Genomic DNA, 172,124 nt, shown 5'->3' on the forward strand with positions numbered 1-172,124 from the left:
GCATCCACCACCTGGAGGCGTGGAACGAGCGGCTGGCCGGGTCGGCGCGGCCCCGGGTCGCGGCCCTGTCGGAGAAGACCGGAGATTCGCAAGAATACGGAACGTACACACGTCCGACAACAGGCTGCCCGGTTCTGACTGGTTTGCGCCCTAATTAACCGCCAAATTAGGGCAAAGGGAACTCTAGCTGATCATTCCGCGCGGCCGTCACCATATTCGTGAAACCAACGGGCCAACCTGCCGCGCCGACCGACCGCCCGCAGCCGCCGCTCGGTCTCGTCCCGCACCTCGGCGGTCGCCACGATCAGCAGACTGTCGCCGACCTTGAGCCGGGTCTCCGGCCCCGGCACCGAACCGGTCCCGTCCCGCAGCAGCAGGGTAACCACCGCACCCACCGGGAGCCGCAGCTCGTCGAGGTGCACCCCGGCCAGCCGGGACCCCGGCGGGATCTCCAGCTGCAGCAGGTCGGCCCCCATCCGGTCGAGCGGCGCCGTCTCCACCACGATCTCCGCCGGCTCGGCCGGCGCGGTCACCCGCAGCCGCGCGGCCACCGGCGCCAGCGTCGAGGTCTGCACCAGTGTGAAGATCACCACGAGGACGAACACCGCGTCGAACAGCCGGGCCGCCCCCGGCGCCCCCGCCGACAGCGGGATGGTCGCCAGCACGATCGGCACCGCGCCGCGCAGCCCGGCCCAGGACAGGAACAGCCGCTCCCGTACCGCGATGCCGAACGGCAGCGTCGACACCAGCACCGACAGCGGCCGGGCCAGGAAGACCAGCGCCACCCCCGCGATGATCGCCGGCAGCAGCGCGTCGTCCAGCCGGGCCGGCGAGACCAGCAGGCCCAGCAGCACGAACAGGCCGATCTGGGCCAGCCAGGCCAGCCCGTCGGCGAAGCCGAGGATGGCCTGCCGGTGCGGCAGCCGGGCATTGCCGAGCACCACGCCGGCGACGTACACGGCGAGGAACCCCGACGAGTGCACCACGGCCGCCGCCGCGTACGCCAGCACGGTCAGCCCGACGGCCGCGATCGGATACAGCCCCGCCGCCGGCAGCGCGGCCCGGCCGAGCAGCCACTGCCCGGCCCGGCCCACCAGCAGGCCGACCGCCGCGCCCAGCCCCAGCTCGTACGTCAGCAGCAGCCCCTCCCACCACCACGGATGGGCACCGAAGCCGGTGGTGGACAGCAGCACGACCAGCAGCACGACCGGGGCGTCGTTCATCCCGGACTCGGCCTCCAGCAGGGCGACCAGCCGGCGCGGCAGGCGCAGCCGGCGCAGCGTCGCGAACACCGCCGCGGCGTCGGTCGACGACAGCACCGCGCCGTAGAGCAGGGCCAGCCGCCAGTCCAGGCCCAGCCCGACGTGGAGCACCGCGCCGACCACGACGATGCTCACCGCCACGCCGAGCGTCGCCAGCGTCGCCGCCGCGGCGAGCACCGGCCGCAGCGTGCTCCACCGCGCGGTCAGCCCACCCTCCGCGATGATCACGATGAGGGCGCAGAAGCCGAGGGTACGGGTCAGCTCGGCGTCGTCGAACCGGATGCCGAGCCCGGCCTCCCCGATCGCGACCCCGAGCGCCAGGTAGACCAGCAGGCTGGGCAGCCCGAGCCGGGTGGAGAACCGGACCGCGGCGACGGCGACGAGCAGCACGGCGGAACCGATCAGCAGCGCGAGGTCGAGGTTGCCGGTCATCGCGGCCCCGCGCCGACGGCCTCAGTCCGCGGATCCGTCGCGCAACCGGCGCAGCCGGGCGTCGAGCGCCGGGACCGGACCGTCCACCACGAACAGCTTGTCGCGGCTGGCCGCCCCGGTGCGCAGGATCACCGCCGCCGGGCGTACGTCCAGGGCGGCGGCGAGCGCCTTGCGGACCGCCTCGGTGGCCCGGCCGTCGACCGGCGGGGCGTTGACGGCGACCACCAGCGCCGGCCCGTACGGCCCCTCGTGGCAGCCGCCGACCCGGGCCCGGGACGCGCCGGGCTTGACCCGTACGGCGACGGTGAACGGTCCGGACGGGGTCGGCTCACCCGCCGTACGGCGGCCGCCGGCACTGGTCATGCCTCATTGTGCAGGTCGACCGGCCGGCGCCGCGTCCGTCGGACAGCCGAACGGTGGGCCGGCCGGGTGGCCAGCGGCGCCGGGCGTGAGCGCTGGCAGGATCCGGCGGGAGTGGCCGGTGGTCAGATCCGTCGCGGGTCAGACCCGGCGGGCGTCAGACCCGGCGGGCGTCGGCGAGCAGGGCGCTGTCGGGCTCGCACAGGCTGCACGGGGTGAAGCCGAGCTCGACCGCCTCGCCGACCGGCAGCGGTTCGCCCTCCCGGCCGAGCAGGTGGACGCAGCCGCCCAGGTGGTAGCGGGGCCGTCCGTCGACGACGAGGACCTCGCTGGACATCCGGGCGATGCGGGCCGCCTCCGCGGGCGAGACGTACTGGGCCGCCGGCTCGTCCGGCGGGTCTTCCTCGCCCGCCGGGTCGGTCGCGACCGTCTGCGCGGTCCGGTCGACCGAGGTCGACCGGTAGACGGATTCGTCGACCGGCGCCGACCGGGTGAACGGCTGGTCGGCCGGTGCCGAGCGGGGGAACTGTCCACGCGGACCGGGATCGTCGGTCGCGCTCTCCTGCGGGTAGCCGCCCGGTGTCGGCACGGCCGGCGCGATCGGCTCGGCGACCGCGACGGACGTGTCGCCCTCGGCCCAGCCCCCGGCGCCGTGTCGGGTGGCCGGCTCGGTCACCCGGGCCCCCGCCCCGCCGCGGTGGTAGTGCGGTTGGTCATCCTCGTCGCCGGCACGCGGATCCAGGTCGTCGCCGGGGCCGGCCCCCGCGCGGGCGGCGGCCGCCTGTCGGGCACCCACCACCAGCGCGACGGCGGCCAGCAGGCTCGCGGCGATCGAGCTGATCAGCAACGTGCTCGAACCGTTTGCCAGTCCGAGTACGAGCAGCGTAACGGCGACGAGGATGAGCAGCAGACTTCCGACGATCACGGCTCACCCCCGCCGCTTGAGTTGACGTTGTCCTCTGTGGTCGTGGACCCGGATCAACGACCGGCTTCGAGCGCGCCGGAGCGGCTCCCGCCGTAGGACCCGGAGATCCCCGCCGCCGCGAACCCGGAACCGTTGCCGGAACGGCCACCCACCTCGGCGCGGGTCATCTCGCCCTCGAGCTTCTGGCCGCGGCCGTCGAGGTCGCGGAGCTGGCTCTCCAGGTAGGCCTTGAGCCGGGTGCGGTATTCGCGCTCGAACTGCTTGAGCTCCTCGAGCTGCTTCTGCAGCGCGGTGCGCTTCTCCTCCAGGCCGCCCATGGCCTCCTGGTGGCGCTGCCGGGCGTCCCGCTCCAGCGCGTCGGCCTTCGCCCGCGCCTCCCGGGTCACCTCCTCGGCCTTGCCGCGGGCGTCGGACAGCAGCTTGTCGGCTTCGCGACGCGCGTCGGACACGTGGTCGTCGGCGGTCCGCTGGGCCATCATCAGCACCCGGAGGGCCTGCTGCTCGCCGTCGCCGCCCGAGACCGGGCCGCCCTGCGCGCGGATCTGCTCCAGCTCGGCCTGCATCGCACGGGCCGCCTGCTCGGCCGCCGCCTTGTCGCGCTGCACCCGGTCGAGCTGGGCCTTGGTGTCGTTGAGCTCGGCGGCGAGCCGGGGGTCGGCGCCCGGGCCGGCTGGAGCGCCGCCACGACCGCCGCGCTCCACCTGCGCGCGCAGCTCGTTGTTCTCTTCGATCAGACGGGCGAGCTCACGCTCGACCTCGTCCAGGAAGGCGTCGACCTCTTCCTCGTCGTACCCCCGTTTGCCTATCGGAGGCTTCTTGAAGGCGACGTTGTGGACGTCGGCCGGGGTCAGCGGCATCGAAACTCCTCGGGTCAGTTGCGGCCGCGTGGCTCGCTGGTTCCCAGGACGTTCACCTGAGGATCAGCGGCCTTAACACGAATTCCATCAGCACGAACAGGATAACCAGGAGCACAAGGGAGGCCAGGTCGAAGCTCACGGTACCAATTCGCAATGGTGGGATCACACGCCTCAACGCCTTGAGGGGCGGATCAGTGACGCTCCACACGGATTCCAATCCTGCGGATGCCCCCCGACCGGGCTGCCAGCGGCGGCCGTACTGGAGCACGGCGCTGAGGACGAACCTCGCCAAAAGCGTCAGAAGGAACAGGTAAACGATGAGATACAGGACTTGCAGCACGATAGACAACACGGCAGGCGGGGTCCCTCGGTCGGGTTAGCTCAGACTGAAAAACCCGCCCTCAGCGATCTTGGCCTTGTCCTCCGCGGTGACCTGGACGTTGGCCGGTGAGAGCAGGAACACCCGGTTGGTCACGCGCTCGATCGTACCGCGCAGCCCGAACGCCAGCCCGGCGGCGAAGTCCACCAGGCGGCGGGCATCCGCCTCGTCCATCTCGGTGAGGTTGATGATCACCGGTACGCCGTCGCGGAAGTGCTCGCCGATCGTGCGTGCCTCACGGTAGGTGGTCGGGTGCAGCGTGGTGATCTGGTAACGCTGCTCCTCCTCGGCCACCACAGCCCGCTCCCGCACCTGCACCTGCGGTGCCAGGGCGAGGTTGTCCCGGGTCTGGTAGGTGAGCGCGGACGACGACTCGGAGCCGCCGGCCCGGGTGATCGAGCGCACGCTGGAACGCTCCGGACGGTCGATCCGCTCGGCGCGCTCGACCCGCTCGGGCTCACCCCGGTCACGGTCGAGGTCGGCGCCGCGGCCCACGTTGCGCTCGGCGAGCCGGGCCCGCTCGCTGGCCCGCGCCCGGGGCAGGGCCGGAGGCTCGTCGCGGTCGTCCTCGTCGTCGTTGAACTCGTCGGCGTACCGGCTCTGCCGGTAGCCCGAGTCGCGGTAGCCGCCGTCGTCGTAGCCCCGCTCGTCGTCCTCCTCGACGAGGCCGAGCCAGACCCCCGCCTTGCGCAGTGCACCCATCGCCGCGCCCCTCCGTCCGCCGTGCGGCACGAGCCCCCCGTGCCGTGCCACTGTCACGCGCGTGGACACTGTGGTGTCCACTTCGGTGACCGGACCGGCTCCCCCGTGGTCCGCGGCCGCGGCGGTGTCCCCCGCCGGGCACGGAACCGTCACCACCGGTTGTCGACGGTTCACCGGCCGGTCACGACCGGATCACCGTGGAGCACCGGCCGCGTCCCCCTATCGGGAAGGCCCGTCCCCAAACAACACTGATGTAGTTTGGTGTCCGCCGTCAGGCTACCGCAGCGTGGGACGCATTCCGAGCAACGCGCTGCCGACGCGCACGTGTGTCGCGCCGTACCTGATCGCCTCTTCCAGGTCGGCGCTCATGCCCGCCGAGAGCGCGGTCGCTGTCGGATGATCGACACGGAACCGGTCCGCGATCGCGGCCAGCCGCTCGAACGCCGCCGCCGGCTGCCAGCCCAGTGGCGCCACCGCCATCAGCCCGGCCAGGCGCAGCGGACCGTCGCCGGCCACCGCGGCCGCCACCTCGTCCAGCCGCCGGTCCGCCTCGACCGCATCGGCCCCCCAGGCCGGCGCCAGCGCGCCGCCCCGGGCCGGATCGCCGTCGACGCTGACCTGCACCAGTACGTCCAGCGGCCGGTCCCGGTGCCGCCGCGCGGCGTCGGCCAGCGCCTGCGCCAGCCGGACACTGTCGACGGAGTGCACCACGTCGGCGTATCCGACCACCGACCGACACTTGTTGCGCTGGAGCTGGCCGACGAAGTGCCAGGTGACCCGCGTGCCGGCGGCGGCGACCGCCTGGGCCTTGGGGGCCGCCTCCTGGTCGCGGTTCTCCCCCACCTCGGTCACGCCGAGGCCGCCGAGCAGTTCGACGTCGGAGGCCGGGTAGGTCTTGGTGACCGCGATCAGGGTCACCTCGCCCCGGTCGCGGCCGGCCGCCGCGCAGGCGTCGGCGATCCGCGCGCGGGTCCGGGCGAGGCCCGCCGCCAGTTCGGCGCGGCGCTCCTCGCGCCCCTGGGTCGACTCGGTCATCGGGCCCGCTCAGGACCCGTTCTTGAGGAAGTCCGGCACGTCGACGTCGTCGAAGAGCACCCGGCGCGGCGGCTGGGCCGGCGGCGGGCTGACCGGCGGCGGGCTGACGGGTCCGCCGCCGGAGACCGGCTGCGCCGGCGGCGGCGTCTTGCCCGGCGCGGCGGCCGGCTTGTACGCCGGGGTGCCGCCGTCGAAGCCGGCCGCGATCACGGTCACCCGCACCTCGTCGCCGAGCGCGTCGTCGATGACCGCGCCGAAGATGATGTTGGCGTCCGGGTGGGCCGCGTCGGTCACCAGCTGCGCCGCGTCGTTGATCTCGAACAGGCCCAGGTCGGAGCCGCCGGCGATGGACAGCAGCACGCCGCGGGCACCGTCCATGCTCTGCTCCAGCAGCGGGCTGGAGATGGCCGCCTCGGCGGCCTCGACCGCGCGGTTGTCGCCCCGCGCGCTGCCGATGCCCATCAGTGCGCTGCCGGCGCCGCTCATGACGCTCTTGACGTCGGCGAAGTCGAGGTTGATCAGGCCCGGGGTGGTGATCAGGTCGGTGATGCCCTGGACACCGGAGAGCAGCACCTGGTCGGCCTGCCGGAAGGCGTCCATCATGCTGATCCCCCGGTCGCCGAGGGCGAGCAGCCGGTCGTTGGGGATCACGATGAGCGTGTCGCACTGGTTGCGCAGCTCGTCGATCCCCGCCTCGGCCTGCACCTGGCGGCGCTTGCCCTCGAACGAGAACGGCCGGGTGACGACACCGATGGTCAGCGCGCCGAGCTTGCGGGCGATGTTGGCGACCACCGGCGCCCCGCCGGTGCCGGTGCCGCCGCCCTCGCCGCAGGTCACGAAGACCATGTCGGCGCCCTTGAGCACCTCTTCGATCTCGTCGCGGTGGTCCTCGGCGGCGTTCTTGCCGACGTCGGGGTTGGCGCCCGCACCGAGCCCGCGGGTCAGTTCCCGGCCCACGTCGAGCTTGACGTCGGCGTCGCTCATCAGCAGCGCCTGGGCGTCTGTGTTGATGGCGATGAACTCGACGCCCTTGAGGCCGACCTCGATCATCCGGTTGACGGCGTTCACACCGCCGCCACCGATGCCGACGACCTTGATGACCGCCAGGTAGTTGTGCGGAGGAGTCATCGGGCGACCTTTCCCTTCGAGGTGGGCGGCTGCCGACCGTGTGCGGCCCGGCCAGACCGCGATCGACATCCACTCGGTACGACAAGGGTCAGGGGGTGAACCCTAACCCTCTACTAGAGGCTTACAGTTATGTCAACTACTGATCCTCACCGGCAACGTAGGCGGACGCGCGGCCGCAACCAAGGACCTGCGCGGCGTGTCGCCAAGGTGTGAGTCGGATATCGGACCAGCGGCTCAGCGGATCGTGACCACGTCGGGCGCGCTGACGTCGATCATGTCACCCTCGCGGGCGAGCAGTGCGGTCGCCACCTCGGCCTTCGTCGCGCTGTCCGTGGCGTCGCCCCACACCACCTCACGCTCCTCCGCCAGCAGCAACCGGATCCGCGCCGGACTGTCCACCACCACCTCGACCAGCTCCCGCCGCAGGTCGTCGGTCAGCGCGGTCAGCACCGTCAGCGCCCCCCGGGTGCCCAGGTCGTCGGGTCCCGGCTCGGCCACCCGCACCAGCGGCAGCCCGTCCGGCCGCTGCGGCAGCTCACGGAAGACCACACCGGACGCGTCCACCACCACGAACGCCTCACCGCGTGGCACCACCGCGACCGGCGTACGTTCCACCACGTCGACCACCACCGTGTTCGGAAAGTCCCGCGACACCGCGACCCGCTCCACCTGCGCCAGCCCACCGACCCGGCGCTCCACCGCCCCGGTGTCCAGGCCGGCCAGCGGCGCCCCGGACCGGACCGCCGCCGTGGCGCGTACCTGGTCGGGGGTCAGCAGATCCGTCCCGTTGACGCGCACGTCGCGTACCCCGAACACGGCGGTGCCGTAGACCACCCAGGCCGCCAGACCGACCAGGGCCAGCAGCGCACCGGCGACCGCCCACGGCAGCGCCGCCCGCAGCCGGCGCTGGCGGGCCCGGCGCATGAACCGCCGTACCGACGGCGGCACGGCGTCGCTGCCGGCACGCACCAGCCGCCACCGCCGGGTGGGCTCACCGTGGCGGTCGCGCCCGCCGGCCGCCGGGCCGCCGGGCCGCCCGCGGCCGGCCCCGGCGGTCATCCCGCGCCGGGGGTCGGGGCGTCCGGGGCGGGCCGGGCCAGCGCGTCGAGCAGTTCGTCGCCCATCAGGGAGATCGGCGGGGCGCCCATGGTGACCACCAGGTCACCGGCGCGGGCCCGGCGGGTCACCTCGGCCGGCACCTCCTCCCAGGACGGCACGAACACCTTCCGCGCGTCGGGCAGGTCGACCGCGGCGGTCAGCGCCACGCCACCCTCCCCCGGCTCGCGGACCTCGCCCGGACCGAACACCTCCAGGACGATCACCTCGTCGGCCAGCGACAGCGCGGCGGCCAGCTCGGCCTGCAGGTCACGGGTGCGGTAGACCCGGTAGGGCTGGAACACCACGAGCAGCCGGCCGCCGGCGGCGACCTCGCGCAGGGTGCGCAGCGCCGCGGTCATCGAGATCGGGTGGTACGCGTACTCGTCGTAGACCTGGACGCCGCCGGCCACCCCCTTGCGCTCGAACCGCCGGCGTACCCCGGGGAAGGTCGCGAGCGCCTCGACGGCCGCGTTCAGCGGCACGCCCAGCTTGCGGGCGGTGAGCAGGGCGGCGGCGCTGTTGAGGCCCATGTGGTGGCCGGGCACCGGCAGCCGGATCTCGCCCAGCGACACGCCGTCGAGATGGGCGAAGTAGCGCACCCCCTGCACCGACGAGACGACCTCGGTCAGCCGCAGGTCGGCGTCGGCGGCGGTGCCGTACGTGAACACCCGCCGGCCGCGCGCCCGCAGCGTCGCGACCAGCCGCTGCGCCCCCGGATCGTCGGCGCAGCTCACCACGAACCCGTCCGGGTCGGTCAGCTCGGCGTACTCGACGAACGCCGCCTCCAGCCCGGCGAGGTCGCCGTACGTGTTGAGGTGGTCGGCGTCGACGTTGGTGATGATCGAGACGTACGGCCGGTAGCGCAGGAACGAGCGGTCGCTCTCGTCGGCCTCGGCGACGAAGTACCGGCCGGTGCCGTGGTGGGCGTTCGACCCCACCTCGGAGATCTCCCCGCCGATCACGAACGACGGATCCTCGCCGGCGTGCTGCAGGATCAGCGTCATCATCGACGTGGTCGTGGTCTTGCCGTGCGTGCCGGCGACCGCGACCGTACGCCGGCCGGTCATCGTCGCCGCCAGCGCCTCCGAGCGGTGCAGCACCCGCAGGCCGCGCCGGCGGGCCTCGACGAGTTCGAGGTGGTCCTGCGGGATCGCCGTCGAGTAGACGACCGTGTCGACGCCGTCGAGGTTGGACTCGACGTGGCTCATGTGGATCGTGCCGCCCAGGGCCCGCAGCCCGGCCAGCGCCGGCCACTCGCGCAACTCGCTGCCGGACACCACCATGCCACGGGTGAGCAGCAGGCGGGCCAGCCCGCTCATGCCGACGCCACCGACCCCGATCAGGTGGATGGCGCCCAGATCCTCGGCGGCCAACGTGCCGGTCACACCGGCCTGTGCGATGTTCACAGCCGAACCCTCCCGTGTCGCGGCGCCCCGTCCGTCGGGCCACCGCCCCGTGTGACGGGGCCCATCGGGCCACCGCCCTGTGTAACGAGCCTCATCGGGCCACTGCCTCGTAAACGAAGTCGAGCAGTGCCTCGTCACCGTCGCGGCGCCCGTACGCCGCCGCCGCCGTGCCCATCGCGGCGAGCCGGCGCGGGTCGCGCAGCAACGGCAGCAGGTTGCTCTCGATCCAGCCGGGGCTCAGCTCGGCGTCGTCGACGATGAGACCGCCGCCCGCCTCGACGACCGGCAGCGCGTTGCGCTTCTGCTCCTGGTTGCTGTGCGGGTAGGGCACGTAGACCGCGGGCAGCCCGATCGCGGCCACCTCGGCGCAGGTCATCGCCCCGCCGCGGCACAGCATCAGGTCGGCGGCGGCGTAGCCCAGCTCCATCTGCGAAAGGTACGGCAGCGTCACGTACGGCACCGGCAGATCGGTCGGCACCGACACCGGCTCGTTACGGGCGCCGATCACGTGCAGCACCTGCACCCCGTGCCGGGCCAGTTCCTTCGCCGCCCCGGCGACGGCCAGGTTGATCGAGCGGGCGCCCTGCGAACCGCCGGACACGAAGACGACCGGCAGGTCGGGCCGCAGCCCGAAGTGCGCCCGGGCGGCGGCCTGCTGGGACCACCGGTCCAGGCCGGTGATGCCGCGCCGCAGCGGCACCCCGACGACGCGGGCGTTACGCAGCGACTCGGCCTGCGCCGGCTGGTGCGGGAAGCCGACCGCGATGTGCTTGGTGAACTTCATGCCGAGCCGGTTGGCGACCCCCGGCGGCACGTTGACCTCGTGGATGACGATCGGCAGCTCGCGCCGCCAGGCGGCCAGGTAGGCCGGGACCGAGACGTACCCGCCGAAGCCGACGACCACGTCGGCCCGGACCTCCTCGATCACCTTGCCCGCCGCGCGGGCCGCCTTGTACATGCGGTCCGGGGTCCGCATCAGGTTCACGTTGATCGACCGGGGCAGCTGGTAGGCCGGGATCTGCCGCAGGTCGTAGCCGGCCGGCGGGATCAGCTCGTTCTCCAGGCCCTTGGGTGTGCCGACGCAGGTGATCCGGACGTTGGGGTCGTGTCGGCGCAGGCAGTCGGCGAAGGCCAGCAACGGGTAGATGTGTCCCCCGGTGCCACCTCCGGCGAGCACGACCGACCGAAGCTGACCCATCAACGTCTCCTCTCGCTGCCCGAACCGGCGCGCGGCCGCGCCGTGCCGCCCTGCTTAGGCCGGGCGTCGCCGTCGCGCCGCTTCGTGGCGCCCGGATCGGCGCCCCGCCTGGCACCGGAACCGGTGCTCCGGGCGGTGGGCGCGGACGATCGGTCCGCGCGGCGCCCGGCGGGAAGCGGCGGCAACGGGGCCCAGAGTAGTCGTACCCATCGGGCCGGCGGTCGGGCATGCAGAGCTCTGGCGGCGTCGGGTTCGGCGCGGGCGAACGACGCCAGCATGCCGACCGCGGCCAGCGTCACCAGCAGGGCGCTGCCACCGCGGGAGATGAACGGCAGCGGCACGCCGGTGAGCGGGATGAGGCCGACCACGCCACCGATGTTGATCAGCGCCTGGCTGACCAGCCAGGTGGTCGCCGACGCCGCGGCCAGCCGCCGGAAGTCCCCCTCGACCCGGCGGGCGATCCGCATCCCGCTGTACGCGAGCACGCCGAACAGGGCGAGCACGACGAAGCAGCCGACCACGCCCAGCTCGTTGGCGAGAATGGCGAAGATGAAGTCGTTGTCGGCGGCCGGCAACCAGTCCCACTTCAGGCTGCCCTTGCCCAGGCCGACCCCGAACCAGCCGCCGGTGTCGAGGGCGTTGCGGGACTGGATCATCTGGTAGCACAGGTCGAGCTTGCAGTCGTCGGGCGGGTTGAAGAACAACGTGAGCCGGTCGAGCCGGTAGTTGCCGCCTTCGCCGCCCTGCGACGCCGCCGCGATCAGCAGGCCCACGCCGGCCAGGCCGAGCACCGACAGCGTGGCGAAGATCCGCAGCCGTACGCCGGCCGCCCACAGCAGGCCGACCACCACGGCGAGCAGGCACAGCATGGTGCCGAGGTCGTTGTAGCCGACCAGCACGAACAGCAGGCCGACCACCGGGAAGAGCGGCATGGCCAGTTCCCGCCACCAGCCCAGGGCCGCCCCCTTGCGGGCGATCACGTCGGAGCCCCACAGCACCATGCCGAACTTCGCCACCTCGGAGGGCTGCAGCCCGACCGGCCCGATGAAGAGCCAGAGCCGGTCGGCCTCCAGCGGTCCCAGGACGGAATCCTTGAGCAGCCCCAGCGCGGCGAGGGCCAGCAGCGCGTCGAGGATGACCAGCAGGGTCAGCGCCACACCGAGCACCGGGATCGCCAGGGCCTGGAACGTACGCGCCGGCAGCCGCTGGCACACCCAGAAGGCGACCAGGCCGATCAGCGCGAACACGGCCTGGTTGGCGAACGTGGCGGTGGCGCTGCCCTCGTCGGCGAACGCCCTGACGCTGGTCGCCGAGTAGACCATGGTCAGGCCGATGATCAGCAGCAGTCCGGCGCTGGACAGCAGCAGGTAGTAGGAGGCGAGCGGCCGGGCGAGCAGGCCGCGCAGGGCGGCGAGCCCGCCGGAGAGGTCGACGCCGCGCCCCGGTGGCCCGGCGGGCGGTCCGGCCCGCCGGGGTCCGCCGGCCGGTTGCCCGGCGCGCTCCGGCCCGGCGGCCGACTGTCCGGCCCCCGGCGACCCGCCGGGTTGCCCGGCCCGTTGCGGGCCGGTCCGGTCGACGGCCGGCACCGCCTCGTCGCCGTCCGGCGGACGCTCTCCCGTCATCGCCCGGCCCTCCCGTCCTGCCGCATCGCCTCATCATGGGCGTTCGCCGACGCCCGGCGGCGTTGCCGCCGGCCGGGCGTGTCGGGGCGAATCGCCCATCGTGACCGGTCAGCCCATGGCGGTCAGGAAATCGCTATAGAACAGGCCGAGCGCGATCGCGACCCCGATCCCGGCGATGATCCAGAAGCGGACCACGATGTTGACCTCGCTCCAGCCGGCCAGCTCGAAGTGGTGCTGCAGCGGCGACATCCGGAAGACGCGCTTGCCGGTGGTGCGGAACGAGATGATCTGGATGACGACCGACATCGTGATGATCACGAAGAGCCCGCCGATGATCGGCAGCAGCAGCACGGTACGGGTGGACATCGCCATGCCGGCGATGAGCCCGCCGAGCCCGAGCGCCCCGGTGTCGCCCATGAAGATCCGCGCCGGCGAGGTGTTCCACCACAGGAAGCCCACACACGCCCCGGCGGCCGCGCCGGCGATCAGCGCGATCTCCAGCGGGTCGCGTACGGCGTAGCAGTAGATGTCCTCGCGGGTCACGTAGTTGGGGTCGGCGCACCAGTGCCGGTACTGCCAGAAGGCGATGAACGCGTACGCCCCGAGCACCATCACCGACGCGCCGGTGGCCAGGCCGTCGAGGCCGTCGGTCAGGTTCACGCCGTTGGTCGCCGCCATCACCACGAAGATGAAGATGATGACCGAGGCGACCTTGCCGACGTCGAGGAAATCGATGTCGCGGACGAACGACAGCGTCGTGCTGCCGACGGTCTCCCCGTTGGTACTGGGGAAGTAGAGGGCGATGACGCCGAAGACGGCGCCGACCAGCATCTGCCCGATCAGCTTGCCGCGCTTGTTGAGGCCCAGGCTGTTGCGCTTGCGGACCTTGAGGAAGTCGTCGAGGAACCCGACCGCGCCGGAGAAGACCAGCAGGCCGAGCAGCACCAGCGCGGTGATGGTCGGGCCGACCTGGAAGATCTGCTGGTCCGGCAGGGTGGTCAGGGCGAGGTGCCCGGCCACGTACGCGATGACGGTGGCCACGATGAAGGCCACGCCGCCCATCGTCGGCGTGCCCTTCTTGCCCAGGTGCATCTGCGGGCCGTCGGAGCGGATCGGCTGCCCGGCCTTCAACCGGGTGAACACCTTGATCGCGACAGGGGTGATGAACAGCGAGACCAGGAACGCCACGCCGATCGCGACGATGACCGCCCTCACGCCGCGGCTCCGCCGGTCGCACGCAGCGCGTCGACCACGTCCCAGGTCTGGTAACGCGAACCCTTCACCAGGACGACGTCACCGGCGCGCAACTCGTCACGCAACCGCCCGACCGCCGTTTCCTGATCGGCCACCAGCACCGACTCTCCTCCCCATCTCGGATCAGCCGTCGCCGCCTCGTGGATCGGGGCGGCAGCCGCGCCGACCACGTAGAGGCGGTCCACCTCCAGCTCGGCCACCAGCCGGCCGACCTGTTCGTGCCCGGAACGCTCCTGTTCGCCCAGCTCGGCCATGTAGCCGAGCACGGCGACGGTGCGCCGGTCCTTGCCCATCGCGGCCAGCGCGCGCAGCGCGGCCGCCGTCGAAGCCGGGTTGGCGTTGTACGAGTCGTCGACGACGGTGACGCCGTCGGGCCGGTCGAACACGTCCATCCGGCGGGTGGAGACCAGCCGCAGCTCGCCCAGTGCCGCCGCGAGTTCGGCGTCGGGCAGCCCGGCCTCGCGGGCGACCGCCGCGGCGGCCAGGGAGTTGCCGACCTGGTGCCGGCCGCTGAGCCCGAGCCGGACCGGGTGCCGTCCGTCCGGGGTCACCAGCGTGTACGACGCCCGGCCCCGCTCGTCCAGCTGCACGTCCTCGGCGCGTACGTCGGCGTCGGCCGCCTCGCCGACGAGCACCACCCGGGCCGCCGTACGGGTGGCCATGGCTCTGACCAGCGGGTCGTCGGCGTTGAGCACGGCCACCCCGTCGACGGGGAGCGCCTCGACGAGTTCGCCCTTCGCGGTCGCGATCCCCTCGACCGAGCCGAACTCGCCGATGTGCGCCACCCCGACGTTGACCACGACGCCGATCGTCGGCGGGGCGATCCGGCACAGGTAGCTGATGTGTCCGGGGCCGCGGGCGCCCTTTTCCAGCACCAGGAACCGGGTCTGCGGGCCGGCGCGCAGCACGGTGTGCGGGTGCCCCAGCTCGTTGTTGAGGGAACCGGGCGGCGCGACGGTGGGACCGACCCGGGCCAGCAGCTGGCCGATCAGGTCCTTGGTCGACGTCTTGCCGGAGGAACCGGTCACCCCGACCACGGTCAGGTCGGGCAGCCGGCGTACCGAGACCCGGGCCAGCGCGGCGATCGCCGCCAGCGGATCGTCCACCACGACCATCGGTACGCCGGGCACCTCGCGGCTGCCGAGCACGCCGGCCGCGCCGGCCTCGACCGCCCGCGCCGCGTAGTCGTGGCCGTCGACCTTCTCCCCGACGAACGCGACGAACAGGCCGCCCGGCCCGATCTTGCGGGAGTCGTATTCGACGGTGCCGGTGACCGTCGCGGTTCCGTCGGTGCCGGCCAGCCGGCCGTCGACGGCCCCGGCCACCTCGGCGAGCGTCAGCGGGATCATCGCTGCCCCACCAGGTGCCCGAACCGCGCGGCGAGCGCGGCGCCCAACTCGACCCGGTCGTCGAAGGGGTGGGTGACCCCGGCGACCTCCTGGCCGCGCTCGTGGCCCTTGCCGAGCAGCGCGACCACGTCGCCCGGCCCGGCCAGCCGGACGGCCTCGTCGATCGCGGCCCGGCGACCGGCCACCTCCACGATCCGGGCGGTGGAGCCGGCGTCGGCGGCGCCACGCAGCACCTCGGCGCGGATCGCGGCCGGGTCCTCCGAGCGCGGGTTGTCGTCGGTGACCAGGACCAGGTCGGCGCCGCGCGCGGCGGCCGCGCCCATCACCGGGCGTTTGGCCCGGTCCCGGTCGCCGCCGGCACCGATCAGGCAGATCAGCCGGCCCTGTCCGGCGCCGACCAGGTCGCGCAGCGCGGCCAGGACGGCCACGATCGCGTCCGGCTTGTGTGCGTAGTCGACCACGCCACGCACCGGCCCCGGCGCGTCGACCAGTTCCAGCCGGCCGGGCACCCCACGGCAGGCGGCGACCCCGGCGGCGGCCGTCACCGGGTCGACGCCGACGGCGACCAGGGCCGCGATGGCGAGCAGTGCGTTGGCGACGTTGTGCCGGCCGGGCAGCGCCACGCCGGCCTCGACGGCGACCCCGCCGGGGCCGTGGGCGACGAACCGCTGCTCGTAGCCGCTGCCCCCGATGTCGGTCGCCCGCCAGGTCGCGGCCGGGTCACCGGCGGCGGAGTACGTCACCGTGTCCGGCTTGTGCAGCGGCAGCAGTGCCGGGTCGTCGAGGTTGAGCACCTCGACCCCGCACCGGCCGTCGAAGAGCTGCGCCTTGGCCGCGAAATAGTCGGCGGAGTCGGCGTGGAAGTCCAGGTGGTCCTGCCCGAAGTTGGTGTAGCCGCCGACGTCGAACCGGACCCCGCCGACCCGGCCCATCGCCAGCGCGTGGCTGGACACCTCCATGACCAGGGCGGTCACGCCGCGCTCGCGGGCGGCGGCGAGCATCGCGTGCAGGTCGGTGGCCTCCGGCGTGGTGCGGACGCTGTCCACGGTCAGCTCGCCGAGCCGGGTCTCGACGGTGCCGATCAGGCCGGTGACGTGCCCGGCGGCCCGCAGCCCCGACTCGACCAGGTAGGCGGTCGAGGTCTTGCCGGCGGTGCCGGTGACGCCGATGACGAGCAGGTCGCCGGTGGGATCGCCGTACACGGCCGAGGCGACCGTGCCGAGCACCGCCCGCGGGTCGTCGACGACCAGCGCCGGCAGGCCGGCGGCCGCGGCGGCCGGGGCGCCGGCCGGATCGGTGAGTACGGCGACCGCGCCGGCCGCCGCCGCGGCGGGCACGAACTCGGCGCCGTGCCGGCGGGCGCCCGGCAGGGCGGCGTAGAGGTCGCCGGGCAGCACGTCGCCGCTGGCGTGCGTCACCCCGGTGACGGTCAGCGCCACGGCGCCGTCCGGGGGTGTGACGCCGAGCAGCGCGGCGAGGCCGGCCAGCCGGTGGGGAGCGACGGTGTGAGGACGCGGATTGCCGGGCACGGCGGTAGACCCTACCCCGTCCGGTTGACGGGGCGGCACAGCCGGCCCGGTGGTTCGTGGAGTCACCCGGGCCCTCCTTCGGCGCTGTGGGGCGCGTGGGAGCGCCGCCTCCGGCGGGCCGACGTCCCGGTACGCGTATCGGACGAGGCAGTATCACCACCACACGCCCGGCAAAACACCGATCAGACGCAAGTCGGTACGGGCACCGGCCACTGATCCCGGCGTGGTCCGCCGACCCGGCGTAGCCGGTGCCCCGCGCCGGCTACCCCGGGAAGACGACGAACTTCGGCGGCTCGGTGCCGGTCGGCGGCACCCGGTAGTGCAGGAGGGTGAACGTCATGATGTCCTTGAACGTCGGTGCCGCGATGTCGCCGCCCCCGCCGCCGGGGGTGTGGGCGAACACCGACACCACGTACCTGGGGTTGTCGGCCGGCGCCATCCCGATGAACGACGCGACCTCGCCCGGGGCGTAGCGGCCGTCGACCACCCGCGAACCGGTGCCGGTCTTGCCGGCCACCCGGTAGCCCGGGATGGCGGCCTTCAGACCGGTCGCCCCCGGCACGGTGGTCACCGCCTCCATGACCGTACGCAGCGCGGCCGCGTTCTCCGGGCTGATCACCCGACGGGTCTCCGGCGCCGGAGCCGCCGTACGCGTGCCGTCCGGGCCGATCGTCTCGTGGATCAGCCGGGGCTGCACCCAGGTGCCGCCGTTGGCGATCGCCGCGTAGACGGCGGTCATCTGCAGCGGGGTGACGTCGACGCTGTGCCCGATCGGGATCGAGCCCGGCGACGAGCCGTTCCAGTCCTTCGGTTCGAGCACCCGGCCGGCCGCCTCGCCCGGCATGCCCTCGCCGGTCGCCTTACCCAGCCCGAACTTCAGCTGGTAGTCGTAGAGCCGCTGCGCCCCGAGCTGGTCGGCGAGCATGATCGTGCCGACGTTCGACGAGTACGCCATCATGCCGGGCAGGCTCATGTGGGCGCCCTGCGCGTTACGGCTGTCGCGGTAGGTGGTGCCGCCCTTGTTGATGGTCGCCGGCACCGGCAGCGTGCCGTCCGCCGCGATCACGCCCTCCTCAAGCGCGGCGCCGAACACGATCGGCTTGTGCACCGAGCCCGGGTCGACGACGAAGCTCGTCGCGGCGTCCTCCCGGTCGGTCGGCTTGCTGCCCTTCCAGTTCGCCGCGTCGTAGGTCGGATGGCTGGCCTGGGCGAGCACCTCGCCGGTCCGGATGTCCATCACCACGGCGGTGCCGGTGGTCGCCCTGACCCGGGCCATGGCCTCGCTCAGGATGCGCTGGACCTCGAACTGCAGGTCGCGGTCGATGGTGAGGACCAGGGAGCTGCCCGGCTGCGCCTCGGTTTCCTTGAGGTAGCCGTCCGGGATCGCCTTGTCGAGGTCGCCCCGGCCGACCTCGAAGATCCGCTCGCCGTTGACCCCGCGCAGGACGTCGTCGTACCGGGCCTCGATGCCCTCCAGGCCGGACATGTCGTCGCCGGTGAACCCGATCAGGTTGGCGCCGAGGTCGCCGCCGGGCACCTCGCGCCGCTCGTCGCGGTGGGTCCGGACGCCGTCGATGTCGAGTTCGAGGATCTGCTCGGCGGTCTCGATGTCGACGCCCCGGGCCAGGTATTCGAACTGCGACTCGTTCCCGTCCGGGCGCTTCTGCGGCAACAGGCGCGGCAGCAGTTGCGACTTCGGGATGCCGAGCAGCGGCGACAGCGCGGTGGCGGCCGCCGCCGGGTCGGTGACCTTGGTCGGGTCGGCGTAGACGTACCGGGCCTCGACGCTGTGCGCGAGGACCGCGCCGCCCCGGTCGTAGATGGTGCCGCGGGGTGCCGGGATGACGACCGGGCTGCTGAGCCGGCCGGCGAGGCCGCCGTCGGCGTACGCCGGGGTGTCGACCACCTGGATGACGACCAGCCGGATGCCGATGACGACGAAGAGCGTCAGGGCGAGGAAACTGCCCAGCCGCAGCCGCCGGTTCGGGTTGGCCAGTTGCGGTGGCCGTGGCTTGCGGTGCGGCCGTACCGGCTGTCCCCGGCCGGCGGTGCCGGACCCGCGGCGCGGTGCCGGTGCGGCGCCGGGGCCGCGGGCGGCCCGGCTCCCGGTGCTCCGGCCACGTTCGGTGGCGGCCCGGCCGGTGCCCGTACGGTCCGTTCCGGCGCGGCCGGTGCCGTCGCGTCCGGCGCGGCCGGTGCCCCGGTCCCGGGCACCCCGGTCGGCGCGGTCCGGCTCACCACGGCCGCCGGCACGGTCCGAACCCCGGGCCGGCTGGGCCGGGGTACGCCGAACCGGTCCCTTGCGTCCGCCGTCGAGCACCTGCAACGCCGGCCGGAACGGGTCCCCGCTGCGGTCCGGGCGGCCGGCGTCGCGCACGGTACGGCCCCGGGGGGTGTACGACCGCGCGTCCGAGATGCCGCCGAGCCGCCGCTCGGGGGTGTCTCCGTCGCCGGCGCCGCCCCGGCCCTGGCTGTCCCGGCCGGCCGTCGACCGGGACGAGCCGCGCCGGGGCACTTCCGTGTCCCGGCGCGGCTCGTTCGACCTTGGTGCCATGGGCTATTGACCCGCTCCCTGCTGGCTGGTGATCGCCGGCTGCCCGCCGGCCGGCTGTGGGATGCCGATGACCTGGCCGTCCGGCAGCCGGATGAACGCCGGCTGCTTGGACTCGACGAGTCCGAGCTGACGGGCCCGGGCGGTGAGGTTGCCCGGCGCCTCGTGCTGCGCGATCTCGCGCTTGAGCTTCTGCTCCCGCACGTCGAGCGCGGCCTGCTCGTTCTGCAGGTTGTCGAGCCGGAAGGCGTTCTCGTTGATCTTCGTGTTGATCACGAGGATGCCGAGCACACCGCCGACCACGAGCACCAGGACCGCGGCCACGAACGGCGCCCGCGGCACCGCGACCGGGCGCGGCGGGGCGACCCGGAGCCGGGGCGCCGGCTGCGCGTCGACCTCGGCGCCGGCCGGCTCGGCCGTGGCGCGCCATTCCTGCTCGCGGGGCGCCAGCGCCGCACTGCCCTGGGTCGGGAACTCGCGGACCGCGCCGTCGCGGTTCTCCCGCCCCGCGGACGTGCCGCGCGCCGAGGCGATGTCCCGGGCACCCGTGGCCGCCCCCCGGCCACCGCGCGCCCGCGTCGTGTTCCGGCTCGTGGTCGCATCCGTGGTCCGGCCCCCCGACCGCGGTGCGCGCCGCGTGGTGTCACGCTCGACACCGTTCCCGCCGCTGATTCGCTCGCTCATGATCCCTCCCCCTTTTCGTCCGTCTCCCCCGGACGTCGCCGCCCGTCCTGCCCCTGCGGTGCGGACGTCGCGGAGCGCCGCCGGGCGCTCGGCTGGTGCAACGCCTTCACCTGACGGCGGGGCCGTTCGCGGGCGGCCCGTGCCGTCTTGCCGTTTCCGGCCGGTCGCGGGTCGGCGCCCCTGCCCCGTCCCGTACCCGCCGGGCCGCCACCGCCCCGGCCTTCCCCGCCGGTGCCGGTGTCGCGACCTCTTGCCGTGCCGGCGGTACGGCCCGCCCGGGCACCGGCTTCCCCTGCCGGTCGTGCGTCCGGGTCGATCCGTTCCGCCGCCCGCAGCCGTACCGAGGCGGCGCGCGGGTTCGCCGCGACCTCCGCCTCGCCCGGCAGTTCGGCGCCGCGGCTGAGCAACCGCAGCGTCGGACCGGTACCGGGCAGTTCGACCGGCAGGTCGACCGGCCCGGTACTGCGGGCCCGCGCGCCGATGGCCTGTTTGGTGAGGCGGTCCTCCAGCGAGTGGTAGGACAGCACCACCATCCGGCCGCCGGGCGCGAGCGCGTCCAGCGCGGCTGGCAGTGCCGTCTCCAGCACCGCCAGCTCCTGGTTTACCTCGATACGCAACGCCTGAAACGTTCTCTTTGCCGGGTGTCCACCCGTTCGTCGTGCTGGTGCCGGAATGGACTCCCTGACCAGTTCGGCGAGCCGGGCCGACGAGGTGATCCGGCCCCGGCCCCGCTCCCGTACGATCGCCCCCGCGATCCGCCGGGCGAACTTCTCCTCGCCGTACACCCGCAGCACCCGGGCCAGATCGTCGACCGGATAGGTGTTGACCACCTCTTCGGCCGTCGTTCCCCGGGTCTGGTCCATCCGCATGTCCAGCGGGGCGTCCTGCGCGTAGGCGAACCCGCGGTCGGGTGCGTCGAGTTGCAACGACGACACACCGAGGTCGAAAAGCACCCCATCCACCAGTGGCAGGCCGAGTTCGTCGAGGACGCCGGGCAGTTCGTCGTAGACCGCGTGCACCAGGTGGACCCGGTCGGCGTACGGCCGCAGCCGGTCACGGGCGTGCGCCAGCGCCTCGGTGTCGCGGTCGAGCCCGACGAGGACGGTCCGGGGAAACGCCGCGAGGACCGCCTCGGCGTGCCCGGCGAGGCCGAGCGTGGCGTCGACGTGCACCGTCTGCCGGTCGCCCCGATCCAGCGCGGGGGCCAGCAGCTCGAGACACCGCTCGAGCAGCACCGGCACGTGTGTGCCGCGAAGCTCCCCCATGTCGACCCCCCGGTGGACCGCCGTCTGGTGTGAATGTGCCCGGTGGAAAGCTGTGCCGCTCGCCGTACCGCCAGATCCCCATCCGCTCGTTACGCCTGGCACCGGGGAAGAGGTGCCAGGGGCATAGGAGCGGCTGGAGATCTCGCAGTACGTCGGGTGACCGGCGCCGGACCGGTCCTTCGCGGGGACCGGCTGCCGTCGTGCGCCCTCCTACAGTCCGCCGGGCAGCACCCCCTCCTCGATGTCGGCGAATTCGTCTTCGCTCTCGGCGAGGTAGGTGTCCCAGGCCTGTCGGTCCCAGATCTCCACCCGGCTGCTCGCCCCGATCACCACGAGGTCGCGGCCCAGACCGGCGTATTCGCGCAGGTGACCGGGTATGGTCACGCGCCCCTGCCGATCCGGGACCTCGTCGTGCGCGCTGGCGAAGAAGACCCGGCTGTAGGCCCGCGCGGCCTTGTGCGTCATCGGTTGCTGGCGCAACTGGTCGGCGATCCGCTGGAACTCGGGCGTCGGGAATACGTAGAGGCAGCGCTCCTGCCCTTTGGTGATCACGACACCTCCCGCCAGCTCGTCCCGGAACTTCGCCGGGAGGATCAGCCGGCCCTTTTCGTCCAGGCGCGGTGTATGGGTGCCGAGAAACACCGACCCAAACCCCCTCGCCCATCGGCGGTGTTCGCGGCACCGCAGATCCCCCTGGGCCGGCGGACCCTTCCGGACCCGCCATCGGGCCCCACTCTACTCCACTTCCCTCCACCTGCAACCAGAATCGCGGGTTTGGCAAGCCCTGTCTCATTTGTAAAACCGCACGTCAGAGTGGGTGGAGCGGAGTGGAGGGCGGCGAGCGGCAGGGCGTCCGGTCACCTACCCGACATTGATCAACTCTGTGGCGATCACCACGGTTTCGACCGGTATCGAGCCGTTGGCCTGCCGCGCGGCCCCGTTCTGTCAAGCCCAGGGAGGAAAGTGGAGGGCCACCGGTCGGGCGTTGTCCAGGGCGAACGGACCGGTCGCCCCCGCCGGAAGGCCCGCTGTCCTCCACGGCGATCGGGAGCCCGCACCAGTTCCGGTAACCTCGCTCGCGTGACGGACGCGAAAATGCCCCTGCGCGCAAAGGTGGCCAGCTCGGTGTCGCGGACCGCCGCGGCGCTGTCGCGGGCCGCCGGCCGCGGTGACGGCTCGGTGATCGGTGGCTGGCTCGGGCTGAAGATCGACCCGGAGTTGCTCGCCCACCTCGCCGCCGGCCGGACGATCGCCCTGGTGTCCGGCACCAACGGCAAGACCACCACGACCCGGCTGGCCGCCGCCGCCGTCGGCGTCCTCGGACCGGTGGCGACCAACTCCTTCGGCGCCAACATGCCCACCGGGCACACCTCCGCGCTGGCCAAGGCCGGCCACACCCCGTACGCGGTGCTGGAGGTCGACGAGCACTACCTCGCCCAGGTCCTCGACGCCACCGAACCCCGGGTCGTCGCCCTGCTCAACCTCTCCCGCGACCAGCTCGACCGGGCGAAGGAGGTGGCGATGATGGCCCAGGGCTGGCAGACGACCCTGGCCAAGCACCCCGACGTGCACGTCGTCGCCAACGCCGACGACCCGATGGTGGTCTGGGCGGCGATCGGTTCGGCGCACACCACGTGGTTCAGCGCCGGCCAGCGGTGGCACGACGATTCGTGGGTATGCCCCGAATGTGGTTCCCCGATCGAGCGCGCCGAGGACCAGTGGTGGTGCACCGGCTGCACCCTGCGCCGCCCGCAACCCCACTGGGTGGTCGAGGACGACGGCGTCGTCGACCCCACCGGCGCCTGGCACAAGATCGTCCTTCAGCTCCCCGGCCGGGTCAACATCGGCAACGCGGCCACCGCGCTCGCCGTCGCGGCACAGTTCGGCGTACGCCCCACCGACGCGGTGTCGCGCCTGGGCGGGGTCGCCTCGATCGCCGGCCGCTACGCCCAGGTCGTCCGCGACGGCCGCGGCATCCGGCTGCTGCTCGCCAAGAACCCGGCGAGCTGGCTGGAGGCGTTCGACATGGCCGACCACGCGCCGACACTGCTCTCCATCAACGCGCGCGACCCCGACGGCCTGGACACCTCCTGGCTCTTCGACGTCGACTTCGCGCCGCTGCGCGGCCGGCAGGTCCTCATCACCGGCGACCGGGCCTACGACCTGGCCGTCCGGCTCGACATCAACGACGTGCCCTTCCAGCACGTACGCACCTTCTCCCAGGCGATCGCGGCGGTACCGCCCGGCCGGCTGGAGGTGATCGCCAACTACACGGCGTTCCAGGACATCCGAGCGGAGTTGGACCGTGTCAACTGATGCCGGCTACCCGGCCCCCCCGCCGCCGGGCGCGGACAGCTACCTTCGCCTGGTCTGGGTCTACCCCGACCTGCTGTCGACCTACGGCGACCGCGGCAACCTGCTGATCCTCGCCCGCCGGGCGCAGCGCCGCGGCATCCCGGTCCAGACCATCGAGGTACGGTCCGACCAGACGCTGCCCACCGCCGCCGACATCTACCTCCTCGGCGGTGGCGAGGACGGCCCCCAGGCGCTGGCCGCCCAGCGGCTGATCTCCGACGGCAACCTGCACCGTGCCGTCAACCAGGGCGCGGTCGTATTCGCCGTGTGTGCCGGCTACCAGCTCCTCGGCGGCTCCTTCTTCGCCAAGGGCGCCAAGTGCGCCGGCCTCAACCTGCTCGACCTCTACTCCGACCGGGGGCCGACCCGGGCGGTCGGCGAGCTGGCCGGCGACATCGACCCGCGACTCGGGCTGCCGCCGCTGTCCGGCTTCGAGAACCACGGCGGCCGTACCCACCTCGGCCCCGGCGTGTCACCGCTGGCCCGGGTCACCACCGGGATCGGCAACGACGGCAGCACCGAGGGCGCCTGGCGCGGCCACGTGCTCGGGACGTACTCGCACGGCCCCGCACTGTCGCGCAACCCGGCCCTGGCCGACCTGCTGCTGCGCTGGGCCACCGGCACCAACAACCTCGCCCCGCTCGACGACACCTGGTCGGACCGGCTGCGGGCCGAGCGCGCGGCCGCCGTACGGGTATGAGCGGCCCCGGCCGCTGGCTGCGGACCCGGGCCGACGAACTGGTCCGGGCCGTACGGCTCCCGCCGCACGGCCACGGCCGGCCGCTACGGGAACGGCTGCGCGAGCGACCGTTCCGGCGGTTCGTCCTCCTCCTCGGCATGCTCGGGGTCCTCGGGATCGTCATGCTCCTGGTGCCGCAGCCCGACCTGGCCGCCGCCCCGGAGATGGTCGACGACCTGGGCCCGTTCGCGCCGGTCGCCGCGGTCGTGGTCGGTGCGCTGCTGCTCGTGGCGCTCGTACCGCGCACCTTTCTCACCGTCGCCTGGGGAGCCCTGTTCGGCCCGCTCGGCGGCGCCGGCTACACCCTGGGCGCGGCACTGCTCGCCGCCGCGCTCGGGTTCGCCGTCGGCCGGCTGCTCGGCCGCGAATTCGTCGCCGAGCGGATCCGGGGCCGGCTGGCCAGACTCGACGGCTGGTTCGCCCGGCAGAGCGTCTTCGGTGTGATCACCGTACGGCTGCTGCCGATCGGCGGCTTCGGCCTGGTCAGCTACGGCTACGGCACCACCGGCGCACGGCTGCTGCCGTTCCTGGTCGGCAGCCTGCTGGCCTCCGTACCGTCGGCGTTCGGCTACGCGGCGGTCGGCGCCGCAGTGGCCGAGCCGGACACCTTCAACCCGCTGTCGGTCGCCCCGGCCGGCCTGGGCCTGATCGCCACCGCCGTCATCGTGTGGCGCTGGCGCCGCTCCGCCCTCCGCGACCGCACCCCGGCCGCACCGCCCGCCGGCACCGCGCCGAACTGACCCTGCCCACCGGCGCCGTCCGGTCGACCCGCCGTCCGGGCAGCGTGTCGATCGGGTCGTAGTAGGCGTAGCGCGGGTCGGCCCGCCGGTCCGTCGACCCGCCGGTCGTCGTGGCGACGGGCAGCCGGTGGCCGGACCTGGGATCGGGACCTGCCGCCGGCCCCCAGGGCCGGGACCCACGGCCGGGACCCACGGCCGGGACCGGGGCGCCGATCAAGGAGTCGCTGACCGGCCTGCCGCCGGCCGTCCGGGCGGCGGCAGACCGGGCAGGCGTGTGTCGCTGTTCGGGGTCACAGCGAATTCGCTGTACCCACACTGAATTCGCTGTGGCTCGAAACAGATACCCCGGCCCAGGGATGTTCGGGGGGCCGGGCCGGGCCAAGCCCGCGGCAGCGGCGGCAGCGCGAACCGAACTGCCGCCCCGGCCGGCAGGCGCCGGCCGGGGCACTTGCGGCGGTCAGGGAACGATGCTGACCATCCGGCCCTTCACCACGATGACCTTGCGGGGCTCCTTACCGCCCAACTGCTCGGCGACCACGGCCAGCGCCGCCGCGCGTACGGTCGGCTCGTCGGCGTCGGCCGGGACCTCGATCCGGCCGCGGACCTTGCCGCCCACCTGCACCGGGTAGGTCACCGACTCGGCGACCAGCAGCGCCGGGTCGGCCGTCGGGAAGTCGGCGTACGTCAGCGAGCCCGGGTGACCCATCCGCTCCCACAGTTCCTCGGCGATGTGCGGGGCGAACGGGGCCAGCATCAGCACCAGCGGTTCGGCCACCTCGCGTGGGGTGGCGGGCAGCCGGGTCACCGCGTTGGTCAGCTCGATCAGCTTGGCGATCGCGGTGTTCAGCCGGATGCCGGTCAGGTCGGCGCGGACGCCGTCGACGATCCGGTGCAGCAGCCGCCGGGTGGCGTCGTCGGCGGGTTCGTCGACGACCCGCAGCGCCCCGGTCTCCTCGTCGACGACGGTGCGCCAGACCCGCTGCAGGAACCGGTACGCGCCGACGACCGCCCGGGTCTCCCACGGCCGGGAAACCTCCAGCGGCCCCATCGACATCTCGTAGACCCGGAACGTGTCGGCGCCGTACGCCTCGACCATCTCGTCCGGGGTCACCACGTTGCGCAGGGACTTGCCCATCTTGCCGTACTCGCGGTTGACCTCGACCTCGCCGTGGAACCAGTGACCGTCACGCTCCTCGACCTCGGCCGCGTTGACGTACGCGCCGCGGGCGTCGGTGTACGCGTACGCCTGGATGTAGCCCTGGTTGAACAGCTTGCGGAACGGCTCGAACGAGGTGACGTGGCCCAGGTCGAACAGCACCTTGTGCCAGAAGCGGGCGTACAGCAGGTGCAGTACGGCGTGCTCGACGCCGCCGACGTACAGGTCGACGCCGCCGCAGTCGCCGGTCCCGCGCGGCCCCATCCAGTAGGTCTCGTTGTCCGGGTCGACGAACCGTCCGGCGTTGGTCGGGTCCAGGTAGCGCATCTCGTACCAGCAGGACCCGGCCCACTGCGGCATGGTGTTGGTCTCGCGTACGTAGCGCTTCGGGCCGTCGCCCAGGTCCAGTTCGACCTCGACCCAGTCCCGGGCCCGCGACAGCGGGGTCTCCGGGGAGGTGTCGGCGGCCTCGGGGTCGAACGTCTTCGGCGAGAAGTCGTCGATCTCGGGCAGTTCCAGCGGCAGCATGCTCTCCGGCAGCGCGACCGGCAGGCCGGTCTCGTCGTAGACGATCGGGAACGGCTCGCCCCAGTAGCGCTGCCGGCTGAACAGCCAGTCGCGCAGCCGGTAGGTGGTGGCGCCCTGGCCGTGGCCGTTCGCCTCCAGCCATTCGATGATGCGGGCCTTGGCCTCGGCGACGCCCAGGCCGTCCAGGTCCAGGCCGCGGTCGGGCGCGGCGCTGTTGATCGCCGGACCGTCCCCGGTGTACGCCTTGCCGTCGAACCCGTCGGACGGTCGCACGGTACGGATGATCGGCAGGTCGAAGACCTCGGCGAAGGCCCAGTCCCGCTCGTCCTGCCCGGGCACCGCCATGATGGCGCCGGTGCCGTAGCCGGCCAGCACGTAGTCGGCGATAAAAACCGGCACCGGTGCGCCGTTGACCGGGTTGGTGGCGTAGGCGCCGGTGAAGACGCCGGTCTTCTCCTTGGCGTCGGCCTGCCGTTCGACGTCGCTGCGTCCGGCGGCGAACTCGCGGTAGGCGGCGACGGCGGCGCGCGGGTCGGCGTGGCCGCCGGTCCAGGCGTCGCGGGTGCCGGCCGGCCAGGTGCCGGGCACGATCCGGTCGACCAGTTCGTGTTCGGGGGCCAGCACCATGTAGGTGGCGCCGAAGACGGTGTCCGGGCGGGTGGTGAAGACCCGGATCGGGTCGGCCGAGCCGGGGACCGGGAAGTCGATGTGGGCGCCGGTCGAGCGGCCGATCCAGTTGCGCTGCATCAGCTTGATCGGCTCGGGCCAGTCCAGAGTGTCCAGATCCGCCAGCAGCCGGTCGCCGTACGCGGTGATCCGCATCATCCACTGCTTCAGGTTGCGCTTAAAAACCGGGAAGTTGCCGCGCTCGGACCGCCCGTCGGCGGTGACCTCCTCGTTGGCCAGCACGGTGCCCAGGCCCGGGCACCAGTTCACCGGCGACTGCGAGACGTACGCCAGCCGGTGGTCGTCGACGATCAGGCGGCGCTCGACCGGGTCCAGGTCGGCCCAGGGGCGACCGTCCGGAGTGGGCCGGGTGCCGGCCTCGAACTCGGCGACCAGTTCGTCGATCGGGCGGGCGCTTCGCCGGTCGGTGTCGTACCAGGAGTTGAAGACCTGCAGGAAGATCCACTGGGTCCAGCGGTAGAAGTCGACGTCGGTCGTCGCGACCGAGCGCCGCCCGTCGTGGGCCAGGCCCAGCATCCGCAGTTGCGCCCGGTAGCGGGTGATGTTCTCGTCGGTGGTCTTGCGCGGGTGCTGCCCGGTCTGCACCGCGTACTGCTCGGCCGGCAGGCCGAAGGAGTCGAAGCCCATGGCGTGCAGCACGTTGCGGCCGGCCATCCGCTGGAAGCGGCCGTAGCAGTCGGTGCCGATGAAGCCCAGCGGGTGCCCGACGTGCAGCCCGGCACCCGACGGGTACGGGAACATGTCCAGGATGTACATCTTGTCGGCTCCGGCCCGGGGGTGGTCCGGGTCGGCCAGCGGCCCCACCGGGTTCGGGGCGTGGAACGTCCCGCGCTCCTCCCAGCGGTCCTGCCAGCGCGCCTCGATCTCGTTCGCCAGCGCGGCCGTGTATCGGAAGGACGGGATGTCGCCAGCCGTCTCGACTACGTCACTCATGGTTGCCACCTCGGTCTAGTCCAGGGCTCGGGAATCGTCGGCGCGCGAACCAACGCGGTCTACAGGGGCATAAAAAAGCCCCTCGCGCAGGAGGGGAAGCCGTGCCGCTGATCCCGTGCTCGGCGGCGGCGCCTCGCGTGGGTCTGTCAGCACGGCTAGGTAAGGAGCAGAAAAGCCCTGGCCATGACGGCAGTCTAACCCTTTCGCCCGACGATGTCGCACCGCGGCCGCCCGAATTGGCCGACCGTCGACAAGCACCCCGGTCGGCGCGGTGGCCGAATCCGGTTAGCCTGATGAAAGCTACGGAAGACCGGTCGACGCGACCGGTCTATTTCCGCAGACTTTCGGCCGGGTCTGGAAACTCCAGTCATCAGCCAGGCAGCAGCGCGACGAGGAGGAGGCCCGTGACACAGCAAACCCGGGACGAGCTGGGCGACATCCTGCCCGCCGACGAGTTCCGCACCGCAAGTGAAGCCATCGTCGCCAACATCGAGCAGGTCATCGAGGGCAAGACCGCCACCGTACGCCTGGCGCTGGCTGTCCTGCTCGCCGAGGGGCACCTGCTCATCGAGGACGTACCCGGGGTCGGAAAGACCAAACTGGCCAAGGCTCTCGCCCGGACGATCGACTGTTCCGTACGGCGGATCCAGTTCACCCCCGACCTGCTGCCCAGTGACGTCACCGGGGTGAGCGTCTACAACCAGGAGACCCACGACTTCGAGTTCAAGCCGGGCGCGGTCTTCGCCAACCTGGTCGTCGGCGACGAGATCAACCGGGCCTCCCCCAAGACGCAGTCGGCGCTGCTGGAGTGCATGGAGGAACGCCAGGTCACCGTCGACGGCACGACGTACGAGCTGCAGAGCCCGTTCATGGTGATCGCCACCCAGAACCCGATCGAGATGGAGGGCACCTACCCGCTGCCGGAGGCGCAGCGGGACCGGTTCACCGCCCGGATCGCGATGGGCTATCCCGACGCCGGCGCCGAGCTCGCCATGCTCGACGTGCACGGCGGGGCCGACCCCCTGCACGCGCTGCGCCCGGCCGCCGACGCGGTCACCGTACGCCGCCTGATCGCCACCGTCCGCGACGTGCACGTCGCCGACGCGGTCAAGCAGTACGCGGTCGACCTGGTCACCGCCACCCGCGAAGCCCCCGACCTGCGGCTCGGCGCGTCCCCCCGGGCCACCCTCCAGCTCCTGCGCACCGCCCGGGCCGTGGCCGCGCTGGACGGTCGCGACTACGTGCTCCCCGACGACCTCCAGACGCTGGCCGTACCGGTGCTCGCGCACCGCATCATGCCGACCGCCGACGCGCAGCTCGCCCGGCGTACCACCGACGCGATCGTCGCCGACCTGGTGCACCGCCTCCCGCTGCCGCACGACCGGCGGTCCCCGTACGACACCCGCTCGACCGGTAACGACGACAACAGCCGCTCCCACTACGAGCCTCGGGGGCGGTGACCGTGCGGGAGGCGCTGCGGGGCATGACCACCCGCGGCCGCTCGTTCCTGGCCGCCGCGGCGGCCGCCGCGCTGTCCGCGCTGATCCTCGGTGAGAAGGACCTGCTGCGGGTCGCGGTGCTGCTCGCCGTACTGCCGCTGCTGGCCGCCGTGTACGTCGGCCGCAGCCGCTACAAGCTGGCCTGCACCCGGTCGCTGGACCCGCAGCGGGCCACCGTCGGCTCGACGGCGCGGGTGGTGCTGCGGTTGCAGAACATGTCCCGGCTGCCCACCGGGACACTGCTGCTCGAGGACCGCCTCCCGTACGCCCTGGGCAGCCGCCCCCGCGTCGTGATCGAACGGCTCGGCGCCAACCAGGCGAGTTCGGTGGCCTACACGGTGCGTACCGACGTACGTGGCCGCTACGAGATCGGCCCGCTGGTGATCCGGCTGACCGACCCGTTCGGCCTGTGCGAACTGGTCCGCGCCTTCCCCAGCGTCGACCGGCTCACCGTCATCCCGCAGGTCGTCCCCCTGCCGTCGGTCCGGGTCGCCGGCGAGTACGCCGGCGCCGGGGAGAGCCGCGCCCGGTCCGTCGCCGTGCACGGCGAGGACGACACCGCGACCCGGGAGTACCGGCGCGGCGACGACCTGCGCCGGGTGCACTGGAAGTCGACCGCGCGGACCGGCGAGCTGATGGTCCGCCGCGAGGAGCAGCCCTGGGACAGCCGGGCGACGGTGGTGCTCGACACCCGGGCGTTCGCCCACCGGGGCGAGGGGCCGACGTCGAGTTTCGAGTGGGCGGTGTCGGCCACCGCGAGCGTCGCCGTGCACCTGCGCCACGCCGGCTACAAACTGCGCCTGGTCAGCGACTCCGGCATCGACACCGACGCCGACCAGGCCGGTGGCGAGGGCATCCTGCTCGACCACCTGGCCGACGTGCAGCCGGCCCAGCGCGGCGACGTGTCGACGCTGGTCGAGCGGGTCCGGCAGCGCTCCGACGGCGGCCTGATCATCGCCGTGCTGGGCGCGCTGACCGTACCCGAGGCCGAACTCCTCGCCGGCCTGCGCACCAACGGCGCCACCTGCGTCGGATTCCTGATCGACACGTCCACCTGGCTCGACCTGCCGCCGGAGATCCGCGCCGACGCCGACCAGGCGCACGGGCAGGCCGCGCTCGCCCTGCTGCGCAGCGGCTGGCGGGTCATCGGCGCGACCCGCGAGGAGCAGCTCCCCGCGCTGTGGCCACAGGTGGGACGCGGCTCGCAGGGCTTCGCCTGGCGGGCGACGATGGCCGAGACGGTCGCCGGAGGTATGCGATGAGCAGGAACGACGTACACCGCCCCGGAACCGGCGGGGGGCCGGCATGACCCGCGGCCGCTACCTCGGGTTCGTCGCCGCGGCGGCCACCCTGCTCGCCGCCGCCCCGCTGTCGGCGATCTTCGACACGATGACCTGGCTGCTCCAGGCCGTCGTCGCGGTCGCCCTGGTCACCGGTGCCGCCACGCTGGCCCGGTCGCTGCGGGCACCGGTGTGGGCGCAGGTGCCCGCCATGATGCTCGCCCTGCTGTTCGCGCTGACCTGGATCTTCCCCAGCGGCGACGAGGTGCTCGGCATCCTGCCCGGCCCGGCCACCTTCGGCCACTTCGGGGAGCTGATGTCGCAGTCGGCCGACGACGTGCGGTCGTACGGCGTACCCGTGCCCGACGGCGACCCGCTGCTGTTCATCAGCGTGCTCGGGATCGGCGGCGTCGCCGTCGTCGTCGACCTGCTGACCGTCGGGCTGCGCCGGCCGGCGCTGGCCGGCCTGCCGATGCTGGCGATCTACTCGGTGCCGGTCGCGGTCTACTCCGACAGCGTGCCCGCGCTGCCGTTCGTCATCGGCGCGGTCGGCTTCCTGTGGCTGCTGGTCGCCGACAACGTCGACCGGGTACGCCGCTTCGGCCGGCGCTTCACCGGCGACGGTCGCGACGTCGACGTGTGGGAACCGTCGCCGCTGGCGGCCGCCGGCCGCCGGCTCGCCGTCGTCGGTGTCGCCCTGGCGGTCCTGCTGCCGGTGGCCGTACCCGGCATGAGCTCCGGGCTGCTGACCAACTTCACCACCGACGGCGGCAGCGGCCCCGGCGGCAACGGGCGGCCCGGCCCGGGCACCGGACCGGGGCGGGTCAACCTGTTCGCCGCGCTGTCCGGCCAGCTCAACCAGTCCCGGGTCTACGACATGGTCAAGGTCACCACGACCGAGGACGACCCGTTCTACCTGCGCTTCGGGGCGGCCGACGAGATCCGCCGGGACGGTTTCGGCGTACGGACGCCGCGCGGCACCCCGGTCACCCGGTCGCTGCCCGACCCGCGCGAGGCGGCCCGGCCCGGCATCAGCCGGGAGACCCACCGGGCCGAGGTCGAGATCACCGACGACTTCGTGATGCCGTTCCTGCCGGTCTACGGCGAGCCGGTCGGCACCCGCGAACTCGACGCCAACTGGCTCTACGACCCCGATCTCCAGGTCGTCTACTCCAACCGCCAGCAGTCCAGGGGCAAGAAGTACTCCTTCGAGTACGTCCGCAGCCGCTTCAGCCCGATTGCGCTGCGGGCGGCCACCCCGCTCCCGGCGGAGGACGAGACCCGGCAGCGGCTGACCCAGGTGCCGGCCGTACCCGAGGTGCAGACCCTCGTCGACCGGCTGATCGCCGACCGGTCGAACGACTACGACCGGGTCCGGGCGATCTACGACTACTTCTCCCGCGACAACGGGTTCAGCTACAACCTGCGCACCGAGGGCGACACCAGCGGCGAGGACATCGTCAACTTCCTGAACAACAAGGTCGGCTACTGCCAGCAGTACTCGGCGGCGATGGCCTGGATGGTCCGGGCCGCCGGCATCCCGGCGCGGGTCGCGTTCGGGTTCACCAACGGCAGCGACCGCACCGGCGGTACGTACACGCTGACCAACCTCAACCTGCACGCCTGGACCGAGGTCTACTTCGGTGGCATCGGCTGGGTGCCGTTCGACCCCACCCCGGCGTCCAGCGTCGCCGGGTCGGCCCGGTCGGCCTGGGCGCCCGACACCGACGCCCCCGACCCGGTCACCCCGTCGGCCGCTCCCACCGGTTCCGCCGGCCCGAACGCCCCGCTCGACCCGGGCGACGAGAACCTGTCCGGCGGCGGCCTCGGCGACAACTACACCGACGACCTGACCGGTGCCACGCCGGAGACCGCGCCGACGTGGCCGTGGTGGACCGCCGCGGGCGTGGCGTTGGTGATCGTGTTGCTCGCGCTGCCCGGCTGGCGCCGTGGTCAGGTACGCCGGCGCCGTCACGCGGCGACGGTGGCGGCCGCCGGTGCGGCCACCCCGGACGACACGGCCGCCGCACCGGGGGTGGCCCGGGTGGTGGTCACCGGCGCCGAGGCGCAGCGGGCCAGGGCCGACGCGCACGCCGCCTGGGACGAGCTGATCGACACGCTGGTCGACTACCGGGTGCCGGTCGACCCGACCGAGACGCCCCGGGCCACCGCCGACCGGCTGGTGAAGGCCGACCTGTCGAAGCCGGCGGCGGCGGACGGCGTACGCCTGCTCGGGCGGGCCGAGGAGCGGGCGCGGTACGCCCGCGAGCCACTGCCGGGCGTACCGCTGACCGAGGCGCTGCGCTCGGTACGGCGGGCGCTGGCGGAGGGCGCCGACCGGCGTACCCGGCTGCTCGCCGCCACGCTGCCACCCTCGGTGCTGCTGCGCTGGCGCGGCGCGATCATGGATGCTTCGGGCCGGCTCGTGGCGACGACCGGACGCTGGCGGGACGCCGTGACCCGCTGGAACCCCCGTCGCCTCCTGGCCGCCCGCACCTCCCGCTAACACCAAGATCCGCGTGATCAGGGATTGAATCGGGCGTGTCGTCGGCGCGCCGGGATACCAGCTCCCTGATCACGCGGATCTTGCTAGGCGGTGAGTGTGGCTGGACCGGCGGGCGGGGTTTGACCGGCGAGCACGGCCGGCCGAGCCGGCGGGCGCGGCAAAGCGGCCGGCGGGCGTGCTGAACCGGCGGGCGTGGCGAAGCCGGCCGGGCAGGACGGGTGTCCGGATCAGGCTGAGGGGACGAGTGCTCCCGCGCCGGGTGGCATGCAGCGGCCACCGGCCATCAAGATCGGCCTGATCAGGGAGTTGGTCTCCGGACGCGCCGAAGACACGCCCGATCTAGTCCCTGATCACGCGGATCCTGGAGTCAGCGGTTGCCTTCCGGCCGCTGACGCCACCGATCCTCCAGGCGGTCGATGAACGACGACCGCCGGGCACGGGTGCGCCGGCTCGTGGTGCCTCCGACGACATGCAGGTCCGGCGACTGCGCCCGCCGACGCGAATGGATCGCGTAGGCGGCCCCACCGAGCATGACGACGAATCCCGCCACGCCGAGCAGTGGAACCTTGCTCACCGTGCCGTAGACAACCAGTGCTAGGCCGGCGATGACCACGACGGCCGCAACGAGCAGCCGACGCCGCGAGTGCAAACGCGGGTCGCTGGCGCGCACAGCCGAGGCGAATTTGGGGTCCTCGGCAAGCGACCGCTCGATCTGCTCGAACAGCCGCTGCTCGTGCTCCGAGAGCGGCACGGCACTCCTCCCGGTCGCGTTGGTCGGTCCGGTCGAACCGACAGACCGTGGCAGCCAAGCCGGCTGCTTTCCTGCAAGTCTACGAGGGCGTTCGACGCTCGGAAAGCGGGACGACCTTCCGCCGGCCCGGATTTTCCGTCCGTCGCAGATCATTATCACCGAGAAGGCTCGCCGGACGCACCACCGACCGGCCGAAACGTGCTGCCGCCGCGTCCGCCGCGGCCTCCGCCTCGCGCCAGCCACGCTCCGGCGCACCCAGTGTGAGCTGCTGCGGAGTCGACCCGGCGGCGGCGAGCCCCTCGACCCGCACGCCGACGAGACGGATCGAACTGCCCGGGGCCAGCAACTCGTAGAGTGCCCACGCGGTGTCGAAGACGTCACGTGCCACATCCGTCGCCCCGGGCAACGTGCGTGACCGGTTCACGGTCCGGAAGTCGGCGAGCCGGACCTTGATTGTCACGGTGCGCCCGACCTGTCCGGACTGCCGCAGCCGTACGCCGACCTTCTCGGAGAGCGCGAGCATCGCCCGCCGGATCACCTGTGGGTCGTCGACGTCGGTGTCGAAGGTGACCTCGGCGCCGATGGACTTGTCGACGTGCTCCGGGGTGACCCGCCGCGGATCCCGCCCCCACGACAGTTCGTGCAGGTGGGCGGCTGCGGCCTCACCCAGCGCGCCGCGCAGTGTCGCGAGCGGGACGTTGGCGATGTCGCGCACGGTGGTCAGCCCCAGCCGGTGCAGCGTCTGCGCCGACCGCTCCCCCACCCCCCACAGCGCGGCGACCGGCAACGGGTGCAGGAAGTCGAGCACCAGGGCTTCGGGCACCACGATCAGCCCGTCGGGCTTGGCCCGGGTGGAGCCCAGTTTGGCGACGAACTTGGTCGGCGCGACCCCGACCGAGCAGGTGAGCCCCTCCTGCTCGTGGACCCGTTCGCGGATCAGCCGGGCGATCTCCGCCGGCCGGCCGAGCAGTCGCCGGGCGCCCGCCACGTCGAGAAACGCCTCGTCCATCGACAGCGGCTCGACCAGCGGGGTGACCCCACGGAAGATCTCCATCACCGCCCGGGAGGCGGCCGTGTACTGCGTGAAGTCGGGCGGCAGGAACACCGCGCCGGGGCACAGCGCCCGGGCCCGGGCGGTGGGCATCGCGCTGCGCACACCGTAGGCGCGGGCTTCGTAGCTGGCCGAACTGACCACGCCACGGTTGCCGGTGCCACCGACGACGACCGGCCGGCCACGCAGTTCGGGCCGCCGGCGGATCTCGACGGCGGCGAAGAAGGCGTCCATGTCGACGTGCAAAATCGGGCATCCGCTGTCGTCGGCTTCCGGCCCGAAGCGCGGATCGCCCCCCGGCCCCCCGGCCCGTGGAATTGCCTGGCTACGCCCCACCCCAGCAGGCTAACCACCGGGTACGACACCACACCGCCCCCACGCCCTACGGGGCGCGATCGAGCCGGCCGGAGGGGCGCCGATCAAGGAGAAGTCGTCCCCTTTACCGCCCGAATTGCCGTACACATCCCCTTGATCGCGCAAAAGCCCGGGCGCGGGAACCTCAGGGGCGGATGGTCAGGAGTGGGATGAGCATCTCGGCGGCGGTGTAGGAGCCGTGGTAGCCGACCAGCCGCGCCTCGATCGGATGGTCGGTGCGGGTGGCGACCACCGCGTAGTTCTCGTGGCAGGCCACCACCACGTCACCGACCCGCGCCAGATGCCGCTCCGGCACCGGGCCGAACCAGCCCGCCGCCACCGCCTCGTCGCGGGTGGCGACCCACGCCGCCCGGCCCAGTACGCCCCGCCAGGCGGCCACCACGTCGTCGGTCGCACCCGGCTCGACATGCAGGTAGCGCACCCGCGGCTCGCCGGCGACCAGCCGCAGCCCGGCCCGCAGGCGCGGGTCGGTGTCGAGGTCGAAGCGCCGGTCGACCGGCACGTTGAGCTGGCCGTGGTCGGCGGTCACCAGCAGCGCGGCATCGGACGGCAGCCCGTCGGCCAGGTGGGCGACCAGACGGTCGACGTCGGCCGCCGCCAGCCGCCAGGCGGGCGAGTCGACACCGGTGAGGTGCCCCACCTTGTCGAGATCGGGGTGGTAGCCGTAGACCAGGCCACGGCCGTCGGCGGCCCGCAGCGCGGCCAGCATCTCGGCGGCGAGCGCGTCCGGGTCGGCGGCGCCGACATGGCGACCGCCCCGGTTGGCGGCCAGGGTCAGCCCGCTGCCGGCGTACTCGGGGCGGCTGATCACGGTCACCGCGACCCCGTCGGCCTCGGCCCGTTCGAGCTGGGTGGAGACCGGCTGCCAGTGCAGCGGTGACGGCTCCTCGCGCCAGTCGATGTGGGTCAGCACCCGGTCGGTGCCGGGCACGTTGACCCGGAAGCCGAGCACGCCGTGCCGGCCGGGGGCGGCACCGGTGCCCAACGAAACCAGACTCGTCGGGGTGGTCGACGGGAATCCGCTGGTCAGTGGGCGCCCGTACCGCCCGGCGAGGTCGGCCAGCGCCGGCGCGTGCGGCGCCGCGACCGGAAGCAGGTGCCAGCCGAGCCCGTCGACGAGCAGGACGGCGATCCGGCGTACGCCGTCGAGCCGGCCGACCAGGCCGAGCGGGTCGGCGGCGCCGGGCACCCCGAGCACCGCGAGGCTGCTCGGCAGCACGTCGGCGAGGCTCCCGCCGCCGTAGCGGGGCATCACCCGGTCGAAGACGTCCTGTCCCGGCGCGGCTGGTTTCGGTACGCCCTGAGCCGGTACGACCGGAACGGCGACCTCGGCCGTACCCTGCTCCGGCACGACCGGAACGGCAGCGACCTCGCTACGCTCGCTCACGAGGCCGGGCGGCGGGCGAAGAGGTGCAGTTGGGCGGCGACGTCCCGATACGGCGGCAGCGCCGCGGCCGCCAACTCCAGGTCGATCAGCGCCTGCGGGGCGCCGTCGGCGACCGCGGCCGGGATCAGATCGGCGAGGACCCGTACGCCGTGGGTCTCCTCGACCGTCAGCCCGGCGGCCGCCAGCAGCGCGGTGGCGCCCGCCACGTCGTAGCGGCGGCGCAGCGTGTCCCGCGGCCCGGCGGTGCCGTGCTCGTCGGCGAGCAGCGCGGCGGCGACGTCGAGGTGGCCGTTCGTGGCCCGGCTGAACACGGCGGCGGCCCGGCCGGCGACCAGCACGCTCGCGGCCCCGCCCGGACGGAGCGCCGACGCGACGGCGACGACGACGGACGCCGGGTCGTCGACGACCTCGAGTACGGAGTGGCAGAGCACCAGGTCGGCGCTGGCCGGCTCGACGAGCCCGGCGAGCGCGTCACCGTCGCCCTGCACGGCGCGTACCCGGTCGGCGACGCCGGCCTCGGCGGCCCGGCGGGTCAGCGCGGCGAGCGCGTCGGGGCTGGCGTCGACGACGGTGACCCGGTGACCGGCCTCGGCGAGCGGTACGGCGAAGCCGCCGGTGCCGCCGCCGACGTCGACGACGGTGAGCTGACGGTCGCCCCGGCGGTCGAGTTCACGGCGCAGGACGGCCCAGACCACGGCGGTGCGGGGGGTGACGAGGGGGCCGGCCGACGGCACCGGGGATCCCGGCCGGTTACGTGTGCGCTCCACCCGGACGAGCCTAGGCCATGCCCCACGTGCAAGCCCGGCGCGAGCGCCGGCAGTCGCCCCACGTGCAAGCCCGGCGCGAGCGCCGGCAGTCGCCCCACGTGCAAGCCCGGCGCGAACCACCCGGGCCTGCGGGGTGGGGGGTGATCGTTAGTTGTTCCGCCGTTGTAGGTACGGCGTGTCGAACTGCTGGGCAGCAGATGATCACGGGTGCCCTGGCGGGCCACCGATCCCGCCGTGCTCACAAGTCAGCGGAAGTCCCGGGACGCCGGGGTGACCGGGGTGGTGATCGGGTCGAGCCGGTCGGCGACGAGGTTGGTCACGCCCTCGGTCTTCTCCAGTCGGCCCCGCACGACCAGCGCCGTGCTGGTGCGGGCCACCCGGCGGTAGCGCTGCCACAGGCCGGGCGAGCAGGTGACGTTGAGCATGCCGGTCTCGTCTTCGAGGTTGACGAACGTGACCCCGCCGGCGGTCGCCGGCCGCTGCCGGTGGGTGACGATGCCGCCGACCCGGACCCGGCGGCCGGCCTCGACCGACGCCAGGGCGGCGATCGGCACCGCGTCCAGTTCGTCCAGCCGGGGGCGGATGAACCGGGCCGGGTGGGTTTCCGGGGACAGCCCGGTCGCCCAGACGTCGGCGACCAGCCGGTCGACGTCCTCCATGCCGGGCAGGGTGGGCGCGGTCGCGCCGGAGACGGTGCCGGGCAGCCGGTCCGGCCGGTCCTGGGCGGCGGCGCCGGCCGCCCACAGCGCCGCCCGCCGGTCCAGGCCGAAGCAGGCGAAGGCGTCGGCGGTCGCCAGCGCCTCCAGCTGCGCGGCCGTCAGGCCGACCCGCCGGGCCAGGTCGGACATGTCCCGGTACGGCCCGTCGGCGGCCCGGACCCGCTCGATCTTCTCGGCGAGGTCGGCGCCGATGGTGCGTACGCCGGACAGGCCGAGCCGGACCGCCGGACCGCCCAGCCCCCACCGGTGCGGCGGCTCCCCCGGCGCGCTGCCCCACCGGGTGTCCGGCGTGGACTCCAGCCGGGCCTTGGCGGCGCTGGCGTTGATGTCCGGCCGGCGTACCCCGACACCGTGCCGGCGGGCGTCGTCGACCAGGGTCTGCGGCGAGTAGAAGCCCATCGGCTGGGCGTTGAGCAGCGCGGCGAGGAACGGCGCCGGGTGGTAGCGCTTGAGCCAGGCGCTGGCGTAGACCAGGTAGGCGAAGCTCATCGCGTGGCTCTCCGGGAAGCCGAAGCTGGCGAACGACGACAGCTTGAGGAAGATGTCGTCGGCGACGTCGCCGGTGATGCCGCGCTCGGCCATCCCGGCGTACAACCGGTCTTTGATCCGGGCCATCCGCTCCTCGGAGCGTTTCGAGCCCATCGCCCGGCGCAGCTGGTCGGCGCCGGCGGCGTCGAAGCCGGCGACGTCGATCGCGAGCTGCATCAACTGCTCCTGGAACAGGGGTACGCCGAGCGTCTTCTCCAACGCGTTGTTCATCAGCGGGTGCGGTACGGCCGGCTCCTCCAGCCCGTTCTTGCGCCGGATGTACGGGTGCACCGAGCCGCCCTGGATCGGGCCGGGCCGGATCAGCGCCACCTCGACGACCAGGTCGTAGAACTGGCGGGGCTTGAGCCGGGGCAGGGTGGCCATCTGGGCGCGGCTCTCCACCTGGAACACCCCGACCGAGTCGGCCCGGCACAGCATGTCGTAGACCTCGGGGTCGTCCAGCGGCATGTCGCTCAGGTCCAGTGTGGACTCGATCATGTCGTGGGCGTAGTGCAGGGCGGAGAGCATGCCGAGCCCGAGCAGGTCGAACTTGACCAGGTCGACGATGGCGCAGTCGTCCTTGTCCCACTGCAGGACGGTGCGGCCGGGCATCCGCCCCCACTCGACCGGGCAGACCTCGATGATCGGCCGGTCGCAGATCACCATGCCGCCGGAGTGGATGCCGAGGTGCCGGGGGAAGGTCTGCAGCTCGTTGGCGTACTCGATGACCTGCTCGGGGATGCCGTCGACGTCGACGGCGGCGACCGACCCCCACCGGTCGATCTGCTTGCTCCAGGCGTCCTGCTGGCCGGGCGGGAAACCGAACGCCTTGGCGACGTCGCGCACCGCCGACCGTGGCCGGTACGAGATCACGTTGGCGACCTGGGCGGCGTGCTCCCGGCCGTACCGGGTGTAGACGTGCTGGATCACCTCCTCCCGGCGGTCGGACTCGATGTCGACGTCGATGTCGGGCGGGCCGTCGCGTTCCGGGGCGAGGAACCGTTCGAAGAGCAGCCCCCAGCGGACCGCGTCGACGTTGGTGACCCGCAGCGCGTAGCAGACCGCCGAGTTCGCCGCCGAACCGCGCCCCTGGCAGTAGATGTCGTTCTTACGGCAGAACGTGACGATGTCGTGCACCACCAGGAAGTAGCCGGGGAAGTCCAGTTCCTCGATGATCCGCAGCTCGTGCTCGATCTGGTCGTACGCCCGCCGGTTCGACTCCGGCGGGCCGTACCGGTCGAGCGCCCCCGCCATGGTCAGGTGGCGCAGCCAGCTCATCTCGGTGTGCCCGGCCGGCACCGGGTGGTCGGGCAGCCGGGGCGCCACCAGGTGCAGGTCGAAGGCGAGGTCGGCACCGAACTCGGCGGCCCGGGCGACCGCGCCGGGGTATGCCGCGAACCGGGCCGCCATCTCGGCCCCACCGCGCAGGTGGGCGGTGGCGGCGGCGGGCAGCCAGCCGTCGATCTCGTCCAGGCTGCGCCGGGCCCGTACGGCGGCCAGCGTGGTCGCCAGCCGGCGCCGGGCCGGGGTCGCGTAGTGCACGTTGTTGGTGGCGACGGTCGGCAGCCCGACGCGGGCGGCGAGCCCGGCGAGCGCGTCGTTGCGGTCGCCGTCGGTCGGGTCGCCGTGGTCGGTCAGCTCGACGGCGACGTTGTCGGCGCCGAACAGCGCGGTCAGCCGGTCGAGTTCGCGGGCGGCGGCCCCGACCCCGGCGGTGAGCAGCGCCGCCGGCACCGGCCCTTTGCGGCAGCCGGTGAGCACGAGTACGTGGTCACGCAGATCGGCGGCGATCTCCTCCAGCTCGCCGTAGTCGGGTTTGCCCTTCTCGCCGCCGCGCAGGTGGGCGCGGGAGATGGTCCGGGCCAGCCGGGCGTAGCCCTCCGGCCCGTGGGCGAGGGCGAGCAGGTGCCGGCCGAGCGGGTCGGGTTCGCCGTTCTGCGGCCCCGGCAGCCCGAGCGACAGTTCGGCGCCGAAGATGGTCGGCAGCCGCAGCTCGCGGGCCGCCTCGGCGAACCGGACCACGCCGTAGAACCCGTCGTGGTCGGTGACGGCGAGCGCGGTCAGCCCGAGCCGGGCCGCCTCCTCGGCCAGTTCCTCCGGATGGCTGGCCCCGTCGAGGAAGCTGAAGTTGGTGTGGCAGTGCAGTTCGGCGTACGGCACCGTGGCCGCCGGCGGAACCAGTGCCGGCGGTGCCTCGTACGGCTGCCGGCTGCGGGTCCAGGCCGGGGAGTCGCCGCCGTCGCCGTCGACGGCGAGCGGGTCGACCACGTACGGCCGCGGCCGGCCGGACAGGGCCCGTTCCAGTTCGGACCACGGCATCGCCGGGTTGTGGAAGCTCACGGCCGGTGGTCAGTCATAGACCGCCTCCACCGACCACCGGCCGCCGGAGAGCCCGAGCAGCAGTCCTCCGCCGTCGGCGAGGACCACCTGGAAGCGGGCCCGGCGACGGGCCTCGGCCGGCGCCCACCAGCGCTCGTCGACCGGCCACGGCCCGGCCCACCCGACGATCCCGACCGGTGGCCCGGTGCCGACGGCGACCCGGGCCGGCGGGGCGCTGACCGCCAGCCGGGCGCTGACGGTGACCGGTTCACCGGCCGCGTCCAGGACGGTGGCGGGCAGCGGGGCGGGCAGCACGACCGCCGGGTGCGGGGCCGGCAGGCTGCCCGGCCACGGCGGCACCGGCCCGGCCGCCGCCCGGGACCGGCCGGCGGCCCGTCGGCCGCCGCCCGACCGCCCGCCCACCGGATCGGGCGGGGCCGCCGGAACGGCCGGCGCGCTCCCGGCGGATACGCTCCCGGCCGCCGGGGCGGCTGACGCACTCCCGGCCGGCCCGTCCTCGGCCGGCGTGGCGGCGGGCGGCCCGGCGACAGACGGCACAGCGGCGGGCAGCGCCGGCAGGCCCGGCGCCGCCGCCGGGTTGCCGGGGCGGATCGGCACCCGCTCGTCGCCCCACGGCACCAGCCGTACCTGGTCATGGGGTGACCGGCCACCGCCGGGCACCGGGGTGACCACCGACTCCGGGCCGAGAATGCCCTGCACCCGGCTCAGCGCCCGGTGTGCCCGGTCGCGTCCGGCGCCGGTCTCCCCCCACAGGCCGGGTTGCAGGCCGACGTGGGCGAGCACGCCGTCGGGAACCAGGCTCAGCCGGAGGATGCCGGCGGTCGGCCGGGGTGGTGCGGCACCGGCCGCGCCGGGCCGCCGGCCGGCGGCGGTCAGCCAGCCGTCGAGTTGCCAGCGGACCCGGTCGCTGATCGCGGCCGCGGTCAGCAGCCCGTCGTGCCGCCAGACCCGGTGCAGTTCCTGGCCGTGGGCGGTGACCGCCTCGATGACCAGCCGGGTGCAGGCCAGGCCGTGCCCGGCGAGCGTGTCGTGCAGCCGTTCGGCGAGCGTCCGGGCGGCGAACGCGGCCACGTCGACCCGTTCCAGCGGCTCGTCGTACGTCTCGGTCACCGCCAGGTCGGGCGGCGGCCGGCGGGCGGCGAGCGGGCGGTGGTCGCGGCCGGCCGCGAGCCGGTGGGCGAGGATCCCGTCGAACCCGAACCGGGCCAGGACGTCCGCGGCGGGCAGGGCCGCGAAGTCGCCGAGGGTACGCACCCCGAGCCGGCGCAGCAGGTCGGCCAGGGCCGGCCGGCCGAGGGCCTCGACGGGCAGGCCGGCCAGGAAACGCGGGGTGTCGCCGGGTGGGACGACCTGCCCGGTGCGGGCGGCGAGACCGGCGCCGAACACCCCGTCGGCGATCCCGACCTGGCTCTCCACCGCACAGGACTGCGCGACGTGTTCGACGACGCGTTCGGCGGCCGGCTCCTCGCCGCCGAAGTAGCGGGCCGGGCCGCGGGCGGCGATCGCGCAGGCGCCCGGCCGGATCACCTCGACGCCGGCGGCGACCTCCTCGACGGCGGCGAGGACCGGCTCGAAGGCGCGGGCGTCGCGGGCCGGGTCGTGGTCGACGACGGTCAGTTCGGGGCAGCGGCTCTGGGCCTCGCGCCGACGCAGCCCGCGCCGGATCCCGTCGGCGCGGGCCGCCTCGGAGCAGGCGACGACCCGGCCGGCGTGCAAAACCGCGACCGGGGCCGACGCCGGGGTGCCGTCGGTGATCTCGGCGGCGATGACCGGCCAGTCAGGACACCAGACGAACATCGTCCGCACCGGCACGCCCACCGCTCTCCCACCCCCGCGACCCCGTGCCGGTCACCTCGACCGACGACCAACAGATTAGAACATACGTTCGGAATCCGTGAGGTGACCAGGGAGAATAGGCTCGTGGGCCGTCAGCCCGCCTGTGCGCGCCGCCCGCCCACGGGCAGCCGGACCGGCGCCGCCGCGTCCTGGGCGGCACGGACCCGCCCGCCCTCGTCCGGAAGCCACAGGACCAGTTCGGCGTGCGGGCGGTGGGACGCGGCCATGGTCAGCCGGCGGGTGCGCAGCCGGCCCCGCCCCTGTCCCAGGCCGAACCACTCCTGGCGGCGTACCGACACCCGCAGGTCGCTGCCCTCCCAGGCGGATCCCAGCGTGAACAGCGTGCAGCGGTGTTGGCGGGCCTTCGCCGCCAGCCGCCGCGCCAGCGTTCCCGACACCTGCACCGCCGGGTCGACCAGCACCGCGTCCGCCCCCGTCACCAGGGCACCGACCGCGTCGGCCCAGGCCGCGCCGGGATGGGGAACCAGCGCCAGGGTCTCCAGCCGGATGCCCAACTCCTGGGCGGCCAGGTGACCGAACGACGGGAGACCGACCACGCCGCACCAGCCGCCTGACGCCGACACACCGGCCAGCATCATCATCGCCAGCGACGTCCGGCCGCCCCCGCCGTCGATGGCGACCACCGCGCCACGCCTCAGCCGCCCGCCGAGCAGCGGCTGCATCGGCGCCGGCAACGGCAGGCGGTCGTCGACCGCGAGCCCCGGATCGGTCTGCCCGACCAGCGCCCGCAGACGCGCGAGGTCAGTCATCTGTGCTCTCTGGTCGGTCGTGCGGGTCGGGTCGTCCGGGTGGCTGGTCGGCGCGGGGTGGCTGGTCGGCGCGGGCCGCTCAGGCGGCCAGGTCGCCGGGCAGGCCGTCGATGGCCGGCTGGTGGGCCACCCCGAGCGTCGCCTCGACGAGGCTGACGAACTGCTCGGCGGCCCGCAGCAGGTCGTCGGCCTCACGGGCGGTCACCACCCGGGGAATCCCGGCCTCGGCGGCGGCGCGCTTGGTGGCACCGGTGGCGAAGAAGGTGGCCCACTCGCCCATCTCGGGAGCGACCAGCACGAGCAGGGTCCAGACGCTGGTGATCCGGTTGCGGCGGGTGGGGGCCGGACGGGCGCGGGCGGCGAGCATCGCCGCGGCGGCGCGCAGGGCGGCCAGGTGGGCGGCGGCGTAGCGCAGACCGTCGGGGCGGGTGCGGGCCGCCTCGGCCAGTCCCTGGCGGGCGATCGTGAGCAACTGGGTCGGGGTGCGGTGCGGCAGCACGTGGGCCGGCACCAGAGGTGCCGAGTTGGTCGCCATGGCTCTCTCCTCCGCGTCGCAATTCGCCGTACGCCACCGGCCACCGACGCCGGTCGGCGGGTCCGCGGCGGTGCACCGACCGGCCGGGCGCGAAGCTTCCCCACACCACACCCGGCCGGTCGTGCCGGCGGGCCCGTTGTCCGCCGCCCGGGGGTCGGGGGCGGCGGACAACGGTCCTGCCTTTGGCGGGCCAGGTCTCGCGAAGACCCGGGTCCCTCTGTGCGGTCGCGCGTCACCGCACATCCGGGAGTCGCGCCGCGAATCGCTCCTCCCGGGCGCCAGAACCGTCCCCGAAAGCGGCCACCCGTCGGGCTCGACCCGGAGGCTCGGCCGGGCCGACCCAATCAAGAGGGTCGAATCGAACACGCGTTCTAACTACTGAAGACTGTACACCTCCCCTGCGACAAAAACGCAAGGCCAACCGCGACAACCTCCCCGGTCCGGGGAAACGGCGGGGTCGCCCGGCGGCGGCCGGAACCGTAGCCGGGCGGGCCGTCAGCTCCGGCGCCCACCTGACCGCCCCGTTCGTCTTCGACGACCCGCACTTCGCGCGGCGTCCGTACGACCGCTGGTCGGCGTACGGCCAGTCGAAGACCGCGGACGTCCTGCTCGCGGTCGGCATCGCCCGGCGGTGGGCGGCGGACGGGATCACCGCCAACGCGGTCAACCCCGGCTGGGTCATGACCAACCTCCAGCGGCACGTCGACGACGACACCATGCGCGCCCTCGGCGCGATGGACGAGGCGGGCGACATCATCGAACAGCCGTCCCTGAAGTCGCTGCCGGAGGGCGCCGCGACGTCGGTGCTGCTGGCCGCCTCGCCGCTGGTGGAGGGCGTCAGCGGGCGGTACTTCGAGGACAACCGGGAGGCGGAACCGGCGCCGGAGGGACCGGAGCCGACCGGCGGGGTCGCCGCGCACGCCCTTGATCCGGAGGCCGCCGACCGCCTCTGGGCGTACGCGGCCCGGAGTGTCGCGACGGCGCGCTGAAGCCGGCACACCGCCGGCCGGCGTCCGCGGGCTACGGTTCGAGGCGGGCGAACCAGTCGCGGGCGGCCCGCACCCCGCCGGTCGGGGCGAGGGCGACCATCAGGGCGCTGCGCGCCTTGCCGGGGGCCAGCCCACGCGCGCCGATCGCGCCCACCCGGCCGGCGAGTCGCGCGCCGAGGGACAGCTCGTCGAGGTCGACGCCCCGGGTACGGCACCGGGACGCGACGACCACCGGGATGTCCCACTCGACCAGGTCGGCGACGGTGCCGAGCAGGCCGGCCGGGATGTTGGACAGGCCGGTGCCCTCCAGTACGACGCCGCGGGCGCCGGCGTCCACCACCGCGGTGAGCAGCACCGGGTCCATGCCGGGGTACGTCTTGATCAGGGCGACGTCGGACTCCGGCTCGCCGGCGGGCGCGGGTGGCCGCGGCGGCCGGGCGGCCAGCATCTCGACCCGGCCGTCGACGACCCGGCCCAGGGTCGGGAACGGCGCGGAACTGAACGCCGCCACGCCGGTGGCGTCCACCTTGGTGACCCAGCGGGCGGCGTGCAGTTCGTCGTCGAGGCAGGCCACCACACCGACGCCGGGCAGGGCCGGGTCGGCGGCGGCGGTGATCGCCGAGGCCAGGTTGCGCGGGCCGTCGGCGGACAGGTCGTCGAAGTGCCGCATCGCGCCGGTGAGGACGATCCCGCCGCGCAGGGCCGCCTCCCCGGCGAGCAGGTCGGTGAGAAGGCGGTGTCCTCCAGGGTGTCGGTGCCGTGGGTGATCACGACGCCGGCGTACCCGTCGTCGAGGATGGCGGCGCGGGCCCGGCGGGCCAGCGCCAGCATCGTCGCCGGGGTCATGTCCCAGCTCGGCTCGGACAGCACGTCCTCGACGGTCACCTCGGCGGTGAGCAGTCGGTCGGGAACGGTCCGGAGCAGGCCGGCGCCGTCGGCGACGGCCTCGTGGCCCGGCCGGCGCGAGTAGGCCATGGTGTCCTTCGTGGCCAGCAGCAGCACCCGTCCACCCACGTACGCCCTCCTCGCCCGATCCGACGCCGGAATCATAACCCGCATATACCCCTACTGGGGTTATAGGTCGATCCACTCTTCCGCCCGGGCTCGGCGACTCGACGCCCGCCCCGCCCCCGGCGCCGACGGGCGACCGAGCAAGATGGGGACATGCAGGCACACCCGAACGTCCAGGCCGTACAGGACGCGCTGGACAACGCCGACGCCCGGGACGGCTCCGGCAACCGATGCCAGGTCCGGATGCTGCCCGACGCGGTCCACACCGCGGCCGCGGCGGCCGACGCACTCGGCGTCGAGGTCGGCCAGATCGCCAACTCGCTGATCTTCGACGCCGACGGCGAACCACTGCTGGTGCTGACCTCCGGCGCCCACCGGGTCGACACCGCCCAGGTCGCCGCCGACCTCGGGGTGACCGCGCTGCGCCGGGCCACCCCGGAGTTCGTACGCGCCCACACCGGCCAGCCGATCGGCGGCGTCGCCCCGCTCGGCCACCCCGGTCCGGTACGCACCCTCGTCGACAAGGCGCTGGCCGGATACGGCGAGGTGTGGGCGGCCGGCGGCGTACCCCGGGCGGTCTTCCCGACGACGTACGACGAACTGGTCCGGATCACCGCCGGCACGCCCGCCGAGGTGGCGTGACCGGGCACGGACCCGACACCCGTCACGCGGGCGCCGAGCGCAGCGACGTACCGGAGCTGGTCACGCTGCACGTGTGGCGGATTCCCCGGCGGGCGGTGCCGCGCGCGCTGGTCCGGATGGCGGCCGATCCGCGCCGGCTGCGGGCGCTGCCCGGAGTGCGGTTCGGCAAGCTGCTCGGCACGGGCACCGGAACCGGGTTCGGGCCGACCGACGCCGACCCGACCCGCTGGGCCGCCGTCACCGTCTGGGACGACCCGGCGGCGGCGGACGGCTTCGACGAGAGCCCGGTCGGGCGGGCCTGGCGGCGGATCGCCGCCGCCGGCGTACGCGTCGACCTGCGGCCGCTCACCAGCCGGGGCGACTGGTCCGGCGTACGGCCGTTCGGCGACCCGCCCGGCGGGGCGACCGGCGGTCCGGTGCTCGCCCTGACCCGGGCCCGGCTGCGGCCGTCCCGGGCGCTGACGTTCTGGCGGGCGGTGCCGCCGGTCGCGCGGGCGCTGCACGCGGCGCCGGGGCTGGTCGCCCGCTTCGGCATCGGCGAGGCGCCGGTCGGCTGGCAGGGCACGGTCAGCGTGTGGCGCAGCACAACGGATCTCGTCGAGTTCGCGTACCGTCACCCGGAGCACCGGGCGGCGATCACCCGCACCCCGGTCGAGCGGTGGTACGCCGAGGAACTGTTCGCCCGCTTCGAGGTGCGCGACGTCGTCGGCGACCGGTCGGTGCTCGGCTGGACCGGGCCGGATGCGGGCGGGGCAGGACCGGCGGAGGATGACCGTGGACGGCAGTGAGGAGCGGGCGTGAGGTTGGTGTCGTGGCAGCCGGACGATCTCGTACGGCGGCTGGACGATGTCGTGGCCGTCTACGGCGAGGCGATGGGCTACCGGGCCGAACTGCTGGAGGCCCGGCGCGGCTACATTGCCACCCACGTACGCCGGCCCGGGTTCCGGGCGGTCGCCACCCTGACCACCGACGGGCAGCTGGCCGGCTTCGGCTACGGCTACACGTCCGGCAGCGGCCAGTGGTGGCACGACCAGGTGCGCCGGGCCCTGGCCGAACCCGAGCGGCGCCGGTGGCTGGTCGACTGCTTCGAGGTCGTCGAACTGCACGTACGGCCGGAGGCGCAGGGCCACGGCCTGGGTGCCCGGCAACTGCGGGCGCTGCTGACGATGGCCGGCGGGGCGACCACGCTGCTGTCCACACCGGAGGCCGACGAGCAGCGGTCCCGGGCGTGGCGGCTCTACCGGCGGTTCGGGTTCGTCGACATCCTGCGAGACTTCCGCTTCCCCGGTGACGAGCGGGCGTTCGCCGTGCTCGGTCGGGATCTGCCGCTGCCGTCGCCGCCACCCCAGTGACCAGGGTCCGGGCCGGGCTGCCCTGGCTGCTGCTCGGTGTGCTGGTGCTGGCGCAGATCGGCTACCCGCTGACCGACGGCACCGCCCGGGCCCGGCTGACGGTGGCCACCGTCGTGCTCGGCTACCTGCTGTCGGTCGGGCACGCGCTGCTGACCCGGGGGCCGCGTACGGCGGCGGCGCTGGTGCTGGTGGCGACCGGTGGCGGGCTGGCGGTCGAGGCGGTCGGCGTCGCCACCGGGGTGCCGTTCGGCTTCTACGACTACTCCGGCGAGCTGGGGCCGAAGCTGCTCGGCGTACCGGTGATCATCCCGCTGGCCTGGACCTGGATGGCGTGGCCGGCGTGGCTGGCCGCGGTCCGGCTGGTCGGGCCCGGCCCCGGCCGGGTGGTGCTGGCCGCGCTCGGCCTGGCCACCTGGGACCTGTTCCTCGACCCGCAGATGGTCGCCGAGGGCTACTGGACGTGGCAGGACCCGACGCCGGCGCTGCCGGGGCTACCCGGCATCCCGGTCGGCAACTACGTCGGCTGGCTGCTCGTCGGGCTGGCGATGATGACGGCACTGGCGACGGTCACCGTGCCGGCCGCCCGCGAGACACGGCCCGGCGACGGGCCGATGTACGCGCTCTACCTGTGGACGTACGGCTCCAGCGTGCTCGCCCACGCGGTCTTCCTCGACCTGCCCGCCTCGGCGGTGTGGGGGGCGGCGACGATGGCGGTGGTGGCCGTACCGCTGGCGGTGGTGCTGGCCCGGGCCGCCGCCCGTGACCGGCGCACCGGCCGGGTCGGCGCGTGACGGCACTGGCGGTCGCACTCGCCGTCGCGGTGACCGGGCTGACCCTGCACACGCTGGTCAACGCGACGAGGTGGCTGCGCCGCCCGCCGGCCGACCCGGCCGGAGTCGACGAGGCGGTGGCGGTGCTGCTGCCGCTGCGCGACGAGGCGACGCGGCTGGCGCCCTGCCTCACGTCCCTGCTCGCCCAGCGGGGCGTGGCCCGGCTCGAGATCGTCGTCCTCGACGACAACTCCACCGACGGCACCGCCGACGCGGTACGCGCCGTCGCCGGCACCGACCCCCGGGTCCGGCTGCTGACCGGGGCGCCGCTGCCGGACGGCTGGCTCGGCAAGCCGTACGCCTGCCACCAGCTCGCCGGGCACGTCTCCCCCGAGGCAAGCGTGCTCGTCTTCGTCGATGCCGACGTGGTGCTCGCCCCGCACGCCGTCGCCGCGTCCGTCGCCGCACTGCGGGACGCGTCGGCGGACCTGCTGACGCCGTACCCGCGGATCCTGGCCGGCTCGGTCGGCGAACGGCTCGTGCAGCCGCTGCTGCAGTGGTCGTGGCTGACGTTCCTGCCGCTGCGGGCGATGGAACGCTCGCCGCGCCCGTCGCTGGCCGCCGCCGGCGGGCAGTTGCTGGTCGTCGACCGGGCCGGCTACGACCGGGCCGGCGGCCACGCGGCGGTCCGCGACCGGGTGCTGGAGGACATCGAACTGGGCCGGGCGGTGAAACGCTCGGGCGGCCGGATCGCGCTCGCCGACGGGTCGGCGCTGGCCACCTGCCGGATGTACACCTCGTGGCGCGAACTGGCCGCCGGCTACACCAAGAGCATGTGGGCGTCGTTCGGTTCGCCGGCCGGCGCCGCCGCCGTCGTGGTCACGCTCCTCGCCCTGTACGCCGTACCGCCGGTCCTCGGCCTGGCGGCCGCTGCCACCGGCCGGTACGGGGTGGCCCTGGCCTGCGCGGCGGCCTGGCTGGCCGGGGTCGCCGGCCGGGTGGTGACGGCCCGGGCGACGGGCGGGCGGGCGTTCCCGGACGCGCTGGCGCACCCGGTGTCGGTCGTGCTGTTCGGGTGGCTGCTCCTGCGGTCGTACGATCTGCGCAGGCGGCGGCAGCTGTCGTGGCGCGGCCGGCCGGTGGCCTGAGGCCCGCCTGCGGCGGGCTCGGGAAGGCAGGGTCGGAAAGGCGGGGCGGCGTGGCGCGGGTCGTGGTGGTGGGTGCCGGGGTCGGCGGGCTGGCGACGGCGGCCCGGCTGGCGGCGACCGGGCACCGGGTCACCGTGGTGGAGCGGTCCGGTGTGGTCGGCGGCAAGCTCGGCCGCTACACCCGGTCGACGCCGGCCGGCACGTTCCGTTTCGACACCGGCCCGAGTCTGCTGACGCTGCCGCAGGTCTTCGCCGACCTGGCCGCCGCGACCGGCGCCGCCCCTGAGGCCGTGGCCGGCCTCGACTTCGGCGGGCTGCTCGATCCCGTACCGCTGGACCCGATCGTCCGGCACCGGTTCGCCGACGGCACCGTGCTCGACTCGTGCGCCGACCCGGACGCCTTCGCCGGCCGGATCGCGGCGGCCCTCGGCCCGGCCGCCGCCGACGACTGGCGGCGGCTGTGGCGGCGCGCCGGCCGGGTCTGGGACGCGTCGTGGCGGGACATCCTGCGCCGCGGCGTCGACTCGCCACTCGCCCTGGCACCGCTCGCCTGGCGGCTACGCGACCTCGCCGCCATCGCCCCCGGCACCACGCTGCGTGGGCTCGGCCGCCGGCACCTGCGCGACCCCCGGCTGCGGATGCTCCTCGACCGCTACGCCACCTACACCGGCGCCGACCCGCGCCGGGCGCCGGCGGCACTGGTCGCGGTGCCGTACGCCGAACTCGCCTTCGGCGGCTGGTATCTGCGCGGCGGCCTCGGTACGCTCGCCGACGCGCTACTGTCCCGCTGCCTCGACCTCGGCGTGGAAATCCACACCGGACAGACCGTGACCGGGATCGACGCCGCCGGCGGCCGGGTGCACCGGGTACGGCTGGCCGGCGCCGCCCCGCTGCCGGCCGACGTGGTGGTCGCCAACGTCGACGCGCAGACCGTCTACCGCGACCTGCTGCCGAGCCCACGCCGGCTGGCCGGGCTCGCCGACCGCAGCCTGGCCGGCTTCGTGCTACTGCTCGGCGTACGCGGCGACTCCGGGCTGGCCCACCACAACGTGTTCTTCCCCGCCGACTACGACGCCGAGTTCGACGCGGTCTTCGGCGATCCGGGGCGGGGTGCGCCGGCCCGACCGGCCGCCGACCCGACCGTCTTCGTCACCGTCGCCGCCGACCCGGCGGTCCGACCGGACGGCCACGAGGCGTGGTTCGTGCTGGTCAACGCGCCCCGGCAGGCCCGTGCACTGTCCGGAGTGGACTGGCGCCGGCCGGGGCTGGCGGAGGCGTACGCCGACCGGGTCCTCGACGTCCTGGCCGCGCGCGGCGTCGACGTCCGCGACCGGTTGCTGTTCCGGGAGGTACGCACCCCGGCCGACCTGGCCGGCGCCACCGCCGCCCCGGGCGGGGCGATCTACGGTACGGCCGGCGGCCTGCTGCGGCCGGCGAACCGTGGCCCGGTGGACGGCCTGTTCCTGGTCGGCGGCTCGGCGCACCCCGGCGGCGGCCTGCCGATGGTCACACTGTCGGCCCAGATCGTCGCCGCAGAAATCGGCCCCGCATAACGAACCCGCCCGCCCCTCCCGCACCCCACTCCCCCGGCGCCCCCCCTCGCCCTCTCGGTCGTTGATCAAGGACAAGTCGTGGGGTGTGTCGCGGCGTGTCGCCCACGACAACTCCTTGATCAACGAACGCGGCGGGCGCGGCGGGCGCGGCGGTCCGGGTGGGGCGCGGGTGGGGTGGGGGCGGGGCCCGGGGGGCTACGCGTTGCCCAGGGCGCGGCGGACGGCGCCCAGCAACTGGAGCAGGCCGCCGAGGGCTATCACGCCCCACACGACCGTGGCCAGGGTCATCGTGCCGGCGGCGAGGTCCGGGTCGACGTACCCGATGCCACCGGCCACCAGCAGGCCGACGATCGCGACCGAGACCCGACTCGGCCGCTCGCCGATGGTCACCACGCCGATCTCCTTCATGCCGACGCCGACCGCCCGCGCCCGGACGTACTCGTGCAGCCAGGACAGCCCGCCGGCGGCGGCGACCACCGGCCCGGGTGCGCCGACCAGCCAGAACGCGACCAGCCAGGCGGCTTCGCCGAGCCGGTCGGCGAACGAGTCGTAGACGTATCCCATCCGGGTGACCCGGCCGGTGACGACCGCGACGGCGCCGTCGGCGCTGTCGGCGATGGCGCCGAGCAGCACGAAGCCGGCGGCGATCAGCGGCCCTTCGACGCCGCGTGGGGCGAAGACGGGTACGCCGACGGACAGCAGTACGCCGACGAAGGTGACGGCGGTGGGCCGGATCCGGATCCGGCCGAGGATCCGGCCCAGCCGGTAGGCGAGGCGCAGCCAGCCGCGCACCACGGTGGAGGCGTCACGGGGGTCGAACCCGCCGTGCAGCCTGGCCCAGGTGCGGGCGTAGTCGTCCCAGTTCAGCAGCGCGATGCCCACCTCAACTCAACCGTCGTACGGCGGATCAGGTGGCGCTGCCGGGCGTGTCACACCCGTACGCCGGCCCGCAGGTGCTGCCACAGGTCTCGGGTGGCGGTCGAGCGGTTGAGGGTGATGAAGTGGATGCCGGGCACGCCCTCGTCGACGAGTCGTTGGCACATCTCGCCGGCGAGTTCGATGCCGAGTTTGCGGACGGCGACCGGGTCGTCGGCGATGCGTTCGAAGCGGGCCGCGAGCGCCTTGGGGAACGGGGCGCCGGAGAGTTTCTCGGAGCGTTCGATGGTGCCCATCCGGGTCACCGGCATCACCCCGGCGACGATCGGGGTGTCGCAGCCGGTGGCGGCGACCCGGTCGCGCAGCCGCAGGTAGTCGTCGGCGTCGAAGAACATCTGGGTGATGGCGAAGTCGGCGCCGGCCCGGCATTTGCGGACGAACTGCGCGGTGTCGCTCTCGATGTCCGGCGACCGGGGGTGCTTGTACGGGAAGGCGGCGACGCCGACGCTGAAGTCGCCGGATTCGCGGACCAGCCGGACCAGTTCCTCGGCGTAGAGGACCCCCTCCGGATGCTGGACCCACTCGCCGGTCGGGTCGCCGGGCGGGTCGCCGCGCACGAGCAGCATGTTGCGGATGCCGGCGGCGGCGAGCCGGCCGACGATGTTGCGCAGCTCGGCGACCGAGTGGTTGACCGCGGTCAGGTGGGCCATCGGCAGCAGGGTGGTGTCGGTGGCGATCCGCTCGGTCACCGCGATGGTGGTGTCGCGGGTCGAGCCACCGGCTCCGTAGGTGATCGAGACGAACGACGGCAGCAGCGGCTCCAGCTCGCGGATCGACCGCCACAGCAACTGCTCGCCCTCGGCGTCCTTCGGCGGGAAGAACTCGAACGAGTAGGTCGGCCCGGGCGCGCGGATCAGGTCCCCGATCGACGGCTGCGAGGCGGGAAGCACAGAGGGAAGGCCGAGCGACACTCCGCGATCGTACCGGCTCCCCCTCGCCCCTCCCGCCCCGTTTCCGCGATCTTGCAATTATCACCCGACAAATCCAACAAAAGGGGGAGACAAGTGCAAGATCGCGGAGAAGGTGTGGGTGGCGGCAGCGCGACCGACGGCGGCGGCTAGCGTCATGGCGTGACCGACGTCGACTCCGTATCCCCGGCCGACCGCACCGGCCCACCGCCGGTCGAGGCCGTCCCGCCCGCGGTCGGGGCCGCCGGCCCGCCGCCGGTCGACCGGGCCGACCTGCGCCGCCGGATCGACCGGGCACTCGCCGACTTCCTGGCCGCCCGGCGGGCCTGGATGACCGACGTCGACCCGGCGCTGCACCCGGTCGCCGACGCGCTCGACGCCTTCCTGCTCCGGGGCAAGCGGCTGCGGCCCGCGTTCGGCTACTGGGGCTACCGCGGCGCCGGTGCCCCGGACTCCGACGAGGTCGTCGCCGCGCTCGCGGCGCTCGAACTGGTGCAGGCCAGCGCGCTGATCCACGACGACCTGATGGACCGCTCCGACACCCGGCGCGGCGAGCCGGCCGTGCACCGTCGGTTCGCCGGCCTGCACCGGGCCGCCGGCTGGCAGGGCAACCCCGACGGGTACGGCGACTCCGCCGCCATCCTGCTCGGCGACCTGTGCCTGGTCTGGTCCGACGAGCTGATGCACCGCAGCGGGCTGGCCCCCGAGGTGGTGGCGCGGGCCCGGCCGGACTTCGACGAGATGCGCACCGAGGTCACCGTCGGACAGTACCTCGACGTACTCACCCAGGTCACCGGGGACACGTCGGTCGAGCGGGCCGGCAAGGTCGCCCGCTACAAGTCGGCGAAGTACACCGTCGAGCGGCCGCTGCTGATCGGGTCGGCGCTGGCCGGGGCGCCGGCGGCGCTACGGGCGACGTACTCGGCGTACGGGCTGCCGCTGGGCGAGGCGTTCCAGTTGCGTGACGACGTACTCGGGGTCTTCGGCGACCCGGCGGTGACCGGCAAGCCGGCCGGTGACGACCTGCGTGAGGGCAAGCGCACCTACCTGGTGGCGGCCGCCTACGAGGCGACCGGCGACGCCGGGCGGGCCGAGCTGGCCGGGCGGCTCGGCGACCCGGACCTCGACACCGACGGGATCGAACGGCTGCGCGCGGTCATCGTGGACAGCGGCGCGCTGGACCGCACCGAGCGGCGGATCGCCGAACTGACCGACACCGCGCTCGCCGCCCTGGCCGGCGGCGACGTCGAGCCGGCGGCCGCCCGGACCCTGGTCGACCTGGCGGTCGCCGCCACCCGCCGCACCGGCTAACACCCGCCCCCCTCCCTCCTCCCCCGCGATCTTGCACTTGTCGCCCGGCGAATCCGGCAAATGGAGGAGACAACCGCAAGATCGCGGGAACGGGTGGGGGCGGAGCGGCGGCGGGCGGGGTGGGTCAGCTGTCGCGGCGGGGGCGGGTGCGGAGCCGCTTCAGGACGCGGCTGCCCTCGCCGGCCGCCGGGGTGCGCTGCACCCCCCGCCGGCCGAGCCACACCCAGGTCGACAGGGTCAGCAGGATCAGCGCGAATCCGAAGAGGAGATCCTCCGCCGGGGCGTACACGATCCGCAGCCCGACGATCGCGTCCGGGTCGTACCGGACGATGTTCCGCCCGGTGAGCACGCCGTTGGACAGCAGCTGGAAGAACACGACGATCGGGTACGTCGCCCAGAAGACGCCGCGCAGCACCAGCCGGGTACGCAGCACGAACAGGTCCACGGCCAGCGCGCCGACCACGCCGAGCAGCGCCGCGGCGGTGTAGGTCACGGCTCGTCCCCCGCCCGCCACCGCAGCACGGCCCGGACCGCCTCGAAACCGAGCACCGCGCAGACCGGTACGACGACGAAGAACAGCAGCTCGTCGACGGGCAGCCGGCCGGGCAGCATGATCCCGGTGATCTGGTCGGGGTCGAAGCTCCAGTGGCCGGCGGCGATGGCCGCGAGGTCCCAGGCGACGAAGACGACCACGACCGGCAGCAGGGTGAGCAGCAGCCGGCGCCACCGGCGCAGCACGTTGACCCGGAACACCGGCTCGAGCCAGATGGCGGCGAGCAGGCACCCCGCGAGCACCGCCAGATAGGCGAGACGTCCCATCCGCCGGCTCAGAACCCGAGTGCCTGCGCGCGCCGCTTGACCTCGGTCGCCAGGTCACCGCCGAGCGCGACCGCCGGGATACCCGGAAGGGTGTCGTCCGGCGTGTACAGCCACCGCAGGGCCTCTTCGTCGTTGTACCCGGAGTCACGGAGCACGGTCACGATGCCGGGGAGGTGCTTGAGCACGGTGCGGTTCGCCACCAGCTCCGCCGGCACCATCCGGATGCCGTCGCGCCGCACCGCGATCAGCGCGCCTTCGCGGATCATCTGGTGCACCTTGCTGATCGTGATGTCCAGCAGTTCGGCGACGGCGGGCAGCGTCAGCCACTCCCGCGCCGGGACGTCGGGGGCGGTGGGTACGGAATCGGTCACCCGGTCACCCTGCCACGCCGTCGCCGGCCCCCACCACCGGCCCCGTGGCCGGCACCCCTCGCCCTCCCCCATGTCCCGCGCGGCCCGGTGTCCCGTCCGGACCCGCCCGCGCCCGGTCGCGCGGTGGCCCCGTACCCCTCGGGCCGGCCGCCGGAAGGATCCTCGACGTGAGCACCTGGCGGGGCGTACGCCATGAACTTGCCGGCGCGTGGCGATCGCTGCGCTACGACCTGGGCCGGCGCGAGCCCGCGGTGGGCCCACCGGCCGGGCCGGCCCGGCCGGCGCCCGGTCCGGCGCATCCGGCGGCACCACGCCGGGCGCTGGTCGCCTCGTCGATCGGGGCGCTGGCGGTCGCCGGCACGGCCGGCACGTATCTGATGGTCGGCGGCCTGGAGACGGTGCACAACGAGCGGCCGGCCGGGGCGCCCAGCCCGGCGCCGGCGGTGGCGGAACAGGGCGGCCAGGCGTCGCGGGACGACTCCGGGGCGCCCCCGGTCGTGCCGGGCGCCGGACCGACCGGTCCGGCCGGGTCGGGTGCCAGCCCGTCCGCCACGCCGGACCCGGCGCAGCCGTCGCCGACGCGGGAGTCGCCGGAGTCCAGCCCGCGCCCGACCCCGAGCTGCGAGTGCCCCGACCCGAGGCCGACGACGTCCAGTCCGCACCCGCCGACCTGGCCGCCGCCGTCGCCGACCGCCTCGCCGACACCGAGCCCCACGCCGTCCACGTCGCCGAGCGCCTCGCCGACGGCGTCGCCGACCGTCCCGCCGACGCCGACGCCGAGCGGCGAGACCAGCCCGCAACCAACGCCCGACCAGGGATGACGGCCGTCACGGCCGGTCGGTCCGCGGTCACGGCGCGGCGCGCCCCATACCGCTTCGGTACCGGCTGTGGCATCCTGTTCTGCCGTCACCCACCCGACACATAGACTGCCTGCCGATGGACATTCAGGTCGCCGACACTCTGCTTGGCTCGTTGATCGACGAGCGCTACCGCATCCGCGGGCGCGTGGCCCGCGGTGGGATGGCGACCGTGTACACCGCGACGGACGAACGCCTCGAACGCACGGTCGCTCTCAAGATCATTCATCCGACCCAGGCGCCGGACGCCCGGGCCCGGCTCGCCGGATTCGTCGAGCGGTTCACCGACGAGGCCAAGACCATCGCCCGGCTCACCCACCCCAACGTGGTGGCCGTCTACGACCAGGGCGTGCACAACGGCCTGCCCTACCTGGTGATGGAATACGTGCGCGGCCGCACCCTGCGGGAGATCCTCATCGAGCGCCGCCGGCTCAACCCCGGCGAGGCGCTGGCGATCCTCGACCAGATGCTGGCCGCCATCGCCGCCGCGCACCGCGCCGGCCTGGTGCACCGCGACGTGAAGCCGGAGAACGTGCTGGTCGCCGAGGCGCCCAGCGGCGGCGCCGGCAACCTGATCGACAGCGTCGTCAAGGTCGCCGACTTCGGGCTGGCCCGCGCCGTCGAGGCGAGCGCCGACGAGGAGAACGGCGGCCAGCTGATGGCGACCGTCGCGTACGTGGCGCCCGAACTGGTCACCGAGGGCCGGGCCGACCCGCGCAGCGACGTCTACTCCGCCGGCATCGTGCTCTTCGAGATGCTGACCGGCCGGGTGCCGTACGACGGAGACCGGCCGGTCGACGTCGCCTGGCAGCACGTCGACCGGGACGTACCGCCGCCGTCGAAGTTCGTGCCCGGCCTGCCGTCGGTCCTCGACGACCTGGTCACCCGCTCCACCCGCCGCGACCCTGGCGAACGCCCGACCGACGCCGGCGCGCTGCTGACCGAGGTGCAGGGCGCCCGCGACGACCTCGGCAACGCCAGCGTCAACACCGCCGTACTGCGCCAGGTCGCCCAGCCCACCATGGTCGTGTCGTCGGTCCAGACGACCGACCGGCCGTCGTGGGCCCGGCTCCCCGACCAGAAGGCGGCGGCACCGGCCGCCGCCCCACAACAGCCGCGCCGCCGGCGGGCCGCCGAGCCCGCCGAGACCCCGCCGCTGCCCGAACGCCTGAAGGCGATGTGGCAGGTCGTGATGAGCGACCGCCGGGGCCGCACGGCCGTGGCCGCCGCGATCGTGGTGCTGGGGCTGGTGGCGGCGCTCGGCGGCTGGTGGTTCGGCGTCGGCCGCTACACCGTGGCCCCGGAACTGGTCAACATGTCCAAGGCCGCCGCCGAGGAACAGGCCGCCCGGGGCGGCTTCACCATCACCTGGGGCGATCCGCGACACGACGAGAACATCGAACGCGACGTGGTGCTCAGCCAGGACCCGCCGACGAGCGAGCGGATCCTCAAGGGCGGCACCATCACGCTCGTGCTCTCCCTCGGCCCGGAGCGTTACCAGGTGCCCGACGTGGTCGGCAAGACGTTCGACCTGGCCCAGCTCGACCTGGAGAACGCCCAGCTGAAGGTGACCAAGGGCGCCGACCGGTACGACAACAACCTGCCGGCGGGCACCGTCATCGCCGTCGACCCGGCGGTCGGCACCGAGGTCAAGCCCGGCGACGAGATCACCGTCTTCGTCAGCAAGGGACGCGCACCGATCACCGTCCCCAACCTGATCGGTAAGAGCGTCGCCGAGGCCCGCACCACCCTGGCCGGACTCGGCCTGGTCGCCCGCGAGTCGTACGTCGACTCCGACCAGCCGAAGGACCAGGTCCTGCGGCAGGAACCGGCCGACGGAGCCGGCGTGGAACGCGGCGCCGAAGTCAAGATCGACGTCAGCAAGGGGCCACCGGCCGTCATCGTCCAGCGGGTCATCGGCATGCCGTGCCCGCAGGCCAAGGCCGCCCTGGAGGCACAGGGCCTGACCGTACGCGTCGACTTCAACCCCAACGGCACCGTCGCCTACCAGCAGCCGGGTGAGAACTCCGAGGTGCCGCCGGGCACCGAGATCGCCATCGGATGCTTCTGACATGGCGGTGACCAGGCCCGTCGGCTCCCACACGCCCACCGCCGGCGGCCTCGCCAAAGCGGCCCTGCCATACGTCGACGCCGCCGGCGCCGAAGCCGTACAGGTCTACGTCGGCAACTCACGCGGCTGGGCGCTGCCGCCCGGCGACCCGGCCCAGGACGAACTGTTCCGGGCCGGGTGCGCCGAACGCGGCATCCCGGCATACATCCACGCCTCGCTGCTGGTCAACATCGGGTCACCGACCCCCGCCACGGTCGAACGATCGGTGGCGACGCTGGCGCACGCGCTCCAGCGGGGCACCGCGATCGGCGCCACCGGAGTCGTGTTCCACGCCGGCAGCGCCGTCGACGCCACCCACACCGACGCCGCGATGCGCCAGGTACGCGAGGCGCTGCTGCCCCTCCTCGACCGGGCCGCCGAGGACGGCGGCCCCAAACTGCTCGTCGAGCCGAGCGCCGGCGGCGGCCGCTCGCTGGCGTCGAAGGTCGAACACCTCGGCCCCTACCTCGACGCCGTCGACCGGCACCCGTGGCTCGGCGTCTGCTTCGACACCTGCCACGCCTGGGCCGCCGGACACGACCTCGCCCGCCCCGGCGGCATGACCGCGACCCTCGACTCGCTGGTGGCGACCGTGGGCGACGACCGGCTGTGGCTCGTACACGCCAACGACTCCCGCGACACCTGCGGGTCCACCCGCGACCGCCACGAGACGATCGGCAAGGGCACGATCGGCGAGCCCGCCTTCGCAGAATTGATGCGTCATCCGGCAACCGCCGGAGTCGCCGTGATCGTCGAGACCCCCAGCGAACATCACGCCACCGACATCGCCACCCTCCAGAAGCTGTGCTAGCTGGCCTCGGATGTGTTTCTGGCCTCGGCTCTATTTCTGGCCTCGCCTTCGGCTCGGCTGGCTCGCTCCGCTTCGCGCCGCCTGATTGCACCGTCTTCACCCTGCGGGCATGACGGCTTCGCCGCATGTCCTCGGGCTCCAGACGGTGCGGCGGCGCTCGGTCGACTCGCGACTTTTGTTGCGGTCAGCCCTGTCCGCCGATTGCTTCGCCGAACGTCCCGGGTCGGCGACCGGTCGCCCGGGAGGACCCGCTGGCGCTCACCCTGACCGCCGCAGCGCCCGCCCGCAGCCCTGACGAAGACGGAAGGGGCGACTCCCACGGCAACCTCGCGCGGGTACTGCAGGGCGTGACGTTGATCTGAGCGGGAGGGACCCTACCCGCGCCGGATAAGGTCTCTCCCGCCCAGATCAACAACGGCCACCACACGCGGTTCCGACAAAGCGGACAGTGATGGCGGACGTCGCGGCGGCGGTCACCACGAAGACCCGGACATTTCAACGAAGCAATCGGCGGACAGCCCTAGACCGCGACCCAGGTCGCGAGTCGACCGAGCGCCGCCGCACCGTCTGGAGCCCGAGGACATGCGGCGAAGCCGTCATGCCCGCAGGGTGAAGACGGTGCATTTAGGCGGCGCGAAGCGGAGCGAGCCGTCCGAGCGGAGCGAGGACCAGCCAACACAGCCCAGCTCCTCCGATCAGGGTGATATCTCACGGACTCCTTGCGTGAACGGCCCCCTTTAGGGCAGCCTTACTGAGGTCAGCCTAACCGCAGGAGGGCACCCCTCATGTACGTCTGCATCTGCGCGCGCGTCCGCGAAGGCGAGGTCCGCACCGCGATCCGCCTCGGCGCGCACTGCGAGGAGTCTGTCGGGGATTCCTGTGGCGCCGGCACCGGCTGCGGCACCTGCCTGGACCGCATCTGTGACCTGATCGAGGAGGAGACCCGCACCGACACGCTCGTCACGATCGCGGCCTGATCCCTACGGCCGAGTAGGCTTACCCCACAGGTAACTCTTGTGGGGGTTTTGTCATGCAAGGCGACAGCCGGGTAATCGAGTTTCTGAACGAGCAGCTCACCGCGGAACTCACCGCGATCAACCAATACTTCCTGCACGCCAAGATGCAGGAGAACTGGGGCTACACCAAGCTGGCGAAACACACCCGGCACGAGTCCATCGACGAGATGAAGCACGCCGAGGTGCTGACCGACCGGATCCTGTTCCTCGAGGGCCTGCCCAACTACCAGAAGCTCTTCGCGCTGCGGATCGGCGAGACGGTCAAGGAGCAGTTCGAGTGCGACATGAAGATCGAGGTCGAGGCGGTCGACCGGCTGCGCCGCGGGATCGAATACATGCGCTCGATCGGTGACACGACCTCGGCGAGGATCTTCGAGGACATCCTGGCCGACGAGGAGCACCACGTCGACTACCTGGAGACCCAGCTCGGGCTGATCGAGAAGCTCGGCGAGGCGATCTACCTCCAGAACGTGACCGAGCACCCCGAGGTCTGACATACCCGTACGCGAAAAAGCCGGGCCCGTGTGACGCGGGCCCGGCTTTTCGTGTGTGGTCAGCCGCGCAGGACGCGGGTCAGCACCTCGATGGCGTGGTCGATGCCGGCGTCGTCGACCTCGTAGTGGGTGACCAGGCGGCCGACGTACGGGCCGAGCACCGACACGAGGACGCCTTCGGCGCGGGCGGCGGCCGCCACGCCGGCGGCGTCGAGCGGCGACTTCGACAGGTCCAGCGGCACGAGGTTGGTGCGTACCGGGCCGGCCAGCACACCGAACGGCGCGATCGCCTCGGCGAGCCGGGCGGCGCGGGCGTGGTCGTCGGCGAGCCGCCCGACGTGGTGGTCGAGCGCGTACCGGCCGGCGGCGGCGAGCACCCCGACCTGGCGCAGGCCGCCGCCCATCCGCTTGCGGATCACCCGGGCGCGGGCCATCCGTTCGGCGCTGCCGACGATCACCGAACCGGCCGGCGCGCCGAGGCCCTTGGACAGGCAGACCGACAGGGTGTCGAACAGTTCGCCGTACGTCTTCAGCGGCACGTCGTCGGCGACGTGCGCGTGCCAGATCCGGGCGCCGTCGCAGTGCAGCGCGACGCCGGCCCGGTCGGCGATGCCGCGCAGGGCGCGCAGGGTGGCCAGCGGGACCACCCCGCCGCCGCCCCGGTTGTGGGTCTGCTCGACGGCGATGGCCCGGGTCGGCACCGCGTGGTAGCCGTCGGGGCGGATCATCGCCGCGACCGTCTCGGGGTCGACGTCGGCGCCGACGGCCGGCCAGGTCCGGGTCGATATCCCGCCGTACGCGGCCGCGGCCGCCATCTCGTACGTCACCACGTGCGCGTCGGCGTCACAGAGCAGCTCGTGTGCCGGCGGTACGAGCAGTTGCAGCGCGATCTGGTTGGCCATGGAGCCGGTCGGGGCCCACAGCGCCGCCTCGTGCCCGAACAGTTCCGCCACGTGGGCTTCGAGCGCGTTGACGGTCGGGTCCTCGGCGTAGACGTCGTCGCCGACGTCGGCGGCGGCCATCGCCGCCCGCATCGGCGGGGTGGGCTTGGTGACGGTGTCGGAGCGCAGGTCGACGACGGGGCGCCCGGTCGATTCAGCCACGGAGCATCTCCGCGACCAGGAACGCCAGTTCGAGCGACTGCTGGGTGTTGAGCCGGGGGTCGCAGGCGGTCTCGTAGCGGCCCGGCAGGTCGATGTCCTGGATCGCCTGGGCGCCGCCGAGGCACTCGGTGACGTCTTCGCCGGTCAGCTCGACGTGCAGACCGCCGGGGTGGGTCTCCAGGTTCCGGTGGACCTCGAAGTAGCCGAGCACCTCGTCGACGATCCGGTCGAAGTGCCGGGTCTTGTAGCCGTTGGACGACTCGTGGGTGTTGCCGTGCATCGGGTCGCACTGCCACACCACGCGGGCGCCGGCGGCGGTCACCTTCTCGACGATCGGCGGCAGCGCGTCGCGTACCTTGTGGTTGCCCATCCGGCTGATCAGGGTGAGCTTGCCCGGGACGTTGTCCGGGTTGAGCTTCTCGCACAGCTCGATCGCCTGCTCGGGGCTGGTGCCGGGGCCGAGCTTGACCCCGACCGGGTTGGCGATCCGGGAGATGTAGTCGATGTGCGCGCCGTCGAGCTGGCGGGTGCGTTCGCCGACCCAGAGGAAGTGCCCGGACAGGCCGTACGCCCGGTTGTCGGAGACCCGGGTCAGCGCCCGGTCGTATTCCAGCGCGAGCGCCTCGTGCGAGCAGAAGAGGGTGACCTTGCGCAGCGCCTCGTCGTCGGTCATCCCGCACGCCTGGATGAACGCGAGCGCCCGGTCGATCTCGCGGGCGATCGCCTCGTAGCGCTCGCCGGCGGCCGAACTGCGGACGAAGTCCTTGTTCCAGTCGTGCAGGCCGTGCAGGTCGGCGAGGCCACCGCTGAGGTAGGCCCGGAGCATGTTCATCGCCGCCGCCGAGTTGGCGTACGCCCGGATCATGCGCTGCGGGTCGGCGATTCGGGCCTCCGCCGTCGCCTCCAGCGAGTTGATCATGTCGCCGCGGTAGGCCGGCAGGCCGAGCGCGTCGGTCGGCGCCGACCGCGGCTTGGTGTACTGCCCGGCGACCCGGGCCACCTTCACCACCGGCAGCGACGCCCCGTACGTCAGCACCACCGCCATCTGCAGCAGCGTGCGGGCGTTGGCGAGCAGGTGGCTCTCGGTGTTGTCGACGAACGTCTCCGCGCAGTCGCCGCCCTGGAGCAGGAACGCCTTGCCGTCGCAGACCAGGGCCAGCCGCTCGCGCAGCAGGTCGACCTCGTACGGCGCGACGATCGACGGCACGTTGTCGAGCACCCGGCAGACGTCGGCGACGGCGGCCGGGTCGGGCCACGGCGGGGTCTGCGCCCGGGGCAGGTCGCGCCACCGGTCGAGCCCGAGGGCGGCGTCCTCGGCGGAATCGGTCGAGGGGCGGGTGGTCTGCAAGCCGGGGTTACCGACCCCGGGATGGCTCAACTGGTGCCACTCTTGGCGCATGCGAGCAAGCGTACGGCGGACACCCGTCCGGACGGTTGCCGAGGGTGCGCGTTTCGCAGCGTGAGATGGGCCCTACCGGGGGCTGGGGACCGCGCCCGGGCCGGCCGGGGCCGCCGGCGGACTGGCCGTGCCGTCCGGCGACGGCGACGGGCTGGCCGTGCCGTCCGGTGACGGCGACGGACTGGCCGTGCCGTCCGGCGACGGCGACGGGTACGCGGTCGGCGGCGGGCCGGTCTCCTCGTCCGCGATGCACCAGTGCCCGTCGACGTGGCTGAGGGTGAAGACCAGACCGACCAGCCGGGGATCACCGGCGGCGGTGACCATGACGGCGGCGTCGACCCGCTGGTCGGCCCCGACGGCCTGACCGCCGGTGACGGTGGCGTCGGTGACCACGAAGTGTGCGGCGAAGTCACCGTTGGGACCGGTGGCGATCCGGTCGAAGGTGGCGTGCATACCGGCGCAGAGCTGGGCCCGGCCGGCGGCGACGTCCTTGGCCTTCATCGCGTCGAGGTAGGTCTGCACCCGCTCGCGGGCCAACTGCCCGGGGTCGGGCCCCGACGGCTCCTGCGAGCCGCAGCCGGCGAGCGCCGCCGCGAGCACGGCCCCGAACAGCACCCCGCCCCGACGCACACGCCCTCCCCACGACCGCATTCCGCCCGAGTCTCCCACACCCCCGCCCACTCCCCATCGACCCCCGACCGCCCCCACCGCCCCTCTGTCCACCCGACCCGCCCCCTGTCCGCCCGACCCGGCCCCCCGTCCGCCCGACCCGGCCCCCCGTCCGCCCGACCCGGCCCGCCGATCAAGGGGATGTTCGGGGCAGAACAGGCACGTTCTGCCCCGACAAGCCCTTGATCCACGCGACGGACCGGCCCGCCGTGCGACGGGCCAGGCCGCGCGACGGGCCAGGCCGCGACGGGCCGGCCCGCGCGACAGGCCGGAGTCAGTCGAGCAGGGCGGTCACCGTGCCGGCGGCCACGGTGCGGCCGCCCTCGCGGACCGCGAACCCGAGGCCCACGTGCATCGCGACCGGCCGGCCCAGTTCCACCGTCAGGTCGACGGTGTCGCCCGGCATGACCATCTGCGTGTCGTCGCCGAGCCGCATCGCCCCGACCACGTCGGTCGTCCGGAAGTAGAACTGCGGCCGGTAGTTGGCCAGGAACGGCGTGTGCCGCCCCCCTTCGGCGGTGGTCAGGGCGTACAGCCGCGCACCGAACCGGAGGTGCGGCGTGACGCTGCCGGGCAGCGCCACCACCTGGCCCCGCTGCACCTGGTCGCGCTTGACCCCGCGCAGCAGGACGGCGGCGTTGTCGCCGGCCTCGGCGACCGGCAACGAGCGGCCGAACGTCTCCAGCCCGGTGGCGACGGTGGACAGCGTCGGGCCGAGCCCGACCACCTCGACGGCGTCGCCGACCCGGAGCGTGCCGCGCTCGATCGCGCCGGTGACCACGGTGCCCCGCCCGGAGATGGTGAGCACGTTCTCGATCGGCATCAGGAACGGTTCGCCCAGTTCGCGGGGTGGCACCGGGACGTACCGGTCGACGGCGTCGAGCAGTTCCACGACGGACGCGGTCCACCGCGGGTCGCCCTCGAGGGCGCGCAGCGCCGAGACGCGCACGACCGGGACCTCGTCGCCGGGAAAGCCGTATTCGCCGAGCAGTTCGCGGACCTCGAGTTCGACCAGGTCGAGCAGGTCCGGGTCGTCGACGGCGTCGGCCTTGTTCATCGCCACCACCAGGTACGGCACACCGACCCGCCGGGCGAGCAGGACGTGCTCGCGGGTCTGCGGCATCGCGCCGTCGAGCGCGGAGACGACGAGGATGGCCCCGTCGACCTGCGCCGCCCCCGTGATCATGTTCTTCACGTAGTCGGCGTGGCCCGGCATGTCGACGTGGGCGTAGTGCCGGGTCGCGGTCTCGTACTCGACGTGCGCGATGTTGATGGTGATGCCCCGCGCGACCTCCTCCGGCGCCCGGTCGATGCCGTCGAAGGAGACGTACCGGTTGGCGGCCGGGTCGCGGTCGGCGAGGACCCTGGTGATGGCGGCGGTCAGGGTCGTCTTGCCGTGGTCGACGTGCCCCATCGTGCCGATGTTGAGGTGCGGTTTCGTACGCGAGAACTGGCTCTTGGCCATGCTGAAGCTCCACTGTGGAGGTTCGGGGTCGGCGGGCGACGTACGCGGGCGGTTGCCGGGACCGGAACGCGTCAGAACCGCGCGGGACGGGGCCGCCAGAAGAAAAGGGGCGGCGCCGTACTGACGGGCCACCCTCCTCCGTGGTTCTGCTCGGGATGGAGGAGGGTCAGCCTCGGGTATCCGCGAACCACGCGCACACGTCGGCGACGGCCGGCAGGTGTGGACCTGCGGGCCGTCCGAAGCCGACGGTGCCGAACATGGTGGTCACGGTAGGCGACAACGCCGCGGCCCGCGACCGATATTCCGGTACGACGACGCGGGGCGGGGAACCGGAAACCCGGTTCCCCGCCCCTGTGGGGATTCCTGCGTCGGCCCGCCCCCGGGCGGGGCCGTCTGGTTGTCGACCCCGCCCTCGGGCGGGGCCGCCCTAGTTGAGGCCGTTACGGATCGCGGTGATCAGCTCGCCGTTGCTGGTGTCACCGGAGAGTTCCCAGAAGAACGCCCCGCCGAGCCCCTGGTTCTTGCTGTACGTCATCTTGCCGGTGATGGTGCTCGGGGTGTCGTAGCTCCACCAGTTGCTGCCGCACTTGGCGTACGCGGTGCCGGCGATGGTCGCCGTCGCCGGGCAGGTGTTCTTGAGGACCTTGTAGTCCTCGATGCCCTGCTCGTAGGTGCCCGGCGCCGGGCCGGTCGCCGTGCCGCCGGGCGCGGTCTGGGTGACGCCGGTCCAGCCGCGGCCGTAGAAGCCGACGCCGAGCAGCATCTTGCTGGCCGGGACGCCCTTGCTCTTCAGCTTCTGGATCGCCGCGTCGGAGTTGAAGCCGGCCTGCGGGATGCCGGTGTACGAGGTCAGCGGCGAGTGCGGGGCCGTCGGACCCTGGGCGTTGAAGGCGCCGAAGTAGTCGTACGTCATCGGCATGATCCAGTCGAGGTTGTTGACCGCACCGGCGTAGTCGGCCGCGTCGATCTTGCCACCGTTGCTGCCGTCGGCGGTGATCGCCGCGGTGACCAGCCGGTTCGGGCCGAACTTGGTCCGCAGCGCCGAGATCACGTTCTTGAAGGCGTTCGGGCCGCTGTTGTCACAGGTCAGGCCACACGCGTTCGGGTACTCCCAGTCGATGTCGATGCCGTCGAACACGCCGGCCCAGCGGGAGTCGTTGACCATGTTGTAGCAGGAGTCGGCGAACGCCTGCGGGTTCTGGGCGGCCTGGGTGAAGCCGCCGGACCAGGTCCAGCCGCCGACCGAGAAGATGACCTTGAGGTGCGGGTACATCTGCTTGAGCTTCTTGAGCTGGTTGAAGTTGCCGCGCAGCGGCTGGTCCCAGGTGTCGGCGACACCGTCGACGCTGTCCGCCGCCGTGAACGCCTTCTCGTAGTCGGCGTAGCTGTCGCCGATGGTGCAGCGACCGCCGGTGGTGTTGGCGAAGGCGTACAGGATGTGCGTCATCTTCGCGGCGGAACCACTGGTGTGGATGTTCTTCACCTGGTAGTTGCGCTGGTAGGTGCCCCACTGCACGAAGTATCCGACGACCTTCTTGGCGCCGGGCGGCGGCGGGGTGGTCGGCGGCGGAGTGGTGGGCGGCGGGGTGGTCGGGGGTGCGGTCGTGGGCGGCGCGGTGGTCGGCGGCGGGGTGGTCGGCGGGGTGCCGCCGCCGCAGGCCGCGCCGTTGATGGTGCAGTTGGTCGGGGCCCGGTAGGCGCCGGTCCCGATGTAGCCCCAACTGGTCGAGGCACCCGCGGCGAGCGCGCCGGCCCAGCTCTTCTTGACGGCCACGACGCGGTTGCCGGTGCGGGTCACGTCGGCGTCCCAGAAGCTGCTGATCGTGGTGCCGGCCGGCAGGTCGAACTCGATCCGCCAGGTGTTGACCGGGCTGCTGGTGCCGTTGGTGACGGTGACCCTGACCTCGTGACCGGAGCCCCAGTCCGAGGAGGCGGCGAACGTGGTGGTGAGGCTGCCGGCACCGAAGGCCGACGTGACCGGGACCGCGGCGACGACCAGCGCCGCCACGGCGCCGGCCCACATCGCGCGGCGCAGGGATCTCTTCATGTGGCGTCTCCCCAAACAGTTAGGAAACTTTCCAAAAAGCTAGTGAGACGCTACTCACGGATTTAACACTTCGTCAAGATGTCCATTTTTAGATTTCTGGATGTCTTGAGGTTCGCTACCGGTTCTCCTGGGGTCGGCGCCGGTCGGCCGGCGCTGGCCACCACCTATGCGACCACCACCCACCCGATCGGCCCGACCGGCCGGTAACGTCACCGTCATGACCGTTTTCGACACCGGGATCGACGCCCTCGCCGGCGGCCCCGCGAACCTCGCCCAGTACCGCGGCAACGCGCTGCTGGTGGTCAACGTGGCCTCGCGGTGCGGCCTGACCCCGCAGTACGCCGGCCTGCAGAAGCTGCACGAGACGTACGGGCCGCGCGGACTGGTGGTGCTCGGCGTGCCCTGCAACCAGTTCGCCGGCCAGGAGCCGGGCAGCGCGGCGGACATCGCCGAGTTCTGCGAGGTCAACTACGGCGTGACGTTCCCGTTGACGGAGAAGGTCGACGTCAACGGGCCGGACCGGCATCCGCTCTACGTCGAGTTGGTGGACACCGCCGACGCCGAGGGGCACACCGGCGACGTGCGGTGGAACTTCGAGAAGTTCCTGATCGCCCCGGACGGTACCGTCGCGGGCCGGTTCGGCCCACGGGTGGAGCCGGACTCGGCGGAGCTGGCCGCCGCGATCGAGAAGGTGCTGCCCCGCTAGCGGGACCGACGCCCGCCCGGCGGCGGCCGGGCGGGCGGATCAGGGGCGCCGGGCGGCAGATCAGGGCCGCCGGGCGGGCGGAGCGGCTGGCGGACGGAGCGGCTGGCGGGCGGAGCGCAGCCCGCGGCGCCCGCCAGCGGTGGCGCCGCGGTCAGCCGGCGGCGCCGGCCAGCGGGCCGCGCCGGTCGAGGGCGCCCCGGATCGGCCCGAGTTCGGCCACCGCCTTGTCGAGCGCGCCGGAGTCGGCCCAGAGATCCCGCCACTCCGACTCGTCGGCGACGATCCGGTCGAGGGCCCGCACCGCCAGTGCCGGCAGGTGGTCGGGCAGGGGCAGGGGCTCGCCACCGGTCAGGAAGTCCGGCGCGTACGCCGACTCGATCTTCGGCCCGCCGGGCAGCTGCGCCGCGACCACGGCGGCCGCGGCGATCGCGTCGGCGGCGACGTCACCGTCGAGATAGCCGCTCTCCGTCTCGACGTCGCGCAGCGCCCGTTCGACGATCCCGGCCCGTTCGGCCGGGGCGGCGTCGTGGAGCCGCGCGCTCCAGTCGGCGGCGCTGTCGTTGTCGAACGGTCCGATGTCCCAGGTGCCCAATGCCCTCTCCCCGTCTGCTCCCGCCACGCGCCGGCCGCGTGGACCGGGCCGAGGTTAGAGCAGCGGTACGACACCGGTGACCGTCGCCGGCCGGTCGGGGATTCCGTGGCCGGGCGCCGGTGCCGGCGGGGTGGATCAGATGCGGCGGCGGCCGGGGAAGCCGCACTCCAGGCGGTGGTACCACCGGATGTCGGTGTCCCCCTCCAACCAGCACCACAGCACCGGGCGCCCGTCGCGTTCACCGGCGAAGTCGAGCAGCACCGGGGCCAGGCCCTTGACCTGGATGTCGTGCTCGTTGAACTCCTCGACGATGCCGTGGATGCGTGCCTCGAGCCCCTTGATCTCCGGCAGTCCGCCGCGCGGGCTGCCGGCACCGTCGGCGAGGTCGGCGCGCAGTTCGGCGAGGTCGGCGCGGAGCGTGATGAGTTCGTCGATCCGTGGGCGCAGCGTGGCGATCAGATGGCGCGCCTGGGCGATGGTGAACACGACGGACAGTATGCGCCATCCGTCGGTCGGACAGGTTACTGGCCGTTCGCCGGCTCCACGACGGTGGAGGGTCACCAGGCCCGCGCCGGACGGCCGGCTGCCGTCCACCACAGCGGCGACCCGTCCACCGCCATCCGGAGCCGGAACGCCGCTGGACGCTCGCGCGAACCTGCGACGTCGGCCGCCTCCGGGGAAGCCGCCGAGCGCCGATCCGATGGGGGGCCGGATCGGTCCTGGGCGGCTCCGGTGCCGGCGCGGGGGAAGTCGCGGCCCGGCACGGGGAGATCAGACCTCCGAAGAGTATCGATGTCGCTACCGCTAGTGATGAATTTAGTGCCCGGCGGGCTCCGGGGGAATAGCCGTGGCGTGAGTGAATCGGACGCGGGCCGGACGGGTGCGGTCCGGGGCGCGTGAATGAATCAGTTCTCGGTCTGCGCGGCCAACTCGCGGGCCCGGTCGCGGGCGGCTTCGAGGGCGGCGAGCATCGCGGCGCGTACGCCGTGGTTCTCCAGCTCGCGGATCGCCGAGATCGTGGTGCCGGCCGGCGAGGTGACGGCCTCGCGCAGCTTCACCGGGTGCTCGCCGGAGTCACGGAGCATGACCGCCGAGCCGATGGCGGTCTGCACGATCAGCTCGTGGGCGACCTGGCGGGGCAGCCCGAGCAGGATGCCGGCGTCGATCATCGCCTCGACCAGCAGGTAGAAGTACGCCGGCCCGGAGCCGGACAGCGCGGTGACGGCGTCCTGCTGCGACTCGGGCACCCGGATGGTCGCGCCCAGCGGCGTGAACATCTCCTCGGCCAGGGCCAGGTGCTCGGCGGTCGCGTGCGGGCCGGCCGAGATCGCCGTCATGGCCTGGTCGACCAGCGCCGGGGTGTTGGTCATGACCCGGACGACCGGGGTGTTCTCCGGCAGCCGTCGGCCGAAGAACGCGGTGGGCAGGCCGGCACACAGCGAGATCACCAGCTTGTCGGCGGGCACCTTGGGGCCGATGTCGTCGAGCAGGCTGGCGGCGTCCTGCGGCTTGACCGCCACCGCGAGCACGTCGGCCTCGACGATCGCGGTGAGGTTGTCGACGACCCGTACGCCGTAGCGGACGGCCAACTCGTCGGCGCGCTCGGGCCGGCGGGTGGTGGCCAGGAGCTTGCCGGCCGGCCAGCCGGCGCGCAGCAGCCCGGAGAGCATCAACTCACCGATCTTGCCGGTGCCGATCACCGCCACCGTGTGGACGCCAACCGCCACGCCTGCCACCTCGTTCCGTTCCACCGGCACCGCCCGGGTACCGCACGTATCAGCCTGTCAACCCGCACGACCTGGCCGGACCTCGCGCGGCCAGCCCGCGCCGTCGGGCGCGGTGCGGGACCGCCACGACCCGCCGGCCACGCCGGGTACGGCGGGCCGGGCGGGTCGCGGCGGACCACACGGATCAGCTACTCAGCTACCGAAGAAGACCTCGGCCTCGGTGTAGCGCTCCAGCGGGACGGTCTTGAGCTCCCGGGTCGCCTCGGCCAGCGGCACCCGCACGATGTCGGTGCCCTGGAGGGCGACCATCTTGCCCCAGTCGCCCTCGTTGGCCGCGTCGATCGCCTGGAGGCCGAGCCGGGTGGCGAGCACCCGGTCGAAGGCGCTCGGCGTGCCACCGCGCTGGATGTGCCCGAGCACGACGGTGCGGGCCTCCTTGCCGGTCTTGGCCTCGATCTGCTCGGCGAGCCACTGGCCGATGCCGCCGAGGCGGACGTGGCCGAAGGCGTCGAGCTCCTGGTTGTGCAGGACCATCTGGCCGTCGAGCGGCTGGGCGCCCTCGGCGACGACGACGATCGGCGCGTACTGCTTCTCGAAGCGCTTCTCGACGTAGTTGGCGACCTGGTCGACGTCGAACTGCCGCTCCGGCAGCAGGATGACGTTGGCGCCGCCGGCCAGGCCGGCGTGCAGGGCGATCCAGCCGGCGTGCCGGCCCATCACCTCGACGACGAGGGTGCGGTGGTGGCTCTCGGCCGTGGTGTGCAGCCGGTCGATGGCCTCCATCGCGATGTTGACCGCGGTGTCGAAGCCGAAGGTGTAGTCGGTGGCGCCGAGGTCGTTGTCGATCGTCTTCGGCACGCCGACGACCTGCACGCCCAGCTCGTGGAGCTTGGTGGCGACACCGAGGGTGTCCTCGCCGCCGATCGCGATGAGCGCGTCGACGCCCTGCTCGGCGAGGTTGTTCTTGATCCGCTCGACCCCGTTTTCGATCTTGAACGGGTTGGTCCGGGAGGAGCCGAGGATGGTGCCGCCGCGCGGCAGGATGCCCCGGACCTCCGGAATGCCGAGGGGCCGGGTCAGCCCTTCGAGCGGGCCACGCCAGCCGTCACGGAAGCCAACGAACTCGTGACCGTAGGTGGCGACGCCCTTGCGCACCACAGCCCGGATCACCGCGTTCAGACCTGGGCAGTCACCACCACCGGTGAGCACGCCGATACGCATGATCTGCTGATCCTCCAGGAGCTAAAGGTAAGCCCATCCAAGCCCCAGGAGCGAAGTCTCGGCATCGTTGCCGGCCCGGGGCGGGCCGTCATTGCGCACTGTAGTCGCCCCGCTATGGGTGAATCCAGCGTGTCCCGCCATGATCGCCGTGATCGGGAAGCTGTGACCACGACGCGCCGACGACACGCGCGACTCGGCCCCTGATCACGCGGATCTCGGCAGGCGGGAGAGGGTCTGCCAGCGGGCCAGGTTGTGCCGGGCGTCCACCAGGGCGTCGTGCTGGTCGGCCGGGGCCTTCGGCAGCGCCGGGCGGCCCAGGTCGTCCCACCGCTGACGGAGATCCTTGGTGAACCGCGGGATCTGCCGGGGCAGGGCGGTCATCGGCCCCCAGAGTTGCGCGAGCGCGACGTGGTCGTACGCCGCGTACCAGGCCCACAGCTCGACCTCCTCCCCCGCCCGGCCCCGGACCGGCTCGACCAGGAACTCGAGCAGGTCGTCGCGGATCCGGTCGCGGGACCGCCAGGCCCGGTCGGCCGGCGACGGCAGCCGGTCGAGCACGTTACGGCGTACCCACGGGATGGCCCGGGAACTGTCGAACTCGGTGGACACGGCGTAGAACTCGCGACCGAACTCATCCACGACGCCGATCGACACCAGGTCGATCGTGCGCCCGTCCTCGATGAACTCGCAGTCGTAGAAATAGCGGTAAGTCATCGCCGCCATCCTCGCCGACCGGCCCGGACGGCGCCCTCCCGGGGCACCCGCGGGCCCGCGCCGGCCGTGTCCCGCCGGCCGCGGCGAACCGGCGTACGGGGGTCGGGGTGACGGGGTCCGGTCGGCCCGGCACCCGCCCAGGCCGCCAGCCGATCTTTAACGGTCACGACACGTCCGGCGGAAGGTGGCGCGCTGGTGCGCCACCTTCCGGCCGGCCGCGGTTCCCCTCGGCGCCGATCCGCCGCGCCCCCGTGCGGCCCCCACCCGTCGGCGGATCCGCGCACAGCATGCCCCGGAACAAGGGCACAGGACTGTCACGTAATCGATCCCAGGGGTGTACACCACCCGACAGGAGCGTCATGATCTGATGTTGACACTCGCACCGCCTATTGTGTGATGGTCCGTTCATCCGCCCGCCGCCGACCGAAGTGGACCCGGTGGCCGGGTGAGCCGGCACATGACCATGTTGCTTACCGGGGAGGGGTTGGACCGTGGAGGTTCGCCTGCCGGATCCGGGTGACGCGCTCTCGGGCGTCGAACTGTTCGCCGGTCTCGAACCGGAGGTGCGTCAACGGGTGATCGCCGCGGCGGTGCCCCGCACCTACCGCAAGGGCCAGTTGCTGTTCGTCGAGAACGACCCCGGCGAGTCGCTCATCGTGCTGCGACGCGGCGCGGTCGCGGTGTTCCGTACGGCGCCGACCGGCGAACGGGCCGTGATGACGGTGGCACGCCCGCCCGACGTACTGGGTGAGGTGTCCCTCCTGGACGCCTCGACCCGGTCGGCCTCGGCCGAGGCGATCGAGGACTGCACCGCGCTGGCCCTGTCCCGGGGCGCGTTCATGGAGCTGGTGCACGCCAACCCGCGCATCCTCGACGCCGTGATGCGCTCGCTCGGCGCGCTCATCCGGCGGCTCACCGAGCAGAACGCCGACCACGTCTTCCTCGACCTGCCCGGTCGGGTGGCCAAGACGCTGGTCCGGCTGGCCGGCGAGAGCCAGGCCCCGATGATCACCATCGAGCTCAACCAGAGCCAGCTCGCCGAGATGGCCGGCGGCTCACGGCAGAGCGTCAACCAGGCCATCGGGTCGTTCGCCAACCGCGGCTGGCTGCGTACCGAAGGGCGCCGGATCGTCGTCACCGACGTCGCCGCCCTGCGCCGCCGCGCCGGCATGCCCGACCGCTGAAACGCGTCGGGCCGGGCATGTGCCCGGCCCGACGCGATCGCGGTGTGTCAGGGCTGGGTGCTGGTCGGCCCGGCCCAGCCGGTCGGCCCGGCCCAGTCCTTGTCGTCGCCGCCCCCGCCGCCACCCGGACCGTCCCAGCCGCCGCCACCGGCGGCCACGATGCCGCGCGCCTCCAGGTCCGCGAGCGTGGCCGCGTCTACGTCGACGCTGGACCCGGCGTGGTGGGTCGTGCCCTGCCCGTCGGTCCAATCCTGCTCAAGCCGGACATACACCATCTACGTACTCCCCCTCTGTCGGGCCAGTCACAAGCTGCCCGACTGTAGCCTCGGGGCACCCCGGTTGGGGAGTGCGAATGGGCTAAGAGCCCAGTTCCCGACAGCTTGCCGGCCCATGGATACTCGGCGTGGGCGGCCAGCCGGGTCGCCACCGCCGGTCGGCACCGGGTGTCCCCGCAGTGCCGGGAGACCGCAGCCGCGGCCGCCGGCGCCACCGACCGCTCGACGTGTCGCATGCAGGAGGACGGCATCCCCGCCCCATGTGCCCGGTGCAACCGGACCGCAGCCGACGACGACAGGTTCTGTGCCGGCTGCGGAACCGAGCTGACGCCCGCGTGCTCGCAGTGCGGCCGGCTGCTGCCGGCCGACGCCGCGTTCTGCACCGGGTGCGGGTCCAAGGTGGGCGGCACCGGCACGCCGGCACCGCCCGCCGTCCAGGAGGACCGCCGGCGGATCAGCGTGCTGTTCGTCGACCTGATCGACTTCACCCCGTACGTCGAACGCGCCGACCCGGAACTGGTCCGGGCCATGCAGACCGGCTTCTTCTCCGCCGCCCGCCGGGTCGTCGGCCAGTACGGCGGGGTGGTGGAGAAGTACATCGGCGACGCGGTGATGGCGCTGTTCGGGGCGCCGGTGGCGACCGAGACCGACGCCCAGCGGTGCGTCCGGGCCGGGCTGGAGCTGCAGCGGGTACTGGCCCGGTTCGCGCCCACCGACGCCGGCCAGCTGCGGTTCCGGGTCGGGGTGGCGACCGGCGAGGCGCTGGTCGACGTGGCGGCGGCCCGCGACGGCGGCCAGGCGATCGTGGCCGGCGACGTGGTCAACACCGCGTCGCGGATGCAGTCGGTGGCCCCGCCCGGCGGGGTGCTGGTCTGCGGCAACACGTACGCGCTGACCCGCAACGCCATCAACTACGCCGAGCAGCCGCCGGTGACGCTGCGTGGCCGGTCGTCACCGACCGAGGTGTGGCTGGCGGTCGCGCCGATGCAGCGGCAGCAGCCGGACCGCGAGCCCGACACCACCCCGCTCTTCGACCGCGAACACGAGCTGAGCCTGCTCGTCAACGCCCTGCACCGGTCGATCCGGGAGCGGATGCCGCAGCTGGTGACGCTCTTCGGGCGGGCCGGGATCGGCAAGAGCCGCCTGGTCCGCGAACTCTTCCGCAACGCCGACCGGCTGATCGACCAGCCGCTGACCTGGCACACCGGCCGGTGCCCGCCGTTCGGCGAGAACGTCACGTTCGCCGCGCTGGCCGACATCGTCAAGGCCGAGGCCGGCATCCTCGACACCGACCCGGCCGAGGCCGCCGCCCGCCGGCTCGACGCGGCACTGGCCGAACTCGTCGGGCCGGCCGAGGCCGAGCGGCTGGCCGACGCGCTGCGGCCGCTGGTCGGGCTGGCCGCCGCGAAACTGCCGGCCGAGGAGACCGAGTCGGCGTGGCGCCGGTTCCTGGTCGCGCTGGCGTCCCGGCGGCCGACCGTGCTCGTCTTCGAGGACCTGCACTGGGCCGACGAGGCGATGCTGCGCTTCATCGAACTGCTCGGCTCGTCGGCGCGCGAGGTGCCGCTGATGCTGCTGTGCACCACCCGGCCCGAACTGGTCGACCGCGACCCGACCTGGGCCGGGGCCACCACCGGCGGGCTGACCATCACCCTGTCGCCGCTGCGCGCCACCGGTATCGCCGCGCTCTACTCGCACCTGTTCGGGCAGGCGGCGTTCTCCGCCGACATGCTGACCCCGCTGGTCGAGGTCGCCGACGGCAACCCGCTCTACGCCCACGAGTACGTCCGGATGCTCATCGAACAGGGCGCGCTGCGCCAGACCGGTCGCGGCTGGTCGCTGGACCGCCAGCACGACCTGCCGATGCCGGAGAGCGTGCACGGCGTCATCGCCAACCGGGTCGACCTGCTCGACGCCAAGGACCGGACCGTGCTGCTGGCCGCCTCGGTGGTCGGGATGCAGTTCTGGCCGGGCGCGGTCGCCGCCGCGCTGGGCCGGCCGGTCGAGTCGGTGGAGCGGTCGCTGCGCCGGCTCGAGCAGCGCGACATGGTCCACGAGCAGGCGACGTCGACGATGGCCGGCCAGCCGGAGTTCCGGTTCCGGCACGTGCTGGTCCGCGACGTCTGCTACCAGCGGCTGCCGCGCACCGACCGGGTCGCCCGGCACGAGCGGACGGCCGACTGGCTCGACACGCTGTCCGGCGGGCGGGACACCGACCTCGCCGAGGTGCTGGCCCACCACCGCTGGGCGGCCCACGAGATCGCCCGTACCCTCGGCGTCGACACCTCCCGCTACGCCCCGCCGGCCCGTGAGGCGCTGCACCGGGCGGCCCGCCGGGCGTACGCCCTGCACGTGCTCGACGCCGCGGCCAGCCACGTCGGCCGGGCACTGACCCTGGTCGACGACACCGACCCGCCCGGCCAGCTCCGGCTCGAACTGCTGAGCACCGAGATCTCGTTCCTGCGCGACGGTGCCGCGTTCCTGGAGAGCGGCGGCGTCGAACAGCTGACGATGCTGGCCGACCGGCTCTTCACCCTGGGCGAGCGCCCGTCGGCGGCCCGCGCCTGGACCCTGCTCGGCCAGGCCGCCTGGCTACGCGCCGACCGCGGTGCCGCGCTGTCCTGCCTGGACCGGGCCGTCGAACTCTTCGAGCCGCTCGGCGACACCGCCGGAAAGGCCGACGCGTACGCCGAACTCGGCCGCCTGCACATGCTCAACTACGAACGCGAACCGGCCATCGCCGCCGCCCGGACCGCCGCCGCCATCGCCGACCGGCTGGGGCTGCTGGAGACCCGGACCAACGCCCGGATCACCGAGGCGATGGCCCGCTACCAGGCCGGCGACCGCACCGGCCTCGACGAACTGCACGCCGCCACCGAGGTCTGCCGGGCCAACCAGCTGCTGGCACTGCCCCGGGCCACCCAGAACCTGGCGTACGCGATCCGCGAGGAGGGCGACTGGATCCGCTCCGACCGGCTGCTCGGGCAGGGCGGCGGCGCGGCGCTGACCACCGGTTACTCCGGCGAGGCGATGCGGGCCTACTTCGACGGCGACTTCGGCCGGCTCCTGGCCGCCGCCGACGCCTTCGTCGACACCCCGAGCGGCCGGTGGGACATGCAGGTCCGCGGGATGCGGTCCTGCCTGCGGGTGCTGCGCGGCGAGCCGGTGCCGGGCGGCGACAGCCGGCCGGCCCGGGCCCGGACGGCCGTCGACACCGGCCCGGCCCGCGGGCCGGTCGCGGTCGGCGACCCCACCGGTACGCCGGCCGACGACGTCACCGACGCCCTCGACAGCGCCCGAAGCAGCGGATTCCACCGCCCGCACTGGACCACGCTCGGGCTGGGCGCGCTGTGCCGGGCGTTGCAGGGCCGGCACCGGGAGGCCGCCCGACTGCTCGACGAACTGGCCACCTCGTGGTCGGCGGTACCGGCACTGGCCAGCGGCGAGTGGATCACCGCGGCCGCGTACGCCGGGGCGCTCGCCGGCCGGGACGCGGCCCTGCAGGTACGCGGGATGCTCGACCGGGTCGGGCACCGTACCCCGTGGGCCGAGGCGGCGCTGCGCACGGTGACCGCGGCCGTGGTCGCCGCCGACGGCGACCACGCCCGGGCCGGGCAGCTCTACCTGGCGGCGGCGCAGATCTACGCGGAGATCCCGGACACCACCGACCGGATACTGGCGCTGGCGCTGGCCGCCGGCGCGTTGCAGCGGGCCGGCGAGCGGAGCACCGCCGACACGGTGCTGGCCGAGGTACGTACCTTCGCCCTGCGCAACCAGGCGCCGGGCCTGCTCCGGCTCACCGAACCGGCCAGCGACGCCGACTGGACCCCCACCCTGGCCTCCTGACCCACCCCGCCCCCGCGCGGGGCGGACGCCGCGCCCCCCGCCGCGTTGATCAAGGACTTGTTGCCAAGATCTGCACCCAGTTTGCCCGAAACATCCCCATGATCGACGGGGCGAGGCGGGGCGGGGCGGGGCGCCGCGCAGCGGCGCACCGCCGCGGCGCGCGCGGGCCGGGCGGGGGTCAGGCCGCCAGTGGTGGGGGTGTCTTCATCTTCTGGGCGTAGACGTCGACGTACTCGCGGCCGGACAGCTCCATCAGCTCGTACATGATCTCGTCGGTGATGGCCCGCTCGACGAACCGGTCACCGGCCAGGTCGCGGTAGCGGGTGAAGTCCAGTGGGGCGCCGAACCGGATCCGGACCCGCTGGATCTTCGGGATCAGCTTGCCCGGCGGCTGGATCTCGTCGGCGTTGAGCATCACCACCGGGATGACCGGGGCGCCGCTTTCCAGGGCCAGCCGGGCCACCCCGGTCTTGCCCCGGTAGAGGCGGCCGTCGGGCGACCGGGTGCCCTCCGGGTAGATGCCCGCCAGGTTGCCGGCCCGCAGGACACGCAACTGGGTGTCCAGGGCGGCCTGGGCGGCCCGGCCGCCGGAGCGGTCGACGGGGATGGTGCCGGTGCCGACGAAGAACATCTTGATCAGCCAGCCCTTGAGGCCCTTGCCGGTGAAGTACTCGGCCTTGGCGACGAAGGTCACCTTCCGGGACACCATGAGCGGCATGAAGATCGAGTCGGAGAACGAGAGATGGTTGCTGGCGATGATGGCCGCACCGTGCTCGGGTACGTGCTCCCGGCCCTCGACCACGGGCCGGAAGATCAACCGCAGCCACGGCCCGAGGATGACGTACTTAAGCAGCCAGTACAGCACCGGTGTCCTTCCGCCAAGAGTCGCCCGACCCTGAGTCGGGCGCCACAGGTCCCGCGCACGGAACTCTGGCATGAGCCTACGAACCCTGGGCGGCGCGCCACAACGCACTCCCGCAACCGGCGGCCGCCGTGTCACGATTCAATGCACGGCACGCGCCCTCACGAGGGGGGTCTGCCGCATCGGGCCTGGCGCGGGTCGCGCCGGTGAGGAGAGTGTTCGGTGTCAGCGGGTGGGGCGCGCCGGGGACGGCGGGACAACGGGTTCGACGCGGCGGAGTACGCCGTCGCCGGCGACGTGGATCCCCGCGTGGGTGAACACCTGCTCGACGTCCTGGCCGCCGGTGGCATCGCCGCCTACCTGCAACCGTCGGCCGACCTGAATCCCGTGACGCGCACGACCACCGTGCCGGCCCGCCCGGTCGACCGCCTCTACGTCGACCGGACCCACCTGGAGACGGCCCGCGGCTATCTCGCCGACCTCGCCGAGGAGGAGCGGCCGGCCGACAGCGGCCCGCCGGACGGGAGTCCGGCCGACGGCACCTCCCCCGTCGTCGCCGCCCCGGCCGGCACCGTCCCCGCCGCGCCGGCCGCCGCCGGTCCCGGCGGCGGCACCGACGAGCCACCGGCCCGGTCGGGGTCCGGGCGTTCCGACCCCGACGTCGACGCCGAGTGGGCCCGGATCGTGGCCGGCTACCACACCGAGATCGACGACGCCGCCCGCTCGTGGCCGGCCGCCGAGGACGTCGGCCCGGAGCGGCCGCCGACCGGACGGCCCCGGCTGGTCAAGGGGCCGGTCGACACCGACGAGGACCCGGAGACCGGGAAGCGGCCCGGGCGCGAGGTACGGCGGCTGCCGTCGGCCGCCGACTTCTCCGGCATCTCGGTCGGCGGGCGCGACAGCGACCCGTCGCTGCTCGACGGGCTGGACACCTTCGGCACCGACCTGCCCGACGACGACGAGGGCTACGAGCCGCCGCCACCACCGCCGCTGCCACGGGTCTCGAAGTACGCCGTCGTGGCGGTGCTGGCGATGATCGGCGGGTTCGCGCTCTTCCTCTTCCCCGACCTGCTGCCGATCGACCGCTCCGTCGTCACGATGATCGGCTTCCTCGGCATCCTCGGCGGTTTCGTCACCCTGATCGCCCGGTTGCGGTCCGGCGACGACGAGGAAGATCGCGACGACGGGGCGATCGTCTGACCGGATCCGCCCAGATAGTGAAATACATCGACCTTTAAGGCCGGTACGTAACCCTCGCGTAACTTCTCGTCAGTAGTAATACTCTGATACGTCAATCTGCCACTCCACTACCCGAGGGCTTGCGCTCGATCCGGTCCCGCGCACGATCCGCCGCGCGCCTGGTCCGGTCCTGACGGTGGGGGCCTCGCGAAACGAGGTGCCGGGATGCGACAGAGTTCCCTCGTGGTGGTGGCCAACCGGCTGCCGGTCGACGACACCGTGGCGCCCGACGGCGCCTTCGAGTGGCGCCGCAGTCCCGGCGGTCTGGTCAGCGCCCTCCACCCGATCCTGCACGACAAGCCGGCCACCTGGGTCGGCTGGGCCGGCGGCACCGGCGACGCGCCCACCCTGCCCGACGTCGACGGCATACACCTGCACACCGTGCCGCTGTCCGCCGACGACGTACGCGAGCACTACGAGGGCTTCGCCAACGCCACCCTGTGGCCGCTCTACCACGACGCCGTCGAGCAGCCCGTCTACCACCGCCGCTGGTGGGAGGCCTACCAGCGGGTCAACCGGCGGTTCGCCGAAGCGGCCGCGCAGGCCGCCGAGCCCGACGCCGTCGTCTGGGTGCAGGACTACCACCTGCAACTGGTGCCCGGCATGCTCCGCGCCCTGCGCCCCGACCTGCGGATCGGCTTCTTCCTGCACGTGCCGTTCCCGCCACCGGAACTGTTCATGCAGCTCCCCCGCCGCGCCGAACTGCTCCTCGGCATCCTCGGCGCCGACCTGGTCGGCTTCCAACGGTCGCAGGCCGCCCACAACTTCGCCCAGCTCGCCAACCGGGTCCTCAAGCTGCCGGCCACCGACCGGCGGATCGCCGTCGACGACCGGGTCGTACGCATCGGCGCCTTCCCGGTGTCGATCGACACCGCCGAGATGGAGGCCCTCGCCCGCCGGCCCGAGGTCGTCCAGCGGGCCCAGCGGCTGCGCCGCGACCTCGGCGACCCGCAGAAGGTCATCCTCAGCGTCGACCGGATGGACTACACCAAGGGCATCGAGCAGCGCCTCAAGGCGTACAGCGAACTGATCGCCGACGGCCACGTCAAGGTCCGCGACACGGTCATGGTCCAGGTCGCCGTACCGAGCCGGGAACGCGTCGAGCAGTACCAGATCCTGCGCGACCGGGTCGAGCGCGAGGTCGGCCGGATCAACGGCGAGTTCGGCCGGGTCGGCGAGCCGGCCGTGCACTACCTCAACCAGCCGTTCGACCGGGTCGAACTGGCCGCGCTCTACCGGGCCGCCGACATCATGGCCGTCACCCCGCTGCGCGACGGCATGAACCTGGTGGCCAAGGAATACGTCGCCGCCCGCGTCGACGACGCCGGTGCCCTGGTACTCAGCGAGTTCGCCGGCGCCGCCGCCGAGTTCCAGCAGGCCTACCTGGTCAACCCGCACGACCTCGACGGGCTCAAGCTCACCCTGATGCACGCGCTGGAGGCCAGCCCGCAGGACGTGTCGAGCCGGATGCGGGCGATGCGCGGACACCTGCGCACCCACGACATCCAGGCCTGGGCGACCTCGTACCTCAACGCCCTCGTCCCGGGCGCGTCACCGGCAGCCTGACCCGCCGCCGGCCCGTCTCAGGGCCGGGTGTCCTTCTCCAGCCAGTCGAGGATCGCGTCGATCGGCTCCTGCCACCCGACGTCGAGCATCAGGTCGTGGCCCATCCCCGGAAACAGCAGCGGGGCCGCGTTGTAGCCGGCCGCCGCCCGGTTGAGCGCCGGCAGCGGCACCACCCGGTCGTCGGGGCTGCCCAGCACCAGCACCGGCGGATCACCGACCGCCGGCTCCGCCGGCCGGCCCAGCAGCACCTGCCACTGGGCGCGGGCGGCCGCCCGGCCCAGCCGGCCGGCGTACGCGCGGGCCGTCGGATCCGGCAGGCTCCGGCTGAAAAGCTGGCGCCGGCTCAACCGCAGCCGGCCCCCGAACGCCGCCGGCAGCGTACCGACCGGATTGCGGCGCAACGCCGTGCCGGCGCTGCCCCAGCCACCCAGCACCGGGGCGACGAGCACACCCGCCCGGGCCGGGTAGCGGGCCAGCGCGTGGGTCACCACCAGAGCACCGGCACCGTGCCCGACCAGCACCGCGCGCCGCGGCAGGCCCGCCGCCACCTGGACCACGTCGTGCGCGTACGCCCGCAGCGACGTCTTCGGCGCCGCGCCGCTACCGCCGTGCCCACGCAGGCTCAGCGCGTGCGCCGGGAACCCGCGCGCCGCGGTGTGGTCGAGCCAGTGCTCGGCGAACGCCCAGGCGCCGTGCCCGAAACCGGGTACGAACAGCACCGGCGGCCGACCCTCGTCGACCTCGGGAAGGGCGGCGAGCACCTCCCGGCGTACGGGTGGAACCGGCCGCGCCCACTCCGCGGCCCGCATGATCCGGAGACTGGTCACTGAGCTTGCCTTTCATTCGCGACTGCGGGGCTCACTCGCTGCGCTCCCTCACTCCTCGCGCTCATCAAGCTTGCCTTTCATTCGCGACTGCGGGGCTCACTCGCTGCGCTCCCTCACTCCTCGCGCTCATCGGGGAGCAAGCTCCAGTTCGTCCAGTGTGCGCTGCACGGCGCGCAGGTAGTCGGTGTGGCTGACCTCGAACCAGTGTCGGGTCGACTGCTTGAGCTTCGCCCGGTTCCAGCGCTGGTCGGCGCCGGCCACGACCCGGGTCCGGAACGCCGCCGCCCGCTGCGGCGCGGTCTCCCGCAGCCGCAGCACCCGGGCGATCGCCACCGTCTGCCAGTGCACCAGCGTGAACAGGCCGGAGTCCGGCTGGAGCAGGCCGGCGACGGCGAGTGTCGGGTGGTGGCGCGGGAACGCGTTCAGGTAGAGCGACGGGCGGCCGGCCGCGTCGAGTTCGAGCACGTCGGGCGCCAGGAACTCGAACCTCGGCAGGTAGCCGGTCGCGAAGATCACCAGGTCCGGCTCGATCTCCACCCCGCCCGGCAGTTCCACGCCGTCGCGGTGGAAGCGCACCACGTCGCCGACCGGCGTGATCCGGCCGTGCCCGACGTGGTAGACGAGTTGGCTGTTGGCGATCGGATGGGTCTCGTAGACCCGGTGGTCGGGGGCCGGCAGCCCGAACCGGGTGAGGTCGCCGACGGTCAGCCGCAGCGTGCGGTGGAAGAGCCACTGCCGGGCCCGCAGCGGCAGGCGCAGCGCCAGCACCGCGTCGTTGACCTGGTCGGCGGGGCGGCCGAAGACGTACTTCGGGGCGTACCAGTAGCCGCGGCGGGTCGAGTGCCAGCAGGCGGTGGCGCTCTGGGCGGCCTCGACGGCGAGGTCGCAGCCGGTGTTGCCGGCCCCGACGACCAGCACCCGCTTGCCGCGCAACTGCGCCGGGTCCTTGTACGCCGACGCGTGGATGACCGTGCCGCGGAAGTCTTCCAGTCCCTCGTACGTCGGCTGCTTCGGCGCCCAGTTGTGGCCGTTGGCGACCACGACGGCCGCGTACCGCTGGGTGCGTTCCGGACCGTAGCCGCCGGTGCTGCGGGTCGTGACCTCCCACCGCCCGCCGTCGACCGGCACCGCCCGCACCACCTCGGTGCCGAACCAGATGTGCTGGCGCAGCCCGAAGTGGTCGGCGTAGCGCTCCAGATAGGACAGCAGTTGGCTGTGGTGCGGGTAGTCCGGCCACGAGTCCGGCATCGGGAAGTCCGGGTACTGGGTCAGCGGCCGCGACGAGATCAGGTGGGTGCTGGCGTAGACCGGGCTGCGGTCGTGCCGCCAGTTCCACGCGCCGCCGATCCCGGTCTCGCGTTCGTAGCAGTCGACGTCGAAGCCGTGTTCGCGGAGGTTCTTGACGGCCGCGAGGCCGCTGGCCCCGGCGCCGACCACGCAGACGGTGTCGCCGCGGTCGTAGACCGGGCGGTTCGCGGCGCCGGTTTCCGCGGCCGGCGCCGATGCGTCGTCGACGGGCGGGGCGGCGGGCTCAGGCTGGCTCATGACGACCGCGGGTGGAGCGGGTGGGTGTCATGGTCGATGGATGGGGGCGTGGGCGCCGGCATGACCGCAGATGATTCCGGCTCCGCGTGCCCGTTGTCCAGCCCGCCGGGCACCCCGCTCGCGGCGGCGCCGACCGGTCCCCGAACGGCCGGCCGGCGCGCCCCAGGTCAGCCCGCCGGGGTGGGCAGGACGAGGTCGACGAGCACCGGGAAGTGGTCGCTGGCGCGGCGGGCCTCCGGCGTGTCGACGACGTCGTACTTCGCCACCTCGATCCGCGGATCGACGAAGAGCGCGTCGATGCGGTCGCGCGGGTTGGCGCACGAGTACGTGTAGCGGTCGCCGAGGTCGGCGGCGACCGCCGCGTCGGTGCAGCCGTCGGCGATGGTGCGCCAGGCGGCGCCGCCGGAGTTCTCGTTGAGGTCGGCACCGATGATCAGCGGCAGGCTGACCTCGGCCAGTGCCTTCTTGAACAGCGTCGCCTGCCCGGGCCGCTCGGTCGGGTCGGTCGACAGGTGCGAGCCGGCGATCACGAACCGGGCCGGTCCGATCGAACACTCGGCGAACACCGCGCCGCGCATGTGCCGGCCGGGGGTGAGCGGGTACTGCAGGCACCAGGTTTCCCCGACCCGGAGCCGCAGGCTGGTCAGCACCAGGTTGCCCAGCGACGGGAGGCCGCCCTCGGCGACCACCATCCCGAACGACTCGGCGAGCGCGGCGCACTTCTGCCGCCACCGGAACCGGCGCGGCGCCTCCTGCACGATGACCACGTCGGGGGCGAGCCCGCGTACCACCGCCGCCAGCGCGGTCCGGTCGTCCTTCTGGCTGTGGATGTTGTACGACAGCACGCGCAGCCGCGTGCCGCCGGTCTGGTCTGTCGAAGCTGGCTGCGTCACACCCGTACCCCTCGCTAGTCCCGTGGCCGGCCCGTGTGTCGCACGGCCCGGCCCCGGTTCGTCCTCAGATCCGGCGGGCCAGGTCGGCGGCCCCGACCACGCCCGCGCCGTTACCCGTCTCCGCCGGCCGCACCGGCGCCACGGGAAGTCTGCCACGCTGCGCCAATGCGTCCACATAGGATTGGTTGAGCGGGCCGAGCAGCAGCTCACCGGCCTCGATGACTCCGCCGCCGACGACCAGCACCTGCGGGTCGAGGATCTGCACCAGGTCGGCGAGGCTGATGCCCAGCCAGTGGCCGATCTGGGCGAAGGCGGCGCGGGAGACCGGGTCGCCGGCCCGGGCCGCGGCGGTCACCATCGGACCGGTGATCGACCGGACGTCGCCGCCGGCCAGTTCCAGCAGCCCGGCCGCCTGGTCCGGCTCCTGGTGCGCCCCGGCGCGGGCGAAGCGGACCAGTGCGTTGCCGCTGCCGTACTGCTCGATGCAGCCGAGCCGGCCGCAGCCGCACGGGTGGCCGCCCGGCACGGCGAGCATGTGCCCGAGTTCGCCGGCGATGCCGTGCGCGCCGCGCAGCAGCCCGCCACCGATCACGATGCCGCCGCCGACCCCGGTGCCGATCGTGAGCATCACCATCGAGTCGTCGGCGTCGCGGGCGGCACCGAAGCGGAACTCCGCCCACGCCGCCACGTTGGCGTCGTTCTCCACCGTGACCGGCAGTCCGACCGCGGCGCTGACATAGTCGCGCAGCGGCTCGTCCCGCCAGGCGATGTTGGGGGCGAAGAGCACCGTCGAACCGGTCGCGTCGATCCAGCCGGCGGCGCCGATCCCGACGGCCTTGACCGGGTACGCCGCCGTCAACTCGGCGACCACCTCGACGATCACGTCCCGGGTCTTGGCGACGTCGTCGGCGGGCGTGTCCCGGCGTACCTGCGCCAGCACCACACCGGCCTCGTCGACGACGCCCCCGGCGACCTTGGTGCCACCGATGTCGACTCCGATGGTCAGCGTCACCGCTGCGGCTCCCCTCTGTTCTGCCCGGCGGCCGCCATCCGGGCACGGCGCGGCACCGGGATGGTGCTCGTGGATCGGTGCGGATCAGGCCTCGTCGCCCGGCCCCGCACCGCGCTGCGCGGGGTCGTCCCGCCCGGCCGCGGGGTCGTCCCGCCCGGCGGCCGGCTTCCGCGGGCCGGGCGCGGGGGTGTCCCGCGCGGTCGTTCCCCGGTCCGCCGCCGGTGAATCATCCCCGTCCCGGGCGGCGGCGCGCCAGACCTCGTCGTCCGGGGCAGGTCGGCCGGACGGTCGATCATCACCGGCGCCGGCCGGCGACCCGGGGCGGGCCGTGGCGAAGGCCCGCAGCAGGCTGGCCACCCCGGCGGCGAGATCGCCCGCGCCGGTGGCGAGCCGCTCGGCGAACTCCGGGCTCGGGTCACGCAACGCGGCGATACCCCGGCAGACCGGGCACACGCAGCAGTCGGCACCGCCGGTGGCGAATCCGCCGGTCGGACCGGGAGCGGTAGCGCCGTCCGGTGCCCCGGCCGTGCCGGCGGTGCGGGGCTCACCGGCGGCGGCGTCCCCCCGGTCGGCGGCGCCGGCCGGTCCGGCCTGGCCGTGCGGTTTGGGCGCCGGCCCGGCGGGCCGGGTGGGCGGCGGCGCCGGATGTTCCAGGATGCCGGCGAGGGCGTCGCCCAGTGGTTTCAGGGCGTCGCCGACGGTGCGGCCGGTGGCCGCGAGGCGTGCCGCGGCGAGCGCCGTCGCGACCAGGCGCTCGGCCTCTTCCCGCGCCGATCCCGGCTCGGTCCCCCGCATCGTCGGCTCCTTACGGCGTCACTTGGCGCACACCACGTCAGCCGGCCGCGGCGGTGGTCTCGACCCGCCGCTTGAGCTGCTTCAACGCGGTGTCCATGATTGCTTTCTCGGCCTTGCGCCGGAACATCCCGAGCATGCCGACCGACAGTTCGACCTCGAGGGTGTAGGTCACGGTCGCCGTGCCGTCGCCATTGTCGTCGATGTCGTACGAACCGGTCTGGCTCTTCTGCATCTTCGACGGCGCGACGAGCTGCCACTCGATGCGCGAGATGTCCTCGGCGTACTCGTAGGCGAGGGTGTACTCGTCGGCGAGCACGCCCGCGTCGATCACGAAGCGGACCCGGCTGGCGTAGCCGTCCTCGTACTCCTCGACGACCTCGACCTCCTTCATCGCCTCGCTCCACTCGGGGTAGCGCGCGAAGTCGCAGATCACCGCCGCCACCTGCGCCGGGGACGCGCCGATGACGATCGACTGGGTGGAGGAGTCCGCCATGGCTGGCAGGCTACCCGACCTCGGGCCCCGGCCCCGGATCGCCATCCTGGTGTGGCCGGCGAAGCACCAGGTTGGCGACCGGATCGGCAGACGGCGGTTCGGTGGGCGGACGAGCGGGTACGGTGCCCGCCGGGTAGGTTTCGGGGAGCCCGTTACCGTCCCCCACAGCGGCAGGAATGGAGTGCAGGTGCGCGAGTTCTCGGTCCCGCCGGTCGCGACCGTCGGCGACACGGCCAACCTGACCGACCCGGTCTGGGACAACGCCGACCTCGCCCCGCACGCGGTCCAGTTCGCCCGGCCCACCGGCGACGGCTGGAGCGACGTGACGTGCGCCCAGTTCCGCGACGAGGTCGTCGCGCTGGCCCGGGGGCTGGTCGCGGCCGGGATCGAGCCGGGGATGCGGGTCGGCCTGATGAGCCGGACCCGCTACGAGTGGACGCTGATCGACTACGCCATCTGGGCCGCCGGCGCGGTCACCGTGCCGGTCTACGAGACCTCCAGCGCCGACCAGCTCGCCTGGATCCTGTCCGACTCCGGCGCCGTGGCCCTCTTCGTCGAGACCAACGCGCACGCGATGCTGCTGGAGGGCGTACGCGATCAGGCGCCGGCGCTGCGCGACGTGTGGCAGATCGAGGTCGGCGACCTCGACGCGCTGACGACCCGGGGCGAGCAGGTCGACCCGGCGCTGATCGACCAGCGCCGCCGGGACCTGAAGGCCGACGACGTCGCGACGATCATCTACACCAGCGGCACCACCGGCCGCCCCAAGGGCTGCGTGCTGACCCACCGCAACATGTACAGCGACATCGCCAACGCCATCCCCGGCCTGCGCTCGCTGTTCCACGAGAACGCCAGCACCCTGCTGTTCCTGCCGCTGGCCCACTCGTTCGCCCGGCTGATCCAGATCGGCGTGGTGCAGGTGCGCGCCACGATGGCGCACGCCGCCGACGTGAAGAACCTGGTTCCGGAACTCCAGTCGCTGCGGCCGACCTTCGTGCTGTCGGTGCCGCGGGTCTTCGAGAAGGTCTACAACACCGCCAAGCAGCGGGCGCACGCCGACGGCAAGGGCAAGATCTTCGACAAGGCCGAGCAGGTGGCCATCGACTACAGCACCGCCCTGGACACCCCGTCCGGCCCGGGGCTGGGCCTGCGGGTCCAGCACCGCCTGTTCGACCGGCTCGTTTACAGCAAGCTACGGGCCGCGCTCGGCGGCCGCTGCGAGGCGGCGATCTCCGGCGCCGCGCCGCTGGGCGCCCGCCTGGCGCACTTCTTCCGCGGCATCGGGGTCACGATCTACGAGGGCTACGGTCTGACCGAGACCTCACCGGCCGCCGCCGTCAACCTCCAGCACGCGATCCGGATCGGCACGGTCGGCCGGCCGCTGCCCGGCGTGACGATCCGGGTCGCCGACGACGGCGAGATCCTGATCCGGGGCGACCTGGTGTTCCAGGGCTACTGGAACAACCCGGAGGCGACCGCCGAGGTGCTCGACGACGACGGCTGGTTCCGCAGCGGCGACCTCGGCGAACTCGACGGCGACGGATACCTGAAGATCACCGGCCGGAAGAAGGAGATCATCGTCACCGCCGCCGGTAAGAACGTCGCGCCGGCGGTGCTGGAGGACCGGCTGCGGGCGCACCCGCTGATCAGCCAGGCCATGGTGGTCGGCGACGGCAAACCGTTCATCGCCGCCCTGGTCACCATCGACCCGGACGCCTGGCCGACCTGGCTGGCCGACAACGGGCACCCGGACACCGCGACGGTCGCCGACCTGCGCGACGACGAGAAGCTGCGGGCCGACGTCCAGACCGCGGTCGACGACGCCAACCGGGCGGTGTCCCGGGCCGAGGCGATCAAGGTGTTCAAGATCCTGCCGCGGGACTTCACCGAGGCGACCGGCGAGTTGACCCCGTCACTGAAGGTCAAGAGGAACGTCGTACAAAAGACGTACGGCGTTGAGATCGCCGATATCTACGGAAGCTGACTACGATCCGTCAGGTGCCCGCACCCAGCCCCGCACCGCTGCGCCCTCATCCGCTCGCGACGGCGGCGCGCGTGGTCATGCTGTCCCTCGTTGCGGTCCTGACGCTGATCACCACCAAGGACGTCAGCCAGCTGCGCTGGATCGCGCTGCTCGCGGTCGCCGGGATTCCAGCGGTCCTGGTGGCCCGGCACCCGGTGTTCGGACCGCTCGGCCGCTTCGCCGAGGTGGTCATCGTCTGCCTGGCGGCCAGCGAGGTCGCGTCGATGGCGCTGATCGACGGTACGGTCGGCGGCGGCCTGGGCGCGTCGGCGGTCCTGCCCTACCTGTCGGTGCCGCTGACCGTGAGCGCGTTGCAGCGCCGGTCCCGCGAGGGCGTCGCACTGCTCACCGTGGCGGCGATCACGCTGCTGCTGGCCGGCCTGATCACGCAGACCGCCGACGGCCGGCAGATCACCCAGTTCGGCTACCTGGTGGTCTGCGCGCAGTGGCTGATCCTGGCCGCGCTCGGCACCCTGGCCGCCGGCACCCTGCGCCGGGCCATGCAGTCCCGCGGCGACGACAAGCCACAGCCGTACGCGGAGGCGACCCGCCTGCTGACCCAGTTGCGCAGCGTCGCCCGCCAGCTACCGGGCGCCACCCTGGACCCGGGCGGGATCTCCGAGCACCTGGTGGAGGAGCTGCGTACGGTGGTCCGGGCCGACCGGGCGGCGGTGCTGTCGGCCAGCGGCGGCGGGCGGCTGGTGGTCCTCGCCCAGGCCGGTGTGGACCGGGTCGACTGGGAGACCACACTCGACTCCGACTCGGCCATCGCCGACGCCTGGGCCAGCCAGCAGCCGCAGACCGCGGCCCGCTCGCAGGCCCGCTCGCATCGCGGCGGCGAGGTCTCGGCCCTGGTCGTGCCACTGGTCGCCGGCGTACGGACGGTCGGGCTGGTGATCCTGGAGGCCGACGTCGCCAACGCCTATCCGCAGTCGGTGATGGCCGAGGTCGACGAGCTGACCGGCCCGGCCGCGCTGCGGCTGGAGGCCGCGCTGCTCTTCGACGAGGTGCGGTCGCTGGCCACCAACGAGGAGCGGCAGCGGCTGGCCCGCGAGATCCACGACGGGGTGGCGCAGGAACTGGTGATGGTCGGCTACGGCATCGACAACGCGCTGGCCACCCTGCCGGAGGAGGCGAAGGAGACCGGCGAGGAGCTGCGCACGCTGCGCGGCGAGGTCACCCGGGTGATCACCGAGCTGCGGCTGAGCCTCTTCGAGCTGCGCAGCGAGGTCGACCGGCACGGCGGGCTCGCCGCCGCGATCGCCGAATACGCCCGTACCGTCGGCGCGTCCGCGGGGCTGCGGGTGCACTACACACTCGACGAATCGACCGCCCGGCTGCCCGCCGCCACCGAGGCCGAACTGCTGCGCATCGCCCAGGAAGCCATCACCAACGCCCGCAAGCACGCCGGTGCGGCTAATCTCTGGGTGACTTGTGAGGTCGATCCGCCATATGCACAGATTGAAGTGTCGGATGATGGTCAAGGCATCGCGGACCAGCGTCCGGACGGAAGGTACGGTCTTGCGATCATGGCAGAGAGAGCGGAACGTATCCGAGGCCGACTGGAGATCCGCCCAAGACACCCAAGCGGGACAACCGTGGCGGTAGTGCTTGGAACATCCACCCGGCGCGATAGCGTGCGCGATAGCGTGACAGCACCAGAAGGGGAGTAACCCGAGCATGACCACGAGCCCCACGCCGACATCGCGTACCAAGGTTCTACTTGTCGACGATCACGACCTGATCCGCAAGGGCCTGCGGCACGCGTTCGAGCGGGACCGGCAGTTCGAAGTCGTCGGCGAGGCGGCCACCGCCGCCGAGGGCGTACGCCAGGCCGGTGCCCTCCAGCCCGATGTCGTGATCATGGACCTGCGGCTGCCCGACGGCAGTGGCCTGGAGGCCACCCGCGCGCTGCGCAAGTCCAGCTCCACGATGGGCATCGTCGTGCTGACCATGTACGCCGGCGACGACCAGCTCTTCGGCGCCCTCGAGGCCGGTGCCAGCGCGTTCGTGCCCAAGACCGCCCCGGCCGACGAGGTCGTCGCGGCGGCCCGGCACGCCGCGTCGTCGCCGAGCGCGTTCACCGCCGCCGACCTGGCCGAGGCGATGAAGCGTCGGCTGGCCCCGTCCGGCCCGCAGCTCTCGCCGCGCGAGGGCCAGGTGCTGCGCCTGCTGGCCGACGGGATGAGCGTGGCCGGCATCGCCAAGCAGCTCTTCGTCAGCGAGTCGACGGCGAAGACCCACATCTCGAAGCTCTACGAGAAGCTCGGCGCGGCAAACCGGGCCCAGGCGCTGATGACCGCGCTGCGGCTCGGCCTGCTCGAAGCGCCCGACGCCCCGAAGTTCTGACCTCGGCACCACCGGCCGCGGCCCCACCGATGGTGGGGCCGCTCTCCGTCGTGCGCTAGACCGGGTCCGGTCAGCGCGGCGTGGTGAGGCGGCGGACCGTCAGGTACGCCTCGCAGCCGAGGCACAGGCCGAAGGTCGCGTTGAGGAACGCCGCGGCCAGCGCGGTCCCGGCGGCGATCGGGCCGACCGCGGTCGGCCCGAACAGGTAGCCAACCGCCGCGACCAGGCTGAACACCAGGCCGACGAGCTGGGCGAAGCGCACCGGCGCGGCCGGCTCCAGCTCGGCCGGCGGCCCCAGCCGGGGTGCCACGAAGGCCCGGAAGAGCAGGCCGTACGGGCCCCGGCGGGGGTCGGCCGCGGTCAGTGCGAACACCGCGGCCTGGCCGAGGGCGAGCCAACCGGATCCGGTGAGGAGCACGGCGACCAGGACGACGCTGGTGACGGCGGCGGCGAAGCGCGGCCCACGGGGATCGAGCACGGGAGACCTCTGTCCTGGGGGGGGCGGGTGACGACCTGGGCGGGAACCGGTGGCTCGGCGGGCGGCGGCACCGGCGTCGGCCGACCGCTCGCCGGCCGGTCACCCGTCCGGCCCGCCGGGCAGCAGCGGGGCGAGCGCGGCGATCACCTGGGCCTTGGCCGGTACGCCGGCGGCCCGCTGGACGATCTCCCCACGCGCGTCGACGACGAGGACCGTCGGCGTACGCCAGATGCCGAGGGCGCGTACGGCGTCGAGGTGGCTCTCCGCGTCGACCTCGACGTGGCGTACGCCGTCGAGCATCCCGGCGACCTCGCCCAGGACCCGGCGGGTGGTGCGGCAGGGGGCGCAGAACGCCGACGAGAACTGCAGCAGGGTGGCCGGGGTGCCGGCGGCGACGCCGAGCGCGTCGAGCAGCGCCGGATCGGGCCGGATCGGCGGCCCGGCGGGGGCCGCACCGTCGGTCGTGGAGCCGTCGGCGGCCACCGGGGACCCGCCGGGCCCGGCCCGGCCGCTGTCCGCCACCGGTCCGGCCGTCCCGGTCGGCCGTGCCGGCACGGTCGCCCCGGTCGGAACGGTTCCGGCCACTGACGGGACCGCTCCGGCGGCTGCCGGCGCGGCACTTCCGGCCGCTGCCGGCGTGGCACTTCCGGCCGCTGCCGGCGTGGACCGCACCGGGCGTAGCCGGCCGGCCCGGTGGCGGTGCCACAGCCCGTACGCCGTCGACACGGCGAGCACCACCACGACCACCAGGAGACCGGTCTGGGTACGTGGATCCACGGCACCACCGTGCCATGTCCGGCCCCGGCTGGCCACCGCCGGATCACGACCGGGGCAACCGTCATGTGGCGTTTCGGCGTACCCTGCCGGAAACCCACCCCGCCGGACGCCGCCGCGACCGGTCTCGAGGACACTATGGATACCCGGGCATGGGCCGGGCAGAATGGCGACCACCATCAGTTCAGTGTCAAATCACTGTTATCTTGGCAAAAGGGGCAACCATGGAGCGGCCGGACTGGGCACCGGAGGGTATCGACATCGAGCGGCCTAGCGTCGCCCGGATGTACGACTACTACCTGGGCGGCTCGCACAACTTCGCGGTGGACCGGGCGGCCGCGCAGGCGATGATCGCCGCCGTGCCGGAGGCACCGCTGATGGCACACGCCAACCGCGCCTTCCTGCGCCGCGTGGTGCACCACCTGGTCCGGTCCGGGGTCCGGCAGTTCCTCGACATCGGCTCCGGCATCCCGACCGTCGGCAACGTCCACGAGATCGCCCAGCAGCTCGCCCCCGACTCCCGGGTGGTCTACGTCGACGTCGACCCGATCGCGGTCGCGCACAGCCGGGAAATCCTCGCCGGCAACGACGGCACCACGGTCTTCCAGGAGGACTTCCGCAACCCGGAGAAGATCCTCGAACACCCCGAGGTACGCCGGCTGATCGACTTCGACCAGCCGGTCGCGGTCATGCTCGTGGCCGTACTGCACTTCGTGCCGAACTCCGACGACCCGGCCGGCCTCCTGCGCCGGATCCGCGACCGGCTCGCGCCCGGCAGCCACCTGGTGCTCTCCCAGGCCAGCGACGACGGGCGGACCGCCGAGGAGCGCTCGGACGCCGAACGCGTCTACCAGTCGACCGACAACCAGTTGATCATCCGGAACCGCGCCGAACTGACCGCGCTGTTCGACGGGTTCGACCTCGTCGACCCTGGCGTGGTCTGGGTTCCGCAGTGGCGTCCCGACTCGCCCGAGGACGCGGTCGACGCCGAACGTGCGGTTTTCATGGGCGGAGTGGGACGGTTCGGTGGGTGACAGGCAGTCCGGGCCACCGGAACCGCGACCGGAGCCGGCCGACGGGCCGGCTCCGCATCCGGGCCGGGACGCCTTCGCCGTCGCCTGGGCCCGGGCGGTCACCGGCACCTGCTACCTGCCGATGACGCAGACCGAACTCGAGGCGTACCTCGGCGGGTTGACCGACCGGCTCGCCGAGACGCTGCGCGCCGAGCCGTTCCACCCACGGGCCGGCTACCAGATCGGGATCGACCTGGTGGCCGCCCACATCGCCGCGCCCGAGGGGATCGGCCGCACGGTCGAGGTGATCGACCTGCGCCTGCTGCGCGACCTCGGGATGTCCGGCGAGGACGCCCGCGACCGGCTGTCCCGGCTGCTCGGCACGGTGGTCACCGGCTACACCCGGGCGCTGCGCGACCGGACCCTCGACGAGCAGGAGTCGATCCGGCGGGCCGCGATGGTGGCCCGCCAGCAGGCCGAGACGGCGCTGCGGGAGAGCGAGGCCCGCTTCCGGCACCAGGCCACCCACGACCCGCTGACCGGGCTGCCCAACCGCACCCTGTTCACCCAGTGCCTCGACGCCGTGTTCGCCGGGCCGCACCTCGACCGCCGGCTCGGCGTCTGCTTCCTCGACCTCGACGGCTTCAAGGTGGTCAACGACGCGCTCGGGCACCAGATCGGCGACCGGCTGCTGGTGTCGGTCGCCGACCGGCTGAGTCGCAGCGTCGGCCGGCACCTGGTGGCCCGGCTCGGCGGCGACGAGTTCGTGATCCTGGTCGAGGACAGCACCTGCGTCGAAGACGTCGTACGCGTCGCCGACGCCGCCCTGGCCGCCATCGCCGGCCCGGCCATCGTGGACGGTCACGAGCTGACCGTCTCGGCCAGCGCCGGCATCGTCGAACGCCCGGTCGGCGGCACCACGGCCGGCGACGTGATGCGGGCCGCCGACGTCACCCTGCACTGGGCCAAGGCCGCCGGCAAGGGCCGGTGGTCGCTGTTCGACCCGGTACGCAACGAACTCGAGATGACCCGCTACGCGCTGTCGGCGGCGATGCCGGCCGCGATCGACCACGGCCAGTTCTATCTCGACTACCAGCCGCTGGTGTCGCTCGCCGACGAACGCATCCTCGGTGTCGAGGCGCTGGTCCGCTGGCGGCACCCGGAGTCCGGAACCCTCCGGCCGGACAGCTTCATCGAGCTGGCCGAGGAGACCGGCCTGATCGTACGGCTCGGCGGCTGGGCACTGGCCGAGGCGTGCCACGAGGCACGGCGCTGGCTCGACCTCGACCCCGGCGCCCCGTTCGTCAGCGTCAACCTCGCGGTCCGGCAGGTCCACGATCCCGGCCTGGTCGACGAGGTCCTCGCCCTGCTCGACCACACCGGACTGCCGCCCGAACGGCTCCAGCTGGAGATCACCGAAAGCGCCCTGATGGGCAACTCGGCGGGCCCCGTACGCGCCCTGCGCACCCTCTACGACCGCGGCATCCGGATCGCGATCGACGACTTCGGCACCGGCTACTCCAACCTGGCCTACCTGCGGACCCTGCCGGTCCACGAGCTGAAGATCGCCGGCTCGTTCGTGGAGGGGCTCCGCCGGCCGTACCCGGACCTGGCCACCGCGACCGACGAGCGGATCCTGACCACCCTGGTCTCGCTCGCGCACACCCTCGGCCTGACCGTCACCGCGGAAGGCGTCGAGACGGCCTGGCAAGCCGAACGGCTGCGGGCGATCGGCTGCGACACCGCACAGGGCTATCTCTTCGGCCGGCCCGGTCCCCCGGAGAAGATCACGGCCCGGCTCGGCCGGCCGGTCGGCACCACCGTCGCCGGCCGCCAGCCGACCCCCTGACCGACCCGGCCACCGCCGCTCGCGACCCGACCGGCGGCCGGGGTCAGCCCGGTGGACGCAGCAGCGCCGCCAGCCGGGCCGCCTGCGTCTCCCAACGCCACTCCCGCTCCACCCAGGCCCGGCCGGCCGCACCCATCCGCCGGGCCAGGTCACGGTCGGCGAGCAGCCCGGCGACCCGGTCGGCGACCGCGGCGACGTCCCGGCCGCCGACGACGTATCCGGTCTCGCCCTCGACCACCGCGTCCGGCGCCCCGCCGGAATCCCCGGCGACCACCGGCAACCCCGTCGCCGACGCCTCCAGGTAGACGATGCCGAGCCCTTCGACGTCGAGACCCCGGTTACGGGTGCGGCACGGCATCGCGTAGACGTCGCCGGCCGCGTAGTGCGCCGGCAGCTCCGCCCACGGCACCGACCCGGTGAAGACCACCTCCGAACCGACCCCGGTCTCCCGGGCCAGCCGTTCGAGGGCGCCTCGGTAGGGTCCGCCGCCGACCACCAGCAGCGCCGCGTCCGGCACCCGGCGCCGGATCGCCGGCAGGGCCCGGATCAGCACGTCCTGCCCCTTACGCGGCACCAGCCGGGAGACGCAGACCACCACCGGCCGGTCGGCGAGCCCGTGCCGGGCCCGGACCTCCGCACCGTCCACCCCCGGGTGGTACGCCTCGACGTCGACGCCGGGCGCGAGCCGTTCGAGCCGGGTCAGCCCGCGCAGGGCCCGGTCGAGCCGTACCCGGGTGTATTCGCCCAGGTAGGTGACCACGTCGTTGCCCCGGGCGATCCGCCGCAGGGTGGCCCGGGCACCCGGCAGCGCCGCCCAGCCGACCTCGTGTCCGTGGGTCAGCGCGACCGCCCGGCGCACCCCGGCCCGCCTGCGCAGCCCGGCGGCGAGCAGCCCGAGCGGCGCCGCGGCGCCGAACCAGACCGTGTCGCAGTCGTACGCCCGCGCCAGCCCGGCCGCGCGGCGGGCCACCGCCGGCGTCGGCAGCAGCATCCCGGTGTCCTCGCGCACCACCTCGAACGGCTGCTCGGCGTCGAACTTGCCGGCGCCGTCCCAGGTCGAGGCGTAGACGACGACGGAGCCGGCCGGCTGCCGCAGCGCCAGGTTGTGCACGAACTGCTGGATGCCGCCGGGGCGGGGCGGAAAGTCGTTGGTGACCAGCAGGGTGCGGCTGACGTCTGGTCCGCTCACGGACGGTCTCCTTCGGCCCAGGTCCGGGCGGCGGCGATGCGTTGCACGGTGGACGGGTGTGACGCCGACCAGAGCTGGTGCCACAGGGGCGGGTCGGGGTCGCCGAGGTTGACCGCGAAGAGCCGCCGCTGCATCGCCTCGAACGTCGCCGGGTCACCGGTCAGCGCCAGCGCGTGGACGTCGGCCCGCCGCTCGACCTGCCGCGACACCAGTGCCTGGACCGGGGTGGCCGCCAGCGCGCCGACCGCGACCACGGCCAGCAGCAGCGGGAACGCCCGCGGTTCGGCGATCGAGTCGACGCCGGCGGCGCGCAGCAGCCCGCCCCACGAGCCGAGCAGGAAGACGGTGACGACGGCCGCCGCCGCGCCGAGGGCGCCGATCAGCGTCGCGGTGAGGACGTCGTCGTTGCTGGTGTGCCCCAGTTCGTGGGCGACGACGGTCTTCACCTCGCCGGGGGTCGCCTCGCGCAGCAGCGTGTCGTAGACGACGATGCGCCGGGTCGGGCCGATACCGGAGACGTACGCGTTGACGGCCCGGGTGCGCCGGGAGGCGTCGGCGACCAGTACGTCGCGTACCGGCGCGCCGTCGCGCTCGGCGAGCGCCATCAGCTCGGTGCGCAGCGGCCCCTGCGGCATCGGGGTGAACCGGTTGAAGACCGGCTCGACCACGACCGGCAGGATCAGAGACAACAGTATGACCAGGGTCGCCGCGCCGGCCGCGCCGAGCGCCCACCACCAGCGGGGCGCGAGCCGGGTCACGGTGTAGAACACCAGCAGCGTTACCCCGCCGATCACGGCGCTGACCACGTACGACTTGAGCAGGTCGGCGGTCCAGCCGCCCCAGCCCTGGGTGGCCAGGCCGTGCCGGCCGACGACGGCGTGCCGCCAGGCGGCGAACGGCAGCGTGACGAGTTCGGCGACGAGCACCACGGCGAGCCCGCCGACCAGCGCCTGGGCGATCCAGTGGTCGCCGAACGGGCGGCCGCCCAGGGCGACGAGCTTGGCGCCCAGCGGTGTCAGGCCGAGCAGCAGCGCCACGACCAGGCCGACCGCCAGCGCTCCGTAGCTGCCCGGCCGCAGCGCGGCGTGGAACGCGCGGCCCCGCTCGACGTCGTCGGCCGGCAGGTCACGCAACGCGGCGAGTTGGTCGGCACGGGGCGCCGCCGGCTGGTTCCACGGCACCAACTGGACCACCGCGATGACCAGGGCCACGACGAGCGCGGCGAGCGTGACGGCCGCCCACGTCCGAGTGGTCATCCGACCGTCCCCTCTGCCACGCGGTGTGCGAGCCAATCCTATGGCCCGCGACCGCGCCCGCCCCGGCAAGGCGGGCGGCGCTCAGGCGACCCGGTGGGGACGGGCCGCGCCGGCGGGGACGGGCCGGCCCGGCTCAGGCGACCCGGCGGGGACGGGTGCGTCGGCGGGTGGGCGGGGCGAGGCGCACCGGGCCGGCGGGGGCGGGGGTCGCCGGCCGGTCGGTGATCACCTGTGGGTCGAGCCCGGCCCGGGCCAGGATCTCCAGCGCCTGGCGGTCGTCGGCGGTCAGCTCGGATATCTCGCGGGGGGTGTCGAGAAGCGCGGTGACCACGCACTCCCGACAGGCCGCACCACGGACGGTGCAGCTCTGGCAATCGATGAGCATCGCCACTCCTTCAGCGTTGCGGGGTCCGCACGCCGGCCCCCGGCTCGTCGTCCATCGGTGGCCCGTCGCGGACCGACCACCGTCGGTGACGTGACGATATGGCCGGGGTACGACAAAATCCGGCACGCCGGATGAGCCGTCAAGATCCGGTCATCCCCGCCGGAACCTCTCGCGGCTTCCCAAACGCCGCCACCCAAGGCGCGAAGGCAGGAAAAATCGCAGGTCAGGAGCGGGCGAGGCGACGCAGCAGCGAATCGGCGCCGAGCGGGTAGGCGCCGTGGCGACGTACGCCGTCGGCGACCTCGCGGTCCGACGAGATGACGACCACCGCGCGGCCCGCGGGCTCGGCCCGGACCAGGCGGCGGATCAGCTCGTCGGCGGTCTCCCCCTTGCGGGAGAAGAGCACCCGTACGCCGCGCGGGGCGGGCGGCAGCCCGTGCACCCGCTCGGCCCCGTCGAAGACCACCGTCACCTCGTCACCGGTCTGCGCCGCGATCCCGCCCAGGCCGGTGATCAACCGTTTGCGCTGCTGCTCCAGCGACATCTCGGCGAAGCCGCGCTTGGTGACGTTGTAACCGTCGACGACCAGATGCGCCCGGGGCAGCGCCAGCAACTGGTCGAGCCGGCCCGGGTCGTCGGTGTCCTGGGCCCGGGCCCGGGCCTTGTCGGGGGCGCCGGGCACCTCGGCGAACTCGTCGGCGACGAAGTCGGCCGGCAGCCGGTCGGCCGGGTCGAGCGCCAGCTCCCGGCGCAGCCCCACGGCGGCCTGGCCGATGGTCTCCAGGAGCAGCCAGAGCCGTGCGTCGTCGACCGACCGGGCCTCCTTGGCGCTGTGCCGGGCGGCACCGGCCAGCGACTCGGCCTCGGCCAGGCGGGCCCGGACGCGACGCAGCTCGGCGTCGTGGTCGGCGGTGGCCCGGTTGGCCCGGCCCTTTTCGGTGGCCAGCAGCTCGGCGGCCCGCCGCTCCCGGGCCTGGGTCTCGCGCAGCGTGCGGGTCAGCACCCGGGACTCCTCGCGTAGCTGGCCCAGCTCCTCGCGGACCCGGGCCAGCTCGTCGCGCAGCTTGTCGGCCTCGACCTTGGCGACCGCCCGGTCGTGCTCGGCCCGGGTGGCCCGCTGCTCGGCCTCCCGTACCAGTTCGGCGACGACCGCGCTGTCGGCCTCGGCCCGTACGGCCGCACCGGCGGCCTCGACCAGGTCGCGCCAGCCCGCCGGGCGGGCCAGGTAGGCCAGGGCGGCCACCTCGACCGGGTCGGCGGCGGCCGGGCAAGCGCCCTCGATGACCGCCGCGCCCAGCTCACCGGCCTCGGCGAGCACCCGGTTGGTGATCCGCTGCCGGAAGAGCGGGTCACCGGCGAGCTGGGTGGCGATGGCGGCACCGCCGAGCCGGGCCCGGCGGTTGGGCGCGAACTTGGCGACCTTGCGCAGCGCGACCGGCAGCTCGTCGCCGGGCAGGCCGGGCAACGCGGTCGCGGCGAGCGCCACCACGCGCTGCCGGACCTGTTCGGGCAGGACCGGTTCGGGCTCGAGATCCAGTTCGGCGTCGGTCCCCGCCAGGGCGTCGTCCGGCGGCGCGTCCGCCTCGGCGGTGCGCGCAGCGTCGACCGCCGCCACGGGCGGGCGGTCGTCGGACGGTTCCGGCAGGGACATCAGACAAGTCTCCCACCGTCCCGGCGTCTCCCGCTCGATGGCTCAGCGAACTGACCGCGGAGACCAGATCGTTACCGCTGGTACCCGTGGGGCGGGAGTGTCGTACCGGCACCGTACCCTGCCGCCCGTGGTCCGACCCGATTACGTCCAGGGCACCCTCGACGCCCAACTCGCCGACCCGGGCGCGGTGTCGCTACGGGAGACCACCTTCGTCGTGGTCGACCTGGAGACGACCGGCGGCGCCCCCGACGGCGGCGGCATCACCGAGATCGGTGCCGTCAAGGTCCGTGGCGGCGAGGAGCTGGGGGTGCTGGCTACGCTGGTCAACCCGGGGGTGCCGGTGCCGCCGTTCATCACCGTGCTGACCGGCATCACCCAGGCGATGGTCGCCCCGGCCCCGCCGGTCGAGGTGGTGCTGCCCAGCCTCCTGGAGTTCCTGCGCGGCGCCGTGCTGGTCGCGCACAACGCGCCGTACGACGTCGGGTTCCTCAAGGCGGCCTGCGCCCGGCACGGCTACACCTGGCCCAACCCCCGGGTGCTCGACACCGCCGCGCTGGCCCGCCGGGTGCTGACCCGTGACGAGGTGCCCAACCGCAAGCTCGGCACGCTCGCCGCCTTCTTCCGTACCCGGCAGCAGCCGACCCACCGGGCCCTCGACGACGCGAAGGCCACCGTCGACGTGCTGCACGGCCTGATCGCCCGGCTGGGCGGGCACCGCGTGCACACCATCGGTGACGCGATCGAGTTCGCCAAGGCGGTCACCCCGACCCAGCGGCGCAAGCGGCACCTCGCCGACGGGCTGCCGCACGTGCCCGGCGTCTACATCTTCCGTGCCGCCGACGACCGCCCGCTCTACGTGGGCACCTCGGTCGACATCGCGACCCGGGTCCGCAGCTACTTCACCGCCGCCGAGAAGCGGGCCCGGATGTCGGAGATGATCGGGGCGGCGCAGCGGGTGGAGGCGGTCGAGTGCGCCCACGCGCTGGAGGCCGAGGTACGCGAGCTGCGGCTGATCGCCGCGCACGCGCCGCCGTACAACCGGCGGTCGAAGTTCCCCGAGCGGGTCGTCTGGCTCAAGCTCACCCGGGAGCCCTACCCGCGGCTGTCCGTCGTCCGGGCGCTGGCCGAGGACGACGACGCCTACCTGGGGCCGTTCGCCTCGCGCCAGGGCGCCGAGTTGGCCGCGGCCGGCCTGCACGACGCGGTGCCGCTGCGGCAGTGCACCCACAAGCTGTCCACCCGCACCACGATCGCGGCCTGCGTCCTGGCCGAACTGGGCCGGTGCGCGGCGCCGTGCGAGCACCGGATCTCGGTGCCCGACTACGAGCGGACCGCCGTCGACCCCTTCCGGACCGCCGCCACCGATCCGCGGGTGGTGGTCGACGCGCTGCTGGCCCGCATCGACACGCTCGCGGAAGCCCAGCGCTACGAGGAGGCGGCGGTCGTGCGCGGCCGGCTCGCCGCCGTGCTGCGGGCCGCCATCCGGATGCAGCGGCTAACCGGACTGACCACGATCGCGCAGCTCGTCGCCGCCCGGCGGGCACCGGCGGGCGGCTGGGAGATCGCCGTCGTACGCCACGGCCGGCTCGCGGCGGCCGGCACGTCGCCGCCGGGTGTCCACCCCCGACCGACGCTGGACCTGCTCCGGGCGACCGCGGAGACGGTGCTGCCGGGGACGGGGCCGATCCCGAACGCCACGGCGGAGGAGACCGAGCGGATCCTCAACTGGCTGGAGCGGCCGGAGACCCGACTGGTGGAGACCTCCACCGGATGGGTGTCACCTGTTCGTGGTGCGGCTCGTTACCGTGAGCTGCTCAGGAGGGCCGAAGGGGCACCGTCGACAAAAGACTCGACCAAAAGCCTATAAGCAACTACCCGATCGGACTACCTTCCCTCGCATAGGCTGTTAGCCAAGTAGATTACTGGCAGCCAATGCCCGGTTCGGACGTCTGCCGGCCCGTCCAACATGTCCGGACGCGGGTCGGGACGACCCAGGGGCGGGGTGAGGAGGTGTCACCGCGTGGACCTCGACGCCGGCCGCGGCGCCGTTCTCGGACGCGCCCTGTCGACAAAGCAGAGCGAGATCCCGCTGACCAGACGTCTACGGTCGCTGCTGTCCTGGCCGTCGTCCGACGACGACCCGGTCGCCAAACTGACCCGGGCCCACCGCAGCGTCCACCCCTCCGCCGACGCGGCCGTCCTGCGGCGCAGCTACGCCATCGCCGACAACATGCACCGCGGGCAGTTCCGCAAGAGCGGTGAGCCCTACATCACCCACCCGCTGGCCGTCGCGCAGATCTGCGCCGAACTCGGCATGGACACCACCACCCTGGTCGCCGCGCTGCTGCACGACACGGTCGAGGACACCCAGTACACGCTCCAGGCGCTCGACGACGACTTCGGACCCGAGGTCGCCCACCTGGTCGACGGGGTCACCAAGTTCGACAAGGCGTTCTACGGCAAGGCCGCCGAGGCCGAGACGATCCGCAAGATGATCGTCGCCGCCGGCAAGGACGTCCGGGTCCTGATCATCAAGCTCGCCGACCGGCTGCACAACATGCGTACGCTCGACGCCCGCTCCCCCGCCTCGCGGGCCCGGATCGCCCGCGCCACCCAGGACGTGCTGGTGCCGCTCTGCGACCGGCTCGGCATCCAGGCGCTCAAGCGTGACCTCGACGACACCGTGCTGCTGCACCTCGAGCCCGAGGCACACGCCCAGATAAAGCAGCACATCGAGCACCGTCCCGGGTGGACCGAATACCTGACGCACGTCGTGGCGCAGGCAAAGGGAGCGCTGCGTCACGAGAAGGTGACCGCCACGGTGGCCGTCCGTGACCGGCACCTCTACTCGATCTGGAAGGACACCGTCGCACAGCGGTCGCCGGTCCCCCACGACCTGCCCCGCATCGCCGTGGTCGTCGACGGCCCCGACACCGACTGTTACGCCGCGCTCGGCGCGATCCACGGTCGCTGGCGCCCCATCGCCGGCCGGTTCAAGGACTTCATCGCCTCTCCGAAGAACAACCTCTACCGGTCGCTGCACACCACCGTCGTCGGCCCCGACGAACGCCCCGTCGAGGTGCTGATCCGCACCGAGACCATGCACCGGTCCGCCGAATACGGCGTCGCCGAACAGTTCCGCTTCCCCAGGCCCGACGGCGAACGGGAGAGCGGCGCCGACCAGCTCGGCTGGCTGCGGCGGGTGCTCGACTGGCAGCAGGAGACCGCCGACTCGGCCCAGTTCCTCGAATCGCTGCGCTGCGACCTCTCCGAAAGCCAGATCCAGGTCTTCTCCGACGGCCGCCAGCTCGTCCTGCCGGCCGGCTCCACACCGGTCGACCTGGCGTACGAACTCGGCACCGACAAGGGCGACCACTGCCTCGCCGCGAAGATCAACGGCCGGCTCGCCCCGCTCTCGTCCCCACTCGACGACGGCGACGTCGTGGAGATCTTCACCGAGAGCGACGGGCACGCCCACATCGACGCGCGGAGTGGTGCGGCCGGGCCACGCCGGGAATGGCTCGGCTTCGTCAAGTCGCCGCACGCCCAGATGCAGATCAACCGCTGGTTCGCCGAACACGAGGAACCCGGGATCAGCATCGCCGACAAGGTACGCCTCGGCCGCGCCACCATCGGGCTCGCACTGCGCAAACACGACCGTGGCCTGGCCAACGACGCGCCACTGCGGCGGCTCGCCGGCGAGATGGGCTACCCCGACCTGGAGACCATGCTCGTCGCGGTGTTCGACCGCGCCATCGAGCCGGACCAGGTGGTCGAGCAGCTGATCGACCTGGTGGACAAAAGGAATTAGAAGCCCTTCGGGCTGCTCAAGAGCATCTCCTTGTCGCGAGTGCCGGGTCAAACCGCCGCTCGGAACGGGTTCGCCCAGGGGCGCGTTGATCAAGGGGTTGTTGCGCGACAAATCGTGGCGCAGTGGGCACGGTTTGTCCTTGATCAACGCGGCAATCAGCGCGGCCTGGACACGGGTGGCTCACGCGGGGCGGGGTGTGGGGGTGTGAGCCGGGTCTCGGGTGAGGCTCTAGCCTTGGGGGGTGAACTCCCGGCGGTCGCCCAGTCGTGCTCTGTTCTACCGGACGTTCTACCGGCTGCCGCACCCGCTGCGGCGGCGGCTCGTCCGGCTCGCCGTACCGAAGTACATCGTCGGGGCGGTGACCCTGCTGCGTGACAGCGAGGCCGGGGCACCGGGCCGGATACTGCTGCTGCGGCAGCCACCCGGGCGCGGCTGGAGCCTGCCGGCCGGGCTGCTGCAACGAGGTGAGGCACCCGTCGTCGGCGCGGCCCGCGAACTGCACGAGGAGAGCGGCGTACGGCTGCCGCCCAGCGCCCTGCGGCCGGCCGTCCCGAACGCGATCGTGCACGCCAAGGGCTGGGTCGACGTCGTGTTCGAGGCATCCGTACCGGCGTCCGGCACGACCCTGTCGGTCGACGGCGCCGAGGTGTTCGAGGCGCGGTGGCACTCGCTCGACGCGCTGCCCCGGCTGACGCAGGCGACCGCCCGGCTCCTCGCCCACTACGGCATCGGCCCGCTCGCCACCCCCACCGACGCCGGCCCGGCCGGCCCGCCACCAGACGCCACGGGGCAAGGCTCCACGCAACAAGACGCCGCGCGACAAGAGGCCGCGCGACAAGGCTCCACGCGACAGGACGCCACGCAACCAGCGGGCGCGCCACCGGCCGGGACCCGACCGGCCGACGCGCAACCAGCCGGCACCGGACCGACCGGCGACCGGGCCGCCGGCCCGGAGACGGTGGAACCCGTGCCGGCCGCCGGGTCCGGGGATCCGCGCTCCGATCCGGAGGACGGCCGGTGACCGGGCCGGCCGACGGGATCTGTGCCGTCGTGCTGGCCGCCGGCGAGGGCCGGCGACTGCGGCCGCTGACCGAACACCTGCCCAAGGCGCTGTGTCCGGTCGGGAACGTGGCGCTGCTCGACCGTGCTCTGGACCGGGTCGCCGGACTCGGCCTCACCGGGACCGACCGGGTCGCCGTCAACGCCTGCTACCTCGGCGACCGGGTGGTCGACCACATCGGCGACCGGACCCACCTGTCGGTCGAGCCCGGCGATCCGCTGGGCACGTCCGGCGGGGTCGGCAACCTGCGGGACTGGATCGGCGGGCGGGGGGTGCTGGTCGGCAACGCCGACGCATACCTCGCCGCGGACGTCCCACCGGGTGCCGACATCGCCGCGCTGCTCGCCGGCTGGGATGGGGAGACCGTACGCCTGCTCGGGCAGCCGCTCGACGACCCGGCCGAACGGGGCGGGTTCAGCGGCCACCGCTTCGCCGGGTTCTCGCTGTTGCCCTGGCGGTACGTCCGCGACCTGCCGCCGGATCCGGCGGAACTGGTGCGTACCGTCTGGCGGCCCGCCGAGGCGGCCGGCGCGCTCGAGGTGGTTCCGTTCACCGGCACCTATCTGGACACCGGCACACCACGCGACTACCTGGCCGCGAACCTGCACGCGGCCGGTGGCGGCGAACTGGTGCACCCGCGGGCCCGGGTCAGCGGAACGGTGCGGCAGGCCGTGGTCGGCGCGGATGCCGACGTGGCGGGGACGGTCCGGCGGGCGGTCGTCTGGCCCGGCGCGGTGGTGGCGGCCGGCGAGACGCTGAGCGACGCGATCCGGGTCGGCCGCGACCTCACCGTCTCCTGATCCGCGTGATCAGGGACCGGGTCGGGCGCGTCGTCGCGTGTCGGGCGCACCGTCCCTGGTCACCGTGATCAGGGAGCGCGCGGCGCGGACCGGGTCGCGGATCTAGGATGTACGGCGAGGTAGCTGGCGTGGAGAGGTGGACCCGGTGATCACGGCGATAGTCCTGGTTGACTGCGAGACCGACTCGATCCCGGAGGTGGCCGCAAGGCTGGCCGACCTGCCGGGGGTCAGCGAGGTCTACTCGGTCGCCGGTGGTGTCGACCTGGTCGCGATGGTCCGGGTACGCGAGTTCGACCAGATCGCCGAGGTCATCGCCGGCGGGATCTCCAAGGTCGCGGGCGTGCTCGACACGCAGACGCACATCGCCTTCCGTGCCTACTCGCGGCACGACCTGGAGGAGGCGTTCGCGATCGGGCTCGCCGACGCCGACTGAGCGGGCACGTCGCTCGGGCCCGTGATCCGGAACACGCTACCCAGCGGTAACTTCGCGATCGTAGGCTGACCCGGTGACGCTCGAATACACGCAGGAGCATCTCGACCGCGGCACCGACCGGATCGGGCTCCAGACCTATCCGGAGCCCGAGGGCGTCGTCGACGCACCCGTCGTGGTGATCTTCCCGGCGATGGGCGTACGGGCGCACTACTACCGCCCCTTCGCGGCCGAACTGCGCGCCGCCGGCCTCGCGGTCGTCGTCGCCGACCTGCGCGGCACCGGTACGAGCACTCCCCCGCCGAGCCGTGCCTCGACGTACGGCTACGCCGAACTCGTCGACGACATCGGGGTGGTGCTCGACACCCTCAAGCCGCGGTTCGCCGGCCGGCGCCGGCTGCTGCTCGGCCACTCGCTCGGTGGCCAGGCGGCCGTGCTGCACCTGGCGCTCACCCGGGACGCGACCGTCGACGGGCTGGTGCTGGTCGCGGTCGGGATGCCGTACTGGCGGCTGTACCAGGACCGCCGGCGCTACGGCGTGCTGCCGTACACGCAGGGCATCGTCGCCACGTCCGCCCTGCTGCGGGTGTGGCCGGGGTGGGGGTTCGGCGGCCGGCAGGCGCGCGGGGTGATCCGGGACTGGGGGCACACCGCACGGACCGGACGGTTCCCGGCGATCCGCGGCGTCGACGCGGAGGCCGCCGTCCGCGGGATCACCACCCCGGTGCTCGCGGTCAGCATGGACGACGACCAGTTCACCCCGCACGGGACGCTCGACCACCTGTGCGCCAAGTTCGACTCGGCGCCCGTGGAGCGCGAGCGTTACACCGTGGCGCGGGCCGGCGGCCGGCTGGACCACTTCGTCTGGGTACGCGCCAGCGCCCCACTGGCGGCCCGCATAGCGACCTTCGCCGAAACCCTCCCCTGACCCTGACCCTACCCTCTGCCCCCCGCCACACTCCCCCGCGATCTTGCACTTCTCGCCCGACGAAACGGGCGAATGGAGGAGACAACCGCAAGATCGCGGGGAGCGGAGAGCGCGGGTCAGGGGGCGGTGCGGGCCACCTCGACCCAGCGGTCGAGGAGGCGGGTGGCGGCGCCGGAGTCGACGGTGGCCGCGGCCCGGTCCAGTCCGGCCCGCATCGAGGTCAGCAGGTCGCCGCCAAGCCCACCGTGCGCGGCGAACGCCGCCGCCGCGTTGACCAGCACCGCGTCGCGCACCGGGCCGGGCTCGCCGGCGAACATCCGCCGCGCGGCGTCGGCATTGAAGGCCGGGTCGCCGCCGCGCAGGTCGCCGGGCTGGGACCGGGCGACGCCGAGGTCGGCGGCGTCGGCGACGGCCTCGGTGACGGTGCCGTCGTGCACCACCCACACCCGCGTCGGCGCGGCGGTGCTGAACTCGTCGAGACCGTCCTCGCCGCGCATGACCAGCACCGAGTCGCGGCGGGCGGCGAAGACGCCGGCCATGACGGGAGCCATCCGGGAGTCGAAGCAGCCGATCGCGCCATGGCGGGGCCGCGCCGGGTTGGTCAGCGGGCCGAGGAAGTTGAACGCGGTCGGTACGCCGATCTCGCGCCGCGGCACGGCCGCGTGCCGCATGCCGGGGTGGAAGCGACCCGCGAAGCAGAAGCCGATTCCGGCCTCGGTGACGCAGTGCGCCACGCCCTCGGGGCTGAGGTCGAGCGGGATGCCGAAGAACTCCAGCAGGTCGGCCGTGCCGCAGGACGACGAGGCGGCCCGGTTGCCGTGCTTGACCACGGGTACGCCGGCGGCGGCGACCACGACGGCGGCCATGGTCGAGATGTTGACGGTGTGGGCCCGGTCGCCGCCGGTGCCGACGATGTCGATCGCGCGGGACCGCAGGTCGTCGGGCAGCTCGACGGGTACGGCCTGGGTCAGCATCGCCTCGACGAGCCCGGCCAGCTCCGCCGAGGTCTCCCCCTTGGCGCGCAGGGCCATCGCGAAGCCGGCGATCTGCGCCGGTGTCGCCGTACCCGACATGATCTCGCCCATGGCCCAGGCGGTGTCGGCGGTGGAGAGTTCTTCGTCGCGCAGCAGCGTGGACAGCAGGCTGGGCCAGGTCCGTTCGCCCATGATGGGCCTCCCGAGCGGGGGTGGGGGTCGGAGTGCGGCGGCGACCCGGGCGGCGCTGACTAGGCCGTCGCCACCGTGCCACCCTTTGCGCCGGAACGCAGCAGGCGGGCGACGGTCTGCCCGGTCGTCACCGGGTCGAGGGGGTGCACGAGGGTGGCGTCGACCTCGGCGAACGCGGCGAGCCACTTGTCGGCGGCCCGGGCGATCACCACGCAGACGGGTGGGGTGTCGGACCGCTCGTCGCGGATCTGGCGGGCGATGCCGATGCCGCCGGCGGGGGTCGCCTCGCCGTCGAGGAGCAGCAGGTCGATCTCGTAGTCGTCGACGTGCCGGAGGCATTCCGCGTAGCTCGACGCGTCGAGGAACTCCACCCGGAGGTCGCTCGCCGGCCGGGGGCCGACGGCGAGCCGCATCCGGTCACGGACCTGCGGGTCGTCGCTGTAGAGCAGGACGGTGTAAAGACGATCGCTCATCGCTGGCAAGGCTCCCACGTCGTAGCTGCCCGCCGATCCTACCGGTCGGGTCCGGCCGGACCGGACCCGACGCCCGGGTCGAGGTCAACCGGGCGTCCCGGCGACCGGCTCGCGCCCCGCCGGCCCGTCGGCCGGGTCGCCGTCCGCCGTCCCCGACGCCGGCCGCGGCACGACCGCCCCACCGGCCGGGTCCGCCGCCCCACCCGCCGGGCGGGCGTCGCCGTCGGGGTCCGCCGCCCCGCCGGCCGGGCGGACGCCGCCGGCCGGGTCGGCCGGGCCGGACGCCTGCCGGGCCAGCTCGCGGGCCTCCTGGCGGTCGAGTTCGCGGTCCATCCGGCGGGCCTCCCGCTCGGACTGCCGCATCCACTGCACGACGAGTACGGCGAGCATGGTGACGCTGACGAACTCGCCACCGGCCCACAGGATGCCGCCGGCGATCTTCTGGTCGGTCCACGGGTCGGCCCAGGCGAGTTGGAGCGACGGGTACCAGTCGCCGCCGAACAGCGTGCTGCTCTGCATGATCGTGAGCCCGAGCACGGTGTGGAACGGCACCGACAGCACCATGAGCAGGGCCCGCCCCGGATAGGGCCAGCGGCCGGGCAGCGGGTCGAGCCCGATCAGCGGCCAGAAGAACAGGCAGCCGGTGAGGATGAAGTGGACGTGGACCACCTCGTGGGCGAACGCGTTCTCCAGGGTGAGCCGGTAGAGGCCGGTGAAGTAGAGCACGAACGGGTTGACGACGAAGAGCCCGAACGCGAAGAGCGGGTGCGCCACGACCCGGGCGAACCGGCTGTGCACGACGGCGAGCAGCCGGCGGCGCGGGGCGGCCCCGAGGGTGCGCAGCGCCAGCGTCACCGGGGCACCGAGGGCGAGGAAGATCGGCGCGATCATGGAAAGCACCATGTGCTGCACCATGTGCACCGAGAGCAGCGTGGTGTCGTACGCGTGCAGGCCGCTGAGCGTCACGGCGGCGATGCCGCCGAGGCCGGGTCCGAGGAACAGCAGGGTACGGGCGACCGGCCAGCGGTCGCCGCGCAGCTTCAGCCGGTGCACGCCGTAGAGGTAGAGCCCGGCGGCCAGGACCAGGCCGAGGGCGAGCCAGTTGTCGAGCCGGGCCTGGGTGAAGAGGGCGGCGACGGTGAACGGCGGCGGCAGGGCCTCGCCCTGCGCCGCGACCGCCAGGAGCTGGGCCGGGGTTACGGTGGTGATCGGATCGACCTGGAGCACGTTGCCGAGGCTAGGCCAGCCGAAGCGGGCGAGGTCAGCCGACCCGTGATTCACCCCAGTTTGGTGACCCCGGCGATCGGCGAACCTGGTCGGGGGCAATAATGACCGCGTGACTGCGGCCCCAGCCATTGACAAGAGCCGGATCCACTCCCTGACGCGTCCCAACATGGTCAGCGTCGGGACGATCGTGTGGCTCTCGAGCGAGCTCATGTTCTTCGCGGCGCTGTTCGCGATGTACTTCTCCATCCGCGCTGCGGACTACAGCATGTGGGAGAAGCACACGCCGGTGCTCAACATCCCGTACGCGACGACCTTCACGGTGATCCTGGTGCTGTCCTCGATCACCTGCCAGATCGGCGTGTTCGCGGCGGAGCGGGGTGACGTGCACGCGTTGCGACGCTGGTTCACGATCACCTTCATCATGGGGTTGATCTTCATTCTCGGACAGCTCAACGAGTACCGCGAGCTGGTGCACCACGGCATCAAGATCAACACCGACGGGTACGGCTCGATGTTCTACCTGACCACCGGCTTCCACGGTCTCCACGTGGCCGGCGGCCTGGTGGCCTTCATCATCTTCATGATCCGCACCACCATGGGCCGGTTCACACCGGCACAGGCGACCTCGGCGATCGTGGTGTCCTACTACTGGCACTTCGTCGATGTCGTGTGGATCGCCCTCTTCGCCATGATCTACTGGCTTCAGTGATCTTGGCGAACCGCGCTGTCACATTCCGCGCTGCCGCCCCGTCCCTGAGACAAGGTCGAGAAACCGTTAAGGACACAGGCCATGACTTCTGACACCCCCGCCGACCGGCGCGGCGACCGCGAGCGCGGCCTGCTCGCGCGGCTCCGCCGCGGGCGGTCGACACCCCGCAGCCGGGGCCGCCGGCGTGTGGGCGCCGCGTTCCGCCTGCTCGCCGCGCTGTTGCTGGCCGGTGGCGCGTACACCGTTTTCGCGCCCGGCCTGAACGCCGAGGACACCCCCCAGCTCACCAGCGCCGCCGAGGACGGCCGGGCGCTGTTCGACGTGAGCTGCGTGACCTGCCACGGTCGCAACGCGCAGGGTGTCGACGGGCGTGGCCCGAGCCTCATCGGCGTCGGCGCGGCATCGGTGGAGTTCCAGGTCAGCACCGGCCGGATGCCGATGGCCCGGCAGGAGGCCCAGGCGCCGCGCAAGCCCCCGGTCTTCACTGACGAGGAGATCCGCCAGCTCGGCCAGTACATCCAGGAACTCGGCGGCGGGCCGCAGGTCCCGGACGGCGACCTGAAGGCCGGCGGTGACGTCGCCAACGGCGGCCACCTCTTCCGGGTCAACTGCTCGTCCTGCCACGCCTTCAGCGGCGGCGGCGGCGCCCTCTCGTCCGGCAAGTACGCCCCGTCGCTGAACGATTCGACCGACCGGCAGATCTACGCCGCGATGCTCACCGGCCCGCAGAACATGCCGGTGTTCGGCGACAACCAGCTCACGCCGGAGCAGAAGGCCGACATCATCGCGTACGTCCAGGAGTCGCTGAAGACCGACGGCGACCCGGGCGGGTTCTTCAACCTCGGACGCTACGGCCCGGTCACCGAGGGCGTGGCGGTCTTCCTTGTCGGCATGGTCGCCCTGATCTTCGCCAGTCTGTGGATTGCGGGGAAGTCGTGAGCACGCACACCGAGACCAAGGCGCACAGCGCCGAACAGGAGCCGATCGACGTACACGATCCGCGCCTGACCAACTGGGACGTCCTGCGCGAGGGTGCCCGGCGGGACGACATCGAGATCGTGCACTACGAGCCGCCGTTCCCGGTGCCCGGCACCAAGGCGGAGCGGCGCCTCGTCCGGGTCGTCGCCGGGTTCTTCCTGATCACCGGCCTGGCCGCGACCGCGTTCCTGGCGGTCTACATCTGGTGGCCGTGGGAGCACGAGGCCGGCAACGGCGCCGACAAGTTCTACACGCCGCTGCTCGGGCTGACCCTGGGCATCGCCCTGCTCGGCGTCGGGTTCGGCATCCTGACCTGGGGCAAGAAGCTGATCCCGCACGAGGTCGCGATCCAGGGCCGGCACGACGGCGGCTCGCCGGCGGACGACCGCAAGATCACCGGTAGCACGTTGACGTACATGGTCGACGAGCTGGGCGTGAAGCGTCGGCCGCTGCTCGGCATCTCGCTGCTCGCCGGGCTGGCGCCGGTCGCCGCCGTCGCCGCGGCGCCGTTGGTCGGCGGTCTGATCAAGAACCCGCACACGAACAACCAGATGTTCACCACGGGTTGGGCGCCGGCCGAGGAGGGTGGCACGACCCACCTGATCCGGCTCACCCACTCCGACGGCACCCCGATCCGGCCCGAGGACGTCAGCGTCGGCGGCCAGATCACGGTGTTCCCCGGCATCCCCGGTGGCGCGACCAACAAGCACGCCGACTCCCCCACCCTGCTGATCCACCTGCGGGCCGACGACGCCCAGCTCGCCGCGGAGAACAACGCGCGCGAGGACAAGGCGGACTACATGTGGGGCAACTACATCGCGTACTCGAAGATCTGCACCCACGCCGGTTGCCCGGCCAGCCTGTACGAGCAGCAGACCAACCGTCTGCTGTGCCCGTGCCACCAGTCACAGTTCCTGATCACCGACAACGCCCAGCCGATCTTCGGGCCCGCCAGCCGCAGACTGCCTCAGCTACCGATCTCGGTCGACGAGGAGGGCTTCTTCGTGGCGACGTCCGACTTCAAGGAGACCGTCGGGCCAGACTTCTGGGAGCGGCCGTGAAGCGCCGGAAGAAGATTGACGTAGCCGCGCTGCCCGGCAAGGCCGGAGGCGAGGTCGACGACCGGCTCCAGGTGGCGACCCCACTGCGGGCTCTGCTCAACAAGGTCTTCCCCGACCACTGGTCGTTCCTGCTCGGTGAGATCGCGCTCTTCTCGTTCGTCGTCGTGCTGCTCACCGGCGTGTTCCTGACGTTCTTCTACGACCCGTCGCTGTCGCACGTGGTCTACGACGGCAGTTACGCCCCGCTGCGCGGCCAGTCGATGACCGCGGCCTACGCGACCACGCTGGACATCTCGTTCGACGTGCGCGGCGGCCTGATCATGCGGCAGATGCACCACTGGGGGGCGCTGCTGTTCATGGCGTCGATCGTGGTGCACATGCTGCGGGTGTTCTTCACCGGCGCGTTCCGCAAGCCGCGGGAGCTGAACTGGATCATCGGTAGCCTGCTCTTCTGGGTCGGCTTCCTGGCCGGCTTCACCGGCTACTCGCTGCCCGACGACGGCCTGTCCGGCACCGGTCTGCGGATCGCCTCCGCCATCATGCTGTCGATCCCGGTGATCGGTTCCTGGCTCACCTCGTCGATCTTCGGCGGGGAGTTCCCGGGCGAGGTCATCATGGGCCGCTTCTTCATCGCCCACGTGCTGCTCATCCCCGGTCTCCTGCTCGCGCTGATCAGCGCCCACCTGGGCCTGGTCTTCAAGCAGAAGCACACCCAGTGGCCGGGTCCGGGCCGGACGAACGACAACGTGGTCGGCGAGCGGATGTTCCCCCGCTACGCGATCAAGCAGGGCGGCTTCTTCATGATCGTCTTCGGCGTTATCGCGCTGTTGGGCGGTCTGTTCCAGATCAACCCGGTCTGGCTCTTCGGCCCGTACGAGGCCGCGGTGGTGTCGGCGGCGAGCCAGCCCGACTGGTACGTCATGTTCCTCGACGGCTCGACCCGACTCATGCCGGGCTGGGAGATCCACATCCCCATCGGCAACGGATACGTCATCCCACCGCTGTTCTGGCCGACGGTGGCGCTGCCCGGGGTCCTGACCATGCTGCCGATCTTCTATCCGTTCATCGAGGCGCGGCGCAACAAGGACAACCGGCACCACAACCTGCTCCAGCGGCCCCGGGACGTCCCGAACCGGACCGGCCTGGGCGCCATGGCCATCGCGTTCTACCTGGTGCTGACCCTGTCCGGCGGCAACGACGTCATCGCCGACAAGTTCCACATCAGCCTCAACGCGATGACCTGGGCCGGCCGGATCGGTCTGATCCTGCTGCCGCCGATCGCCTACTACCTCACGTACCGGATCTGCCTGGGTCTCCAGCAGCACGACCGGGAGGTGCTGGCCCACGGCGTGGAGACCGGCATCATCCGCCGGCTGCCGGACGGCCGCTTCGTCGAGGTGCACCAGCCGCTCGGCGGGACGGACGAGCACGGCCACGGCGAACTGGAGTACGCGGGTTGGGTCGTACCGAAGAAGATGAACCGGCTCGGGGCGCTGGGCCCGGCCATCAAGGGCTTCTTCGTGCCGATCGAGAAGCCGGTCGAGGCGCCGGTCTCGCCGGGGCACCCCCCGGTCTCGGCCCGCACCGAGGAGAAGGAGATCAGCGGCAAGCGCTGACCACCGTCACCTGACGAAACGTGGCGCCCACCCTGGAGGTGGGCGCCACGTTCGTTTGCGGGCCGCCACGGCGGCCCTGGGGCGGTTTCCGGGCCGGTGTGGCCGCCCCGTCAGGCGGCGCCGCGCCCCACCATCTCGCCGGACATCCCACCGATCCGGCCGAGACTGTCGAACGTCACCGTCAGCACGCCCTCGGGCAGCCGCAGCCGTACCGTCGAGCCGTCGACCTTCGTCCGCAGCCGGCGCAGGTGTGCGTACGACAGCAGGGCCCGACGGTGGTCGCGGACGAGGCCGTTGGCGAGCGCCTCGCCGATGACCCGGACCGTCCGGGGCAGGTTCGGTGCGGGAAGGGCCAGCTCCGGCCCGTCGATCAGCAGGTGCACGCGGGTGCCCGGCCCGGCCGCGAGCGAGTAGCCGGTCCAGCACCGGGTGACCACCTTCGCCGCCTCGGTGAGCCGGGGGGCGAGGTCCGGGGTGAGCGGGACCTCGGCGTCGGCCAGTTCCCGGATGCCGTGCTGCCGGCCGAACTCGGCCACCCGCAGCGACATGGCGGTGACCTCGGGGGTGAAGCCGGACGGGTTGGCCCACCCCCACAGCCAGGTGCCCAGCCGCTCCGAGGTCGACCCGAGCATGCCGAGCGTGGTGCTCAACGTACCCGCGCCGAGGAGGTCCAGCCGCCGGGCGTTGAGATCGACGTGGAAGCGGTGCTCGCCGAGTTGTTCGGTCAGGTCGATCAGGTGCTCCTGGTGTTCCCAGGAGTAGAACGCGGCATCGTTGACCAGGTCGTCGAGGGTGAGGGGTTCCGTCATGCGGCGGAATATACCGCCCGTTGTCGACCTGACTGTGGCGGTTCATCCCGATACGGACAGTGCCCGGCCGCCGACCGTGCCGGAGGAATCGGCCCCACCGGGGCGGGTACTCGACGCGGACCGGGAACGACGGAGGTAGGGACCATGCGAAGCGCACGAGACATCATGACGCCGGGCGTCACCTGCATCGGGGCGAACGACGATCTGCAGACCGCCGCCCGCCAGATGATGGAACTGGACGTCGGCTCGCTGCCCATCTGCGGCGAGGACAACCAGCTCAAGGGGATGCTGACCGACCGCGACATCGTGGTGAAGGTCATTGCCGCCGGCCGCGATCCGCGCGGCGTCACCGCTGGCGAACTGGCCGAGGGCAAGCCGGTGACCATCGGTGCGGACGACGACGCCGAGGAGATCCTGGAGACCATGAGCGAATACCAGGTACGCCGGCTGCCGGTCATCGACGGGCACGAGCTGATCGGCATCGTCGCCGTGGCGGACGTCGCCCGGGCGCTGCCCGACCGGCCGGTCGGTGACCTGGTCGAGTCCATCTCGCAGCACTGACCGGGTGCCGGGTCGGCGGCCGGACGGCCCCGACCCGGCGGTTCGGCGGGCCGGAGCGGCCCGCCGAACCGGCTATCCGAGCTGGACCGCGGTCCCGGAGACCGCGATGCCGCTGCCGGCTTCCGCCGACACCCCGACGACGATCGTCCCCGGCCGGCCCATGTCGTGGCCCTGGTGGACCGTGAGCCGGGCCGGCGGCCGGACGAGTGCCAGCTCGCGCAGATAGCCACCGAGGGCCGCGGCGGCCGCACCGGTGGCCGGGTCCTCCACGACACCGCCGGTCGGGAACGGGTTGCGGGCGTGGAAGACGTCCGCCGACTCCCGCCAGACCAGGTTCACCGTCACCCAGTCGTTGCGGTTCATGACCTCCAGCAGGGCGGGGCCGTCGTAGTCGAGGTCGGCGAGGCGGGCCCGGGAGGCGACGGCGATGATCGGATGCCAGGCGCCCGCGAAGGCGGCGCGGGGCGGCATCGCCGGGTCCAGGTCGTCGACCGACCAGCCGAGCGCGGACAGCGTCTCGGCGAGGTCCGGCTCGGAGATGGACGCGGTGCGGGGCGGCACACTGGTCAGGGTGGCCTGTACGGCACCGTCGGCGGTCAGTGTGGTCGTGACCTCGACCGGGCCGGACTTCGTACGCAGGCGCAGCGTGCCGGGACCGTGCCGCCGGGCGTACGCGACCGCGGCGGCGATCGTGGCGTGCCCGCAGAAGGGCACCTCGACCAACGGACTGAAATACCGCACGGCCAACTCGCGCACCGCGGGCGGAATGCCGTCGGCTGGGATGCCGTCTGCGGGCGGGATGCCGTCGGCGGATGGGACGCCGTCGGCGGACGGAATCAGGAACGCCGTCTCGGAGAATCCGACCTCGGCGGCGGCGGCCGCCATGGTCGCGTCGTCGACACCGGAGGCGTCGAGCACCACACCGGCGGGATTGCCGCCCGCGGGGTCACTGGTGAAGGCGGCGTACCGCAGGATCTCCATCGGCCGACCCTATCGGCGGGCCGGAGAGCCGAAAACGGCCAGCGGGCCGGATGTGGCCTGCCCGGTTCCGGGTGGGCCACATCCGGCCCGCTGGCCGACAGGCTGGTGGTACGGGTAGGTCAGTGCTCGGCGGTGCGCCGGGTGCCGGTGTAGTACTCGAACAGCAGGCCGCACGCGGTCAGGATGACCGCGACCATGCCGACGGCCACCAGCCAGAGCTGCCAGAACACCAGGCCGAGACCGGCGACCGTGGCCGCCAGGGCGATGCCGAAGGGCCAGTAGCTGCCGGGGCTGAAGAAGCCGATCTCACCGGCACCGTCGCTGATCTCGGCGTCCGGCCGGTCCTCCGGCCGCAGGTCGATGCGCCGCGACACGAACCAGAAGAAGCCGCCGCACATCGTGCAGAGCAGGAACGACAGGGCCAGGGCCACCGTACCGATCCACTCGACGTGGCCGAGCTGACCGTTGGTCCAGAAGCCGTAGACGAAGGTCGCGAAGAGAAGGAACCCGGCGATGATGAGGAATAGGCGCCACTCGGTCTTCATGCCCCGGTCCTCAGCTTCCCGCGCCGCTGGCGCCGTCGTTGCCGAAATTCTGCGCGGTGCGCTTGGTGTCGAACGGCACCGTCGTGACCGCGAACGGCTCCTCACCGATCGCGGTGAGCGCCTGCTGCGGCGTGCTGCCGCCCTGCAGCGCGGCGAGGTACTGGTCGTACCGCTCCGGCGAGACGACCCGCAGCTCGAAGTTCATCATCGAGTGGTAGGTGCCGCACAGTTCGGCGCAGCGGCCGACGAAGGCTCCCTCGGAGTCGATGCTGGTCACCTGGAAGGCGTTGCGGACGTTGCCCGGGAAGACGTCGCGCTTGAAGAGCATCTCCGGCACCCAGAAGGAGTGGATGACGTCCTTGCTGGTCTCCTCGAAGCGGACGGACCGCCCGGTGGGCAGGACCAGGACCGGGATGATGTCGTCCGAACCGAGCACCGACGCGGTCGTGTTCGCGTCGGGGCCGACGCCGTCCCGGTAGTTGAACTGCCAGTTCCACTTGAACGCCACGACCTCGACGGTGATGTCGGGGTTGCGGGAGGTCTTGTCGACGTCGGTCTGCACGATCGCCGTGTAGTAGAAGAGCACGGCGACGATCAGGATCGGCGCGATGGTGTAAAGGAACTCCATCGGCATGTTGAACCGGGTCTGGACGGGCAGCTCGTCGCCACGCTTGCGGTAGCGGATGATGCACCAGAAGATCAGGCCCCAGGTGAAGAAGCCGACGGCCAGGGCCGCGATGGTGGAGCCGATCCACAGGTCGTACATCCGGTTGGCCTCGGGGGTGATGCCGCCCTGCGGCCACCCGAACCCGCCGAACGCGGCACCGACGTCACAGCCGGTGAGCGTGATCAGCGACACCGCACCACCGGCACCGAGGCCGGCCAGCCGTCCAACGCGGCTGCGCGAACTGCGCCTGGCGGCCGTGGGTCCTGATTCCGAGCGCCTTGCGAGCACCTTGTCCTGCCTCCCTGGGAGCGCCGCGGTGGGTGTTGGTTCGTCAGCACCGGCGGCAAGGGCGTCACCGACGGTCGCAGATTACTCGACCATGCCCGGCCCGACGGCCTTGGGGTGGGCGAATGGCGGACCTGACCACGAGGGGGACTACCGTCCTACAGGTGGGCGTGACAGGCGTTTACCTCGACGCGGCGACGGCGGCACCGCCGCACCCGGTGGCCCGCGAGGCGTTGCTGGCGGCCCTGGCGGACGGCTGGGCCGATCCGGCCCGGCTCTACACGCAGGCCCGCCGGGCCCGCCAGTTACTCGACGCGGCCCGGGCCGCGACCGCCGAAACCCTCGGGGTACGCCCCGACGAGGTGTCGTTCACCGCCAGCGGTACGACCGCCGCGCACGCCGCGGTGCTGGGCGGGCTGGCCGGGCGCCGCCGGAGCGGGACGGTGCTGGTGCACTCGGCGGTCGAGCACTCGGCGGTGCTGCACGCCGCGGGGCGGCACGTCGCGGCCGGCGGTTCGGCCGTCCCGGTGCCGGTGGACCGGCTCGGCCGGCTCGATCTCGACGCCTGGTCGGCGGCGGTGGCCGGGCCCGGGGTGGCACTGGCCGCGTTGATCAGCGCCAGCCACGAGGTCGGCACCGTCCAGCCGGTGGCGGCGGCCGCCCGGGCCTGCGCCGACGCCGGGGTGCCGCTGTACGTCGACGCGGCCCAGTCGGTCGGCCGGGTGCCACTGCCGGACGGCTGGTCGGTGCTGACGGCCAGCGCCCACAAGTGGGGTGGGCCGCCCGGTGTCGGCGTGCTGGTGGTGCGCAAGGGCACCCGGTGGGAGTCGCCGTATCCGGAGGACGAGCGGGAGTCGGGGCGTACGCCCGGGGTGGTGAACCTGCCGGCGGTGGTCGCCGCGGCGGCGGCGCTGCGGGCGGTGGCGGCCGAGGCGACGGCGGAGGCGGCTCGGCTGGCGGCGCTGGTCGACCGGATCCGGTCGACGGTGGCGGCGACGGTGCCGGACGTCGAGGTGGTCGGCGACCCGGTGGACCGGCTGCCGCACCTGGTGACGTTCTCGTGCCTGTACGTCGACGGCGAGGCGCTGCTGCACGCCCTGGACCGGCGCGGTTTCGCCGTCTCGTCGGGCTCGTCCTGTACGTCGTCGACGCTGCGCCCGTCGCACGTGCTGGAGGCGATGGGGGTGCTGTCGCACGGCAACGTACGCGTCTCGCTGCACCGCGGCACGACGGAGGCCGAGGTGACCCGCTTCCTCGCCGAACTCCCCGAGGTGGTGGCCGCCCTGCGCGCCGAGGCCGGCGTAACCGACCTCTGACCCATGATCCGCGTGATCAGGGAGTACGTCGGGCGGTCGGCGGCGAGTCGGGGTCCCTGGCCCCTGATCACGGGGATCTTGGGACTCGGCCCCTGATCGTGGAGATCTTGGGAGAGACGGTGTCGGACCCGGAGGTGGGGGTGGAGGCGGTGGAGGTGCTCGACTGCCGGGGGCAGCGGTGCCCGTTGCCGGTGATCAGGCTGGCCCGCCGGCTGCCGGAGGTGCCGGTGGGCACGGTGCTGCGGGTGCTGGCCGACGACCCGGCGGCCGGCAACGACATCCCGGCCTGGTGCCGGATGCGGGGCCAGGAGTTCGTCGGCCCGACCACCGTCGGGGACACCCCGGCGTACGACGTCCGCCGCACCACCTGACCGACCGGCACGCCTGAGGGCTGATCAAGGACTAGTCGTGGCCGATGTGTCCGACCTGGCGCGCAACAAGTCCTTGATCAACGCACCGGCCTCGATCGTGGCGGGGCGGCGGGGGCGCGGCTCAGCGCAGGTATGCCAGCAGGCCGGGCAGCGGGTCGCCGGGGACAGCGGTGTCGACGATCAGGCGCGGGCCGACGTACGGCTCGTATTCGGCCCGCCGGCCGACCACCTGCGCCCAGTCCGGCGTCCCGGCGCCGCCCTCCTCGGCCAGCCGACTCTCGACCCGGCGCCGGTGCTCCGTCTCGTCGCCGCACCACACCTCGACCACCCGCAGCGGCACGCCGGTGCGGTCGGCGATCTCCTGCCACAGCCGGCGGGTCGCGGCGACCGGGTTGACCGCGTCGACGACCACCGGCACACCCATGCCGAGCTGTGTCTCGGCCTGGGCGGCGACGATGCCGTACGCGGCGTGGCCGGGGCGGGGTTCGGTCACCTCGTGCCGGCCCAGCTCACGGTCGACCGGGTCGACGGCGAGCACGGGCACCCGCAGCGCCGACCCGACCTGTCTCGCCAGGGTGCTCTTGCCGACGCCGGGCAGCCCGGCGAAGACCACGAGCAGCGGGCGGGCCGGCGCACCGGTTCGGGTGGTCACGCCGTCACCGCCACGCCCCGGGCAGCGGCGCCCCGGTCACGCGCCCAGGTGCGGGCGTACGTCCTCGGCGACGTGGTCGCCGTACGACTCGCCGAGGCGCTTGACGAAGACGTCGGGGCGTACCTCGTATTCCTGGGTGCCGACGGTCTCCAGCACCAGGGCGGCCAGCAGCGACCCGACCTGGGCGGACCGTTCGAGGCTGAGGCCCCAGGACAGGCCGGCGAAGAAGCCGGCCCGGAAGCCGTCGCCGACACCGGTCGGGTCCTGGGCCTGGACGTCGCGGGCGATCGGTACGTGGATGCGCTCGATGTCGCGACCGGTGATCTCCGCCCCGTCCTTGCCGAGGGTGGTGACGCGGATCTTGACGCGGTCGAGGACCTGGTCACCGGTCAGGCCGGTCTTGGATTCCAGCAGCGAATTCTCGTAGTCGTTGGTGAGCAGGAAGTCGGCGCCCTCGATGAGCCTGATCACGTCGGCGCCGTCCATGCGGGCGAGCTGCTGCGACGGGTCGGCCGCGAAGGCGTAGCCACGGTCGCGGCACTCCTCGGAGTGCCGGAGCATCGCGGCCGGGTCGTTGGCGCTGACCAGGACCAGGTCGAGACCGTCGACCCGGGCGGCGACCGGGGCGATCTCGACGTTGCGGGCCTCGCTCATCGCGCCGGCGTAGAACGACGCGATCTGGCACATGTCGAGGTCGGTGGTGCAGACGAAACGCGCGGTGTGGGCCACCTCGCTGACGTGCACCGATTCGCAGTCGACGCCGTGCCGCTCGAGCCAGGACCGGTAGTCGGCGAAGTCGGCGCCGACCGCGCCGAGCAGCACCGGGCGCAGGCCGAGCTGGGCCATCCCGAACGCGATGTTGGCCGCGACGCCGCCCCGGCGGACGACCAGCTCGTCAACGAGGAACGACAGCGACACCTTGTGCAACTGGTCGGCGATGAGCTGGTCGGCGAATCTGCCGGGGAAATGCATCAGGTGGTCGGTGGCGATCGAGCCGGAAACGGCGATCTTCATGGCGGCCTTCTGGGTCGGCTACGGGGGGCGGTGCGCCCGATCAGCCTACCGGCCGTCCGCCGGTCGGTCGATCGCCCGCCACCCGTCGTTCACCCGCCGGGCGGCCCGCACCCGGCGCCATCCCGCGACCCGTCGGACGCCACCCGGTGCCCCCACCCGTCAGCCGGAAAACGGGTCCGGAAACGCCGACGGGGGTCACGGATCCGTGGCCCCCGTCGGTGTCGTACGGCTCAGTGGAACGAGTCGCCGCAGGCGCAGGAGTTCTGCGCGTTGGGGTTGTCGATGGTGAAGCCCTGCGCGTCGATCCGGTCGGCGAAGTCGATGCTGGCGCCGGCCAGGTAGGGGGCGCTCATCCGGTCGACGACGACCTCGACGCCGTCGAACTCGGTGACGATGTCACCGTCGAGCGACCGCTCGTCGAAGAAGAGCTGGTAGCGCAGGCCGGAGCAGCCGCCGGGCTGCACCGCCACCCGCAGCCGCAGGTCGTCCCGGCCTTCCTGCTCGATCAGGGCCTTGACCTTCTGCGCCGCGACGTCGGTGAGCAGAATCGTGGTCGGGGCCGTGGCCTCGGTCGACTCGGTGTTCGCTGAAGTGGTCACGATGAAGGTCTCCCTGCGCCGATGGCGGTGATCGTTCCGCGGATGTTCCGTGCTGGATGTTCGTACTGACCTGGCCAACGCTAACCGGCCGGCCGGTGATTCCCAATCGGGACTACCTACCCATGGTACGTCGCTGAGAGTCGCGTCACCGGCTCCACTGGCGGGCCAGGTCGGCGGCGATCTCCCGCAGCCCGTCCGCCGGGCGGGTCATCGCCGCCTCGACGCCGCCGCGTTCCTCGCCCCCGAAGTGGTCGACCAGGCTGTACGTCTCGGTGATCCCGGCCACCGCCGCCTCCCGCCGCCCGGTGCTGACCCGGCCGGCCACCACCACGCACGGGATGCCCCGGTCGCGGGCGCTGCCGGCCACCCCGGTCACCACCTTGCCGCGCAGCGACTGGTGGTCGAACGAGCCCTCCCCGGTGATCACCAGGTCGGCCGCGTCGAGCGCCTCGTCCAGCCCGATCACGCGGGTGACCAGCGCGATGCCGGATTCGCAGCGGCCGCCGAGAGCGAGCACGGCCGCACCCAGCCCGCCGGCGGCCCCCGCGCCGGGCAGTGCGGTCAGGCCCGGCGGGCAGTCCGGCAGGGCGTGGGCGAGCACGTCGGCGAACCGCTCCAGCGCGGCGTCGAGGAGCAGTACGTCCTCGCGGGTGGCGCCCTTCTGCGGTCCGAAGACGTTCGACGCGCCGTGCAGGCCGGTCAGCGGACTGTCCACGTCGGTGGCGGCGACCAGTTCGACGCCGCGCAGCCGGGGGGTGCCGCCGAGCCCCTCGGCGGCGGCGAGGGCGGCACCGCCGTACGGCAGGGCGAGGCCGGCGGCGTCGACCGGGGCGGCGCCCAGCGCGGCGAGCATGCCACCGCCGCAGTCGTTGGTCGCCGAGCCGCCCAGCCCGAGGACGATCCGCCGGACGCCGGTCTCGACCGCGGCGGCGACGAGCAGGCCGAGGCCGTACGAGGTGGTGGTCTTCGGGTCCCGTTCGGCGGTCGACAGCAGGTGCAGGCCGCACGCCTGGGCGCTCTCGACGTAGGCGGTGTCGCCGACGACCAGGACCTCGCCCTCGGCCGGCCGGCCGAGGGGGTCGACGGTGCGTACCGGGATCCGCCGCCCGCCGGTCGCCCCGGCCAGCACCTCGACGAAGCCGGGTCCGCCGTCGGCGAGCGGCCGGGCGACGGTCTCGTCGGCCGGTACGACGGAATGCCAGCCCTGCGTCACCGCGGCGGCCACCTCGGGGGCCGACAGCGTGCCGGCGAACTTGTCCGGACAGATGAGGATCCGCATAGTTCGGCAGTGTGGCAGGCCACACCGGCTCGAGGTGACAGTGGGCGCCATTGTGGGAGCATTGGACGCGTGACCGCGACCTGGGTAGAGCCGTCCAACACCGCCACCGCACTGCTGCTGCTGGGGCGGGGATCCGACCCGTCCACCGAGCGCGGCGTGGAGTGTCCGGGTGACCTGCCCGCACCGAGCGACCCCGACCTGGTGGCCCGGGCGACCGCGGCGAAGGCGGCGCTGGGCAGCCGGCTCTTCGTGCTGGGGCACCACTACCAGCGCGACGAGGTGATCCAGTTCGCCGACGTGACGGGTGACTCGTTCAAGCTGGCCCGGGAGGCGGCGGCCCGCCCCGACGCGGAATACATCGTGTTCTGCGGTGTGCACTTCATGGCCGAGAGCGCCGACATCCTGACCACCGCCGCGCAGAAGGTGGTGCTGCCGGACCTGGCGGCCGGCTGTTCGATGGCCGACATGGCCGTGCTCGGCCAGGTCGAGGCGGCCTGGGAGGTGCTGGCCGACGCGGGTGTGGCGGCGTCGACGGTGCCGGTGACCTACATGAACTCGTCGGCGGACATCAAGGGCTTCGTCGGCCGCAACGGCGGTGTGGTCTGCACCTCCTCCAACGCCAAGCGGGCGCTGACCTGGGCGTACGAGCAGGGTGAGAAGGTTCTCTTCCTGCCCGACCAGCACCTGGGCCGCAACACGGCCGTACTGGAGATGGGCTTCTCGCTCGACGACTGCGTGCTCTACGACCCGCACAAGCCCAACGGCGGCCTGACCGCCCAGCAGCTCCGCGACGCCCGGATGATCCTGTGGCGCGGGCACTGCTCGGTGCACGGGCGGTTCACCCTCGACAGCGTCAACGAGGTGCGCGAGCGGGTGCCCGGGGTCAACGTGCTGGTGCACCCGGAGTGCCGGCACGAGGTGGTCAACGCCGCCGACCAGGTCGGCTCGACCGAATACATCATCAGGACGATCGAGGCCGCGCCGGCCGGTTCGGCGTGGGCGGTGGGCACCGAGCTCAACCTCGTACGCCGGCTCGCGCTCGCCAACCCGGACAAGCAGATCATGTTCCTCGACAAGGCGGTCTGCTACTGCTCGACGATGAACCGCATCGACCTGCCGCACCTGGTCTGGGCGCTGGAGGAACTGGTCGCCGGGCGGGTACCCAACCAGATCACGGTCGATGCCGACACCGCGCATCACGCCCGGGTCGCACTCGACCAGATGCTCGCGCTTCCGTAACCGTCCGGGCATCACGGTAAGTGACCAACAATTTACAGTTGGGTAGAAGCGTCCCCTTTTTGTGCCACCTGAAGCCAGATGGGTAACTTATCCCCCATCACCGAGGGCTATGCTGCCGGAGCGACACCGGTCCGGTCCGCGGCCCGGTTCCACTGAAGGTTCGGCTCACGACCCGCCTGGGCGACGACGCGATGCGCCGCCCGGCCCGCCCCGGCCGGCCACCCCGATAGCTTCATCGACGCGCTGGAGGTTTTGCGTTGGCGACCAATGATGTCCTGGCTGTGCACGGCGGCACTCCCCTGCAGGGTCAGATCCGGGTCCGTGGCGCCAAGAACCTCGTCTCCAAGGCGATGGTCGCGGCACTGCTCGGCGACGCCCCCAGCCGCCTGTTCGACGTACCGCGCATCCGCGACGTCGAGGTCGTGCGGGGCCTGCTCGAACTGCACGGCGTACGGGTCTCCGACGGAGCCGAGGACGGCGAGCTGGTCTTCGACCCGGCCAACGTCGAGCGGGCGTCGACCGACGAGATCAACGTGCATGCCGGGTCGAGCCGCATCCCGATCCTGTTCTGCGGGCCGCTGCTGCACCGGCTCGGCCACGCCTTCATCCCCGACCTGGGCGGCTGCCACATCGGCCCCCGGCCGATCGACTTCCACCTGCAGGCGCTGCGGGAGTTCGGCGCGGTCGTCGAGAAGACCCCGGAGGGGCTGCACCTGACCGCCCCGAACGGCCTGCGCGGCACCAAGTTCGAGCTGCCGTACCCGAGTGTCGGCGCCACCGAGCAGGTGCTGCTGACCGCGGTGATGGCCGAGGGCGTCACCGAGCTGCGCAACGCGGCCGTCGAGCCGGAGATCGTCGACCTGATCTGCATCCTGCAGAAGATGGGCGCGATCATCACGGTGCACACCGACCGGGTGATCGAGATCCAGGGCGTGCCCCGGCTCAGCGGCTACACGCACCGGCCGATCCCGGACCGGATCGAGGCGGCGAGCTGGGCGGCGGCGGCCCTGGCCACCCGCGGCGACGTCGAGGTCCTCGGCGCCGAGCAGGGCGACATGATGACGTTCCTCAACGTCTTCCGCTCGGTCGGCGGCGCGTACGAGATCACCGACCCGCGGGCGCCGCGGGCCGGGCACCTCGGCCAGGAGGGCGGCATCCGCTTCTGGCACCCGGGCGGCGAGTTGAAGGCGACCGCGCTGGAGACCGACGTACACCCGGGTTTCATGACCGACTGGCAGCAGCCGCTGGTGGTGGCGCTGACCCAGGCCCGCGGCCTGTCGATCGTCCACGAGACCGTCTACGAGCAGCGGCTCGGCTACACCGAGGCGCTCAACAAGATGGGCGCGACGATCCAGGTCTACCGGGACTGCCTCGGCGGCACCCCGTGCCGCTTCGGCCGGCGCAACTTCAACCACTCCGCGGTCATCGCCGGCCCGAGCAAGCTGCACGCCGCCGATCTGGTCATCCCCGACCTGCGCGCCGGGTTCAGCCACCTGATCGCGGCCCTGGCCGCCGAGGGCACGTCCCGGGTGTACGGCGTGGACCTGATCAACCGTGGCTACGAGGACTTCGAGGCCAAGCTCGCCGCCCTCGGCGCCCACGTGGAACGGCCCTGACCCCGCCTCGGTGGGCGGCCCGTCGGGGCTTCGTTACCCTCTAGGGGTGCCGTCGTTGTTTCGTCGTAAGTCAACCGCCGTCGTCGAGGAGCCGGTCGTCGAAGAGACGCCCGAGCCGGCTCACGCACGTCCAAAGGGCTACACGCCCAGCAAGAAGGAACTCGGCAAGGAGACCCCGAAGCGGCCGAGCGTGGGCCGCCGGGGCGCCGGTGACACCAAGCCGCTGACCAAGGAAGAGGCCCGCGCGAAGCGTCGTCAGCTTCGCGCCGAGGCCGCCGAGGAGTTCCGCCGCGAGGGCGGGCCACGCGACCGCGGCCCCGAGCGGCGGCTGGCCCGCGACGTGGTCGACTCCCGGCGTACGGTCGGCACCTGGTTCTTCGGTGGCGCGCTGATCGTGCTGATCGGCTCGTCTGCCGCCATGCCGCCGATCGTGCGGCTGGTCTCCAACCTGCTCTGGGCCACGCTCGCGATCGGCGTCGTCATCGACTCGGTGCTGATCAGCCGAAAGATCAAGAAGTTGGTCCAGCAGCGGTTCCCCGACTCGACGCAGCGATTGGGCGGGGTCTACCTCTACGCCATCATGCGGGCGATCACGTTCCGCCGGATGCGTACGCCGGTGCCGCAGGTGCAACTCGGCGCCAAGATCTAGGTCCGGTCCGCCGGGTGCTCGCCGGCACCGGCGGGCCGGTTCCGCCGCGACGAGGCGACCGACGTTCGTGATCTGAGCGTGAGGGACCTTATCCGACGTGGATAAGGTCCCTCACGCTCAGATCGATTTCGTCAGTGCACGCCGAGCAGGCGCAGGACCGCCGCCGTCACGGCCGCGGCGACGACCACCACGACGAACGGCGCCCGGCGCCACGCCAGCACCGCCCCGACCAGCACCCCGGCCGGACGGGCGACACCCGCGGCGGCACCGGCCTCGGTCAGCGCCGCGGTGGCGGCCAGCGCGGCGAGCAGCGCCGCCGCGGCCATCGGCAGCAGTTGCCGTACCCGGTCGGGCAGGTCGAGCCGGTCGCGCAGTGCCACTCCGGCGAAGCGGAACGTGAACGTACCCACGGCCAGCGCCGCGATCACCGCGATCAGCACGTCGACTCCTCCCGGCCCGGTACGGGCGCGTCGGCGGCCACCCGGCCACCCGTCCTCGGCACGGCCCCGGACGCGGGACCGGCCACCGGCTCGGGAGCGTGGCCAGCCGACGGTTCGGGAGTGTGCCCGGCCACCGGCTCGGAAGTGGACCCAGCCGGCGGTTCGGGACCGGCCGCCGACTCCGCGGCGGGATCGGTCGCCGGCACCGGCGCCGGTTCGCGGCGGCGGGGCAGGAACAGCACGGTGAGGCCGGTGAGGGCGAGCAGGACCGGCAGCCCGGCGGGCAGCAGCGGCGTGGTGACCACGGCCACCAGCGCGCCGAGCAGGGCCACCCGACGGGTGTCCCGGTCCCGCAGCGCGGGCAGGATCAGGGCGATCAGGCCGGCCGGGAACGCGGCGTCGAGGCCCAGGGCGGCCGGGTCACCGGCGGCGCCACCGAGCAGTACGCCGACGATCGTGCCGACGTTCCAGGCGAGGAAGAGCACGATGCCGGCCAACCAGAACGCCCGACGGCGGGCCTCCCCCTCGGGCTGGGCGAGGCTGAACGCGGTCGCCTCGTCGGTCATCAGGTGGCTGCCGAGCACGCGGCGGCTCCACCGCCCGCCGAACACATCGCCGATCGCCAGCCCGAACGGCAGGTGCCGGGCGTTGAGCAGCAGGCCGGCGAAGACGGCGGCGAACGGGCTGCCGGCGGCGATCAGCCCGACGGCCATGAACTGGGCGCCACCGGCGTAGACGATCGACGACAGGGCGACAATGGCCCAGACCGGGATGCCGGCGCCGACGGCGATCGCGCCGAACGAGGCGCCGACGGCGATCATGGCGGCGGCGATCGCGGCGACGTCGCGGCGCATCGCCGCCCCGCCGGTCCCCGAACGCACAGCGGGGCCGGATGTTCGGCCGACCGGACCGGGTGTTCGCTTCACCGTACGCACTATCGGATAATGGACCCGGCACCTGCTGTTCGTCAAACCGAACGAAGTGACCGATGGAGCGAACATGACCTCGCACGCCTCCCCGCTGGCCACGATCGCGGTCGCCCTGCGCCGCGAACGGGACCGCGCCGGCCTCTCCCTGACCGAGCTGGCCCGCCGCGCCGGGATCGCCAAGTCGACGCTCTCCCAACTGGAGGCCGGCAACGGCAACCCGAGCGTGGAGACACTCTGGTCGCTCGGGGTGGCGCTCGGCATCCCGTTCAGCCGCCTGGTCGAGCCGCCCGGCCCGGCCGTACGGGTGGTGCGGGCCGGCGAAGGCCCGGCCGTACGTTCCGAACACGCCGACCTGACCGCGACCCTGCTCGCCGCCGGCTCCCCGCACGCCCGGCGGGACATCTACCGGCTGGCGGTCGAACCGGGCAGCGGGCGGCACGCCGAACCACACATCCCCGGCAGTGTCGAACACATCCTGCTCGCGGCCGGTCGGCTGCGTACCGGGCCGGTCTCCGACCCGGTCGAACTCGGACCGGGCGACTACGCGACGTTCGCCGGGGACGTCCCCCACCACTACGAGGCGCTGGAACCGGGCACGTTCGGCATCCTCGTCATGGAGCACCCGTAGGGTGCCGTTCCCGGCCCGGAGCCGAGTACAACCTCGCCACCACGTCCTCGATGTCCGGCTCCACGATCGAGATGTCGCGCAACTCGGCGACCCCGGACAGCCGGCCGATCAAGCCGCCGACGGTCGCCGTGTCGAGCCCGTACGTCAGCCGCCGGCCGTCGGCCTCGACCCGTTCCAGGACCGCACCGGGCACCGGCGGCGGGTCGGCCAGCGGGGCGTCCAGGTCGATCACCACCAGCCGGCGGGACCGGTAGCGGGCGTGCAACGCCTCGATCGTTCCGTCGTGCACCACCCGGCCGTGGTCGATCACGACCAGCCGCCGGCACAGCCGCTCGATGTCGGCGAGGTCGTGGGTCGTCAGCACCAGCGTCGTGTCACCGGCCGCCCCCAGCTCGGCGAGGAACCCGCGGACCGCCTGCCGGCTCAGCACGTCCAGCCCGATCGTCGGCTCGTCGAGGAAGAGCACCGACGGCCCGTGCAGCAGCGCCGCGGTCAACTCCCCGCGCATCCGCTGCCCCAGCGACAGCTGCCGGACCGGGGTGTCCAGGAAGGCGTCGAGGTCGAGCAGGGCACGGCAGCGGCGCAGCCGGGCCGCATGGTCGGCCGGGGGCACCCGGTAGATGTGCCGCAGCAGGTCGAACGAGTCCCGCAGCGGCAGGTCCCACCAGAGCTGCGACCGCTGGCCGAAGACGACCCCGATCCGCAGCGCCAGCCTGGTCCGCTGCGGCACCGGCTCGAATCCGCAGACCCGGACCCGGCCACCCGACGGACTCAGCACCCCGGTCAGCATCTTCAACGTCGTCGACTTGCCGGCCCCGTTCGGTCCGATGTAGCCGAGCATCTCGCCGGGAGCCACCGTCAGGTCGACGCCGTCGACGGCGGTCACCGTACGCCGCTCGCGGCGCAGCCGCCCCTTGCGGACCCGTACCGTGAATTCCTTGCGCAGCCCGGACACCTCGATCACGACATCTCCACTCACGAGCCCGTACTCCGGTAGTGCCGGACGCCGACCCGCCACACCACGGCGGCGACCGTCGCCGCGACCACCGCCACGCCCGGCGCGGCCCAGCCGACCCAGACCGGCAGGCCCAGCGGGTCGGTCCGGCCGAGCAGCGCCAGCGCCGGGTAGTAGGCGACGAACGCGAAACCCAGGCCGTACGCGAACAGCCGCCGGAACCATCCGCTGTAGACGGTCACCGGGTACGACGTGAAGTCCCGCCCGCCGTACGTGAAGGCGTTGGCGATCTCGCCGGACTCGATCCACCAGAACGCCACGCTGGCACCGATCACGAAGATCGAGCCGAAGAACACCGCCCCGGCCAGCGGCGCCACCACGGCCAGCGCGACGCGTCCGGGCGTCCAGTCGACGTCGGCGGCGACCAGCGCGACCACCAGCACGACGACGCCGAAGAGCACCCGCGACACCTTGCGCAGCGGCAGGTCCATCAGCAGCAGTTGCGGCAGCGATCCCAGCGGCCGGACCAGTACGGCGTCGAACAGGCCGGTCCGGACGTAGTGCTTGACCCGCTCGATGTTGCCGACCGCGAGGTCGGCGGTGGCGAACGCGGCGGCCGACAGGCCGACCATGACCATCGCCTCGGCCAGCCCGAAGCCGGCCAGGTCGCGGGTCACCCGGAAGAGGACGAGCACGGAGAGTACGTCGAACACCGTCGCCCCGACGTTGCTGAGCAGGTCGACGACGAAGGAGACCCGGTACGACGCCTGGGCGCGGACCTGTCCCCGCAGCAGCGCCAGATAGGCGCGGCCGGCACCCCCCTCAGCCACCCTGCTGGCGTCAGCCACCCTGCACCACCCTGCTGGCGTCAGCCACCCTGCACCACCCTGCTGGCGTCAGCCACCCTGCACCACCCTGCTGGCGTCAGCCACCCTGCACCACCAGGCGCCGTTCGGCGCGGTGCTGCACCACCCGGCAACCGGCCAGCACCGCGACCGCCCAGCCGAGTTGCACGCCCACGATGCCGAGCTGGACAGGTGCCGGATCACGTTCGACGAGCACGTCCAGCGGCGCCTGCATGACGCTCGGCAGCGGGGTCGCGAGCCAGATCGTGCCCCAGAGCCAGTCGGGCAGGAACCGCAGTGGAAAGTAGAGGCCGGCGAGCACCCCGGAGCCGAGCGTCCACAGGGTCGTCACCCCGCGCGCGTCGTGCAGCCAGTAGGCGGTGGCGTTGACCAGGTAGCGGCAGCCGAAGCAGACGACGACCGCGAGCAGCATCGACACGGCGAACAGCGGCACCGTCTGCCACCGGGCCGGCAGGTGTACGTCGAAGAAGAGCGGCCCGGTCAGCACCGGCGGGACGAAGCGGGTCAGTACGGCGTACCCGGCGCGGCCGAGATCGCCGGCGAGATAGCTGGTGACCGGGTCGACCGGGCGCAGCAGGTCGCTCGCCACGTCGCCGGTGCGGATCCGGTCGGCGAGTTCGGTCCAGCCCCAGATGCCGATCACCGCGAGCAGTCCCTGCCCGGCCCAGACGAAGGTCGCCAACTGCTCGCGGCTGTAGCCGGCGGCCAGTCCCGTCCCGGTGCCGGTGGCGACGGCCAACAACACGTAGCAGCGCAGGAATCCGAAGACGGTGTTGGTGAACAGCCCGGCGACGGTAGCCTGCCGGTACGTAGAGTATCGCCGGAATCCGGCGCCAGTTATGGCGGCAAATGTCCGTAACTTTAGGACAACGTTTGGGTGGCGCGCCGCTACCGTAGTGGCGGTCACCGAGCCCACGCCGCTACCCTCCTTCCGCAACCACGCTGCACCGAGCCGGGTGACTCTATCGGGTGCCCGCGGCTGCCCAGCGACACATTTTCCGCAACGAGGTGACATCGCCGTGAGCGAGCGACGGGATCCCTTTTCCCCGGTCGCCGCACGCGCCGACGAGGTCACCCACCCACGGCGGGGTCCCACCCGGCCCGCGGAGCGGAACGACGCGGTGACCCGCTGCCACGACGTACGGCCGGCGACCGGCAGGACCGCCCGGTGACCGACAACCGCTTCGACTTCCACCGGTCCCGTAACGATCCCGACTGGATGGTCGAGATCACCGGGGAGTGGGTGCCCCAGGTTCCCGGCCAGCGCTACCCGGGAGACACCGGACCGCTGCGCAACGGCGCCGGGGCGATCCGCCGCCCGACCGCCTCCGGCCGCGCCGGGGTCTACCAGTCCGGCCAGCGGCCGACACCCCCGCCCGGGCCGTTCCCGCCCCGGCTGACCGGCGTCGACGGCCATGGCGCACCCCCGCCACGATCCGGGCGGCCGGCAGCCGACGAGCGCCGCCAGCCGTACCCGGACGGGCCGTTCACCGACGGCCGGGGGCGGTGGACCGACGAACCCGGACCCCGGTACGACGACGGCTTCCCCGGCCCGCGCGCGCCGCGCCACGAGCCCGATCCCCGCGGCCGCCACGACCCCGACCGGCGCTACGATCCCGACCCGCGCCACGACGGGGGACCCGGTCCCCGGGACCGCCGGTACGACGGGCCGCCGGACGGTCCGGGACGGCGGGACGGCTTTCCCGACCGGCGGTTCGCCGACGGTCGAGGTGGGCAGCGTCCGGAGGAGCACGACCGACGGGTGCCCGACGACGCGTGGCGCGGGCCGGGCGACGGCCGCCGCCCGGGACCGCATTCCGACGGCCGGGGTCCCGACCGTGGATACGACGGACGCGACGGTTCCCACACCGACGGGCGCGGACGGGTTCCGCTCGACGGACGCGGCGGTCCGCTGACCGACGGGCGCGGACGGGCGCCGGTCGACGGATGGGGTCCGCACCACGACCGCCGTGATCCGGGCGGGCGCGGCCCCGGCGTCTACCCGGCCGACGGCCGGATATACGGCGGCTACGGCCCCGAACCACGCCATCCGGACCGGCGCGACGTCGAGCGGCGCGAGTTCGACCGACGGGACTTCGACCGGCGCGAGTTCGACCGACGGGACTTCGACCACCGCGACCTGGACCGGCGCGACCTGGACCGGCACGACCCCGACCACCGCGGCGTCGACCGACGTGACCTCGACCGGCGCGGCGTCGACCGACGTGACCTGGACCGGCGCGAGCCGGAACGGCACGGCCCCGACCGGCGCGACCTCGACCGGCACGGCTCCGAACGGCGGGAGCCGGACGGCCGGCGGGCACCGCACGTCGATGGCCGGGACGGATGGCAGGGACCACGGCACCCCGACAACCGCCGGGACGGATGGGACGGCCTCCACGGCGACCGTCGCGGGCGCGACTCCTGGGACGGTCGCGGCGCCACCCCCCGCCCACCCGAACCCGAACCACGCCACCCGCGCGACCGGGACCCCTACGCCACCGGGCCGGTCAGTCCCCCGGCCGGCGGCCCCCGCCTCTACGGGGAGCCGCGGCCGCACCGGGACGGACCACCGCCCGCCGACATCCCGCCCCGGCCCGACGACCGCCGTCCGGCCGAGCCGGAGCACCGCCAGGCCGAGCCGGACCACCGCCGCCCGACCGCAGGCGGCCCGCCACACCCCGGCCCCGACGGCCGGGACTCCGACCGGCACCGTCAGCCCGGCCGGCCGGTGCGCCAGCCCGACCGTGACCTGCCGTACCCCTTCGGCCGGGAGGCCGACGATCCGGAGCGGGACCACGACCCGCGGCGCGGCCCCGGCCGTCCCGCACCCGTCAGCGGCGGTGCCGGTCCCCTCGACGAGCCGTACGGCCGGGTCCGGCCCCCGCTGCCGGAGCAACCCGACGCCGCCCGCGACGTGCCCCCGACCGACGCCGCCCGCCGCGTGCCCCCGACCGACGCCGACCTCGCCGGCCTGCCCACGTCGCCCGCCGGGCCGGCGGACGAGCTGCCGCGGCGCATCCGGCGGCCGATCCCCCGTGACGGTTTCCAGCCGGACTGCGGCGCCCCGGCGCCGTCCGCGCCGCGGCCCACTGCCCCGCCGCCGGTCGACGACGACCACACCCCGGCCCCGGCACGCGATGAACAACGCCCGGCGCCGGCCCGCCATGACGACCACCGCACCCCGCCGCCGGCCCGGGACGAACAGCGGCCCCCCGCTCCTGGTCGGGCCGAACAGCGGCCCCCTGCGGGGCGGGAGTCGGGCCCCACCGCAGCGGGCCGGGCCACCGGCCTGGCCGGCGACCGGTCCTGGCCGACCGGTGCCGGCCAGGAGCCGCCGACCCGCCCCATCCACCGGGACGCGACGGACGAACGGCCGGCACGTCCGGTGTCCGGCCCTCCGGTTCCCCGCCTGAAGATCGAGTTCGTGCCGGTGGCGCCTCCCGCCCCGGCCACGACCACCGGGTCCGGCCGCGACCCGGCCGAACAGCCGCCCACGCCTACCAAGGGCGCCCCGACCAGCGGCGAGCCGCCGGCTGACGCCATGTCGGCCGGTACCACACCGGCTGGCATCAACCCGGCTGGCGCCACGCCGGCCGGTGCCGAGGCGCGGGTGGTTGAGGCGGAGGCCAATCCGTGGTTCGGCCAGGCCGACAACGCTCCCGCCAGCCCGGGAAGTCCGGCCGGCAGGGCCGCCGCCACGCCGGGTGGTCCGGCCGACGTGGCTTCCGCCGGCCCGGCCGGCGAGATGGCGTCCACCACCCGGGCCGCGTTCGCGCAGCGCGACACCACCTCCACCGAAGTGCCGTCATCCAATGTCGACGGTCTGGCTTCGCCGCCGAATTCGTCTACCTCGGAAGATGGTCTTCTCCGGCTGCCGGAGGGCGGACCGGACGAGGCGACCCCGGCGGCTCCCCGCCCGGTGCCCGGTCCGCGGTTCACGGACGACCCGGTGGCGGCGCCGGCCTCGGCACCCACGGGTCCCGAGTCGTCGACCGGGCCGTCCCGGCCACCGGCGGACGGCGCGGTCGGTGCCGCCGAGGACAGCGCCGACCCGGCAGACACCGACGATCTGGACGGCACCCGGCCGGCAAACGGTCGGGACGACGACATCCCGGCCACGGCCCACCCCGACCAGACTCGGCAATCGGACCGCGCCACCCCGTCGGACGAAGCCGCGCCGCCGGATGATGTCACCGCGCTGCTCCACGCCGGGCCGCCGGAGGACGCCACCGAACTGCTCCGCACCCCACCGAACGACGCGACCACGCCGATCCACACCGGCCCATCGAACGACGCCACCGAACTGCTCCGCACCCCACCGAACGACGCGACCACGCCGATCCACACCGGCCCACCGAACGACGCCACCGAACTGATCCACGACGCCCCACCAGACGACGTCACCGAACTGCTCCGCACCCCGCCAAACGACGCGACCACGCCGATGCACACCGGGCCGGGGAACGACGCCACCGAACTGATCGGTGGCCCGCCACCGGCGGGTCCGCCACCCGAGAACGGGCCGGCGGCGTCACCGGCCGCATCGTTCCCCACCGGGGCCGGCACGACACGGCCGGCGGACGACACGGCCCCGGCCGACGACGACGTGGCGGCGGATCATGACGCGGCGGCGGACGGCGACGTACCGACGGACGGCACCCAGCCGACGGACGGCCATGGGGCGGCGGACGGCCACGGGGCGGCGGACGGCCACGGGGCGGAAGACGTGGCGGGGTCGACCGACGACGCCGACCCGGCGAGCCGCAGACCCGAACCGGCCCAGCCCGACGACACCGAACCAGCCCCGCCGGACGACGCCGAACCGGCCCGGTCCGACACCGCCGTGGTCGGGCCCGACCACACGCCGCCCGCCCCGGCGCCGGAGACCGCACCACGGCCCGTCCCAGCGGTGGTCACACCGTCCACACCAGACGCTTCGGACCCGGCGGCGACGCGGTCCGTACCGGCGCTGAACGGTGCCGACCCGCGGCCGGAGCCGGACGGCACCGGTCCGGCGCCGGTCTCCGCTCCGCCGGCCGGTCAGGGCCGCCCCGAACCACCGGCCGACCGGCCGGTGTCCGACCGGTCGGTGTCCGGCCCGCCCGACCGGGGCACCGTCGAGGCCAGCCCGGACACCGTGCTGCCCGCACCGGCGGCGGCCGCCGGGGCGGCGACCGCGCTGCGCGCCCCGACGATGCTGGCGCCGGTCGTCACACCCGACTCTCCGGAACCGGCCGGGCCCGCGCCGGCCTCACGGGACCGGGCCCGCGAGTCGCGGGGCGCCGACCCGGAGCAGGTGCTGGCGACGTACCGGTGGCGGTTCCACCACGAGACGTTGCGGGAACTGGTCGAGGATCCGGACGAGTTGCGGGCCATCCGGGACCGGCTCACCGAGAAGGTCGAGGCGGCGACCGACAACGCCTCCCGGGCCCGGCTGCTGAGCCTGCGCGCCGTCGTCTCGCGGATCCTCGGCGACCTGGGCAAGGCGCTCGCCGACGGCAGGCTCGCTCTCGGCCACGCCGAGGCGACCGGGCAGTTGCGCCGGATCGCGATCGCGCAGGCCCGGCTGGCCCACGTGCACCAGTGGCGTGGCGACTTCGCCGAGGCCGACCGGCTCTTCGAGGAGGCCAACTCGTCGGAGCTGCCCGACCGGCTGCGGGCCACCATGCACGAGCACGCCGGCCGGTCCTGCTACGACCAGGGCCGCTACATCGAGGCGTGCAACCACTTCGAGCGCGCGCTCGACCTGCGCAAGGTCAAGGATCCGGATCTGATGGCGCGTACCGAGCTGGCGCTGGACGCGGTCTTCGCCCGGGTGGCCGAGAAGGGCTGGGGGCCGTACCCGCGCGGCCGGGACGAGATCCTCCAGGTGCACCGGCCGCCGGTGCCGACGTTCAGCGACGAGGTCCAGCGGTGGGGGTACGCCGATCCGGACGGCACGCTGACGGTGGCGCCGAGCTACGCCGACGCGCAGCCGTTCCGGGACGGGGTGGCCTGGGTACGCCGGCCGGAGGCGGACACCTGGGAGCTGATCGACGAGTCGGGTGAACTGCTGGTCGACGCGTCCGCCGGTTATCTGGGCGTCGGTTCGTTCGCCGACGGGCTGGCCTGGGTGTCACGGGACGGCACCGGTGGCTGGATCGCGATCGACAAGGCGAACGAGGTCGTGATCGCCGCCGGGTTCGACGACGTACGGCCGTTCCGGCGGGGTGTCGCCGCCGTACGCCGGGGCGGGTGGGGTGCCGTCGACCGGACCGGGCGGGTGGTGGTGCCGACCCGGTACGCGGCGTTCGTCACCGCGCTGACCGACGGCCGCTACGTCGACGGGTTCACCGACGAGGGGCTGGCGATCGTCGAGGCGGACGGGCGCAAGGGGGTGGTCGACCGGACCGGGCGGACGATCGTCCCGCCGGCACATCCGGCGCTGGTCATCCACCCGGTCGCGTTCCTGGTCGCCGGCGGCAACGGCCGGTGGGGTGCCCTGGACCGGCGCGGCGATCCGCTGATCGACCCGGTGCACGCCAGCCGTGGCGACGTGATGGACGAGATCGACCGCCTGCTGGCGGACACCAAGCCGGTGCTCTGACCCCGGTTGACCAGGGGCTAGGGTCGGGGCATGGAATTCCGACACCTTGGTCGCTCCGGCATGCTGGTCAGCGAGATCTCGTACGGTAACTGGATCACCCACGGTTCGCAGGTCGAGGAGGAAGCCGCCCTGGCCTGCGTACGGGCCGCCCTCGACGCCGGCATCACGACCTTCGACACCGCCGACGTCTACGCCGGCACCCGCGCCGAGGCGGTGCTGGGCCGGGCGCTGCGCGGTGAGCGCCGGGAGGGTCTGGAGATCTTCACGAAGGTCTACTGGCCGACCGGTCCGGGCCGCAACGACCGTGGCCTGTCCCGCAAGCACATCATGGAATCGATCAACGGCTCGCTGCGCCGGCTGGAGACCGACTACGTCGACCTCTACCAGGCGCACCGCTTCGACCACTCGACGCCGCTGGAAGAGACGATGGAGGCGTTCGCCGACGTCGTGCACTCCGGCAAGGCGCACTACATCGGCGTCTCGGAGTGGACCGCCGACGAGATCCGGCAGGCGCACGCGCTGGCCCGCGAGCTGAAGATCCACCTGGTCTCCAGCCAGCCGCAGTACTCGATGCTGTGGCGGGTCATCGAGGCCGAGGTGGTCCCGACCAGCGAGGAGCTGGGCATCGGCCAGATCGTCTGGTCGCCGATCGCGCAGGGCGTGCTGACCGGCAAGTACCAGCCGGGCCAGCCGCCGCCGGCGGGTTCGCGGGCCACCGACGAGAAGTCCGGGTCCGGGTTCATCGCCCGGTTCATGACCGACGAGGTGCTCTCGACGGTGCAGCGGCTGCGGCCGCTGGCCGATCAGGCCGGGCTGAGCATGGCCCAGCTCGCCGTCGCCTGGGTGTTGCAGAACCCGAACGTGTCGTCGGCCATCATCGGGGCTTCGCGGCCCGAGCAGGTGGTGGACAACGTCAAGGCGGCCGGGGTCAAGCTCGACGCCGACCTGCTCAAGGCGATCGACGACGTCATCGACCCGATCGTGGAGCGCAACCCGAGGCTGACCACCAGCCCGGCGCAGCGGCCCTGACGACGGTCGGGTGCGGGCATCCCGCGCGGGATGCCCGCACCCGATCCGGGCCGTCCGGCCCGGGTCAGGACCAGAACCGGATCAGGCGCAGACCCTCGGCGTAGAGCGCCTGGGGCAGGCCGATGAGGTCACCGACGGCGAAGACGCCGCCGAAGAACCAGGCGTTGACCGTCGGGTTCCACAGCAGACCGAACAGCAGCAGGAACCCGAACGGCGCCATGATGTCGTAGCCGCGCCGCCACTTCGGCGACAGCCACGGCTGCAGGATGTTGCCGCCGTCGAGGCCCGGCACCGGCATCAGGTTGAGCACGCTCGCGGTGAGCTGGAGGAACGCCAGCAGCGCCACCCCGGCCCAGAACTCCAGCCGGGCGCCGACGTCGACGCCGACGGCGAACGGCACGACCAGCGCCAGTGCGAAGACGACGTTGGTCACCGGGCCGGCGAGGCTGACCAGGCTGTGCTTCAGCCGGCCCGGGATGCGGTGCCGGTCGACCCAGACGGCGCCGCCGGGCAGGCCGATGCCGCCGAGCAGCACGACCACGACCGGCAGCACGATGGACAGCACCGGATGGCTGTACTTCAGCGGGTTCAGGGTCAGGTAGCCGCGGTGCGCGACGCTGGTGTCGCCGGCCCGGAACGCGACGATCGCGTGCGCGTATTCGTGCAGGCAGAGCGAGACGAGCCAGCCGGACACGACGAAGAGGAAGACGTCGAGCCGTACGTTGCCGAACCCGTTCCAGGCCAGCGCCCCGCTGGTGACGAAGAGCGCCACCAGCGCCAGGAAGATCGGGCTGGGCCGGAACGCCTCCCGGGGCACGCCGAGCACGAAGCCCGCGCGACCCGGCTGGTCGTGGCTCACCGCGGCTACTCGGCGGCCGGCTGCAGGCTCATCCGGTATTCGACCCGGTCGTCCTCGATGAGCGTGACCGAGGTGACGCCGCCCGCGGCGAGGTCGGACCAGGTCTGGCCGATCCACGACTCGGCGTCGGCCTGGCTGCCGAACGTCTCGGCCGGCCCGTCCGCCGACTGGCCGTCCGTACCCTCGTACCGCCAGCTCCACGGCATCTCGTGTCTCCCCTCGCCGATTCACGTCCGTCCAGGACGGCCCCAGCCAGCCTAGTCGGCGGGTACGTCGGTCAGCCCGGGCGGCGTCGCCGCCCCGGTGGCACCGGTCACGTCCGCCGGCCGGTCCGGGGATCACCGGCCCAGGTTCCGGCCTTAAGGTACGGGGCATGTCCGTTGACGGGTTGCACACGGTTCTCGTGCTCGGCGGGATCCGGTCCGGCAAGTCCGAGTTCGCCGAGTCCCTGGTCGCCGACGCGCCGGTGGTCCGCTATGTGGCCACGGCACCCGAGCCGCGCGACGACCCGGAGTGGACGGCCCGGATCCGGGCGCACCACGAGCGGCGGCCCCGGTCGTGGACGACCGAGGAGGTCGCCGGCAACCCGTCCGAGCTGGCCCGGGTGCTGGGCAGCGCGCCGGCCGGCGAGACGCTGCTCGTCGACGACCTGGGCGGCTGGGTGACGGTGCTGCTGGACCCGGTCCACCAGCCGGCCGACGACCGGGCCACGATCGACGAACTGGCGGTCGCGGTACGCGACTGCGCGGCCCGGTTGGTGCTGGTGAGCCCGGAGGTGGGGCTGTCGCTGGTGCCGACGAACCCGATCGGGCGGGCGTTCGCCGACGCGCTCGGGTCGACCAACCAGGCCGTCGCGGCGGTCAGCGACGCGGTCGCGCTGGTCGTCGCCGGCCAGCCGACCTGGCTGAAGACCGCCGCCACCGCAACGCCCGCCACCGCCTCGGCCGCCACCACGCCAGCGGCACCGGCCGCCCCGGCCACGACGCCCCCGGCTCCGGCGACGCCGGCCACGACGCCGACCGCTGCGGCCGGGACCGGCGCCGCGAACGGCCTCGCCCTCGACAAGGTGCCGGCCGGCGGCGCCGCGCGGCCCGCGGCGGTCTCCCCCGAGGTGCTGACGCCGCCGCCCCCGCCGGACGACAGTGCTCCCCCGCTGCCCGCCGACGCCTGGACCGCGCCGACGATGACGCTGCCGGTGGCCTCGACCGGGCTGGTCATCCAGCCCGGCATGGAACTGCCGATGCCCGACGAGTACGCCGGCCCGCAGGCACTCGACCGGCTCGCCGAACTCGACCTGCCCGGCACCGGCCTCGGCAACCTCGAACACGTCGTGAAGTTCGCGGCGGCCACCCAGGGCGTCGCCGTACCCCGGCCCTGGCGCTCGGTGCGCGTGCTGCTGCTGCACGGCGACCACGCCGGGGGCAGCGCCGCCGGCGTACGGCCGGACGAGTCGCGGCGCCGCGCCGACCAGGCCCGGGCCGGCCTCGGCCCGCTCGCCGGGCTGGCCGCCGAACTCGGTGCCGGCCTGCAGGTCGTCGAGGCGCCCGCCGCCGCGCCGATCGAGGACGGGCCGGCCCTGCCGGCCGACGCGGTCGAGACCGCCCTGCGGTACGGCTGGCGGCTCGCCGAGGAGGCCGCCGACGCCGGGGTCGACGTGCTCGTACTCGGCTCCTGCGGCACCGGCACGGACGCCGCCGCGGCGGCGGTGCTGGCGGTCACCACGGGTGCCGAACCGGCGGCCGTGCTCCCCCGCGTGATCACCGCCGGCGGGCAGGTCGACGACGACGCCTGGATGGCGCGGTGCGCGGCCGTCCGCGACGCGCTGCGCCGCGTCCGCGGCGGTGCCCGGGGCGCCAAGGACATGCTCGCCGACGTCGGCGGCGGCGACGTCGCGATCGCCACCGGCGTGCTGCTCGGCGCCACCGCAAGGCGTACGCCGGTGGTCCTCGACGGTCCGATCGGGGTCGCGGCGGCGCTGATCAGCCGGGATCTCGCCGGCCAGGCCCGGCACTGGTGCCTGCTGGCCGACCACGGCCGGCACCCGGCGGTGCGGCTCGCCGCCGACGTACTCGGCCTCACCCCGCTGCTCGACCTGCGGCTCGATCTCGGCGAGGGCGCGAACGCGCTGGCCGCGCTCCCGCTGCTGCGCTCCGCGCTCACCCTCGCCGGCACGCTGCCGCCCCGCCCCGGACCGGCGGACGCGGCCGGCGACCCGCCGGTCGAGGACGTCGCCGCGCCGCCGGTCGAGGACACCGATTCCACCCCGCCCGCGCAGGACCGGCCGGCCGGGCCGGTCACCGGCGACGACGAGGGCGGCTCCACCGCCCCCGGCCCGGAACCGCGCCAGGACGACGACGACCGGGAGTTCGTCGAGCCGGAGCCGGCCGGCCCCGGCCCGGCGGCGCCCGCCGACGGCTCGGCGGCGCCCGCCGACTCCCCGCGGCGGTCGGACGACCAGGCCGCCCGGCCGGTGGGCCAGGCCGACGGCCGGCACGACGCCGCCCCGTCGGGGGCCGGGACCGCCGGGGAGCCCGCGCACGGTGGCTGACGGGCGGCTCGGGGCCGGGTTCCGGCTCGCCGTCACCACGTTCACGGTGCTGCCGGTGCCGGCCGGCCGGATCGACCGGGCCTCGGCCGGCGTCGCGATGGCCGTGGCACCCGCCGTCGGCGCCCTGCTCGGCGTCGTACTCGGCGGGGCCCTGGTCGGCCTGTCGGCGGCCGCCGCCCCGGCCCTGCTCGCCGGCGCGGTCGTGGTCGCGCTGGGCGCCCTGCTCACCCGGGGCCTGCACCTCGACGGGCTGGCCGACACCGTCGACGGGCTGGGGTCGTACCGGGACCGGGCCGGCGCCCTGGAGATCATGAAGAAGCCGGACGTCGGCCCGTTCGGCGTCGCCGCGCTGGTGCTCGTACTCCTGGTGCAGGCCGCCGCGCTGGCGGAGCTGGCCGGGCGGTCGCCGGGCGCGGCCCTGGCAGCCGTGGTCGTGGCGACCGCGACCGGCCGGCTGGCGGTGACCTGGGCCTGCCGCCGGGGCGTGCCGGCGGCCCGCCCGGACGGGATGGGCGCGCTGGTCGCCGGCACCGTCGGCCGGCCGGCGCTGGCCGTCGCGACGGCGGCCGTCGTGCTCGCCGCCGTCGCCGCGGTGCCCGGCCGCCCGTGGCAGGGGCCGGCCGCCGTGCTGGCCGCCCTGGCCGTCGCGGTGCTGCTGGTCGCCCACGCCGTACGCCGGCTCGGCGGGGTGACCGGTGACGTGCTCGGCGCGGCGGTCGAGGCCGGCACCACGGTGGCGTACGCCGGCCTGGTGCTCGGCTGAGGTCCCCCGCGCCGCAGGGACGCGGGCCGGTTAGCGCACCGACGGCTCGACGAACGGCGGGCGCATCACCCGCATCGCCGACCGCCGGCCGCGTACGTCGACCTCGACCGTGTCGCCCTCGGCCAGCCCGGCGGCGGTGTCGAGCAGCGCGAGTCCGATCCCGACCCGGCGGGTCGGCGAGAACGTACCGCTGGTCACCTCACCGACGACGGTGTCACCGGCGTGCACCGCCATGTGCGGGCGCGGGATGCCCCGGTCGAGCGCGAGCAGGCCCCACAGGGTCCGGCGCGGCCCCGCCGCCTTCTCCGCGACCAGCGCGTCCCGGCCCCAGAACGCCGGCTTGTCCCAGCCGACCGCCCAGCCCGACCGGGCCTGCACCGGCGTGATCGACAGCGAGAGGTCCTGGCCGTGCAGCGGATACCCCATCTCGGTCCGCAGGGTGTCGCGGGCGCCGAGGCCGCAGGCCCGGACGTCGTACGACGCACCGGCGGCGAACAGCGCGTCCCACACCGCGACCGCGGCACCGACCGGCACCACCAGTTCGTAGCCGTGCTCGCCGGTGTAGCCGGTGCGGCACACGGTGAGGTCCGCCCCGGCCAGCGTCGCCGCCGCGAAACTCATGTAGTCGTGCCCGGTCGGCAGGTCGAGGGCGGCCAGCAGGTCGGCCGACCGCGGCCCCTGCACGGCGAGGACGGCGTGGTCGAGGTGCTCGTCGGTGACGGTCAGCGCGGGCGGGGCGGCGGCCACCAGCCGGCGGACGACCTCGGCGGTGTTGGCCGCGTTCGGGACGAGGAAGACGTGGTCGTCGGCGTGCAGGTAGGCGATGATGTCGTCGACCACGCCACCGGTCGCCGCGTCGCAGCACAGCGTGTACTGCGCCCGGCCGGGCCCGATCCGGCGCAGGTCGTTGGTCAGGCTGGCGTTGACGAAGTCGGCCGCCCCCGGCCCGGTGATCCGTACCTTGCCCAGGTGCGACACGTCGAAGACCCCGACCGCCTCCCGTACGGCCGCGTGCTCCTTCAGCACGCCGCCGCCGGCGTACTCCAGGGGCATCTCCCAGCCGCCGAAGGCGGCGAACTTGGCGCCGAGCGCGGTGTGCCGGTCGTGCAGGGGTGAGCGGCGCGGCGGGGCGCCGGGGGTGGTGGCGCCGGTCGAGTCGTCGGTCATGGTGGGCAACCTACCCGGCGCCCGGCGGGGGTGCGGTGTCCGTCCCGGCGGCGGCGCACCGCTGACCTGGGTCGCGGCCGTGCGTCGGCGGTCGGACGCACGGGTACCGGGACATGACCGGCGGGAGACGGGTAGGTTGCGCCGGAGACGTTCATCGCCGCGCCGCACACGATGCGGGCGGCCAGGCCGCCGGAGACGCCGAGTGACATCGCCCAACAGCACCACCCTCAGCCTGGTCGACACGGATCCCGCCGAGCTCGCCGTCGACGCGATCGTCATCGGCCTGCACAGCCGGACCGAGCCGGAGGACGGGCCGGCCGGCGCGCTGCTGCTCGCCACCGGTGCCGAGAGCATCGCCGTGGCGTTCGACGGTCGGCTCACCGAGACCCTCGCGCTGCTGGGGGCGACCGGTGCCCCGGGTGAGGTGACCAAGCTGGCCACCCTGGGTACGGTGACGGCTCCGCTGGTCGCGGCCGTCGGCCTCGGCGCCGAGCCGAGCGGCGCGGCGCCGGCACCGGAGACGCTGCGGCGGGCCGCCGGCGCGGCCGTACGGGCCCTGGCCGGCGCGGGCACGGTGGCGCTGGCGCTGCCGCTGCCCGACGACGAGGACGCCCCGCCCGCGCTGCGCGCGGTGGCCGAGGGTGCGCTGCTAGGCGGCTACCGGTTCGCCGGCTACAAGACCAAGCCGCAGCCGGGCCGGCGGGACCCGGTCGGGTCGGTGCTCGTGCACGTGCCCGACGCCGCCGACGGGGTGGCCGAGGGCGAGATCGCCCGCGCCCGGGCGGTGACCGCCGCCGTGACGCGCAGCCGCGACTGGGTCAACACCGCCCCCAACGAGCTGCGGCCGCCGGCGTTCGCCGACGAGGTCGCGGCCGCCGCCGACGCGGCCGGGCTGACCGTCGAGGTGCTCGACGAGCAGGCGCTGGCGCAGGGCGGCTACGGCGGGATCGTCGCGGTCGGCCAGGGCTCGGAGGCGCCGCCGCGACTGGTGAAGCTGTCGTACGTCCCGGACGTGGCGCCGGAGGCCGGGGCGACCCGGCGGGTGGCGCTGGTCGGCAAGGGCATCACCTTCGACACCGGCGGTGTGTCGATCAAGCCGGCCCAGGGCATGTGGGAGATGAAGTCCGACATGGCCGGTGCGGCGGCGGTGGCCGCGACGATGCTGGCCGTGGCGGCGCTGCGCCCGGCGGTGGCGGTGACCGCCTACCTGCCGATGGCGGAGAACATGCCGTCCGGCACCGCCTACCGGCCCGGCGACGTGGTGACGATGTACAACGGCAAGCGGGTCGAGGTGCTCAACACCGACGCCGAGGGGCGGATGGTGCTCGGCGACGCGATGGCCCGGGCGTGCGAGGACGGCGCCGACTACCTGCTGGAGGCGTCGACGCTGACCGGCGGCCAGGTGGTGGCGCTGGGCAAGCGGGTGGCCGGGGTCATGGGCACCCCGGAGCTGTGCGAGCGGGTCCGCACCGCCGGTGACGCGGTCGGCGAGCCGGCCTGGCCGATGCCGCTGCCGGACGACGTACGCAAGGGCATGGACTCCGACGTCGCGGACATCTCGCAGGTCAACGCGGGGATGGACCGGGCCGGCCACATGCTTCAGGGCGGCGTGTTCCTGCGCGAGTTCGTGACCGACGACGTGTCGTGGGCGCACATCGACATCGCGGGGCCGTCCTACCACGCGGGCGAGCCGACCGGCTACTGGACCAAGGGCGGGACCGGGGTGCCGGTGCGTACCCTGCTCGAACTGATCGACGACATCGCCGCCAACGGCTGACGCGGATCACCCGGCCCCGTCGTCGCCACCGACGGCGGGGCCGTACCGTACCGTGCGCGGGTCAGCCGTCGGGGCGCCGCTTGCGGCGCTCGTTGAAGTCACGCATCCGCTGTGGATAGCCGACCAGGCGGACGTCGTAGATCGGGATCGCCAGCTTGTGGGCGAGCCGGCGGGCCGCCTCGGGGCTCTCGATCCGGCGCCGGGTCCACTCGCCGTCGTACGCGATCAACATCACGGTGGTCTCGGTCATCACCGTACGGGGTTCGATGAACGCCTCGACCCCGCGCCGCGACCGGACGAACTCCTCCAGGTGGGAGACGTCCTCGCGCGTTGTCGGCCGGTCCCCCGCGCCGCCGCCCGCCCGCTTGCGCCGAAACCAGGCCACCCGACATCTCCTCCCCAGGGCTGTCGCGTACGTCACCCGTTGAACGCCCGTCGTGTGGTTCACTTCGGCCGTGCGTGACGACACGGGCAAGCGTACGTCCCCACGACGTGTCCTTGGGCACCTCGTTACCCGACCTGCCAGCGCAGGTGACAAGATGACCGAGGCGAGTCTGCCCGTTTACACGGATGACCCTCGTAGCAGCGACGCGACCTGGGAGTAAATTGTGAGTGAGCCGAACGGCGGAACCTTCGACGTCGTCATTCTCGGCGGCGGCAGCGGCGGTTACGCGGCCGCACTGCGGGCCGCGCAGCTTGACCTGACGGTCGCGCTGATCGAGAAGGACAAGCTCGGCGGCACCTGCCTGCACCGTGGCTGCATCCCGACCAAGGCCCTCCTGCACGCCGGTGAGGTCGCCGACCAGACCCGCGAGTCCGAGCAGTTCGGCGTCAAGGCGGAGCTGATCGGTGTCGACATGGCCGGCGTCAACGCCTACAAGAACGGCGTCGTCTCCCGGCTCTTCAAGGGCCTGCAGGGCCTGGTGAACGGCTCCAAGAAGATCACCCTGGTCTCCGGTGCCGGCAAGCTGGTCGGGCCGGACACCATCGAGGTCGACGGCGCCCGTTACACCGGCCGCAACATCATCCTGGCCACCGGCTCCTACTCCCGTACGATCCCCGGCCTGGAGATCGACGGCCAGCGGGTCATCAGCAGCGAGCACGCCCTCGAACTCGACCGGGTTCCGGCGTCGGCGATCGTGCTGGGCGGCGGCGTCATCGGCGTCGAGTTCGCCAGCGCCTGGAAGTCGTTCGGCGTCGACGTGACCGTCGTCGAGGCGCTGCCCCGCCTGGTGGCCGCCGAGGACGAGGAGTCGTCGAAGGCGCTGGAGCGGGCCTTCCGCAAGCGCGGCATCGGCTTCAAGGTCGGCAAGCCGTTCGAGAAGGTCGAGCACACCGACAGCGGTGTCAAGGTCACCATCGCCGGCGGCGAGGTCCTGGAGGCCGAACTGCTGCTGGTCGCGGTCGGCCGCGGCCCGACGACCGCCAACCTCGGCTACGAGGAGCAGGGCGTCCGCCTCGACCGCGGGTTCGTGCTGACCGACGAGCGGCTGCGCACCGGGGTCGGCAACATCTTCGCCGTCGGCGACATCGTGCCCGGTCTCCAGCTCGCCCACCGCGGCTTCCAGCAGGGCATCTTCGTCGCCGAGGAGATCGCCGGCCTGAACCCGGCGGTCATCGACGAGGACGGCATCCCGCGGGTCACCTACTCCGACCCGGAGCTGGCGTCGGTCGGCCTCACCGAGGCCAAGGCCAAGGAGAAGTACGGCGCCGACAAGGTCAAGACCTACAACTACAACCTCGGCGGCAACGGCAAGAGCCAGATCCTCAAGACCGCGGGCTTCGTCAAGCTCGTACGGGTCGAGGACGGCCCGGTCGTCGGCGTACACATGGTGGGCGCGCGGGTCGGCGAGCTGATCGGCGAGGCCCAGCTCATCTTCAACTGGGAGGCCTACCCGGCCGAGGTGGCACAGCTCGTGCACGCCCATCCCACGCAGGGCGAGGCGCTCGGCGAGGCACATCTCGCCCTGGCCGGCAAGCCCCTGCACGCGCACGCCTGACCATCGTCATCCCGCGCCCGGCCAGCCAGGCCGGGCGACCTTCGCACCAGGCCACAAAGGAGTCTTGAGAGATGCCGGTATCGGTCACCATGCCCCGGCTGGGAGAGAGCGTCACCGAAGGCACCGTCACCCGCTGGCTCAAGCAGGAGGGCGACCGGGTCGAGGTCGACGAGCCGCTGCTTGAGGTCTCGACCGACAAGGTCGACACCGAGATCCCGTCCCCCGCGGCGGGCGTGCTCAGCCGGATCGTGGTGAGCGAGGACGAGACCGCCGAGGTCGGCAGCGAACTCGCGGTGATCGCCGGCGAGGACGAGGCCGGCGGTGCCGGGGAGCAGCCGGCCGCGCAGGAGCCGAAGGCCGAGGAGCCGGCGGCCGAAGAGCCGAAGGCCGAGGAGCCGGCCGCCGAGCAGCCGTCGACCGAGGTGGAGAAGCCGGCGCCGGCGCCGGCCGCCGAGGACAAGCCGGCCGCGCAGGCCGGCGGGGAGACCACGGTCGTCCGGATGCCGGCGCTCGGTGAGAGCGTCACCGAGGGCACCGTGACCCGCTGGCTCAAGGAGGTCGGCGAGCAGATCGAGGCCGACGAGCCGCTGCTCGAGGTCTCGACCGACAAGGTCGACACCGAGATCCCGTCGCCGGCGGCGGGCACGCTGCTGGAGATCAAGGTTCCGCAGGACGAGACGGCCGACGTCGGCGCGGAGCTGGCCGTGATCGGTGCGGCCGGTGCCGCCCCGGCCGGTGCCGCCCCGACCGGCGGCGCGCCGGCCGAGCAGCCGGAGGAGCCGACCGCGGGTGCGTCGTACGCCTCGCCCGCCCCGGAGGCGGAGAAGGCGGCGGAGCCGGCAAAGGCCGAGCAGGCCGCCCAGCCCGAGCCGCCGAAGCCGGCCGCCCCGGCGCCCGCTCAGGCTGCCCCGGCTCAGGCTGCCCCGGCGCAGGCGAACGGTGCCGCCGAGGGTGGCTACGTGACCCCGCTGGTCCGCAAGCTCGCCGCCGAGCACGGCGTCGACCTGGCGTCGCTGTCCGGCACCGGGGTCGGTGGCCGGATCCGTAAGCAGGACGTGCTCGACGCGGCCGAGAAGGCCAAGGCGGCCGCCGCCCAGCCGGCTCCCGCCCCGGCCGAGGCCAAGCCGGCCGCCGCCGCGAAGCCGGCGCCGAAGGCCGCCGAGCCGAGCCCGCTGCGCGGCCGTACGGAGAAGATCAGCCGGACCCGCGCGGTGATCGCCAAGCGGATGTTCGAGTCGCTCCAGACGTCGGCACAGCTCACCACGGTGGTCGAGGTCGACGTGACCAAGATCGCCAAGCTGCGCCAGCAGGCCAAGAACGACTTCCAGCAGAAGAACGGCGTCAAGCTGTCCTTCCTGCCGTTCTTCGCCCTCGCCGCGATCGAGGCGCTGCGGACGTACCCGGTGGTCAACGCGCGGCTCGACCTCGACGCCGGGACGATCACCTACCCGGACGGCGAGCACCTGGGCATCGCGGTCGACACCGAGAAGGGCCTGCTGGTCCCGGTGATCCGCGACGCGGGTGACCTCAACCTGGCCGGCCTGGCGCGTCGGGTCGCCGATGTCGCCGAGCGCACCCGCAGCAACAAGATCGGCCCGGACGAGCTCTCCGGCGCCACCTTCACGCTGACCAACACCGGCAGCCGGGGCGCCCTGTTCGACACCCCGATCGTGCCGTCGCCGCAGGCCGCCATCCTCGGCACCGGTGCGGTCGTGAAGCGGGCGGTCGTGGTCGACGACCCCGACCTGGGCGAGCTGATCGTGCCGCGCTCGATGATCTACCTGGCACTGTCGTACGACCACCGCTTGGTCGACGGCGCCGACGCCGCCCGCTTCCTCTCCGCGATCAAGGAGCGGCTGGAGGCCGGCAACTTCGAGTCCGAACTGGGCCTGGCCTAAGCATCTTGTCCAAGGGTGGGGCGGGCCGGCATCGCTGGCCCGCCCCACCCTTTTCCCCACCAAGATCCGCGTGATCAGGGAGTACGTCGAGCGTGTCGTCGGCGTACCGGAGCGCAACCTCCCTGATCACGCGGATCTTGCGTGGGACCCACTGGGATGACGGCGCCGTGCGACGGGGCGGCGCCGTGCGACGGGGCGGCGCCGTGCGACGGGGCGGCGCCGTGCGACGGGGCGGCGCCGTGCGACGGGGCGGCGCCGTGATCGTCTGCTGTTCAGGCACTCCTGGTACGGCGTGTCGAGTGCCTGAGCAGCAGACGATCAACGCCGGTCGCCGGCTCGGCCCCGGGCGGGAACTCAACGGCCGGCCCGGCCCCGGGCGGAACGCCGACGGCCCGCTCCGCCATGGTCGACGGGATGCCGCTGTCGCGCCCACAGCGAATTCGGCGTATCCACATCGAATTCGCTGTGGGGTTCACCGGTCATCCCTCCTCCCGAGTCGCCGCCCCACGAAGTTCACAAGGACCCCGGTGATCGGTCGGCACACAGGCCAGCCCTCCGCCAGCCCCGGTCAGCCCCAGCGGCTCCAGCCCCAGCGGCGAGTCTTCGACGGCCGCTCGACCAGCGCACCGCCCGCGATTGGCCCCGGCTCCCGTACCACCCGCGATTGACCCCGGCTCCCGTACCGCCCGCGCTTCGCCTTGGCCCCGCACCGCCCCCGGCGCCCCACGTGCCTGGTCCACACCACCCCTGCTCCACACCACCCTTGCTCCACACCACCCTGGTGCACTCGCCCCCCGCCCGCCCTAACCCGCACCACCCCCGGCGCACCACCCCCGCACACCATCCCCGACGCGCCTCACCACCCGTCGGCGTACGACACGCTCCCAAGATCCCGGTGATCAGGGAGATACGGGCACGACGCGCCGATGACACGCTCGACGTACTCCCTGATCACGCGGATCTAGGGTTTCCGCGAAGATGGACGTATGCGGATTCTGATCGCCGGCTCGTCCGGCTTCCTGGGCAGCCGGCTGGTCGCGCACCTCACCGACGAGGGGCACGAGATGCTCCGGCTCGTCCGCCGGGAGCCGCGCGGACCGGGCGAGGTCCGCTGGAACCCGTCGGCCGGGGAGCTCGACCGGGCCGTACTCGCCGGTGTCGACGCGGTGGTCAACCTGGCCGGCGCCGGCGTCGGTGACCGGCGCTGGACCGACGCGTACAAGTCTCTGATCCGGTCCAGCCGGGTCGACACCACCTCGACGCTGAGCCGGGCGGTCGCCGCCCTGCCGGCCGCCGACCGCCCGGGGGTGCTGCTCAACGCCTCGGCCGTCGGCTGGTACGGCGACACCGGCGACGAGCGGGTCGAGGAGGACGCGCCGGCCGGTGAGGGCTACCTGGCCGACGTGTGCCGGGTCTGGGAGGCGGCCACCGGCCCGGCGGAGAATGCCGGGGTACGGGTGGTCCGGCTGCGTACCGGCTATCCGCTGCACCGCGACGGCGGTTTCATCAAGCCGCAGTTGCTGCCGTTCAAGGCGGGTATCGGGGGCCGGTTCGGCAGTGGCCGGCAGTGGGTGCCGTGGATCTCGCTCCACGACTGGCTGTGGGCGGTCTCGTTCCTGCTCGACCGGGACGATCTCGCCGGCCCGGTCAACCTGGTCGGCCCGGCACCGGTGACCAATGCGGAGTTCACCGACGTCTTCGCCGGCCAGCTGCACCGGCCGGCGATCCTGCCGATTCCCGCGTTCGGGCTGCGGATCGTGCTGGGCGAGTTCGCGACCGAGGCGTTGAGCAGTGCCCGGGTGTTGCCGGGGGTGCTGTCCGGCGCCGGTTTCGAGTTCCGCCATCGGACGCTGCCGGAGGCGATGCGGGCCGCCTTCCCCGAGCCGTGATCCGCGTGATCAGGGGATATTGACCGCGCCGCGCCGACGACACACGCGACTTGGTCCCTGATCACGCGGATCATGGGGGTCAGCAGCCGATTACCCAGGTCTGGGGGCCGGTCTGCTTCAGGGCGGTGGTGTGGAAGGTGTTGTAGAGGCCCATCCGCTGGGCGGAGCCGAGGGCGTAGGCGTACCCGCCGGAGTGGTAGGCACGGCCGGCCTGGACGTGCGCGTAGTTGCTGGCGGTGACGCAGACCGGGGCCGTACCGCCGGTGGTGGCCGACACCGGCGCGGAGCGGGCGCCCTCGCCGCCGGCGTTGAGCGCGCTGACCGCGTACGTGTAGGTGGTGGCCGCCGCCAGGCCGGAGTCGACGTAGGTGGAACCCGTGATCGGGCTCGCCGTCACCCGGGTGCCGCCCCGGTAGACGTGGTAGCCGGTGGCGCCGGCCACCGCGGTCCAGCCCAGGGACACCGAGGCGCCGGTGGTGCCGGTGACCCTGAGCCCGGTCGGCGCGGCCGGGGCGCCGGGGTTGCCGGGTCCGCCGGGTCCGCCGCCGCCGTCGAGGCCGAAGAAGAGCGCGTCCCGGTACGCGGAGCAGATCGTGTCGAGGAAGTACGCCCCGGCGGTGCCGCACTGGTCGGCGCCGCTGCCCGGGTCGACCGGGGTGCCGTGCCCCATCCCCGCGACCTTGTAGAGGCGCACCTGGTCGGCGCCGTACGTCTCCAGGGTGGTGCCGGCGGGCAGCGTGGCCGTGCTGGTCGGGGTCTGCGGTACGCCGAGCACGTCGGTGAACTGGTCGCGCAGCGCGGTGCCGTTGGCCGGTACGACGACGGCGTCGGACTGGCCGTGCCAGATCGCGACCTTCGGCCGGGCGCCGGTGTGGCCGGGGTGGGCGGCGCGGACCAGGTCGCCCCACTGGCGCGGGGTCTTGGCGACCGCGGTGTACATGCAGGTGTACGCGTTGACCTGGGAGGTCGCGCAGCGGTAGGGGATGCCGGCGACGACGGAGCCGGCCGCGAACACGTCGGGGTAGGTGGCGAGCATCGTGGCGGCCATCGCGCCGCCGGCGGACAGCCCGGTGACGTGGACGCGGGCCCGGTCGCTGCCGAAGTTGGCGACCGCGTGGTCGACCATCTGCTTGATGGACAGCGGTTCGCCCTGGCCGCGCGCGGTGTCGCCGGTCAGGAACCAGTTGAAGCAGGCGTTGGCGGCGTTGGCCGAGGTGGTCTGCGGGTAGACGACGGCGAAGCCCCACTGGTCGGCGTACTTCTGCCAGCCGGAGTTGGCGTGGTAGGCGGTGGCGTTCTGGGTGCAGCCGTGCAGGGCGACGACGAGCGGCGCGCCGGTGGGCAGGCCGTCGGGCCGGTAGGCGTACATGGACAGGTTGCCGGGGTTGGAGCCGAACCCGGTGATCTGGGTGAGGGTGGCGGCCCGGGCCGGCGTCGCGACGGCGAGCACGGTCGCGGCGGCGACCAGCGCGACGGTGAGGGCGCGGGCGAGCCGGTGGGGTGGTGCGGTGGCGGGACGACGCACGACGGCCTCCTGACGATCGACTGTGGGCTGAGTCACTTCCGATTGCCAGGAAGTTACGGGTCGATGTCAGAAAAATGACATAGCCGACGATCACATATTCACCGGTGCCACTGTGTGGGCGTACGCGGACCGGGGGTGGGCGAACCGGACCCGCCCACGGGCACCCGGGGTCGCCGGGGCCCGCGGGCGGTGGCAACGCGGTCAGCAGTCGCGCAGTTCCGGCGACTGGTTGCGGATCTGGCCGACCGGCGAGACGAACCGCTCGTACGCCTCACCACCGACCGCCGCCGGCCGGAACGCGGCGACCCGGTGGCAGTTCTGGAACGCGAGCCGCACCCCGAAGTGGCGCTCCAGCCCACCGCGGATCGCGTCGCTGGCCAGCGCCCGCAGCAACTGGCCGCGCTCGGCCTCGCCGGGCGGTGGCACCGCGTGGTCGGCGAAGTCGGCGGTGCCGGCCGTCGCGCGGGCGGCCACGTCGGACACCACCGTCCACGCGTACGGCAGCGAGTGGCGGACGCAGTCGACGAACTCGGCGTCGTCGACCTCACCGGTGGCGGCCCGCGAGAGCAGGGCGGCGGGTACGTCGAGGGACATGGGAACTCCTTCTTCTGACGGAAAACGGGCCGGCGCCGGGTCCGGCGGCCGGGGACGGTTCAGCGGCCGGGGACGGCTCAGCGGGCGGCCCGGACCAGCGGGTCGGGTCCGAGCACGAAGGCCGGGTCGACCTGCCGGGCGAGGTCCTCGCCGACCTTGTCGTTGGCCCAGGCGTTGGCGTTGCGCAGGTGGAACTCCACCGCCTGCCGGGTGTAGGTGGCCCAGTCCTTGGGGGCGGTGTCGGCGGTCTCCCGCAGCACCTCCAGGGCCCGCCGGTTCGCCGGTTCGAGCGCGTCGACGGGGCGTACCTCGCCGCGCTCGGCCGCCTTGACGTAGGCGGAGCGGCCGATCCAGGTGAGCAGGTCGTCGCCGACGTGTTCGCGCAGGAACGCCACGTCGGACTCGTCGTCGACCTTGTTGCCGACCACGTGCACGCGTACGCCGAAGTCGCGGGCGTGGCCGACGTACTGCCGGTAGACGCCGACGCTGCGCACGGTGGGCTCGCAGACCAGGAACGTGGCGTCGAAGCGGGTGAACAGGCCGGAGGCGAACGAGTCGGCGCCGGCGGTCATGTCGACCACGACGTACTCGCCGGGGCCGTCGACGAGGTGGTTGAGCATCAACTCGACCGCGCCGACCTTGGAGTGGTAGCAGGCGACGCCGAGGTCGGCGGTGGCGAACGGTCCGGTGACCGCGAGGCGTACGCCGCCGACCTCGCGCACCAGGGCGTCGTAGACGGGGTTGGGGCCGGCGACGGTCAGCAGCCGGGAGCCGCCGCCGGGTGGGGTGGTCTTGACCATGGTGGCGGCGGAACTGATCCGGGGGTTGTCGCCGCGCAGGTGCTCCTTGATGTCGGCGAGGTGGTCGCCGAGCGCGGGCAGCATGACGGCCTCCTCGTCGCTGGCGCCCAGCGCCACCGCGAGGTGCTGGTTGATGTCGGCGTCGATGGCGAGCAGCGGGGCCGGCAGGGCGGCGAGGTGGCGGGCGAAGAGGCCGGCGAGCGTGGTCTTGCCGCTGCCGCCCTTGCCGACGAACGAGATCTTCACAGGTACGGGTCTCCCGGAATGTTGATGCACGGTCAATTGAATTGATAGTCATTTCCAATAACGTGGTCAAGGTTACCCACGAACCGGGCGTGTCGGGCGCTTCTTGGTAACCTGCGGCCCGTGCCGATCGCTCCCACCCCGGTCACCGCGCCCCAGCCGGACGACACCGCCCGCCCGGCCCCCGACCAGACCGCCCCGGCCGCCTCCGGCCGCCGTGCCGGGCTGCGGGCCGACCTGCTCCTCGCCGCCGTCGCGATCGGCCTGGCCGCGTTCGTGACCAGCGGCCTGTGGACCGACCTCGGCCGGCGGTCACTCGCCGCGAGCACCAGCGACCAGACGTTCTTCGAATGGCTGCTCGCCTACGGCCCGTACGCGCTCACCCACGGCCAGGACCCGCTCTTCGCCGACCTGCTCAACGTCCCGTACGGCGTCAACCTCGGGATGAACACCTCGATCACCGTGATCGCGATCCTCTTCGCCCCGGTGACCTGGTTGTTCGGCGCGACGGCCGCCTACGTCACGGTGCTCACCGGCAACCTGGCCGCCAGCGCCTTCGCCTGGTACTGGGTGCTCTCCCGGCACCTGGTCCGGTCCCGGCTCGCGGCAGCCGTCGGCGGCCTGCTCGCCGGGTTCGCCCCCGGCCTGGTGTCGCACGCCAACGGGCACCTCAACTGGACCGCCGGCTGGCTGGTGCCGCTCATCGTGTGGCAGGTGCTGCGGCTGCGCCAGCCCGGCCGCTGGCTGCGCAACGGCGTCGTCCTCGGCCTGCTGGTCGCCGCCGGCTTCTCCATCGCCGCCGAGGCCCTCTTCTTCACCGCCATCGCCTGCGGGATCTTCCTCGGCACCTGGGCGCCGTCGCGGGCCGTACGCGCCGAGGCCCGCGCCGCGCTGCCGCCCCTGCTGCGCGGGCTCGCCGTCACCGCCGTGACGTCCGCGGCCCTGCTCGCCTATCCGCTGTGGCTGCACTTCGCGGGGCCGCAGCGCTTCCACGGCACCGGGTACGACGCGGTCATCCACGCCGAGGACCTCGCCGGGTACGCGGCGTACCCGATCCGGTCGCTGGCCGGCGTGCTCGGCCTCGACACCGAACTGGCCGCCAACCCGACCGAGGAGAACTCGTTCCTCGGCGCCGGCCTGCTGGTCCTGGCCGTCGTCTGCTTCGTCACGCTGTGGCGGCGGGCCGACCCCGGACGGCGGGCCACCCTGCGGGCCCTCGCGGTCACCGGCGGGGTGTTCGCCGTGCTGTCGCTCGGCCCCAAGCTCAAGATCATGGGTACGGTCACCGAGATCCCGCTGCCGTACGCGCTGCTGGACGACGTACCGCTGTTCGACGCCGCGCTGCCCAGCCGGCTGGCGCTGGCGGTCGCGCCGATCTTCGCCGTACTGCTCGCCCTCACCGTCGACCGGCTCACCGGGCGACGGCCGGCCGTCGACACCGGCGCGAACGCCCCCGCCCCGGACGTGGACGCCCCCGCCACGGACGTCCCCGCCACGGCGGGCGGCGGGCGGTCCCGGGCGGTCACCACGGCGTGGATCGCCGGCTTCGCCGCCGCGCTGCTCCCGCTGACGCCGATGCCGCTGCTGACCGTCGACCGGCAACCGGTACCCGCGTTCATCACCTCCGGCGCGTGGCGCGACCACGTCTCCCCCGGCGGGGTGCTCGTGCCCGTCCCGCTGACCCTCGACATCACCCCGGACGCGCAGCGCTGGCAGGCGTACGCGCTGGCGCACCGGCAGGGCGAGTTCAGGCTGCCGAGCGGCTACTTCCTCGGCCCGGGCGGCCCGGACGGCCGGGGCCGGATCGGACCACTGCCCCGCTTCACCGACGGGCTGCTGCTGGAGGTGGCCCGGACCGGGAAGGTGCCGCCGATCGGCGCGGCCGAGCGGGCCGGCGTACGCGCCGACCTCGACTACTGGAACGCCGAGGCGGTGGTCCTGGCCGACCACGTGTTCGGCACCGCGTGGCCGGTACGGCAGGACGCGCTGCTGGAGCTGATGACCGAACTGCTCGGCCCGCCGGAACGCGTCGAGGACGTCTGGCTCTGGCAGCCGACCGATGACTGAGGCACCCGTGGGCGTCATCGACAAGCTCGCCTGGATCCGGGTCACGGGCGGCCGGATCCTGAGCACCCGCTCGTACGGCAGGGACACCTACTACCTGCCCGGCGGCAAGCGGGAGGCCGGCGAGTCCGACCACGAGGCCCTGAAACGCGAGGTCGCCGAGGAACTGCGGGTGGAGTTGGTCGACGGCACGATCGAACCGGCCGGGGTGTTCGAGGCGCAGGCCCATGGCCATCCGGACGGCGTGACGGTGCGGATGACGTGCTACCGGGCCGACTACCGGGGCACCCTGACGCCCGGGGCGGAGATCGAGGAGATCCGCTGGCTGACGTACGCCGGCCGGGAGCGGTCGTCCATGGTGGACAAACTGATCTTCGACTGGCTGCGCGGCCGGGGCGAGCTGTAGCCGGCCGGGCGACGGGCGGTCAGGCGTGGCCGCCGACGAAGCCGAGCACCGCGGCGGTGCCGACCAGGGCCAGCATCGTGAGGGCGACCCGCCGGAAGCGGCGCCGCAGGCCGGGCAGTTCGGCCGGCAGGGCGAAGACCCGGCGCGGCCAGCCCCGCCAGGACACCCACCAGAAGAGACCGCTGGCCCCGGCGAGCAGGACCGCCTTGACCGCGATCAGCAGCCAGCCGGCGGTGCTGATCCCGTCGGCGGCGGCCAGGCCGGTGAGCGCGATCCCGGACAGCCACAACACGGTGATCAACGCGAGCACCGGCCGCCGGTTGCCGTGGGCGAGGACCCGTTCGGCCTCCTCGATCCGCACCGGGTCGCCGTCGAACATCCGGCCGATCTTCGGCTGGAGCACGAACAGGCTGTAGCTCATGGCGCCCAGCCAGAGCGCGGTGACCCCGGCATGGACCAGCAGGAGCATGATCGTCAGCACGACCGCCAGGCTAGCCGCCCCGGTGACCGGTCTCACCGGCCCGCACGACCGGCGGCGGGACTACGCTGGCCTGGTGACCACCACAATCTCCGGCCTGACGGTCGTCGACGCCGGCGTCGTCGACTACCTGGCCGCCTGGGACGAGCAGCGCCGCCGCCACGAGGCCGTGGTGGCCGGCGAGGAGCCGGACACCGTGCTGCTGCTGGAGCACCCGAGCGTCTACACGGCCGGCAAGCGGACCGAGCCGTGGGACCGGCCGGTGGACGGCACGCCGGTCGTCGACGTCGACCGAGGCGGCAAGATCACCTGGCACGGTCCGGGGCAACTCGTCGGCTACCCGATCCTCCGCCTGCCCGACCCGGTCGACGTGGTCGCCTACGTACGGCGTACCGAGCAGTTGCTGATCGACGTGTGCGCCGAGTTCGGGCTGGCCACCGACCGGATCGAGGGCCGCAGCGGGGTGTGGGTGCCGCAGGACGACCGGGGTCCGGCCCGCAAGGTCGCCGCGATCGGCATTCGGGTGTCGCGGGGCGTGACCCAGCACGGGTTCTCGATCAACTGCGACTGCGACCTGACCGCCTTCGACCGGATCGTGCCGTGCGGCATCCGCGACGCGGGCGTCACCTCGCTGACCGCCGAGCTGGGCCGGCCGGTGACGGTCGCCGACGTACTCCCGGTGGTGCACCGCCACCTCCCCACCCTCCTGCCCTGACCGGCCCCGCTTCGCCCGGCCCCGGGCTTCGCCCCACGCCAAGATCCGCGTGATCAGGGAGTTCCAGCCCTGGCGCGCCGGAAAGCGTCCCTGATCACGCGGATCATGAGGATGGTTACGGGGTCAGGCGGTGGAGGTCGCGGGGGAAGGCCACCACCTCGCGTACGTTGGCGGCGCCGGTCAGCCTTGCCACGAAGCGTTCCAGGCCGATGGCGAAGCCGCCGTGCGGCGGGATCCCGTGCCGGAACGCGTCGACGTACGACGCGTACGGGCCGACCGACTCGCCCCGGGCGGCCAGCGCCGCGACGTAGTCGGCGTGCCGGTGCAGCCGCTGCCCGCCGGTGACCAGTTCGAGGCCGCGGAAGAGCAGGTCGAACCCGTTCGAGTACGCCGGCCGCGCCGGGTCCGGGTGGGTGTAGAACGGCCGCTTCGCCATCGGATAGCCGGTGACGAAAAGAAACTCCGACCCGTGCTCGGCGCGGGCCCACTCCCCCAGCGCCCGTTCGTGGGCCGGCGCTAGGTCGGGTTCGTCGGCGGGTGCCCCGGCGATCCGCAGCGCCTCGGTGAAGTGCACCGCCGGGATCTCGGCGGGCACCTCCGGCGCCGTGACGTCGAGCGTGGCGAGGGCGGGTCCGCACCGCTCGCCCACCGTCGCCAGCATCCCGGCCAGTACGTCGCGCAGCATCGCCATCACGTCGCGGTGGTCGGTTACGAAACCGAACTCGACGTCGAGCGAGGTGTACTGGGCCAGGTGCCGGACGGTGTCGTGCGGCTCGGCCCGGAAGACCGGCCCGACCTCGTAGACCCGTTCGAAGACGCCGACCATCAGTTGCTTGTAGAACTGCGGCGACTGGGCCAGGTAGGCCGGCCGGCCGAAGTAGTCGAGGGCGAAGACGTTGGCGCCGCTCTCGGTCGCCGAGCCGACGATCTTCGGGGTGTGCACCTCGACGAACCCCCGGCCGTCGAGTGTGGACCGGAAGCCGGCCGTCGCGGCGGCCGAGATCCGCAGCGCGGCGGCCCGGGTCGGGTGGCGCAGGGCCACCGGGGCGTGGTCGAGCTGGGTCGGCAGGGTCGCCGCCAGCGCCGGCCGGTACAGGTCGAACGGCGGCGGTACGGCGGGCGCGCCGAGCGGGCGTACCACCGGGTCCACGACCTCGACCCCGGCGGGCGCCGACGGGTTGGCGACCACCCGTCCGGTGATCTCGACGACCGTCTCCTCGGGCAGTTCCTCAAGCCGGGTACGGGTGTCCGGGGCGGTGACCACGACCTGGGCGAGCCCGGCGGCGTCGCGCAGGATCAGGAACGCGACCGACTTGAGCAGCCGCCGGCGGTGGATCCAGCCGGCGACGACGACCTGTTCGCCGATGTGGGCGGACAGTCGGGTGGAAAGGATGCGTTGCATTTCGGCACCTCCTTGCGTAATCGCAACGCGATCCCCAGGGAGGTGTGGGCGAGCGGGAACCTCGCGGTGCCACCACACCTTCGCCCCCGTCGGGGCGGGGGCCTCGTTCGTCGCCCGGTGACGTGGGCCAGTCCGGCGGGCTCTACTGGGCGCCGGGGCGCCGTTCTTCCCGCAGCTCGGGAGGGTCTTCACACCCCGTCCGGAGGTCGCCTTCACAGCTGCCGGCGGCTCTCTGGACTCCGGGGGCGAGGTGCTACTCGGCTCCGTCGTCGCTGTTGCCCACGACGTTAACAGCGACCGCCACCGGTTTTCGACGGCACGGGCTTTCGACGGCGCGGGTCCTCGGCGGCTCGGCTCTTCGGCAGCGCGGGTCTTCGGCAGCGCGGGGTGAGCGCCGTCACATCACGGCGTGACCCTCATCGCCCACCCTCCATCCCGTCCGGCCTGCGGCGTAGGCTCGTGAGGTGACCATCGCACCCGAGGGCCGGCGCATGTTGCGCATCGAGGCCCGTAACGCCGAGACCCCGATCGAGCGCAAGCCGCCATGGATCAAGGTCAAGGCGAAGATGGGCCCCGAATACACCGAGTTGCGCGGTCTGGTCGCCAAGGAAGGGTTGCACACGGTCTGCCAGGAGGCCGGCTGTCCCAACATCTACGAGTGCTGGGAAGACCGCGAGGCGACCTTCCTCATCGGCGGTGACCAGTGCACCCGCCGGTGCGACTTCTGCCAGATCGACACCGGCAAGCCGGCCGAGTTCGACGCCGACGAGCCGCGTCGGGTCGCCGAGTCGGTGGCCACGATGGGACTGCGCTACGCGACCGTCACCGGCGTCGCCCGCGACGACCTGCCCGACGGCGGAGCCTGGCTCTACGCCGAGACGGTCCGGCAGATCCACTCCCTCCAGGAGGGCTGCGGCGTCGAACTGCTCATCCCGGACTTCAACGGCGACCCCGACCAGCTCGCCGAGGTGTTCGCCGCCCGGCCCGAGGTGCTGGCCCACAACGTCGAGACGGTGCCGCGCATCTTCAAGCGGATCCGGCCGGCGTTCCGTTACGAGCGCTCGCTGGACGTCATCACGAAGGCCCGGGAAGCCGGCCTGGTCACCAAGTCCAACCTGATCCTCGGCATGGGCGAGGAGCGTGAAGAGGTGGTCCAGGCGCTGCGTGACCTGCACGCCGCGGGCTGCGAGCTGATCACCATCACGCAATACCTGCGGCCGACCCCCCGGCACCACCCGGTCGAGCGGTGGGTCAAGCCGGAGGAGTTCGTCGAACTGAGCGCCGAGGCCGAGGCGATCGGATTCGCCGGCGTGATGAGCGGCCCGCTGGTCCGTTCGTCCTACCGGGCCGGCCGGCTCTACCAGCAGGCCATTGACGCCCGCCAAGACTCGGAGCCGACTGGAGCTCTCTGACGGCGACGTCTTGTACCACACCGGCACTATTCGTCATGCTAGATTCCGGCGGGCACCCGGGCAGCCCGTCACACCCGCGCACGACCGCCGGACGTTGACGCGGGCCCCTTTCGGCGGCATCAAGCGTGACGGAAAGAAGCATGACGACTCCACCTCACACCGTGGTGATCGGCGCTGGCCCGGCCGGACTCACCGCAGCTTACGAGCTGACCAAGCGCTCGGCGCCCGTTCAGGTTTTCGAGGCCGACGACATCGTCGGCGGTATCAGCCGGACCGTTGAGCGCGACGGTTGGCGCTTCGACATCGGAGGGCACCGGTTCTTCACCAAGGTGCCGCAGGTCGAGGCGCTGTGGCACGAGATCCTGCCGGACGACGATTTCCTCATCCGGCCGCGGATGAGCCGCATCCACTACCGTGGCCGGCTGTTCGACTATCCGCTGAAGGCCAGCAACGCCCTGCGGAACCTGGGGATGGTCGAGGCGATCCGCTGCGTCGGCTCCTACCTCGCCGCCCGGATCTCCCCGCCGAAGGACCAGTCACACCTCGCCGGCTGGGTCACCGCCCGCTTCGGCGCGCGGCTCTACTCTCACTTCTTCAAGACGTACAACGAGAAGCTGTGGGGCGTGCCCGCCACCGAACTGTCGTCGGACTGGGCCGCCCAGCGGATCAAGAACCTCTCGCTGCTCAATGCCGTACTCAACTCGCTGATGCCCCGGCGCAACCAGACGGACATCACGAGCTTGATCGAGGAGTTCCAGTACCCGAAGTACGGCCCCGGAATGATGTGGGAACGGTGTGCCGAACACGTCGAGAAGCGCGGCGGTGCGGTCACCCTCAACACCGGGGTACGCACCGTCCACCGCGCTGACGGGCGGGCCGTCGCGGTGACCGTAGCCGGGCCCACCGGCGAGCAGCGGATCGACACCGATCACGTGATCTCGTCCATGCCGATCTCCGAACTGGTTCGGGCGATGGACCCACCGGCCCCGCCGGAGGTGCTGGCAGCCGCCGAGGCGTTGCGCTACCGCGACTTCCTCACCGTCGCACTGGTGGTGCCCCAGGAGTTCAGCTTCCCGGACAACTGGATCTACATCCACGCGCCCGAGGTGAAGGTCGGCCGCATCCAGAACTTCGGCTCGTGGTCGCCCTACCTGGTCCAGGACGGCCGCACCTGTCTCGGGCTGGAATACTTCCTCACCCTCGGCGACGAACTGTGGAACTCCTCCGACGAGGACCTGATCCGGCTCGGCACCACGGAGCTGGAGAAGCTCGGTCTCGTCCGGCCCGGGGCGGTGGAATCCGGGTACGTGGTGCGAATGCCGAAGGCATACCCTTTCTATGACTTCGCGTACGCCGAGAACGTCGACACGATTCGCCGCTGGCTGGAGCGGGACGTGCCCAACGTGCACCCGGTCGGCCGCAACGGTATGCACCGCTACAACAACGCCGACCATTCGATGATGACGGCGATGCTCACGGTGGAGAACATTCTCGACGGCGCCGACCACGACGTGTGGGAAATCAACGTCGAAGAGGAATACCACGAGGAGAAACGGCCCGGTGACCATGGCACCGGCCGCGCCGCTCCCGTTCTGCCCGTACAGGCGCCCGGAAACTGACCCGACTCGCCGGGTGACCGTCGGCAGCGTTCAAGCCGTACCCTGCCTCGGGCCACCGGCAACCGGCCAACCTGGTCGAGGTGGCAGTCGTCGCATCCGGCCGGATCCCGCATTGGGGCCGGCCGGACAGGCAGATCACCCGCGCCACGCTCGTGACCATGCTCGCGGCCGGCCGAGCCCGGAGCCGCGGATCGTGGCCACCGGGGCCGACCACTAGACTCCGTCGCATGGCAAAGCCCCAGGAGAAGGTCTCGTTCCGCACGCGGCTCAAGCAGATCGGGATGGTGTTCTCGTTCACCGCAAAGCGGGACCGGTGGTTCGTTCCGCTGGCCGCCGCGGCGGTGCTGTTGCCGCTCTCGCTCACCGTGGTCGCGGTCGTCTTCTGGGGCTGGCTGTGGCTGCCGATCGGCATCATGCTCGCCCTGCTCGGCCTGCTGATCGTGCTCAACCTGCGGTCCAACAAGGCGATGATGAACGCCGCCGAAGGGCAGCCGGGCGCGGCGGCGACGATCCTGGACAACATGCGGGGTGACTGGCGGGTGACGCCGGCGGTCAGCTCGACCACGCAGATGGACATGGTGCACCTGGTCATCGGCCGGCCGGGCGTCATCCTGCTCGCCGAGGGCAACGCGCAGCGCATCCGTGGCCTGCTCGGGCAGGAGAAGCGCCGGCTGGCCAAGGTGATCGGCACCGCGCCGCTCTACGACTACGTCATCGGTCAGGGTGAGAACGAGCTGCCGATCCGCAAGCTGCGGATGACGCTGATGCGGCTGCCCCGCAACCTCAGCGGCAAGGACGTCAACGCCCTCGACAAGCGGCTCAAGGCGCTGTCCGCCCGGCCGCAGATGCCCAAGGGCGCGATCCCGAAGAACATGCGACCGCCGAAGGGCGCCTTCCGCCAGAGCCGCGGCCGCTGACGCCACGCCCCGCGCAGAGGGCAGCGACGTTGATCGTCTGCTGTTCCGGCACCGACATCACGGCGTGTCGGGTGCCGGAACAGCAGACGATCATTGCTTTTCCGGGTGCCGGCGCCCCGGGCGGGGCATCGGCGTCCCGGCAAGCCCGGCGGGCAGCGCCGCACGGCTCAGCCGGCCACCGGAACTGGCGCGGCCAGCCGGACCACCCGGCCGGCCCAGACCGCCAGCAGGTCCTCGTCGTGGCTGACGGCGAGCACCCCCAGCCCCTCGTCGGCGGTGACCGCCCGGACCGCCTGCACCAGCCCGGCCGTGCTCGACGCGTCGAGCATCGCGGTCATCTCGTCGCAGATCAGGTAGCGGGGTCGCAGCACCAGGGCCCGGGCCAGGCAGGCCCGCTGCAACTGGCCGTCGCTGACCTCGTGTGGCAGCCGCCCGAGCAGGTCGGTGGTGAGGCCGACGAGTTCCGTCACCTCGGCCACCCGGGCGGCGTCGCCGCGCCCGGTCGCACGCAGCGGTTCGGCGACGACGTCCCGCAGGCACAGCCGGGGGTCGACGGACCGCCGCGGTGACTGGAAGACGACCCCGATCGCGGTCCGGGCGGCGCGCGGCGCGGCGTACCGGAACCGGCGTACTTCGGTGCCGTCGACGGTGACCGTGCCGGCCCAGGGGCGCTGGAGCAGGGCGAGCACCCGGACCAGGGTCGACTTGCCGCAGCCGCTCGGCCCGGCCAGGCCGACGATCTCCCCGGGCGCCACCTCGATGTCCGTTCCGGACAGGACGGGCCGGCCGCGCCGGTAGCCGGCGGTGATCCCCTTCGCGGTTAGCATGTCCCGTCTCCTCCGCCGTTGGTGGCCGCCGGTGCGCCGGACAGCACGGGTACCGCCGGTGCGCCGGACAGCACGGGTACCGCCGCGTCGACGCCGGGGCGGCAGGCGATCCGGCGGTCGCCGACCGGGCGGGCGGTCGGGTCTCCGGAGCAGTCGCCGGGCACCCGGGCGTGGAACGCGCACCCGGCCGGCAGCCGGGACAGCTCCGGCGGCTGCCCCGGGATCGGGGTCAGGCCGTTGCGGGGCAGCGCCGCCAGCAGCCCACGGGTGTAGTCGTGCCAGGGGTCGGCCAGCACCGCCGCCGCCGGACCGCTCTCGACCAGCCGGGACGCGTACATGACGGCCAGGTCGTCGGCGACGTCCTCGGCCGCGGCCAGGTCGTGGGTGATCAGCAGGACCGCCCTGCCCTGGCCGGCCAGGTCGCGAAGCGCGGCGGTGGTGTTGCGGACCAGCGGCCGGTCCAGGCCGGCGGTCGGCTCGTCGGCGAGCACCACCTCCGGTTCGCCGACCAGCGCGAACGCCAGTGCCGCCCGCTGCGCCATCCCACCGGACAGCTCGTGCGGGAAGCGGTCCAGGTCGGCCGGGGCCAGCCCGACCCGGACGGCCAGTTCGTCGCAGTGTGCCCGCAGGGCCGCCTTGTCGCGTACCCCGGTCAGGGTCCGGACCGTCTCGGCGAGCTGGCCGCGGACCCGGCGGACCGGCGTCAGGTGGGTCGCCGCGGACTGCGGCACCAGCGCGACCCGGCGGCCCCGGACCGATCCGGCCAGCACCCGTTCGGGGCAGCGCAGCAGGTCCAGCGGCGGTCCGCCGGCCGGGTCGGCCAGCTCCACCGTGCCGCGTACCTGGGCGTTGGCCGGCAGCAGGCCGAGGATCGCGGCGGCCAGCACCGACTTGCCGCACCCGCTCTCCCCGACCAGGGCCAGGACCCGACCGGGTACGAGGTCGAGGGTGACCCCGTTGACCGCCTGCACCACGGTCGGCGCGGCGCCCCGGCGGCGACCGTGGCCGACCAGGAACCGCACCGACAGGTCACGCAGCGCCAGCCCGGCGGTCGTGCCCCGTCCCTTCGTCGTCACAGCGCCAGCTCCGTCCTGCGGCGCGGGGTGAGCCGGTCGCGCCACGCGGCACCGCACGCCGCGACGCCCAGCGTTGCCACCACGAGCAGCGCCGACGGGAAGACCAGCGCCCACCAGCCGCCGAGCATCGTCGCCTCGCGGGCCTCGTCGAGCAGGATGCCGATGCTGGCGTCGTGCGGGGCCAGGCCGAGCCCGAGGAAGCTCAACGCGGTCTCGTGCCAGACCGCGTGCGGCAGCATCAGCACCGCGGCGAGGGCGGCCTGCGGTACGACGGCGGGCAGCAGGTGCCGGCGGGTGACCCGCCACCGCGACGCTCCCCCGCTGATGGCGGCGTCGACGAACTCGCGGTCGCGCAGCGACAGCACCTCGGCCCGGACGATCCGGGCGACCGACGTCCAGTGGGTGAGCGTGATCGAGATGATGACCGCGGGCAGCCCGCCGCCGTAGAGGGCGACGATGACGATGCCGAGCAGCAGGTGCGGTACGGCGTTGACGGTGTCGACCAGGCGCATCACGATCTGGTCGACGACCCCGCCGGCGACCCCGGACAGGGCGCCGACGAGCGTCCCGATCAACGTCGAGACGACCGCGCAGACAGCGGCGATCAGCAACGATACGCGCAGCCCGGCGGCGGAGCGGACCAGCAGGTCGCGGCCGGCCGGATCGGTGCCGAAGGGGTGCTCGGCCGACGGGGCGGACAGCCCGGCGGAGTAGTCGGTGATCCGCGGGTCGAAGTCGGCCAGCCAGGGCACGAGTACGGCGTACCCGATCAGGAGCGCCAGCAGGCCCAGGCCGACGGCGGGCCGCAGCCGCGCCCACCCGGCCCGGCCCGGTCCGCGGCGCCGGGGCATCCCGGCCCGGGGCCGGGCCGCGTCGATCCACCCGCCGCCGGCCGGTTCCTTGGCAGGGACCGGGTCGGCCGTGCGGGGCGCGTCGACCGTCGACGTGGAACCGGTTGGGAGCCGGCCTCCGCCGGCGGGGTGTTCCAGCTCGGCAACCCGGCCGTCGCCGGTGGCACGGGCGGTGTCGGTGGGGCTGGCGGTGTCGGTCAGGTCAGCCATCGGCGGCCACCCTCGGGTCGAGTAGCGCGTACGCCACGTCGGCGAGCAACGAGCCGACCAGCACCGCGACCGTGGACAGCAGGGTCAGGGCGGCCAGCAGCGGGAAGTCGACGGCGACCGCTGCGCGGACCACCGCCTGGGCGGCACCGGGCCAGGAGAAGACCTCCTCGACCAGCACCGCACCGGTGACGATCTCGGCGACCCGGGCGCCGAGCAGCGTCGTGAACGGCAGCAGCGCCGCCGGCAGCGCGTGCCGCAGCACCACCCGGGCCTCGGGCAGGCCACGGGCCCGGGCCCCGGCCACGTGGTCGTCGGCGAGCGCGGTCAGCAGCGACTGCCGTACGTGCAACAGCAGCACCGGGGTCTGCGACAGGCCGAGCACCAGCGCCGGCAGCACCAGGTGGCGGGCCACCTGGGCGAAGGTGACCGGTGCACCGGCGTCGGTGAGTCCGGCGACCGGCAGCCACGACAGCGCGACACCGAAGACGGCGATCGCGCCGAGCGCCACGACGAACGGCGGGATGCCCTCGATGGCGTGGCTGAACGCGGTCACCGCCCGGTCGACCCAGCCGCCCTGCCGCCACGCCGACCACACCCCGAGGACGAGGGCGGTCGACATGGCCATCAGGAGGGCGACGGCGACCAGCAGAATCGTCCACGGCAGCCGCTCGACGATGACGTCGACGACCGGCTGGCGCAGCGCGACCGAGGTGCCGAGGTCGCCGGTCAGCAGGTCACCGGCCCAGTGCAGGTAGCGCTGCGGCCACGGGTCGTCGAAGCCGAGCTGGGCGGCGAGCCGGGCCTGGTCGTCCGGGTCCATGGTCAGGTAGCGGTCGCCGAGGTAGGCCGACAGCGGATCGAACGGCGATGCCGCCGCCAGCGCGAAGATCGCCACCGAGACGAGCACCAGCACCGGTACGGCCAGCAGCGCCCGCCGCAGCACCAGCCGCGCGATGGGGGTCACGGTCACCGACCGGGCTTCCAGTCCCGCAGATTCCACCACGGCCCCCAGGAGACGCCGTGCGAGTGCGGCTCCAGCACCGGGCGGGTGCCGGTCCAGTCGCCGTCCTTCATGACGTACGTGTGGTCCAGGTAGGCGAGCATGACGTTCGACGGCGCCTTGATCAGTTCGGCCTGCATGTCCTGGTAGGCCCGGGTTCGCTCGGCCGGGTCGACGGACCGGCGGCCGGCGTCCAGCGCCGCGTCCACGGCCTCGTTGCGGTAGGCGCCCGGGTTACGGAACGGGTTGTTCGCGTCGTACTGCGCGTAGCTGGAGTGCAGCGTCGCGTAGACCTGGGTGTCCGGGTCGTACGGGTTGTCCCCGCCGCCGAGCAGGCCGGCGTCCTGCGGGATGCGGGGCCGGAACTGCGGCCGGTCGACGCCCTCGAGGTTGACCTCGATGCCGATCTTCTTCGCGTCGGAGGTGAACGCCAGGCTGAGGTCGCGGCGCAGGGTCTCGCTCGGGAAGTACATCAGGGTGAACGCGGCCCGCTGGCCGTCCTTGACCCGGATCCCGTCGGAGCCGGGCACCCAGCCGGCCGCGTCGAGGATCTGGCCGGCCCTGGCCTGGTCGAAGGCGAAGGTGGCCTGCGGGTTGTGGAACGTCCCGAGCGAATCCGGAATCGGGGTGTACGCCGGCTTGCCGTACCCGGCCAGGATGTTGTCGACCATGGCCTGGCGGTCGACGGCGTGGTTGAGGGCGAGCCGGATCGCCGGGTCGCCGGTCACCGGGTGGGCGGTGGGCAGGCTGACCGCCCGGAAGTCGGCGCTCGGGTGCGCGACGACCGAGAAGCCGTCCCGGTCGGCGAAGGTGGCGGCCAGCTTGGGTGGCAGCCACGCCCCGTCGAACTCGCCGGCGCCGGTGCGCTGGGTGCGGGTGTTGTCGTCGGCGGCGATCACGACGGTCAGCTTCTTCACCGCCGGCTCGCCACCCCAGTGGTCGGGGTTGGCGGTGAGCACCATCTCGCTGCCCTTGCGCCACGACTCCAGCTTGTACGCGCCGGTGCCGATCGGCTTCTCGTTGAGCGGCGACGCGTCGGCGGGGCCCGGGGTGGCGACCGACTCGGCCGGCACGATGCCGAGCATCAGCCGGCGGTCGAACGGCGCGTACGGGTATTTCAGGGTGAACCTGACCGTGGTGGCGTCGACCTTGTCGACCGCCTGGAGCATCTCGAAGGAGCCGGCCAGCGGGGATCCGGAGACGGGGTCGAGCACCGCCCGGTAGGTGGCCACCACGTCGTCGGCGTCGAAGGTGGAGCCGTCGTGGAAGGTGACGCCGGTGCGCAGGTTGACGGTCCACTCGCGGGCGTCGGCGCTGGGTTCCGGAAGCTGCGCGGCGAGTGCCGGCTCGATCGCGGGCAGCACCCCGGCCTGGTACGGCGCCGGCCGGACCAGGCCGTCGTAGATCTTGCTGTATCCGGTCTCGGAGTAGCCGGCGACCGGGTTGAGGGTGCTGTCCTCGTAGGCGTCGGCGAGCACGATGCCGGTCGCGGCGCCGGCGCCGTCCGGGGCGTCGGGGTTGCCGCAGCCGGCGGCGGCCAGCAGGCCGAGGGCGGTCAGGCCGCCCAGCGCGGCGCGCAGCGGTCGGCTCAGCGCGGAACTCATGCCGCCACCTCGATCCGGACGGTGCCGTCGTCTGCGGACCGGGGCCCGACTGCTCGCTCGCTCACGGTGTCCTCCAGGTGCGAACACGCCAGATGGTGATCAATGGTTGTTGCAAACTTAAGGCAACAGTACGGCGGAACGCCGTGGCGGACACCACATCCGGGACGGTCGGGGCGATGAAGACTCGGTGGCCGGCAGGCAACCGCCCGGCCGCCGGTCAGCGGAAGATCAACTCAGCGTAATCGCTGGTCAGGACCGTGATCGATCGGTCGTGTCGGCCGGCGATCGACCGTCGAGGGGCACGATCACCGAGCCGGTGAGCCGGTCGTGCAGACCGCGCCGCTGGCCGTCCATGATGAGTGCCGGCACGACCAGGACCAGCAGCAGACCGCGCAAAAGAGCCCGGAAGACGCCGATCCGGCCGCTGTCGGCGTACGAGACGCACCGGATCTTCGCCACCCACATGCCCGGGGTCTGCGCGAAGAGGCCGACGAAGAAGGCGTACACACCGACCAGGACGACGACCGGCGGCCAGCCGTCGCGGACCGGGTCGGCGAACAGGCTCGACACCGCGACGCAGGCGGCCCAGTCGACCATCAGGGCGGCGAAGCGGCGGGCCAGGCTCGGCGGCTCGAATCCGGTGCGGGGGGCGTCAAGTCTGGCCACGGAGAGTCAGGGTAACGGCGTCGATCCGGCGACCCGTCGGCGGCCGGCGCATCGGCAGCCTTCCTGGTCGTCGAGCGGCCTGAAGCGCCCCACTGCGGTATCGTCCGTTTGGCGGCCACATGGCGTCCGACCGGCGGAGATCACGCTCCGCGAGTGACGTAACACGGCAGAAACAAGAGGGACATGGTCGGGCAACCGCACCGCCATAGCGTCGCGACCAGCCTAGCCACACCGTGGACGCCAGGAGGACGTGTGTTCGCCAACCCAGAGGAACTGCTGCGATACCTCAAAGAAGAGGGCGTCAGGTTCGTCGACGTACGTTTCTGTGACCTGCCCGGGGTGATGCAGCACTTCAACCTGCCGGCGGAGTCGTTCGACGAGAGCGTATTCACCGACGGCCTCGCCTTCGACGGATCGTCGATCCGCGGATTCCAGGCGATCCACGAGTCGGACATGCTGCTCCTGCCGGACGTCGCCACCGCCTTCATCGACCCGTTCCGGGTGCAGAAGACGCTCGCCCTCAACTTCTTCATCCACGACCCGTTCACCCGGGAGCCGTACTCGCGCGACCCACGCAACGTGGCCAAGAAGGCGGAGGCCTACCTGGCGGCCAGCGGCATCGCCGACACCGCCTACTTCGGCCCCGAGGCCGAGTTCTACATCTTCGACTCGATCCGCCACGAGACCTCGGCCCACCAGGCGTTCTACTACATCGACTCGATCGAGGGCGCCTGGAACACCGGCCGCGAGGAAGAGGGCGGCAACCGCGGCTACAAGACCGCCTACAAGGGTGGCTACTTCCCGGTCCCGCCGGTCGACCACTACGCCGACCTGCGCGACAGCATCGTCCAGCGGCTGATCGACGCCGGCTACACCGTCGAGCGCTCGCACCACGAGGTCGGTACCGCCGGCCAGGCCGAGATCAACTACAAGTTCTCGACCCTGCTGCACGCCGCCGACCAGCTCCAGCTCTTCAAGTACATCGTGAAGAACGAGGCGTGGGCCGCCGGCAAGACCGCGACCTTCATGCCCAAGCCGCTCTTCGGCGACAACGGCTCCGGCATGCACACCCACCAGAGCCTCTGGCTCAACGGTGAGCCGCTGTTCTACGACGAGACCGGCTACGCCGGCCTGTCCGACATGGCCCGCTGGTACATCGGCGGCCTGCTGCACCACGCCCCGTCGCTGCTCGCCTTCACCAACCCGACCGTCAACTCCTACCGGCGCCTGGTGCCCGGCTACGAGGCCCCGGTCAACCTGGTCTACTCGCAGCGCAACCGCTCCGCCTGCACCCGCATCCCGGTCACCGGCAGCAACGCCAAGGCCAAGCGGGTCGAGTTCCGCGTGCCGGACCCGTCGGCCAACGTCTACCTCGCCTTCGCGGCGATGATGATGGCCGGCCTCGACGGCATCAAGAGCAAGATCGAGCCGCCGGAGCCGATCGACAAGGACCTCTACGACCTCCCGCCGGAGGAGTGGGGCAGCGTCAAGCAGGTTCCGGGCTCGCTGCCGGAGGTGCTCGACTCGCTGGAGGCCGACCACGACTTCCTGCTCGAGGGTGGCGTCTTCACCCCCGACCTGATCTCGACCTGGGTCGAGTGGAAGCGCATCAACGAGGTCGACCCGATCCGCCTGCGCCCGACCCCGCACGAGTTCGAGATGTACTACAACGTCTGACCCGCACCACCTGTCCGGCTGGGCCGGCGCAACCAGGTGGAGCGCTACCTCCAGTAGCCCTCCCGCGATCTTGCACATATCTCCCCCTTTCGCCTG

General features: G+C 73.3%; 147 protein-coding genes and 5 pseudogenes. 62 read left to right on the top strand and 90 right to left on the bottom strand.

What is annotated here, in order from left to right:
• Positions 1–191 precede the first annotated feature (191 nt).
• From AB0I42_RS14575 to mraZ, 19 genes and pseudogenes are all read right to left on the bottom strand, one after another.
• On the bottom strand, positions 192–1,694 hold the full coding sequence (locus AB0I42_RS14575) for a potassium/proton antiporter (protein ID WP_357537512.1): 1,503 nt from the start codon (positions 1,692–1,694) through the stop codon (positions 192–194).
• A 21-nt stretch (positions 1,695–1,715) separates the two neighbouring features.
• Positions 1,716–2,057 (bottom strand): DUF167 domain-containing protein, encoded by a 342-nt coding sequence (locus AB0I42_RS14580; RefSeq protein WP_357537514.1) that lies wholly within the window; start codon positions 2,055–2,057, stop codon positions 1,716–1,718.
• A gap of 154 nt (positions 2,058–2,211) precedes the next feature.
• Complete coding sequence (locus tag AB0I42_RS14585) at positions 2,212–2,730, bottom strand: hypothetical protein (protein WP_357537815.1); 519 nt, start codon at positions 2,728–2,730, stop codon at positions 2,212–2,214.
• 302 nt (positions 2,731–3,032) lie between these two features.
• The gene (locus tag AB0I42_RS14590; protein WP_357537516.1) at positions 3,033–3,836 is read right to left on the bottom strand and encodes a DivIVA domain-containing protein; all 804 of its coding nucleotides are present in this window, start codon (positions 3,834–3,836) and stop codon (positions 3,033–3,035) included.
• A gap of 52 nt (positions 3,837–3,888) precedes the next feature.
• On the bottom strand, positions 3,889–4,188 hold the full coding sequence (locus AB0I42_RS14595) for a YggT family protein (protein WP_357537518.1): 300 nt from the start codon (positions 4,186–4,188) through the stop codon (positions 3,889–3,891).
• Positions 4,189–4,212: 24 nt separating this feature from the next.
• Positions 4,213–4,917 (bottom strand): cell division protein SepF, encoded by a 705-nt coding sequence (sepF, locus tag AB0I42_RS14600; protein ID WP_357537520.1) that lies wholly within the window; start codon positions 4,915–4,917, stop codon positions 4,213–4,215.
• A gap of 276 nt (positions 4,918–5,193) precedes the next feature.
• Positions 5,194–5,952: a YggS family pyridoxal phosphate-dependent enzyme gene (locus AB0I42_RS14605; protein ID WP_357537522.1), complete on the bottom strand. Its 759-nt coding sequence runs from the start codon at positions 5,950–5,952 to the stop codon at positions 5,194–5,196.
• Between the two features lie 9 nt (positions 5,953–5,961).
• A complete protein-coding gene (gene ftsZ / locus AB0I42_RS14610) occupies positions 5,962–7,080 on the bottom strand; it encodes a cell division protein FtsZ (RefSeq protein ID WP_357537523.1) in 1,119 nt (372 codons plus the stop codon).
• A 234-nt stretch (positions 7,081–7,314) separates the two neighbouring features.
• Positions 7,315–8,139, bottom strand: coding sequence for an FtsQ-type POTRA domain-containing protein (locus tag AB0I42_RS14615; RefSeq protein WP_357537525.1), 825 nt, complete (start codon positions 8,137–8,139; stop codon positions 7,315–7,317).
• Entirely contained in the window at positions 8,136–9,584 is a 1,449-nt protein-coding gene (gene murC, locus AB0I42_RS14620; protein WP_357537527.1) for a UDP-N-acetylmuramate--L-alanine ligase, read from the bottom strand. Before murC ends, AB0I42_RS14615 begins: the two co-directional genes overlap by 4 nt.
• A 91-nt stretch (positions 9,585–9,675) precedes the next feature.
• Positions 9,676–10,782, bottom strand: coding sequence for an undecaprenyldiphospho-muramoylpentapeptide beta-N-acetylglucosaminyltransferase (gene murG, locus AB0I42_RS14625; protein WP_357537529.1), 1,107 nt, complete (start codon positions 10,780–10,782; stop codon positions 9,676–9,678).
• On the bottom strand, positions 10,782–12,404 hold the full coding sequence (locus AB0I42_RS14630; protein ID WP_357537531.1) for a putative peptidoglycan glycosyltransferase FtsW: 1,623 nt from the start codon (positions 12,402–12,404) through the stop codon (positions 10,782–10,784). The genes murG and AB0I42_RS14630 overlap by 1 nt, the downstream gene beginning before the upstream one ends.
• Positions 12,405–12,512: 108 nt before the next feature.
• Entirely contained in the window at positions 12,513–13,619 is a 1,107-nt protein-coding gene (mraY, locus tag AB0I42_RS14635; protein WP_212820989.1) for a phospho-N-acetylmuramoyl-pentapeptide-transferase, read from the bottom strand.
• Positions 13,616–15,007 (bottom strand): UDP-N-acetylmuramoyl-tripeptide--D-alanyl-D-alanine ligase, encoded by a 1,392-nt coding sequence (gene murF / locus AB0I42_RS14640; RefSeq protein ID WP_357537533.1) that lies wholly within the window; start codon positions 15,005–15,007, stop codon positions 13,616–13,618. Before murF ends, mraY begins: the two co-directional genes overlap by 4 nt.
• A complete protein-coding gene (locus AB0I42_RS14645; protein ID WP_357537535.1) occupies positions 15,004–16,536 on the bottom strand; it encodes a UDP-N-acetylmuramoyl-L-alanyl-D-glutamate--2,6-diaminopimelate ligase in 1,533 nt (510 codons plus the stop codon). Before AB0I42_RS14645 ends, murF begins: the two co-directional genes overlap by 4 nt.
• 262 nt (positions 16,537–16,798) lie before the next feature.
• Positions 16,799–19,090, bottom strand: coding sequence for a penicillin-binding transpeptidase domain-containing protein (locus tag AB0I42_RS14650; RefSeq protein WP_357537537.1), 2,292 nt, complete (start codon positions 19,088–19,090; stop codon positions 16,799–16,801).
• A 3-nt stretch (positions 19,091–19,093) separates the two neighbouring features.
• Complete coding sequence (locus AB0I42_RS14655) at positions 19,094–19,771, bottom strand: hypothetical protein (protein WP_357537539.1); 678 nt, start codon at positions 19,769–19,771, stop codon at positions 19,094–19,096.
• A gap of 308 nt (positions 19,772–20,079) precedes the next feature.
• Positions 20,080–21,036 (bottom strand): annotated as a pseudogene (gene rsmH / locus AB0I42_RS14660) (16S rRNA (cytosine(1402)-N(4))-methyltransferase RsmH); the annotation flags it as partial.
• Between the two features lie 210 nt (positions 21,037–21,246).
• Positions 21,247–21,678, bottom strand: coding sequence for a division/cell wall cluster transcriptional repressor MraZ (mraZ, locus tag AB0I42_RS14665; RefSeq protein WP_357537541.1), 432 nt, complete (start codon positions 21,676–21,678; stop codon positions 21,247–21,249).
• 453 nt (positions 21,679–22,131) lie between these two features.
• On the opposite strand from mraZ, the gene AB0I42_RS14670 reads away from it, so the two are divergent.
• The 3 genes from AB0I42_RS14670 to AB0I42_RS14680 are packed head-to-tail and all read left to right on the top strand — an operon-like array spanning position 22,132 to position 24,870.
• Entirely contained in the window at positions 22,132–23,352 is a 1,221-nt protein-coding gene (locus AB0I42_RS14670) for a MurT ligase domain-containing protein (protein ID WP_357537816.1), read from the top strand.
• On the top strand, positions 23,342–24,091 hold the full coding sequence (locus tag AB0I42_RS14675; RefSeq protein ID WP_357537542.1) for a glutamine amidotransferase: 750 nt from the start codon (positions 23,342–23,344) through the stop codon (positions 24,089–24,091). The genes AB0I42_RS14670 and AB0I42_RS14675 overlap by 11 nt, the downstream gene beginning before the upstream one ends.
• A complete protein-coding gene (locus AB0I42_RS14680; protein WP_357537543.1) occupies positions 24,088–24,870 on the top strand; it encodes a VTT domain-containing protein in 783 nt (260 codons plus the stop codon). Before AB0I42_RS14675 ends, AB0I42_RS14680 begins: the two co-directional genes overlap by 4 nt.
• Positions 24,871–25,327: 457 nt before the next feature.
• On the opposite strand, the gene leuS is transcribed toward AB0I42_RS14680, so the two are convergent.
• Complete coding sequence (gene leuS / locus AB0I42_RS14685; RefSeq protein WP_357537545.1) at positions 25,328–28,174, bottom strand: leucine--tRNA ligase; 2,847 nt, start codon at positions 28,172–28,174, stop codon at positions 25,328–25,330.
• A gap of 404 nt (positions 28,175–28,578) precedes the next feature.
• Between leuS and AB0I42_RS14690 the strand changes: the two genes are divergently transcribed.
• Genes AB0I42_RS14690 through AB0I42_RS14700 form a run of 3 tightly spaced genes read left to right on the top strand, consistent with a single transcriptional unit; the run spans position 28,579 to position 33,459 of the window.
• A complete protein-coding gene (locus AB0I42_RS14690) occupies positions 28,579–29,634 on the top strand; it encodes a MoxR family ATPase (protein ID WP_357537547.1) in 1,056 nt (351 codons plus the stop codon).
• Between the two features lie 2 nt (positions 29,635–29,636).
• Complete coding sequence (locus AB0I42_RS14695) at positions 29,637–30,935, top strand: DUF58 domain-containing protein (protein ID WP_357537818.1); 1,299 nt, start codon at positions 29,637–29,639, stop codon at positions 30,933–30,935.
• A 43-nt stretch (positions 30,936–30,978) separates the two neighbouring features.
• Complete coding sequence (locus AB0I42_RS14700; protein ID WP_357537549.1) at positions 30,979–33,459, top strand: DUF3488 and transglutaminase-like domain-containing protein; 2,481 nt, start codon at positions 30,979–30,981, stop codon at positions 33,457–33,459.
• 367 nt (positions 33,460–33,826) lie between these two features.
• On the opposite strand, the gene AB0I42_RS14705 is transcribed toward AB0I42_RS14700, so the two are convergent.
• The 8 genes from AB0I42_RS14705 to AB0I42_RS14740 form a co-directional block, all read right to left on the bottom strand.
• Positions 33,827–34,210 carry a DUF3040 domain-containing protein gene (locus tag AB0I42_RS14705; RefSeq protein WP_357537550.1) on the bottom strand — a complete coding sequence of 128 codons (384 nt, stop codon included), beginning with the start codon at positions 34,208–34,210 and terminating at the stop codon, positions 33,827–33,829.
• Positions 34,211–34,289: 79 nt separating this feature from the next.
• Entirely contained in the window at positions 34,290–35,597 is a 1,308-nt protein-coding gene (locus AB0I42_RS14710; RefSeq protein ID WP_357537552.1) for a DNA polymerase IV, read from the bottom strand.
• 163 nt (positions 35,598–35,760) lie between these two features.
• A complete protein-coding gene (locus AB0I42_RS14715) occupies positions 35,761–36,888 on the bottom strand; it encodes a nucleotide pyrophosphatase/phosphodiesterase family protein (protein ID WP_357537820.1) in 1,128 nt (375 codons plus the stop codon).
• Between the two features lie 131 nt (positions 36,889–37,019).
• A complete protein-coding gene (locus tag AB0I42_RS14720) occupies positions 37,020–37,790 on the bottom strand; it encodes a methyltransferase domain-containing protein (protein ID WP_357537554.1) in 771 nt (256 codons plus the stop codon).
• Positions 37,791–38,035: 245 nt separating this feature from the next.
• Positions 38,036–41,377 carry an error-prone DNA polymerase gene (locus tag AB0I42_RS14725; protein ID WP_357537556.1) on the bottom strand — a complete coding sequence of 1,114 codons (3,342 nt, stop codon included), beginning with the start codon at positions 41,375–41,377 and terminating at the stop codon, positions 38,036–38,038.
• 9 nt (positions 41,378–41,386) lie between these two features.
• On the bottom strand, positions 41,387–43,174 hold the full coding sequence (locus AB0I42_RS14730) for a DNA polymerase Y family protein (protein WP_357537821.1): 1,788 nt from the start codon (positions 43,172–43,174) through the stop codon (positions 41,387–41,389).
• 131 nt (positions 43,175–43,305) lie between these two features.
• On the bottom strand, positions 43,306–43,983 hold the full coding sequence (locus AB0I42_RS14735; protein ID WP_357537558.1) for a hypothetical protein: 678 nt from the start codon (positions 43,981–43,983) through the stop codon (positions 43,306–43,308).
• A 79-nt stretch (positions 43,984–44,062) separates the two neighbouring features.
• A complete protein-coding gene (locus tag AB0I42_RS14740; protein ID WP_357537560.1) occupies positions 44,063–44,518 on the bottom strand; it encodes an SAV_6107 family HEPN domain-containing protein in 456 nt (151 codons plus the stop codon).
• Between AB0I42_RS14740 and AB0I42_RS14745 the strand changes: the two genes are divergently transcribed.
• Positions 44,500–45,507 carry an SDR family NAD(P)-dependent oxidoreductase gene (locus AB0I42_RS14745; protein WP_357537562.1) on the top strand — a complete coding sequence of 336 codons (1,008 nt, stop codon included), beginning with the start codon at positions 44,500–44,502 and terminating at the stop codon, positions 45,505–45,507. The two genes, AB0I42_RS14740 and AB0I42_RS14745, sit on opposite strands and share 19 nt — an antisense overlap.
• 31 nt (positions 45,508–45,538) lie before the next feature.
• Here AB0I42_RS14745 and AB0I42_RS14750 read toward each other — a convergent pair whose 3' ends face one another.
• Positions 45,539–46,177, bottom strand: a complete 639-nt coding sequence (locus AB0I42_RS14750; protein WP_357537564.1) for an asparaginase — start codon at positions 46,175–46,177, stop codon at positions 45,539–45,541.
• 119 nt (positions 46,178–46,296) lie between these two features.
• Positions 46,297–46,566: pseudogene (locus tag AB0I42_RS14755) on the bottom strand (asparaginase domain-containing protein); the annotation flags it as partial.
• Between the two features lie 105 nt (positions 46,567–46,671).
• On the opposite strand from AB0I42_RS14755, the gene AB0I42_RS14760 reads away from it, so the two are divergent.
• The 6 genes from AB0I42_RS14760 to crtI are packed head-to-tail and all read left to right on the top strand — an operon-like array spanning position 46,672 to position 51,983.
• Entirely contained in the window at positions 46,672–47,160 is a 489-nt protein-coding gene (locus AB0I42_RS14760) for a YbaK/EbsC family protein (RefSeq protein WP_357537566.1), read from the top strand.
• Positions 47,157–47,948 (top strand): monooxygenase, encoded by a 792-nt coding sequence (locus AB0I42_RS14765; RefSeq protein WP_357537568.1) that lies wholly within the window; start codon positions 47,157–47,159, stop codon positions 47,946–47,948. The genes AB0I42_RS14760 and AB0I42_RS14765 overlap by 4 nt, the downstream gene beginning before the upstream one ends.
• A gap of 9 nt (positions 47,949–47,957) precedes the next feature.
• Positions 47,958–48,512 carry a GNAT family N-acetyltransferase gene (locus AB0I42_RS14770; RefSeq protein WP_357537570.1) on the top strand — a complete coding sequence of 185 codons (555 nt, stop codon included), beginning with the start codon at positions 47,958–47,960 and terminating at the stop codon, positions 48,510–48,512.
• On the top strand, positions 48,509–49,303 hold the full coding sequence (locus AB0I42_RS14775) for a carotenoid biosynthesis protein (RefSeq protein ID WP_357537572.1): 795 nt from the start codon (positions 48,509–48,511) through the stop codon (positions 49,301–49,303). Before AB0I42_RS14770 ends, AB0I42_RS14775 begins: the two co-directional genes overlap by 4 nt.
• A 5-nt stretch (positions 49,304–49,308) precedes the next feature.
• Positions 49,309–50,430, top strand: a complete 1,122-nt coding sequence (locus tag AB0I42_RS14780; RefSeq protein WP_357537823.1) for a glycosyltransferase family 2 protein — start codon at positions 49,309–49,311, stop codon at positions 50,428–50,430.
• Between the two features lie 50 nt (positions 50,431–50,480).
• Positions 50,481–51,983, top strand: a complete 1,503-nt coding sequence (crtI, locus tag AB0I42_RS14785) for a phytoene desaturase family protein (protein ID WP_357537574.1) — start codon at positions 50,481–50,483, stop codon at positions 51,981–51,983.
• Between the two features lie 195 nt (positions 51,984–52,178).
• On the opposite strand, the gene AB0I42_RS14790 is transcribed toward crtI, so the two are convergent.
• Positions 52,179–52,865, bottom strand: a complete 687-nt coding sequence (locus tag AB0I42_RS14790; protein WP_357537575.1) for a CDP-alcohol phosphatidyltransferase family protein — start codon at positions 52,863–52,865, stop codon at positions 52,179–52,181.
• Positions 52,866–52,912: 47 nt separating this feature from the next.
• Positions 52,913–53,830 (bottom strand): methylenetetrahydrofolate reductase [NAD(P)H], encoded by a 918-nt coding sequence (gene metF / locus AB0I42_RS14795; protein ID WP_357537577.1) that lies wholly within the window; start codon positions 53,828–53,830, stop codon positions 52,913–52,915.
• A 327-nt stretch (positions 53,831–54,157) separates the two neighbouring features.
• On the opposite strand from metF, the gene AB0I42_RS14800 reads away from it, so the two are divergent.
• Positions 54,158–55,138 (top strand): polyprenyl synthetase family protein, encoded by a 981-nt coding sequence (locus AB0I42_RS14800; RefSeq protein ID WP_357537825.1) that lies wholly within the window; start codon positions 54,158–54,160, stop codon positions 55,136–55,138.
• 124 nt (positions 55,139–55,262) lie between these two features.
• On the opposite strand, the gene AB0I42_RS14805 is transcribed toward AB0I42_RS14800, so the two are convergent.
• Genes AB0I42_RS14805 through AB0I42_RS14815 form a run of 3 tightly spaced genes read right to left on the bottom strand, consistent with a single transcriptional unit; the run spans position 55,263 to position 56,328 of the window.
• Positions 55,263–55,631, bottom strand: a complete 369-nt coding sequence (locus AB0I42_RS14805) for a lycopene cyclase domain-containing protein (protein ID WP_357537579.1) — start codon at positions 55,629–55,631, stop codon at positions 55,263–55,265.
• Positions 55,628–55,957: a lycopene cyclase domain-containing protein gene (locus AB0I42_RS14810; RefSeq protein WP_357537581.1), complete on the bottom strand. Its 330-nt coding sequence runs from the start codon at positions 55,955–55,957 to the stop codon at positions 55,628–55,630. The genes AB0I42_RS14805 and AB0I42_RS14810 overlap by 4 nt, the downstream gene beginning before the upstream one ends.
• Before the next feature lie 8 nt (positions 55,958–55,965).
• A complete protein-coding gene (locus tag AB0I42_RS14815; RefSeq protein WP_357537583.1) occupies positions 55,966–56,328 on the bottom strand; it encodes an Rv2175c family DNA-binding protein in 363 nt (120 codons plus the stop codon).
• 167 nt (positions 56,329–56,495) lie between these two features.
• Here AB0I42_RS14815 and AB0I42_RS14820 point away from each other — a divergent pair, with 167 nt between their 5' ends.
• From AB0I42_RS14820 to bfr, 5 genes are all read left to right on the top strand, one after another.
• Positions 56,496–57,149, top strand: a complete 654-nt coding sequence (locus AB0I42_RS14820; RefSeq protein ID WP_357537585.1) for a hypothetical protein — start codon at positions 56,496–56,498, stop codon at positions 57,147–57,149.
• Between the two features lie 115 nt (positions 57,150–57,264).
• The gene (pknB, locus tag AB0I42_RS14825; protein ID WP_357537587.1) at positions 57,265–59,256 is read left to right on the top strand and encodes a Stk1 family PASTA domain-containing Ser/Thr kinase; all 1,992 of its coding nucleotides are present in this window, start codon (positions 57,265–57,267) and stop codon (positions 59,254–59,256) included.
• Between the two features lies 1 nt (position 59,257).
• The gene (locus tag AB0I42_RS14830; RefSeq protein ID WP_357537589.1) at positions 59,258–60,106 is read left to right on the top strand and encodes a deoxyribonuclease IV; all 849 of its coding nucleotides are present in this window, start codon (positions 59,258–59,260) and stop codon (positions 60,104–60,106) included.
• Positions 60,107–60,891: 785 nt separating this feature from the next.
• Positions 60,892–61,083: a (2Fe-2S)-binding protein gene (locus AB0I42_RS14835; RefSeq protein WP_357537591.1), complete on the top strand. Its 192-nt coding sequence runs from the start codon at positions 60,892–60,894 to the stop codon at positions 61,081–61,083.
• Positions 61,084–61,136: 53 nt separating this feature from the next.
• Entirely contained in the window at positions 61,137–61,616 is a 480-nt protein-coding gene (gene bfr, locus AB0I42_RS14840; RefSeq protein WP_357516065.1) for a bacterioferritin, read from the top strand.
• A 59-nt stretch (positions 61,617–61,675) separates the two neighbouring features.
• Here the strand turns inward: bfr and AB0I42_RS14845 are convergent, their stop codons facing one another.
• The 5 genes from AB0I42_RS14845 to AB0I42_RS14865 all read right to left on the bottom strand — a co-directional run bounded on the left by AB0I42_RS14845 (position 61,676) and on the right by AB0I42_RS14865 (position 68,299).
• Positions 61,676–62,719, bottom strand: coding sequence for a GntG family PLP-dependent aldolase (locus AB0I42_RS14845; protein WP_357537593.1), 1,044 nt, complete (start codon positions 62,717–62,719; stop codon positions 61,676–61,678).
• Positions 62,712–64,118, bottom strand: a complete 1,407-nt coding sequence (locus AB0I42_RS14850; protein ID WP_357537595.1) for a class II 3-deoxy-7-phosphoheptulonate synthase — start codon at positions 64,116–64,118, stop codon at positions 62,712–62,714. Before AB0I42_RS14850 ends, AB0I42_RS14845 begins: the two co-directional genes overlap by 8 nt.
• A 72-nt stretch (positions 64,119–64,190) precedes the next feature.
• A complete protein-coding gene (locus AB0I42_RS14855) occupies positions 64,191–64,748 on the bottom strand; it encodes a hypothetical protein (protein ID WP_357537597.1) in 558 nt (185 codons plus the stop codon).
• A gap of 313 nt (positions 64,749–65,061) precedes the next feature.
• Complete coding sequence (gene tuf, locus AB0I42_RS14860; protein WP_357537599.1) at positions 65,062–66,252, bottom strand: elongation factor Tu; 1,191 nt, start codon at positions 66,250–66,252, stop codon at positions 65,062–65,064.
• A 427-nt stretch (positions 66,253–66,679) separates the two neighbouring features.
• Entirely contained in the window at positions 66,680–68,299 is a 1,620-nt protein-coding gene (locus AB0I42_RS14865; RefSeq protein WP_357537601.1) for a glycosyl hydrolase family 18 protein, read from the bottom strand.
• 217 nt (positions 68,300–68,516) lie between these two features.
• Between AB0I42_RS14865 and AB0I42_RS14870 the strand changes: the two genes are divergently transcribed.
• On the top strand, positions 68,517–69,005 hold the full coding sequence (locus AB0I42_RS14870; RefSeq protein ID WP_357537603.1) for a glutathione peroxidase: 489 nt from the start codon (positions 68,517–68,519) through the stop codon (positions 69,003–69,005).
• A gap of 151 nt (positions 69,006–69,156) precedes the next feature.
• Here the strand turns inward: AB0I42_RS14870 and AB0I42_RS14875 are convergent, their stop codons facing one another.
• The 5 genes from AB0I42_RS14875 to AB0I42_RS14895 form a co-directional block, all read right to left on the bottom strand.
• Complete coding sequence (locus tag AB0I42_RS14875) at positions 69,157–69,597, bottom strand: DUF4259 domain-containing protein (protein ID WP_357537604.1); 441 nt, start codon at positions 69,595–69,597, stop codon at positions 69,157–69,159.
• Positions 69,598–69,732: 135 nt separating this feature from the next.
• The gene (locus AB0I42_RS14880; RefSeq protein WP_357537606.1) at positions 69,733–70,083 is read right to left on the bottom strand and encodes a DUF2203 domain-containing protein; all 351 of its coding nucleotides are present in this window, start codon (positions 70,081–70,083) and stop codon (positions 69,733–69,735) included.
• A 419-nt stretch (positions 70,084–70,502) separates the two neighbouring features.
• On the bottom strand, positions 70,503–71,324 hold the full coding sequence (gene proC / locus AB0I42_RS14885) for a pyrroline-5-carboxylate reductase (RefSeq protein WP_357537608.1): 822 nt from the start codon (positions 71,322–71,324) through the stop codon (positions 70,503–70,505).
• A gap of 192 nt (positions 71,325–71,516) precedes the next feature.
• Positions 71,517–72,545 carry a 6-phosphofructokinase gene (locus AB0I42_RS14890; protein WP_357537610.1) on the bottom strand — a complete coding sequence of 343 codons (1,029 nt, stop codon included), beginning with the start codon at positions 72,543–72,545 and terminating at the stop codon, positions 71,517–71,519.
• A gap of 204 nt (positions 72,546–72,749) precedes the next feature.
• On the bottom strand, positions 72,750–73,259 hold the full coding sequence (locus tag AB0I42_RS14895) for a polyadenylate-specific 3'-exoribonuclease AS (RefSeq protein ID WP_357537612.1): 510 nt from the start codon (positions 73,257–73,259) through the stop codon (positions 72,750–72,752).
• 491 nt (positions 73,260–73,750) lie between these two features.
• Here AB0I42_RS14895 and AB0I42_RS14900 point away from each other — a divergent pair, with 491 nt between their 5' ends.
• Entirely contained in the window at positions 73,751–74,443 is a 693-nt protein-coding gene (locus AB0I42_RS14900) for a Crp/Fnr family transcriptional regulator (protein ID WP_357537614.1), read from the top strand.
• Positions 74,444–74,490: 47 nt separating this feature from the next.
• Here AB0I42_RS14900 and AB0I42_RS14905 read toward each other — a convergent pair whose 3' ends face one another.
• Positions 74,491–74,718, bottom strand: coding sequence for a hypothetical protein (locus AB0I42_RS14905; protein WP_357537616.1), 228 nt, complete (start codon positions 74,716–74,718; stop codon positions 74,491–74,493).
• 105 nt (positions 74,719–74,823) lie between these two features.
• On the opposite strand from AB0I42_RS14905, the gene AB0I42_RS14910 reads away from it, so the two are divergent.
• Positions 74,824–78,564 (top strand): adenylate/guanylate cyclase domain-containing protein, encoded by a 3,741-nt coding sequence (locus tag AB0I42_RS14910; RefSeq protein WP_357537618.1) that lies wholly within the window; start codon positions 74,824–74,826, stop codon positions 78,562–78,564.
• A 178-nt stretch (positions 78,565–78,742) separates the two neighbouring features.
• Here the strand turns inward: AB0I42_RS14910 and AB0I42_RS14915 are convergent, their stop codons facing one another.
• Positions 78,743–79,429 carry a lysophospholipid acyltransferase family protein gene (locus AB0I42_RS14915; protein ID WP_357537620.1) on the bottom strand — a complete coding sequence of 229 codons (687 nt, stop codon included), beginning with the start codon at positions 79,427–79,429 and terminating at the stop codon, positions 78,743–78,745.
• Between the two features lie 219 nt (positions 79,430–79,648).
• Here AB0I42_RS14915 and AB0I42_RS14920 point away from each other — a divergent pair, with 219 nt between their 5' ends.
• Both AB0I42_RS14920 and AB0I42_RS14925 read left to right on the top strand, forming a co-directional pair.
• A complete protein-coding gene (locus tag AB0I42_RS14920) occupies positions 79,649–80,626 on the top strand; it encodes a DUF308 domain-containing protein (protein WP_357537622.1) in 978 nt (325 codons plus the stop codon).
• Positions 80,627–80,830: 204 nt separating this feature from the next.
• On the top strand, positions 80,831–82,231 hold the full coding sequence (locus AB0I42_RS14925; protein ID WP_357537624.1) for a trehalose-6-phosphate synthase: 1,401 nt from the start codon (positions 80,831–80,833) through the stop codon (positions 82,229–82,231).
• 17 nt (positions 82,232–82,248) lie between these two features.
• Here the strand turns inward: AB0I42_RS14925 and AB0I42_RS14930 are convergent, their stop codons facing one another.
• The 6 genes from AB0I42_RS14930 to AB0I42_RS14955 form a co-directional block, all read right to left on the bottom strand.
• Entirely contained in the window at positions 82,249–83,040 is a 792-nt protein-coding gene (locus tag AB0I42_RS14930) for an alpha/beta fold hydrolase (RefSeq protein WP_357537826.1), read from the bottom strand.
• A gap of 144 nt (positions 83,041–83,184) precedes the next feature.
• A complete protein-coding gene (locus AB0I42_RS14935; protein WP_357537625.1) occupies positions 83,185–84,603 on the bottom strand; it encodes an NAD(P)-binding domain-containing protein in 1,419 nt (472 codons plus the stop codon).
• 167 nt (positions 84,604–84,770) lie between these two features.
• Positions 84,771–85,496, bottom strand: a complete 726-nt coding sequence (locus AB0I42_RS14940; RefSeq protein ID WP_357537627.1) for an endonuclease/exonuclease/phosphatase family protein — start codon at positions 85,494–85,496, stop codon at positions 84,771–84,773.
• A 64-nt stretch (positions 85,497–85,560) separates the two neighbouring features.
• The gene (locus AB0I42_RS14945) at positions 85,561–86,508 is read right to left on the bottom strand and encodes an ROK family glucokinase (RefSeq protein WP_357537628.1); all 948 of its coding nucleotides are present in this window, start codon (positions 86,506–86,508) and stop codon (positions 85,561–85,563) included.
• An 84-nt stretch (positions 86,509–86,592) separates the two neighbouring features.
• Positions 86,593–87,303 carry a hypothetical protein gene (locus AB0I42_RS14950; protein ID WP_357537629.1) on the bottom strand — a complete coding sequence of 237 codons (711 nt, stop codon included), beginning with the start codon at positions 87,301–87,303 and terminating at the stop codon, positions 86,593–86,595.
• A gap of 37 nt (positions 87,304–87,340) precedes the next feature.
• Positions 87,341–87,796 carry an SRPBCC family protein gene (locus AB0I42_RS14955; protein ID WP_357537631.1) on the bottom strand — a complete coding sequence of 152 codons (456 nt, stop codon included), beginning with the start codon at positions 87,794–87,796 and terminating at the stop codon, positions 87,341–87,343.
• 187 nt (positions 87,797–87,983) lie between these two features.
• On the opposite strand from AB0I42_RS14955, the gene AB0I42_RS14960 reads away from it, so the two are divergent.
• The 3 genes from AB0I42_RS14960 to AB0I42_RS14970 all read left to right on the top strand — a co-directional run bounded on the left by AB0I42_RS14960 (position 87,984) and on the right by AB0I42_RS14970 (position 92,168).
• Positions 87,984–89,780, top strand: coding sequence for an AMP-dependent synthetase/ligase (locus AB0I42_RS14960; RefSeq protein WP_357537632.1), 1,797 nt, complete (start codon positions 87,984–87,986; stop codon positions 89,778–89,780).
• Positions 89,781–89,851: 71 nt separating this feature from the next.
• A complete protein-coding gene (locus AB0I42_RS14965) occupies positions 89,852–91,492 on the top strand; it encodes a GAF domain-containing sensor histidine kinase (RefSeq protein ID WP_357537828.1) in 1,641 nt (546 codons plus the stop codon).
• A 7-nt stretch (positions 91,493–91,499) separates the two neighbouring features.
• On the top strand, positions 91,500–92,168 hold the full coding sequence (locus AB0I42_RS14970; protein ID WP_212821104.1) for a response regulator transcription factor: 669 nt from the start codon (positions 91,500–91,502) through the stop codon (positions 92,166–92,168).
• 70 nt (positions 92,169–92,238) lie between these two features.
• On the opposite strand, the gene AB0I42_RS14975 is transcribed toward AB0I42_RS14970, so the two are convergent.
• Together AB0I42_RS14975 and AB0I42_RS14980 are read right to left on the bottom strand one after the other, a co-directional pair.
• On the bottom strand, positions 92,239–92,646 hold the full coding sequence (locus tag AB0I42_RS14975; RefSeq protein ID WP_357537634.1) for a DUF4395 domain-containing protein: 408 nt from the start codon (positions 92,644–92,646) through the stop codon (positions 92,239–92,241).
• Positions 92,647–92,745: 99 nt separating this feature from the next.
• Positions 92,746–93,423: a thioredoxin family protein gene (locus tag AB0I42_RS14980; protein ID WP_357537636.1), complete on the bottom strand. Its 678-nt coding sequence runs from the start codon at positions 93,421–93,423 to the stop codon at positions 92,746–92,748.
• 221 nt (positions 93,424–93,644) lie between these two features.
• Here AB0I42_RS14980 and AB0I42_RS14985 point away from each other — a divergent pair, with 221 nt between their 5' ends.
• Together AB0I42_RS14985 and AB0I42_RS14990 are read left to right on the top strand one after the other, a co-directional pair.
• Complete coding sequence (locus AB0I42_RS14985; protein ID WP_357537637.1) at positions 93,645–94,454, top strand: SAM-dependent methyltransferase; 810 nt, start codon at positions 93,645–93,647, stop codon at positions 94,452–94,454.
• Positions 94,455–94,575: 121 nt separating this feature from the next.
• The gene (locus tag AB0I42_RS14990; protein ID WP_357537830.1) at positions 94,576–96,282 is read left to right on the top strand and encodes a bifunctional diguanylate cyclase/phosphodiesterase; all 1,707 of its coding nucleotides are present in this window, start codon (positions 94,576–94,578) and stop codon (positions 96,280–96,282) included.
• A gap of 43 nt (positions 96,283–96,325) precedes the next feature.
• On the opposite strand, the gene AB0I42_RS14995 is transcribed toward AB0I42_RS14990, so the two are convergent.
• From AB0I42_RS14995 to AB0I42_RS15010, 4 genes are all read right to left on the bottom strand, one after another.
• Positions 96,326–97,471: a glycosyltransferase family 4 protein gene (locus AB0I42_RS14995; protein ID WP_357537638.1), complete on the bottom strand. Its 1,146-nt coding sequence runs from the start codon at positions 97,469–97,471 to the stop codon at positions 96,326–96,328.
• Positions 97,468–98,727, bottom strand: a complete 1,260-nt coding sequence (locus AB0I42_RS15000) for a M48 family metallopeptidase (RefSeq protein WP_357537639.1) — start codon at positions 98,725–98,727, stop codon at positions 97,468–97,470. Before AB0I42_RS15000 ends, AB0I42_RS14995 begins: the two co-directional genes overlap by 4 nt.
• A gap of 133 nt (positions 98,728–98,860) precedes the next feature.
• The gene (locus AB0I42_RS15005; RefSeq protein ID WP_357537641.1) at positions 98,861–99,112 is read right to left on the bottom strand and encodes a hypothetical protein; all 252 of its coding nucleotides are present in this window, start codon (positions 99,110–99,112) and stop codon (positions 98,861–98,863) included.
• A gap of 223 nt (positions 99,113–99,335) precedes the next feature.
• A complete protein-coding gene (locus AB0I42_RS15010) occupies positions 99,336–100,763 on the bottom strand; it encodes an NYN domain-containing protein (protein ID WP_357537642.1) in 1,428 nt (475 codons plus the stop codon).
• 127 nt (positions 100,764–100,890) lie between these two features.
• Here AB0I42_RS15010 and AB0I42_RS15015 point away from each other — a divergent pair, with 127 nt between their 5' ends.
• From AB0I42_RS15015 to AB0I42_RS15040, 6 genes and pseudogenes are all read left to right on the top strand, one after another.
• On the top strand, positions 100,891–102,630 hold the full coding sequence (locus AB0I42_RS15015; RefSeq protein WP_357537644.1) for a DEDD exonuclease domain-containing protein: 1,740 nt from the start codon (positions 100,891–100,893) through the stop codon (positions 102,628–102,630).
• Positions 102,631–102,783: 153 nt separating this feature from the next.
• Positions 102,784–104,574, top strand: a complete 1,791-nt coding sequence (locus AB0I42_RS15020; RefSeq protein ID WP_357537646.1) for an HD domain-containing protein — start codon at positions 102,784–102,786, stop codon at positions 104,572–104,574.
• A gap of 241 nt (positions 104,575–104,815) precedes the next feature.
• A pseudogene (locus tag AB0I42_RS15025) lies at positions 104,816–105,316 on the top strand (NUDIX domain-containing protein); the annotation flags it as partial.
• 275 nt (positions 105,317–105,591) lie between these two features.
• Positions 105,592–106,434, top strand: a complete 843-nt coding sequence (locus AB0I42_RS15030; RefSeq protein WP_357537648.1) for a sugar phosphate nucleotidyltransferase — start codon at positions 105,592–105,594, stop codon at positions 106,432–106,434.
• A gap of 145 nt (positions 106,435–106,579) precedes the next feature.
• Complete coding sequence (locus tag AB0I42_RS15035; RefSeq protein WP_357537650.1) at positions 106,580–106,867, top strand: Lrp/AsnC ligand binding domain-containing protein; 288 nt, start codon at positions 106,580–106,582, stop codon at positions 106,865–106,867.
• A 73-nt stretch (positions 106,868–106,940) separates the two neighbouring features.
• A complete protein-coding gene (locus tag AB0I42_RS15040) occupies positions 106,941–107,792 on the top strand; it encodes an alpha/beta fold hydrolase (protein WP_357537652.1) in 852 nt (283 codons plus the stop codon).
• Positions 107,793–107,908: 116 nt separating this feature from the next.
• Here AB0I42_RS15040 and trpD read toward each other — a convergent pair whose 3' ends face one another.
• From trpD to AB0I42_RS15055, 3 genes and pseudogenes are all read right to left on the bottom strand, one after another.
• Positions 107,909–108,958, bottom strand: a complete 1,050-nt coding sequence (trpD, locus tag AB0I42_RS15045; protein ID WP_357537654.1) for an anthranilate phosphoribosyltransferase — start codon at positions 108,956–108,958, stop codon at positions 107,909–107,911.
• Positions 108,959–109,017: 59 nt separating this feature from the next.
• The gene (locus AB0I42_RS15050; protein WP_357537656.1) at positions 109,018–109,431 is read right to left on the bottom strand and encodes a hypothetical protein; all 414 of its coding nucleotides are present in this window, start codon (positions 109,429–109,431) and stop codon (positions 109,018–109,020) included.
• A gap of 276 nt (positions 109,432–109,707) precedes the next feature.
• Positions 109,708–110,640 (bottom strand): annotated as a pseudogene (locus tag AB0I42_RS15055) (cytochrome c oxidase assembly protein); the annotation flags it as partial.
• Positions 110,641–110,767: 127 nt separating this feature from the next.
• Between AB0I42_RS15055 and AB0I42_RS15060 the strand changes: the two are divergent.
• From AB0I42_RS15060 to AB0I42_RS15075, 4 genes are all read left to right on the top strand, one after another.
• The gene (locus AB0I42_RS15060) at positions 110,768–111,367 is read left to right on the top strand and encodes a heme-copper oxidase subunit III (protein WP_212821133.1); all 600 of its coding nucleotides are present in this window, start codon (positions 110,768–110,770) and stop codon (positions 111,365–111,367) included.
• An 81-nt stretch (positions 111,368–111,448) separates the two neighbouring features.
• On the top strand, positions 111,449–112,306 hold the full coding sequence (locus AB0I42_RS15065; RefSeq protein WP_357537657.1) for a cytochrome c: 858 nt from the start codon (positions 111,449–111,451) through the stop codon (positions 112,304–112,306).
• Positions 112,303–113,406 carry a Rieske 2Fe-2S domain-containing protein gene (locus tag AB0I42_RS15070; RefSeq protein ID WP_357537659.1) on the top strand — a complete coding sequence of 368 codons (1,104 nt, stop codon included), beginning with the start codon at positions 112,303–112,305 and terminating at the stop codon, positions 113,404–113,406. Before AB0I42_RS15065 ends, AB0I42_RS15070 begins: the two co-directional genes overlap by 4 nt.
• Positions 113,403–115,022 (top strand): cytochrome bc complex cytochrome b subunit, encoded by a 1,620-nt coding sequence (locus AB0I42_RS15075; protein ID WP_357537661.1) that lies wholly within the window; start codon positions 113,403–113,405, stop codon positions 115,020–115,022. The genes AB0I42_RS15070 and AB0I42_RS15075 overlap by 4 nt, the downstream gene beginning before the upstream one ends.
• 110 nt (positions 115,023–115,132) lie before the next feature.
• Here the strand turns inward: AB0I42_RS15075 and AB0I42_RS15080 are convergent, their stop codons facing one another.
• Positions 115,133–115,831, bottom strand: a complete 699-nt coding sequence (locus AB0I42_RS15080; RefSeq protein WP_357537663.1) for a DUF6882 domain-containing protein — start codon at positions 115,829–115,831, stop codon at positions 115,133–115,135.
• Positions 115,832–115,975: 144 nt separating this feature from the next.
• Here AB0I42_RS15080 and AB0I42_RS15085 point away from each other — a divergent pair, with 144 nt between their 5' ends.
• Positions 115,976–116,392 (top strand): CBS domain-containing protein, encoded by a 417-nt coding sequence (locus tag AB0I42_RS15085; protein WP_357537665.1) that lies wholly within the window; start codon positions 115,976–115,978, stop codon positions 116,390–116,392.
• Between the two features lie 72 nt (positions 116,393–116,464).
• On the opposite strand, the gene AB0I42_RS15090 is transcribed toward AB0I42_RS15085, so the two are convergent.
• The 3 genes from AB0I42_RS15090 to coxB form a co-directional block, all read right to left on the bottom strand.
• Complete coding sequence (locus tag AB0I42_RS15090) at positions 116,465–117,373, bottom strand: PhzF family phenazine biosynthesis isomerase (protein WP_357537667.1); 909 nt, start codon at positions 117,371–117,373, stop codon at positions 116,465–116,467.
• Between the two features lie 119 nt (positions 117,374–117,492).
• Positions 117,493–117,918 carry a cytochrome c oxidase subunit 4 gene (locus AB0I42_RS15095; RefSeq protein WP_357537669.1) on the bottom strand — a complete coding sequence of 142 codons (426 nt, stop codon included), beginning with the start codon at positions 117,916–117,918 and terminating at the stop codon, positions 117,493–117,495.
• Between the two features lie 10 nt (positions 117,919–117,928).
• Positions 117,929–118,873, bottom strand: a complete 945-nt coding sequence (gene coxB / locus AB0I42_RS15100) for a cytochrome c oxidase subunit II (RefSeq protein ID WP_357537671.1) — start codon at positions 118,871–118,873, stop codon at positions 117,929–117,931.
• Between the two features lie 161 nt (positions 118,874–119,034).
• On the opposite strand from coxB, the gene AB0I42_RS15105 reads away from it, so the two are divergent.
• Entirely contained in the window at positions 119,035–120,186 is a 1,152-nt protein-coding gene (locus tag AB0I42_RS15105; RefSeq protein WP_357537673.1) for an aminotransferase class V-fold PLP-dependent enzyme, read from the top strand.
• Between the two features lie 140 nt (positions 120,187–120,326).
• On the top strand, positions 120,327–120,557 hold the full coding sequence (locus AB0I42_RS15110; RefSeq protein ID WP_357537831.1) for a sulfurtransferase TusA family protein: 231 nt from the start codon (positions 120,327–120,329) through the stop codon (positions 120,555–120,557).
• A 121-nt stretch (positions 120,558–120,678) separates the two neighbouring features.
• Here the strand turns inward: AB0I42_RS15110 and AB0I42_RS15115 are convergent, their stop codons facing one another.
• From AB0I42_RS15115 to AB0I42_RS15130, 4 genes are all read right to left on the bottom strand, one after another.
• A complete protein-coding gene (locus tag AB0I42_RS15115; RefSeq protein WP_357537675.1) occupies positions 120,679–121,209 on the bottom strand; it encodes an ATP-binding protein in 531 nt (176 codons plus the stop codon).
• A 36-nt stretch (positions 121,210–121,245) separates the two neighbouring features.
• Positions 121,246–122,223 (bottom strand): carbohydrate kinase family protein, encoded by a 978-nt coding sequence (locus AB0I42_RS15120; protein WP_357537677.1) that lies wholly within the window; start codon positions 122,221–122,223, stop codon positions 121,246–121,248.
• A gap of 230 nt (positions 122,224–122,453) precedes the next feature.
• Positions 122,454–122,822, bottom strand: coding sequence for an iron-sulfur cluster insertion protein ErpA (gene erpA, locus AB0I42_RS15125; protein ID WP_212821156.1), 369 nt, complete (start codon positions 122,820–122,822; stop codon positions 122,454–122,456).
• Positions 122,823–122,967: 145 nt separating this feature from the next.
• On the bottom strand, positions 122,968–124,101 hold the full coding sequence (locus tag AB0I42_RS15130; protein WP_357537679.1) for a glycerate kinase: 1,134 nt from the start codon (positions 124,099–124,101) through the stop codon (positions 122,968–122,970).
• Between the two features lie 69 nt (positions 124,102–124,170).
• On the opposite strand from AB0I42_RS15130, the gene nadA reads away from it, so the two are divergent.
• The 3 genes from nadA to AB0I42_RS15145 all read left to right on the top strand — a co-directional run bounded on the left by nadA (position 124,171) and on the right by AB0I42_RS15145 (position 127,605).
• Positions 124,171–125,340 carry a quinolinate synthase NadA gene (gene nadA, locus AB0I42_RS15135; protein ID WP_357537681.1) on the top strand — a complete coding sequence of 390 codons (1,170 nt, stop codon included), beginning with the start codon at positions 124,171–124,173 and terminating at the stop codon, positions 125,338–125,340.
• Between the two features lie 257 nt (positions 125,341–125,597).
• The gene (gene murA, locus AB0I42_RS15140) at positions 125,598–126,956 is read left to right on the top strand and encodes a UDP-N-acetylglucosamine 1-carboxyvinyltransferase (protein ID WP_357537683.1); all 1,359 of its coding nucleotides are present in this window, start codon (positions 125,598–125,600) and stop codon (positions 126,954–126,956) included.
• Between the two features lie 46 nt (positions 126,957–127,002).
• Positions 127,003–127,605 carry a DUF3043 domain-containing protein gene (locus AB0I42_RS15145; RefSeq protein WP_357537685.1) on the top strand — a complete coding sequence of 201 codons (603 nt, stop codon included), beginning with the start codon at positions 127,003–127,005 and terminating at the stop codon, positions 127,603–127,605.
• A 131-nt stretch (positions 127,606–127,736) separates the two neighbouring features.
• Here the strand turns inward: AB0I42_RS15145 and AB0I42_RS15150 are convergent, their stop codons facing one another.
• Positions 127,737–128,045, bottom strand: a complete 309-nt coding sequence (locus tag AB0I42_RS15150; RefSeq protein WP_357537687.1) for an AzlD domain-containing protein — start codon at positions 128,043–128,045, stop codon at positions 127,737–127,739.
• Entirely contained in the window at positions 128,039–128,926 is an 888-nt protein-coding gene (locus AB0I42_RS15155) for an AzlC family ABC transporter permease (protein WP_357537689.1), read from the bottom strand. The genes AB0I42_RS15150 and AB0I42_RS15155 overlap by 7 nt, the downstream gene beginning before the upstream one ends.
• Before the next feature lie 118 nt (positions 128,927–129,044).
• Here AB0I42_RS15155 and AB0I42_RS15160 point away from each other — a divergent pair, with 118 nt between their 5' ends.
• On the top strand, positions 129,045–129,602 hold the full coding sequence (locus AB0I42_RS15160; protein WP_357537691.1) for an XRE family transcriptional regulator: 558 nt from the start codon (positions 129,045–129,047) through the stop codon (positions 129,600–129,602).
• Here AB0I42_RS15160 and AB0I42_RS15165 read toward each other — a convergent pair.
• The 3 genes from AB0I42_RS15165 to AB0I42_RS15175 form a co-directional block, all read right to left on the bottom strand.
• Complete coding sequence (locus AB0I42_RS15165) at positions 129,586–130,566, bottom strand: ATP-binding cassette domain-containing protein (RefSeq protein WP_357537693.1); 981 nt, start codon at positions 130,564–130,566, stop codon at positions 129,586–129,588. The two genes, AB0I42_RS15160 and AB0I42_RS15165, sit on opposite strands and share 17 nt — an antisense overlap.
• 11 nt (positions 130,567–130,577) lie before the next feature.
• Positions 130,578–131,405, bottom strand: coding sequence for an ABC-2 family transporter protein (locus AB0I42_RS15170; protein ID WP_357537695.1), 828 nt, complete (start codon positions 131,403–131,405; stop codon positions 130,578–130,580).
• Positions 131,406–131,481: 76 nt separating this feature from the next.
• On the bottom strand, positions 131,482–132,168 hold the full coding sequence (locus AB0I42_RS15175; protein ID WP_357537697.1) for an ABC-2 family transporter protein: 687 nt from the start codon (positions 132,166–132,168) through the stop codon (positions 131,482–131,484).
• 274 nt (positions 132,169–132,442) lie between these two features.
• On the opposite strand from AB0I42_RS15175, the gene AB0I42_RS15180 reads away from it, so the two are divergent.
• Genes AB0I42_RS15180 through AB0I42_RS15190 form a run of 3 tightly spaced genes read left to right on the top strand, consistent with a single transcriptional unit; the run spans position 132,443 to position 139,041 of the window.
• Positions 132,443–132,595: a hypothetical protein gene (locus tag AB0I42_RS15180; RefSeq protein WP_357537699.1), complete on the top strand. Its 153-nt coding sequence runs from the start codon at positions 132,443–132,445 to the stop codon at positions 132,593–132,595.
• Entirely contained in the window at positions 132,592–138,012 is a 5,421-nt protein-coding gene (locus tag AB0I42_RS15185) for a WG repeat-containing protein (RefSeq protein WP_357537701.1), read from the top strand. The genes AB0I42_RS15180 and AB0I42_RS15185 overlap by 4 nt, the downstream gene beginning before the upstream one ends.
• A gap of 30 nt (positions 138,013–138,042) precedes the next feature.
• A complete protein-coding gene (locus AB0I42_RS15190; protein ID WP_357537703.1) occupies positions 138,043–139,041 on the top strand; it encodes an aldo/keto reductase family protein in 999 nt (332 codons plus the stop codon).
• Between the two features lie 64 nt (positions 139,042–139,105).
• Here the strand turns inward: AB0I42_RS15190 and AB0I42_RS15195 are convergent, their stop codons facing one another.
• Together AB0I42_RS15195 and AB0I42_RS15200 are read right to left on the bottom strand one after the other, a co-directional pair.
• Positions 139,106–139,900 (bottom strand): site-2 protease family protein, encoded by a 795-nt coding sequence (locus AB0I42_RS15195; RefSeq protein ID WP_357537705.1) that lies wholly within the window; start codon positions 139,898–139,900, stop codon positions 139,106–139,108.
• Between the two features lie 5 nt (positions 139,901–139,905).
• Positions 139,906–140,106, bottom strand: coding sequence for a hypothetical protein (locus AB0I42_RS15200; protein ID WP_357537707.1), 201 nt, complete (start codon positions 140,104–140,106; stop codon positions 139,906–139,908).
• A gap of 167 nt (positions 140,107–140,273) precedes the next feature.
• Between AB0I42_RS15200 and AB0I42_RS15205 the strand changes: the two are divergent.
• Positions 140,274–142,304 (top strand): annotated as a pseudogene (locus tag AB0I42_RS15205) (bifunctional adenosylcobinamide kinase/adenosylcobinamide-phosphate guanylyltransferase); the annotation flags it as partial.
• 136 nt (positions 142,305–142,440) lie between these two features.
• Positions 142,441–143,211, top strand: coding sequence for an adenosylcobinamide-GDP ribazoletransferase (gene cobS, locus AB0I42_RS15210; RefSeq protein ID WP_357537709.1), 771 nt, complete (start codon positions 142,441–142,443; stop codon positions 143,209–143,211).
• 30 nt (positions 143,212–143,241) lie between these two features.
• Here the strand turns inward: cobS and gcvT are convergent, their stop codons facing one another.
• Positions 143,242–144,378, bottom strand: a complete 1,137-nt coding sequence (gene gcvT, locus AB0I42_RS15215; RefSeq protein WP_357537711.1) for a glycine cleavage system aminomethyltransferase GcvT — start codon at positions 144,376–144,378, stop codon at positions 143,242–143,244.
• A 202-nt stretch (positions 144,379–144,580) separates the two neighbouring features.
• On the opposite strand from gcvT, the gene AB0I42_RS15220 reads away from it, so the two are divergent.
• Entirely contained in the window at positions 144,581–146,155 is a 1,575-nt protein-coding gene (locus tag AB0I42_RS15220) for a leucyl aminopeptidase (protein ID WP_357537712.1), read from the top strand.
• A 61-nt stretch (positions 146,156–146,216) separates the two neighbouring features.
• On the opposite strand, the gene AB0I42_RS15225 is transcribed toward AB0I42_RS15220, so the two are convergent.
• The gene (locus AB0I42_RS15225) at positions 146,217–146,540 is read right to left on the bottom strand and encodes a hypothetical protein (RefSeq protein WP_357537713.1); all 324 of its coding nucleotides are present in this window, start codon (positions 146,538–146,540) and stop codon (positions 146,217–146,219) included.
• A gap of 223 nt (positions 146,541–146,763) precedes the next feature.
• Here AB0I42_RS15225 and lpdA point away from each other — a divergent pair, with 223 nt between their 5' ends.
• From lpdA to AB0I42_RS15240, 3 genes are all read left to right on the top strand, one after another.
• Positions 146,764–148,155, top strand: a complete 1,392-nt coding sequence (gene lpdA, locus AB0I42_RS15230) for a dihydrolipoyl dehydrogenase (protein ID WP_357537715.1) — start codon at positions 146,764–146,766, stop codon at positions 148,153–148,155.
• Positions 148,156–148,226: 71 nt separating this feature from the next.
• Complete coding sequence (sucB, locus tag AB0I42_RS15235) at positions 148,227–150,053, top strand: 2-oxoglutarate dehydrogenase, E2 component, dihydrolipoamide succinyltransferase (protein WP_357537717.1); 1,827 nt, start codon at positions 148,227–148,229, stop codon at positions 150,051–150,053.
• A gap of 986 nt (positions 150,054–151,039) precedes the next feature.
• The gene (locus AB0I42_RS15240) at positions 151,040–151,942 is read left to right on the top strand and encodes a TIGR01777 family oxidoreductase (RefSeq protein WP_357537718.1); all 903 of its coding nucleotides are present in this window, start codon (positions 151,040–151,042) and stop codon (positions 151,940–151,942) included.
• Between the two features lie 79 nt (positions 151,943–152,021).
• On the opposite strand, the gene AB0I42_RS15245 is transcribed toward AB0I42_RS15240, so the two are convergent.
• The 3 genes from AB0I42_RS15245 to AB0I42_RS15255 form a co-directional block, all read right to left on the bottom strand.
• Complete coding sequence (locus AB0I42_RS15245) at positions 152,022–153,467, bottom strand: PHB depolymerase family esterase (protein WP_357537720.1); 1,446 nt, start codon at positions 153,465–153,467, stop codon at positions 152,022–152,024.
• Between the two features lie 201 nt (positions 153,468–153,668).
• Positions 153,669–154,061: an SCO5389 family protein gene (locus AB0I42_RS15250; protein WP_357537722.1), complete on the bottom strand. Its 393-nt coding sequence runs from the start codon at positions 154,059–154,061 to the stop codon at positions 153,669–153,671.
• A gap of 77 nt (positions 154,062–154,138) precedes the next feature.
• Positions 154,139–155,107 carry an ATP-binding protein gene (locus AB0I42_RS15255; RefSeq protein WP_357537724.1) on the bottom strand — a complete coding sequence of 323 codons (969 nt, stop codon included), beginning with the start codon at positions 155,105–155,107 and terminating at the stop codon, positions 154,139–154,141.
• A 222-nt stretch (positions 155,108–155,329) separates the two neighbouring features.
• On the opposite strand from AB0I42_RS15255, the gene AB0I42_RS15260 reads away from it, so the two are divergent.
• The gene (locus AB0I42_RS15260) at positions 155,330–157,171 is read left to right on the top strand and encodes a DUF2079 domain-containing protein (RefSeq protein WP_357537832.1); all 1,842 of its coding nucleotides are present in this window, start codon (positions 155,330–155,332) and stop codon (positions 157,169–157,171) included.
• A gap of 7 nt (positions 157,172–157,178) precedes the next feature.
• The gene (locus AB0I42_RS15265) at positions 157,179–157,574 is read left to right on the top strand and encodes an NUDIX domain-containing protein (RefSeq protein ID WP_357537833.1); all 396 of its coding nucleotides are present in this window, start codon (positions 157,179–157,181) and stop codon (positions 157,572–157,574) included.
• Positions 157,575–157,593: 19 nt separating this feature from the next.
• On the opposite strand, the gene AB0I42_RS15270 is transcribed toward AB0I42_RS15265, so the two are convergent.
• Positions 157,594–158,055, bottom strand: coding sequence for a hypothetical protein (locus AB0I42_RS15270; RefSeq protein ID WP_357537726.1), 462 nt, complete (start codon positions 158,053–158,055; stop codon positions 157,594–157,596).
• Positions 158,056–158,128: 73 nt separating this feature from the next.
• On the opposite strand from AB0I42_RS15270, the gene lipB reads away from it, so the two are divergent.
• Positions 158,129–158,767 (top strand): lipoyl(octanoyl) transferase LipB, encoded by a 639-nt coding sequence (gene lipB / locus AB0I42_RS15275; protein WP_357537727.1) that lies wholly within the window; start codon positions 158,129–158,131, stop codon positions 158,765–158,767.
• A gap of 115 nt (positions 158,768–158,882) precedes the next feature.
• Here the strand turns inward: lipB and aspS are convergent, their stop codons facing one another.
• Positions 158,883–160,169 carry an aspartate--tRNA(Asn) ligase gene (aspS, locus tag AB0I42_RS15280; protein ID WP_357537729.1) on the bottom strand — a complete coding sequence of 429 codons (1,287 nt, stop codon included), beginning with the start codon at positions 160,167–160,169 and terminating at the stop codon, positions 158,883–158,885.
• A gap of 491 nt (positions 160,170–160,660) precedes the next feature.
• Between aspS and lipA the strand changes: the two genes are divergently transcribed.
• The 3 genes from lipA (at position 160,661) to AB0I42_RS15295 (ending at position 164,117) form a co-directional block, all read left to right on the top strand.
• Positions 160,661–161,581: a lipoyl synthase gene (gene lipA / locus AB0I42_RS15285; protein WP_357537835.1), complete on the top strand. Its 921-nt coding sequence runs from the start codon at positions 160,661–160,663 to the stop codon at positions 161,579–161,581.
• Positions 161,582–161,721: 140 nt separating this feature from the next.
• A complete protein-coding gene (locus tag AB0I42_RS15290) occupies positions 161,722–163,200 on the top strand; it encodes an NAD(P)/FAD-dependent oxidoreductase (RefSeq protein WP_357537731.1) in 1,479 nt (492 codons plus the stop codon).
• Positions 163,201–163,427: 227 nt separating this feature from the next.
• Entirely contained in the window at positions 163,428–164,117 is a 690-nt protein-coding gene (locus tag AB0I42_RS15295) for a DUF4191 domain-containing protein (protein WP_357537733.1), read from the top strand.
• 167 nt (positions 164,118–164,284) lie between these two features.
• Here AB0I42_RS15295 and AB0I42_RS15300 read toward each other — a convergent pair whose 3' ends face one another.
• From AB0I42_RS15300 to AB0I42_RS15325, 6 genes are all read right to left on the bottom strand, one after another.
• Positions 164,285–164,944 carry an ATP-binding cassette domain-containing protein gene (locus AB0I42_RS15300; RefSeq protein ID WP_357537735.1) on the bottom strand — a complete coding sequence of 220 codons (660 nt, stop codon included), beginning with the start codon at positions 164,942–164,944 and terminating at the stop codon, positions 164,285–164,287.
• Positions 164,938–166,020 (bottom strand): ABC transporter ATP-binding protein, encoded by a 1,083-nt coding sequence (locus tag AB0I42_RS15305; protein WP_357537736.1) that lies wholly within the window; start codon positions 166,018–166,020, stop codon positions 164,938–164,940. The genes AB0I42_RS15300 and AB0I42_RS15305 overlap by 7 nt, the downstream gene beginning before the upstream one ends.
• On the bottom strand, positions 166,017–167,081 hold the full coding sequence (locus tag AB0I42_RS15310; RefSeq protein ID WP_357537738.1) for an ABC transporter permease: 1,065 nt from the start codon (positions 167,079–167,081) through the stop codon (positions 166,017–166,019). The genes AB0I42_RS15305 and AB0I42_RS15310 overlap by 4 nt, the downstream gene beginning before the upstream one ends.
• Positions 167,074–168,051, bottom strand: a complete 978-nt coding sequence (locus tag AB0I42_RS15315; protein ID WP_357537740.1) for an ABC transporter permease — start codon at positions 168,049–168,051, stop codon at positions 167,074–167,076. The genes AB0I42_RS15310 and AB0I42_RS15315 overlap by 8 nt, the downstream gene beginning before the upstream one ends.
• Positions 168,048–169,685: an ABC transporter substrate-binding protein gene (locus AB0I42_RS15320; protein ID WP_357537742.1), complete on the bottom strand. Its 1,638-nt coding sequence runs from the start codon at positions 169,683–169,685 to the stop codon at positions 168,048–168,050. The genes AB0I42_RS15315 and AB0I42_RS15320 overlap by 4 nt, the downstream gene beginning before the upstream one ends.
• Before the next feature lie 249 nt (positions 169,686–169,934).
• Positions 169,935–170,351 carry an RDD family protein gene (locus AB0I42_RS15325; protein WP_357537744.1) on the bottom strand — a complete coding sequence of 139 codons (417 nt, stop codon included), beginning with the start codon at positions 170,349–170,351 and terminating at the stop codon, positions 169,935–169,937.
• 252 nt (positions 170,352–170,603) lie between these two features.
• Between AB0I42_RS15325 and glnA the strand changes: the two genes are divergently transcribed.
• Positions 170,604–172,028 carry a type I glutamate--ammonia ligase gene (gene glnA / locus AB0I42_RS15330; protein WP_357537746.1) on the top strand — a complete coding sequence of 475 codons (1,425 nt, stop codon included), beginning with the start codon at positions 170,604–170,606 and terminating at the stop codon, positions 172,026–172,028.
• Positions 172,029–172,124: the final 96 nt, after the last annotated feature.

It is taken from the genome of Polymorphospora sp. NPDC050346 (assembly GCF_040655695.1).
Taxonomy (GTDB): Bacteria; Actinomycetota; Actinomycetes; order Mycobacteriales; family Micromonosporaceae; genus Polymorphospora; species Polymorphospora lycopeni.

Excerpts from the sequence above, each read along its gene's own strand:
- AB0I42_RS14575 (WP_357537512.1), bottom strand. The coding sequence starts at position 1,694 with ATGACCGGCAACCTCGACCTCGCGCTGCTGATCGGTTCCGCCGTGCTG.
- AB0I42_RS14580 (WP_357537514.1), bottom strand. The coding sequence starts at position 2,057 with ATGACCAGTGCCGGCGGCCGCCGTACGGCGGGTGAGCCGACCCCGTCC.
- AB0I42_RS14590 (WP_357537516.1), bottom strand. The coding sequence starts at position 3,836 with ATGCCGCTGACCCCGGCCGACGTCCACAACGTCGCCTTCAAGAAGCCT.
- sepF (WP_357537520.1), bottom strand. The coding sequence starts at position 4,917 with ATGGGTGCACTGCGCAAGGCGGGGGTCTGGCTCGGCCTCGTCGAGGAG.
- AB0I42_RS14605 (WP_357537522.1), bottom strand. The coding sequence starts at position 5,952 with ATGACCGAGTCGACCCAGGGGCGCGAGGAGCGCCGCGCCGAACTGGCG.
- ftsZ (WP_357537523.1), bottom strand. The coding sequence starts at position 7,080 with ATGACTCCTCCGCACAACTACCTGGCGGTCATCAAGGTCGTCGGCATC.
- AB0I42_RS14615 (WP_357537525.1), bottom strand. The coding sequence starts at position 8,139 with ATGACCGCCGGGGCCGGCCGCGGGCGGCCCGGCGGCCCGGCGGCCGGC.
- murG (WP_357537529.1), bottom strand. The coding sequence starts at position 10,782 with ATGGGTCAGCTTCGGTCGGTCGTGCTCGCCGGAGGTGGCACCGGGGGA.
- AB0I42_RS14630 (WP_357537531.1), bottom strand. The coding sequence starts at position 12,404 with ATGACGGGAGAGCGTCCGCCGGACGGCGACGAGGCGGTGCCGGCCGTC.
- murF (WP_357537533.1), bottom strand. The coding sequence starts at position 15,007 with ATGATCCCGCTGACGCTCGCCGAGGTGGCCGGGGCCGTCGACGGCCGG.
- AB0I42_RS14650 (WP_357537537.1), bottom strand. The coding sequence starts at position 19,090 with ATGGCACCAAGGTCGAACGAGCCGCGCCGGGACACGGAAGTGCCCCGG.
- AB0I42_RS14655 (WP_357537539.1), bottom strand. The coding sequence starts at position 19,771 with ATGAGCGAGCGAATCAGCGGCGGGAACGGTGTCGAGCGTGACACCACG.
- AB0I42_RS14670 (WP_357537816.1), top strand. The coding sequence starts at position 22,132 with ATGCCCCTGCGCGCAAAGGTGGCCAGCTCGGTGTCGCGGACCGCCGCG.
- AB0I42_RS14680 (WP_357537543.1), top strand. The coding sequence starts at position 24,088 with ATGAGCGGCCCCGGCCGCTGGCTGCGGACCCGGGCCGACGAACTGGTC.
- leuS (WP_357537545.1), bottom strand. The coding sequence starts at position 28,174 with ATGAGTGACGTAGTCGAGACGGCTGGCGACATCCCGTCCTTCCGATAC.
- AB0I42_RS14700 (WP_357537549.1), top strand. The coding sequence starts at position 30,979 with ATGACCCGCGGCCGCTACCTCGGGTTCGTCGCCGCGGCGGCCACCCTG.
- AB0I42_RS14715 (WP_357537820.1), bottom strand. The coding sequence starts at position 36,888 with ATGCCCCGCTACGGCGGCGGGAGCCTCGCCGACGTGCTGCCGAGCAGC.
- AB0I42_RS14730 (WP_357537821.1), bottom strand. The coding sequence starts at position 43,174 with ATGTTCGTCTGGTGTCCTGACTGGCCGGTCATCGCCGCCGAGATCACC.
- AB0I42_RS14735 (WP_357537558.1), bottom strand. The coding sequence starts at position 43,983 with ATGACTGACCTCGCGCGTCTGCGGGCGCTGGTCGGGCAGACCGATCCG.
- AB0I42_RS14740 (WP_357537560.1), bottom strand. The coding sequence starts at position 44,518 with ATGGCGACCAACTCGGCACCTCTGGTGCCGGCCCACGTGCTGCCGCAC.
- AB0I42_RS14750 (WP_357537564.1), bottom strand. The coding sequence starts at position 46,177 with ATGCGGCACTTCGACGACCTGTCCGCCGACGGCCCGCGCAACCTGGCC.
- AB0I42_RS14760 (WP_357537566.1), top strand. The coding sequence starts at position 46,672 with ATGCAGGCACACCCGAACGTCCAGGCCGTACAGGACGCGCTGGACAAC.
- AB0I42_RS14800 (WP_357537825.1), top strand. The coding sequence starts at position 54,158 with ATGACCGACGTCGACCCGGCGCTGCACCCGGTCGCCGACGCGCTCGAC.
- AB0I42_RS14810 (WP_357537581.1), bottom strand. The coding sequence starts at position 55,957 with ATGGGACGTCTCGCCTATCTGGCGGTGCTCGCGGGGTGCCTGCTCGCC.
- pknB (WP_357537587.1), top strand. The coding sequence starts at position 57,265 with ATGGACATTCAGGTCGCCGACACTCTGCTTGGCTCGTTGATCGACGAG.
- AB0I42_RS14830 (WP_357537589.1), top strand. The coding sequence starts at position 59,258 with ATGGCGGTGACCAGGCCCGTCGGCTCCCACACGCCCACCGCCGGCGGC.
- AB0I42_RS14835 (WP_357537591.1), top strand. The coding sequence starts at position 60,892 with ATGTACGTCTGCATCTGCGCGCGCGTCCGCGAAGGCGAGGTCCGCACC.
- bfr (WP_357516065.1), top strand. The coding sequence starts at position 61,137 with ATGCAAGGCGACAGCCGGGTAATCGAGTTTCTGAACGAGCAGCTCACC.
- AB0I42_RS14850 (WP_357537595.1), bottom strand. The coding sequence starts at position 64,118 with ATGCGCCAAGAGTGGCACCAGTTGAGCCATCCCGGGGTCGGTAACCCC.
- tuf (WP_357537599.1), bottom strand. The coding sequence starts at position 66,252 with ATGGCCAAGAGCCAGTTCTCGCGTACGAAACCGCACCTCAACATCGGC.
- AB0I42_RS14865 (WP_357537601.1), bottom strand. The coding sequence starts at position 68,299 with ATGAAGAGATCCCTGCGCCGCGCGATGTGGGCCGGCGCCGTGGCGGCG.
- AB0I42_RS14870 (WP_357537603.1), top strand. The coding sequence starts at position 68,517 with ATGACCGTTTTCGACACCGGGATCGACGCCCTCGCCGGCGGCCCCGCG.
- AB0I42_RS14890 (WP_357537610.1), bottom strand. The coding sequence starts at position 72,545 with ATGCGTATCGGCGTGCTCACCGGTGGTGGTGACTGCCCAGGTCTGAAC.
- AB0I42_RS14895 (WP_357537612.1), bottom strand. The coding sequence starts at position 73,259 with ATGACTTACCGCTATTTCTACGACTGCGAGTTCATCGAGGACGGGCGC.
- AB0I42_RS14905 (WP_357537616.1), bottom strand. The coding sequence starts at position 74,718 with ATGGTGTATGTCCGGCTTGAGCAGGATTGGACCGACGGGCAGGGCACG.
- AB0I42_RS14925 (WP_357537624.1), top strand. The coding sequence starts at position 80,831 with ATGCGACAGAGTTCCCTCGTGGTGGTGGCCAACCGGCTGCCGGTCGAC.
- AB0I42_RS14930 (WP_357537826.1), bottom strand. The coding sequence starts at position 83,040 with ATGCGGGCCGCGGAGTGGGCGCGGCCGGTTCCACCCGTACGCCGGGAG.
- AB0I42_RS14935 (WP_357537625.1), bottom strand. The coding sequence starts at position 84,603 with ATGAGCCAGCCTGAGCCCGCCGCCCCGCCCGTCGACGACGCATCGGCG.
- AB0I42_RS14950 (WP_357537629.1), bottom strand. The coding sequence starts at position 87,303 with ATGCGGGGGACCGAGCCGGGATCGGCGCGGGAAGAGGCCGAGCGCCTG.
- AB0I42_RS14955 (WP_357537631.1), bottom strand. The coding sequence starts at position 87,796 with ATGGCGGACTCCTCCACCCAGTCGATCGTCATCGGCGCGTCCCCGGCG.
- AB0I42_RS14970 (WP_212821104.1), top strand. The coding sequence starts at position 91,500 with ATGACCACGAGCCCCACGCCGACATCGCGTACCAAGGTTCTACTTGTC.
- AB0I42_RS14985 (WP_357537637.1), top strand. The coding sequence starts at position 93,645 with ATGGAGCGGCCGGACTGGGCACCGGAGGGTATCGACATCGAGCGGCCT.
- AB0I42_RS14990 (WP_357537830.1), top strand. The coding sequence starts at position 94,576 with ATGACGCAGACCGAACTCGAGGCGTACCTCGGCGGGTTGACCGACCGG.
- AB0I42_RS15000 (WP_357537639.1), bottom strand. The coding sequence starts at position 98,727 with ATGACCACTCGGACGTGGGCGGCCGTCACGCTCGCCGCGCTCGTCGTG.
- AB0I42_RS15005 (WP_357537641.1), bottom strand. The coding sequence starts at position 99,112 with ATGCTCATCGATTGCCAGAGCTGCACCGTCCGTGGTGCGGCCTGTCGG.
- AB0I42_RS15010 (WP_357537642.1), bottom strand. The coding sequence starts at position 100,763 with ATGTCCCTGCCGGAACCGTCCGACGACCGCCCGCCCGTGGCGGCGGTC.
- trpD (WP_357537654.1), bottom strand. The coding sequence starts at position 108,958 with ATGGGCGAACGGACCTGGCCCAGCCTGCTGTCCACGCTGCTGCGCGAC.
- AB0I42_RS15050 (WP_357537656.1), bottom strand. The coding sequence starts at position 109,431 with ATGAGCGATCGTCTTTACACCGTCCTGCTCTACAGCGACGACCCGCAG.
- AB0I42_RS15065 (WP_357537657.1), top strand. The coding sequence starts at position 111,449 with ATGACTTCTGACACCCCCGCCGACCGGCGCGGCGACCGCGAGCGCGGC.
- AB0I42_RS15080 (WP_357537663.1), bottom strand. The coding sequence starts at position 115,831 with ATGACGGAACCCCTCACCCTCGACGACCTGGTCAACGATGCCGCGTTC.
- AB0I42_RS15085 (WP_357537665.1), top strand. The coding sequence starts at position 115,976 with ATGCGAAGCGCACGAGACATCATGACGCCGGGCGTCACCTGCATCGGG.
- AB0I42_RS15090 (WP_357537667.1), bottom strand. The coding sequence starts at position 117,373 with ATGGAGATCCTGCGGTACGCCGCCTTCACCAGTGACCCCGCGGGCGGC.
- AB0I42_RS15095 (WP_357537669.1), bottom strand. The coding sequence starts at position 117,918 with ATGAAGACCGAGTGGCGCCTATTCCTCATCATCGCCGGGTTCCTTCTC.
- AB0I42_RS15120 (WP_357537677.1), bottom strand. The coding sequence starts at position 122,223 with ATGAAGATCGCCGTTTCCGGCTCGATCGCCACCGACCACCTGATGCAT.
- AB0I42_RS15130 (WP_357537679.1), bottom strand. The coding sequence starts at position 124,101 with ATGCGGATCCTCATCTGTCCGGACAAGTTCGCCGGCACGCTGTCGGCC.
- AB0I42_RS15160 (WP_357537691.1), top strand. The coding sequence starts at position 129,045 with ATGACCTCGCACGCCTCCCCGCTGGCCACGATCGCGGTCGCCCTGCGC.
- AB0I42_RS15190 (WP_357537703.1), top strand. The coding sequence starts at position 138,043 with ATGGAATTCCGACACCTTGGTCGCTCCGGCATGCTGGTCAGCGAGATC.
- AB0I42_RS15200 (WP_357537707.1), bottom strand. The coding sequence starts at position 140,106 with ATGCCGTGGAGCTGGCGGTACGAGGGTACGGACGGCCAGTCGGCGGAC.
- gcvT (WP_357537711.1), bottom strand. The coding sequence starts at position 144,378 with ATGACCGACGACTCGACCGGCGCCACCACCCCCGGCGCCCCGCCGCGC.
- sucB (WP_357537717.1), top strand. The coding sequence starts at position 148,227 with ATGCCGGTATCGGTCACCATGCCCCGGCTGGGAGAGAGCGTCACCGAA.
- AB0I42_RS15240 (WP_357537718.1), top strand. The coding sequence starts at position 151,040 with ATGCGGATTCTGATCGCCGGCTCGTCCGGCTTCCTGGGCAGCCGGCTG.
- AB0I42_RS15250 (WP_357537722.1), bottom strand. The coding sequence starts at position 154,061 with ATGTCCCTCGACGTACCCGCCGCCCTGCTCTCGCGGGCCGCCACCGGT.
- aspS (WP_357537729.1), bottom strand. The coding sequence starts at position 160,169 with ATGCAACGCATCCTTTCCACCCGACTGTCCGCCCACATCGGCGAACAG.
- lipA (WP_357537835.1), top strand. The coding sequence starts at position 160,661 with ATGTTGCGCATCGAGGCCCGTAACGCCGAGACCCCGATCGAGCGCAAG.
- AB0I42_RS15290 (WP_357537731.1), top strand. The coding sequence starts at position 161,722 with ATGACGACTCCACCTCACACCGTGGTGATCGGCGCTGGCCCGGCCGGA.
- AB0I42_RS15295 (WP_357537733.1), top strand. The coding sequence starts at position 163,428 with ATGGCAAAGCCCCAGGAGAAGGTCTCGTTCCGCACGCGGCTCAAGCAG.
- AB0I42_RS15300 (WP_357537735.1), bottom strand. The coding sequence starts at position 164,944 with ATGCTAACCGCGAAGGGGATCACCGCCGGCTACCGGCGCGGCCGGCCC.
- AB0I42_RS15310 (WP_357537738.1), bottom strand. The coding sequence starts at position 167,081 with ATGGCTGACCTGACCGACACCGCCAGCCCCACCGACACCGCCCGTGCC.
- AB0I42_RS15320 (WP_357537742.1), bottom strand. The coding sequence starts at position 169,685 with ATGAGTTCCGCGCTGAGCCGACCGCTGCGCGCCGCGCTGGGCGGCCTG.